Raw genomic sequence first — 175,282 nt, forward strand, 5'->3', positions numbered from 1 at the left:
ATTTTTTCTTGTAACGTGTAACATAATGAAAAAGAAAGGTGGATACATATGGACGAAAAACAAAAGAAACAATCATTTGATGAAGAATTCGCCCCTGAAATTTCACCTGGATATCGGCAAGATGTACATAAGCCACCTAAATATAAAAACACTTCTTTTTTAATGGGCATTACCATTTTTGCTGCTGTGTTACTCGTACTCATCATTTTCGTTTATTTTTAATGGAAGGCGGTCTATTATATGAAGAAACAAGATTCTAATCGTTCAAAAAGAACTGTTAAAACAGAAAAAGGATATGCAGGGGATTCTGTTCATACACTTAAACAAGTTGAGCAAGGAAACTTATACATTGCTCAAAAAGAACTTGGGCAACAGAATGAAAATCTTTAAAGTCCCTCTTCTACTAGAGGGTTTTTTATTGTACATACTGCTTGTGCTCCAACACCATAAATATATTATTAACCTTTACAATTTTCATATCATAATTTCATTTCACTTCTCTTACCATTTTCAGTATCAGCAACGTACGCTACAGCATGATAGCGAAAACTCTCATCCGTCATTTCACGTATCTCCTCGTTTGTAAATTTACACTCTAAATTCCGAAAACGATTTGGATAATAATTTTTCATTAATTGTTCATGCCCTCTATTTATAAATAGCTCTTCGCTTTTTATCTTCACATCTTCTTTATTATCAAACTCAAACACTGATAGTTGCGCTGTCACAAAGTGTTCTCCTATCATTTTCACTTCTTTATCAGTTAAAATTTCTATACCCTTGTTCTTTATTTCCTGATTTAACTCGTACTGATCTATCGGTTTAAAGGTAGCAAAAACTGTCTCTTTATATGACCAAAACAAACCAAAAGCGATACATATAGAAATGATTAACATTCTTTTCTTCGTAATACACACCAACCTTCCTTCAAATTACAATTATAGATCACCACAAAGAAAGAAGATTCTGATATTATAAAGTGGAATAATTTAACTTTCAATTAGAAATGAGGAGTGACTATGAATTATTACAAGCAATATATAAAACAAGCCCTGCCTGACCTTTCTATACATTCATATAAGCAAAATGAAGAAGGCTGGGATAATATAGCGGTTATTATAAATGACGATCTACTCTTTCGTTTCCCGCGAAGACTTGAATATGCAAACCGAATTCCGTTAGAAAAAGAACTATGCACCATTATTTCTCATTCATTACAAAGAATCGAAATTCCTAAGTATCACCTATTGTATAAGAATGATTGTGATACTGTTCCATTTTGTAGCTATTATCCTCTCATTCATGGTAAACCGTTAAAAACTGAAATAGTTGCCAAGTTAGAGAAAAAAGAACTTGAAGTAATTATTACACAGTTAGCCACTTTCCTTGCGACTTTACATAGTATTCCTTTAAAACGTGTTGAAACGCTGGGATTCCCTATCGAAAAAACACTTACCTACTGGAAAGAGCTACAAACAAAATTAAATCAATATCTTACTAACAGTTTTACTTCATTACAGAAATCAGCGTTAAATTGTTTATTCGAAAACTTCTTTGCCGATATAGCTAAATCTACCTTTCAAAATACAATCATTCACGCTGACTTTACACATCATCACATCTTATTTGACAGCCGAAACAAAACCATTTCAGGAGTTATCGATTTCGGTGATGCTCAAATTGGCGATCCTGCTTTTGATTTTGCTGGACTATATTATGATTTCGGACGTGAATTTACTACATCTGTATACGAACAATACAGTACACTTAGTTCTCATCCTGATCCATTACTCATTCACCGCGTCACTAGTTTTTATCAATACAGCCCTTTACTACATAACCTTATTTATAACATTGAGACAAATAACGAAATAGAATTAAATGCGAGTGTAAAACAACTGAAAGCGATATTACAGGGCCGAGATTAAATTCTCTCCCTATATTCTTTCTCCTCATACATCATTAACTTTTTATCCATTTCAACAATGACTTTATACAATTGAAACGCTTGTAAAATTTGCAGTTGAATCCCAAAAGGAGCATTCTGTTCTTTTAACCATTGAAATACTTTCGTTTCATCTTTCATTGATTATTCCTCCCTTTATTAATCTGCTACAAATATACGGTAAATGATGAAAAGCTTTTCATGTCAATAACAAACAAGGATGCAAATTTGCATCCTTTAATGTACGATATTTTTCTTCTGCTTCGCTTCTTTCTTTACTTCTTCCCTTTGGCATTCACTACGAAACGCACAACTCATACACTCAGAACGAAAATGACGCTCTGTATAGTGCTCAGGTTGCTGCAACATTTCTTTCATTCTAGATAAATCAGCCATTCCAGTTATAATATCTTCCTGTTTTGGAATGTACTCATACTTAGTTCCTTCTATTAAATTAATAACTTCAATTTTTCCTGGAAGAATGCCGAAAGCTTTATAGCTGAATACTGTCATTAACTTTTGACAAAGAGCAAGCATTTCCTCATCCGCATCGACAACATACTTTTTAATTACAAACGACTCAGTACTCCACTCACCAACTTCTAATGTCAATGACATGTGGACACCTAACTCTTCCATATATGTTTGAAATTTTTCATATAAAAATAACGGCGGTGTCTGACTATCATCTCTTTCAACAAACTGTAATAAGTGATCCGTTAACTTCGCTAACACAATATAATACTCCGTCTTTGAAGCAAACATATTAATCCTTACCTTTTTCCAATACTTTTCTATTAATATTAAAAGTACGATTTTCGTTTGTTGGCCCGCAGGTAGTGTGTAATATTCATTAATAATTCGATTCACAATCATTTGTGCGATTTGTTGCCATTCAAATGAAGAAGGTTCTCTTCTTTTTATATGACGGAAATAAAATTTATGCGGACAACGCATAAAATCATACAAATGATAATCTGTCATCGTTTTGATTGCGATTTTCTCATGCACTTGCTCTTCATCTCCCTTCTGCCATTAAGAAAGGTGTTTTACAAATTCAGCTCCAAACTGTAAACATTTTTCTACATCTTCATCTTCTGGCGTTAATTCTACTTTTAGTCCTTCTAACACAACTGCAGCTCCGCGCTCTTGTAGCTTTTCTATTAAAATGTCAACCGCCACGCCGTATTTCGGATAAGCCGAATCACATGACCCGAATACTGCGGCTTTTTTCCCATTTAAATCAATAGAATCCATTGCGTCATAAAAATCTAAGAAATCATCAGGAAGGTCACCATCTCCCCAAGTATAAGCACCTAAAATAATTCCATCATACTGTTCTAGTATAGAAGCTTCTGGTGAATCCATAATATCGATAACTTCAATTTCATTTTCTGTTTCACGAATTGCACCCGCAATATGATCAGCCATTTCCTCTGTATTTCCACTCATACTTGCAAAAATCATTACTAACTTACTCAACTGAATCTCTCCTTTTACCTTGTATCTCTTTTTCTGTTGGAAGCGGACTCTTCTCATCTACATATTCAGAACGAATTACATTTCGTTGCCATTCCATATGCTGATCAACATCTTTATTTTTATCTTTTAATCCCCTCCGCAGAAGGTGAAATTTTTTTCTCATTAACATGTCTCATCCATCCTATTGATAATAATTATCAATTTCAACTACCCTTAGATTAATTGACAGTGATTATCAATGTCAATAACTATTTTAAAAAAAATGATGAAAATGTACAAGCTTGTCCGTTAGCTATTCATATACTATAAATGAGCATAGTTCTTTCTCAGCCCTCTCTGACGGAAAGAAATAAAAGCAACTGCGATAGAGCGCAGTTGCCTTTTTTTATACTTTTCTATGATTTTAGTAGTCTTATCGCTGTCTCTAAAAATAATTCCACTCCATAAATTAAAGCTGATTCATCTACATCAAATTTCGGATGATGATGCGGATAACAAGTATCTACCTTTTCATTCCCCGTCCCCAATTTAATGAAGCAACCCGGTGCCTTTCTTAAATATGCTGAAAAATCTTCTCCTCCCATAGAAGGTTCAAGCTTCACAACACGCTCATTCCCAAACAAATATAGTGCACTTTCTTCTACTACTTTCGTAATATATTCATCATTAATAACCGGATCATATCCGTATCGATACGTATATGTATACTTTCCTCCATGTGCCTTTGTAATTCCTTTCACGATTTGCTCAATTTTCTCTTCTGCTTCTATTCTTAACGCTTGATTAAAAGAACGCACAGTTCCCATTAAAGTTGCTGCATTAGGAATAATATTATCAGCCATTCCCCCATGAAACTGCGTAACTGAAACAACTCTTTGCATGAAAGCACTTGTATTTCTTGATACGATATGTTGTAAATTTGTAATAATCTGCGCTCCGATAGCAATAGGATCTATCGTTTCTTCTGGCCTCGCCGCATGCCCTCCTTTCCCTTGAATTTCAACTGTAAATACGTCTGGTGCCGCCATCATCGGCCCATACGCAATTCCGATTTTCCCGCTCTCGAGTCCTGACATAACATGTAAACCTATTACATAATCAACACCATCCATCACACCTGCCTCAACCATTTCTTGTCCCCCGCCGGGATACACCTCTTCTGCATGCTGAAAGAAGAGACGAATCTCACCTACAAAACCTTCCTTTATATTTGATAGCACCTCTGCTGTACTTAACAAAATAGCTGCATGAGCATCATGTCCACATGCATGCATCATTCCTTTATTCACAGACGTATAAGATTTTCTTGTCTCCTCTTGAATTGGTAAAGCATCTATATCAGCTCGAATCGCAACTACCTTCCCTTGTCCCGTCCCTCTTTTAATTGCTAGTACACTATATTCCGTCGGTCTCGTTACTTCTAAAGAAGAAAATGAGCATAATGTTTCATATATAAATTGTGAAGTTTCTTTTTCATGAAATGATAATTCCGGATATTTATGAAAATGCTGTCTCCATTTAATAATGTTTTCTTCTGAAATAAGATCCTTCCACATCCTCTTCATCAGAAATTCCTCCTCTTATGAAACTTTAACAATTCATGCATTAACTATGAAGAAACTCAAACAAATATTACATTTCTATACATTCTCCCAGACCACTTTTATACATTCACACAATCCACTTCCTATTTACATGTCAAACTCGTTACAAATTCATGCTGAATGTAATATAATTGCTAAGTTAGGGATTTTCTTTTTTAGTATTTAGTGCTAATATCAGAAAAGAGCCTTTTGTCTTATTTTTACCTAAAATGTGGAATTTTGTTTTTTTCACAATAATGTAGGACATGATACCTACAAAGAGCTATTATTTCATTAAGAGAGGGAAAGACATGGAAAGATTAAAAGAGATATGGTCTCGACCACTCACACAATGGGTTGCAAAGACGGTTTATTACCTTGCAATTTTATTTGCATTACTTTGGTTGTATGGATTCCATGATACAAACACAAGTACATTTATTTACAATGAATTCTAGGGTGGGAACGTTATGAAGTTATTAGAACAAATTGAAAAGTGGGCTGCAGAAACGCCTGATCAAACCGCTTTTGTTTGGCGAGATGCGAAAATTACGTACAAACAATTAAAGGAAGATTCTGATGCGTTAGCACATTGGATTTCTTCTGAGTATCCAGATGATCGTTCACCAATCATGGTGTATGGACATATGCAACCTGAAATGATTATTAACTTTTTAGGATGTGTAAAAGCTGGACATGCTTACATTCCTGTAGATTTATCTATCCCAGCTGATCGTGTACAACGTATCGCTGAAAATTCTGGTGCGAAATTACTTTTATCAGGAACAGCAGTAACTGTAACTGATTTACCAGTTCGCATCGTAAGTGAAGACAACTTAAAAGATATTTTCTTTACTCATAAAGGGAACATTCCAAATCCTGAACATGCGGTAAAAGGTGATGAGAACTTCTACATTATTTACACATCAGGAAGTACAGGTAATCCGAAAGGGGTTCAGATTACTTATAACTGCCTTGTTAGCTTTACAAAATGGGCTGTAGAAGATTTCAACTTACAAACAGGGCAAGTATTCTTAAACCAAGCACCTTTCTCATTCGATTTATCTGTAATGGATATTTACCCATCATTAGTAACAGGTGGTACACTTTGGGCAATCGATAAAGATATGATTGCACGTCCAAAAGACTTGTTTGCTTCTTTAGAGCAATCGGATATACAAGTATGGACTTCGACACCATCTTTCGCAGAAATGTGTTTAATGGAAGCATCTTTCTCTGAGAGTATGCTACCAAACATGAAAACATTCTTATTCTGCGGTGAAGTATTACCGAATGAAGTGGCTAGAAAATTAATTGAGCGTTTCCCGAAAGCTACAATTATGAATACGTATGGTCCAACAGAAGCTACTGTCGCTGTAACAGGTATTCACGTTACAGAAGAAGTGCTTGATCAATACAAATCACTTCCAGTTGGCTACTGTAAATCAGACTGTCGCCTTCTTATTATGAAAGAAGGTGGCACGATTGCACCTGATGGTGAAAAAGGTGAAATCGTAATTGTCGGTCCAAGCGTAAGCGTTGGATATTTAGGAAGCCCTGAATTAACAGAAAAAGCATTTACTATTATTGACGGTGAGCGCGCCTATAAAACAGGCGATGCTGGCTATGTTGAAAATGGTCTTCTATTCTATAATGGTCGTCTTGATTTCCAAATTAAGCTTCATGGTTATCGAATGGAATTAGAAGAAATTGAGCATCATCTTCGTGCGTGTTCTTACGTAGAAGGAGCAGTTATTGTTCCAATTAAAAAAGGTGAAAAATACGATTATTTATTAGCGGTTGTTGTTCCTGGTGAGCATTCATTTGAAAAAGAATTCAAATTAACATCTGCAATCAAAAAAGAACTCAATGAGCGTTTACCAAACTACATGATTCCACGTAAATTCATGTATCAATCTTCTATTCCAATGACACCAAATGGAAAGGTAGATCGCAAAAAATTATTGAGTGAGGTTACAGCATGACCGCGTATGGATCATTTTATTTTTTCGCTATAGTGGGCATTTTATTAATACCTACTATCATAGCTGGATTAAAAGGTAAAATGTTGCGTAAATATAATGCCTTTTTAACATTATTAATGCTTGTTATTATCTTCTCTGATAAACCAAAGCAAGCAATAATGTTAGCCGCATTTATTATTTGGCAATATGCCCTTATTAAAGGCTATTTATTATTAAGAAAACAAAATAATAGTACATCTAGGTTTTATATAGCTGTTATTTTATCGATTTTACCGCTTATTTTGGCAAAAGTCGCACCGTTTGTACCTGAGCTAAAGTTTGTCGTATTTTTAGGAATGTCCTATGTAACATTTAGAGCAGTACAAATGGTATTTGAAGTTCGTGATAATTTAATTAAAGAGCTTTCCTTCTTTAATTTTTGGGAATTCGTTTTATTCTTCCCGGCTATCTCAACAGGACCTATCGATCGTTACCGCAGATTCCAAAAAGATATTCAAAAGCCACCTAGTGCAGAAGAATATCAAAACTTACTATATACAGGGCTAAACCGTATTTTCCAAGGTTTCTTGTATAAATTTATTATTGCTTACTTAATAAAGCAATATTTTATGGATCCGGCATTCGCTCAACAAGATACAATCCTATCAAATATGATTTACATGTATAGCTATAGCTTATATTTATTCTTTGACTTTGCTGGTTATAGCTCATTTGTAATTGGTGTAAGTTATATGATGGGAATTAAAACTCCAGAAAACTTTAATAAACCATTTATTAGTCGTAATATTAAAGACTTCTGGAACCGTTGGCACATGAGTTTATCATTCTGGTTCCGTGACTTTATTTACATGCGTTTCGTCTTTTTTGCAACGAAGAAAAAGCTAATTAAAAACCGTTACACAATTTCGTATATCGGTGCATTTTTAAACTTTTTCATCATGGGAATATGGCATATTACTGGTGAGCATGTGTATCAATACATTATTTATGGTCTTTATCACGCTGCCTTGTTTATCTTGTTCGATATTTTCGAACGAAAAAACAAGAAGCATAAGTTTTGGCCAAATAATAAATTTACGCATGTCCTTGCAATTGTAATTACGTTCCACGTTGTATGTTTCGGTTTCCTAATCTTCTCTGGACACCTTAACAGATACTTTTAATGCACCCTTCTTATTCCATTAAGAAGTTGCACATATAATATATTCGGATATAAAGGAGATTTTAAAAATGGCAGAATTCAAAGAGCAAGTATTAGATATTTTAGAAGAAGTATGTGAAAACGATATTGTGAAAGAAAACTTAGATGTTCAATTATTCGAAGAAGGTATTCTTGATTCTTTCGCTGTAGTATCTTTATTAGTTGAATTCCAAGAGCGTTTAGATATTGAAGTGTCTATTTCTGATTTTGACCGTGATGAGTGGGCTACACCAAATATGGTTATTAAGAAGTTGGAAGAAATCCGATGAACAAAGCAAAATTTGGTCCGATGCTTTTAGCATTGGCCCTTTTTGCTGTATTCTTACTTATTCCGACGCGCTTCCTACTTCCACTTTTAAGTGATGAGAAAGTAGAACAAGCTGCGACTTCTTTAAAAGAAGAAAAGATTCAAAGTATGATTTTACAGCAAAAGATGTTAGCAGATCCGAAATATATTCCGATGTACGGTTCATCGGAATTCGCACGTATGGATGCTTTCCATCCATCAAATTATTTCAAAGTAAAGCCTGAAGGGTTCACACCATTCCTTCTTGGACGCGGCGGAACACAAGACCTTGTACACGTATTAAACTTTGCATCTACAATGGATCAATTGAAAGACAAGAAAATGGTATTCGTTCTTTCTCCGCAATGGTTTGTGCCACAAGGTATTGATGAAACACACTTTGCACCTAACTTTTCAAAACAACAAGGCTATCACTTGCTTTTCAATGATGACTTAAAGCCTGAGATGAAAAAACAAATTGCAAAACGTTTACTAAACTTTGAGATCGTTAAGAAAGAAACTTTACTTAAAGTTTCGCTTGAAGGTATCGTTTATGATGATACAAAGCATAAAGTAAAAGCACTTGCTGCTAAACCTTTCGCTTATATTTATCGTAACATTTTAGATCGTAAAGATTTATTTACAGCAATGTTTGATATTAAACCGCATAAAGAAAAACTTGACCCTTCATTAAAACAAATGAACTGGGAAGAGGCTCGTAAACATGCAGATCAAACGGGCGCAGTAGAATCTGGATCGAACGAATATGGTATCGAAGATGATTACTTCAATAGCAAAATTAAGAAGAAATTAAAGCAACGTGAAGGTTACTTAAAAAATGATGCTTATGACCAATCACCAGAGTATGAAGATTTACAAATTGTACTTGATTTATTAAAACAATCTGGTGCAAAACCACTCTTCATTTCTGTTCCTGTAAAAGGTCCTTGGTATGATTACGCTGGCTTCCCGAAAGAAAAACGCGAATTATACTACAATAAAGTTCATGAACAAATTAAGAAAGCTGGCTACCCAATTGCTGACTTCTCAAATCATGAATATGATAAGTACTTCTTAAAAGATCATATGCACTTAGGTTGGAAGGGCTGGGTTTACATCGACGAGGCCATCCAACAATTTTATAAAGCAAACTAATGAAAAGACCGCTTGAATTATTCAAGTGGTCTTTTTCTATATACATTTTGTAATTGTTCAATTACGTTCTCCGCTTCATTCATGACACGTTTCACTACGTGCTGAGCTGGCTCTATTCGTGCTAATGATGATGCTTGTCCCGCCCAAAGCGACATGTACTCTTCCTTATTTTGCTTCGCTGCTTCTTGGCGTATTTTAGAAGTTAATACATTTTGTACTGGATACATTGGGAGCTCTTCTTCTTTTTCTTCATGTCTCTCTATAAATTCATTACGAATACCCCGTGCATATTTCCCGGAAAACGCACGGGTTACAGTTGTACTCGTATCTGTACTTTGTAATACGGCCTCTTTATATGCATCATGTGTAATACTTTCTTCACTCGTTAAAAAGGCTGATCCCATTTGAACAGCTTCTGCCCCTAACGCAAATGCCGCAACAAGCCCTTGCCCATTCATTACACCACCTGCTGCAACAATCGGGATATGAGGTACCGCTGCTACTAATTGCGGAATTAGCGCAAACGTACCAATCATAGATTCACGCTCTTTCCCAATAAACGTCCCTCTATGCCCTCCTGCCTCGCTACCTTGCCCGACGATAATATCAACCCCTAACGCGGCAAGTACTTTCGCTTCTGCTACATGGGTAGCTGTTCCGATAACTTTTATCCCTCTTTTTTTTAATTCATCTATTTCTTCTTTTTCTAATGTTTGAAATGCAAAACTAACGACCGGTACTTTTTCCTCTAATAATACTTGTAATTGCGCTTTATAGCTTTTCGGCAGCTTTAGTACCTGCTCTCCCTCTATACCTAGTTCTCTATTCACCGCTTCCAGTAATACGTTCGCCTCTTTTACCTTTTCTTCTTCTATCTTTACCTCTTTTGTTACAAGTAAATTAACACCAAATGGTTTATCTGTTAACTCCCTTATCTTATAAATAGCTTCACGAATTTGTTCTGGGCTCATATAGCCAGCTCCAAGCGTACCTAACCCTCCGCCATTACTTACAGCGGCAACGAGATCTGGCGTTGTAATGGCACCTGCCATCCCCGCTTGTATGATAGGATTTTTCACTTGTAATATTTCTGTAACTCGGCTTGTAAACATCATTTTCCCTCCTACTTTCCTTATACCTTCTTTATATGACATACTTTCCCCTTCTTTTACAAGGATTGAACCATCGCTACGCGAATATATTGAAAGAGAAGGAGGGAATACAATGATTTATCCAAATGCATTAAAACAAGGTGACACTGTAATGGTTATCGCTCCATCAGGCCCACCAACACCCGAAAATGTTTTAAAGGGCGTGAACGTATTAAAAGAGATGGGATTATCCGTAATAATTGGAAAGAGTGTTTATGGAAAATATGGATATTTAGCTGGAAGTGATCAAGTTCGTCTTGATGATATACATGAAGCATTTACAAATACTGAGGTCAAAGCCGTCTTTTGTGCACGGGGTGGTTACGGAAGCGCTCGCCTTCTCCCTTACATTCAATATGAAATTATTCAACAGAATCCAAAGATTTTTTGGGGATATAGCGATATTACGGCTTTGCATACCGCCTTTTCACGTTATGCGGAGCTGGTTACTTTTCATGGTCCAATGATTGAAGAATTAGGCAAAGGTATAGATTCTCTCTCTTTATCTTCTTTCAATCAACTTTTCCATCCGTATTCATCTATCTTATATGCATCAGAATGTATCGTACCTAACTCTCCATGTACAGTTACAGGCACATTAGTTGGAGGGAATTTAACTGTATTAACAAGTATAATTGGCTCGCCCTATGAGATAAATACGGCAAATAAACTTTTATTGCTTGAAGATATTGGTGAAGAACCATACCGCATTGACCGGATGTTAAATCAACTACTTTTATCTGGACAGTTTAATGAATGCAGTGGCGTTATTTTTACAAGTTGTCACGACTGCACCCCTTCTAAACCATCCCAATCATTGCAAACAATATTATATGAGTATTTCACACCATATAATATACCTGTGCTATTCGGTTTACCAATTGGACATATAAACCCAAATATCGGTATTCCCCTCGGAGCTACAGCAACAATAAATACAAATAACAAAACTGTTTCTATTTCTACTGGTATAGCCACTCCATGTTCAAATTAAAAAGGAAAAGCTACTAAGCTTTTCCTTTTACTTATAATAATTAAAGATTCGTCCAGATGAGATATCTGCGATTTCTTCTGGAATAAATGTTTTACTCATATCTGTTCCAACATTTAATACAGCTGTCGCATCCTTCTCGATGCTACCAAATAATTCTTTTCCACGTATCGTAATAAGGGGTGTCCCTTCTGGCAACACATCTTTTACAAATTCCAATTGCGTAAAGAATGGAACGATCCATCTATCCTCTCCTTGGAAATGACGTAAACGAAGTGTCCCTTCTGTTGCTCCGTCCTCTGCTTCTAATGAACCAGCAACATAAAAATCAGTTGTTAAGAGCAATTCATAAAATTCCTTTTGCTTTTGTTTATCATCCCCTGCTAAAACGAGTACCTCTTCTATTTTTTTCACTGGAATTTTCTTCATATGATGACACCCCTATTTTCAAAATGATTATACTTAGATTATACGAAATATTCTTATTTTTTTCTACATAATTCCACAATTATTTTCTTAAAATAATTTCAAAGCCTCTTCAGTCGTAACGATTTTAGCAAATTCATCATGTAAGTTTACAAGTGCCATATTGTGAATGTCCTCTGCACTATACTCTATCCCGTCCAGACCTTTACGATTGAATGTAGCCGTCGTATCGCTCACTACATACGTTGTAAATCCTAAATTACCTGCCATCCGTGTTGTAGTCTCCACACAATGATTTGTTGTTAATCCTACAATCACTACAGTATTACATTTTTGCTCTCTTAATTGTTCTTCTAAATTTGTCCCAATGAACGCGCTATTAACGGATTTCCGGATTATTATTTCATCTGGCATTGGTTGCACTTCTTCTTTAAAGTTTACCGTTTCCACATATTGATAAAACATCGACTGGACATTTTCTTTATTTACATGTTGAATATGAAAAACTGGCAGTTTCCTTTTTCTCCATTCCTCTAACAAACTTTTCATATTTTCTTCCGCAAAAAAATTATTCCCCGTGCCCCAGTACGGCGAGTTGAATGCTTCTTGTACATCAATGATTATAAGTGCTACTTGATTAAGCATACTATCCTCCTATTTAATTGGGCTGTAATTGAAACAGAAAACCAAGTTGCTGCGACGCAGTAATAAAACAAATATACGCGCAAAGCTCTACAATTTCTTTTTCCGTCCAATATTGTTTTAAGACATGAAACATATTATCATCTATCGCCTTTCGATCATGAACAAATGTATGCGCAAAAGTAACTGCTACACTCATTTCTTCTACCTTTTGCATATCATCAGGTCTTCCCTTTGCCATACAGTACGGACATTCATTCCCATACGCTAATGTTCGTCTCACTTGCTCCTTCAACTCTGCTGAAAGAGTTCCTTTATTGTACATTGTATCCTCTAACTCACTCCACGAATGTAATATATCCGGATTATGACCTAATAACTTTTGAAACTTTGTATCTCCTACATTTGATAATGAAATCCTCTCCATCATTTCCCCTCCTATTTCCTTCTGTTTTATTGTAAAATAAATAAAGTTCACTTTACATTTCATATGAATCTTAATTTATATTTTTCCTTTACAAAAAATATCATTTTACTGGAGGTTTATTTACAAATGCAACTAGACCGTGTTGATCGAAAAATTTTAAATGAATTATATAATGATAGTCGTCTTTCCATGCGCGAATTAGCAAAGCGAGTAAACTTATCCGCTCCGTCTACCACAGAACGTGTTCGTAAACTCGAAAGTGAAGGCGTTATTCAAAAATATACAATCGATATCGATTATAAGAAAGCAGGACTTGTTTTAGACTGTATTTTAGAAATCACTTTAAAAAATGGTGATACAACACGTATGCAACAGTTTATTCAGTCTTATCCATCTGCAAGTTTTTGTTACCGAGTAACAGGAAGCTTATGCTATATTGTAAAAATTTCTGTTCCTTCACTCGTAGAACTTGAAGAATTTATTAATGATGTTTCTTCATATGCAACGACAGTTTCTCATATCGTATTATCAGAAGTAGCTCTTACTCCGGACATTGAACATATCTTCCCAGAAGATTAATTTATTTTTATTCATAAAATATTGAAAAACCCCTTACAATAAGAATAAAAATAATATATTATGTATTAAAATACATAAAGTTCGAGAAAGGGGCTTTACATTGAAAATCTGGTTTTATGAAAAAACGGCACAATTAGATGACTTGCTTGGTATTTGGGACAATGTTCCGACCATCCCTCGAATTGGTGAAAAAGTTGAACTTCTAAAAACAGTTCGGATCGTTACAGATATTAAATATGTAAAGAACGGTAATAATTTTCGTGTAGAGATTATTACAAATTAAAAAGTAGCTCTTTAGGAGCTACTTTTTAATTATCTATTATACGCTTTCTTTATAACAATTTTATCTTCTTCTACAGAAACTGTTACATAATCATTTTCTTCTAACCGAAGCTTATTTACAGCTTCATCAGGCAGTTCTACAGCCATCAATCTATCTGTTACTATCACTTGGCTATATATTTCATTTTCTTCTGATGTATTCTCTACTTTTTCTTCATTTATGAAACGAAGCGGTGGCACACCTACTTCTTTTACCGTACGCCATTGTTTCCAAATGTAAGGGATTAACCAAAGTAATCCAACAATCACAAGTCCAATGCCAATCCATAAATTACTTTGTGCCTGCAATTCCGCAATTGAGATTGTGTCACTTCCATCTCCACTTGCCAATTGCATACTCGTTGCAATCAAATTATTTAAAGCATGCACAGCAATATTCGTCCATATACTTCTTGTCTTTATGTATAGAAGGCACATAATAACACCGAACATGAAAGCACCGATAACATCAAAATGTCCTAGTCCAAAAATAAGAGAGGATATAATAACCGCTCGTTTAATCCCCCATTTGTATGCCATTCGTTGTAAGAAAAACCCTCTAAAAATAACCTCTTCCATTATTGGGGCTAATACACATGCTGAAATGAAAGTAAATATAGTCATATATATGTTACTCGTATTAATTACATTTCCATCTTCTAACATAGTAACTAAGAAATTAGGTACAGTATGTGCTAAAATATAAAATTGAATTTGGGATATACCGACTGAAAAAATCATTCCCATTATCGTTGCTAATACAATTAACCCCCAATGTAAACGTCCCGGTTTATCAAAAAAACTTTTAAAAACAACATTATTTTTACTTGTTTTTAAATATAGCCACAATAGTGGAAATACGAAAAATATTGATATTTGTGACATGAACTCTATCGTATTGTCAGAAACACCAGATAAACTTAATGGAATCATTGTTAGGAACATCCCTATAATCATCCATCCAAAAAAACTACGTAACCTTATACGTGAAAATGCATATTGCATATTAAACACCTCCAACGATAGTAAAAATAAAGTGAAACTTTAATCAGTAGGGGTGTTCTTCATCTCCCACTGATTATCAGCCCTCACCAATCGGGCTTTTACGAGCAGTTGATCCCCCACCTAACTTCTTTTCTTTCGCTGAATTTTGAGGTGAGGATCTTACTGCCCACAAATAGCGGGATAAATGGTCGGATAACTAAATTATAATATGAATATAGTTGAAAATCTTCCTATTTTTCTCAAATGTTTTCAAACAACATATCTCTTAAAATATATAGTACATTTTATTTAAAATACCGTATTACTGTTCTTCCAGTTGAAATCTAGGAGAACGTTATGTAATAAAAATCCCCGTTTTTACAAGCGGGGATTTCTTTTATTATAATACGTCACGTTTTTGGAATAATACACTTGATGCTACAAGTAATACAGCAAAGTATGCAACTACAAGTAATAATGAGGTTGTAAACGTAAATTCTGTAAATGGTGGTTCTGCTCCGCCACTTACTAATTTATTGCTATCGTAAACACTTAAATTCAAATGGAAAAACACTACAAATTTTGCTACACCTTTTGCAAACATCATCAGTACCATATTAATTGGTCCTTGTAAAAAGAAGAGGAACATCGTAATAATCAATGGTAATACAGACTTTCTAAATACGTTTGCTAAGAAAAATGCAAGCGTCGCAAAGAAGAACGGTGAAAGTACTTGATATAAAGTAGATTTCATTACGATTCCTAACGTTAATTCTGTTTTACTACCATCCTTTACAATTCCGCCAATAATCATTGCAATTAACGTGCTAGCAAATATGATAAATACTATAGTAAGTAACACTGTAATATATTTAGAGAATAAAACGGTAATTCTTTTTCTTGGACGGATTAATAACTGCTTAATTGTACCTTTTTGGAACTCATCAGTAATCATACGTGAAGCAATCGTAATTCCAAAAATTGTTGCAAATAAAGTAATTAAACCAATCTCTGAACTTGCAAAATCTAAATATGATCCTTTAAATTCACTTCCGTCTCCCCACTTCAGCATCGCTAAAACTCCCAAAATCTCCAATACTGCAATGGCACCAATTAAAATATACATACCTTTTTTCGCATGCAACTTTAAAAATTCATTTTGAATTAATTTAAACATTACGCTTTCACTCCCCCTGTAATTGCTAAGAACTCATCCTCTAATGTTTTATTTTGAACGGTAACTCCGTATACAAGCACATCGTCATTCACAAGTTTCTTTACAAGTTGTGGAATTTCTTCTTTCGTTACAGATACTGCAATTACATTTCCTTTTGCCTTACCTTTAATGATTTCATTTGCTTTCTGTACTTGATCTACTTCAAACGCTACAACTACTTTCTCATCATGTTTCGCTTGTTCATGTAAGTTGTACTCTTGTACAAACTCACCCTGCTTAATAATAACGACGCGATCACACATTAATTCAATTTCACTTAATAAGTGACTTGATACGATTACGGCAATATTCTCTTCTTTCGCTAAACGTTGTAAATAATCACGAATTTGACGAATACCAGCTGGATCTAATCCATTTGTCGGCTCATCTAAAATTAAGATTTTCGGCTGATGAAGTAATGCCTGTGCAATTCCTAAACGTTGTTTCATACCAAGTGAATATGTTTTCACCTTTTTATGAATCGCATGCTCTAAGTCAACAAGCTTTACAATTTCAGCAATGCGCTCTTTACTAATTGGTGTAATTGCCATGTTTGCAAAATGCTTTAAGTTTTGCATTCCAGTCATATAATCATATAGCTCGGGATTTTCTACAATTGCTCCAATTTGCTCTAACGCCTTTTCACGCTCCGTACGAATGCTATGACCACAAATTGTAATATCGCCTTCTGTCATAGAAATAAGACCTGTCATCATACGAATTGTCGTCGTCTTACCACTACCGTTCGGTCCAAGGAACCCGTATACTTCTCCTTCTCGAACCTCAAACGATAGGCCGCGAATGATTTCTGCCTTACCAATCTTTTTTCGAACATTTTCTAATTTCACTACTACGTTTCCCAATGCTGATTCCTCCTTTAGACTTCTAACTTTTTGTCGATTATGCGACCTGTTATATAAACAAGTAAAACAAATATACCGATTGAAAAAGCAATACTATATAAATTCATAAGTTTTTCTTGATAGAGCAACACATTTGCTTCTGATGATTCATCTATATATACTAACTTTGTTATTAAAGGCGCAGTAGGTGCAAGACCACCCAACATTCCATATATAGTACCTAATAATTTTGTTACTAGTAAAAATAAGAAAAATACAATTGGATATTTTAACTTCTTCTTTTTCAAAGAAAACACTTTAACGCTAGCTACTACAAAAAGCAATACAAGTAATATACTAGATAAATTAAATACATATACAATAGTACTAAATAAGTGCCCTAATGGATTTAATCCACTTTGGGTAAATAACACTTCATAGAGCTCTGTACCCTTTATTATTTTCATAGAAATACTATATAAAAAAATAGAACCTATTACTTCAAAAATAAGTAAACTAATTGTAGTATATAACAATATTGCTAAAACAATCTTTTTACCTGATGTCGGCGTTAATCGAAATAATGTACTTTCAGTCATTTTTCCAAATGCAGACATCGCCTGAATAAATATCAATGCTATAAAAATTATATATACTAAGATAACTAAGGAAACTATAATTATTTGCCTTATTTCTCCTGATTCTTGCTTAATATAATTTCCCAAACTTACGAAAGCTACAGCTACAACGAATATAAATGATAACAATGAAATAATAATTTGCTTTTTATTTACATTGTACATATATATTAAGCTCGACTTCATCTACTAAACACCTCCTTAAACACCTCCGTGACAGCTTTCCCTCTCTGAAAACGTAACTCTTCTACATTTTCATACAATACAATTTCCCCATCTTTTAAAAAGATTACTTCATCAAAAATATTTTCAACTTCATTTATTAAGTGAGTCGAGATTAGTATCGTACAATCTTCTCTATAAAATTGTAGAATGAGATCTAATACGTGTTCTCTAGAAACAAGATCAATCCCGCCAAGTGGTTCATCTAGTACATATAACTTCGCTTTTCGAGAAAACGTTAAAATAATTTGAAGCTTTTCTACCATCCCTTTTGATAATGCTATAATTTTTTCTTCTAACGGTATTTTAAATTCCGCAATTGTATCGACTGCTTTTTGAATATCGAAGTCTTTATAAAAATCTCGATAGAAAAATAGGGCATCTTTTACAGTCATCCAATCATCAAAGCCTGGCTTATCAGACATAAATGAAACGATTTCTTTCGTCTCTAACCCTACTTTTTTACCGTTAATTACTATGCTGCCTTCAGAAGGGTGCTGCAATCCTGCAATCATTTTTAATAACGTCGTTTTCCCGCTTCCGTTATCTCCAACAAGCCCAACGATTTTTCCTTCTGTAATCTCTATGTTTAACTCACGGATCACTGCTTTTAATCCGTACCGCTTCCATACGTTTTCTATTTTTAATAACTCTGTCATTCGCTCTCCTCCCTTTTCTCATGTAATGAAGAACGAAGGATTGTAAGAATTTCTTCTTCTGAAAAACCTAAATTGTCCATTCCATCTATAAAAGAATGAAGTAATTCTCTCGCCATATCTTTTCGCAGCTCCATAATTTTCTCCTCTTCATTCGTTACATATCGTCCCATTCCTCTACGTGTTACAACAACTCCATCCCGCTCTAACTCTTGAAATGTACGTTGAATCGTATTTGGATTTACTTGTAATTCACTCGCTAATTCACGTACAGAGGGAATTTTATCGCCAGGCAATAAATGACCCGTTACAATTTCTTTCTTTATGTATTCCATTACTTGAATGTAAATTGGTGTATTTGGAGAAAACTCGATTTTCATTTCTCCCCTCCTGTCTTAGTGTGTTAGTTAAATAGTACACTAAGACAAATTACATGTAAATACTTAAAACAAAAAATGTAATAAAAAGGCAGTGTAACTTTTCGTTACACTGCCTTCCTGTAATACAATATAAGTAAATCTATTCTAATTATAGTTTCAATCGTTTGAATTCACATATAATCTTATGCGAAATTTATTTTACTTTTACTTGAGTTAGCACAGATTTAAACGTATTAATAACTGTATCTACTTCTTCATAGCTAATTGTAAGGGATGGTTCAATACGAATTGTTTTTGAGTTAATTAATGTTCCCGCAACAAGAATACCTTGATCAAACATCGCCTTTGACACTTCATAACCAATCTCGTCTTTATGGAATTCAATCCCAATCATTAAACCTTGACCACGAATTTCAAAGATTTTATCTTCGTGCCCTTCTGCTGCTTGTTTCAATCCATTTAAGAAATACTCCCCAACTTCCATCGCTCGTTCCGGTAATTTCTCTTCCAATAATACATGGATTGTTGCAATTGCAGCAGCACATGCAAGAGGATTCCCGCCAAACGTTGTTGTATGCATAAATGGATTTTCAAACCAACTTTGGAATACTTTTTCTTTCGCAACAATAGCCCCCGCTGGCATTACACCTCCACCAAACGCTTTCGCAAGACAAATAATATCCGGCACAACATCATATAAATCTGCTGCAAACATTTTTCCTGTACGGCCCATTCCAGTTTGCACTTCATCAAAAATAAGGAGCGAATCAAACTCATCACAAAGCTCTCGCACTTGTTTCAAATAATTTTCTGGAGGTAAAATAATGCCGCCCTCCCCTTGAATTGGCTCTAAAATAACTGCTGCAACATCTTCTCCCACTAATGCACATGTCTCAAATGTTTTTCTCATCATATCAATATCGCCAAATGGAACATGACGGAAACCCGGAATTAATGGTAAGAATGGCTTACGGAACATTCCTTTTGCCGTCCCAGATAAAGCACCAAGGCTCTTCCCATGGAAAGCACGAGTTGTAGAAATAAAAGTTGTTCGTTCACTATACATTTTTGCTAGTTTTAATGCTGCCTCTACGCTTTCTGTTCCACTATTTGTGAAGAAGGCATATTTCAAATCACCAGGTGTAATATCCGCTAAAATCTTTGCAAGAATTGCTCGAAGTGGATCTAGTAAATCCTGACTGTGCAATGCTTGACGCTTTAATTGATCTGTTACAGCTTTGACTACTTTCGGATTACGGTGACCAACATTATAAATTCCGAATCCACCTAAACAGTCAATGTATTTTTTACCATTAATATCCATGAAACAAGATCCTTCATCAGACCATTCTACTGCTGCAAATTGTCCATCTTTTGTTACTGTTTTTCTATAAGCAAGAAAACCAGGGTTCACATGCTCTCTAAATCCGTCTACTGTTTCTTTTTGAATCCAATTTGCCTCTTCTTCAGATACTTTTTCTTTTTCAATTAACTGTAGTACTTTCGTAATATACTCATTTACATTTGATTCTTTCTCATTCAATTTATTTTTCACGTTCGTTTCCATCTAATTCACCTCTACATTTTTTTTATTTGCAAACCAACCAATAGGTTCTACTTCTAGATTTATATTAATCTGCTTAATTTCTTGAAATTCTTCTAAACCAAATGTTCCTAGACTACGACCTATACCACTTTGCTTATATCCACCCCAAGGCGCCTCATTGTATGTTGGATGATAGCTATTAATCCAAGTAATGCCTGCACGAAGCTTGCGAATTACGCGCATTGCTTTTGCACCATCAACCGTAAATACCCCTCCAGCTAAGCCATAATCCGTACCGTTTGCTAACTCAATTGCTTCCTGTTCAGTTTTAAACTTTTGAATTACTACAACAGGACCGAAGATTTCTTCCTGGACAATGCGCATATCAGGTTTTACATTGACAAAGACTGTTGGTTCAATAAAGAAACCATCACCTTTTCCATCCTCCATTATTCGTCTACCTCCGCAAGCAACGTTTGCACCTTCGTCTTTTCCAATTTCAATATAACGTAATACTTTTTCCATATGTTCTTGACTTACAAGTGGCCCCATTTCTGATTCCGGTTTATCACCAGGTCCAACGTTAATTTGCTGCGCTCTCTCTACAAAACTATTAACAAATCTATCATAAACGCTTTCCTCTACAAGAATTCTCGATCCTGCTGAACACACTTGTCCGCTACCTGCATAAATACCGAATAGAGCATAATCAATAGCAGTCTCAAAATCTGCATCTGCAAAAATAATATTTGGAGATTTCCCTCCAAGTTCTAACGAAATCTTTTTCATATTATCTGCCGCTGTTCTCATAATGTGCTTACCTGTTTTTGTTCCACCTGTAAAGGAAATCATATCCACTTTATGACTCGCTGCAATTTCATTCCCTACTATTGGACCGGCCCCCATTACCATATTGGCAACACCTTTTGGTAGCCCTACTTTTTCAAGAATTTCGAATAGCTTTGTTGCAGTTATTGGTGTCACTTCAGAAGGTTTAAACACAATTGTATTGCCAGCTGCTAAAGCAGGTGCAATTTTCCATACACTCATCAATAGCGGATAATTCCATGGAACAATTAATCCACAAACACCAACTGGCTCTCTTACTACCATGGCTTGCATCGGATCGGCTACATGATATGTTTGGCCATCTGGCTTTGTAATCAATCCGGCATAATAGCGAAAACAAGCCGCTGCATCTCCAATATCTCCTTCTGCCTCACGGTATGTTTTTCCATTATCCATTGTTTCAAGGTATACTAATTCTTCCATATTTTTATCAATTTCATCTGCTATTTTAAATAAATATGATGCTCTTTCAGCAGTGGATGTTTCTGACCAAATTCCGCTATCGAAAGCCGCTCTTGCCACTTCTATTGCGTATTTTGCGTCCTCAATCGTTCCTTCAGGTGCATATGCTATACCCTTGCCATTCGCAGGGTTAATAATCGTTCTTTTTTCTTGATTACTAGAGTCTCTCCATTCACCGTTTACATACATTTTTAAATCTAGCACTATATTGAATCCTCCTTTATCGATCGTTTATATATTTATAAGCAATTTCCATGCCAATATTTAAAATTCAAAAGAATCATACATAAAGTGAAACTTTAATCAGCCCTCACCAATCGGGCGTTTACAGGCAGCGGGGCTTCCAGCCTAACTTCTTTGCTCCACCTGAATTTTGAGGTGGGAGTTTTACTGCCCACAAATAGCGGGATAAACTGACTATTTTCTTAAAAACAACAAACATTTTATGCAGTTCCGCATACACTATTCCATTTTGCATAAAGTGAAACTTTAATCATTTCCGCTACCGCCTTCACCACTCGGGACTTGAATCCCAGAGCATATGTACATGCTGAGCGCACACAAAAAGGAGAAGTCTATGTGACCTTCTCCTTTTTTAGGAATATGAGATGATATCAGCCGCTATCTCTTTTTCACTAACAATCTTTTGATATTTACGACTCACTGAAGATTGGCTGATTCCAAGAGCTTTTGCAGCCTTAGTCGTTGTTTTATACTGCTTCATTGCAAGCAAAATCAATTGTTCTTCTACAGAATGTAGCGCTTCTTGTAATGGTAATACTCTTGTAATAACTGGTTTTGATTTATTAAAGTCATAACCGGGTGTTAAAAACTTACTAACAAACTCCGCTTCAATTACTAGATCATCTGCTGATACAACTAAACGTTCAATCATATTCTGTAATTCACGGACATTTCCTGGCCATGAATAGAACTCTAGTAAATTAAGTGCATCTGGAGTTAAATGATAATTTTTATTATATTTTTCATTTAACTGTTGTAAGAAATGAAAGGCAAGTACTGGAACATCTTCCATTCGCTCTCGTAAAGAAGGAACTCGCAGCGGAATTACATTGAGGCGATAAAATAAATCTTCACGGAATGTTCCAGATTCGACCATCTTTTCAAGGCTCTTATTTGTAGCAGCAATAATTTGTACATTTATTTTCATAGGTGTTGTACTTCCAATAGGAATTACTTCTTGTTCCTGCAGGACTCTAAGCAATTTTACTTGCAAATGTAAAGGCATTTCTCCAATTTCATCTAAAAATAAAATACCTTGATCAGCTCGCTTAAAATATCCTTCTTTTCCATTTTTATCGGCTCCTGTAAAAGCGCCTTTCGTATAACCAAATAATTCACTTTCTAACAAAGTTTCTGGAATTGCACCACAATTTAATTTTAAAAATGGCTTTGAAGATCTGTTTCCAAGTTGATGAATTGCCTGGGCAATTACTTCTTTTCCGACACCAGATTCTCCAGAAATAAGAACATTGGAAGAAAAATTTGCTATTTTTTTAGCTTGGTTAATTATTTGTTCCATTTTTGGACTACAGTAAATAAGCTTCTTAAGAAAACGATCTTTATTTTTAAAGTCATCTAACTCTTTCTTATATTGCTCTGATATCTTCTTTATTTCATGTAATTCCGTCTTCAATCTCGTTGCTTCAGTAATATCCCTTGAGGCAATAATAATACGATGAAGCTCTCCATTTTCATTAAATACAGGATTTCCAACTGCTAATATTTTTCTTCCGCTTTTTGTTTCTTGTACAACTGATACCTTTTTTTGTTTTTCCAACACTAATCGCGTAACCGATGGACTAAATAATCCTTTCTTTTCTAGGTCTAAAAGATTTTTTCCTAACAAGTCCTTCAAATTACTCCCCCAAAAATCATTGATAACAGTTTCACTATAACGAATTAATTCCCCTTTATGATTAACAACTAATATTTCATCATAAATGCTAGACAAAATTGCATGTAAATCTTTATTTAAATCCTTTATATATTCAATTTCCATCGCCATGTCCTCGACCATCGGCAAATCTTGCACAATAATAACCATTCCTTCAATACTTTGATCAAAGTTTGGAATCGGACTATAGTCAACTAATACACCCATCTCATTTGTGATTTGTAATTGATTCAAGATCGTTTTTCCCTTTGTAAATACGTTATTAATGTGTTCTCCATTAAAAATCAGTTCTGCTGGTACATTCATAACTTTTTCAGGAGTCGATTTAATCATCTTCAAACCAGATTCATTACAATTTACAATTTTCTTTTCTCGATCTACTACAAAAATCCCCATTGGAATAGACGTTAAAATAATTTTCAATATATCAACACTCTGATTTTCTTGTTTAAATAGTTCTGCAAAAACATCCTCTCTTCTTATATATCCTGTTAGCTCATCCATTTCATTTTTCACTATGGCAATCGGCGCCCCAATAATTTGAAAAAGAGCTGTTAAAGAAATATCTTTACTAAGATGACATATTGTATCTAGTGGAACAGCATTTGAAAGTAATAGCTTCGAAGTTAATCCTTTACTATTTGATAGCAGATCCTTCACATGAACGTATGCAAATAATTTCTCTCCTCTTTTTAAAAATAGAAAAGATTCTTTTATATTTTTAACATCTATATTCCATTCCTTTTCAGATTGATCGATAGGTAGAGAAACTATGGGTCTAATTTTTGTATGAGCGATGGAAAACATTCTGCTATTCCTCCTTTGAACTATTTAATTTGTATTGTATCATTAAATACAGATTTTTTTAATTAATCTGAAAATAAAACATTTCTTTCTTTATTAAAAAAAAAAAGGAAGATGGGTGCCTTCATCTTCCTCATAGTTCTATCATTAATCACTACCACTAACGAAAAGATCTTCTTGAATATAAGCTAATACCATACCTGGAATTACTTTATCTCCCGCTTCTACTTCTAAAGATTGAACTTCTCCACTACATCCCATCTTAATTACTTCCAGTTTACCATTCATATCTTTAATAGAGAATAATGGCTCCCATTCATAAATTCGAGAATCCTTATCGATAGACACTTTTTCAATTATTCCATAACACGGACTCGTAATAATATCATAATACATAATCAATCATCCCTTTCTTTTCTTCTATTAATATTGTTCTTCTAACCTTTGTGACTGAAGAATCATATAGAAAAAGCTTTGAAACTCTTCTATGTCCTCTACCTCAATCCCTAGCCTTGTTGCCCAATATTGTTCCTCTCCAATATCTTCTTGGCTTAATAAAACCATTCTCCCATTTTGAATTGAGGTAACCATTGCTTTTCCAAGAAACTGTTGCGAATACGTAACAGCTATATCGTAACGATGACTATTCGACACAATGCAGTAATAACCGATTTGTTGTCTCTCCACTTCTTCTAATAAAATATCCAGTTTCATTTTAGCCCTCCCTTTAGGTTAAAAATGCAACCAACCTCTTAGGCGTGATGCTTCTACAATCTTGCGAACCCCTTCCATATAAGCAGCAATTTTCATATTTACTCCAAAGCGTTTAGAAGTATCAAGTACGTTAGAAAAACTAGATGCAATTTTCTCCTTTAAACATTGATCAACATATTGCTCCGTCCAGTAATATCCTTGGTTATTTTGACACCATTCAAAATATGAAACAATCACGCCACCAGAGTTTGCTAAAATATCTGGAACAACCAAAATCCCCTTTTCTTCTAACATGGTTATCGCCTCTTTTGTTGTTGGTCCATTTGCAGCCTCAATGATAATCTTACATCCAAGCTTTCCTGCATTATGTTTTGTAATGACTCCTCCAATTGCCGCCGGAATGAGTACATCACATTCTTTTTCTAACAACTCCTGATTAGAAATTGTTTTATTAAAGAGATTCGATACTACACCGAAAGAATCTCTGTTTTCTAGTAAATAAGGAACATCTAGACCGTCTGGATTATAAATTCCTCCTATAGCATCTGATACCCCGACTACTTTCACACCAATATCATATAAATATTTCGCCAAATAACCTCCAACATTCCCGAACCCTTGAATAATAACTCGCATATTTTGTAGCGGAATTTGTTTTAACTCACTTACTAACTGAAGTGTATACAATACACCTTTAGAAGTTGCTGTTTCTCGCCCTTGTGATCCTCCTAGCATTAATGGCTTCCCGGTTATAAATCCTGGAGAGTCAAACTCCCTGATATGGTCATATTCATCTAGCATCCAAGCCATAATTTGCGCATTTGTATACATATCAGGTGCTGGAATATCTTTCGTCGGTCCCACAATTTGACTTACTGCTCTTACATACCCACGACTCAGTAACTCTAGTTCTCTAAAACTCAACTCCTGTGGATTACAAATAATCCCGCCCTTTGCGCCTCCATATGGCAGTCCTGTCACTCCACATTTCAAGCTCATCCAGCCAGCAAGTGCTTTTACTTCTTCTGCCGTAACATCTGGATGAAATCTAATACCACCTTTTGTTGGCCCTGCTGCGTCGTTATGCTGAGCGCGATACCCTTGAAATACCTTTGTTGTTCCATCATCCATGCGAACAGGAATGCTTACTTCTAAAAAACGCATCGGTTTTTTCAAAAATTCGAATACTTCGTCTGGATAACTTAAAAAATGAAGCGCCTCTTTTAATATAGCTTGAAATTCCTCTAAAGGATTTTCAACTTCAACTGTATTTGTATGTTTTTCTGATTGAATCGGCACGATAACACCCCTCTTTATATTTTTACTAATTGTACAAAGCAATAATCGTGCCAAGTGAAAATACTATGTTAATCCTATCTTGTTATCCTCCTACTTATGAATCTTTGAATGACTTATGCAATGCTGCATGATTATCAAATATAAAAAAAGACATCGGAACTTATCCGATGCCTTTTTCTTTTTATATTTCCTGTGCTTCTTCAAAATGCATTTGCGGAGGAGCTGAACGGAACATATTTGTAACATATAGAAGGTACCCAATTCCAATAGCAGCCCAGCAAATCCCTAGAATAAGTGAATGAATATTGAGGTTAAACCATAGTACTGCTACAGTACCAGCACCTAAAATAGGCATCACTAAGAAATTTAAACAGTCTTTTATCGTCTTATATCTTTTTTTCTTAATTACATAGTAGGAAATTACAGATAAATTAACAAATGTAAATGCAATAAGCGCTCCAAAATTAATAAGAGATGCTGCCGTTTCTAAATCAATGAATATAGCGGAGAGTGAAATAATCCCTACAATAATAATGTTATATACTGGAGTTCGCCATCGAGGATGAATGTATCCGAATATTTTCTTCGGAATTACATTATCTCGCCCCATTACGTATAATAATCGAGATACACTTGTATGGGAAGCTAAACCGGACGCAAGTGTCCCCATAAGGGTTCCTACTAAAAAGAAAGCTTGAAATAATTTCCCACCAACATATAGTGCAATTTCTGGAGATGCTGATTCTTGATTTTTAAATACAGCTGTATCTGGAAACATAGATTGTGTAAAATACGTAGTTGTAATGAATAAAACTCCACCAATTAAAGCAGTAAGAAAAATAGCTCGAGGAATTGTCTTCTTCGCGTTTGGTGTCTCTTCAGAAAATGTAGTTACTGCATCAAAACCTAAAAATGAAAAACAAAGAATTGTCGCACCTGCAACTAACGGTGATATTTGTATATCCGATTGAAAAAACGGCTGAATGGAAAAAACTTCTCCTGTTCCCTCTCCCGCTAATAAACCTTTTATAACTAGAAAAACAAACACGGCCATTACTAGCACTTGAAATATTACTAAAAAAGTATTGAAGTTAGCAGTAACATTCACGCTAATAATATTTATAAGTGTAATCAGTAGAATAAAACCGATGACCCATATCCAACTAGGAACACTTGGAAAAAATGCTGACAAATAAATTCTCGTTAATAGTGCGTTCACCATCGGTAGAAACAAATAATCCAATAACGCGGACCATCCAACAAGAAATCCAAGCCTTGCACTAATTGTCTTCTGTGTATACGTATAAGCTGATCCTGCGGTAGGAAAAACCTTTACCATTTTGCCGTAGCTTGCAGCGGTAAACAACATCCCTGCTAATGCAATCAAATAAGCTCCTGGAACATGCCCACCCGTTTTTTCCGAAACAATTCCAAACGTATCAAATCCAACCATCGGTGTCATGTACCCGACCCCTAGCATAACAATTGACCACAGCCCTAATGAACGTTTTAAACCAACTACTTTTCCCACCTATCATTCCCCCTACTTTTTCTATCTAATTTCTATTTAAAAATCGACAGCAGAAAGGAAACGCTTTCAAACGACTGTATATACCACACAATCTATTACAATTTCCTTTTGTTTTTAAATATCCATGCAATTTTCGAGCCAATATTTCTGTAGTCAAAAAAAGCACTCCGAAAAAGAACATATAGGTGGAATTAGGCCTCACTTCTTATCATTTTTTATTCATTTTGACATAAGTTATTCAATCTCTCATACTGCTAAATAAATAAAAACAGAACTTTAATCCGTTTTTTATTTTCACTTCCGCATAAATTATACTTTTACGAGATAAAAATATTTTCATGAAATAATAACATTATGTAAACCATTCATATAAAAAAAAGCTGTCTTTTCTATAAAGACAGCTTTTTTTTAACACTATATTAAAAATTGAATACGAAGTCATCGTCAGCTAACTTTTCAACGTTCGTTGCTTTTACGTAACCATTTCCTTTTACAGAGAAGAAATCATGGTTTTTCGTATCTGTACGTAAACCGTTTAAAACGATTGGGTTAATTTCTTCTTCTTCAAACTTCGGCTCAAGCCCTAAGTTCATAAGTCCTTTATTCGCATTGTAACGAACGAAACGATTTACATCTTCTACAAGACCGATAGAAGTATAAATTTCTTCTGTGTATGCCATTTCAATTTCATATAGTTCCATTAATAATTCTTGCGTTTCTTTTTGCACTTCTTGTTGATCTTCTGCAGAAAGTTCTGCGAAGAGTTGTTGTGCTAAAATACCGACGAATACGCCGTGAATTGACTCATCACGAATGATTAGGTTAATAATCTCACCACTTGCTGTCAGTTTACCTTGACCAGCTAAGTAAAGTGGATAGAAGAATCCACTATAGAATAAGTAACTTTCTAAGAATACGCTTGCTACCATTGCCATGTATAACTCTTTTTTCGTTACTTCAGGCTTTAATAGACGACGGTAGTAACGAGTAATAATACCAGCCTTTTTCTCAAGTAATGGATGGTTATCTACCCATTCAAAAATATCATCAATTTCTTCTTCAGTAGCTAGCGTTGTGAAAATATGACTGTAACTCTTCGCATGCACTTCTTCCATAGCACCCATGAAAGCTAATACACTTTTCGCTTGTAAATTTTCAAGATGAACAAGTACAAGTGGCATCCCTTCGCCGCCTTGTTTCGTATCTAAAAGTGTTAAACCACCTAATACACGCTTATAAGCAACCTGCTCTTCTCTTGATAATTGTGCCCAAGTATTTTTGTCAGAAGATACCGCGATTTCTTCTTCTGTCCAAAACTGAGCGATGTTTTGCTTCCAAAACATTAAACTAAAATCGTCTTCCTTTTTGTTCCAGTTTACCGCACGCATTCAATCGCCCCTTCTCTAAATAAACATGAAAAATTGATAACTAAGCATGAGCAGGGTTCAGAAAACCCTGCTCATCATGTCACACTTTTTATATTAAACAGTACAAGCCACGCACTCTTCCACGCTTAATTTACGTGTTCTCGTATAATAAAGACTCTTCAAGCCTTTTTTATGTGCATAAATGTAGTAACGTGCTAACTCACGTGTTGAAATATCACTATTAACGTAAAGAATCGTACTAATTCCCTGGTCAATATGCTCTTGAATTTCTGCGATTAAATCAATTAATTTAAACTGATTCATGTCGTAAGAAGATTTATAGTACCAGAACGTATCTTTTGATAAATATGGCATTGGATAATATGTTGTCGCATTCGCATACGTTCTTGATTCAATTTGACTTACGATCGGCATTACGCTTGAAGTTGCATTTTGAACGTAACTGATAGATTGTGTAGGTGCGATAGCAAGACGATATGAATTATATAATCCATTCTTCTTCACTTGCTCTTTTAAACTTGTCCAATCTTCTTTTGTTGGAATATGAATTCCTTCAAATAGTTGCTGAACTTTCTCAGTTACCGGGCTGTAATCTGTCGTTTCATACTTTTCAAAGTATGTGCCGTTCGCATAATCAGACTTATCGAAGTCTTTAAATGTTTCGCCTTTTTCTTTAGCGATTTCCATACTTTTCTCAATCGAGTAGTAATTTAACATCATAAAGAATGTACGAGCGAACTCTTTCGCTTCTGCACTTTCATATGCGATTTTATTTTTTGATAAATATCCGTGTAAATTCATTGCTCCAAGTCCAACTGAATGAAGCTCATCATTTGCTTTTTTCACAGTTGGCGCATTCGGAATGATCGTCATATCAGAAACTGCTGTTAAAGCTTCCATTCCCGCATGAACTGCTTCACGAATTTCTTTATTTTCCATTACATTTACGATATTTAACGATCCTAAGTTACAGTTAATATCACGACGGATAATGTCATCTGTACCGTAATCATTTATTTCAGAAGTTTCTTGAAGCTGGAAGATTTCTGTCTCGAATGTTCAACCGAGTTCGCTACTCCTCAGTCCGTTGCTCATGCAACTGCTGTATGTCACCATACAGGACAGACTATATCATCACCTACAGCATTACCTGGTTAGGTGCTCCGCTTTTCGAACGCCAATCGCTTGCGCTCTACTCCCAAATGGGATAGTCGTTAGGCTTTTACTTATCTTAATCTTTCAGAAAGTCTCTTATTACTTTATGTTGTCCGATAACTCTGCTATACAAAATAATAAGATACATTCTGAACTTTTATATTTTCATTCTAAGATAAGATTTAGCACGGTAGGTTACCTCAAACTTGAGGCTTTCCCCGTTTAACGGAGTGTTCGACTAGCATTTCTACTAGAAGGTGCTACATATTTAACACAAGTTCGACATCTTCACAGTTCCAATATCCTTCAATGGATGCTGGTTATTTGCATTTGATTTAAACATTAAGTATGGGTAACCAGACTCAAGCTGGATCATAGCGATTTTAATCAGCATATCACGTGCACTAATATCTAGTGGCTTCTTCTTCACTTTCGGATTACTCATTAATTCATCGTACATTTCATCAATATCTATATCATCTAAATGTTTTCCGTACTCTTTAAATACTGTATAAGGCGCGAAAACATGGAAAGGTTCGTTTTTCTCAGCAAGTTCAAAGAACTTACTTGGAACGATAATTCCGATTGATAGAGACTGAATACGGCTCTTCTCATCGGCATTTATTTTTTTTGTATCAAGGAATTCAATAATATCCCAATGGAAAATGTTTAAGTATACAGCGCCGGCACCTTTTCGTTGGCCAAGTTGATTCGCATATGAAAACGAATCTTCAAGCAATTTCATAACAGGTACTACACCACTTGCGGCGTTATCAATGCCTTTAATTTGCTCACCACGTGCGCGTAGCTTAGATAAGTTTAAAGCTACTCCACCACCGATTTTCGATAATTGCATTGCAGTATTAATGTTAAAGCCAATTGAATTTAAGCTATCGTCCATCTCTAACAAGAAACAAGACACCATTTCTCCTCTTCTGCTTCTTCCCGCATTTAAAAAGGTTGGTGTCGCTGGTTGGTAGTTTTGTTTTACAATCATGCTTGCGAAGTGGTTTGCCTTCGCAACATCACCGCGTCCTAAGTATAATGACACAATTGCTACACGATCTTCATAGCTTTCTAAGTATTGTTTTTGATCATTCGTTTTTAACGCATAATCTTTATAGAACTTAGATGCTGCCATATAAGATTGGAACTCGAAGTTTTCACCATAAGCGATGTTATATACTCCCTCTACTTCCTCCAAGCTATACTCGTCCAGAACGTTGTAATAGTAATCGTGTTCTTTCATATACTCCATTCGCTCTGCCACGCTATTAAAAGGAACGGTATTCTCTCTAGCTTCTTCCATAAAGACTTCTAACGCCTCTTTATCTTTATGAAGCTGATAAAAACCGTCCTGCATTTGCGTGATTTCATTATTCAGTTCAATGTGTCGCAATCTCCCGCACCCTTTCTTTAAAATATTCTACATCATTATTTGTTCCAGATAACTCAAATTTTGATACAATAGGCACTTCATATTTAGTAGAAATTTTGTCAGCACTTGCACCGAACATGTCTCCCCAATTACGATTGCCGCTTGCAGATACGCCTTTTAATTTTTCATTATTGCGTTCTAAAAAGTCTAAAACACGTTCCGGTACATTGCCAAAACCTGTTGTATACGTAATAAGAATAAAGTCTTCATCTAATACTAGAGCTTCATCAATTTGAACGGCCGGCATATTTAATTTGTGGATGAAACGCTTCACGTTTCCTGTCATAGAATCATATGCAACTAACATTTCCGACCCTCCCTCTCCAATATATATTCTCTGTATGTCGTTTCTTGTTTTCTCTATATATTGTATTACGTTTCAAAATAAGACACAAGATATATGTATAAAATCTTTATTTTTTTAACTTTTACTTTTCGACATGATCATCGTTTTTTTTCAATACAAAGACTATGAAACAACATTCTAAAACTCATGTCAATAAAGTGCTTTTCAAAAAAGTTGTCAACGCATTTAACCTCATTTTAAAAAAGTTAACAATATTTTTTGTCATAAAACAGTAAATGCTGGAGGATTATATTTCTCCAGCATCACGCAAAAAAGAACAGACATTAAACGATAATCTGTTCTAAAAAACGATTACATTTATCAATTTTACTTTATTAAATATTATACATACTCTTTCGTTCCTCGTTACATACTAAAAGATAACTATTATAGAAAAAGATTATTATTATGGAACTTCAATTTTATTTATGAAAAAAATTATTACAGGTGCTCAATACGCAAAATATCTTTTATAAATATATGATGTGGATTCTCATCTTTATCGAGCATTGTACATACAGGAGCTTCTTCATCAAAGTATACGATCATTCCTTCTACGTACTGATATGTATGTTGGACTTGTACAGTTACTTTAATTTCTACAGCTTCTTCATATGCTCTTTTTATTTTCTGAAGCATTTTTGCTGAACATTTTCGTTTCTCTGGATACATAACCATTCCCATAAACCTATTCCCAGCTCTATCTTTCCACATATAATCCCAATGTGGTAATATGCCTTGTTTAAAATCTCCCATAATTCTCCTCTCCTTTATCTTCTATTTATCCCGCTATTTGCGGGCAGTAGGACCCCCACCCCAAAATTCAGTGAATTCAAAGAAGTTAGGTGGGAGATAACTGCCCGTAAATGCCCGATTGGTTCAACTAATAATCAGTGGGGATGCCCCCACTGTTAAAGTTTCACTTTATGAACGTGGTGTTTCTGAATATGTATAAATTACCTGTCCACCGCGCTGTGCGTTCCCGATAATATGTTTAAAATCTTCTCGACTTACAACAACTTCCCTGAACGTATAAAATACATCTTTTGTCGCAACATACTCCTTTATTTCACCATTTTTCAGCTGATCCAAAATTGCATTTGCTAATTGTTTATCCATGTATTTCACCTCTCTGCAATAGTTTATTTTATCGCATCTTCTATAGGTCGACAACGGTAAAATTATCCCGTTACTATTATTTAATTCACTTTCATTATTTTTATAGCTATATCACTTTATTATATTCGTACTAAATATCATATACTAACATAGCTACTTCTCTATATCAAACTTTTTGACGCTCTGTATAACAAAGTTCCAATCCACTGTTTGTTATTTTATTTTATGCTACAATATATGCATAGAACTAGGAGGGATACTATGATTCGGAAAGCAAAAAAGACAGATGCGATAGGAGTAGCACCTTTACTGTATAACGCTCTGCACGAAATTGCTGAAAAAATCACAGGTAGCACAGTTGAAGCAAAAGTGATACTAGGACTTGAAACATGGTTCGCAAAAGAAAATAATCGATTGAGCTATGAAAACTGTTTAGTGGCTGAACAAGATGGAAAGGTAGTTGGGGTTATTGTCGGTTATCACGGTAGTGACGCTGAACAACTTGATGCACCAATCGTACACCACTTAAGAGAACTACATGACGACGAATCCATTACGTTAGAAAAAGAAGCTGAACTTGATGAGTACTATATTGACACGTTGTCAGTTTCAAATATGTACAGTGGCCGTGGCATTGGCTCTAAATTAATCGATGCAGCTGAACTTCATGCAACTGAAAAAGGTCATGAAAAAATCGCCTTACTTGTTAATTTAGAAAACAAACGCGCTTTTTTACTATATGAAAAACTTGGTTACAAAAAAGATAACATCGTTATGCTCGTTGGTGAACCGTATGCCCATCTAATAAAACCATTACGGTCATTAGTTTCTATATCTTAAAAGGACAATTCTTTTTGCTTGTTATGTAAAGAGAGAGGCTGCCCAAGGGACAGCCTCTTTTATGTTAAATTCGTATTTAATACATTTCCATTCATCGCCTCACGAAATGTATACGTTGTACATCCCCATGGCTTCCTATGGAAAATAGGCGAACCTGACCACCCCATTGCCCTCAGTTCAGTCCCAATCATCACATTAAAATAACTATGACCTACAAGAGCAATATGTCCGTGTACGAGCGCATAGCGGTGTAACATATTAGCAGCTTTCCTTGCTCTTTCTCGTACTTCCTTATAAGACTCAACATCCTTACTATAAGCAGCTATCCATAGTGTACGTCCAATAAACATCCATACATTAGGTTTACATTTCAACCATTTTGGAGCATAAAAACCTGTCGGAATTTCAGCTTCTCTAAAAAGAGGATTTTGCACAAAAGATAAAGAATCCGTTAATTCGGTTGCTGATTGCACAGCGCGCCTCTGATTACTCGTTACGACCAATTTCGCTGTTGTAATCGCCTCAATTGTTTCAATCGGTATATGAACTTCTTTTACCATAGTTCCTAAATCATATTGCTTCATCCATTCACGAAATGAAATAATTGTCATTGGCTCTATAGTACTGTCCAAACGACCATGACGAATAAAAGAAATTCGCATTCTTTCCACTCCCCATTCATCACTTACGAACTATATTATGTACTATTTCTTATTGCCATCATACCATGCATAAAAAGAAAGTTATATATCATTACATATCCCCACTACTATCATGCGTTATCGATGCATGCACACCATCCAGTCCATCAAAATATGTAGTTGTTTCATGTTGACGCATTTTCTTCAACTGTATATAAGAAAATAAAAATAATAAAATCGCTATAAAGCTCCCCACAATTTCAAACATCATTTTACCGCCCCTAATTTCTCCCACCTTAGTAGGTCATTGTATCCTTTTTATTATACCCCTATATAAAGATGTATGCATTTTCATCATTCCTCTCCTAACAATATTTTTTCACATATTTTCTTACAAAAAGTGAATATTTTTTGAATTTTTACTTTGGAAACATTTACAAATTGGTAAATATAGTTCAAAATAAGAGGAAATAAAAAAAGCCCAAATTATTCTTTTTTGGGGAAAACTGTAACAAGGAGAGTTGCTTATGCAGATCGCAGAAACTGGAGATATCATTGAATTTAAAGGTGGAATGCAAGGCCGTGTTCAAAAAGTAAATCAAAATTCTGTTATTGTTGATTTAACAATTATGGAGAATTTTAGAGAACTAGATATGGAACCTCTTACAGTTGTAAGCCATAAAAACTATACTGTCATTAATCAACATGCATAATATAATAGAAAGAAAGGATCTGTATATCATACAGATCCTTTCTTTCTATATATATTAACGATTATCAACTGTTTCTGGATATAGATCATGGTTCATCATACGGTAATCTGCCATTTTCTCATACTTAGTTCCTGGGCGACCGTAGTTACAGTAAGGATCGATTGAAATCCCACCACGTGGTGTAAATTTCCCCCATACCTCAATATAACGTGGATCCATTAATTTAATTAAATCATTCATAATAACGTTCATGCAATCTTCGTGGAAGTCACCATGATTTCGGAAGCTAAATAAATATAGCTTTAAAGATTTACTCTCTACCATTCTTTGTTCTGGAATGTAGCTAATATAAATTGTTGCAAAATCAGGTTGTCCTGTTTTCGGACATAAACTTGTAAATTCAGGACAGTTAAATTTTACAAAGTAATCACGGTTTGGATGGTTATTATCAAATACCTCTAAAATTTCTGGGCTATATTCAAATAAATATTTTGTATTTTGATTTCCTAATAATGTTACATCTTTTAAATCTTCATCTAATCTTCCTGCCATTTTAAACATCCCTTCTCGTTATACGCCTCGTTTATTTCCCCATACTAACGCATGAAGCTGTGGCAATACTTTCGCATCATTCATTTCTTTACAGTTCACAGCTTTTTCAATAAGCCACTCATACTTATCTAATAATTTTTTAATAAGCATTGCATCATCCACTGTTTTCGTATCATCATTTCCTACTTGTAAGAAAAATGGTACATCTGGATAACGTCCATGCATTTTAACTGCATATTCAAAATCTTGATCATCGAATACTACTACTTTTAAACTAATATCTTTTCCTGCTAGTTTCTGAATAACATCATCTAACTTCTGAAAATCTGTATGCATCGCCGAACTCGGTGGTTTTGGCGAAATCGTTACCTCATCAATTTGAAGTAACCAATCTTGCCATTTACTCCCTTGTGTTTCGATCGCCGTTCGCATCCCATTCTCTTTTAATATAGAAAGAAGCGATTCAATATTTTTCAATAAAACAGGATTTCCACCCGAAATCGTAACATGAGAGAAATTTTCTCCTCCAATTTCAACAAGCTCATTCCAAATGTCTTCTGCTGACATTTGTCTAATTTGATCTTTTGCCGATCCATCCCACGTAAAGGCAGAATCACACCAAGCACAGCTATAGTCACAGCCAGCAGTTCGAATAAACATAGTTTTTTGCCCGACAACCATCCCTTCTCCTTGAATGGTCGGACCAAATATTTCTAAGACGGGGATTTTACTCATCGAGCATCCACTCCCGTCTCACTTCCGCATAACTAGTCGGTGTCTCAAACAAACGAACAAATTCAACACGCGCTCCTTTGTATTCATTCGCACGATTATCTTTTGTTAATGCTTCTGCCATCTTTTCATAAATCCAAACAACCATGTTTTCAGCAGTCGTATTCATCGCTGGTAACGTTTCGTTTAAATAACGATGGTCTAAATAAATTTCTATTTCATTTTTCCAAATTTCTTTTATATCTCCAAAGTCAATTGCAAGACCTATTTCATTTACATATCCACTAATCCCAAATACAACTTTATATGTGTGACCATGTAAGTTTTTACATTTCCCTTCATAACAGTGTAAATGGTGTGCTGCATCAAATGTAAATTCCTTGCTGACCATTACTCTTTTATTATGATATTTGAGCTGTTTACGCTGAATATCCTTGTCCATTTTTTGCAAATTTTCTACGATGCGAAATCCAAAGAAATTATCCATTAGTTGTTCGCTCCTTCGCGTTCTTGTAGGTACGTATCTAATCCTGCTTTACGAAGCTGGCATGCTGGACATTCACCGCAACCATCACCAATGATTCCGTTATAACATGTTAATGTTTTTTCTCGAACAAACTCGAATGCTCCAAGTTCATCTGATAATTTCCATGTTTCCGCTTTATCAATCCACATAAGTGGTGTATGAATTACGAACGGATAATCCATGGATAAATTTAAAGTAACGTTTAACGATTTCACAAACACGTCACGGCAATCTGGATAACCGCTAAAATCAGTTTCACATACACCCGTTACAATATGACGTGCTCCAACTTGTTTTGCTAATACAGCAGCAAATGATAAGAATAGTAAATTTCGTCCATCTACAAACGTCGATGGCAATTCACCTTTTTCATGTGTAATCTCCATATCCGTTCTCGTTAACGCATTTGGAGCAAGTTGATTTAATAGACTCATATCTAGTACCGTATGTTTAATCCCTAGCTCTTTCGCGATTTCCGCTGCACAATCAATTTCTAGTTTATGACGTTGATTGTAATTAAATGTTACAGCTTCCACTTCTGCAAACTGCTCTATTGCCCAAAATAAACATGTTGTACTATCTTGTCCACCACTAAAAACAACAACTGCTTTTTCTTTTTTCATTTCACTCATTCTCCTTCTCTACTACGAATAAGAAGAAAGAACGTTCTTGAACTGTCACAATAAAAAAACAAAACAATACCTAAGGATATTGTTGTTTCCATAGTTTTTTATAGAGGGAGTTCGCGAACCTCTCCCATGCGGTGCATGGAATTTCTTCTTTCATTGACAAAACATATTGTAACATATTGTATACTACCAGAAAAAATTTCTGATTTTTCCGCTATTTCACATTTCATTTCTCTCATTTTATAGTATGATTAATTTAATGTGAGAAGAGAGGAGGCATCCCACTGAAACTCTTTATTATTTATCTCTTTTTAAATATATTATGCATTCTTGTTACAATGCTTATATATCATTTATTTTGGAATCAAAAAGGGAAAAGCTCTCCTAAATTAAATTCAACTATATTTATTGTATTATGTTGCCTCGCCACCATACTATGCATCACTTTCGCAGCAAAAACAAATTATGGATTTCAATTTGATATGCGTCATATCGTATTAATTGTCGGTACATTAACAGGGGGACCTATTGCCGGTGCTTCCATCTTAGCTGTATTAAACATATATCGTGTATTATTAGGAGGAATAGGTGTTTTCCCATCTCTTATCGCTTCGGTTCTCCTATTTATTGTTCTACTATTAACATACAAACTGTTTAACCGAAGTTCTAATCGTGTAAAAATAGCACTCGCTATCTTTTACAGTCTCATATTCGGATTTAGCTGGATACCATTTTTCCTTTCAGCGGTTACAAATAAGGCTGATTATATATCGTATATTATTGTGTACGAACTCTGTACGATACTTGGTACAATCCTTATTTTATATTTATTACACATATTACAAACGCAAGTTCGTCTCCAAAATGAACTTATGAATGCTGAAAAATTTCATTTAATCGGTGAAATGGCAGCTTCTATCTCTCATGAAATTCGTAATCCTTTAACTTCAACGAAAGGATTTTTGCAACTTTTACAGTCAGATACATGTTCTGAGAAGGAACGAAAATTATATATCGACATAGCCATTAATGGGATCGAACAAGCAAATCATGTTCTTACAGACTACTTAACTTTTGCAAAACCGAGTATTGAAAAAGAACAAAAATTACAGGTAGAGGAAGAGTTACTTCATGCGTTATCTTTAATTACACCTCTCGCCAATTTAACAAATGTTCGCATACATTATATAAAACAAAGTACATCTTTCTTTATAGCTGGTGAAAGGCAAAAGCTGAACCAATGCTTATTAAATATTTTTAAAAACTGTATCGAGGCTATGCCTAACGGTGGTGACCTTATTCTTACATTAGTTCCAGACCATAAACATATACAATTATATATAAAAGATACAGGCGTTGGTATGGATCCAGAACAAGTAAAACGCCTCGGATCACCCTTCTACTCGACGAAAGAAAAAGGGACCGGACTCGGGATGATGGTCGTCTTCAGTGTCATTCAAGCAATGAATGGAAAGATTGATATTATTAGTGAAAAAGGAACGGGTACAACATTTTTATTAACTTTCCCAATCATACAAAAAACGTGATGAAATTCATCACGTTTTTTCTGTTCCTTCAACTAATTCTGCAAAAGCTTTCACTTTTCCATGTGGTTTTTGATTCTCTTTCCGAGCTTTCCAAGCGCGCTCTTCTTCTCTCTTTTTCTTTGACATACTTTTCAACTCCTTTTCTCTTCTCCATGTAGTATTCCAAAATGAGAAAGAAAACTATGCATGTGTAAAAAAGGAAAAGAAGCGGTTCACCGCTTCTTTTCCTTTATCCCACTATTTGAGGGCAGCCCGATTGGTAAATAATAATAATAATCAGTGCGGGATGCCACCCAATGATTAAAGCTTCACTTTATCGCTGTAAAATTGCATGTTTTGCTTCTTTTAGCTGTGTAAGATGCCTTTGTTCGTGCAAATCCAGAAATTGAACCCATTGGTATAAATTCAAATCATTAAAAATAGGATGTTTCAATCCATTTTCAAACAATTCTTTTTCATCTATCACACTATGAAGTGCATGTAATAATTCTTGTCGTGAATGTTCTAGTAATTGAATTCCTTGCAGTTTTTTCATTAAAGTTTCTGTTGGTTTCATTTGTTGAGGAGCTTCCCGTTTATATGTGCGATCAAGCGTAAGTTGGAGGTCTTTAAATGGAGCAAGGTTTCTTTCTTTTTTTTGTAAAGCATATACAAGGGCAGATGTGACAGACTGTTCAACTAAATGTAAATGATGCAAAATTTGAATAATACTCCATTTGTCACGACGTGGCTTTACATTCACCTCAGTATCATTTAACATTTCAATTTCTGATAACAGCGTGCTTCGTGTAGACTGTAATGAGTGGACTAAAGTTTCTAAACTAACATCCATATTAGATTGAAGCATAATGCTTTCCCCCTTTTGTTGGTGAAAAGAGGTGCTCCTTATTAGAAACACCTCTTAGATAATTCTGAATTTTCTTTTATTATCTCATCATTTTTCCATTATGTCGATGTTAAACATGTGAAAAAAAGCGCATGTTTTTTACAATTTTGTGTCGTCAACAGCACGTAACCACGCTTCAATTTCTGTAATTACACTTTTTACACAACCTTCAGCAAATGGCGATGTTAAATTTGCAACTTCTACTAATTCTAAGAATGATTTACTTCCACCTTGCTGACAAAGATTCACATAATCTTCCCAAGCCTCTTGTCTATTATCTCTTGCACGTTTCCAAAATTGCAGCGCACAAATTTGAGCTAACGTGTAGTCAATATAATAGAACGGTGAGCTATAAATGTGGCCTTGACGTTGCCAGAAACCACCGCGCTCTAAATAATCATTATCTTCATAATCACGATGTGGTAAATATTTCTTCTCTATGTTACGCCACGCTGACTTACGTTCTGCTGGCGATGCTTCTGGATTCTCATATACATAATGTTGATATTCGTCTACAGATACACCGTACGGTAAAAATAGAAGTGCTGAACTTAAGTGTGAGAAATAATATTTTTCCGCATCTTCTTCAAAGAATAACTTCATCCATGGCCATGTAAAGAATTCCATACTCATTGAATGGATTTCACACGCTTCATATGTTGGCCAATTGTATTCTGGAATTTCATACTTACGACTTTCATATACTTGGAAAGCATGACCAGCTTCATGTGTTAGTACATCAATGTCACCAGACGTTCCATTAAAGTTTGAGAAAATGAATGGCGCTTTATAATTCTCAATATATGTACAATATCCACCACCAGCTTTTCCTTTTTTCGCAACTAAATCTAATAAATCATTATCTAGCATGAAATTAAAAAATTCATCTGTTTCAGCTGATAATTCTTTATACATCGTTTTCCCGTGATTAATAATCCAATCCGCATCACCTTTTGGAGTTGGGTTACCTGTAGCAAACTCAAAGTTTTCATCATAATAAGCGAGCTTTTCTACACCAATGCGTGCTTTTTGTCTATTTCTTAATTCTGTTGCAACCGGAACGATATAATCTAATACTTGCTGGCGATAGTTCGCAACCATTTCAGCATTATAATCTGTACGATACATTCTCGCATATCCTAATTCCACAAAGTTTTTAAAACCAAGTGTTTTTGCAATTGTAGTTCTCACTTTAACAAGCTCATCATAAATACGGTCTAACTCTTCCTCATTCCCAGCTAAAAATCCGTAGTATGCTTCACTTGCTGCTTTACGTTTGCTTCTTTCTTTTCCTTGCATAAACGGAATAAGTTGCGATAACGTTCTTTCTTCTCCTGCAAAGTCAATTTTTGCAGATGCTAACAACTGTGTATATTGTGAAGACAATTTATTCTCTAATTGCAAATCTTTCACTACTTCATCTGAATATGTTTTTAAATCACATTCAGCTAGAGCAAATAATTGCTTTCCATAATAGGCTTCTAACTCTTCACGGAATGGAGAATTCATTAACGCCTTATAATATTTTGTTCCGTAGCCTTGTACAACCGGAGAGTATTCATCAAAGAAATCTTGCTCTTCTTTATAAAAAGCATCTGTCGTATCAACAGAATGACGAATGTAACAAAGATTCCCCATTGTACCAAAATCATTGCGAATTTCATTGATTGAATTAATCACTTGTTTTTGTTCTTCAACCGTTTTTGCATTATCGAACTTGTCTAAAGCAACAGTAAACTTCTCTTTTAATTCTTCAATATTTGGCCGATTATATTCATAGTCTTTAAATGACATGAACGAGCCCCCTCTCCATTATATGCATCATTACTATAATTCAATGCTTACTTACAAATATCCTCTTATTCTTCAGCAAAATACAGCAGCTACTGTCATGATAACATGTAAAAAAAGCCTTGGATTTCTTTATCCAAAGCTCCTTTGGAACATATTATTATTTTTCATACTTTCCAATTTTTTTTAATAGATCAAGTAATTCATCCTTTTCATCTTTCGTTAACATTTCAAAAGACTGATGTATAACTTGCTCATGCCCAGGAAAAATAGAAGCAATAAAGCTCTCTCCAGACTCCGTTAATTGTGCATAAATAACACGTCTATCATTCGGGCACGGGATTCTCTTTACTAGTCCTTTTTTCTCTAGCTTATCTACAACGTATGTAATGCTGCCACTAGCTATTAAAATACGCTCACCGATTTGCTGAAGTGGTTGGCCTCCTTTATGATATAGTAGTTCTAATACTGCAAACTCAGTTGGATTTAATCCGTTACTTTGTATGGATTTATTTGTAGTATCCATAACAGAACGATGTACACGGGATAATGCAATAAATACTTTTAAAGATTGAGAAATATCTTCTCGCTCATTATTTGATGTCATACCATTTCAACCCTTCACTTAAATTCTACGCAACAAAAAGAAAAGCAATGTAGTACTTCATTACAAATTCCAAATGAATATTCTCTCATCCCTTTTCCTTTCCCTAATGTAATGCAAATGATTCTTGAATAAAAACATGACAATTTTAACATAGTTTATATATAATGATAATAAAAAAGAAGGAGTACCAAATTTGAAAGTCAAATTACAAAGCATATTTTTTTACATACTGCTTGTTATACTGCCAACGATAGGGATCGGTGCCACATTTTTTTCGTATCACACATATCAAATGAAACAGGAAAACAAACTATCTGCTCACACTGTTCTCTTTTTATATAGAGACTATTTAGACCATCACCTTGGTGAATCTATATCTGCCTTAGAAATGCTCGCAAAAGTCGTAGGGACCGAAACCGGAAACCTCAATGGGATTAAACAGATTGTACATGATACGGATGGAAATGATGAACGTTTTTCCGGCCTATATTACGCTACGACAGATGGGATGATTACAATCGCATCCCAAGGCGATTCGCCGCCTATTGACGTTTCTGACCGCCAATACATTCAAGATGCATTGCAATCTAAGAAAACAACTGTATCATCAGTTATTACAGATCGCGTTCTTGGACATCAAGCTATTATGATTGCCTCTCCAATATTTAATAGACAAAAGGAACTCTCAGGCTTATTATTGGCGAGTTTACGTTTTGACTACATTTCAGCCTCTTTAAATGCTATTAAACCACAATATCATTTCGAAGTGACTGATAAACATGATGTAGTTTTTCTAACTGATGATAATAATGAAACAAGCGATGGGCATTCTAACATGCTCACTACCCCACTCCAAAGATTAAATTGGAAGGTCTCTGTTTCTCCATTGCCTATCCATCAAAAAACCTTATACCAGTGGGTTTCAATAGAGTGTATAGCTACTTTATTTTTACTGTCTATTTTATTTTTACTTGCTCAATATATGTTGTTAAAACGGCAAACAAAACTGGAAAGACAACAAAATGAACTACAAAAAATTGAATTGGTTGGAACTTTTGCAGCTAGTACAGCCCACGAAATCCGTAATCCTCTTACTGGAATTAAAGGGCTCGTCGCTCTATTAAAAGAGAAATATAAAGATGAACAAGATCAGTTCTATTTTTCCATCATCGAACAAGAAATAGAACGGATTAATGAAATTGTAAGCGAATTTCTTATTCTTGGAAAGCCAACTGCTATCATTGAACAAACATATGATGTGAGAACCATTCTAAATGAGGTAGCATTAATTATTCAATCTGAGGCGAATCTACATAACATTGTATTTCATTTACATTTGCCAGACCAACCTGTTCATATACTTTGCTCAAAAGACCATATGAAACAAGTGGTTTTAAACATTACAAAAAATGCAATTGAAGCTATGGCTTCTGGTGATACATTAACCATTGTAGTAACAAACAATGAAAAATACGCACAACTGCAAATTATTGATACTGGAAAAGGAATTCCAAAATATATTCAAAAACACCTCTTTCATCCGTTCTTTACTAATAAAGATACTGGAACAGGTCTTGGGCTTGTCATATGTAAACGAATTGTAGAGATGTACAACGGGCATATATTTATTGATAGTAAAGAAAACAAAGGAACGACAGTTCATATAGAGATTCCATTACACACAGTATAATTATCCTTATCCCAAAAGGATAATTATACTTATTTCATAAAACCAGCCACAAGCATTCTCCAAAAATTGCTCGATTTTCCTGCATACCCAATTTGAAAAATAGGGACCCTTATAATTGAAAACCATTTCGGTGTTTGTTTTTCTTTGTAACTCTGGTACTGTACGATAAGCTTGTCCAATTCTTGACTAACTTGAATTGTCTCCATACTATTTAACCCACTTGTTAAACCTAATTGAATCATTTCTTCACGTTTCATATGAATATCATGCGAAAGCTTTTCTAATGTGTACTTCCTTTTTACAGTAAACATCCATATCCCCCTTATTATTCTTCCATGCTCTCAACGTCTCTTCTACTTTAGTCCTTTAAACATTTAATCCTATTTGAAGAATCAGAAAATTTAACATTTTCCCCCTGTAATTTACAAATCTTTACCCTCACTTTGAGAATTATTACAAATTATTCTATCTTTGTAAATACATTCGCAATAATAGACATTTTTTTCATCTTCTTTTTTGTAAATACTCAGTAAACAGTGGATTCTCTATTTTCAATGTACTTTTCTTCGACATTTTTTGTTTAATTTATGTAAAAACGCAAAACATAATGATGATTGATAAAGTGCAACTTTAATCAGTGGAGATTTTGCTCCCTCCAACTGATTATTAGCCCTCACCAATCGGGCGTTTACGGGCAGTGGATCTCCCACCTAACTTCTTTGCTCTAGCCGAATTTTGAGGTGGGAATCTTACTGCCCGCAAATAGCAGGATAAAATAGAAAGGAAATATTTAAATGCGCAAATATACTATTACATTTCTCGTCTTCACCCTGTTCATACCCTTCTTCCTATTTCCTATTCAAGCAAACGCTCATACGAATAAAGTTGCTATTGTCATCGATGATTTCGGCAATAATATGAAAGGAACTGATAGAATGTTATCACTTCCTATTCCACTCACTATTGCTGTTATGCCATTTCTTCCTTCTACTAAACAAGATGCAATAGCTGCCCATAAAAAAGGACATGAAGTTATTATACATATGCCCATGGAGCCAATTAGAGGAAAAAAAGAGTGGCTTGGACCGAAAGCGATTACAACAGATTTAAGCGATGAAGAAATAAACAACCGACTCGAACAAGCAATTCAAGAAATACCTCATGCAATAGGAATGAACAATCATATGGGATCAAAAGTAACCGCCGATGAAAGGATTGTACGTCTTATACTTTCTGCCTGTAAAAAACACGGTTTATTTTATTTAGATAGTAAAACCAATCCTAATAGTGTTGTCCCAAAAATCGGTAAAGAATTAGGGGTACCAGTCATTGAAAATCAATTATTTTTTGATGATGTATATACGGCAAGTCATATTTCAAGACAAGCCCAATTACTCATCAAAAAAATTCAAGAAAAGCCAATAATGGTAGCTATCGGGCACGTTGGTCCTCCAGGTGAAATTACATCACGTGTTATTGAAACTTCTATTCCTAAAGTTCGCGAACATGCAGACTTCATTTTTTTATCTGATTTAGTATTATCTCCACCTCCTGTTTCAAAATAAGATTCATTTCTCATACTAAAAAAGGTACCTATCTACATATTGCAGATAGGTACCTTTCCTTTTTAACTTAAATATGATCTACATGACTCACCCTAAATCCCTTTTTCTCTATCTTTTCAATTAATTTCTTTAATTTTTTTTCATTTAACTCATCTGATATATTTACGATAATACGGCGAATATATTGATCACCATTATCAAGCGTAAACAGTCCACCTATATTGTATGCCTTTAACAATGTCCCCAGCTCTTTAATTGTTCCCTTACAATCTTGTGTTGCAATTGTTAATATATAACCACCCGTCCGCATACCGAACGAATCTTCAATAACATCAAATACATTAGAATGTGTTAGAATACCGACAAATTCATTATATTCATTTAAAACCGCTAAAAATGGGAGACGACGAATCACGTAAAAAGCTCTAAAAAAAGAATCCTTTTCAAAAATAAACGAAGTTGGATCTTCCAACACATCTCCTGTACTTACATGCTCTAATCCGCTATTACACTTCTTCTCTAAAAGATCTACTTTATAAATAATCCCCGTGAATTCCTTCTCATCTTCTGCTAATACGGGGATCGCCCTAAATCCCGTTTCATTCATAATTTGCAAAGCCTTTTCACCAGAATCATTCGTTTTGCAAAATGTCACCTGCTGTTTTGGCAGAAAATGATATTTAACTCGCAAAATATGTTCCTCCTTACATGTCAACATGTAATCTATATATAATAAGGAGACCTATATTTTATGAGTGAAATTTACTTTTAAAACGCTTTCATTTTTATAGAATGGTAACCTCTATGAATACACCTTTATATAACAGAACTTTTTGCCCCTTTTATCATTAAAAGCTTTACGTGATAGTTCATTAAATATTCTATACCTTCCAACCATTTTTTCGCTTCTTCTGGTGATTTTCCCCATACGATCATTCCGTAATTATGAACAAGGACTACTCCTCCACCTTCAGTAAAATTCGGAACATTACTTTCCAATAAATCAGCGAACTTTTTTTCATCTTCTACAATTGGAATGGTCATTTCTGTAATGCCTTCTTTGCCAAAAACACGTTCCACGCTGCGTTTTTCGAATGTTACTTCTCCTTCTTTCCCATATAGCTCTGACATTAAATGACTATCTACAGTCTGTACTTGTAAAATACATTCTGCACTGCTTTTTTTATAAATATCCGCATGCATAAACGACTCTGAAGCTGGTTTTTCTTCGTTTTCAAATACTGGCTCACACATGCAATTTACTACAATAAAGTCTTCTTCAGAAAATACTCCTTTATCTCTTCCCTCTACATTTATCAAAAATGTTAATGGCTCTTTTGACGTACACATCGATAAACTAATTTTTGTACCATAAAACCAATCGCGAAGTGCCAGTTCTGCCTTCACATCTTTTAATTCGTTCCATTTCTTCAGAAAAAATAACATTTCGTCACCCCCGGCGTAATATTAATATAATTTTCAAATCCTTTCTATGTAAAAGGAATGTTTTTTGATTATTCTAAAAATTTAATTAAATTATCACACGAGAATGCCTTTTTGTCAATATGGTTTCAGCACCTATCGGAAAAATAGACATATCACCTATAAGCACTCCTGTCTATTTCTTACTTGATTTTGTACATATAAAAAATACGCTATTCTTCTTATTAAAGAATAACGTATTTTTCTCATCTATTATTTTTTTATTGCGTTATACAAAAATTGTGCATATTGTTCACGTGTTACGAAATTATCCCCTAAAAAGTTCCCATTCCCGTCACCTTTTGATATGTTATTATCCTCTAAAGCTTTCACATATCCTTCTGCCCAATGACCAGTTGGTACGTCTTTAAAGTTCTCCAAATTACTTTCATTTGCCTTTAACTGAAATACTTTTTGTAATACTACTGACATCTCGTACCTAGTTAATACTCCTTCTGGACGAAACTTCCCTGTACCATCCCCTTGCATAATTCCAGCTTTTGCAACTGTAGCAATATCTTGCTCAAACATATGCCCTTTCGTATCTGTAAACATCTCTTTCTGCTCTACTTTATTTTCTAATTTCAAGTACCTTTGTACTAAAGATGCAACTTGTCCACGGGTAATATTATCACCAAATCCAAATTGTCCATTTCCATATCCTTTAAAAATATTCTCTTTCGCTAAATAATTAATTGCTTCTTCTGACCAATGTCCTTTTGGTACATCTTTAAATTCTACTACTTCTACTTTTTCATCTTCTTTAGAAGTGTTATCCCCTTTGCTTTCTACTACATTTTGAATAACAGAACCAGTGAAGAAAATGCCTGTATCCGCAAATGGATCTTTCACTCCAAATTCATATACCTTCTCACCTGGTGTATTCCATTTCACTACACCATTACTATACGTACCATCATCACTCTTCAGACGGATTTTTGTAGATACCTCGCCGTCTTTTTCGTATATAGGTACTTTTACTTCTTTATTTACTTCTGTATCCTCTAAAAAGACTTTTTGGTTTTGAACATTAATATAAGCTTTCTTACTTAGTTCTATTACTGGTCTAACATCGCGGATTTCATTTGCAACAAAACTTAAATATACTAACTTATTCAAATTACTAACTGGCGATAAGTCTGAAATATAATTTGCTTCTAAATCAAGCTTTTGTAAGTTTACTAGATTTGATAATGGAGTAATATCCTTTAACTCATTATTAGGTAAATCTAATTCTGTAAGCTGAGTCATTTTAGCAAGTGGTGTCACATCTTCAATTTGATTTTTCCCGATAAATAATTTATTTAATTGATTCATTTGATCAATACCCGATAAATCTTTAACCTTATTACGCGTTAATACTAAGTCCTTTAAAGGTAATGAATATAACGGTTTAATATCTTCAATTTGATTACCTGCTAAAGTTAAGTATGTTACATTTTTCAACGCGCTTAATGGAGCAACATTCGTAATTTTATTATTTGCTAAATTCAAGTAATCTAGTTGTTCCATTTTCGCTAATGCTGTTACATCTTCTATTTGGTTGCCTGATAGATATAAACTTTTTACATTTTTCATTCCAATTAGTGGTGCAACGTTTGTAATTTTATTATTACTCAAATCAAGAGATTCTAAATTATCCATCTTAACAAGTGGTGTTACATCTGAAAATTCATTACCACGCAAAGCTAAATGATTTAATTGCTTTAAATTCGCAAAGAACGACGGATCTGTTAACTTCGCATTCGCAACTGTTAAAGATTTTAAATTCGGCATATATTTTAATGCACTATAATCAAGAATCTCATTCGTGTTTAAAAACAAGTCCTTTACTTGTAATAACTCTTCTTTCGTAATTGGTGTATTTAAATCTTTTCTATTAAATACTTTTTTATTAACAAGTTCTCTTAATTTGTTATCTGTTATCATATTTTGATTATCAACTGGATTATCTGTTTCCGTATTGCCTGAATTAGAGTTATCGTCTGGTTTCTCTGTTTCTTTGTCGCTTACAGTTGGATCTTTAATTTCAAATTGAACTTGATATTTGTGATCGTATCCAATAGCTGGAATAAGTATATGCATTTGCATATTATGCTTCTTCTCAAATTCACCAATTTCAAATTGAACTACTTTCGTTCCATTTTTTCTTTTGTCTTCTGACAGAACTTTCACATCATGAAATACACCAGGTTGATTTCTATCTTCTATTCTAAGATATTGAAAATAATCGCTATCTTGCATTGTTACAGTAACAATTTTTTTCCCGTCTTCAATTGCTACTTTAGGATTTTTTATGTACTGAGAAACCATAGATGGCTCATCTTTTTGATCCTTATATATTTTAATCTCAGTATCATACGTGCGATCACTGGCTGCTGCTAACGACTGATTTGCTTCAATTTTTATTGCTGCTAATGCTGGAGTAGAGTATGCAGCAAATGGAATAGCTAATGTTGTTGCTACTACTAGAGCTTTAATATAACTTTTTTTCAAAATAATATCCCCTTGTCTTATATATATTTTAATTGATAATCCCTATCAATTACTAACATAATAAATGATAATGAATCTCATTATCATTGTCAATGGGAATATTACATTAAGTTTATAATTTCCCTAGATACAAAATAAAAAAGCCTTTATTCAAAGGGCTTTTTTACCTATCGTATGAAGAATTTCACTTTTTTCCTTTTCATTAATAACACCAATTTTTTGCAAAATGTTTGCATACAATACAAGTTTATTATATATCCGTTCTGACATAATTCCCCTTCTTTCCTTCAACCAACTTTTTTTGTATTGGTAAATTATATGAACGAGATGAGAAAATGTGTCCACTTTTTGCATAAATACAAATCTTTTATTTTGTTACTTACTGATAGTAAAACTCCTACCTAAAAATTAGGCGGGAGTCTAGATGTATTCATTTCATTTAGCAAATTGTCCATTGAATATTATGTTTTTTGACTTCTTCTTCAAAACTATAAGGCATTTTCTTATCACAAATGACATGTTGAATATGAGAAAATGCTGCTATTCTATAATTCCCTTTTACGCCTACCTTTGTATGATCACATAAAATATATGTTCTCTCAGCTAGCTTAATCATCGCTTCTGAAAGTTTCGCCTTTTCTAATTCAAAGCTAGAAACCCCAAAGCCTGGCAACAACCCATCAATCGAAACGAATGCCTTATGAAAATGAAATTGATGGATTACTTGCTGTGAAATAGACCCTGACACCCGTGAATGTTTTGGGGATACTTTTCCACCAATAAATAAAACCTCACCATGAAACATCTTTTTATTAATAGAAGATATTAATTGTGTCGCTACTGGAAAAGAACTCGTAACAATTGTTAAATTTTTACGATGAACAAGATATGGTACCATTTGAAGTGGTGTACTTCCATCATCAATCGCAATAACATCTCCATCTTCTACAAACGTTGCTGCTTTATACCCAATTCTTTTCTTCTCTTCTATATGCAGCATTTCTCGTTCTAACATTGGTGCCTCTATTCCAGCTCCCGGAAGTTGAACGGCTCCACCATACACTTTCTTCAACTTCTTTTCACGATCTAATTCTTCTAAATAACGGCGAATCGTCTCTGTTGATACTGCAAACTCTCTCGCTAATTCTGAAACTTTTACTTTCCCTTTAAACTCTACCTTCTCAAGAATTGTTCGCTTTCTTTCTTCGCCCACTACAGACATAGCCTCACCCCATTTATATCTACCTTATAAACTGCCTTACTTATACAAAGTTATAATTTTCTTTTTCAGTGAAAATCTCTTCATGAATATAAATACCACGCTTTTCTAATTCGTCAAAAATGATTTGTGGATTTTCAAAAGCTTCTTCAGGAGTAACAACACCGACTTTATTAACTACTCCTTTTGCAATTAACTCTGTAGCGACTCCGAATGGGATTCCAACATTTCTTGTATAAGCTCTTAATTTCTCCCAACCTACTACAGAACCATCAGATAACGGATGTGTATGATATAACACATGCCTTTGTTTTTCATTATTTTTCATACCTACTACCTCTACATGAAGTGCATAACCATAAAGCTCTGTTTCTTTTCCTTCTTTCGATTTTAGTAGATACTTCGAAATACAATCCATAATACCTATTTCTTTACCTTTTATTTCAATTTGATCATTACGCAATATACCATAATCATATAAAGCACGAATGAGCTGCATATTTTGCTCAGGCCAAGTACCTCTCGTTTCAATCAGCACAACACCTTTGTCCTCCAATGCCTTCGCCAACGTAATCGTTTCTGAATGCGGGATTATATACTGCGTTGTTTTTCCATAAGGCGCTGGTAATTCGATTTCTCTTGGGCGCGCAAACGGAGGTACTTGCTTAAATTCCCCGTCTTCATACACTGTACGCGATGGTAAATGTGGATCATATTCATATGTCGTTGTTTCTGTAATTGATGCAGAAAAAGCAATTGGGCGATATGAGCCATGGCTTACTCGAACTGACTCTACAGTATCTAGCTGATTTGCTGCATACATAGCCATCATTTGCGTTACACCTGGCGTCATACCGAACCCAGGTAAACATGTTTTTCCGTTTTGAACAAATATAGAATGGGATTCATTTTCTTCACCAAATCCATTCAAGTTCACACCGTGACAGCCAGCATCTGCGATACAACGAGTGGACAATCCATTTAACTTTATCGTCGTGCCGTCCATTACAATGTCATAGCCTTTCATTTTTGCAATAGTATCCTCATGATTTGTCACATCGACTTTTACAAAATCAACGCGAGGATCGTTTAACCACTCTACTACTTTTCGGCCTTCTTCTTCATTGAAATCAGCAACAGTAATTGTTCCAAATGATGAAAATTGGACTAAATCTAAAATTGCTTCACGACAAATTTTCCCTGCCCCACCTAAGCAAAATACTTTCACCCTATAACAACTCCTTTAGCAATACTATCAACTAAACGATTAATGTCTTCTTTATGTACATCACCGATATTTCCAATACGGAACGTATCTACTTTCGAAATTTTCCCTGGGTAAATAACAAATCCGTACTGCTTTAATTCGTTATATAATTGCTGAAATTCAAATCCAGCTTCTGGATAAATGAAAGATGTAATAATAGGAGATTGATATTTTTCATCTACTAGTGGCTTAAATCCGATTTCTCCCATTCTGTTCACTAATAGTTTTTGATTGTTATAATATCGATTGTAACGAGCTCTTACTCCGCCCTCTTTTTCTAGTTCCAGGAGCGCTTGATAAAAAGCGTGTACAACATGCGTAGGTGACGTAAAACGCCATTTTCCATTTTGATTTTCCATCGTTTCCCACTGATCGTATAAATCTAATGATAATGAACGTGCCTGCCCTTGACACTTCAATAATTCATCACGCTTTGCGATAACAAAGCCGAATCCGGGCACACCTTGAATGCACTTATTCGCACTACTAATTAAAAAATCAATTTGTAAATCAGCAATGTCTATTTCAATACCGCCGAAACTACTCATTGCATCAACAATTGTAACCTTTCCATACTGCTTCCCTAATTTACATACATCTACAATTGGATTAATAATACCTGTCGTTGTTTCACAATGAACAACGGCAATATGCGTAATCTCTTTATCTTGTTGTAATAACTTTTCTACTTCTACAATATTAGTAGGCTCCCACTCTTCTGTTTGACTGACCACCACATCTATATGTAACATCTCCGCCATTTGCACAATCCGTTTACCATAGGCACCATTTGTACAAATGAGCAGCTTTCCGTTTGTAGGAATAACAGAACCGATTACTGCTTCAACTGAAAATGTACCGCTTCCCTGCATTAAAACTGTTGTGTACTTTTCTTCTTCCTTTGTTGCTAACGATACAAGCCTATTTCTTACATCTTGCACCATCGTATTATATTCAACATCCCACGTACACCAATCATATAACATAACTTCTTTTACAGTTTTTGTTGTCGTTAATGGTCCTGGCGTTAATAATAAGTAGTGATTTTCATTCATGATCCTATGCCCCTTTTATGAAATAATAAGTTCTTGTTTCTCGATATGTTCCATTACGCTTTCGAGTTCCTGCATCGTTTCTATCGTAAAGTGCGCCCCATTTTCAACGAAACGATTGCGAACTACTTCTATTTTTTCACGAAGTTCTGCTGGATCCATATTCTCAACTTCCTCTTCCGTTAAACCGAGCTCACTACTACCAAGAATTACACCAACTGTCCACATTCCAGCATTTCTACCCTCTTTCATATCTGACACGGTGTCTCCAACTTTTATCATATGATTCATTGGATATATACCTAATTCCATCGCATTTTTATAGCACATCCACGGATACGGACGCCCTGCTGGGACATCATTTGGCGTAACAAGAAAATCGGGTTTATACCCTTGTAGTGCCGCTTCTTTTGCTACAATATCCATCATTTCTCTCGTATATCCAGTTGTTGAACCAATTTTAATGTCCTTTTCACGTAATGAAGTAATCACTTCTTTTACTCCATTAATCGGCGACGCATAGCGCGGTAAAATAGCGAAGAGAATTTCTTCAAATTCTTCATACATCTCCTGAATATCTTCTTCTGTTGGTAATTGTCCGAAGACACACTTCCACTCATTCGAAATACGGGACATTTCCGTTAATGCCCTAACATGATCAATTTTCAATAACCCCATTGGTTTGCGAGCTTCTTCTGCTGTAATTTCAACACCGCGTTTATGGAAGATCTCCATAAATACTTCCAGTGGTGCAAAACATCCGTAATCAACTGTCGTACCTGCCCAATCAAAAATAACTGCTTCAATTTTCATTCTATCCATCCCCTTCTTACTTATCTTTTTTGCCATTGTGACGTTCGGTTACGAAGTGCTTTCGTTCCCCACTCATATACAACTCTCACTACAATATTTGTAACAACAATAAGTACACTCATTGCAGCTGCTGGTGCTACATTTCCTGCATCATCCATATTTACAATTGATACAGCAGCTAGTTTAAAATCAGCCGCATACAAGAACACTACTGCCGATACAGTTACCATTGAATTTACGAAGTAGTACATAACCATTTCTAAAATGGCTGGTAAACACATCGGTACGGTCACTCGAAAGAAAGTTTTATAAAACGGTATGCTCATCGACTGCGAAACAAGCTCAAACTCTCGGTCTAGTTTCTTTAACGCCGTCGTTGCCGTAACGAATGTTACAGAGTAGAAATGAATGATATTTACTAATACTAAAACGGCAATTGTGCCATATAAAGAATGAAACGGGTTTGTTATTGAAAGTCCTAGAATTTGAATTGTTGGTTGACTGAAGAAAAAGACATATCCTAATCCAAGTACTAATCCAGGAATCGCTAACGGTACAATTGAGAAGAAATAACCTACTTTTCTTAAAAATTGTAGCTGTTCTATTTTTTCAATCGCATAAGCGAACACAAATGTTAAAATCGCCCCGATAACTGCCGTAACGGCTGAGACAATTACACTATTTTTGAATGCTTCAAGTCCGTCTCCTGTCAAACTTGAAAAATTAAAATGCTCAAATGTAAAACTCATATTATATGGCCATACTTTCACACTTGCAGCAATACCAACTGCCACAAATAAAAGAATGATCATAAGCGTTACTACGCTACAATATACGAATGAAATAACATCTCTTTTCTTATTATTTATTATTCTGTAAGGTACTGCTTTTGAAGATAAGAGGTTCGCCTGTTTCCTTTGCGTAATACGATCAACTGCAAATGCGAAAATAGCTGGGATTAATAAAATCATTCCGACAGTTGCGCCCATGGACATATTTTGCTGTCCAATTACTTGCTTATATACGTCAGTAGCAAGCACATTATATTGTCCACCAACAATTTTTGGTGCCCCAAAATCAGTGAAACTAAGTGTAAATACAACGAACATCGCACTAATTAATCCGTATTTCACACTAGGTAAAGTAACCGTAAGAAACTGCTTCGCTTTACTTGCACCTAACATATTAGAAGCTTCATATAAACGATAATCAGAACCTTGGAAAGCAATTAATAAAATAAGGAATGCTTGTGGAAATGTATACATAACTTCAGCCATTACAATTCCTACTGGTCCGTATAACGGTATTTGTATTCCTTCAAATAAACCAAACATCCCTTTTGTTATTAACCCTTGATTACCAAATAAATATGTCAGTGCGATACCGTGCATCATCGTCGGTGCGAATAATGGTAATAATGCTACGTATTGAAATACGCGCTTTCCAAAAACATTGGTACGAGCAATCGCATATGCATAAGCGAACGCGAGTGTAACTGAAATAATTGTTGTAGCGCCCGAAATCCATATCGTATTTTGTAATGATTGTACTAGCGTTGGTGTTGTGAAATATTTACTGAAATTCGCAACACCAATGAAAGCTCCGTCTTTATCGTAAAAGGCTTGTGTAAATAGTTGTAATAGAGGCAATACAAGGATGATCAAAAAAGCAAGAAGCATACCAATAATTAATAGTCTTTGTATCCACTCTTCTTTACCAATACGTCTCTTAATCTTTTTTTTCGTACTTTCTACCTTGAAATTTTCTAACATCTCCATCTATACAATGACCTTCTTTCCATATGACAACATATGATTTTCTGAGAAAGAGATTTGAATCGGCTTTCCTTTTTTAATAGCAGTTGCCTCTACTTCTGATGCCAATATATCCACTACAATTTTCTCGTTATACAGATGTGTTTTTTCTTCTACGACTCGCACTTCTGTTCGATATACAGATCCGCGAAATTCCATACTTTCCACAACCGTTTTAATACCATCGTTTTGTACAATTGTTACATGTTCAGGACGAATTGCATGTTCTTCATTATTTTTCGAAAAGAAATTAATAGAACCTATAAAATCTGCCACAAACGGATTGGCTGGTCTTTGATAAATCTCCTCTGGTGTTCCAATCTGCATAATTTCCGCATGATTCATTACAACAATTTTATCAGCCATCGTTAATGCCTCTTCTTGATCATGCGTTACCATAATAGTTGTTACTCCCACTTTTTCTTGCAAATCGCGCATTTCTCTACGCAACTTTTCACGTACTTTTGCATCTAAAGCCGATAACGGCTCATCGAGTAACAAAATATCCGGAGACAGAGCGAGCGCACGTGCAAGTGCCACTCGCTGCTGTTGTCCACCAGACATTTGAGCAGGATATTTATCTTTTACATTCAGCAAATCAACAAGTTCTAACGCCGATAGCGCCTTCTCTTTTACTTCTGCTTTTCCATATTTTTTTGTCTTTAAGCCATATTCAATGTTTTCAAGTGCTGTTAAATTCGGAAATAATGCATACGATTGAAACACCATTCCGAAGTTCCTCTTTCCAGGAGGTAATGCTGTAATATCTTTTCCATCCACAGCTATACTACCTGTTGTTGCCTCTTCTAGCCCTGCTAAAATTCGAAGCAATGTTGTTTTCCCACAACCACTTGGGCCTAATAAACATACAAACTCGTTTTTTTTCACAGTAAAAGAAATATCTTTTAACGCTGTAAATGCATCAAACTGTTTTTGAATGTGTTGAATTGATAAATATTCGCTCATTTTTTCTCTCTCCCACTCACTTACTTTTTCGGTTCTGCTTTTTGGCCAAACTCTTTTTCCCATTTTTCTAAAATTTTGTCGCGATTTTCTGCTGCCCACTTAAAGTCATTCTTTTTATATAACTTTTCTGTCACATCTTTAGGGAATCCATCTGGAAGTTTATAATCATTTTTAATTGTCGCAAATCCATTTTTCTCGAAGTATAACTTCATTACATCATCAGTAATTGCCCAATCTAAAAATGCTTGTGCTAATTTATCATTTTTTGCATTATCTTTTTTAATAAGTGCGTTCGCTTCTACTTCCCAACCTAGTCCTTCTTTCGGCAATACAACTTCAACTGGTGCACCTTTTTGTTTCTCTTTCAAAGCACTATAAACCATTGATACGCCAACTGGATATTCACCCGCACCTGCTAATTTCGCTGGTTTTGAACCTGAATGAGTATAAGTTGCCATATTATCATGAAGTTTCTTCATGTAATCCCAGCCTTTATCTTCACCCATAATTTGTAACCATGCAGAAACTGTTAAAAATCCTGTTCCAGAAGAAGCTGGATGTGGCATAACAAGCGTTCCTTTATATTCTGGTTTCGTTAAGTCTTCGTATGATTCTGGCATCGGTAAATTTTTCTTCTTTAATTCTTCTTTATTTACAGCAATCCCCGTCATAAATGCAGTATTTCCTACCCATTTTTCTGGTTGCTTATCGTCTTTAAATTGTGGAAGAACACGATCTGCTCCTTTTGGAGAGTATCCTTTTAACATATCTTTTTTATCTAAAGCTAATAGACTAGACGCTGCAGTTCCCCATACAACATCTGCTTGTGTATTTTTTCCTTCAGCTAGCAATTTCGCTGTAATAACTCCAGTTGAATCACGAACAATGTTCAACTTCACGTCTGGATACTTCTTTTTAAAAGAATCAAGATAAATTGGTACAAGTTCTTCTTCGATCGCTGTGTAAACAGTTAATGATCCAGATAATTTATCATCTTTCACTTTTGCCCCAGCACTTTCTTCTTTTTTTGCACCACACCCCATTAATAACGAAAATACCATTCCAGTTGCTACAGCTTTAAAGATTGTTTTTTTCACTGTCTCTCTCTCCTTTTACAAATCTTATGTACAATTCAAATATAAACAACTAGTGTAAAAGCAGTATTAAACCAACATTAATCTTTTGTTTGTTGTTTGTTTTTGTGTAATACGTTGCTACTTCTATGTTTTTTCGCATTTTTCTGCTAATATCAAACGTGAAATTTACAAATAATTAAAAAAACCTTTATAATCCCACAAAAAAATGAGGCGTTTGTAAAAAACGCCTCATTTTTGTTTACCTTTTTTTGAATTACGATTTGCGTACTTCGCACTATTTTCTCCTTCATACTCTACTGCAAATTCTGCATCGGGTAAGCTTTCTTTCGGAGTTTTATTATTATTAATTGCTGCATTTTGTTTTACTTTTCTTTTTACCAATATACTCACCTGCTCTCACTAAATAACTTTCTATTCTAGTTTGAAACAACTTAAAGTAATTATTACTGGGAAGTGTTAACAAGTACATAAGAGCTTATATATGGAAATACTACATACGAACAAACCATTACAAAAAGGAGCGATGACTTTGAAGGAGAAAGAAACGATCCAATCGCCAATTTTAGACGAGACGCTCCCTCATCAAATGAACTTTCCATCATTTAAAGGTACAGGAAAAAAGATGCAACAACCTTTTATAAATCAATATGATGTTGTAATTGGAGACAGTAAATACGATTCCACTAATAGTCCCCTTAATAATTGGAGTGATGAGGTAGATCCTGCCATTATGGCTGGGGAAGAATGGATACATCCTACAAATGATATCGGGTGGATTTCAGAAGAAAATCAAGAACTACTTAAAAATGAAGTTGATAAGAAAAATGCTGCTTTTATGCATCCTCAATTTGGAATTAACGACTAAAAAACCATTCTACCTAACATAGGTAGAATGGTTTCATACTATCCAATAATAATTCTCTCTTTCGGATATTTATAGCGAGGTGGTTGCTCTCTTCCGCCACTAGCTAATATAAATGTTAAAATACCGACGCGTCCGATAAACATAAGCACAATGAGTACAAGTTTACCAACAGTTGTTAAATCGGGAGTAATACCTGTTGATAGTCCCGTCGTCCCAAAAGCAGAACAAACTTCAACTATTAAGCTCATAAGTGGTACATTTTCTGTAATGGATAAAATAAATAGCGCTGAAGCACATAATAAAATCCCCATCGTCATAACGACAGATGCTTTCAACACATCTTCTTCATGTAGCTGACGTTTGAAAACTCGGACTGTTCTCCCGCCCCTTGCAAATGTATATAACGATAATATACTAACAGCAAATGTTGTTGTACGTATTCCGCCCCCAACTGAGCTTGGAGATGCTCCAATGAACATTAAAATGCTCATAAATAAAAGCGTTGGTTGTGATAATTCACGTATGTCCATTGTAGCAAGTCCACCACTTCGCGTCGTCACAGATTGGAATAACGTATAAAATACAGTTTCATGCCATGACTTTCCTACTAAAAAATGATTTCGTTCTAATAAAAAAATCATAATTGTTCCAACAATAACGAGTACAAAAAATGTCGTTGTCGTCAATTTTGTAAATAATGAAAAGCGAAATAGTTGCTGTCTCCTTTTACTAAGGAATTGCTTTACTTCCATTAACACCGGGAAACCAATAGCTCCTAAAATAATAAGCAACATATGAATCATTTGAACAATATAATCTTTTTTGTACGGAATAAGTGATTGTCCTGTTAAATCAAATCCTCCGTTCGTTGTTGCACTCACAGCGGCAAAGAAACCGTGAAAATAAGCTTCTTGCCAAGTCGGGAAATATAGTAAAAATCTTGTACCTAACAGTATTGCTCCAATGAGTTCTATCGAAATAATTACAATTAAAATAGAACGCATCAATTCTACAAGGCCCGATAAATTTCCTTGGTTATGGTCTGCCATAATTAACCTTCTTCTTTGCAAACCAATCTTTTTACCCGTTATAATCCAAACGAATGTACCAAGTGCCATAATTCCTAATCCGCCTAATTGTAAAATCAAGGCTAAAACAATAATTCCTGCTGTTGTAAACGTATCTGAAATAGTAACAACAGAAAGTCCCGTAACACTTACAGCACTAACAGATGTAAACAGCGCATCTATAAATGTCCATTTCACACCAGGCTTCGTAACAAATGGTAAACTAAGTAAAATTACCGATACTACTACCGCTAGTAAATAAAATACAACGATAAGTTGCACGGGACGTAATTTTTGTAAAAACTTTTTTATATCTCTCATTCCATCACTTCGCTACCTTTTTCTATCGATTAAATAAAGAAAAATCATCACTTTCTTCATTTGTAAATAACTGCTGAAATAGTTTCGCAAATACCATTCCGTATACAGTTCCATTTCCCCCATACGGCAGTGCGTAATATAAATTATGTATTTCTTTATCTTCTTTTAAAATAGGGAGACCATCATGACTGCCACCAAATGCTGCTGCCCAATAGTACTCTGCCTGTATATTTTTATTTTGCGGGAACATTTCTTTTACAATGTTAATAAGGATATCACGTTTATGCAATAATTTCGTATCGCCGATTGTTTGAATTTGCATCGCTTCATCTAATCCACCTACAATAATGCGGTTTTGATACGTTCGAAAGTATAAGTAAGGCCGCGCTGTTTCCCAAATTAATGATTGCTCATGCCAGCCTTCAAAATGATTTAGCTTATTTGTTACAACAGCATAAGACGTTTCTACTGTTGTGTTTTTTTCTTTCTTTCCAAAGATTGCTTCATAACCTGTCGCCATAATAATATTCTTTGCTACGATTTTATTTCCTGTATTCGTGTAACAAATTAAATCATTTTGGATTTGTTTAATATGTAATGCCTCTGTATGTTCATATATAGTAGCGCCCATTTGTTTCGCTTTATGCAAAAGACTGTGGGCTAATAAATACGGATTCACTTCTGCATCACCACTTGTATATAACGCTGCTTGTTTTACAAATGAATAACGCTTATTGATATCAGACTCTGTAAAATATTCAACCGGAAATCCATAATGGCGTAACGTATTATATTCTTCTTGTAAAAATGAAATATCCTCATCTCTACTTGCATAATACAAACTATTTCGCGGAATAAAATGGGGATCAATATCGAGAGTTGGCACGACCTTCTCCATTGTTTGCAGCGCTTCATAACAAAGTCTATATGCTCGTACCCCTTTCTCTTCACCAAATGTATGGATAAGAGAAGTTAACGATTTATCATGAACAAATTGTAATAATCCTGTATTTGCAGCTGTGCTACCACATGCAATTGCTCTTTTTTCAATGAGCATAACACGCATTCCAATTTTAGCTAACGAATACGCTATATGAGCACCTGCTTCTCCACTTCCAATTACTAGTACATCACATATCATATCATTTTCTAATGTTGGATAACAAGGTACAGAAACTCCAGCACTCCAAAACAACTTACCAGTCATAAGCTTCATAATTATACTCCTACAATGTATTTTTCTCCTTCCTATGTTTCGTCATTTTCCATAAAAAAATCCAACTAACATACGCTAGTTGGATTTCTTCTCTTTAATTAGAACGATCTTCAAGCCAATTTCCAACCGTCGGATATGTTTGCTTTACAGCCGTTCCACCATACACAATAGACATATGTCCTGTCGGTAAACACACATACTGTTTATCCGTGCTAGAAATATGATCAAGTAAAGCCTCTACTTGACATGGCAGAGCAATATGATCACGTTTTGCGGAAATATTTAAGACATTCGCCTTAATATTTGCAAGGTCTACCTTTTGTCCGCGAATAACGAGTTCACCCTTCACTAATTTATTATTTTGATAAAAATCACGAATCCATTGTCTATAAGATTCACCTGGGAACGGAATACCATCGCCTACCCACTTTTGAACTAATTTCCAACTTTCGACGAAGCGCTCATTTTCTGAACGATCGACTAAAGCAACATATGGACCGACAAAGTTTGTAATTGGTTTTAACATCTTATTTCCGAAATCAATCATTTCTGGCGGAATATTTCCGAATGTATCAACCGCTTTATCTAAATTGAAATATTTCTCATCTAATAAAGGACCGTATAATCCTGTTTCAGAGAAATCAAAAGGACTTGTCATAAAAATCAAGTTACGAATTGGCATGTCCGGATGAAGCGCTGCATAAATAGATGTTAACGTTCCACCCATGCAATAACCAAGTAAAGAAATCTCGTCCGATTTTGCAGTTCTCATTACTTTTTTCACTGCTTTTGCAATATAATCGAACACGAAATCATCAAATTTCAAATGACTATCTTCTAAACCAAATGTGCCCCAATCAAGCATATATACATCAAAACCACGATCTACTAAATATTCCACTAAACTATTTCCTGGAGTTAAATCCATAATATATGGTTTATTAATAAGAGCATATATTAATAAGATTGGAACTCGCTGCGTTTTTTCTTGTTTTGGAATGTAACGATACAGCTTCGTTTTATTCTTCGTCCAAATAACCTCTTTCGGTGTTAAACCAACTTGTGGTTCTGGTTCGCGTAATAAAATTTCGCTCGCTCTTTTCACACGACGATATGCTTTGCGATATTCTTCTGGGTACAACTCTAATTGCTTTTCCCATTCTGTTACGAATGTAGTCATTTTTTTATCCCCTTTTCGGTCGATTTCTTTCTAAAAAAAGAAGTGCATTCCTGCTATGGATATGCACTTTTTTCTTACTTCATTACATGTATAATCCGCCGTTAATGTTTAATTGCTGACCAGTGATATACGCACCGTCACGGCATAGGTATACTACACCTTTTGCAATTTCATCAGCTTGACCAAAACGTTTTTTCGGGATTTTCGCAACGATTTTTTGACGCACTTCTTCTGGTACTTCTGCTACCATTTCAGTATCAATAAATCCTGGGCAAATTGCGTTTACAGTTACATTTGTTCTTGCAAGTTCTAACGCTAATGATTTTGTAAATCCTAACATACCTGCTTTTGCTGCTGAGTAGTTTGTTTGTCCAAATCCACCAGCTTGGCCAATAATAGAAGAAATACTAATGATTCTTCCTTCTTCTGCTTCCGATATGTATGGAAGTACCGCGCTTGTTGTATTAAATACACTGCTTAAGTTCACGTCAATTACGCGCTCCCAATCTTCACGATTTAACTTTTTGAATGTACGATCTCTTGTAATACCAGCATTATTAACAAGAATGTCAACTTTACCAAAATGATTCACAGCTTCTTCTACAAGTCTGTTTGCATCTTCTACTTTAGAAACATCCGCTTGAACTGCATAAACATCATGTCCTTCTTTTCCTAATTCATTTACTAAGTTTTCAGCTGCTTCTTTACTGCTGTTATAGTTAATAACTACTTTTGCTCCCTCTTCTGCTAATGCTACTGTAATTGCTTTTCCAATTCCTTTTGCCCCACCTGTTACGATTGCTACTTTGCCATTTAATTGAACCATTTCTTTTCCCCCTTAAATGAATTTGTGAACGATTGTTATGAATCATTTTGGTACTCATACTAATTGAGTCCATATATTAATTATGTTTCGTTGTTTATACATGAAAAGAGATTCTCCCTCTCTCTTTTACACGTTATAAACAAACGCTTTTATCATTTTTTATTTTCTGGTTTATTTACAGGCTTTACTTCTTCTTTTACAGGTACTTGTAGTTTAGCTAGTACTGCATTTTGCTTTTCTAGCAATTCTAAAATTTGATCAACTTTCGTTTCTAACGTGCGCATATCTTGTTTTACTTTCGTAACATCACGCTTTAATGTAGGAGCTTGTCCTAATGAATCCACTTTCTCTTCTAAAATTTCCTCGATGTTATCAACTTTATTTTCTAAGTTAATAACAAGCGTAGCTACTCTAGCGATATCCTCTCTCGTCGGCACATTCACCTGTTCTAAATAATTTTTTGTCGTATCATTTAATGCTTTTTGATAAAACAAATTCAAATCTAGAACGCTGCCCATCCAAGCAGAATATTCTTCTGTTTTAATTGTTTCATTGAGCGCTTTTCCCCAAAATGTTTCGGTTTGTTCATAAGCATTTTTCCATGCTTGCAATGGATCGAATTTTTGATCAATCACTTCGACTACACTCCCTTTTTCGTTTTTGAAACAATTCAACCTATTCACTATTTTCTAATATTCCGAATAAAACTTCAAGTATATATTTTATTTTTCTTTATTTTCTAACAAATGTATTGACATTAAAAACAGATAGGTGTAAATTGCACTTATAAGCAAAAAATTCCATCTAACTGATTCATGAGGTGATGCACAATCATGCTACATAATGAACCAGAACACCCAGAAAGTTTGGAAAAAAACCAAGCGAAACAACCAAACTCCATGCCAAAAAACTTCTTAGTTCCTTTCTTACTTCTCTGTCTAAAAGACTGGAGTCTTCATGGTTACAAACTTATTCAAATGCTAATGGACATCGGCTTTTCTTCTGTTGACCAAGGTAATGTGTATAGGACACTACGCAAATTAGAAAAAGAAAATCTTATTTCTTCTACTTGGGATACAAGCGAAGGCGGGCCAGCGAAACGAATTTATTCTTTAACAGAATATGGAGAGCAATATTTAACAACATGTGCGACTTCTTTTGAACATTATCAAAATATGTTGCGGACGTTTTTCACGTTATACACCAATGCATTCTTTCCATTTTCTACTTCTCCAGAAAAGGATGAAAAGGATTCTTCATCTTCACCTGGTGGTACAGCAGAGTAATCTGCGTTCACAATATGCAAAAAAACATTTGGAGGTCAAACAATGGAAACTAAGCCATACGAATTAGTCGATGCATTTTGGAAAAACTGGTCTCAATCTCTTTCCCTCTTCTCTTCAGCTGGGAAACAATTAGAGCAACTTACTTTAGAAACGTTAAAACAACAACAAGACGCTTTGCATAAATTAACATCAGGAGTAGATGAACTAGAAAAAGAACTACATCAATTCACTGCTCAGTTCAATAACCAATATACGGATTACGTGAAGCAATTAACTGGAAACTCCTTAAATGATCAAATTAACGAGTGGCAAGAAAAATGGAATGAGCTTTCTACTCAAATGCACCAACTTACTGTTTCTCCTACGAAAACATCTTTGTCTATTCTTACTCAAACTAGCGGTCAATTTGAAGAAACAACAAAACACTTTATCGAACAACAACAATCGCAACGTGAAGAGGTTCAAAAACAGTTAGAAGTTTTTTTGGGAGAGTTCAAGTCCAAACAACTAGAACTCGCAAAGCAGTTCGAGGAAAACTCAAAAAATTTATTTACTTCCATCAAGTAAGAAAAATGTGGCAACTAACTGCAGCACAAACAAAACTCTTTCTTCCTCCTACTACATCAAGATGGCTTACATTTTTCGATATGGAAAAGAAGGAGGACAAAATGAATCCATTTCAAGAAGCACAAACTGTTCCGGAGCTTCGTTACGATGAGATTCAAGTCGGTGATCAAGCATCACTAACAAAAAAAATTACGGATGAGGACGTTATCAATTTCGCAAAATTGACTGGAGATGTAAATCCTATTCATATTCTAGACTCTTTTGCAAAAACGACAATGTTCAAAGAACGTATTGCTCATGGCATGCTCGTTTCAAGTTTTATTTCTACCATTCTTGGAACGAAACTCCCGGGCAAAAATACGATTTATTTATCTCAAAACGTTTCATTCCGTGCTCCTGTCAAAATCGGTGATACACTTCGCGTTGTGGCAGAAGTTATAAAAAAACGTGACGATAAAAAAATCATTACGCTGCAAACAAACATATATAATCAATCCGATGATATTGTCGTGGAAGGTACAGCGACAATACTGAAAAAAGAGTAGCAAATTTGCTACTCTTTTTTTCTATCCAAGAACTTCTAAACACACCGATTACTTCCGTGTATGAGCACGTCGTTTCCACATAAAATAACGGTACCAGTTCAGATAGTACTTAGCTGAACTGGACTACTCATAAGGATGTGTATCAACATGGTAAAAACAAACAAATTACTAGTTCCAGGTGCAGAACAAGCGCTTGAACAATTTAAATATGAAATTGCGCAAGAATTTGGTGTAAGCTTAGGGTCTAACACAGCATCTCGTTCTAACGGCTCAGTTGGCGGTGAAGTAACAAAACGTCTTGTTGCTTTAGCTCAACAACAATTACGCGGATAATTATATAACATATGGCTTAGAGGCAGATATTCTCTGCCTCTTTCTTTTTTAACATACATAATAGTTCTTCTTCACATACTAGTAAGAGCAAATTGAAAGGAACGATATGTGACATGAAACGGATTAACATTAGCATGAGCCCTCCCCGTGTTCTTACTTTATCTTTTATTACGCTATCAATTATTGGTACATGCTTATTAAAATTGCCAATTGCTACAACAACATCTATTTCATGGCTCGATGCCTTATTTACAACGGTTTCTGCTTGTACGGTTACAGGACTTGGTGTTGTGGACACTGGAAAAGTATTTACCTTATTTGGTCAATGTGTAATTTTAACACTTATACAAGTTGGCGGCCTTGGCATTATGAGCTTTGCTGTTTTAATTGCAATTATGCTCGGCAGAAAAATTGGTCTTCAAAACAGAATTTTATTACAACAAGCATTAAACCAAACAAATGTCGGTGGAATCATTCGTCTTGCAAAAGCATTATTTTTATTTTCTTTTGCTGTAGAATGTATCGCTACTTTACTTCTCTCTTTTGAATGGGTACCAAAATACGGAATTGCCAAAGGTATATATTATAGCTTTTTTCATTCGATCTCTGCCTTTAACAATGCTGGCTTTTCTATATGGAGCGATAATTTAATGTCCCACTCTCATAGCGTTCTCGTCAATCTTGTTATTTCTTCTCTCATTATTTTAGGGGGAATTGGTTTTACAGTGATCGTAGATATAAAAAGAAAGAAAAACTTTAAAAACCTTACTTTGCACTCAAAACTTATGCTCTCTTCTACTCTAATCGTCAATATTATTGCTACAGCTTTTATTTTTATATTCGAGTTTCATAATTCAATTTCCATGAGAGGTTTTACCCCCTTTGAAGAAGGTATGGCTGCTTATTTTCAAGCGATTTCGACGCGTACTGCCGGGTTTAATACTGTTGATATCTCTGCATTATCAAAACCTTCCCTTTTATTAATGATGCTTCTTATGTTTATTGGTGCTGGCAGTGCTTCAACTGGTGGTGGGATTAAGTTAACAACTTTTTTAATTATGTTTTTAGGCGTATTTAAATTTTTGCATGAACAAGATGATATTGTCGTGTTTAAAAAATCCATTAAAGATACGCTCATTGTCAAATCTTTAACGATCACCATTATTTCAATTTCGTTTATTTTTCTTTCTATTTTAATTTTAAGCATCACTGAACGAGTTCCTTTATTAATGAGTGCTTTTGAAGTATTTTCAGCATTTGGAACTGTCGGCCTTAGCATGAATTTGACGCCACACTTAACAATCATCGGCAAAACAATTATTATCTTTATGATGTTTTTTGGAAAGATGGGGCCTTTAACATTAGCCTTTTCATTTGCCCGCAAAAAACAAAGAAGAATAAAATATCCAAACGAAGATATTTTAACAGGTTGACAACCGTATAAATTATCCATATAATGAGAATACAATAGCATATCTCCAAAGGGGAGTAGCGTCCAAGAATTATTTCTTGGAAACAAAGTCGTCATTACGTAGAACTTAGTTCTTCCGGCTTTGTTGGCATTTTCATTACATATGTCTAGCAAGACCTTTGCCTATCAACGGCAGAGGTCTTTTTTGTTTTTACCAATTCCTTCCACCGTTGATGCGCAGGAGTATGGGGAAACTAAACAATGTGGAACTTCTTCACTTGTTTAGTATTTATAGAAATGAGAGGAGAATGTACATGGATGTATCATTATTATTGGAGTATGGTTGGGTATTACTCATCCTAATTGCACTAGAGGGGATTTTAGCTGCTGATAACGCTCTCGTTCTCGCAATTATGGTAAAACATTTACCAGAAGAAAAACGTAAAAAAGCACTATTTTATGGATTAGCGGGGGCATTTGTTTTCCGATTCGGATCATTATTTATGATTTCGTTCCTAGTCGATGTATGGCAAGTGCAAGCAATCGGTGCCATTTACCTTATGTTTATCGCTGGTAATCACTTATTTAAAACGTATGTTAAAAAGAATACGGATGAAGACACAGCAGAAAAAGAAGCAAAGAAAAAACAAGAGAACTTTTGGTGGACTGTATTTAAAGTCGAGGTTGCTGATATTGCCTTCGCAGTTGATTCAATTTTAGCTGCTGTTGCATTAGCAATGACTTTACCAAAAACAGGATTAGGTACAATTGGTAGTCTTGATACTGGGCAATTCGTTGTTATCTTTGTAGGTGGACTTATCGGATTAATCATTATGCGATTTGCAGCAACTGCTTTCGTACAAATATTAAAACGTAAGCCAGGACTTGAAACTGCAGCATTCTTAATTGTAGGTTGGGTTGGTGTGAAGTTAGCAATCTATACATTAGCACACCCTGCATTAAATGTAATTCCACATTCATTCCCAGAATCTACTCCGTGGAAACTTACATTCTGGATTGTATTAGTTGGAATCGCAGTTGGCGGTTGGTTCTTCTCGAAAGAAGTAGAAGTAAAAGTAGAAAAGAATTTAGACGAAAAAGCGCTGTAATTACAGCGCTTTTTCTTTTTTGCTTCAATTCCCTCTCTATTTTTAGAAAAAATTCCATTATACTACCTTTTGTAACCGCTTTCTTAATGTATGTATGTCCTTTTTGTGAAACATTGCACAAACTTATTGAAACTATGAACAATTCCATGTACTTTATTCATATAAGGAGTATTTATAGATGATGTACTAAAGGAGCGTATTACTCATGCTAGAACAAGGATTAGATTATGTTGTCAAACTGGCTAAGAGCAAAAAGCAAATGCTAGATACAAGTCCAATGCAATATTTCATTCGTGCGGCACTTGCGGGTATTTATATCGGTTTTATTATTGTACTATGTTTTAAATTAGGTAACTTTTTTCACATTGCAGATTCACCAGCAACTTATTTAGCTGCTTCTATGTTTTTCGGAATTGCTCTCGTACTTATTATATATGGCGGCGCTGAATTATTTACTGGCAATACAATGTACTTCACAGTAGCAACTTTAAGAAAAGAAACAACTATTTCTGATACACTTCGCAACTGGGTTGCTTGTTATGCAGGTAACTTAGCTGGTGCTTTATTCTTTGCCTTACTATTTTACGCAACTGGAATTTTCGAAGCAATTGATCACAGTCATTTAATGAATAAAGTCGTTGAAGGAAAGATGAATACACCTACAATGCAATTATTCTTTAAAGCAATTTTATGTAACTGGCTTGTCTGCCTTGCCTGCTTCTTACCTTCTCAAGTTAAAGGTGATACAGCAAAAATAATGGTTATGATGCTACTTGTTTTCACATTCTTCTTATCTGGTTACGAGCATAGCATTGCAAACTTATCACTCTTTGCACTATCTTTAGTTTCACCACATCCTGAAACAATTTCTTTTTCAGGTGCTATTCATAACTTAATTCCAGTTACAATCGGTAACATTATTGGTGGGTCCGTATTTGTCGGTATGGTATACCACTACGTAACAAAGAAAGCACCTGTTGTTGAACAAGAAGAAACTGAATTAGTCGCAGCTCAAACAGAGGAAATCATACCTTTACAGGCACATATGAAACATTAAAAACTCCAAAGTTTTACTTTGGAGTTTTTAGCTCCCCACATATTTCAAGGCAATACAAGGATTAATTTCCCCTTCTTCCTTCCCTCTCTCTATTCTCTGTTTCATCTGATGCATACCGATGACATCATTTGTATGAAGGTGAATTTCATTAACATATAGACCTTCTGTACAAAAGGCTTCTACAAATTCTGCCCCATTCTTTTGCCTCCATCCCATGTTAAAGTCAAGAGAGAGGATGTTTACCTTATTACTCCGAACAAATTGTAACGCAGATTCTACTGTAGTTGCCAAAACATATCCGTACGGGCAACTTCTTTGATCATCCATATATACATTCATTTTCTATCTCCCCTCTATTTTGCATATATAACCAACACGTAACATATTGCTCCAAGGCTAATAAAAGGTCCAAACGGAATTGGAGTTCTTATCTTTATACGTTTTAATGCTATACCTATTCCGAAAAAACAAAGGCTAAAGCAAGATGCTAAAAATAAAGTTATAAAAATACCTTTCACTCCTATTATAAATCCGAGTAACGAAAGTAGTTTTACATCACCTCCGCCAAGACCTGCTGGATGAATCTTTTGCATGCAATATAACAAAATAAATATAGTTCCACTGCCAGCTATACTATCTATCCAAGTAACTAACGGTACAAAAATACATTCTAAAATAAGCAAAAAAGCAAACCAAATTAAAATACGATTAGGTATTAACATATATACTAAATCTGTAACTGAAATAATAAGCAGTAAAGAAATGAGCGATAAAATGATGATGAGCTCCTGCTCTATTCCAATTACATATACAGTAAGAAAAAATAAACTCCCTGTAACGAATTCAAATACTATGTACAAACTTGAGATTTTTCTTTTACAACTCGTACAACGCCCTTTCTGCATACAGAATGAAATAATTGGAATCAGTTCTTTCGGCTGTAACGTATACTTGCAGTAATGACAGTACGAACGCGGTGTAATAATAGATTCCCCTACCGGAACTCTCATCGCAATCACCATAAAAAAAGAACCAAACACCATACCCATTAACAATGCATATAAATAAGTGAACATCCCTTCCTCTCCTTTCCAAAAGAACATAACAAAAAAAGGAGAGAACTTCTACTTCATATTATCTTTATTCTATTAAAAAAGCAGGCCGTTTTACGGCCTGCTTTCCCCTATTTTATACGATGAAATATACTGCTTTTAATGGTCCGTGTACTCCGACAACAAGATTCATTTCAATATCCGCAGAGTTACTTGGTCCTGTAATAAAGTTAATACAAGATGCAACTGCCTCACCTTTTTCTACACGAGAATTCATATGTTGAACTGCTTGTGTAATACGAGGTACAAGTGTTTCACGTGGAATAATAGCAAAGTATACAGTCGGTAAAAAGTGTAAAGAACGCCCTTGACCTTTATGACTCTGTACAACAATCGTACCAGATTCAGCTAAAGTATAATCACTAAATGCGATTCCAATATTCGCCTTTTCCGCTATACGCATATTCTCTTCTTTTTTCTCAGGATCCCATACATTTACTTCAACATCTTGCTTTGGAAGCTCTTCCTTAAATAAAGAAGTCAATCCATAGGAATCAAAACGTTCATCTGCTGATAACATAATAGGTCCCCCGCCGTTTTCAACGATTACCTTTTGAATATCTTCACGTAAACGGTCGTTTGTCGTTTCCACAACAGTTGTATGAATGTTTGTACATTGATTTTTAAATACTTCTAACAATTCTTCTTGTGAATAGTCTTTTAACGTTTCTACATTCACATTACTTTTCCATGCTGGACGTACTACGCCTTCTGTTTTACGCGCGCGTCCAAGTTCTTTTGCGATATTATCTAGAAAGGACTCACGGTTTTGAATTAATCCTGTCATTATTTGTCCCCGCCTTTCTTATGATCTTTATACCAATCACGGAATCTTTCTTTACTTGGAGCCGGGAATTCACGAATATCTGTCCAGTTTTTAAGTGGCCCAACACCTTTTGATACACGGTTGCCCGATGTAAATGGACTCATTGCTGCTGGTGCCATTTTTGATCCCATTTTATATAAAGCTGCTGAAGAAGCACCCATACTAAACATTTTCATTGCTAATTTTTCTGCAAGTGGCGCGCGGCCTTCTTGCTCAACGATAACTTGACGATGTTTTAATAATAAATCATGCAATGGAATTTTTACTGGACAAGCTTCTGTACATGCTCCGCATAAACTAGATGCATAAGGAAGCTCTTTGTAATCATCATATCCACCTAGAAGTGGTGTTAACACTGCACCAATTGGTCCTGAATATATAGAACCGTATGAATGTCCACCAACGTGACGATATACAGGACATACGTTAACACAAGCAGCACAACGAATACATTGCAATACTGAACGGAATTCCGATCCAAGAATTTGAGAGCGGCCATTATCAACAACGACTAAATGAAACTCTTCTGGTCCATCTACCTCTTCTTCTTGAATTGGTCCTGCTACTGTTACATAACTTGTTAATTTTTGACCTACTGCACTACGACATAGTAAACCAACTAAAACATCTAATTCTTCCATTGTCGGAACCATACGTTCCATACCCATTACTGCAATTTGAGTTTTCGGAATCGACATAACAAGATCGGCATTACCTTCGTTCGTTACTAAACAAAGAGAGCCAGTATTTGCAACAGCGAAGTTACAACCTGTTACACCAATTTCCGCATCCATAAATTTTTCACGAAGTTGTTTGCGAACAAACTTTGTCATTTCGTATGGATCATCAGAATTTTCATAGCCAAGTTTTTCTTTAAACACATCGCGAATTTGCGTTCTATTTTTATGAAGTGCAGGCGCAATAATATGTGAAGGTGGATCGTTATCTACTTGCAAGATATACTCACCTAAGTCACTTTCTAACACTTCACAACCAATTTCTTCAAGCGCATGGTTCATACTAATTTCTTCAGTTACCATTGATTTTGATTTTACAACTTTTTTCGCTTGTTTCTTTTTCGCAACGTCTTGAATGTACTTTGCCGCATCCTCTTTCGTTTTTGCAAAGTAAACGTGACCGCCTCTTTTTGATACATTTTCACTTAACTGCATTAAATAATAATCAAGATTCTCTAACGTATGTTGACGAATTTGTTCACCTAGTTCACGCCACTCTTCCCAGTTTCCTAATTCGTCCGCTGCTTTTAATCGATTTGTATATAATCTCGTTTGTGCAGAAGATACCGCTCCGCGCATAAACGAATCTTTAATTCCATCGCCTACGCGATCATTAAATTTTTTCTCACTGATTTTCATAGACATAGCTTATGTTCCCCCTTCATGAGCGACTATTCAGTACCTCAGCAATATGCATTACTTTTACTTCTTTACCTAAACGCTCAATACGTCCGCCAATGTTTAACAAACACCCACAATCTGCACCAATTAAATAATCAGCACCTGTTTCCATTACACTATCTACTTTTTCATCCACCATTTGCTCAGAAATAGGTGTCATCTTAACTGAAAACGTTCCCCCAAACCCACAACAATTTTGCTCGTTTGGCAGTTTTCTTACAGTTAATCCTTTTACGTTTGATAATAAAATCCCTGGTGCCTCTTTTACTCCGAGTAGGCGTGTCATATGACAAGATTTATGAATAGTAGCAATCCCTGGTAAACTTGCACCAACGTCTGTAACTTTTAAAACATCTACAATAAATTGTGTAAATTCATATGTTTTATCAGCAACCTTTTGTGCACGTTTAGCCCATTTTGGATCATCTTTAAAAACATGCGGATACTCATGAAACATTGTCGCACAAGAGCCAGATGGCGTGACGATATATTCTGCATCTTCGAAAGTTTCAATCATATGTTTCATCGCTTCTTTTGCTGCTTCTACATGGCCGCTATTATAAGCAGGCTGACCACAACAAACTTGTGCTTCTGGAAATTCAATTTCACAACCTAAACGCTCCAATACTTCAACTGTTGCTTTACCGACGTTTGTTTCAAACATATCGACTAAACAAGTAACAAATAAAGTAACTTTCATAACTATAATTCCCCCTCATTACAACTTCGCCAACAATCATATGGTCATCAGATGACTAAGACTAGAAGAAGTAGGCTCAACCATGGCCTATCCTCTCCCTCTTCCAAAGAAAACGCTTACTTAATCTCTCTCTATTTTATCAGAAAATTAGATTTTTAAAAGATTAAATTACGAATTTATATCGCTTTTACCTGTGACAATATGTTCTACATTTGTTAAATGATCTAGCATCGCTTGCTGCGCTAATTCCACATCTTGCTTTAACACCGCATCATATATAGATTGATGCTCCTCTAAAAGTCGTTCTGATGTTGTTTGTTCACCATATAAAATAATGCGTCTTGATTCACCAATTGTTTCAGCAATCATCTCTGAAACATGATTCATGAGCTCAAGTAAGATGCTATTATGCGAAGATTGTGCGATTCCCATATGGAACTGAAAGTCCGCTTTTTCACCAGCTTTTTCATCTCCAATGCTTTTTGCCATTTCATCTAACCAATGTTTCATATTTTGCAAATTATCATCCGTACGTTTTGCCGCAGCTGCTCGAACTGCCCCCACTTCAAGCACCTTCCGTACTTCTAATAAATTCAAAATATCCTCTTTCTTCATTAATAACTTATTATTTAATGATTTTGTTAATGAAGAAGAATCGAAATTCTTTACATATGTACCTTCTCCTTGTTTCATTTCAATTAAGCCCATTGCTCTGAGCGCACTTAGCGCTTCACGAACTGCAGATCTGCCAACTTGAAACTGCTCTGCTAATTGATGAACAGGAAGTAGCTTGTCACCAGGTTTTAACGTACCATTTTTAATCATTGTTAAAATAGCTTCAGATACTTCTTCGTAAATTTTTTTTGGTTTAATAGATTTGTACTCCAGTTAAATCACCTCAGTATCTTCCAAACAACAATTGTAACGTTTTATAAGAAATTAACATCCATAACTATTTTAGAACGAATTAGTAAGAAGTACAAATGTTTTGTTCATAAAATAGTCAAATTTTTGATATTTGTTAGATATTAATCAATATATTTCCGTGTAACTATAAAGAGCATGTCTCCGAAATTAGAACATGCTCTCCTCATCTTGTACTTTTAATTTAATAATAACTGTCGTTCCCTTACCTTTTTCACTTTCTATTCTCCACTCACCATCATGTATATGAACAATTTGCCTTACAATTGCAAGGCCTAAACCTGTTCCACCATGTTGACGACTTCTCGCTTTATCTACTCGGTAAAAGCGTTCTCCGAGATTTTCTAAATGCTCTGTATCAATACCTATTCCTGTATCTTTTATGTGCAATTCACAGTAATCATCAATTTGCTTTAATGTTATTATGATATCCCCGTTTTGATTTGTATAACGTATCGCATTATCTAACACATTATGAAGTACTTGTTGCATACGATCATCATCAATCATTACGATAATTTCAGGATTTAAATTCGTTGAAATACGAAGTTTTTTTTCTATAAACTGTAACTCGTAAGTATCAAGTACGTCTTCAATAAGCTGTGAAAAAACGATAGGTTGTTTCTTTAGAGGAAAGTGTTCACCTTCTAGCTGCGCTAAATCTAATAAATCATGAACGAGGCGCTGCATGCGATCTGCTTCTTTATGGATGAGTTGCGTTACTTTTTCCTGCTGCGGCCCCTTTGCCACACCGTCTAAAATAGCTTCACTATATCCTTTAATATAACTAAGTGGTGTTCTAAGCTCATGCGAAACATTAGCTAAAAACTCCTTACGCTTTACATCTTCTGTTTCTAAAGAATTTGCCATTTTATTAAACGCTTTTCCCAATCGTCCAATTTCATCTTCTGAAGAAATTGTGATCCGCTCTGAGAAATCTCCAGTAGCCAAATGATTTGCAACCCGTTCCATTTGCGAAAGCGGTCTTGTAATAGCAATAATAATTTTTCTACCAATCCATACTGTTATTAGAATCATAGCAAGTGCTAACGGTGCTAAAATAAGGCCCATATCAAATATTAAATCTTTTATACTTTTTAAAGGAATATAGGAGTATACAATACCAACTAATTTTTTATTATCTAAAACAGGAATGACAACACCCATAATATTGCGATTAAAATGTTCTTCATACCCTATCTTAGTCACAGTTTTCCCATCTAATAGTGACTGTCTATCCCCTTCACTTATAAGAGAATGGTGGTGCACATCGAAAGGCAAACATGCACTTAAATCACGCGGATTATACACGAAAAGAACATCTGAACTAGATATTTGATCGTATGCTCTTACTTTCTCTTCAAAAGTGGATACTCCTTCATGTTTATCATATTGCGTAGCAAGACGCTTCCCTTCCATTACTAATGAATCTTTTAAATTGTCCACGTATAGCTTTTCATATGAGTATAAAGATACAAAATAAAGAAAAGAAACTGTTACACATACTGCACATACTACTGTAAGCCAAAGCTTTTGTACCATCGTAAACATACGTTACACCTCAAATTTATAACCTACACCCCAAACGGTTTGAATGTAGTTTCCACTTTCTCCGAGCTTTAGACGCATCGTTTTCACATGCGTATCTACTGTTCTTGTACTTCCTGCATAATCATATCCCCATACCTTTTCAAGTAATTGCTCCCGACTAAATACTTGTCCATTATGTTGACAAAGAAAATATAGTAAATCAAACTCTTTAACTGTAAGTGAAACTGCTTGTCCATCCGTCTCAATTCGTCTACTTTTTTCATTAATAAGGATCGGACCAAATTGAATCTCCTCTTGCTGCTCTTGCTTTGTATACCGTCTTAGTACAGCTTCCATGCGAGCAATTAATTCCCCGGGACTAAATGGCTTTACAATATAATCATCGGCTCCCATACGTAAGCCATTTACTCTATTCCACTCTTCACCTTTTGCTGTTAAAAATATAATCGGTACATCCGATGTTTTTCGAATCTCTTTACAAACTGAAAGTCCATCCATCTCTGGCATCATTATATCTAGTACGACGAAATCATAATGATCATTCTCTAATTTTCGAAGTGCTTCTTTTCCATTTTCAGCTTCTCCCCACTCGTATCCGAAGTTATCTAAGTACATTCCGACAAGTTGTCTCATATCACTTTCGTCATCTACAACTAGCACTTTATATTTACTCATTGCCCTTCCCCTTCTCTCTCTATGAGTTGAAACGGTCCTTTTCCAACTTTAATTGTTTGTTTTATTTTCATATTCTTCATATCCATAACGCATACTTCATCGCCATCATAACTAGCTACATACCCTTCTGCTCCGCTTTTCAAAAATGAAAATGGGTTCGATCCTACTTCTACAGAAGCTACCTCTTGATACGTGCTAACATCAAACTTTCTTAGCGTATTTGAACCGTGACTTAGCGCATATACATACTTATCATCCTTTGTTATATTCACAGGCATAAACGGAGCATGTAAAGAACGCACCATCTCTCCGCTCTGTAAAGAATACACTAATACTTTCTCATTCACTTGACTTCCATCACCATGTCCACCAATCCATATTTCTTTCCCATCAGCACTAACCGTTGCTCCCGTTGATGCTGGGGGAATCATAAAGGATTGTATAACCTCTTTTTTCTTTGTATCAATTGTCGTTAGTTTCGTATCATAAAAGTTTAGCACAGTTAATCGCTTATCATACTCTACCATCGTTATTGGTCCTTTTCCTGTTGAAACACTCCCTGTCTCTTTCCCTTTTATCGTAAAGAACCTTACCTTTTGAGCATTTTGATCGGCAGCAAATAATTGTTTTTTGTCTTCTGATACGACTACATTCACAATTCCTTTTCCAGTCTTATATTTGTCCACCTGTCTTCCTTCTGTTAGTGAGTATACATACATATATTCTAACTGCTTGCCATATACAAGTATTTCCTCATCATTTGGAAGTAGTGCAATTCCTGCCATCGGTTCATTTAATTCCCATGTCGTGATTAACTTTTTAGATTTTTTATCAATAAAACTAATACTACCTTCTTTTATATTCGTTGTTATAATAACATTTTTATCTTTAGCAATTGGTGTATATGAACTTCCTTGACACCCTACTAATAGAAATAAAAAACAGAGAAGAAAAATAAACTTTCTCAAAAGATTCCCTCCATCTTCGGATGATTTCGTTATAATTGTAAAATAACAAATAAATGTGTGGAAAATGTGAAATCTACCTTTATTAATAAACTTACATATATAATGTACAACAAATAGAATTTGAGGTGTGCAAATTATGCTTTTTCCTGATTTAGCGAATAAAATTGTACGGGAAGTACGCAGACTAATTACAGAAAATATTATTATCATTAATATACAAGGCGTTATTATCGCAAGTACAGATGCAGAAAGAATCGGTCAATTTCATGAAGGCGCACTCCGCTGTGCGAAACAAAAAAAGACTGTCATTATTACAAAAGAAGATGAAAGGCGACTGCAAGGCGTAAAGGCGGGGATGAATCTTCCTTTGCTATTCCATGATGAAGTAATCGGTGTTATTGGAATCACAGGAGAACCTGAAAACATTTCCCAATATGGAGAGATATTACGTAAAATGACCGAACTATTAATTCATGAAAATTACTTTTTAGAACAGCTAGAACTTGAGCACCGTTCTTATGAAGCTTTTGTTTTTGATTGGCTTCAAAATACAGACTGGTCTCCAAGTTTTTTCGATCGTGCAAAAACACTTGGTATTGATTTATATAAGAAGAAACAACTTATTTTGTTCTCTATCGATCAAAATGACACGATGCTTCAGCGTAAAATTTGGCAACACGTACGCAATATATTAACAAAGGAGCATCTCTTTGTTCGCTGGGGAAATGATCGATTCATCTTATTTACGACGATAAGCTCCAAAGAGCAAACTTATCAATTTTTAAAACGATTAAAACAAGACTGTGAAACTTTATTTTCTATTACTTTATATATCGGAATTGGGCAAACAGTTACACCAAGCAATATGAACTTATCGTACGAACAAGCATTACAAGCTCTTTCAGTATCACTTGAAACGAAAAAAATTGTATTTAATGAAGATTTACGTTTAGAAATGTGCTTACAAGATATTTCAACTGAAACGCGGGAACAGTTTCTAGAGCGTACCATCGAAAACTTAGTATCATCTCCTGAACTTATGCACACTTTACGTTTATTTATTGATTATAACCAATCCTATAAGCAAACAGCTCAGCAATTACATATACACATTAACACATTGCATTACAGGTTAAAAAAGATTGAGGAACATACAGAACTTGACCCAAAACAATTCAAAGATTTAAATGTTTTATACTTTGCACTTCTATTATTAGATAATCATACAAAAAAGAACGATAAAACAGATTAATCTTTAGATGATTACACATAGAAAGAATCCCCTGACTTTTTTATCATTATAATGAAAGCACTGTTACAACGTTTTTTATTATTACTAAATACGTTAACAGTTTGAGGGGGATTTCCAATGTTAGAAAAGCAAATTATTGATTCATTCGTATCCATTGTTGGCGAAGATAATGTAGATACATCCAATATGGGGCGTTTAACTTATAGTTATGATGCCACTCCAAACTTCCAAGCGATGCCTGATGCAGTCATTGCTCCTCGTAATACAAATGAAGTAGCAGACGTGTTAAAAGTGTGTAACACTCATAAAATTCCTGTATATGTTCGCGGGTCTGGAACAAATCTTTGTGCTGGAACGTGTCCACTTGAAGGCGGCATTGTTCTTATTTTCCGCCATATGAACAATATTTTAGAAATTGACGAAGAGAATTTAACAATTACTGTACAAGCTGGTGTTATTACACTTGATATTATTAATGCAGTAGAAGAAAAAGGTTTATTTTATCCACCAGATCCAAGCTCTATGAAAATTTCTACAATCGGCGGTAACATTAATGAAAACTCAGGTGGATTGCGCGGATTAAAATATGGCGTAACACGTGATTATGTAATGGGGCTTGAGCTTGTCTTACCAAACGGCGACATCATTCATACTGGCGGTAAATTAGCAAAAGATGTAGCTGGTTACGATTTAACTCGTCTATTTATCGGTTCTGAAGGAACACTTGGTGTGGTTACGGAAGCGATATTAAAACTTGTTCCTATGCCTGAAACGAAGAAAACAATGCTCGCACTATATGAAGATATTAACGAAGCTGCACGTGCTGTTTCTGCTATTATTGCAAATAAAATCATTCCTGCGACACTTGAGTTTTTAGATCAACCGACAATTGAAGTTGTAGAAGAGTTTGCACAAATCGGTTTACCAACTGACGTCAAGGCAATTTTATTAATTGAACAAGATGGACCGCCCGAAGTTGTCAATCGAGATATTGAAAAAATGGCTAACGTTTGTCGTTCTATGAATGCAGTCGATGTTCGCGTTGCAAAAGATGAAGCGGAAGCAGATGCGCTTCGTACAGCACGTCGTAGTGCACTATCAGCACTTGCAAGATTAAAGCCTACTACAATATTAGAAGATGCGACGGTACCACGTTCACAAATTGCTCCAATGGTTGAAGCAATTAATGCAATTGCAAAGAAATATAATATTCCTATTTGTACTTTTGGTCATGCTGGTGACGGCAACTTACACCCAACTTGTATGACAGATGCCCGTAATGAAGAAGAAATGCACCGAGCTGAACAAGCTTTTGCTGAAATATTTGCGAAAGCAATTGAACTTGGTGGCACAATTACTGGTGAACATGGTGTTGGCGCGATGAAAGCTCCTTATTTAGAAATGAAATTAGGTAAAGAAGGTATTGCAGCTATGCAAGGAATTAAACAAGCCTTCGATCCAAATAACATTATGAATCCAGGTAAAATGTTCGCGAAAGACTCTCGTAAAAGAGTGGTGGTTGAGCGATGACGACATTAAATACAGAAAACATTCAAAAGGAATTTAAAGAACGATTAAGTGAAGATGAACTACTAAACTGTATGCGATGCGGCTTTTGTTTACCGACTTGCCCTACTTATATTCAATCTGGGTATAAAGAATCGCATTCACCACGCGGACGTATCGCCTTAATGAAAGCCGTCGTCGATGGTTTAATTGAGCCGGATGAGGATGTTGAAAATACATTAAATGTTTGCCTTGGCTGCCGTGCTTGTGAACCTGTTTGTCCATCTGGTGTGAATTATGGACATTTATTAGAAGAAGCTCGTGATATTATTAATCAAAATAAAAAATTCTCAGTGCCCGTGAGAGCCGTTCGTAAAGTCGTTTTTGAAGGACTATTCCCTCATCAAAACCGAATGAGAACATTAACAGGACTAATCGGATTTTATCAGCGTTCTGGTTTACAAACGCTAACACATAAAACAGGGATTATGAAGTTATTCCCTGAAACACTTGCAACGATGGATCTCGTTTTACCAAAAGTCCCTAAAATGAAAGCAATGAAAGATCGTCCTGAATTTTTACCTGCTGAGGTGACAAAGAAGAAACAAGTTGCATTCTTCACAGGTTGTTTAATGGATACGATGTTTTTAGAAACAAATAACGCAACGATGAAACTTCTTCAGTTAGCTGGTTGCGATATCGTTATTCCGAAAACACAAAGTTGCTGCGGTGCATTACATGGGCATGCTGGTGAGAAAAGTGGAGCAAAAGAATTAGCGAAACGAAATATAAAAGCATTTGAAGATTTAAACATCGACTATATTATTACGAATGCAGGTGGCTGCGGAGCTTACCTCGTAGACTATGATTATCTTTTAAAAGATGATCCAAAGTGGGCTGAACGTGCAAAGCAGTTTGTTTCTAAAATTAAAGATATTACCGCTATACTAGTAGAATTAGATTTCCATAAACGTAATGACTTACGACTCACGCCGCAAATCATTACGTATCAAGACTCTTGTCATTTACGTAACGTTATGCGAACATCCTCAGAACCTCGTATGTTACTAGAAGCCATTCAAGGTGCAACATACCGTGAAATGAAAGATGCGGACCGCTGCTGTGGTTCTGCTGGTATTTACAACATTGTTCATTCAGAGTTATCAATGGAATTCCTAGATTACAAAATGGAATGTGTGCATGAAACAGATGCAACGACAATTGTTACTGCAAATCCAGGTTGTCTATTACAAATGAAACTAGGTATCGAACGTGAAGACCTTTCTCATAAAATGAGAGGAATTCACATTGTAGATCTATTATTAGAAGCAATTGAAACCAACTCGTAATAACTCGTAACATACGTAATAATAGGAAAACGGCTATCTCCTTCGTCTATGTAAAGAGATAGCCGCTTTTTTGTCTGCTACAACATTAAAAATATGTTACTTTATTATAAAAAAGAACAACAGAAACATTACAGTTTCGTAAAAATCAATCCATTATATTCCTCGAAAAATCGCTCAAACCATTGATACAATAGGATTCTTCATTTTCTATTTAGGTAACTTTATCCAAAAATCCCCTCTTAAAATGAAGTATAAAAATGATGAAAATTCCTTTTATACTCTATGTTTCTCTTATTTCCGCCCTTTTCTTCCCTTAGGATAAATTAGGTAATTTTGAAGTCTATGAATTTTTTTCCATCTTTTTTCTTGTAAATTGTATGCTACGATGAATTTGTCAGTCAGACAGGCTGTCAAAAACAAATCGTGTGAAAACAAATTAAAACTTTATATAGGGGGACACACATCATGAAAAAGCGTGTTTTATTATCTGTAGCTGCTGCAACAGCTCTTACTTTAGGAGTATCTTCTTTAGATGCACAAGCTGCAACAGTACAACCATCTAACATAAAGGTTCAAAATATTCAGCATTCAAAAATGATGATGAAGCAAATGAGCCAACAAGAATTACAAGCATTCTTACAATCTATGGGAGTTGAATCATTAGCACAATGGAATCAAGGACAATTCCAACAAGATTGCTTCATTCCTGGTCAACAGCCTACTGAAAATGTTGTGACTGAACAACCAACAGCTAAGCCAGAAACTCAAAAGCCTGCTGAGCAAAAACCAGTTGAGCAAAAGCCTGCTGAAGAAGTTCAAAAACCAGAAGCTCAAAAACCTGCTGAAAACAACAATACTCAAAAACCTGCTGAACAAAAACCAGCTGAGCAAAAGCCTGCTGAAGAAGCAAAATCTTTAAGCGAATTCGAACAACGTGTTGTTGAATTAACAAACGCAGAGCGTACAAAACAAGGCTTACCAGCATTACAAATTGATACTGAATTAAGCAAAGTAGCACGCATTAAGTCTGAAGATATGCAAAAAAACAACTACTTTGATCATAACAGCCCTACATACGGGTCTCCGTTTGACATGATGAAGAAATTTGGTATTTCTTATAAATCTGCAGGTGAAAACATCGCCCAAGGTCAACGTACTCCAGAAGAAGTTGTACAAGCTTGGATGAACAGTGCTGGACACCGTGCAAACATCTTAAATAGCGGCTTCACTCATATCGGTGTTGGCTATGTAGAAAGCGGCAACTACTGGACACAACAATTTATTACGAAATAAATAGATTAAAAGAGTCTTCTCATTAGGAGAAGACTCTTTTTTAAATTTCATAACTTTCTATTATGTACGAATATAAAATGTAGAACATAAATAAAATAGACCCGAAGCTTATCACACTAATTAATACATAAAATCCCCATTCCAGGCTCAAAAGCAATGAAAATAATATGCTACATGCCATCACTTGAAAGATTCGCCTACTAACTAAACGGATTTTTTGTAATTTGATCGGTTCTTTCTCTGTATCCTTCACCTTTTTAAACACCTTACTAAGCATAAAAAGAAACATACTAATTCCAATCGTTAGTCCTGTCTGAAAGAATATAATACTTCTCAAATTAATAAAAAGAATAAGCATATGGATAAACAACATAAATAAAGTAATACTCTTTATAAATTCGCTTACAATAAAATGCTCTCCTTCGTTAAACTTATATATATTATGTGAAATAATATACACGAATCCATGTAAAAAAATAATAAGGACAGGCAGAGATAACACGACAACTTGTTTACTTATAAACTCATTCGCTACACCATTCTCGTTCCAATGCACTGCCATACGAGTTGGTAAGTATGGATAGATGCATAGAGTAAGTAAAAGACAAGCGAAAAATATTCCTAGCACATATTTATATTTGACCAAGTGATTCTCACCTCTCTTTTCTCTTAACGGCTTCGCCTCTTTTAGAGAAACTCCTGCAAAAATCTACCTTTTTCAATTTTCAACTTACACTTTACCCGTTTTCTCTTTCAAATTTTTTCATTGTATTGTTTAATTTTGCAGGGAAAGGTACGTCAACCATGATCTCTTCTTTCGTAATTGGATGCAAAAAATTAATCTTCATCGCATGTAGCGCTTGATGAGACATGTATTTTGTTTGTCCGCCATATAATACATCCCCAACTAACGGATTTCCATTATAGCTCATATGAACACGAATTTGATGCGTTCTACCGGTTTCTAACTGTAACGTTACGAGCGTAGCATTTTGTTTGTTAAAATATTTCTCTACTTTATAATATGTTATAGCTTGGTCTCCCTTTGGAGAAACACGGCGCCTTGTAGCGTGATGTCTATCTCTTCCGATAGCTGCATCAATTGTCCCTTGCTTCTTCTTTACTTTTCCTTCAACAAGTGCCGCATACGTTCTTTTAATTTTCCGTTCCATTAATAAACGATCCATAATTGCACCCGCAATTCTATGTTTTGCGAATACAACACCACCTGTCGTATCTTTGTCTAACCTATGAATATGGCGAACCTTCGTCTCTAAACCTTGCATTTGAAAATGAAAAGCAACAAGATTAGCAAGTGTTCCCGTCCCATTTTTTTCAGATGGATGTGTATCCATTTGCTCGGGCTTATTTACAATGAGTACGTGATCGTCTTCATACACTACATCTAATTCACCATATTGTGGATCTACGCCGTACTCCTCCTCCATAAACATATGAACTTGTAACTTATCTCCTTCTTTTAAAAGTTCATCCCATCTCCTCTGTTCTCCGTTAACCGTAATACCTTTTTCCATACGAAGCTGATGTAATAACTTTTTTGGCACTTCCCATTCTACTTTTAACAGCGATTCAATGCTTATACTATTCCATATCGCTGGAACCGTAATTTCACACCATTCGCCCTTTTTCTTTGTTTCCATACTGTATCACCTTATTTCTATTGATTCTCTCATTGTAACGGAAAACACACTTTGATGCACCGTCAAAAAGAGAAGACAGTCTTATAATAGACTGTCCCCTCATGCTCTAATCCTTTTCATTTCTTGCAATACTGCTTCAGCTTTTTGTTCATACGATAAATCTTTAAAGAAATCTGCCAATCGTTTATAGTCGTTGTACGTATCTAATAAGTCGTCTATCTTCTCGCCTTTTATAACTTGCTGCTTTTGCTTCATTTTTACTGGATAACGATACCCCGATACTTCTTGTATTTTGTAATACTCATCCTCTACTTGAATGACCTTTACAAGTTCCTCTTCTTCCGCATCCATCGTATACCCATCAAACTCTCTAAGCAGTTCATAAATAATATGAGTCCATTCATCTTTTGGATAAAATCCTTTTTCTAACCGATAACCGACAATGCGATACATATGTCCATCTTTTTCAGCAAACTGTACTGTATCATTTAGCTTAAACTTAAAATAACGAAACATTGCCTTCACCTACTTGTATGTAATGTTCTTATCACATACTATTTGCAAAATATAGGCCTTGCTATTCATAAAAAAATACTCACCTTATAGATGAGTATTTTTTAGGACGATTTTTCTTTTTTCTTTCGGAATGGTAACCACCAGTTCCAATCTCCAAACAATTTCATTAAACTTGGTACGAGCATAAGGCGAATAATTGTTGCATCAAGAAATATGGCTAGTGCAACCCCAATCCCCATCTGCTTTACTGGTAAAATATCTGTAAATGCAAACGCACCGGTAACAACAATCATAATTAAAGCAGCGGATGTAATGATACGGCTTGTTGATACAAGCCCTTCTAACGTTGCTTGGTCGTTATCTCCTGTTTCCTCATACAACTCATGAATACGTGAAATAAGAAATACTTCATAATCCATACTAAGTCCAAATACGAGGCCGAAAATGAAAATGGGTAATACAAATAAAACCGAGCTCTCTTCTAATCCGAAATGTCCACCTTCAAACAACCAAATAACAATTCCAATTGTTGCACTTAAACTAAGTACGTTCATAATAATTGCTTTAATTGGAATGAGTATAGAACGGAATGCGAATAATAAAATGACAAAGGTTGACCCAAATATAACAGACATACCAATTGCAACTTTATCTTTAATTTCATCTTCTAACTCTTGTTGGAACGTTGTCATCCCGCCTAAATAATAAGTAACATCGTTTTCTTTATAATTTTTTTTGAAATCACGAACCCATTGTTTAGCAGTTTCTGTACGAGGTTTCGTATCCAAAAAGACTTCAATTGTTGTCTTATTCTCTTTCGTATACGCTTCAAATATAGGAGCTATTTTCGCAGCTTCTGGTGATTGTAACATCCCAGCAACTTGATCTGCTTTCATTCCATTTAGCCCGTCATATACACTTTTCACCTTATATACTTGCTTATCATCTTTTAACTTTTGAATAACATCTTCTACCTTTTGTAAGCTTTCTTTTGCTGTCATATCTTTCTTCGTCTCTACTACTAATGTAACATCAGCATGTGTTTTGACAGTTTTATTAAATGCTTCTTCATATTTCTCATAAGCAACCCTTGTGTCACTCTTTTCAGGTAACGCTTCAACACCAGGGAACTGCAAGTTAGCTGTACGTAGCGGTAATAAACAAATAACAATAAATGCTGTAACGGCAATAATCATGACGATTGGATGTTTCATTACAAACTGTGCAAATTTACGCCATACATTTGATGGCGTAGGCGCCACCTGATTCTTTTTTAATATCCTTTTACCAATTAAAGATAATAGCGCCGGAAGAAGTGTGAGCGAAAATAGAATGCTCATAATAACGACAATCATCCCGCTAATAGCAACAGACTGAATATAATCAATCTTAAAGAAAAATAAACCTGATAAACCGACGAATACACATAACCCTGAAAATACGATAGCACGCCCTGCCGTTTGATACGTAGTCGCTATCGCTTCTTTCACTGTTCTCTTCGCCACTTCCTCTCGAAAGCGATTTACAAATAACAGTGCAAAATCAATTGATAATGCAAGCCCAATCATCGGTGCAACATTCAATACAAAAATAGATAACTCTTTATCGCTACCTATAAAATATAAAATCCCCATCGTACTAATTACACTAAGTACACCATTTAAAATCGGCAAAATAGACGCAAGCAGACTACCAAATGAGAATAATAGTACGAGAAAAGCAATAGGTAAACCAATCATCTCTGCTACTTTTAAATCATTTTGCGTCCTTTCATTAATCTCTTGATTAATTTTCGGATATCCTGTCGGTGTTACTTTTAATACTGCATTACTTTCCTTCTCAATTTTTTCAGCGAATTGTAATGTCTTTTCCATTCGTTCTTTATTTGTTTTCCCGGAAAATAATATCGTCGCATAACCGATATCATCTTTTAGCATCTCTTTATTTTGCATCGGATGATGGAAAGATTCGTATGTTTCCTTCTCTTGAATGTGATTTATAATTCCATCTATACGCTTTTGAAACTCCTCTTGAGAAGCATTCTTTTCTTTCTCAAAAACGAGTAAAAGCGTATCTTGAGACTGCTTAAAATCTTTATCTAAAATTTCTTTCGTCTTTTGATAATCCCCTTCTGTTTGGAAACCATCACCACCTAATACTCCCGGAAGCTTTGGAGCAAAAATACCGAGTGCTATTGCGAGTAGTAGTAATACGACGATTACTGTATAACGAAATTGATACAAAAAAGCGCCTAACTTCCCCCACTTATCAATTTTATGTACATTGGTCTTCACACATTTTCACCTACTTTATATAATTCACTTGTCATTTATACTGTATCACATCTCCCTATAAACAAAAAACGTCTAGGAAAACTATAATACTAGTTTTTCTAGACGTTTTTTTTATCTCTCGTTATTAAGTCCCAATCTCTCGGTAAGCAAACGATGACAATAAATTGCAATGATTAACAAAATGCCACCTGCGCAGTAACCAGCTAAAATATCAGTCGGGTAATGAACATTTAAAATAACTCTACTTAATCCAATCGATAAAATTAATATTCCCATCAAAATCGTTATAACATATTTCCAAGTTACACTCTTCAAATTTGCCGCAATGATATAAGTAAGAAACCCGAATGTCATAATAGATAACATTGCATGTCCACTTGGGAAGCTATACCCAAGTGCGTCAAGTGCCTCATTTAATGATGGGCGGTCTCTTTTCACAATTTCTTTTATTCCCTTATTAACAAGATGTGTCGTTAATATGGCCATCGGATACACAATCATAGCAGCATAATAACGTTTCTTCCAAAAAACAAGCAAACTTATAACAAGTGTAGTTATGATCCCAATCTCAGATCCCATCTTTGTAAAGTATGAGAAAAATGTAAGAGCGCTTTCCGTTTGTAACCCTTTTACTAATCCGCGGACATATGTATCCATCATTGTAACACCACCTACATGTACCCTCCAAGCGATGATACTAAATAGAACAAATAATAAAACGATACACATTCCCTCATACTGATGCAACTTCTTCTTCAAGCGATTTCCTCCTACTATGAAAAAATGCGATTTCTACTTTAGAAACCGCATTTTCTCACTTATTTACCTTTTGTTTTTAACTCTGTCCAGTAGCGATCATAGTCTTTTAACTTATCATCTACATCAACAAGCCATTCTGTACGATCTAATTCTTCTTTCGTTAAGAAAATCATGTGGTTATCACGATATTCTTTACTGTGAAGAGGATGAGCTTTTTCATTTGGATTACTGTAACCAATTGACTCGTAGTTTTTCACACTTACTTTTTCATCTAATAAGTAGTTCATAAACTTCTCTGCAAGCTCTTTATTTTTCGCACCTTTTGGAATTGCTAACGTGTCAGCCCAAATTGTGCCGCCTTCTTTTGGTACAACGTACTCTACATCTTTATTATCTTTTGCGATAAATGCTGCGTCTCCAGACCAAACTGTCCCGATCCAAGCATCTTCTGTAATGAATTTCTGTTTAATATTATCTGTATCGAATGCTAATAAGTTTGGAAGTAGCTTCTGCAAATCAGCTGACGCCGTCTTTAACTGTGCATCCTCTTTCGTGCTATTAGAGAAACCATTTTTCTTAAGTCCCATTCCTAATACTTCACGAGAATCGTTTAATAAAGTAACATGTCCTTTATATTTCTCGTTCCATAAATCATTCCAGCTTGTAGGTGCTTCTTTCACATACTTTTTATTGTATGCGATTCCTGTTACACCCCAAGTATATACTAAAGAATACTTATTCTCTGGATCAAACGCAGGTGTTTTAAAGTTAGAAACAAGATTCTCGATGTTCGGGATGTTCTTCTTATCTAAAGGTGCTAATAAGTCCATCTTCGCCATCGTTTTCACCATGTAATCAGATGGCTGAATTAGGTCATAATTCGCACCACCAGCTTGTAATTTCGCAAGCATTTCTTCGTTACTTGCGTACTTATCATAGTTAATTTTCACGTTATATTTCTTTTCAAAATCTCTTAAAACTTGCTCATCAAAATTGTCAGCCCAGCTATAAATGTTTAATTCTTCTTTTTTCTCACCACAACCAGCAAGTACACCTGCAGCAAGACTGAAGCTAATTGCTACACCAGCTAATCTCTTCACTAATTTCATCAGTTTATTACCTCCTTGTACTTTCTATATCATTCGTATTATAAAGGAAGGTGTCCTCCAGAGTTTTCTTCACCATCTGCACCTTTGTTACGGAAGATTTCAGATAGAACCATTAATCCTACGATAACAACAATTAAAATTGTAGAAAGAGCATTAATTTCAGGTGATACTCCGCGCTTAACCATACTGTAAATATATAATGGCAATGTTGTTGATCCTGGTCCTGATACGAAGAAACTAATTACAAAATCATCAATTGATAATGTGAATGTTAATAATGCTGCTGAAACAACTCCCGGCGCAATTGCTGGAAACGTTACATAGCGAAACGTTTGCCACGGTGTTGCTCCTAAATCATTTGCAGCCTCTTCTAAATCACGTCCCATACTTGAAAGACGTGCCGCTAGAATAACAACAACAAATGAAATACTAAATGTAATATGCGCAATAATAATCGTTACTTGTCCAAGTTCCATACCTAATTGACTAAATAAGATTAGTAAAGATAATCCCATTAAAATATCAGGAATTAGAATCGGTAAGTATACAAGACCATTAATAGCCCCTTCAAAACGATATTTATAACGATGTAATGCAATCGCAAAAATCACACCAAGAATTGTCGTTACAACCGTCGTTATAACTGCAATCGTCATACTATTTATAAACGCATCAATAACATCTTGTTTTTGAAATAAATCTGTATACCAATGGAATGTAAAGCCTTCCCATTCCGCATTAATGCGCGAATCGTTGAAGGAATATACCATTAAAACCATCATTGGAAAATACAAAAACAATAAAATTAACCAAGAATAAGAAACTAGAAACTTCTTCATCTTTGCCTATTCCCCTCCGTTCCCATCATATTTATATACTTTCGTTGCACGATAATATAAGTAAATTAACAGAATAGAGAATAGAACAACAATCATAGATAACGCAGAACCAAACGGCCAATCACGCGAACCTAAGAATTGATTTTGAATTACGTTTCCGATTAACGCTACCTTCGATCCACCCATAACGTCTGATACAACAAACATTCCGATAGAAGAAACGAATACTAAAATAGAACCAGTAACAATCCCTGACATCGTCATCGGTACCGTTACATTCCAAAATGCCTTTACTGGTGTTGCTCCTAAATCATAAGCTGCCTCTAGCTTACGCTTATCAAGCTGCTCAATCGCTGCATACACTGGTAAAATCATAAATGGTAATAAAGAATATACCATTCCGAGTATTACAGAGGGTGTATTATATAGCAGATTTAAAGGTTCACTAATAATACCTAGTTTCAATAGCAATGTGTTTACAAGACCTTGTGAACGTAAAATAACAATCCATGCGTATGAACGAACAAGGAAGTTAATCCAGAACGGAATCGTTGCCAATAATAAAAGGATAGAACGATATTTACGATCAACAATTGTAATTGTATAGGCAAATGGATAACCAATTAATAAACATAGTACTGTCGTAATAACCGCAATTTTTACTGTTTCCCATAACGTCCCCATATATAATGGATCAAACACACGCGCTATGTTATCTAATGTAAATTTCATTTCCACTGTCCCGTATGCTCCGCGCTGCATGAAGGCAAATGCTAATACGAACAAAAGTGGAATTAGGAAGAAGATTAACAGCCATACGACTGTAGGTAATGCGAGTAATTTCCCTTTTTTCAATTTAAGGTCACCTCGTCCTCTTGCTCCCAGCCTACATATACATTATCTCCAATGTTCCACTGCGCTGCTTCTTCAGCAGTTTGATAAGCCATCAGCAATTCTGCTGTTTTCTCATCACGTACATACAGCTTTTCCATATTTCCAACAAACTCAATATCTTCAATATGTCCAAGATGGTATTCTTTTAAAATTGATTGCTCAACCGAACGAACCTTTACGTTTTCAGGGCGAACTGCTACGTAGTTTTCCCCATTCTTCACGATATTATTTTCACCGATGAACGTCGCAACGAACAATGTTTTCGGCTTATTATAAATTTCTTTAGGCGTGCCGACTTGTTCGATATGCCCTTTATTCATAACGACAATACGATCACTCATACTCATCGCTTCTTCTTGATCATGCGTTACGTATATGAACGTAATTCCTAAATTACGCTGTAAGTTCTTCAATTCACGTTGCAAATCTTTTCGTAACTTAAAGTCAAGCGCTCCAAGTGGCTCATCTAATAGTAATACACGCGGATTATTTACAATTGCTCTTGCAATTGCTACACGCTGCTGCTGTCCACCAGAAAGCTTTGAAGGTTTACGATTACGGAATTCAAGTAACTGCGTTAAACGCATTGCCTCTTCCGCACGTTCTTTCTGTTCTGCAGCTGGTACTTTTTGCATTTTCATACCGAAACAAATATTTTTTTCTACATTCATATGTGGGAATAGTGCGTAATGCTGGAACACTAAGTTCATATGACGCTTGTATGGTGGCAAATCGTTAATCTTTTCATCATCTAATAAAAGATTCCCTTTAGTTGGAGTTTCAAATCCTGCGATCATACGAAGTAAAGTCGTTTTCCCGCAACCACTCGGTCCTAAAATTGTTAAAAATTCTCCTTCTTTAATATCTAAAGAAAGAGGTGGGATAATCACTTGATTTCCAAAATGTTTTTCTACTGCTTCAACTTTAATAATCTTTTTCATTTTCCCGTCCTATCTACCTTAAATTTTAATTTTTATATTCATGAATAAATATTTATGTTCTAATAGACTCTTTTTTGTTTCGATCCAAACAAAAATGGTTATTTAGCAAGCGTTCACTTCTATTCTATATGTAGTATGTTTGATTCATTTTCGCATGATACATATGTCGAACAGAAAAACCCCTTCCATTGCGAAGGGGCTATTATCATACGGCTACGCCTACTGATAAACACCATCATCATTTTAACAACTTTCGTATGAATTTTAAAGCACTTTTTGTAGAAGAGTAACGAATTTTCATGTCGAATGCTGTAGATTGGGACAAAATGCTTTTATAATGGGAAAAAGTCCGAAAACTTTGTTCACCATGATAGCCGCCTAATCCACTGCTCCCCACTCCCCCAAAAGGTAAATATGGCGTTGCAAGATGATACACAACATCATTAATACATCCTCCGCCATATGGGATATTATTCGTCACTTGCTCTTGTACTTTTCTATCTTCAGAAAAAACATATAAAGCTAACGGCTTCGGATGTTGCTGAATCGTTTCAATTACATCTTCTAGTTTGTCATACTCAATGATTGGTAAGATTGGTCCGAAAATTTCATCCTCCATAACAGCACTTTGCCATGTAACATTTGTTAAGACTGTCGGCTCAATGTGCAATGTTTCTTTCTTATAACTCCCGCCAATCACCTGCTTACCGTCTTGTAAAAAGGTACATAATCGTTCAAAATGACGATCGCTCACAATTCTTACGTAATTGTCATTTTGTAAAGGCTCTTTTCCATATTGCTCCGTTATTTCATGTCGTAATGCCTCGATTAGCTGTTCTTTCACTGAAGAATGAACGTACATATAATCAGGTGCCACACACGTCTGTCCCGCATTTAAAAATTTGCCCCAAACGATACGTCTTGCAGTTACATCTAGCTTCGCATCTTTATGCACAATACATGGACTTTTCCCGCCAAGTTCTAACGTAAGAGGCGTTAAATTTTTCGCCGCTGCTTCCATCACAACTTTTCCGACTCCAACACTACCTGTAAAGAAAATATAATCAAACGGCTCCTTTAAAAGTGCAGTGCTTTCCTCCACACCGCCTTCTACTACCGATACAAGCTCTTCTGGGAATAACTCTTCTATCATTCTCGTAAGCATTTTTGAAACGTTAGGTGTTAACTCTGACGGCTTTAAAACAACTGTATTTCCAGCTGCCAGCGCTCCTACTAGAGGTGCAATCGCTAACTGAAACGGATAGTTCCACGGTGCGATAATAAGTGTCACACCGTACGGTTCTGGCACTACTTTCCCCTTTGATCCAAAATGAGTTAGTGCTGTTCGAACTCGCTTCGGTTTACTCCACGATGACATATGTTTCAATTGAAAAGAAATTTCTTTTAATACATATCCCACTTCCGTTGTAAACGACTCATGAGCTGACTTATTTAAATCTAATTTCAATGCTTGAAAGATCTCTTCTTCAAAACGCTGAATTCCATCATAAAGCTTTTTTAAATTATTTTTTCTTGTTTCTATACTTCTCGTATATCCATTATAAAAATATTGCTTTTGTTTATTTACAATAGAAGAAATACTCATTCACTCACCTTCTCCCACTATTTTTATCCAATTCTTTCATTATTTATATAGACTTTATATGTAACAAATTTCTATTCGTAAAGTTACATTATATATGACTTTTCCAGCTATATAAAATTCATTGCTCACAAAAAAACTACCGAAAGAAATTCTCTCGGTAGTTTTACTGTATTAACGATATAAACGAACAGCACCTGCAGAATTATCATCAGCTTGTCCTACTACTTCAAACTTCAGACCAAGCTTCGGTAAAATACGTCCTGCATCTGGAATTTGCTCATTAATATACGTTTTAGAGTCATCAAACTTCGGTACTCCTGGTAATCCATCGTATACGAATGTTCCACGCGTTGGAGATACAACTTTCCAAGCTGGCGTTTTGTCGAATGAGAACGCCGAATCAGCAATTTGGAATCGCGTACTGCTTTTAAATGTTGGTTTGCCATTTAGAGTTCCTGCAATTGCTTCTGGATGAGAGTCAACTACACCAAGGAAACCATGTCCTGGATGTATGCCAACCCAGTTATCTGTGTAAGCTGAATCCGCATACCATACAACCATACCAGTGTTATATACTGGACCGCGAGCAAATTTCAATGCGTTATCTGAACCCGCATAGTTTCTCCACTCTACATAGTAGTTATGTTTTTTCTTATCCATTCCGTTAGATGCAACGAAACCATCCAATTTGAATTGTGGTGTACCTTCTGCATCATCAGAGAATACAACATTTCCATCTACAGTTAGTGACGCGTTATCAAGTGTGAATCCATTTAACGCTAATCCACCATCTGTAATATATTCAAATACTAGTTTCACTTTCTTACCTTTGAATTGACTTAAATCATATGATTTATCAACCCATTTTCCATTTGTCGTAGCTGCATTTCCACTATTTGCTTTCTCACCAAGTCTTTCAATCAACGTTTTTTGACCGTCTTCTGTTACAGCGTGTACTTCAAGGAAATCGTACTCCGCTTCGATTTCATACAATGACTTATAATCGAATTTTGCAGTCGTTGCTTTCGTTAAATCGAATAGTGGCGTTTCCATCGTTGTATGAAGGTCATCACCCTTTGTGCTGTAGTAATACTGTTTACCAAATGCAGGCTGAATTCCTTTTACCTCTTTATCTGGTAAGTTAACACGAATCAGACCTGGACGATCTGACTTCGTAACACTTTGGTCTAAGTATGTTGCTAGACCGATACCTTTATTTAATTTCTCGTAATCTACCTCTACGATATTTGCCCAGTTACCACCTATTGTTTTTTGGAAAAACTCTTTATTTTGTGGTGATAAACTCGTTGGTGTTGTTCCAGCAATTTTACCAGCCCAGCTACCACCACTCATAATAGACCAAGCTTCAACCGGCTCACCATCACCGCTATATTGTGTATCATACTCATCTGGAAGACCTAAATCATGGCCATATTCATGTGCGAATACACCAACCGCGCCATCTTCTGGTTCAATTGTGTAGTCGAATGCTGCCATATTTCCGCCCCAATATGGAACTTTCGCTTGTGTACCTTCAATTGCGAATGGTTTTGGTCCAACTGTCCAGCGATGTGACCAAATTGCATCATCACCTAATTTACCGCCACCTGCTTCTTGTCCAACACCCGCATGAATAATCATTAAGTGATCGATTAAACCGTCCGGTTGATTTTGATTTCCATCACCATTTACATCGTATTGATCGAACTGATCAAACTGTGATAAATCAAGTCCACTATCTACAGCTGCTTTTAATGCATCTTTTACTAGATCACGTGGTCCTTTTGGTCCTTTATTATCATGACCTGTACCAGCATCAGCACCATAATCAGCTGCTTTACCAGGAACCGTTAACCATTTTGTAACTGTTCCATCCACTGTGTAGCTACCACCAGATTGCTCTTCATAATATTGTTTAAACGTTTCAATTTTACTTCCATCATCTAGTGTAAACGGCTCGTTACCGAATAACATTTTTTCATAATGCTCTTTATTAAAATCGTTGGAGTACATGTAACCAGGCTCTTTATCGATATTGTTATGTTTGAAATCAGCGTACTCTACAAGCAAAACAAGTACTTTATCTTTACGAACTTCACCGTTATATTCTTTTTGCTTAGCAGGTGAAGTTGGCACTTTCCCATTTAAGCCGCCTCTAACTGGACCTGCTCCCGCTGCAGTCCCGTTTGCTGGTTGCTCTAATTTTTCTTTCGTGTCTGCTTTCGCATCTTTCACTTTCTTTAAAAAGTCAGATGCATCTTTCGTAAGTTGGTCCCCATTTGCCGCTTCTTTCCCAGGATTTTCACCCTTTTTGTTCTCTACATACTTTTCGACAGCTTTCTTTGTTTCTTTCTCTGAAGCTGACGAATCAATTACCCCACGTTTTTTCAGTGCATCTGCTAAACGCTCTTCTGGAATTAAATGGTCATCAACTGGACTCGTAGCTGTTTTATTCCCAGGTGTTTCAGCGTACGCAGACTGAGTGCCCGCGCTGAATGAAAGACCTAATGCAGCTGTCAAAGCAATTGATGATAATACTTTAAATGGTTTCTTTTTCATCCCTTATTTCCTCCCCTAATAAATAATATGTATTACAATTTAAATTTTATTAAAAATTCAATATTTTTTCAATATTTAGTTATATTATGTAATTTTTTTAATATATTTGTAAAAATTACATAGTTAATATACGAATATATCACAATTCAACAATATTTTCAGAAAATATTGAAAATATTTGTCAGAAACTTTATAATCGCCATAGAGGGAATTTAATGGGGATTTTATCTTTGTTTCATCTACAAAACATTCGATAATTTGACACATAAAATATAAAAATCGGTTAATTATCGTCTACTATGTAGCAGCAATTATGACCAATAATTAGGGAGGAATTACATTTGTACAAAGATAAGACTGACTCACTAGATCAAGAATGGATTGATTTAATACTTGAAGCTCTAGATGCTGGCATTGCCCTGCAAGATATTGAACACTTTTTTCAACGTATGAAGCATACGAGCCAGGCTCAATAGCCTCGTTCTTTTTAGCGAATTTTATGTTATAATAATCACATCATAAGACGACTACATATTGATAGAAAGGTGCGCAAATATGATAGGAGAACGTATAAAACGCCTTCGTTTACAAAAAGGCATTTCACTAACAGAACTCGCCGAAAAGGCTGGCGTTGCTAAATCTTACATTAGTTCTATAGAACGAAATTTACAAAAAAACCCTTCCATACAGTTTCTTGAAAAAATCGCAGCTGTTCTACAAATTCCAGTTGATACTTTACTTCACGACGAGACAACAACGGAAAGTCACCTAGACTCCGAATGGACACAGCTCGTTAAAGATGCGATGAGCTCTGGTGTCTCAAAAGAACAGTTTCGTGAATTTCTCGAGTTTACACAATGGAAGAAAAATCAAAAATAATACATAGTAAGGAGTGCTTAAAACTGCACTTCTTTTTCTTTATAAAAAAAAGCGGGGGATACCCGCTTTTGATTTATTATTTTTCTTCGCCATCTGTTTGGCTTGCGTTGAATGTCCATTCTAAGTTCAATGAATCGCCTTGGAATTTGTTTTGATCTGTACCATCATCTTCGAATACAAATTGTACCCATAGATAGTCTTCTGTTCCAGCTTCTAAGCCACCTTTTTCACCCCACTCCGGAGCAAAAATGTCTTTAGCTAAAACATCTGGATCCACATTTTGTAAATCTGCTAAAGTTGTTTCATATACAGGCTCACTTTGTTTATCCCAGTTCCAAAGGAATTTCACTTTAATATGCTTACCGAAGTCTTCACCAGCATTATCACCTTTTGCATCTGCAATACTGTACTTTGTCGCTAATTTAACATCTTTAATTGCTAACGTTCCGTTGTTCTGTAATAAGAACTCTTTCTTAACTGAATCCCCTGGCTTTAGGTCTTTAATATCAACAATTGTTTTAGGGTTTAAAGCAAGATCTAATGTCCCAGCTGCAAATGTATTGTTCGACACTTCTTTATCGCTAAAGAATGCGAATGTTCCTCCACCAATTAAAGATAACCCCAGTGCTGCTGATGCAACTCCCATACCTAATTTTTTCTTTAGACTCACAATAAATTCCCCCTAGCTTTTTTTTGTATTTTTACATGCTTATTTCTTATTTCAAATAAGAGGTGTAACTAAAACTATATTAGCTTAGCTAATATTTGTTCTTTTTTGAAAACCTCAAGTTCATTATAACGAACGAAACTATATAAATACAACATATTTTTTGATTATTTTTATTTCTCAACATTTTTTACTTTTCCCAGAAAATTATTGAGAAATAAAATAAAACTTTAATCAGTGTTTTTTGTCCATCCCACTGATTATTAACCTTCACCAAATAACGTGCGGCCAACTAACTTCCTCGCATTTGTTGAATTTTTTGGCCCTTATACCTTTGAAAAAACAAAGCAAACAGATGAGTAGTAGGGCTCTCTCATCTATTTGTCTTATGATTGTATTTATACCTTCCGAAATGCTGCTGTATTTTACTTGCTATTCCTATTTCTTCTGTTCTTCTTGTTTCTTGCTCTCTTCTAACTTTTTCGCTTCTTCTTGCTTCTTACTTTCCTCTAGCTTTTTCGCTTCTTCTTGCTTCTTATTTTCCTCTAGCTTTTCCGCTTCTTCTTGCTTCTTACTCTCTTCTAGCTTTTTCGCTTCTTCCTGCTTCTTACTCTCTTCTAGCTTTTTCGCTTCTTCCTGCTTCTTACTCTCTTCTAGCTTTTTCGCTTCTTCCTGCTTCTTACTCTCTTCTAGGTTCTTTTGCTTTTCTATTTCATCTACTAATAATTTCTCAAAAGCTTGAATTTGTTTATCAATTACCTGTAAATTAACCTCTTTATCAACATACTCACAGTTTTCTTTCACTATATGAAAACCAGCATTCACATAAGAGAATACTTGCTTAGTAGGTTCACTTTTATTTTTCTTTAACTCTTCTTTCACTTCGTTATACGGATTTTCTATTGATACATATACTTTTTGTAACAGTTCTCTCTCCGCAACAATTTTCTCACGTCCTTGTTTCCACGTAGCAAGTGTCTGTTCTAGCTCTTGAGTGGAAGTGAAAGTTAATTTTGATTTCATCTCTCCATACTCATGCAAAATAACTTCCTTATGCTGAATAGCTTGCTTTGTTAGCTGATCAACTGTTTTTGGAAAAATACTTGCTGTAGAAATAGTAGCCTGCACTTTCGTCTCATGAATGAAAGCTGCTTCGGTATAAGTCATCATTTGAGAACCTAAATAAAAAGTAATAGAGCACAAACATGGCAATATAAGCATCTTTTTGAATTTGCGAGGTGCCTTAAGCATTTTAATCTCTCCTATCGAACAACTTGTTCTTTATCAAGAACTATATCTTTATTATAATAAAGTGAATTACAAAATGAAATACAAATTATGTTTCTTCTTACATTTCCCGTTTAGCACAAAAAGAGACTACTTTTGATAGTCTCTTTTCAGTATGATTATTTCTTCTCCACACCATCGCCTTGTTGTGCCTCAAATGTCCATTTTAATTGAAGTTTATCACCTTGGAATTCATTTTGATTTTCATTTTTATTTTTGAAGTGGAATTTCACTTTAAATGAATCACTAGTTCCTGCTTCAATACCTTTCTCAGGCGACAGCCAACTTACTATATCGTTTTCTGCAGCAGTCAGTGTTGTACTCTTCAACTCTTTTAATGTCATTCTCTTAATTACGTCCTCTTGTTTATCAATATTTTTTAAGAAAACTACTTCAATGTCTTCACCAAAGTCTCTCTTATTATCCTTCTTCACATCTTCTACATCATACTCCGTATTTAATAATACTTTTTTAATATCTAATGTACCTTTATTCTCTAACGTAAACTCTTTTTCAATTGTATCACCTGGTTTTAAATTATCCACTTTCACAATTGTTGATGGGTTCAGCGCTAAATCCAATGTCCCAGACGCAAATGTATTATTTGACACTTCTTTATCGCTAAAGAATGCAAATGTTCCTCCACCAACTAATGCTGCACCTAATACTGCTGATGTGATACCCATCCCTAATTTTTTCTTTAAAGTCATGTCCAAATCCCCCATAATATATATATTTGTTAATTTCCTAATAGGAAATTATAACTAAGATAACTAGACGGATTGTTCTACTTTTTTATCTTTCTTTTCTCCGTCGATGCTACGAATAGCGCCAAAAATAGAAATCGCGGAATAGCCAAGTAAAAAGACTCCTGGAATAATAAGCAGTAATGCTGATCCCGCTTTTGAACTCGCATAATTCAGTCCATAACCAAGGTATGGAACTGTAATATCTGCATATTTTCCGACTACATTCTCTGCAAGTACTGGTGCTAAATCTGGTCCATTGTTGTTATCCCCTTTTGTTTCATACATTACTTTTCCGTTTATATCTTTCACACCGATAATACGGTGAGTGACAATTTTGTTATCTTTCTCTTTAAACGTAATAACATCACCTTTTTGATATTTAGAACCATCTTTCGTTGGCTCTATCGCAATGATTGACCCTGTCAAAAATGTTGGTTCCATCGACCCTGAAAGAACGCTCTTAAATTGATATCCCATCACTGTTGGATCACCACCACTCGCTTTTGAAGAAATAACTACAAAAGCTAAACAAACCATTACCGCAAATAAAACAAATGAGATAACGTTGCTAATCACTTTCCAAATTAATTTCATCATCTCTCTCCCTCTCCGGTGTTTTATATTATTTGAAGTATGCAATATCCACCTTCGTTCTCTAGCAAGAACACAACTAAATAATATAACGAACGGTAGAGGAATGCAATAAGAAAATTTACAATTATTAGTTATCTTCAAGAGGTATATTAACGCAAAAAAGACCGTGACAAAATCTCATCACAGTCTCCATATTAGCTATTTACTTCTCTTCTGATTTCATGCCTTGGTTATTTCGGCGCAGCACTACATATAAAATCGCTCCAAATAATACAATCGCACCTATCCCAACACTTATCACTTTCACATTTGATTCCTTTACTTCAGGTTCAACTGTATCTTTTTTAGGCATTGCAAAAGTAACATCTTCTTTTGAAAGAACATTTATAGTCGCAATCGTTTGATTATTTTTTATAATATCTACCGCACCAACTACTTCACCGCGATGAATTCCTTTTTGGTACAAAGATTCTTTATCCACTGAATTAACCCGAAAAGCCGTTTTTACATTTTTCCCTTCATCTTTCTTTAACATAAGCTCAGCACTTTTTTCGAGCTCAGAATCAACATCTTTATTTAAATACGTTGTCTTTTGATGCCAACTATGTTTATCTAGTACAGTTTGCTTCGTAAATTGCCCAAAAGAATATTCCGCCATCTGCTTCAAATCTTCATAAATTTCAGGTCTTTGAGAAGCCATTACTACATTTATAATACGATTACCATCCTTCTCATTTAATAAAACGAGCGTATTGCGCGCTTCATTCGTAAATCCTGTCTTACCACCCATGCTATATGGATTTTCAAAATAAGTAGACTTATTAAAAATAGACACTGTTTGTGTAGATGTCGTAACCGTCGTTCTTTTCGTATTCATCGCTTGTAAAATTTCGGGATACTTTTGTACACCTCTCGTAATCATTGCCATATCATACGGCGTCGTATAATGATTTGGATCATGCAATCCATTCGGCGTTACAAAATGGCTATCTTTAGCCCCTAATTGCTTCGCCTTTTCATTCATCATATTGGCGAAATTTTCAACACTTCCTCCAATACGCTCCGCAATCGCATACGACACATCATTTGCACTCAGCACCATTAAAATCATAAGTGCGGTATTTCTATTAATAGTCTCACCAGGTTGAAACTCAATTTGATAATTACTCTTCTCTTGATCTAATGCTAATTGTGAAAACGTAAATTGATCCTCTGGCTTCGTATGCTCCATCAGTAAAATCGCCGTTAACACTTTTGTCATACTAGCAGGAAACGCACGATGATGTGCATTTTTGTCGTACAACACATCTCCTGTTTTTGCATCAATCGTAGTCGCAAACTGACTAAAAACATTCGGCCCTTCCGCAGGCGGCGGTGCCACTTGCTCCGGATTTACCCCAATATTCGTCTCAGCATATAACGTCATAGGCGTCAAAAAAAATAAACAAATAACCGTAACAAAAACCGAAATTTTCTTAAAATTTACCATATGACTCTCCCTTTTCCCTTTACTTTCACATTCTATAAAATAACTCTACCAATCTTCTCTTTGTAAAATTTGTATTAAATTGGAAGAATATTCACTATTTTTTACTATATCATACCTTTACGATGAAGAACATAAATATACAATAAAAAATAAGAAGGAATTACTCTTTCTTATCCTTCTCATCAATCAACGAATCTATTAACTTTTGCCCAGCCTCCTCGGCTGTAATCTCATCCGTCATCCCCATAAACGACCAACCTTTAGAATCGACCCACTCAACAAACTCTTGCAAAAACTCATCATGCGTCACATCCACATCAAGAATCGATCCATTAATCGAAATCGTTCTATTTCTAGACACACGCATCTTGAACGTTTTTCTTACCATTACAATAATTCTCCCTCTACTCCTGAATATTTATAAATATCTTGTACTTCATTTATACATGATTTCTTGAAAATTGTAAAAAGGATATATTGGCCAATTTGTATATTTAAAATGAAAATCTCTTATTATATAACCCTCACACTACATTCATTTGATCATAAATTGCATAATACATCCATATAAAAAACAAAACAACTTACATTTTATCACTTCAAATACAAATGACTTTAGTACAATAAAATAGAATATACTAGAAAAAACTGAAAATGAGGAGGAACTCCATGGCGCGTTGCACGTATTGTAAAACGAAGTGGAAAGTAAAAGATGTATGGTCACTCCTCATAGCATTTGAAAAAGATTGTCCGTATTGTTTCGGAAGACAATATATGTCTAATGATACCTTTCATCATGCTAACGCCGCTTTACCTTTGCTATTCTTATGTCCTTTACTTGTTGATCTAAGTGACGAAAATCCTTTAGATAAATATCGAAAATAGTATAACCGCTACATTCAAAACCTACCTTCTATTCAGTTCTCTCCTTATTAATTCTCCCTTTATCCACTACTAGTATACTTGCACATGCTCCCTCTTTAAAAACTTACTATAAAAATATTGTAAAATTTCAGTTAATTATATATAATTGCTTTAGCATAATGATTAAAGATGCTACTACATAAGCATTTTTAAAGATCCCGTAGCTCAGCAGGGAGAGCGCCACCTTGACAGGGTGGAGGTCGTGAGTTCGAACCTCTCCGGGGTCATACAGTCAGAAACCGTATCAAATTAACGTTTGATGCGGTTTTTATTTATTTAAAACCGTATCTAAACGAGTCAGTGGTCACAGAATTGGTCACATTCCCTACAAAATCTCTTCTATTTTGTTAACCGCATCCTCTTGCATCGTTGGCAGCACATGAGAATAAGTGTCTAATGTGATTTTAATGTTACTATGTCCTAATCTCTCAGAAATCACCTTCACATTCACACCTTTAGCCAATAACAAAGTAGCATGTGTATGACGTAAATCATGAAAGCGAATCTTTGGTACAGCTGCTTTCTTAATCAAAACGTTTATACTCCTTCTAACATTAGCAGGATTAATTGGTGTTCCAGAAGGAGTACACATCACCAAGCCATTGTCTTGGTATTCTTCACCTTGACTCAGTTTCTCTTTTAATACGACTGCTCTATGCTTCTTTAGCTTTGCTATTGTTGATGCAGGTAGTAGTATTTTCCTTAAACTTGATTTTGTCTTTCCTCCAAGCAAAAATGTTTTCCCATCATGACTTAACGTTTGGCTAATAGTTAAATGCCCCTTTTCTAAATCAACATCTTTCCATCGCAAACCTAGTAATTCACCCTGTCTCATCCCAGTTACAAGAGCCATATGAAAAACAATAGAATACCTGCTCTCCTTCGCAGCTTTTAAGAACAGCTGTACTTCCTGTTCGTTCCACACCGTTAATTCTTCTTTATCAACTTTAGGCAACTTGGTTTTCACTGCGACATTTTTGCTAATTAACTCCAAATCTATTGCATGTTCAAGAGAGTTCCGAATGACTTTGATTATCTTCTCGATTGTTCCTCGCTTTAAACCTTCGTCTCGCAGCGAATTGACGTAGTTTTGCATATGCAACGATGTTAACTTAGCTAATTTGATATTACCTAAAGAAGGGATGATACGACTGTTTAAGTAACCTTTCAGTACCTTCGCTGTTTGAATACCGACACTGTGCTTCTTTGTATTAAACCAACTCTCAAGATACTCACCATAAAGTAACTTACTAGGTTCTACATATACCCCAGTATGAACTTCTGAAAGTATCATTGTTAAAGCATTTTCTGCTTCTTTTTTAGTAATGAATCCCCTCTTCTTCTTTTGCTTTCTTTTACCTGTTAGTGGGTCAATACCGATATCTATAATATAAAAATACTTTCCTGTTTTCTTATCTTTTTTGACGCTTCCTTTCATTGTTAAGAGCCTCCTTGGAGTCCTTAACTGTACTGTATATGGTAATTTTATTATAGCGGATAATCTTGGTATTTATAGGCTATAATTTTGCTCCATATTAGTATAAAGAAAACTGAACTTTATTTGCACATGTTCTCCAAAGAGTTAAAATGGAAGGTTTCCGATTACAATGTTTATGTAGATATCACCGACAAGCATACCTAACTACATCATTTCGCCATACAGGTGCTTTGTTTTATATTACGAATGAGGGAGACCCCTTCTCACTTCAGAAGATATTAGGGCATACTGATATGTCTATGGTAAGGAAGTATATTCAGATGACAGATGCTGATGTAAAGAAACACCATAATTTTTCCTCATCCTTAAATCGATTTTTCAATTAGAAGTTGTAAAGTACACACTTGACTAATTAGAACATACTTTAATAGTCAAAACGAGACCATGAGTTTCAATTCTACTTATGGTCTCATCTTATCCATTTCAGTCTATTTCTCATATCTGTTGCTTTAAATTCATCTTGAACAGCGTTTTCTTTATTAAAAATCTATAGTACTTTTTATTATCGGCGCTTTTCTTTTCATTATCATAGTAACTTCATATAAGCATTGGCATGTACAAAGAATAAACACCCTCCATAACCTCTCAAGGAGGTTATGCTGATTTTACAATTATTGTTTAACTGTTTTCCAATCATTTCAGCTAGACTTTCACATTCAGTTACCTTTAAAACATTAAGTTTTATTCTAACCCAAATTAACTAACCAAAGAAAAAATGCTCACAATACTTACATTGAATAAGTATCGAGAGCATTTTTAATGATGTCTAATGGATTTTAAATCTTGCTCGTATTTATAAAAAATTTCTTGCGCCCAGAATTCTGAACCCATATGTTGTGCCCACTCAATGTCACTGTCAATTTTCTCTTGAACCTCTGGCAAGTAAACCACGTGTATCGCTTCCGAACTTGAGACCCCATATTCTTCTTCAAGAACCCTAGCTATACGTCTCTTAAACCGAGGAAATCCCTGTTTTTCTTGCTCTTTAATATCACTGATTAATCGTTTTTTGTTTAGAGTACTCATTACTTCTCTCACGAGCTTTCACCACCTTTTGGAGCTTTACAATATTGTATTCAAAGATTTTACTGTTGTGAACTGATAACTGGTCATAAGTTGGATATTTCGCAATTTGTTCGTGAAATTCCTTCATATCCTCTCGTGATATTGAGGCATCATCCATTTGCTCAATTAAATCCTCTAGATATCCGTCAGCAACCCCACCAAATACATAGTCATAACTATGGGATTTAAATCTTTTGTGTGAGCGATTATAGTAGATAAATTCTGCCCATTTTATGTCCATCTTATGAAAAATTTTCCCTTCAAAACTACTCCTTAGAGCACCAATGTCTACTTCATATACAAAAACTATTGGTTCTCCCCTGAATTTTGAACGTTTTTCTGCGTGTTCACTTGCTTGTTCAAATTTAGTAGTCAAGTAAAATCCCTTGCCAAAATCAGTTTTTTGCTTACATTTACTTAATTGTACATCTTCAATAAGTGAATCATAATACTCAGAATTAGTACCATGATACATTATCTTACTCATTTGATTGAAACTTCTAGACAATACAGCTGGATTGAGCATCTACTTCATTCTTTCTGTTTTTATATAATTCTATTACTTATCCAAAACACAGTCAATATTTGTAATCGAACAAATTACTATATTGTTTCGTTAAGAATCGACAATATTACATTTGAACTCTAGAGCATCCTATTCATTTTTAAATACTCTATCGGTATTCATTTAAAAATCGCCTCACTTAGCACTAGCTGTAAGCACTGGGGACAAAAAGGGAAAAGACCTTTAGCCTATTGTCTCTTCTTTTTTCAAAATCCTTAAATATCTATAACAAATTCTAAACATGATATCTTATCAACATGTCTTTTCTTAAACACTAAGTGGGATAGTACCCAATACTATTTGGTTGCAAGGAATATTCCCTTGTAAGAAGAAAGGTTTCTCGGGCTATTTATATGTCTTTTATCATCGAATAATTCCACATTTTTATCATCTGAGCTTAGCTCACTTAAAGAAATACCTGCTGGATAAAAGTTTTTCCGCCTTCATTAATTCCAAATATAACCATAAAAAAGCATTCTCAATCAATCATTCCATTTATATTTTCCGACAATTTATATCTTTTAACATGGTTTCTTCCGAAACTGCCAGATGCTACAGTCTTTATTTCTTCTGTTTCTCCTCCTCACTTTAATAACTCGTGAGCAGACGCTTCATCACGACAAACTTTTGAGGATGTAAAGATTATTATCTATAGCAGAACCTAAAAACAGTATCGAAATACACTTTTATTATTCGTAGACACCTAAACCTTATGGAAATTGCAATTTTTTCCCCTCTTTTCAAGCAACTAAAATACTTATACGTGGTTGTATAAATTTTCAAACTAAACTCCTTACTTCTTGTTCATTCTTCCTACGAATAAGCGTTCTTTTGTTTATACCCGTCATAGCTTCAACCTCTTTGTATGTATGCTCTTCCAGTAATTTCAAAGCATGTTCCACTTGTTGCCTAGAATGCTTTCTTGGTCGTCCTTCTCTGAAATCCTTACGCTGCTTTGCAAGTGCCTTACCTTCCTGTGTACGCTCTACGATTAGGTTTCTTTCCATCTCAGCCACTGCAAGGAGAGTTTGCAGGAAGAATCGTCCCATTGTCGTGTTCTCCAACAGTCCCACATTCAGAACATGAACCTTCACACCCTTCTCAAAGAGACTCTCGATGATTTCAATACCTTCCTTCGTGTTACGAGCAAGACGGTCTAGTTTTGTTACCACCAAAGTGTCGCCCTCTTGCAATTCTTGGAGCAGTTTTGTGAATTTTGGGCGGTCTGTCTTTATCCCAGTGAACTTCTCCTCGTAAATGACTTCGCAACCTTCTTTCTTCAATACCTCCGTTTGTACTGCTAGGTCTTGTGCTACTGTCGATACCCTTGCATAACCATATTTCATGTCATTTTCTCCTTCGATTTATGTCACTATATTTCGTCACCAATCTACACCTTTATTTTACTGCATTAGATAATAAGTGACAATACTATTAAGTTTTGTCACTCTTATAATATAGACTTTATATAATAGGTGCACTTTCTCTATCGAAAAAGTACGACTATAAAAAGAAAATATTATAAAATAGAATCATGATAATGATAACAGGAGTGAAAAAGTGGAGATGCAAGAAGAGTGCAGAGGAATAAAAGAGTATGAGGACTTATATGGAATTACAAATACAGGTAAAATTATCACTCTAAGACAGCAAAGACCATTGACTAGATGTGGTGACGAATATGGATTCCATATCGTTAAATTAAACAAAAATGGCATATCTACAAACCATAATGTTTTTGATTTATGGAAACAAACATTTCCAGAGTTGAAACACAGTGAATTTAAAGGAGCATTAAAAATTAAGTATGGTACTGGCTGCAAACTGATTAAAGGAAGCGGTATTCATTTTTAATTATAAGGAGGGATTAATTTGGCAAAGCAACAATTTGTTAGAGAAAAAGTCTATAAGCCTGATAAAGAGGATTCTAGGACGATATCTTTCGTAGTAAATATCTATCAAGATAAAAATGATAAAGAAAAGATTTGGGTTGTATCGAAAGAAATTTTGAATCCTACAGAAATAAACAACCATGAGAATTCAGTTAATTACCATCCTATGATGTTTAGAAGATTAAAGGGGGTATTAATTAAAGAAGGTCGTTGGACTGAATAATGTAAGCTTAAATTCAATAACAATTATACGGTAACAAAATAAACATGTCGAAATCCTTGTCATTGCTGCATTGGTAGAAAAATTGCAAATGTTACCGTATAGTTACACTCTAACGATAGCAATTATACAAATCAATTCCGCTCCTTTATAAACAAAAAAAAACAGCCATTGATAAGGCTGTTTTTAGAAAGAGTCCCGTTAACTAGTTCGCATTTTCTATATGATAAAGTGTGTACTTTTTTCACCCATAATATTATATTCAATCTAAGCTGGTAAGATTATGCTTTCTTAATAATTTTAAGTTTTTTCTGGATAATATTTAATCTTTATTACATTTTTATTCTTTCGTCTTATGAATTTATTGTTTCTTGTTCATTATCCTGAACGCCATTATTACAAATTGATTCATTTTTCTCTGTTACAGGATAATTTTGTTTGAGAAATTGTAGTATGGTAAAAGCATTTTCCCAATTTAATTTTTCAAAGAAAACATCCCTCGAGAATCTTGAATTTAATCGTTCTAGGAAAGAGTCAATCCATCTGAAATACTCTAATCTATGTTTAAGAAAGAAGTTCTTGACCTTGAAACGAATATTTATTACTAATTTAATTTCAAAAACATTAAAAAAACAGTCCAACGATTCTTTTTGTAAATAATGCTCTATAAATCCCTCAGGCAACCTTGCTCGTCCACCAACAACAGTTTGAATATTCAAATTAAACCTGTCAGTTTCTATACTTATGCTATGCTTATCCAATCTCTTTACCTTGGTATTTAGCGGAAGAACAAGGTCAAATTTTTGATACATTGCCCCATTTGAGCCAGAGCTCATTATTGTTTCTCCCATAGTAAAAGTTACCTTTTTTCCATCAATAATAAATTCTTTCTTATCATTAACCTGCGTTTTTTCATTATTTTCCCTTTGAATGTTTCTTTCAAAAGCAGCTCTTTCCTCCATTGGTTTTGAAAACAACTGCAAAAATCTATTTTCATATAAAATTTCTGGAATATCATTTCGTCCGATTTCTCGGATATTATCTTTTTCAAACGTTTCATTATTAAAATACGAAGAAAGGTGTGTTGATAATTCCTCGATAACAAAATATTCCACTGCTTCGTGTACAAGTTGCCTTGACCGATTGTTACTCCACTTCACACGGTCTTCCATTGAACGATTTTTTAACGGTTCTCTCTCCCAAATAGCTTTTATATCTGAACTCTCTGCAAAAGCTGCGTTTAGATATCCTGCTATTTTATTAGAAAATGGATATCTAGCAATTCTTAAGATTGAATTGTCTTTTTCATCCCTCACAATAAACCCTGTTATTACTTTAGTAGTTGATAAATTTCTATAAATCTTTAAAATAAAATAAAGCAAAACAATGGCAAAGAGAATAAATCCAACATATATTCCCACTGAAGCTTTAAACCCCTGCACTAAGGTAATACTACTCGCTAAAATACTAATGGCAAAAGCGGTCACAAATGTCACTGCAACAAACTCAATTGCATTAGAACGCTTTAGTAATAAAGAAGACAACACTCCTAGGCTTCTTTTATTCATTAAAACACCTCTTCACCCTACAATTTTTAAGCGAAACCCCTTACCACTTTCATCTAAATAATATCAAAATATGTATTTTCCCGAAAGTGATTTTGGAGTTTTGATATAATTAAGCTAATAAAATCAAAATTTTATTAGTTTCTTTTATAAGAACAATTAAAAAGGTAATATATTTCTATCACTGTAAAAAGCCTTTAATGAATCAAACTGTAAGGGTGTTAAGTGTTTCATCTGTTGAGTGGTTTTAAAGCAATTTTCCCAAGTCAACCAACATATATGTTTCATTAGTTTTACTAAAATTTCATGACATTCATTATCTCCAAACCGTTCTGTAAGAGTGGGTAAATCCATAGCAAGAGCCTTTGGGTCATTTTGATATTGCTTCATTTTAAAATAGTAGAGCCTATTTCCTGGGAACTTCCTGTAGCGTTCGGGAGTAACTAATATAAAATAAAAATTTTCCACATTATAATTCACTGCTTCTAATCCTACTTCAATGCATCTAGCTATTTGATTTCTTTCTGTTACATACGTTGTTTGATAGGATATATCAGAAGTATATTTGCACTCGAAGAAAATCTTCTTATCCGTGTTGACCTCTAACAAAGCATCAAAGTTAGTTTTTCCTTCTACCCTTTTCTCAGAATTACATTGTTCCCTTAGGTATTTGACTGGATTAGAAAGAGCCTGACCTCTTAATCTATCCTGCATATTCTTCGAAGGTGAAATGGCTTGCTCTAACCTTAGATTTGTATTATGTATGTTCCATGACTCGCTTGGAAAGCATTTTGTTAGAATATCGTTCCATCCATCATTTTTACTCTTGTGAATGGCTGCAAATGTATACAGTGTGATAATTGTTTCATCTTTATCAGCTTGGAGGATACGCTTCTGACTTTTTACATTACCTCCTTGCCCATTAACAGAATATTCATATACCCTTCGAAGAGATTCTTCTACTCTACGAATCCTCTTTTCTTTGTCGCCAACAAACAGAGACTTCAGATATTCTCTATCGAATATTAAAGTCATCCACTCTCCTCCCCCTTTTGATTACATGATTTATTAAACTTTTTATTTTAAAATGTCCACTAGCTCTTTACATCTTGAATATTTTTTCTCTATGCCATTTCATGTACTCCCTCCCTATTCCTTTATACAGTAAATAGTTATATTTGTAGTTCTACCAATAAAATAGAATGGTCTGACAAACCATTTAAACGCTCTTGATGTGAAAAATATGATTCAAATATGTTTTCTTTTAAAGCTGGCGCAACAAAGACATGGTCAATTCGGAAACCATTTCCCTTCGTGCTGTACCATGAGTAACCAGAAAAAGAGCCATGTGTATATCTCCAAGTATCAATCCAACCTAAATCAACTAATTTTTGCATATACTGTGGTCCGACAAAAGGAGCGCCTTGTGTATCTTCTTCTAGTCCTGTATTATAGTCCCCCATTATAACAGTCCTAGAATTACCCTGTTCTTTTGCAAAGGCATTTACTTCCTGCCAAAATTCCAGCTTCTCTTGTACATCATTGTTGTTGGCTGGAATATGTACTCCAACAATGTGCAAATCATATTGGGCGATTCTAATTTCTAACCAACGCTCGCTGTTTCTATCTTTCCTGAAGAAGGATGGAACTACTTCAAAGGGATACTGTGAAGCGAACAGTAGACTATTTTGCTTAATAGCGCCATTACTAGAAATCATATATTCATACCCATTTTCTCTTAGTAACCGCTTAATCTCTTCCCCCTTTTTTCCTTCCCAGTATTCTGTTAACAAGAGTACATCTGGTGAATGTTTACTTAGTTGCTCTACAATCCTTGGGATGCGCTTCACTGAACCACCTTGTCTTATATTCCAAGTTAATAATTTCAAACCAACACTCCTTTCACCAATTACGTTAATTGTTAATAAATTCAAGATGAATGGGCATTCTAACACATATCAAAATATACTATTCATGCCATCCTATCCATGTTTTTTCATTCTGTAATTACCCTTCGGGGTTAATCAAACTTTTCCTACATTTGTTATAAAACTAAAGTATCCACTATCTTGATAGATTTCTAAGTTTTTTATTTAGTCTAATTACAACGCAATGATTTTACTTTTGAGTGTTTCTGCGTTTTAAATGTTTGCAGTAAAATGCCTCTTCCTTTTCTATCCATTCTTCAAACTTATCAGATGGACCGTCAAAAGGCTTTGGATGACTATAATGAAGTAAGTGAAAATATATATTAGACGCCTCTTTATACAGAGGAGAATCAAAATCTTGGCGCTGTCGTGACCTCTTGAATTCTAATGTAGCCTTGTAAAATGAAGGATAAATTCTATCTATTGGACTTAAATTACTAAAATCAGATGGTGTTTTGTATACAGAAAAGAGAAGCAACAATAACTTACCTGAGTAGTAACTATTTCGACGTTCACCGTCCCCTATACCCACGTACCATTTCTGTTCTTCTGCTTCAAAAATTATATTTGTATGCCGACCATCTTCTTCAACAATTATTTTCATTTTATCATTAATTATCGTTTCACTAGGCTTAGAGAAATTAATAGCATAATATTTTACATTTTTTAGATGTTTAAGAATTTCTAAACTATCTAATTCTTCTAACAAAAATAGGTCAACTTTTACGAAACCATGCGAGTTTATCGTAGCAAGAAAATAGTTACCTTCATTACGTCCATAAGAAAACGTATATTCATCATAAAAATGTATTATATGGTACTGTTCATTTTCTTTAAAGTATAACTCTGACAAATCTACAACTCCTTTATAATTCGAATCTAACAACATAGACTTTTTCTATCCACTTAAATAATTCCCCACTAATGATGTTTATGCCTTCTTAAACTAACCTGTCTCTTTATTTTAAACATCTACAGGGCTTATTTAAAACAGATAAATCAACACTTTATAAAATGCTACACAGATACATCTGTTACAATATTTTGTACCATGTAAAAGACGGGTTTTATTAGTTTTGTGTAACCGATTTGGTGAATTTCAACACTATGTTCAATTGTACACTCAATATACACAAAAATAAGAGTCTCAATTGCGAGACCCTTCTGTAGTTCTTACTAATTCCTTATCCATTTCAGCAATCATATGAATAGCTTGAGAATGTGCTAAAGGATTGGTTCTCTTTGTTTCTTTAGCAACTTCAAACTTAACTCCATCGCCTTCAATTGTAATTAATGCTGTTTGTTCAACTACAGTTGGATTTGATTTCATACTGCTCATGCATCTGAAATACTTCAATAATAGTTCCCACATTGGAGCATATTGTTTCATAATCTTCAAGCACTTAACTCTAGCTGTATCAGACTTGTTAGTGGTGTTCATCTCCCTTCCCTTAGCAAGTTCCAATGAATGCTTACTGTGCATATCCTTGAACATCTCGGTCACAATAATCGCATATTCTTCAGTTAAACGATGTGTAAATTCCAATTCGCCTTTCTCTTGCAATCTATCAAGGTAGTCCCGAATTCCTAGGTCACTATCTTGTAACACACAGAAATGAGCGTCATAATCGAACTTCAATCCCAGCCGCTCAGTCAGTTGCTCATCGAATTCCTTTTTAAAATCTTTGACCTCTTTTTTGTTGGTTTTGAACAAATCATTCCCTTTAATTCCATGTGCAGTGAGCAGAATACGTCTAATACTAGCTATCTCTTTAATCTCATTCCGTGTAAGCTTCCTGTGATTGTTTTTAATAGTACATCCCCATCTCTCTTTTTGGTAAATGATGATTTTAGCTTTAACTAATTTGTTGAACACTGATATTAGACTCGATTTCATATTCTTCAATGATATTTGAAGGAACTCGTCCAACATCTCGATATCTGAATCAGCCTTGTTATAATTCTTAACCCTCTTGCTGAACTGCTCTTGAAGTTTTTCGAGATGTATACCTCTAGCACCATATAATGCACCAAAAAACTTGCCATCAATGATACCTAGTTCAGCAACCCATTTAGTCGCACTCATGGGTCTTACTTTATTATCATTCTGAATTAGATAGTTCACCACTAGCGAGTTCAATTCAAATTCACCAACCAATTGTCCTTTACCATTATTAGAACGCTTATCAATCCGCTTAGCCTTTTTAGAACGTTTCCCACTGCAGGTGATAATACGCTTAGAGCCTCTGCCCTCAACTGTGTAGGATTCCCATTCCTGTTCAACTGATTTAATGAGGAGGGTAAACTCCTTTCCAGTAAGATTACCTTTGTTTCTCTTTAACGATGCTTTCTGAGCCTTTGTTCCATACTTCTTAACCAATTCTGCCAATGTAAATTCTTGGTTCAATATAATTCCCTTTTCTCATGACTAAGATTTGCTTTTATTAGCAGTCATGTACTTCAACTCCTTTTAGTTTTTCGCTTCAAAAATGAACACTTAAATGCTCAAGTAATCCTTATTTTTATTGATAATTCACAATATAAATTTCTGTACCGAATCGACCTCCTAATAAATAATAGTATTTATACCTCGATTCGGTACAGTTTTTATACTCTTGATTCGATAGGTTTTTATTGATAATTAGAGGCACTCGATGCTACAAAAATGAGCATCAAAACTCAATACTCACTTTTTAGAGTTGATGTGTCAAAAGGTCAAGAGCATTGGGCTTGAGCGCCCCGTCACTCGCTACGCTCATTCCTCCTAGCCCAGTTGCACCCTCGGAACACCACCGAGGGCGACAACTTATATAATCATTCCTTTTGCTTACGCTGTTTTCTTTTGCTTAGGATTAAGAGTTTGCTTCTTTTGGCTCGTTTTACAATAGCTCGATAGATGATAGCGCTTATTTGCAAGAGCCTCATCAATCCGCTCATAGGATACTTTCCCCCGCCATTTCTGGAACAGATACTCTCTCATCTCATTAAATGTTACTTCTCGGTTGGCATCTGATACAATTTGTCCAATTACTTTTTGAATCGAATGGATTTGATATCTCGGATTCTCATCGATATTGAACAGTGGTATCCAATCTTGAATAAAACTTGCTTCCTTTTCCTTCAGATTCCTTTTAAATTCCTTCTTATCCATGCCATGATTATCAATTGGTTGAAATGCTAACATGATACTATCCGATTCAAACTCGATTAACTCTAATATCCTTGGATTATTATATCCCTCTCGCTTATCTTTTTGATACTGCCCCATCCGCCTGTATAGGTCTGTTGCTTCCCCTACATATAACAGTTCCTTCGGATTATACGTTAAATACCGATAATACAAACCGCTTACTTTTTTTAATTGCGATTGATATTCTTCAATTTCATTCCATTTACATTTGAATACTATATTCTTTTTAACTTGGGTCAATCTATTTTCCTCTTTTCATTATGGATTTGTTTGCCATAATGATTGCCTCCTTACGCATCAATTCGGTTTAGATTGCCTCTATTAATTTCATTCCCTGTTCTAACTAGATAAATTTCTAGCTTCAACTTCATTGTAGATGATAGGTTTCTATCTCTTTTCAATTCTTTACGTAGATAATTAGACTAATTTTTCTTCCACAAAGCCTGTATAAAAATACCCTTTAACTGTATCAAGAATAATTCTCATCTAATCTCTCCCGTATCAGCAATATTTTGCTTTTTTAATATCTTGCTTAAATCCTTAACCACCTCATCTTTTAGTTCATTTTTGATTAATGAAAGAAATTCCATGGTAATACTTATCTCCTTGACATCATTCTGTTCAAAGATATCATTCAGTATAGTCAAAGCGCCTAAATATCTCTCTCCAATAGGAGAGTGTAAACCCTCTAGATAATCCTTATTAAATACTAGTGATTTTGCCCTCTCTATCTCCTGTACCATATCCTTTAATTCAATTAGCATTTGTCTATCTTCTGCGTAAGGGTCAATGGGAACAGGGACTCCAAAGAATTCATCCTCTACTTCTATAGAATCTCTGTCCGACATGTACTTACTACGGGCTATCTCAATTTCTACATCATCCACATCATCTATCACCTTTTGAAATAATTCTTTATTCAAATACCTGAATTCTGGAATTTCAGCTAGTTGGTCAATCCGTTCTTGTGGAATCTTTCTTCTTCCCTTTAACCAATCATAAACAGTGTACCTACTTATACTAAGTTCCTTAGCTATTTGGTTAGCATTAAAATTAAATACTTTAATTATTCTTTCTAAACCTATAATAATAATCACCTCTAAATATATTTTTGACACACATTTGTATGTCTAAATAAAGAATACAACGACACACATTTGTATGTCAATGTCTTTTTCATTTTTCCATACCAAGTAAACAAGAAAATTAACATCATTCTGTAACATAAATTACTCTTTAATAAATTTATTATCGGACAAACACTAGTGTTTACAAAGGAAAAGTTCTTAAGCGGACATAGAGAGAACATTTAAGTCTAGGTGTTATATAGGAAATAACTAAGGAAACTAAATGTAAATTATTGCAGAAGTAGCTTAACCTATCCGTATCGTATCGGAGATTTTTCACATCGTATTGGTGTGTATGTAGGTGCTACCCTCCCTTTCCCTAACAAGACTACTATTAAATGTGGAAAACAGCCCCCCTCCTCTGTCCAACTCTTTTATGACACACCTATCTTCTCATAAATATTTATAACGCCCTCAATTGCGCTGATGCATACACAACAACGTCTAGCAAAAATTACAATTGCAATTACAGTTGCCACAATGTACTCCTATCCGTAAAATAATGATATACACGGGAAGGAGTTATAGCATGCCGACTTTTCAATATGGAACTACAGCTATTGAGTATGACATCGAGTATGCCGACGATAAGAAAGGCGTATCTATTATTGTTGAATGGATGGAAGATATTCGGCTCATAGCCCCTACAGGTATTACCGACGAACAGATTGAGGAAATTATACGAAAGAAAGCACCTACTATCTTCCAGAAGCTAAAAGAAGTGAATGAGATAACTGAGCCTCCTTTTCCAAAGGAATTTGTTAGCGGTGAAAAATTTGCTTATTTAGGACGAAACTATCGATTAAAAGTATATAGAGAAGAAGGTCTACAAAAAGTTCAGTTAAATTTTGTAAGAGGAAAATTCATCGCAACCGTTCCAGTTGGAATAGACGAAAAGGAGAAGAAACTGCAATTGCTAGACTTGTTCAAAGTTTGGTATCTTGAACACGGTAAAACGAAGGTACAGTCACGTTTAAAGCTCTATTGTGCTAAGATGGGTGTTACACCTAATGATGTGCAACTAAAGGAGCAAAGAATACGTTGGGGTACTTGTACACTTGAGGGTAATATTTATTTGAATTGGCGAATTATCATGTCACCAATGTCCATTGTAGACTACGTACTCGTGCATGAATTAGCACATTTAAGATATATGAATCACAGTAATGATTACTGGAACTTTGTACATTCTATTCTACCCGACTATGAACAACGTAAAGAGTGGTTACGTATAAACGGACCAACTTTAACATTGGAATAGAGAAAAAGCCATCTCAAGCAAGATGGCTTTTTTCATTATCATTTTTATTTCTTATAATGTACTGTTGCTAAGTCAATCAGTTGCTGTGTTAAACTCTCCAACTTTTCTTTTGGACAAGGACTTACACGGAGTTGCTTCTTAATTTTCTTTCGCATTTCACGTTTTACATCTTCTTTATTCGTCCATTCCACTATATCTGCTTCCTGCTGAATAATGTCCGTTATAAGATGCGTTAAGGCTTTCAAATCCTCTACATCATCATATGAAGGCATTTCTTTCTCCAGCATTTGATAAAATGGATATTGCTCACGAGTAAAGCCGTGTTCTTCACCTTTTTGTGCTGTATTCCGCATATCATTCACCATATTGCGATATTCTTCCAACAACTCATCGATATCCATCTGACGGTCTCTGCGTCGTTGAAGGAGTTCTTCAAGCCGTTCTTTTAAGGATGTATAGTACACTGGATTCTCTTCTAGCTTAACTCGTATTTCATGACGAATGGCATGCTCCATTTCAGCTGCTTTACCTTCTGGTGTCTTCGCTTCCTCTATCTGTTTTTCAAATCGATTCGAAAGAATATCAATTGGCTCATGAACAACATTAATACCTACTGCCGTAAGATGCTCCTCTATAAGCTGCTTTACCTTTTCTCCACAGTCACTAATATCCATCCCATCGACACGATAACGAGACTTTGCTGCTTGCCGTATTTTACCTAGAAGTTTTAAATCTGCTATGTAATCATGTGCTTTGGAACTAGGCATTACCATATCCATGCTTTCTGAAAACCGTTTAAATGCTGTATCAAATTCATTTCGTACGTCTTCTGGCTCTAACACCTGTAAGCATGCTTCTAGATTTTTTTTCGAAATCTTGTCGAAAAAGCGCATAGCAGAACGATGACGAGACTGTAATTTTGGTATCTCAGTATCAATATTTTTTAATGCACCTTGTACATCTTCTTTATTGAAAATAGCAAGTGCTTGTTCTAGGAATCTAGAAACGCCATAGTAATCGACAATCAAACCATAAGTCTTTTTATCATATGTACGATTTGTACGAGCTATGGCTTGTAGAAGATTATGTTCTTTAATCGGCTTGTCTAAATACATAACCTGTTCGATTGGAGCATCAAAGCCAGTCAACAGCTTGTCACACACGATTAAGAAACACAACTTATCCTCCGACATCGGATTCTTAAAACGAGCAATCACATCTTTTTCTTCTTCTTTTGACAAATGATGTTTTTGGAGATGTTCCCCATCATTATGACCCGCTGACATGATAACTTTAGATTCATAATTACTTAGTTCATCTAACATCTCTTTATACATAACTGCTGCTTCACGGCTAATCGCTACAATTTGTGCCTTGAAGCCATTTGGCTGGATATGTCTTTCATAATGTCTAATCATATCTAGCACAATACGTTTAATTCGTTTTTGAGACGAAATAATCGCTTGTTCTGTCGCATACTTCTTCTTAATACGCTCTCGGTCTTCTTCACTATACTCACGAAATTGTCGCTCAAACAGTTCGTCTAATGAATCTCCTTGCACATGTAAATCAGCCATTCTTGCTTCATAAAAAATAGGTAATGTTGCCCCATCTTTCACTGCTTGTTCAATGGTGTATTTATCAATGTATGGTCCGAATGTACGATTTGTACTCTTATCTTCTTTATCAATTGGTGTACCTGTAAATGCCAAATAACAAGCATTTGGCATGGCACTTTTCATTGTAGTAGCTAATCCACCGTATTGAGAACGGTGAGATTCATCAATCATGACAAAAATATTCTCAGCAGTAGATAGGTTCTTGAATTCCTTTGTCTCTGCATCCTCTTGAAACTTCTGTACCAATGTCATAATAGTAGAGCCTACACCTTGTTGAATCAGCTGCCGTAATTGTGCAACTGACTCTGCCTGTTGTGGATTTGGGAAGCCACATCGACGGAACGTGTTTGTGATTTGGTCATCCAAGTCTTTACGGTCTGTCACAACAATGATAGTAGGATTTTTAAGTTCTTTAATCCGTCGCAGCTTTACCGCAAGATACACCATTGTTAAGGATTTTCCACTTCCTTGTGTATGCCATACAACACCGCCACGTTGCGTCTTATCCTCAGCACCTAAAATTCGTTCAATTGCCTTGTTTACTGCACGGAACTGCTGATAGCGAGCAAGTTTCTTAATTGTACGTCCTTCTACTGGCTCATATACAATGAAATTACGAATTAAATCTAGTAGACTCTCTTTTGTTAACATTCCCGCTGTTAAAATATCTTGTGGTGTTGGAGAAACTCTTAGTTCTACGACTGTTTTTGGATATGGGTCTTTCCATTCACTATAGTGCTGCACTTTCGCTCCAATTGTTCCTACTTTGGCACGGTCATTGCTCGTTACAATCATAAATTGGTTGTAATAAAATAGCTGCTCATGTGTGTTCTGATATCGATGTAACTGTCGTACTCCCTCACCAATTTGTTCATCTGGAGATAGCATAGGACTTTTGCATTCAACAATAACAAGAGGCAATCCATTTATGAAAATGATAAGGTCAGGACGTATGTTACCTTGTGCATTGCTAATGGTAAACTGGTCTACCACAAGAAATTCATTATTTTCGGGTCTTTCGAAATCAATAAGTTTTACTGTTTGATTCTTTTTCCCCTTGCCAAGGTCTTGCTGAACAGAAATCATATTTACTATCATTTCATGAAACTTTTGATTCGCTTCCATTAAAGTGGTCGATTCAATATGGGTAATGGAGCGTACGACCTTTGCTAGATTGGTATCAGAAAGCCAAGGATTTAGTCGTAAGATAGCTTTACTTAAACGTTCTTTTAATATGATTTCCCCTCTTGATTCTCGTTCTGAATCAAGAGAAGGACCATGAAGATGTTCATAGTCCAGTTCCTTTAATTGTTCAATCATACGGTTTTCAACAAGCTGTTTCTCATTCCATTTAGCGGAGGAGGTCATACTTGTGTCACCTCAGCTTCGTCGACTGTTACATGGACCTTACCTGTGAGAAGGGATTGCATAAGAGCTTTTTTTATAGTTTGAAGTTCTTTAAGGCTCTTTTGTTCATTAACAACTTTCCGTTCGATTCCCAATAGGATACTTACTATCTTTCTCTGTTCATCTAGACTAGGAACTGGAATTTGAAAAATTTCTAAATCCGCCCTATTTACCTTTGGTATTCCAGTTCGTCCAGAAGCTGAAACAGAGTATTCATAGAATCTTTTACTCAACAAAACATATTTGATAAATTCTGGAATCATACAAGCATTCTTTGACTTAATTGGATAAATGTCAGCGCTACAGATTCCTTCAAATTTAGGAAAAGCTACCTTTGCCAATTCCGGTCTTATCTTACTAAACAGTATATGTTCCTCTGTAAAAAGGTACTTCCCACTTGTAATCCCTTCTTCTTCTGCAGTATTATAGTCCAATATACGCCCTGTAAATTTTGCTATATTATTAGGACCTAAATGTGGCATAGCACAAAATGGTTCTACCTTGGGGTCAACCTGTCCACTTACAATTTCACATACATCTTTAAATACGTACAGTCCCCAATCTTCTGGTATGCTTCCAATGCTTGTATCCTTGTATTTCTCGTGTCCAATTCCTTTTGTAAGAAGTTTCTGCATTAATCCTCTTTTTACTTTTTCTATTTTCTCAATAATAGCTTCTGTTTTTTCAATCGCTTCATCAACAGAAGAAAGAATGGCTGCGATTTTTTTTTGTTCTTTGGCTTCTGGAATCGGAATAAAGGTTCTTTTTAAATGAAAAGGTCCAAAGTTTGGTTGGGCAGAACCTGTTATAAGCATACTTATCTGCGATAGGAAAGTTTCTGAATTTAGAAAATGGAGCAGAAATTCTCTATTAAGTACATGAGGGTCTTTAGTCTTAAAGCGAATTACACTTGTGTTCATGAGTAAAGGTAAATGCACCTTCTTGACTACTGATACCTTTCCCCATGAATTACCTGAACTAGCAATTACAATATCTCCCTCATCAATTAAGAAGTGCGGATACCTTTCCTCTACCTCATCTGCTGAAATGTACCTATTTGTCCTAGATAAATCCAATGTACCATTTACAAGATTGGTTACATTTATTACTTTGATACCCTCGTCTGTAAACTGCCAATTTCTCAATCCTGGTCCTTCCTGAAAGAAGGCAACATCTTCAAGAGGTTTAAATAGAAATGTACTGTTCTCTATTATCTTACTGACATAGCTAGGTAGCTTCTTATTCACCATATCCCAACTCCTTTAAATACCCATACATAACCGTTTCAATTTCCTCACGCTCTTTCTCCAACTTACGGAGTTCAACCAATGTAGCAGCCACATCAATTTGCTCTTCTTCCTCTGTTGTGTCAATATATCGAGCAATGTTTAAGTTATATTCATTTTCACGGATTTCTTCAATACTTACAGGACGACAATACTTCTCTACTTCTTCATATTTGTTGTATGCTCCTACAATCTTTTCAATATCTTGGTCACGTAATGTGTTTTGATTTTTTCCCTCGTGGTAATCACGTGAGCCGTCTAAGAAGAAAATTTTATTTTTACGTTCAGCTGGCTTGTTACGATTCAAAATGAGGATACTCGCTGGAATACCTGTACCGTAAAAAAGATTCGTAGGTACGCCAATAACTGCTTCCAATAAATCCTCTTCAATTATTCCCTTTCGAATCACTCCCTCTGCCCCTCCACGGAATAGAACACCGTGAGGCATAACAATCCCAGCTTTTCCTTCATGATTTAATGTTGCAATCATATGTTGGATAAACGCATAATCTCCTGCCGTTTTTGGTGGTAATCCAAAGCGGAAACGTCCATATTCGTCACTTTCCGCTTCTTCACGTCCCCAATTCTTTAAGCTGAATGGTGGATTGGCAATAACACGGTCATATAGTATAAGTTCACCTTCTTCCAATAGCTTTGGCTCCCGTATCGTATCACCCTTTTCGATACGTTGGTCACTTAGTCCATGTAGTAAGAGGTTCATCTTACAAATTGCCCATGTATTGAGGTTTCTCTCCTGTCCATGTAGAACTAGATTTCGTGGGTTTCCACCTTGTTCTTTGATGTAATCAACGGATTGGATAAGCATCCCACCAGAACCTGCAGTAGGGTCACATACACGCATACCTTCTTCTGGTTTAATCAATTTCACAATTAGTTCTACTACTTTGCTTGGTGTATAGAACTCCCCACCTTTTTTCCCTGCATCGTCTGCGAATTGCTTAATAAGGTACTCATATGCACGACCAAGCATGTCAGGCTCGGATAGGCTTGCATTACTTAAATCGATTTTGGAAAAATGCTGCAATAACTGTAGTAAAAGGTTGTCAGGTAGCTTCTCCTTATCATTAAAATCGATAGTTGCAAGTACACCTTGTAGCGATACGTTTTCCTCCTCTAACTTTTCGAAAGCCTTATTAATCGCATCTCCAATGTCTTGTGTTTTGGAACGAATATCTTCCCATCTTGCGCCTTCTGGAACGAAGAATTGATGTTCATCACGGTCAGTCCAACCGTAATCATCTCCTTCTTCCTCTTCAATACGTTTTGCTGTTTCTACAAATACATCATTTAAGCGTTTTAGGAACAGTAAACCAAATATGTAGTTCTTATAGTCGGAAGAATCAATGCTTCCCCGTAGTATGTTCGCAGATTCCCATAAATGGGATTCCAGTTGTTGTAACGTTAACTTCTCCATGTTCTTTCCTCCATCCAATTTCTATCTATATTCATGTATATTGATGAATAAGCTTGTCTACCTTCTACTATAACAAAATGGTGTGTGTACAACTAGAGTTATCCTAAATCTAAAATGTCCATAGAATGGAAATTTTAAATAACAGTAATTAATAAAAACAGCATTTTATATTGAATTTTATGCTAAGAACCCTCATCACATATTCAGGACGTAAACAAAGTAAGTAGAACATTTACCTCCCTCTCTTTTCTAACAAAAAAGAGAACAGCCATGTGACTATTCCCTTCCACTCAATTTTTAGTGATTATGCGTTTCATACTAAAGCTCTAAAACTTTATAATATGAATATTTTCAACTCCCCTTGTCCGCATTCAACTTATAATATTTATCCTTCAAATGTATTGATTGATTTTGTTGATATATTAGAGGAAACAAAGTAATTACCTTACCATTATACAGACAGTTAAAGACATAATTTTGTGGTCACAAATGGTCACATAACTTACAATAACCATTGCTGTTTTGGTAGAATTCCGTTTATATAAACCCATGAAAATGCCTTTAAATCAACGTTTTTCCCGTAGCTCAGCAGGGAGAGCGCCACCTTGACAGGGTGGAGGTCGTGAGTTCGAGCCTCTCCGGGGTCATACAGTCAAAAACCGTATTAAATTAACGTTTGATGCGGTTTTTTATTTATTTAAACTTATCCTCAAAAACATCAGTGGTCACGTTCCCTACAAAATCTCTTCTATTTTGTTTACCGCATCTTCTTGCATCATTGGCAACACATGTGAGTAAATATCCAATGTGATTTTGATTTTACTATATCCTAATCGTTCAGAAATCACCTTCACATTTACGCCTTTCGCCAATGGCAAAGTTGCATGTGTGTGACGTAAATCATGAAACCGAATCTTTGGCACAACCGCTTTCTTAATCAAAGCGTTTAGACTTCGTCTCACATTAGCAGGATTAATTGGCGTTCCAGAAGGAGTACACATCACCAAGTCATTGTCTTGGTATTTCTCATCAATGAACACTACTTTATACTTTTCTACTTCCAACTGACTTTTTGCTTCACCAAGCGTTTCCACCATGTTTTTCAACTCATTAATCACATAAGACTCTTCCACTATATTCACTTGTTCTTGGATTTCTAATTGGAGTTGTTCTATGCTTTTTATCAATCCACGTTTATTCTCTAAATTAAACACCTTCACTTCTAACGTATCTACGGTTAGCTAACTACTTTACTTAAAATGATATACAAGTTCAATAATCTTATGAACCTCAAGGTGTGATATTTAACTTATATAATTAAACTCAGATATACTATTTTAGTTCCTCTAATTAACACAAAATAAGACCCCGCATCCCAGCAAGGCCTTCCAAACAAAATATAACACTACTCATATCACTTGGTTTTCAAAATGGCATTTCAAACTTTTACTGTATTCCGGAACATCTAACGTAATACTTAAATCAGCTGTACTCAAGTATTTTAAAGCTAAATACATTGCATATAGTTTTGCATCTGATTTTGTTTCAGTAACGATAATATGTAAATCAAAAGTCCTATATGTCTTCTTCAATTCTACAACTTCATCTATAACATCTGCAGGGTCAGCACCGATCTCAGATACAAAAAGATATTCATCTTCATGTGTTATGACAAATAAACCTGGTAGATGAGAATTTTCATCTATAAAAGAAAAGATATCCCCATTTATAACAAATAACTCGAATTTTGAAGAAGATTGGACATGTTTGTGTAAAACTAATAAACTCGGTCTTAAATCAGCAGGATCAATTCGTACATATTCATCAACTAGGTCGCTTGCATATTCTAAGAAAGCTTCAACATCAAAGTTTTCCTCCTTAGAATTAGCTTCTCTAAGCTTCCAAGTAAATGTTTCTGAGGGAAACCTAATTCCACTGTGAAAAAGAACATCATCATACTTCGAAGTGGCGACATGAATAAGATTAGCAAAATACAAAACTTTAACTATGTAAAAATCACTAAGACCTAAAGAACGACATAACTTACGACAATATCCCGAGTACAAATCAGGATTACCCTTGAAATTATCATACCAATATTGACTCATTACTCTCCCTCCTTTACTTATTATATTTTAATATAAAGATTTTATGTTGTAAATGTATAATTACTATAGAGTTTAAGTTCAATCAAACCATTTTTCTCCTTTCATGATAAGTACTAAATGTTTTATATTTTCTCCAACAAGCCCTCTACTTGATTGGCTCCTTTTATTAAAGTACTTGTTTTAACATCGGCCTTGCTACTCTATATTCTTCACTATTAGGTTCTATTACGAGTATGGGACGCCTTTCATCCTCTTCTTCTAAAATCATTTCAAATACTTCTGTTTTTTCTTGTAATATGTTGGATTCACTATCTTTAGTAGGCTCTTTGCTTGTTTCAATTTTCTTTGTCACTTCGCCAAGCTTTTGCCCGACTTCTTCTGCTTTGACAGGTTCATTCGTAACGTAGTATTCCTGGCCCTCCCATACTAACATAGGTGGCACTTGTTCTCGTTTGTTACATATTATGTAAGTAATACTAGCTATAAGTAGTAGACATACTGCTATAAAGAAGATAGCTTTTTTATTCATACACTATTCTCCTTATCTATCATCTTATTGGTTTATATCATATATAGAATAGATAGTGAATGGATTTTATGGTAATTTTTAGTTTTACCCCCAAAAAGAAAAACCTTACAAAAGTAAGGTTCCATTTTTAAATTCTATAGTGACTGATTTATTAAAACGATCATTACGATAATCGCTATAAACATAACAACTAGACAGCCGATCATTTTATAAAATCCTCTTTTCGTTAACGTCCCGCCTTGAACGTCTTTACGAATAAATAAGAACACGGCTAAAAATAATACCAGCCCAATGCCAAAAGCATACATCATTTGCATATGTTAATCTTCCTTTCTCTCTTCCATCTTAATATCTTTTCGATAAAACAACAAATGAGATAAAAACAGTACTCATCGTGAGTGCCATAAGTATATTCAATAATTCAACCGCAGATAGTGTAATTACTTTTAAGTTCAAACCAATAGAGAAAAGAAGATAATATGCTGTTAGAGCAAAAAAGCTGAAGAACATCCCTTTATAACGAATGAGTTTCATTCGCTCATCTTTTTCTTTAAATTGCGGGTGCAAGTAGCTTAGGCAGAAACACATAATCATCATTGCAAGCACGGTATAAGTTGGAATTGGCGGTGCTGAATGGGTCATTATACCTGCTAGTATCATAAATCCACTCATAATTAAAAAGATAATTCCCATAATAACAAAGTACTTTTGTGAATAATTCATCCTTTCTGCCCCTCTTCTTTTGCTTCATAAATAAATACATTTTCTATCGTTGTCTGGAATGTTTTCGCTATTTCAAATGCTAATGGAAGTGATGGATCATATTTCCCTTTTTCAATTGAAATGATGGTTTGTCTGGAAACCCCAAGTTTCTCAGCCAATTTTTCTTGAGATAGTCCAAATTTTTTTCGGTATTCGACCATTTTATTTTCCAAGGAAATTTCTCCCTCCTCCCTTATATCGAGTATATATGTAAAGGAAGCTTTACGTCAAGGTCCCTTTACATTCACTTAGATTATTTTGCATTCTATTTATATAGAAGAAACTTTTTCAATTGAATCATGTCTATTTTGAAATGAAACATGGAACAATGTATATATCCGTTACTATATCTCCTCCCCATTTTTGTGAAAATTTAATATCTCCATATTTGTTTTATCCTTTTAAACTATTTCATTCTTCTCCTTATTAGATGAAATGCGCTATTGTTTTTACGTTGTTTTTCGCCATATTTATAGAAACTAACGGTTTATGAAGCATTTTTTATGTTTAGCCACTTTTTTTGTAGAAATCCTTCATTTTCCTTTCGATATTTAACACTATCGAAATAAAGTTTACGCTAAATTCATAATTTTTTATTTTTTATACTATATTCCGTTATATTGTTGTATAATATCAATGAAAGCGCTTATTATTTCAATATACATAATTCAAACTAATCTTTATCGAAACATTCTAACAATTTTACTTATATTTAAATGCAACAATTATAGTCATTAATGTAGGTATACCAAATATATCCACCCCATTTTTCTGTAAAATTACTTTATAACATGAAAGATTAACTTGGGTGATAAGTTATTGTGAATGTTTTTTTACAAAACAGATAAGTAATAGTGTTTGGTATTATGTAAATTATTGTAATAACATAAGAGTAAAGATAACATTTACATTAATTATTAGTTCATCAATTATTGAAAAAGAGCAAAATGCACCTTTTGTATAGGAAAAGGATTATATGCATTGGGAGGTTTAAACAAATGACGAGGAAGAATACAACGACAAACCCTTGGGCCAAGTTCCATGGTCCGAACCTTGGTTATGTTATTGAACAGTATGATCTTTACGTAACTGGAGCAGGTTCTGTTGATCCGGAATTACAAGAGCTTTTTGAAATTTTTGGAGCTCCTTCGTTTCAAGATGATGTCGTAACAGGGGACAACACAGCAACACATTTTTCTCCTCAAAACACAGGGAACATTGAAAAAATTCTTAAAGTCGTTCAACTTGTTGAACAGATTCGTTCTTTCGGGCATACGTTAGCTCACATCAATCCGATGGAAGATGCTGCAAATGGACAATCTCTTCTTGAAAAAGCATTGAACGAACTGAGCGATGCTGATTTGAAAGCGATTCCAGCTAAAACAGTATGGCAAGATGCACCAGAGGGTATTCACACTGCATTTGATGTAATTCATAGATTAAAAGACGTTTATACAAAATCTTTAGCTTATGAATTCTCACATATACAAGATAGTGAAGAACGCGCGTGGTTGCATCAAATGGTGGAATCAAATTCATTGCGTCAACCATTATCAAATAAAAAACGAACTGCTCTTTTAAAACGTTTAACAGCTGTTGAAGGTTTCGAGCAATTCTTGCATAAAACATTCGTTGGTCAAAAACGTTTCTCTATCGAGGGCGTTGATATGCTTGTACCTGTACTAGATGAGATTGTTTCAGAAGGTGCTAAAGGCGGCGTTGAAGATGTCATGATTGGTATGGCTCACCGTGGTCGTCTAAGCGTACTCGCTCACGTACTAGAAAAACCATATGCTCACATGTTTGCTGAGTTCAAACATGCAAAAATAGAAGGCGCAGTTGCAAATGCTGGCTGGACTGGCGACGTGAAATACCATTTAGGTAGAGAGCAAGTCGTTGGTAATGAAGAAGTTAGCACTCGCGTTACATTAGCAAATAACCCGAGTCATCTTGAGTTCGTTAACCCTGTTGTTGAAGGTTTCGCACGTGCAGCTCAAGAGAATCGTAAAAAATCTGGTCTTCCAGAACAAGATACTTCAAAATCATTCGTAATTTTAGTTCATGGTGATGCTGCATTCCCTGGTCAAGGTGTTGTGTCTGAAACACTCAACTTAAGCAGATTAAATGCATACCAAACTGGCGGAACGATTCATGTTATCGCTAATAATGCAGTCGGCTTTACGACTGATAGCTATGATTCTCGTTCTACTAAATATTCAAGCGACCTTGCAAAAGGTTTCGATATTCCGATTGTTCACGTAAACGCTGATGATCCGGAAGCTTGTCTTGCTGCTGCTAACCTTGCGATCCAATATCGTACGTTGTTCAAAAAAGACTTCTTAATCGATTTAATCGGTTACCGCCGATATGGTCATAACGAAATGGATGATCCAGCAGTTACGCAACCACAAGTGTACAAAAAAATTAAAAATCACCCAACTGTAAGAGCAATTTATGCAGATCAATTACAATCTGCTGGCGTTCTGAATGCAGATGAGGTTGAAACAATTACTCAGTTTATACAAGAGGAATTAAAGGCTGAATACGCACAAGTGCCACCAGCTGATACGAGCGCTGCAACAATTCACGTTAAAGTTCCAGAGGTTGTTGCAAAAGGAATTCAACCGATTGACACTGGTATTTCAATTGACTCACTTCGTGCAATTAATGAAGGACTATTATCTTGGCCTGAAGGCTTTAACGTATATCCAAAAGTGAAGAAAATTCTTGAGCGCCGTAAAGATGCTCTTGAAGAGAACGGTAAAATTGAATGGGCACTTGCTGAATCGTTAGCATTCGCTTCTATTTTGCAAGAAGGTACGCCAATTCGTTTAACTGGTCAAGATTCACAGCGTGGTACATTCGCGCACCGTCATATCGTATTACACGATACTGATACAAACGAAACATATTCACCATTACACCGTTTACCGAACATTAACGCATCATTCTCTGTTCATAACAGTCCATTATCAGAGGCTGCTGTTGTTGGTTATGAATATGGTTATAACGTATTTGCTCCAGAAACTCTTGTTATGTGGGAAGCTCAATATGGTGACTTCTCAAATACTGCGCAGGCATTATTTGATCAATATGTTTCAGCAGGAAGAGCAAAATGGGGTCAAAAATCTGGTTTAGTTCTTCTATTACCACACGGTTATGAAGGTCAAGGGCCAGAACACTCTAGTGCACGTCCAGAGCGTTTCTTACAATTAGCTGCTGAGAACAACTGGACAGTTGCAAACTTAACGAGCGCGGCACAATACTTCCATATTTTACGTCGTCAAGCATCTATCTTAGGAACAGAAGCTGTTCGACCGTTAGTGCTTATGACGCCAAAGAGTTTATTACGTCATCCACTTACGCTTTCAACTGCTAGTCAGTTAAGCGAAGGACGTTTCCAACCTGCTTTAGAACAAGAAAACCTTGGTACAAAACCAAATAAAGTAAAACGTCTTGTTTTAAGTACAGGTAAAATGGCGATTGACTTAGCTGCAGAAATTGAGTCTGGAAAACATGAGTACAACTTAGATGAAGTTCATGTTGTTCGTATTGAACAGTTGTATCCATTCCCTGCTGAAAAAGTTCAATCTATTATTAAACGCTTTAAAAACTTAGAAGAAATTATTTGGGTTCAAGAAGAACCTCGTAATATGGGCGCATGGCATTACATGGCTCCAATTCTGTTCGAACTAGCTGGAGATAAAGTGAAAACAGGTTACATTGGACGCCCGGATCGTTCTAGCCCATCTGGTGGCGATCCATTCGCTCACAAAGCTGAGCAAGAACTAATTGTTGCACACGCTTTAGATGTGAAGTACAACTTCCGTCAAGATAAACAAGAAATTGAAGTTTTCAGCAACTGAAAATAACAATGAGTTTTTCCGGCTCGACTTGGGCAGAGTATCTGCCCAAGTCGAGCTAACAAATGGAGATTACCGAAGATTAAAGAAGACAAAACACACCGTTAGGCAAATAAGGGGAGGACATTTAAAATGATCGAAATTAAAGTACCTGAGCTTGCAGAATCTATTACCGAAGGAACTATCTCACAATGGCTTATCAACGTAGGCGACAAAGTTGAGAAAGGTGGCAGCGTTGTTGAGCTTGAGACTGACAAAGTCAATGTAGAAATCATTGCAGAAGATTCAGGTATTGTATCGAAGTTACTAGGCGAACCTGGGGATACAGTTGAAGTTGGCGCAACTATCGCAATTTTAGATGCAAACGGAGCACCAGTTGCAGTAAGTACACCTGCACCATTGGCTGAGCAACCAAAACAAGAAACTACTGAAGCACCGAAAGCAGAAGCTCCAAGTGCTGAACAAAATAAAGCGTTGCAAGGTTTACCAAATACAAATCGTCCTATCGCATCACCAGCTGCTCGCAAAATGGCTCGTGAATTAGGAATCGACTTAAACGATGTACGCAGCACAGATCCACTTGGACGTGTGAGACCACATGATGTACAAGCTCATGCTGCAGCACCAACAGAAGCACCAGCTGCTCCAAAAAGTCCAGCTCCTGCTCCAGTTGCAAAAACTGAATTCGAAAAACCAGTTGAGCGTGTGAAAATGTCCCGCCGCCGTCAAACAATTGCAAAACGTCTTGTAGAAGTTCAACAAACATCTGCAATGTTAACAACATTTAACGAAGTTGATATGAGTGCGATCATGGAATTACGTAAAGAACGCAAAGATGCTTTCGAGAAAAAACATGATGTGCGTCTTGGCTTCATGTCATTCTTCACAAAAGCAGTTGTTGCAGCATTAAAACAATTCCCATTATTAAATGCTGAAATTCAAGGCGATGAGCTTATCATTAAAAAATTCTATGATATCGGTATTGCAGTAGCAGCTCCAGATGGATTAGTTGTTCCAGTTGTACGTGATGCTAACCAATTGAACTTCGCTGAAATTGAAAGCGAGATTCGTAATTTAGGTCTAAAAGCACGTGATAACAAACTTTCATTAAAAGAGCTACAAGGTGGTACATTTACAATTACAAACGGTGGTGTATTCGGTTCTCTAATGTCTACACCAATCCTAAATAGCCCACAAGTAGGTATTCTAGGAATGCATAAAATCCAAGTACGCCCAGTTGCGATTGATAACGAGCGTATGGAAAACCGTCCGATGATGTACCTTGCACTATCTTACGATCACCGTATTGTTGATGGTAAAGAAGCAGTTAGCTTCCTTGTTGCTGTTAAAGATATGCTTGAAGATCCAAAATCATTATTATTAGAAGGTTGATAGATTATTAATCTATTAAAGGCTGTAGAATGAATCATTCTACAGCCTTTTTTTATTGTGTTCATACGGGACAAATTACATGACATAAGCTAATAATGTATGCCTAAAGCGTAAGGGGGATAAACATGAATAACCTTCCAGTTCATGCAAAACTTAAAGCAAATAAGGATACTTTCTTCCTCCCCGATTCAAACGGGGGTGTTTACTTTCGAAATAACTCCAGTTCATTCCGTATGGATGGTGATGGAATTTATGACTGGATTGAGAAATTAATGCCTATGTTTAACGGTAATCATTCTTTGACAGAAATAACCGATGGTCTCCCTCTCCCCTATCAAAATCGTGTATTTGAAATTGGAGAGATTTTATATGAAAATGGTTTCGTCCGTGATGTAAGTCAAGATGCTCCTCATGAATTAAACAGTGCGTTACTCGACAGGTACGCTTCTCAAATTGAATTTTTAGAAGCCGATTCTCATTCAGGTGCTTTAAAATTCGAGACGTACCGTGCGGCAAATGTCCTTATAATTGGTTCTGGGGATATGCTTACTTCCTTAGTTTCTTCTTTACTAGAATCCGGATTACCTAAATTTCATTATCTTGTCACAGATTATGCGGAAACAAATTACGCTCGAATTCATGAGCTAGTAGAACGTGCACATGAACTTGATGACAATGTATTTATTCAAGAAATAGATACGACAACGGATCGTCCTTTACATGAAGTATTCGAGCCTTTCGACTGGATTTTATACGTTTCTCAAAATGGAGATATTGAAAGTTTAAGAGCAATACATGCTATTTGTAGAGATGAGGGAAAAAATTTCATACCAGCTGTTTGCTTATCAAGAGTCGGTTTAGCTGGTCCTGTCGTAATAGCAGATCGTGAAGAATGCTGGGAATCCGCATGGCATCGTCTACACGAAACTACTTTACAAAATGAAAATCCGCCAGAGCCTTTCTCACCAATCCCATCTGCAATGTTAGCAAATGTTATCGTTTTTGAATTGTTTAAACATGTCGCTGACGATTTACACCGGCAGCATAATCCTCAATTCTTTTTATTAAACTTTGAAACACTTGAAGGAAAGTGGCACCCTTTTATAAAGCATCTTCTCGCAACCGATGAAACCTTTACAATTGATACAGTGCAAAATCTTCAAGAAAACCTTGCCCATCGTTCTGGACAATATACTTCAACTGAACTTTTTCGTTTTTTTGATACATTAACTTCTAAAGAAGCTGGCATATTCCACATGTGGGATGAACAAGATTTGCACCAATTACCTTTATCACAATGCTATATTCAAGTTGCAAATCCATTATCAGACGGACCTACCTCTCCCCTTCCTACTATAACTTGTGGTGGTTTAACTCATAATGAAGCACGCCGCGAAGCTGGTTTAACAGGAGTTGAAACGTATGTAGCTGAAATGATTCATCGTCTTATCCCCGAACATACTGATATCGGTATTGGTGCTGGGGAAACGATGACAGAAGGTGTATACCGTGCACTGCAAAAACATTTAAATAATAAGTTGTGTGAACGCCAATCACATATGCTAGAAGAAGTTACAGAGCTTGATTTAACCGAAATTCATGATAAACATTGTAGGTTTTACTATGATGCTCTCTCTACAATTCATGAGATACCTAAAGTGGGAATGAGTGAGGAGTTACTCGGTTTTCCTGTCATTTGGATCGGCATAAATGATAGATGGTACGGTGCGGCAAATATTAATATAACATTGGCGTTAAGAAACGCTCTGCAACAAGCACTCCTTCATATTCAAAATGAAGAGATTCCTTATAAAGCTAATATTTTGCCGGAATCATCCGTTGTTTTATATAGTACGGATTCTGTTAGAGTAGCAATACAAGAAGAGGAAGAGATTCCAGGCGTACAGTCTTTACAAGTTGCCTTACAAAATTTAGCAGAAAATAATTTTTATCCATTCGTTTTTGATTTAGCTATTGAATCATTTTTAAGAGACAACTTAGACGGTGTATACGGGGTATTAATTGCAAAGGAGGACGGTCTATGATTCAAAATATATTACTTACAGGAGATGGCCTACTTGCAGACTATGTACATGATCAATTATGCAAACAATATTCCATCATTCGCCAACATACAATTACAGACGAAATGCCTGAAAATATTCACCTCGCTCTCATATTACATGACGGCTCTCCTTCTACTATTCATCATGATGCTGAGCTGACATTTCGTTCGAACCATATTCCGTGGCTTCGTGCATTTACTTCATTTGGTGAAGGCGTTATCGGTCCTTACATTGACCCTCTTGCAACGGGATGTACCCATTGTGCCGATGGACGACGCTTTATCGCTGGATTTGATCAAAAAGAAATGTGGGAACTACAGCGGAAATATGCGTTAAAAGCGGATAACGAGACGAGGCGTGATGTACGCGCTACTCAAAATGGTATGTTACAAATGTGCCAGCTCATTCATGCTGAAACGGAGAAAATATTAGCTCACGGACATTCTTCTTTAGAAAATGAACTCATTTTACTAAACTTACAAACTCTGCAATGTATGCGGCATTCGTTCCTTCCAGATCCTCTCTGTCCGGTATGTAGTAATTTACCTGATGATACTGCGGATGCGGCAGAGATTTCTTTACAACCGAGCTTAAAAACAAGTAATGAAGCGTATCGCTGTCGTTCTATTCATGAGCTAAACACATTTTTAACGAGAGACTATTTAGATTACCGGACTGGTATTTTGAATGGAAAAATGCAGCATTCTTTATTACCATTTGCTGACGTCATTATAAACATGCCGTTACTGTTCGGAAATGAAGGTGTTGCAGGCCGAACTCATTCATTTGCACTGAGTGAGGCAACTGCTATTTTAGAAGGTTTAGAACGATATTGCGGTATGTCACCTCGCGGGAAAAAGACAAATGTGCATGGTAGTTTTCATGATTTAGAGGATCATGCACTGAATCCCCTCACACTCGGTGTACATACAAATGAACATTACAACCGTGATAGTTTTCCGTTTAAACCATTTGATCCTGATTATGAGCAAAACTGGGTATGGGGATATTCTTTATCACAAAACAGGCCCCTTTTAGTTCCAGAATCAATCGCTTATTATAGCCTCGGTCATCGAGATGCTTTCGTATATGAAACATCAAATGGATGTGCAATTGGTGGTAGTTTAGAAGAAGCAATTTTTCACGGCATTTTAGAAATTGTAGAGCGTGACGCCTTTTTACTCACTTGGTATACAGAATTACCTCTTCCCCGTCTTGATCTTAATTCAGCAAATGATACAGAATTACAATTAATGATCCAGCGGTTACACACGATTACGGGGTATGAATTATACGCTTTTAACGCGACGATGGAACATGGCATCCCGAGCTTATGGGTCATTGCAAAAAATACGCGTGACACTGGAATGAACGTTGTTTGTGCGGGAGGCGCTCATTTAGACCCCATCCGAGCTCTAAAAAGTGCGATCCACGAAATTGCTGGCATGTTACTTATAACAGATGAAGAGCTTGAACAAAAAAGAGAGAAATATGAAAACTGTTTACAAGATCCATATCTTGTTTCGCAAATGGAAGATCATAGTATGCTGTACGGATTGAAAGAAGCAGAAGAACGTCTTCACTTCCTTTTACGTGAAGATTCTCCGGTGCAAACGTTTCAAGAAATGAGGGCATTACAATCATTTGATATGGATTTAACATCTGATCTTCATCAACTTTTAAACAGGTTACATCAATCCGGACTTGAAGTAATCGTTGTAGATCAAACCGTTCCCCTTATAGAAAAGAACGGCTTACATTGTGTAAAAGTAATAATTCCAGGCATGTTACCGATGACGTTCGGTCACCATCTCACTCGGGTTACAGGATTAGATAGAGTGTATACCGTACCGATGACACTTGGATATTGTGCTGAGCCTTTAACGAATGAAAGTTTAAATCCACATCCGCATCCTTTTCCATAATTCATAGCGAGGGGGAAATTTGATGCAACCTGATACTTTTTTACATCATCTCCATTTTTCTATTAATGAAATTATGTCGTCCGATAAAGAGATTGACTGGGAAGACGCACCACTTCCTTATAAATTATATCGAAATTTACCAGTAATCCCTCTCTCTTTAGAAATCCCATTAACTTTGCGGAATTCTTCTACTAAACCTAACTTAGAGGAAATCGGTCATTATCTTTGGTACTCATTTGGTTTAACACAATTATGTCAGCCTACTACTAACCTAGAAAATAATAAAACAACGACTCTATTTCGAAGATTCATCCCTTCTGGGGGTGCTTTATATCCAAATGAATTATATATATATTTAAAAATTGATCATTATCCAGACGGCATTTATCATTATGACGCCGCGCATCACCGTCTTATCTTACTTCGTGAAGGAAATTTTGATTCTTATCTTACAGAAGCACTCGGCAATCGTTGTAACATACATTCTTGTTTTGGAGCAGTATTCGTATCCACTATGTTTTGGAAAAACTTCTTTAAATACAATAACTTTTCATACCGGCTTCAAGGGTTAGATAGTGGTGTTCTAATCGGGCAATTACTTGAATGCGCAAAACAATTCGGTTATACCAATGGTGTATATTTTCAATTTCTAGACCGGGCAATGAATCATTTACTTGGACTGTCAGAAGGTGAAGAAAGTGTGTATGCTGTTATTCCTTTAAGTACAGAACCGAATACAGATTGGTTTCACGATAATCATCACGAAAATAAAACTATTACTTCTCATGACTTGTTGCAGCAAATCCCGCCTTTAACACATGAGCATTTCGTTCGCTCAAAGCATGTAGATGAATATCCGATGATAACAAAAGTTAACGCAGCTTCTATGATTGAATCGACAGAACACTTCCAAACATTAACTCAAGAAAATCGACAGCAATACAGTGCACACGCTGTACAGCTACCTAAAGTGGAACGTTTATCCTATGATTTCTTACATCTTTGTAAAAAACGATATTCACCTGATTCTGACTTCATTTTAACGAAATGGGATGCAGCCGAGCTCGCTACTTTACTACAAGAAGCGAGCCTCTCCTTCCCTTATTACAACGACCTTGATGGCAAGTATGTAAATGAAAACGCACGAGTCTCACTATACGGATGTTTTTATAACGTAAAAGACATAGAAAACGGCGCTTACGCTTATAACAGCAGGTCACATTCCATACAGCCAATTCGGTACGGAGACCTTCGTCATCCGCTTCAATCTAGTATGACGATGGATAACGTAAATCTTTTTCAAGTACCACTTTGTCTACATGTAATCGGAAATAAAGATTACTATACACATACATTAGGTTATAGAGGATATCGCATTCATCAAATGGAAGCTGGTATACTCGTTCATAAACTCGTTTTTGCAGCGACTGCGATGGGAATGGGTGGGCATCCTTTACTGAGTTTTGATACAAATTCATGTGATCAGTTGTACGGGATAGATGCTGGAAATGAAACGTCTCTCATTCAAATTCCTGTTGGGGCATATCGAGCGCGGAATTGGCTAAAAGGGTATTTGTATAATTAGAAGCACGCCGGTTGATGGCGTGCTTTTTTTAGAGGAGTTACATTATTAAAAGCGAAATGAGTATATATTCTTACATAAAAAGGAGCGTTTAAATTGGGCATTTTACAACGTTTAATCAAACAAGCGAAAAATCCTCGTGGAACAATCGGTTCCTCAATGCTTTGTATTATGAACTCTGCACATACGAGACTAACAAATTGGGCTTTACAAAAAATACATATACGTGAAGATGCAGTTATTTTAGATATTGGTTGTGGGGGTGGTAAAACAATACATACGCTTTCGAAACTAACTCCGTTTGGGAAAATATATGGAATTGATTACTCCGATCAAGCTGTGAAAGATTCTATACATACGAATATGAAAGATGTACAAACACAAAAAGTAACTGTTCAAAAAGCAAGCGTCTCTTCTATTCCACATCATGCGAACTTCTTCGATCTCATTACCGCTTTTCAAACACACTACTTTTGGCCTGATGTGGAACAAGATATAAAAGAAGTATTTCGCGTCCTACAACCGAACGGATCCTTTTTATTAGTGGCTGAAACTTTCAAAATTCAATATCATATGGAGAAATGTAATACGACTGAAGAATTAATAAACCTATTTTATAATACAGGATTTACAAGCGTGAAATGTTATGAAGAAAGAGGTTGCCTTTGCATAATAGGAAATAAATAAAAAGCAGACCTCTCAAGGCCTGCTTTTTCACTAGATTAATTTAAAGATACTCTTAATTTGTCTTGCAAATAACCAGTTTTTCGTACCGTAGTTATCATTTAGACTGTCTAAATCGATAGATTTCCCATTAGCAAACTTTAGTTCTAACGTTGTATTTTTGTCATTTGTTTTTAGATTGCTATTTGTAATGTCATCATACTTTAGTTTCTCAATTTCAACATACTCTTCTTTTTCTTGTCCGATAACAACATGATCTTGGAAGAAGAACAATACTTCTACTTTCTTACCGAAACAAAATACGTTTTTCGTATAAATTAATGTCGCGTTATCAAGTCCGACACATACTTCTTTCATCTCTTCAACAACGTTTCCTAAGTCTTCTTCGTTTCTTGCATTTGACTCAGCAATCCATTCTTCGATTATATTCATGTTAATTGCCATACTGTGCCCCCTGGTTCGTTCATTGCTTTATTAAAAAATAAATACTATATGACAATATAAGCGATACGTACTATGTTTTCAAGGGCGAACGGTATATTCAAAATAAAGTTAAATTTCAAAGTAATATATCAGGGGCACCTATTTCATTATATTTTAAACGTCTGAACGAGGCATTCTTCATCATCGATTAGCTGTGTTCGCTCGTCAAATTCAATTTTCAGCTCTCTATATACTTTCTTCCAAAAAGAAACAGCTGGTATATTTTTTGTAAGTTCAATAACGAAATATTGTCCTCGTTTCGCTTCTAGCAAATTTTCAATAACCTTCTTTCCGATTCCTTTTCCCTTATATTGATTCAATATGAAAATATCATTAATACTAAAGTCGTTTTCTTGCTCCAAAAATGGACGTTCCAATAGTAATAAAAATCCTACAATACTATGATCAACTTTTATAAAATACGGAGTGATTCCATCATTTCCCCAAAACATATGCAAATCTTCGTATTCAAAAAAACCATCCGCTCCAATCGTTATATTAGTAGTGAACTTAGAGAGGTCATGTAGATATAGTGAATATAAATTACGTAAAATCATTTTTTCTGATTCTTGAACTTTTTGAAGTGCCACAACCATTTTTAAAGATCCCCTTCCCTATATGTAACTATTTCCCAAACCTCTTTATTCGACAAAATTGATTACTCCCCTTTAACGAAAAAAATAGCACTTAAAAAGTGCTATTCCGCTCTCCTTGCCGCTTGTTGAATTGGATCCCAAACGCTGTTATATGGTGGTGCGTAACTTAAGTCGACATCTTCTAAATCGTGAATACTCATTTTATTGAAGAGTGCCATTGCGATAACATCAATACGTTTATCTACGCCCTCTTCTCCAATTACTTGACCGCCTAACAATTGTTTCGTATCGGCGTGATATAGTAATTTCAAGTAAAGTGGTTTGGCACTTGGGTAATAACCTGCCATATTGGTTGAATCTACTTTGACCGTTTTATATGGGATGTTTAGTCCTTTCGCCTCTTTTTCATTTAAGCCTGTTCTTGCGAGCGTCAAATCCATAAATTTAATAATGCCTGTACCTAACGTACCTTTAAATGCTCTTCGTTTATCAACCATATTGAGTCCGGCAAGTCGCCCTTGTTTATTGGCAGTCGTTCCGAGCGGGATATGATCATGAATTTCCTTTATAACATGATAATGTGTGGCGCAATCACCAGCTGCATATACGTCCTGCACATTCGTTTGCATATATGCATTTACCTCAATTGCCCCTTTATGATTTTTACGTATATTTGTCCCCTCAAGAAAATCAGTATTTGGCTGTACACCGACAGATACTAAAACAAGATCTGCTTTATAGGTCCCTTTATCCGTCTCCAGTTGTTCTACTCTTGCTTTTCCTTTAAACGCTTTTACATTCTCATTTGTTAAAATTTCAATATTATGTTTGTCTGCCTCTTTATGTATATATTCCGCCATATCGGCATCATAAATTGTGCCAATATGATCGTTTCGCTCAATCATTCTTACTTTCTTACCAAGTTCTACAAATGTTTCTGCCATCTCTAGACCAATTGCACCGCCGCCAATAATTGTCACATCTTCAACTTTATTCGTTTCAAGTGTACTTAATATGCGCTCAGCGTCCGGAATTGTTTTTAAAAGGTGAACACCTTGTAAATCTATACCTTCCCAATCCGGCATAACAGGGCGTACACCAGTTGCAATTAATAAACGGTCATATGAAAATTCAAATACATCTTTCGTCTTCGTATGTACTGCATACACAATTTTCTTTTCCGTATCTACTTTCGTTACTTCATGACGCACTTTCGCATCAATTCCATATTTATCACGAAACGTCTTTACATCGCGTGCAATTAACTTTCCAGTAGAGGCGATAACACCACTAATCACATACGGTAATCCGCACTGAGCGTATGAATAGATTTCACCTTTTTCTAACGTTACAACATTTGCAGTTGCATCATTTCTAACAATTTGCATTGCTGCACTCATACCAGCTGCATCCCCACCAATAATGACATAGTTCACTTTACCACTCCTTCTTTTTACATACTCTTTACGATTTCCATATTTTACAGAAATAACACCTACTTAAATTGTAAAGAAAAAGAATTTAATCTACAAGTTTGGTGCATAAAACTATGCCTTAATAGGTATCCGTCGTGTCTTATAAACAAGATGTTTAATATGCTATAACAGTAACTATCGAAAGTAGGTGAAACATACATGTGCGCCGGCCTTCTCGCTCAAACTCCAGAGGAACCGCAAGAACCGAAACCCGCCGTGTCGCTTGACCAAGAATTTTCCATTAACGCAACATTATACAGCGCTCGTGCTTGGTTATCTAACGACGAGACTTTCGCACAAACTATTTGGAAAGGCTCTCGCTTCGCTTCAGCATCACACGCTGGCAAGTCCATCTTACCAATCGGTACTGTTAAAATTTTGAACTTATCTGATGATACAATAACAGTTACTGCATCATCAGAATCAGATGATGTCCTCAAAATAGTCGTACCGCCTCGTTCTGAAGGTGTTTTAACATCTAGTGCATTATCTGATGTGCAAGCTAGTACATCAGGAGGAGCAAGTAAAGTCACATTCCTCTTTCACATCTTTTTCTCAAGGGATCCTGGTCCAGCTAAACAACCATAGAAAAGGTACAGTAATATACACTGTACCTTTTTCATGCACTCTATTCTCTTGATTTAATCAGTTCAACATTATAAGCTTCCACACTCGTTAACGTTCCCGTAAAATACGGATTTTCTCTGTACCAAGACTGTTTTGAAAAATACGCCTGCATATCTTTCGTTTGAAACATATGTCCATGCCTTGCGTATATTTCATTTCTAGCAATTTTCAACTGTTCTTTCGATAAATATGTTAAGTCCTCACTCGTTAATTTTCGAACATCACTATCAGGGAAGATGAAACCATTATATACATAATGAGTAGTAGGCGGCGGAGTAACATTGTAAACAACTGTTTTTTCTACACTTTTCTTTTGGAATGGAAGATTATAAGCCGACAGTGCCGTTACAGTTTCTACCTTCGTCGTTTCCCTTCCGTTTTCTCCATTTCGTTCTAAATAAATCGCCGCACTTCCATCAGTCGCTACCGGTCCCCACGTAATTTCTTCTCCGGTCAACGCAGTAACTGGCTTTTGATTCACGTACAATGTCGCACCAGGCACATTCGTTTGAACTGTAATATATTGCCCTTGCAACGTTAAATCTACCGTTACATTATTTTGACTTTGTTTTATAAGTACAACCTTTTCCTCTCTTGATAGTTTTACATGGTCATTTTTATATTCCGCTTGAAACACTTGAGCCCCTGGAAGAAACGGTCCATATTGCTTCTCAAACTTTTTATCATTTGTCTTATCAATTTCTTTTCCGTTCATTTTTAATAATGTACCTTTTTCATTTGTAAGCAAAGTCGTATAATACGTCTTCGCTTTCAATTTATAACGATCGAATATAAAGAAATACTTCCCTTCTTTCGTTAAAGAAAAATCTGCTCTTTCTATTCCATCCCCTTGTTTTTCACCTTGCCTCAAATATTCTTTCAATTCATTCACATAAGATGGGTTTTCTTTTATATATGAAAATAGAGGCGTTACACACTCTCTCGTGACAATAACGGCTGGATCATCTGCCATGATGATCTCAGCTAATTTCTCCCCGTCCCTCTCTTGTAAAATAGTAATCATTCGGTCTACTTGTGCTGTCTGCTTATAATACGATGATCCATACAAATACAATCCAACAATTACTATAACAAGTAATGTTAAGAGTGTAATGCCAACTTTTGTACCGCCGCTCATTTTCTTCTTTACTACAAGACTTTCCCTCTTCAGCCCGCAGTTTTGGCAAAATTGCACTCCATCTTCATACTGAACTCCGCACTTAGTACATACATTCATCCATTCAACCACCTTTTCATTAGAAGCCTGTGAATCCCCCAGTAAAGGTTTGAATTATCGTGTTAATGTAAGACCAAAATACAATCCATGTTGCGATTCCGATGAAAACATTTGCGATAAGAAGAGCGTAAACAAGATCTAATCCACCGTTATCTAATTTCACTATAGATACAATTACACTAATTCCCATATAAGTTACCGCCACCGATAGTAATATCGGTAAGAAAAAGATTAATAAAAAACTAAAAAGAAAAGAAAGCACTAATATAGCAATAGCCGGAGTCGCTATCGTCCCCCATATACCGAATGCTTCAAGAAAAGAAAAAGATGATTGCATCATCTTACCACTTACAAAAATAAGAAATCCGACAAATAAAGTTAAAATTAATAAAAAGAAAAAGACCTTTACAGATTCTCCGAAGAAAGTAGGAGTAGGTATATCGGGCACTAATGTCCTCGTAACAGTCGCCGCTGCGCTCATCATTCTATAAAAAATACATGCTCCTAAAAAACAAATAAGTACAAGGCTTGCAATTCCATTTCGCACTTCAATATTTCCACTTTTCATAACGGCCGATGGTGATTTAAAAGCATTTTTAAAGAACTGAAAATAGCCACTTGCAAATTGTTTCGCTTGCTCTACTGTTTCATTTGGGCGAGTTTCCTTTTCTTGTGCTACACGTGCTAATTCTGGCCCTTCTTCTTGGCCACTACTTGCCACTACTTCTTCCGTTAACGAATGTCCACAATTCCCGCAAAACTTTGCTTCCACTGCATTTTCTGTATGACACGCCGGACAGTTCATTCTCTCATCCCTCCTTAAGCATATACCTTATAGGGTGTTACAAATTCAATATATGACTTTGGACATAAAACATGACTACAAGAAAAAGATTATGAAATCCTTCTTTTAAACGAAACTATGTGTGCTAGTAATATAGAAAAATAATGTTATTATGAAACAGAGCAAATAACATTTTTAAAAGATTGGATGAAGACAGTGGATTTTGTAAACTCGATTTTTCAAACACTCCTTACAAGCGTGATCCAATTATTTTCTTTAATTGGTGTCATCATTGTAATTGGATTTATATTAGGTTATTTAGAATCTCTCACACGAATGTATTGGTCGAGAGCTTTTGGTAGGAAAGGCTTCCTTTTAACTGCGTGGATTGGTGTCCCTATTCATGAACTTGGACATGCAATTATGTGTGTACTATTTCGTCATAAAATTGTAGCAACACAGTTTTTCCCAACAGATACAAGTCAAGGTGCTTTAGGCTACGTACAACATCAATACAATCAAAAAAGTGTATATCAACGCATTGGGAATTTCTTCATTGGAATTGGCCCTATTATTTCTGGTATTACTGCCTTAATACTTTTAATGCGCTATTTCGTACCAGAGTCATATTCTTTATTTAATACGACTCTCGAAACAACTGTTGCATCGACTTCTATTAACTTAGACATGATCCAAAACATGTTTTTATCAACATTCTTTTTATTAAAAAGCTTGTTTACAATGAGCAATTTATTGACCCCTTCTTTTTGGTTATTTTTATTTATCGCTATTTGTATTTCTGCACATATTGCTTTAAGTAAACCAGACATTAAAGGATCAATAGACGGTGTCATCGTCATGTTTATCATATTATTTTTATTCAATATAATAGCGGGACTGCTTCAGTACGACAGTAATCAGCTAATTGGACAGGTTATGAAATATAATATGTATCTCATTGCATTTTCTAGTGTAGCGCTTCTTTTCTCTTGTATTTCTACACTTGTTAGTTTTGGGTTTTATAAAATAAGAGGAGGGCGTTCTTTTTGAACGCCCTCTTCTCATTAATTATTTTTCTTATGATCACAATGCTCCACCGGAACACGAGCATGCCCCTCTTCATCGGTACACCATGATTGCGATTGAAAAGCAAGAAAGATACCTATCCACTCTTCCCTCTTCTCAAAATGAATGAGCAAACCACCGTCTTGCCATATCCCATCATCACCTTGCCATTTCTCTACATTCCCTTGATTCATATGAATATCGTGTATGCCGTTTCCTGGTTCGAAATGAAAGTAAGAATCGGGTGTATTTTCTTCTGGCCCCCATCTTTCACCAAACGCGTAAATAATTGCTTTTTCTTCTATCGCTTGCTTTATATAACGCTCTATTTTTTCATTTAAATCATTATCAACTCCTGCTTTTTCAGCAGGTAAAGGAATCATTTGATTCGAATCAAATAAATTACCTCTTACATAATCTAAAGCCACTTTCGACTCATTGTTTTTCACTTCCGTAAAACCGAACGGTAATGTCGGTAAAATATAAATCGCCTCTGACCGAATATTGTTGCTCGCAAAATATAAAACTTCTGACGGATAACTTTGCGACTTCACGTTAATTGCAATACGATAATCTACTTCTGCTTCGCCTTGTAAATGAACTTGATAATGAGGTATTTTCCCTTTTCCAATCTTTGATTGTATAACTGTACCTTTTAATACACCGTAGTTTTTTAAGGGCATCTCTTTCATCTCCTATTCATTTAGTAGAAGCTTTTCATATTTAAAACATTATCCAGTCATAAAGAAAATCCTCCTATGTTAGGAGGATTTTTAATTTCTCAATATATACCAAAAAACAACTTCCACTACTACAAGCAACACCGCACCAAAAATCATTAGTGTCGTCTTCTTTAATAGTTCATTTTCACGATACGGGATATTACATAAATAAGCACCAAGCGTAATCCGTGATGGGCAAGCGATTGTCGCTACTGATGATGCGGTATTTTGAAGTGTTGTGACGTATTGCCACGGAAGTGCTACGTTTTGCGCTGTTTGCATTTGCAGTTTTATAAACATTGCATTTGACCCTGCGTTACTACCAGTTAAAAAGCCGCCGATTCCGCCAATGAACGGAGCAACGAAAATGAAAAACGTACCAAATGTTTCACCAGCTGTTTCTGCGAGTAATGAATGCATACCAGATGCCCCCATTAGTTCTGAAATTGCAATGAACATTGTCGTTGTAATAGCGAAAGGAATCCATTGTTTTATCGTTTGCGAGAGTGATTGTTTCATAATATTAGATGGAATGCGGAAGAAAATAATTGTAAACAAACAAGTCATGGCGAGCCAAAATCCTGGCGAATATAGTAGTTCTAGTCTGTAAGAGTATGATTTTAAATCGAGAACCGCATATGACCTGAGCAAATCATGTAATGCTGGAACGAGGCGAGATAATAAAATACAAACTGTTAAAAATATATAAGGGCTAATAATTTTTATAATGGATACTTCCCTCTCCGTAGCCGCCGCATGTTCTGTTAAAAGGTTTTGTTCATTTTTCCCTTTTAATTTTATGATAAGAAAACCAAATGTAATGGTAACGATAGAACTTAATATCCCTGCTAGTTCAACACTTACGTATGCGTTAGAAAGATAGATTCCGAGAGAGAATAATAGAAAGAAACCGAATCCTTCCTTCCACTTTTCTATAACTGCCTGAAAGCCACCGACAACGTATAAAGAAAGGAAGATAAAGTATGCAAAAATCGGGATGCTTAATAATGCTGTATTTGTGCCAAGAGTTGTGAGCGGCATGTTAATAAGCTGCGAACCGATAATCGTACCTGTTGCCATCGCGCCCCATGAACTTGCAAGTAGACCGATAAACGAAAGTAGTACAGCTTGAAACGGTTTATAGCCTAACGAAAGAAAGATTGGCGCTGCAACCATAAAACCAATTCCGAACCCACTCACTGATTCAATAAGTGGACAAATACCAAAACACATTAGAAGCATTTGTAATAAGCGATCGTGTGTGACTTGTTCTAGAAATCGTGCTACTTGATCGATGTATCCCATTTTGTTCATGAGGTGAAATAAAAAAATACCGAAAAACAAAACGTATCCGACAATAAAACAAATCAACCAACCTTTAATCGTAGCGTGTACAGTTTCACTTATCCCTAATTGAAACGTTGGCGAGAGTAAAACGATTCCGACAGAAACGGCATAAGAGATTAATGAGGCTCTTAATGACGTTTGTTTAAACAAAAACAAACAAATGAAAATCATCATAATCGGGATAAGTGCCAACAATATGGCCATACTATCATCTCTTTTCATTAAAAATACAATTTTTAACTATTATATAACAGCTGTCATATTTTTCAATTGTTTTTACAACAGATTCAAAAAAGGAGCCGTTTGGCTCCTTTTTTGAATCACTCCCATTTTCTTTTATCCTGAAAAACCGTCTGTTGTCCGATTATTTTTTCTAGCACAACAAACACAATATAAGCACATATTACTTGCAATACAATATTTCCAAATTTCATTAATTCAAATGAATAAATCCCCCGAAATAACTCGTTTAATAACACAATCGAAACGATACTAAATAATTCTATACTAATCGAAAATATACATACTTCTAAAATAGATTGCTCTTGTATTCGATTTAATTGGGAAAAGATGAATACATATCCTAAAAACAGAGCCACCAACTCTATTTTCGTCATGCTAATGAGCCAAGCGTATAATGGTACAGTTAAAAGAAGATATAATAGTTTACGTCTTAGCATGCCTTCTCACCCTCTAAGTTATAAGTATTTTCTGTATATTTTAACATTTATTACGCAAAACAAAAAGAAGAGACTTATGCCTCTTCTTTTTGTTTTACTGCCTGTATTAACTCACGTATTTCCTCTAGCTTTTCATTTTCTAAAAGCTCAATAACTTTACTTCCAACGACAACACCGTCGCATATTGTAATCATTTCTTCTACATGTTCCTTCGTTGAAATACCGAACCCTGCCACTACCGGTAAATGCGTATGTGATTTTACTTTTTCTAAATAACTATGAATCTCATCTTTAAAGTTTTGACGTACTCCCGTTACACCTGCTACTGTAACAGCGTAGACAAATCCCTCTGATTCACTCGTAATTTTTTCAATTCGCTCAATTGGGCTCGTAACGGTAACGAGTGGAATTAAAGCTATATTCGCCTCACGAAGAAGTGGTATAATAATTTCTTGTTCTTCATACGGTAAGTCTGGAACGATTATGCCATCCACACCCGCTTCAAGGCAGTTCTCGATGAATCGTTCTTTCCCAAATGCAAGTACTGGATTTAAATATGTCATGAGTACAAATGGAATTTGAACTTCTTGCCTCACCTCTATTAATGCTTGAAAAATACCTTTTAATGTTACACCGCTATCTAATGCTCGTTTCCCTGCCCTTTGAATAGTTGGCCCGTCTGCGACTGGATCTGAAAATGGGATACCGATTTCAATGATGCTTGCTCCTGCTTCATCAAGAAAACGGATTCTTTCTTTTAACTTTTCAAGTCCACCATCTCCGCCCATTACGTACGGAATAAATGCTTTCTTACCATTTTTAAACGCTGCTTTAATTTTTTCTACTCCCATTTTTTACACCTCTTCCATATAACGTTTTATACTCTCTACATCTTTATCACCGCGGCCGGATAAACAAATGACAAGCCCCTCGTCTTGCTTCATTTGCGGCGCTAGTTTTAAAGCGTATGCAACAGCATGTGAACTTTCTAATGCCGGGATAATCCCTTCTTTTTTCGTTAATAATTGAAATGCTTCTAACGCTTCTTCGTCCGTAATTGAGTGGTAAGAAACACGGCCGATGTCTTTTAGCAAGCTATGTTCTGGCCCCACACCCGGGTAATCGAGTCCTGCTGAAATAGAATGAGCTTCTTGAATTTGTCCTTCTTCATTTTGCAGAAGGTACATCATCGATCCGTGTAAAACACCGACGCTTCCTTTCGTTAAAGTTGCTGCGTGCTTTTCTGTATGAACACCTTTCCCAGCTGCTTCTACGCCGTAAAGGGCAACTTCTTCATCGTGTACGAACGGATAAAACATTCCCATTGCATTACTACCACCACCAATACAAGCAACGACCGCTTCTGGTAATTTCCCTTCTAATGCTTCATATTGTTTTTTCGTTTCTTTCCCAATTACACTTTGGAAATCACGGACAATTTGCGGGAACGGATGCGGTCCAAGAACTGATCCCATAATGTAGTGCGTATCATGCACGTGTGAAACCCAGTAACGAAGCGCCTCGTTTACCGCATCTTTTAACGTGCCGCTACCTGCCGCTACGCTTTCTACCTTTGCTCCAAGTAATTCCATTCGGAACACGTTTAATTTTTGACGTCTCACATCTTCTTCTCCCATGAAGATCACGCATTCTAATCCGAGTAGGGCACATACAGTAGCTGTTGCAACTCCGTGTTGTCCTGCTCCTGTTTCAGCGACAACTTTTTTCTTACCCATTCGTACGGCAAGAAGTGCCTGACCGATTGTATTGTTAATTTTATGTGCGCCTGTATGATTCAAATCTTCACGTTTCAAATAAATTTTTGCACCGCCGCAATACTTCGTCATATTTTCAGCGAAATAAAGCGGTGTTTCTCTGCCAACATACGTTTGTAAATAATGATTTAATTCCTTTTGAAACTCTTCATCTTGCATCGCTTCTTTATATGCTTCTTCTAACTCTAATACGGATTGCATTAACGTTTCTGGAACGTATCGCCCCCCGTATATACCGTAGTGACCTTTTTCATCTGGATATGCGTAGTTCATTTGGAACACTCCTTCGCTTTTTTAATAAATTGTTTTATTTTCTTTAGATCTTTCTTTCCTTCTGTCTCTACTCCGCTACTCACATCGACCATATATGGCTGAACGGTTTGAATGGCTTCTTCTATATTAATGGTGTTTAATCCGCCAGCTAGTATCGTTTTCTCTCGCGACTCTTTTGGCATATGTGCAAGTAACTTCCATGAAAATTTCTTTCCATTTCCTCCATGAAACTTTTCTTTCGGACTATCAAACAATATATAATCCACTTCGTATGTTTGAGCGTTTTTCATATCGTCCTCCGAAGTCACTCCGAGCGCCTTTATAGACGGAATATTCAATCTTCTAATTTGATGATTGTCTTCATCCCCATGTAGTTGCACATGTGTTAACCCACACTCATCTGCAATTTTCTGGATCACTTCTACTGATTCATTTACGAAAACACCGACCTTTAACACGTTTGCTGGAAGCTCCTGAATGATTTCTTTCGCTAGCCCTGGGGTGATTTTCCGCTTACTTTCTGCAAAAACAAATCCAATTGCATCTGCTCCGTATTCGCAAGCATGTTTTGCTGTTTCAACATCAGTGATGCCGCAAATTTTCACTTTCATATGTTCACCTTACAGTCTTCGAAAAAGTTACTTATAGAAGATGATGTCATAAGTGCTTCTCCAACTAATACACCTTTTGCTCCAGCTCGTTTGACGCGAATAATATCTTCCTTTGAATGAATCCCGCTCTCACTAATCCAAAGTAATTTCTCCTCATTTAATCGTTTCCCAAGCTTTTCTGTTTGGCTTAAATCCACTTCAAACGTTTTTAAATTACGGTTGTTAATTCCGATAACGTGCGGATTTAATCGGATTGCAATTTCTAATTCCTGTTCATCATGAACTTCAACAATCGCTTCTAATCCTTTTTCTAGTACGTAGTTATAAAGCTCGTTTAATTTCTCTTTTGACAATGCTGCAACGATTAATAAAATAAGATCGGCTCCTGCTTCATACGCTCTATCAATTTGGATTTTATCGATTATAAAATCTTTACATAAAAGCGGAATGTTACTTTCTGCTCTTGCCGTTTGTAAGTCGTGAAACGATCCTTTAAAAAATTGACCGTCTGTTAAAACCGAAACTGCTCCAGCACCGCATTCTTCATATGTTTTCACTTGTTTTGGCACATCAACGTGTAAATTAATATAGCCTTTTGATGGAGACGCTCGCTTTACCTCTGCGATTACAGTAAACTGCTCTAAAGCTTTTACAAGTGAGTGTGTTTTTCTTTTTTCTTTCACTGGTGAATATGTTTCATATAACTCCGCAACTTCTACTTTCTTTTGCGCTACAATTTTGTCTAAAATCGTCCCCATTTTAATTCACCCTTTCTAATTTTTCATGGCTTGCTGCAATTAATAAGTTTAGTTTGGCTAATGCTTTTCCAGAGTCAATGCTATGTGCCGCTAGTGTAATTCCTTCTTCAATCGTTTCTGCTCTTCCATTTGCAAAAAGGGCTAGACCTGCATTTAATAAAACAGTATCGCGATAGACACTCTTTTCTCCGCTTAATACTCCGAGCGTAATCTTTGCATTTTCTTTCGAATTCCCACCTCTGATTTCTTCATTTTTCACTCTTGAAAAACCATATTTTTCAGGCTCAATACTCATTTCGATTATTTCATTGTCTTTTAAAATAGCGACGCAGTTTTCTCCTTGTAATGATGCTTCATCTAAAAAGCCACTTCCGTTTACGACAAGCGCTTGTTTTCTTCCTAGTTTCTGTAATACTTGCGCAACTGGTAGTAACATATCTCGTTTATAAATGCCGACAAATTGTGTTTCTAAGTTAACAGGATTCGTTAAAGGGCCAATTAAGTTAAAGATCGTCGGAACGTTTAATTCTTTTCTTATTTTCATAATGCGTCTTAATGCTGGATGCATCGCTGGTGCGAATAAGAAGGCAATCCCTACATTTTCTAATAAGTAGTCAATTTCACCTGGCGTACAACTAATGTTTACACCGAGTTCTTCTAATAAATCAGCACTTCCTGTTTTACTAGAAACAGCGCGGTTTCCATGTTTCGCAACCTTTACACCAGCTCCGGCAAGTACAAATGCCGATGTTGTACTAATATTGAATGTTTGCGCACCGTCACCACCCGTTCCGCAATTGTCCATCGCGCCTTTTATATGATTTGAAAACGGTAATGCCTTTTCGCGAAGAGCACGAACGAGACCGTATATTTCTTCTGCTGTTTCGCCTTTCGCTTTCAGCAATACTAAGAAAGCTGCAACTTCACTTTCCAATATGTTGTCACTTAATAAAAGAAGTCCTGCTTCATACATTTCTTCTTCTGTTAAATGTTGTCCCTCTACTAATTTTCGAAGATAACTGTTCATACTCTCTCCTCCTCTTTCACTTCTGCTAAAAAGGCACGTATTAATTTTCCGCCTTCTTCTGTTGCAATTGATTCTGGGTGAAACTGTAATCCGAAGAGCGGATAATAGTTGTGACGAACTGCCATGATTTCTCCGTCATCCATCGCTGTCGCAAGTATGTCAAAACAATGCGGCAAACCATTTTGCGCTGCGACAAGTGAATGGTAACGCATTGCCGTTAGCGGCTGCGTAACGTACGAAAATATTGACGTTCCGTTATGTTTCACACGTGATGTTTTTCCGTGTTTAATGCGCTCTGCTCTAACAATTTCTCCTCCAAATGCGGATATGATTGCTTGATGGCCAAGGCAAATTCCTAAGATAGGAACGTTCTTATAAAAGTGACGAATAACATCGATACAAATTCCAGCATCTTCTGGTTTCCCTGGTCCTGGTGAGAGCACAATTCCTTTCGGCTTCATCTCCTCTAATTGTTCAATTGTTATTTGATCATTTCTTACGACGACGATGTTTTCTTCGTACTCGCCTAATAGTTGATACAAGTTATATGTGAAGGAATCATAGTTATCAATCAGTACAATCATTTCATAACCTCCAAAAGCGCTCTCGCTTTATTTAACGTTTCTTCATATTCAGCAACCGGGTCTGAATCGTAGACGATACCCGCTCCTGCCTGAACGTACGCTTTCTCGTCTTTTACAACCATCGTTCGAATTGCTAGCGCCATATCAAGATTTCCTGAGAATGAAATATATCCAACAGCTCCGGCATATACATTTCTTTTCTCATGCTCTAACGTATTAATAATTTCCATCGCCCTTATTTTCGGAGCACCTGATACTGTACCAGCTGGTAAACAATACGCTAATGCATCAAATCCACTCATTTGTTTTCGCAATGTTCCGTAAACTTCAGATACAATGTGCATAACGTGAGAGTATTTTTCTACTTTCATATATTTGTCTATCGTCACAGAGCCAATTTCACTTACTCTGCCAATATCGTTTCGTCCAAGGTCCACAAGCATCATATGTTCTGCTCGCTCTTTCTCATTTCCTAACAGTTCTTTTTCGATTTCCTCATCTTCCTGCTTCGTTTTCCCTCTCGGCCTCGTACCCGCAATTGGGTTTGTCATCACCTTATCGTCTCTTACTGATAGTAAACTTTCTGGCGAAGAACCGAGAACGACGTAACCTTGAAAATCGATATAGAACATATATGGTGATGGATTTGCAATTCGAAGTTTCCGGTATAATGCAAATGGATCTCCAATACATTCACTTTGCAAACGCTGGGATAATACAACTTGGAAAATATCTCCGGCCCGAATGTATTCTTTCGCTGTTTCTACCATTTCGCAAAACTCTTTTTCCGTTATGGAAGAAGTAAATGATAACGATGATATTACTTCACTCACCTTCTCTTCTTCACCGTTTAACACATCCTCTTTGTACCTTTGCAATCTTTCGTATACTTCTTCATAAGAAGCTGACTCTTCTTGCCCGCATACATATACAAACGACAACTTTTGGCGTAAATGATCGTAAACGATAAACTCACGATACAGTAGTACGTGTACTTCTGGAATATTTAATGGGTCATGTAAGTCTACTCCTATATTTTCATACTGCCGAATTACGTCATAGCCGATATATCCAATCGCTCCTCCGCAAAACGGAAATGGACTCTCTACTTGTTCTGGTGCGATTACCTCTTCTAATACTTGCAATACGTTACCTTGCAATTTTTCTGTTTGCCCATACATCGTTCGTTCTACTTCTATACCGACGCTTTTCACTTCTCCATAAGGATTACACCCTAAGTAAGAATAGCGCCCTTTATCTTGATGAAGCTGTGAACTTTCTAGTAAAAACTTTTTCTTACCCTTCATACGTCTATATAAAGAAATTGGCGTAATGCTATCTCCTTCTTCTTCAGCGATTACTAAAAATGTTTTTCCTTGTTCTTTTTGCTTCATAAATTCCTCTTTTGTCATCATGCCTTTCACCTCACTCTGAAAAATAAAAAAAGTCCCCTACATATCGAAATATGTAGAGGACGATAAATTTACCGTGGTACCACCTCATGTTGGACGCAAAAGCATCCCGCTTTATTCAGGTACAAAATATATACCTTATCCTTGTAACGGCGGAACCCGGGTTGCCTACTGAAAACAATTGTTCAGCATACCTCTCGTAAGCCCATTCCGTATATGGCACCGTACCGGGCTCCCACCTGCTCCCGGCTCTCTGTAACGTCTCCAATATACGTACTCTTCTTACTTAAACGATTTCATTTATTTAATTTTTTATACACAAAAAGGGAGTACTCATCCTATAGAAAGGACGGGTACTCCCGTGGTGCCACCTTAATTCGTTACGAATGTAACGCACTTTGCCGTATCAAAAAATAATACGTGTCTCTTATATCGATGAGATCATGTCGCCAAAGCCTACTTCTTTCGTTTCGGTTTGGAAGCTCCGAAGCCCATTCCACATCAATTCCATACTGATTCGCACCAACCATCAGCTCTCTGACATGTTCATCATGTGTACTCTTCTTCATCAACGCTTGCATTTTTTTAAGTTGCACTCATTATATTCCTCTCTTTTCTAATAAGTCAATACTTTTTCCGAAAAAAATATTTTTTCTTCATTCAATATTATATTGACAAAACAACCTGTTTTTATGTAAATATAATAAATACTCTATTAAAATTACGGTTTTTTGTCAGAAAATCATATATTACAAAAGCGAAACATCGTCAAAAAACGCTTACATTTCAGAAAATTCGTATTTCTGAATGGATTTTTCTGAATAATCATGATAGATTATAAATATGCATAACGCATCAAAAGACAAGACAAAAGGAAGGGGAACTACATGAGTACGCAGATGTTAACTTTAACTTCTATCTCTATTTACATGCTCGGGATGTTAGTAATCGGCTATTTCGCCTACAAACGAACGTCCAACTTAACAGATTATATGCTTGGCGGGCGTACACTAGGCCCCGCAGTAACAGCATTAAGTGCTGGAGCATCAGATATGAGCGGTTGGCTTTTAATGGGCTTACCCGGTGCAATGTTTAGCGTTGGATTAAGTAGTAGTTGGATTGCATTCGGCCTAACATTAGGCGCATACGCAAACTGGCTATATGTCGCTCCTCGCTTACGTACCTACTCTGAAATTGCAAACAACTCTATTACTATTCCAGAATTTTTGGAACACCGTTTCCATGACAAATCTCACATGCTACGCTTAGTATCCGGACTTGTTATTATGATTTTCTTTACTTTTTATGTAGCTTCAGGATTAGTTTCAGGCGCTGTATTATTTGAAAATTCATTTGGTATGAACTATCATTTTGGATTATTCATTGTAGCAGGCGTTGTTGTAGCTTACACATTATTTGGTGGTTTCTTAGCAGTAAGTTGGACAGACTTCGTGCAGGGAATCATTATGGTTGTTGCTCTTATTCTTGTTCCTATCGTAACAATTATGAATTCACACGGACTTGGACCTGCATTTGATACAATTCGATCGGTAGATCCAACACGTTTAGATATTTTTAAAGGTGCCTCTACTTTAGGAATGATTTCTTTATTCGCATGGGGCCTTGGTTATGTTGGACAACCTCATATTATCGTACGCTTTATGGCAATTTCGTCTGTAAAAGAAATTAAAAGCGCACGAAGAATTGGTATGAGCTGGATGATTTTCTCTGTTGTCGGAGCTATGTTTACTGGTCTTATTGGTATTGCTTACTATTCACAACAAGAGTTGACATTATCTAACCCAGAAACAATTTTCCTTGAACTAGGAAAAATTTTATTCCACCCACTTATTACTGGATTTTTATTAGCAGCTATTTTAGCAGCGATTATGAGTACAATCTCATCTCAGCTTCTTGTTACCTCTAGTGCTATAACAGAAGATTTATATCGTACATTCTTTAAACGCTCTGCTTCTGATAAAGAGCTTGTATTTGTCGGTCGTATGGCTGTACTTGTTATCGCCTTAGTTGGGTGTGCATTAGCGTTTAAACAAAATGATACGATTTTAGCTCTTGTTGGATACGCTTGGGCTGGATTTGGTTCTTCATTCGGACCTGCTATTTTATTAAGCTTATATTGGAAACGCATGACAAAATGGGGCGCGCTTGCTGGTATGATTTCAGGTGCTGCTACAGTAATTATTTGGACTCAATTCAAATTCTTAAAAGATTTCTTATATGAAATGATTCCTGGTTTCGCTATTAGTTTAATAGTAATCATAATTGTTAGTTTACTAACTAAACCTTCAAAAGACGTTGAAGAGCAATTTGAGAATTTCGAAAAACAACATAGTCATAATCTATAAAAAGAAAGCTCTGCTGTTATCATAACAGCAGAGCTTTCCTTTTATTAAAGTTCGACAATCTTCTTCTCAAATTTAACAAATTCTTTATGTTTCGTTAAATTTAACATAACACTACTCATTTATAGTATTAGTATCAGCACTTATACAGAAAGGGGACTCCAACATGTTAGCAGCTTTCCAGCGACAACATATAAGAAAATTTTCACCTATCACAAATACTTCTACTTCTTGTTTAAACATACAACCTAATCCACCCAAAATTTCTATTGCTCCTTCTGTTATTTCAGTCATCGGTGTTCATATGGAAAAAAATAAGTTGAAAGTGAGAACTGGACAAAGCACTGAGTTATCAGCTTCCGTTTTGCCAGTGCAAGCAACGAATAAAGAACTTATTTGGACAAATATGAATGCTGATGTCATCACAATGTATCCAAAAGGTGATACGGTAACGATTACTGGAAAAAGTGCAGGAAGAGCAGTCGTAATTGTTACAACTGCTGAGGGAAAATTTCGTGACCTATGCGTCATTCATGTACAACCTTATATGACAAATCCAAAGTAAAAGAGTGGCTTCATAGCCGCTCTTTTACTTTATTTCAATATGCTTATTTTTACTTTTTGCGAGTTGGATAAATTGTTCCTTATCTTTTGGAGAAATAATTTCTGTTTTATATAAATCATAAACGATTTCAATTCGATCAAATGATAATGCATGAGCTGCTATTGGGTTTTTCGTATTTGAAATTTGTTTTATATCTCGTATAAATATGCGCTTTTTAACGAGACCTGATCTAATAGTAATCTCTTCTTCCCCTACAATATATTTTGTTGAAAACCAACTCCAACTAAACAGTATCGCTAATGGAATTGTAAAAAATAAAAGAAAGTAGTCTCTCCCTGCAAATATTGGAGCAAAACAGGCGCCTAAAACAATGAAAAAGATTGGATATAACCATGCATCTTTTTTTGATGGAAATTCCATTGCGCTCTCTCCTCTCTTGATTTAAGTCAATGAATCATCCTCCTTCTCTTATTAAAATGAAAGTAATATTGAAATAGGAGGACGACATATGAATGAACGAAAGTTTGCCTTATTTGCAGGCACTTCTCTTCTTATCATGGCATTCACTGCATTTTTTTCTTACGGTTTTGTTCACGGAAATCTCGTTGTACCAAGTAATGCGAGCACAACACTCCATAATATTCAAACTTCAAGTTCACTTTTCAAAGCAGAAATTTTCGGATGGATTATCATTTTTATTACGGATATTATCGCCTCATGGGCTCTTTATTTCTTTCTAAAGCCTATCCATGCTAGCCTCTCATTACTAGCTACCTGTCTTCGTCTTATGTATACAGCTATACTTGGGATTTCTATATTCAATTTAACATTTGTATTACTTCTTTCAAAAAGTACAGTTGCTAATTCAGAAACATATACAATGTTATTTCTAGAAGCTTTTGAATACATTTGGTCTGTAGGGTTAATCATTTTCGGCTTACATCTTTTCGTTTTAGGATATGTAACTTTTCTATCTAAACAAATACCGAAATTTATTAGTGTATTACTATTCATCGCTGCTATCGGTTATATCGTAATTCACGTCATGAATACAATGTTTTCACAATATGATGCGATGATTTCCATTCTTAACGTTGTCTTTCAATTACCGATGATCGCAGGTGAACTAGGATTTAGTATATGGCTATTGATTAGAGGTGGAAGAAACTCTACTATTTGAGTCGTTTCTTAATTCTACTTAATGATTCTGGCGTAATACCTAGATAACTTGCCAATTGATATTGAGGAACACGATTGATTAAATGAGGTCGTTTTTGTAATAATGATTTGTAGCGCTCTTCTGGTGTCGATGCAATAAATAATGTAAGTTCTTCTTGTACCTCACCAAAATTGTATTCTATCATTTGACGCGTCATTTCTTCTAACTGTGAATATTTCTTATACATGTCCTTTTCACAATACAGGTCGCCAACTACAACTAGGCAGTCTTCTAGACACGTTAATGTATGTGGGGATGATTTATCTTGTTTATGATGGTTGAAATTCGCGATTGCTTGTTCTTCTGTATAAAAATTTGATGTAACCTCTTTCCCTGTTTCATCTATACAATGTTGCCTCACGCATCCTTTTAATACAAAGTAACATTTAGACGGAACATCTCCTTGTCTTAGGAGTACTGTTCCTTTTTTATATTCTGCAATTTGTAATTCTTCCACGATTATACGCTGCTGCTCTTCACTTAATGTTGTATGCTTTGTCATGTATTTCATTAAAATATCTTTCATTTGGTCTCCCCTTCTATATTTGTATGAGAAGCGTATGATGTAACTCCGCTATATATTATCTTTTTCATGCTATATGGCGGGAATTCCCCCTATTAATCTGTTTTCTTTTCTGCATGGAACAAAAAAAGAGAAGTTACCAATAACTTCTCTTTTCGTATATTAGAATAGGCTCGTTATAATTCCTGTGTATAAGCCGGTTCGTTCACTACATTTTTTGCTGTTCGTTTTTGTTGCTGTAGTAAGAAAACAGATACACCAAACAATACGAGCATGCTGCCGATAATTTGCATTGCATTTAATTTTTCCCCAAGTAAGAAGAACGCTAGTATAGATGCCCCAACTGGTTCTCCTAAAATACTCATTGAAATTGTTGTTGCATTTACGTAGTTTAATAGCCAGTTATTAATGACATGTGACACTGTCGGCACAATCGCAAGTAAAAGAAAAATAGTCCAGTCCCACTTCGTATAACCTGTAAAAGGTACTTGCAGCACGATATTATAAATCCCCATAAAAATACCTGCGAATGTAAAAACTGTAAAGCTATAAATCCAGTGTGATACTTTCTTTACTGTCGTTTGTCCGATAAATAAATAACCGACAACCGCTATTACACTTAAAAAGGATAATATATCTCCATAAATTGCTTGTTTACTTAAACCTAAATCTCCCCAACCAATACACATTACACCTAATATAGCGATACCCATCGTCGCAATGGCTGAATAGGTTGTTCTTTCTTTAAATAAGAAAAAACCTCCAATTAAAGATACGATCGGTTGAAGTGCTAAAATAATCGTCGAACTAGCAACTGTTGTATGCTTTAAAGATTCAAACCATAAAAGAAAATGAAGCGCTAAAAAGAATCCAGATCCAATTAAAAATCCCCAATCTTTTATTTGAATCTTATGGAACTCTTCCCGCTTTTTCCAAACGATTGGCAACATAATAAGTACGATAATCCATAATCGGTACATACTTAAAATAGAAGATGGTGCTGAGGACATCTTTACAAAAACTGCTGCGAATGAAATTGCTATAATAGAAATTGCTAATGGTAGCGCGATTGATTTTTCTTGTTTCAAACCCTGTCTCCCCTCTCACCTGTAAAAAATCCCACTTCATTATATCCGTTTTCTTTCATAACTTAAATACTAATTTTTTAGATTCTTCGTACCATTATGGTAAAATAGAAATTGAGGCACCTATTAGTGAATATTTCTTTCCTTTTCACTACAAGCGTCGCTCTTACAATCACAGTAAATTTTTATTTAGGGGGATATACATGAATCAAACAATAGGGAGAATTGAAGAAATTTCATTTTTTAGTACATCACTTCAAGAGGAACTTACACTTCTTGTTTATTTACCAGTAAATTACACACCTCTCCATAAGCATACGGTTGTTATTGCACAAGATGGTAGAGATTATTTTCAGCTTGGTAAAGCGCACCGTGTAATTGAGCGTCTTCGTGAAACTGAAGAAATCGACCGCACAATTATTGTCGGTATTCCATATAAAAATGTACACGATCGTAAAGAAAAATATTTCCCGAATGATATAAAGAATGCTGCTTACATTCGTTTCCTTGCTCACGAGCTTGCTCCATATATTGATGAAAATTATCCAACGTATCAAATGGGTAAAGGACGCGTTTTAATTGGAGATTCTCTTGGCGGTACAGTTTCTTTCATGACTGCACTTATGTATCCGCATACATTCGGTAAAGTCGTTATGCAATCACCATTTGTTGATGAAACAGTTATGAACTTAGCAAAAGACTTCAAAGATCCACAGGCGTTAGAACTTTATCACGTCATTGGGACAGAAGAAACAGCTGTAAAGCGCACAGACGGACAAGTATCTGATTTCGTAGGACCAAATCGCGAGTTAAATAAACTTCTTACAAATAGAAATTTCATCACGCATTATGAAGAGTTTGAAGGGAATCACACTTGGAAGTATTGGCAAGCTGATTTACCGAAAGCTTTCTCTCATATTCTATCAATGAAATAATAGAGAGCAGTATTCAGAATAATTTGATATAATAGATAAAGAGATTTATTTTTCTCAAAATCTAACTAGACTTACAAAGGGAGGAATTGGAACATGAAATTAGGCATTGTAATTTTTCCATCAAAAATGATTCAAGATAAAGCGAACGGATTGCGTAAACGTTATGATCCGCACTACGCATTAGTTCCGCCACATATTACATTGAAAACACCCTTTGAGACGCAAGATGATCAACTAGAATCGATTGTAAACGAGTTACATACAATCGCAAGTAAAACGAACCCTTTCACCCTTCATGTTGGAAAAGTCGGTTCATTCGCACCTGTTAATAATGTCCTTTATTTTAAAGTAGAAAAAACACCTGAACTAACTTTCTTAAATGAAGAAATGCATAATGGTTTCTTTACACAAGAGCGTGAATACTCTTTCGTACCTCATTTAACAATCGGTCAAGACTTATCAGATGCAGAGCATGCTGATGTATTAGGTCGATTACGTATGAAAGATTTCTATTATGAACAACCAATCGATCGTTTCCACCTTCTATACCAATTAGAAAATGGAACGTGGACTGTACATGAAACATTCCACCTTGGAAAGGAGAACAACTAATTTGCACGCACAAATCGTACAAACGGACGAACAACTAAGAGATGCATTCTCTGTACGTAAGCAAGTATTTGTGAATGAGCAACGTGTTTCTGCAGAAGAAGAGTATGATGAGTTTGAAGAAATTTCAACACACGTTGTTATATATGATAATGATGTTCCAGTTGGTGCTGGTCGCTTCCGCATCGTTGATGGAGTTGGAAAGATGGAACGCATTTGCGTACTAGCTTCCCATCGCAAAAAAGGCATTGGCAAAATCATTATGGATGCACTTGAAGCATATGCGAAGGAAGAATCGCTACCAAAATTGAAACTTCATGCTCAAACGCATGCTGAAGATTTCTATAAAAAACTTGGGTATGTTACAAGTTCTGATGTATTTATGGAAGCCGATATCCCGCACGTCGTAATGATAAAAGAATTATAAATTTGTAGCAGGAGGTAGCCCCCTCCTGTTTTTTACATTGCTATTTTCTTTTTCTTCCGCTAAAGTTAAATGTTGATGCTATAGTTTTGAAGGTGAATATATGACACAAGAAAAATTTTCACAAAAATCGTTAACACACGCTGATATTCCGCGTGCGACATATCATATTCCGAAAACATCTACCCATTTAATTATGGAAGAAGATGCAGATGCGGCGTATTTCCGCGCTCTCGAACAGCAAAATGTTTTTCTAAACGAAAAACAATTAGAAGCTGTGCGAACGACAGAAGGTCCTGTTCTTACATTGGCTGGTGCCGGAAGCGGAAAAACATCTGTTTTAACAACCCGCGTTGGTTATTTAGTAAATGTAAAACAAGTTCATCCACGGAATATTTTATTGCTTACATTTACACAAAAAGCAGCTGAAGAAATTCGAAGCCGTGTAGCGAATTTACCTGGTATGAATCATGCCGCAAGTAGCTATGTCGTTGCTGGTACATTCCACTCTGTCTTTTTAAAATTGCTTCGTAGTCAAGGATATAATCAGCAAATTTTAGCAAATGAAAAACATAAACAAATTATGATAAAGAAAATTTTGAAAGAATTACGCTTAAAAGACGCTTATGATGCCGAAACGATACTCGCTATGATTTCACTTGAGAAAAACAAATTGAATCGTCCGAAAGATGTAAAAGCGAAAACACCGGTTGAACAAGAGTTCAAAGAAGTATACGAACGTTTCGAAGAGGTAAAACAAAGATACAATTATATCGATTTTGACGACATCTTATTAGAAATGTATTATCTGTTAGAAAATAACGCTCCCTTGCTTACTCAATTACAAGAGCGTTTTCATTACATTGAAGTAGATGAGTTTCAAGATACGTCATATGCACAATATGAAATTGTAAAATTGTTAGCCACGCCAAGAAATAATTTATTTATCGCAGGTGATGATGATCAAGCTATCTATGGCTGGCGAGGAGCAAGTCACCAAATTATTTTATCTTTCCCAAAGGAATTTGATAATACAACGATTATCGCGCTTAATACGAATTATCGATCCAATCCATTTATCGTTGGACTTGGAAATGAAGTTATCAAACTAAATCAAGAGCGTTTTGATAAAGAGCTATATTCTGTTCGTGAAGAGGGTGTACAACCATTTTACGCACGACCAGCTACAACTCTTGATGAAGCAAATCAAATTTTACAGCTCATTCAAGAAAAAGTAGATAGTGGTGAACGAAACTATAAAGATTTTTGTTTACTGTATCGCACACATTCTGTAAGCCGTTCGTTACTTGATCAGCTTACAATTCATAAAATCCCGTTTATTAAACACGGTGCGAGTCAATCATTTTACGAGCACTCTTTAATTAGACCTGTATTAGATCATTTACGACTCGTGATTGAACCGTTTCGTCTAGAATCTCTTTCTAACATATTGCCAACTATGTATATCGGCCGAGATGAGTGCATTTCCTTTATCGAACGTGAACAATGGAAATATGGTGAGGGCCGTTTCCCTTCTCTTCTTCATTTCTTATTATTAAATCCGAGCTTGAAACCTTTTCAAGTAAAAAAGGTAAATGAGCGCATTGATTTTATTAAATTTATAAAAGAATTAGAACCGAAAAAAGCATTAAAAGAAATTATTCATGGTAAAGGAAAATATTTAGAGTACTTACAAAGTAACGATCGTTCTTCCTTTACGATGCATAAAGACATACAAGAAGAAATGTTAGAAGAATTAATGGAGTCTGCAACTCGTTTCACCGATATTCCAGCTTATTTACAATTTATTAATGAAGCAATTCAAGGTCAAAAAGAAATGGAAGCATTAAAAACAATGCCGCAAAAAGATGCCGTATCACTTATGTCAATTCATAACGCGAAAGGCCTTGAGTTTCCATGCGTCTTTTTACTCGGAGCAAGCGATGGTATACTGCCACATACTTCTTCTTTAAAAGATGCCAATGACCGTGTGACGGAGACTTCTGAAGCATTAGAAGAAGAACGACGATTACTCTATGTCGCAATTACGCGTGCCAAAGAAGAACTTTACATTTCCTCCCCGCAATTTTTCAGAGGAAAGAAACTAGATATATCTCGTTTTTTATATACTGCGCGAAAAGATTTACCTGAAAAGACACCTATTAAATAAGGGTGTCTTTTTGCATATCACGTTATGTACATCCCCTCTATATAAATTCCCTGTTTCTATCCTGAGAATTAACGTAATATCAATCATATCCCGTTCATATTGTAATAGTGTATGTCAGAACTCACGATAAGGAGTGAACATAATGAGCTGCAATTGTAATGAAGATCATCATCACCATGATTGTGATTTCAACTGTGTATCTAATGTCGTTCGTTTTATACATGAACTACAAGAATGTGCAACTACAACATGCGGATCTGGTTGCGAAGTCCCATTTTTAGGAGCACATAACACTGCATCAGTAGCGAATACACGTCCTTTTATTTTATACACAAAAGCCGGAACACCTTTTGAAGCATTTGCACCATCTGCAAGCCTCACTAGCTGCCAATCTCCAATTTTCCGTGTAGAGAGTATAGATGATGATGACTGTGCTGTATTGCGGGTATTGACTGTAGTATTAGGTGATGGTTCTTCTGTACCACCTGGTGACGATCCAGTGTGTACATTTTTAGCTGTACCAAATGCAAGATTAGTATCAACCTCCTCTTGTATTACTGTTGATTTAAGTTGCTTCTGCGCTATTCAATGCTTACGCGATGTTTCTATATAAAACTGAATACTAATTTAAGCATGGATTGGGTGGCAGATGATTCTGCCACCCAATCCATGCTTAAAAGGTATTATTATGTATTTTTTATAAAATTGGGAACTTGTCTAGAACATAGAACCTGTCCTTTTCATTAACTGAAAGTAGAAACAGACAAAGGAGTGAAAAACATGTTCTCTTCTGATTGCGAATTTACTAAAATTGATTGTGAAGCGAAACCAGCTAGTACACTACCTGCCTTCGGTTTTGCTTTCAACGCTTCTGCACCTCAGTTTGCTTCACTATTCACACCATTACTATTACCTAGCGTAAGTCCAAACCCCAATATTACTGTTCCTGTAATAAATAATACAGTAAGTGTCGGAGATGGTATTCGAATTCAAGTAGCTGGTATTTATCAAGTCAGTTATACATTAACAATTAGTCTTGATAACGTTCCTACCGCACCAGAAGCTGGTCGTTTCTTCTTATCATTAAATACACCAGCTAACATTATTCCTGGATCAGGTACAGCGGTTCGTTCTAACGTTATTGGTACTGGTGAAGTAGACGTATCCAGTGGTGTTATTCTTATTAACTTAAACCCTGGTGACTTAATTCAAATTGTACCAGTTGAACTGCTTGGAACTGTAGACATCCGTGCTGCAGCATTAACAGTTGCACAAATTAGCTAGTAAAAAGCGGTATTTCTCCTTTGAAATACCGCTTTTTATATGTATAATAAAAAACACTCACAGTAACATGAGTGTTTCATTCTTCATATTGTTTTATTATGTTCTTCTTTTTCCCGCAATTACATCCCTTTTTCTTCACAAACCCCTGTTGTTGCAATTGTTCTTGATATGCCTGTTGTTGCAATTGGTGTTGTTGCTGTATATGATACCACTGCTGTAGGTCATATGAATTTTGCCTTGGATTATTGCTCACAGCAAACATCTCCTCTACTGTCAATTCTGTCTATTTACTATATGAACAACTCTTTATTTCCGTTCCCTCATTCTTTTAAACTCCGCTTTTTCTCGTATTATGAAAATATATTATTCTCCCATAAAATATCCTGTAATGGTTTCAATGATCGCCGCTGCACCTGCAATGGCTAATAATGCTAGTACAGGCTCTGCAACAATAGGAATCCATTTATATAAAACTAATAAAAAAGCACTAACCCACACACCTGTACACCAATAGCAGCTTAATAATTCTCCAATCCACTTTCTTAATCCTTTCCCTTTCACCTTTGTAAAAGTCGATACACTTCCATCAGGCTCTGTAATCTCTAACTCATCAATAAACGGTCTTCGCAAAAAAGCTGTAATTTTATCATAAACAATAAGACGAGTTAACCTAAATGCAGCTAGCGCAAAAATAAAAAATAAAAGCCAGCTTGTAAATAACATAATTCCACCTTCCTTATCCTCTTTAGCCTATTTAAAAAAAAAGGTCTTAAGATTGTGACCAAATCTCCCCCACTCCAATATCTTATTAATGTAAATACAAACAAGAAGATAAGGAGTGACATTAATGAGTTGTAACGAAAATAAACACCATAGCTCTTCTCACTGCGTAGTTGACGTTGTAAAATTCATCAATGAACTACAAGATTGCTCTAGTTCAACATGTGGTTCTGGTTGTGAAATTCCATTTTTAGGGGCACACAATAGTGCAGCAGTAGCAAATACACGCCCTTTTATTTTATACACAAAAGCTGGAACGCCATTTGAAGCATTTGCACCATCTTCAAGCCTTACTAACTGCCAATCTCCAATTTTTCGTGTAGAAAGCGTAGATGACGATAGCTGTGCTGTCCTACGTGTGTTAACTGTAGTATTAGGTGATGGGTCTCCTGTACCACCTGGCGACGATCCAATTTGTACGTTTTTAGCTGTACCAAATGCAAGATTAATCTCGACATCTACTTGCATTACTGTTGATTTAAGCTGCTTCTGTGCTATTCAGTGCTTACGCGACGTTTCTATAGTTAAGTAAACTAAAAAACTATTGGGGTGGTAGAAGCTTTCTACCACCTTTACATATTTAAAAGCCGGCCATATCAATCGATTTGATGTCTTCTATAGATAATCGAATATCTCTCATACTATTTGGTGGCATAATGGATACAATGCCATTACGGTAAGATATAATCGATCCTATATATGAGACGGTCGTCGTTCTTATTCTACATCTTACTTTTGGAATGTAATGAGGACGATTTAATAAAAAATGAATTTTTTCTTCATTATTCATATCCTTAAAGGATTTATTGTAAGGGACCGTTCTCACTTGCTCTTCCTCTACTTTTTCTTCCACCTCCACTTGAGGCTCCTCTCGTGGTTCTTGTTTCTCTTGTTCTACCACTTCTTCCACAGCACTACTTACAATATTTTCATTTCTATTACTTTTCTCATTTTGACCCTCATTTTCAAAGTTTGTTAAGATAATTCTTTTTATTTTCGGTGTAGCAAGTTCTAAATTTACTTGCGCAATATATAACAACGGTTTTCCAACTGTTGAACTTTTATTTTTATTCTTCACACTCGTCCCTCCCACTTCCATACGTAGCTGAATAAATCGTGTACTATTATAGTTATATTCATAACGTGGCAAGAACTTTCGTTAAAAATCGTTCTTTCTGAGAACAATAAAAAGGACAGTCTCAACGTTTAGAGACTGTCCTTTAAAAATTATAATTACTATTCTATTTACCCTAGGATATGATATCCTGAATCAACGTGAATGTTTTCTCCTGTTACGCCGCGTGCTAAATCACTGAATAAGAACACTGCTGTATCGCCAACTTCTTCTGGAGTTGTTGTACGACGAAGTGGTGCGCGCTCCTCAATTTCTCTTAAGATTGAATTAAAGTCGCCTACACCTTTCGCGGATAACGTACGAATTGGTCCTGCAGAAATAGCGTTAACGCGAATGCCATGTTGGCCTAAATCGTTCGCTAAATATTTCACGCTCGCTTCTAATGAAGCTTTCGCAACACCCATAACGTTATAGTTTTTCACAACGCGCTCTCCGCCAAGGTATGTTAAAGTTAAAATATTTCCGCCCTCTGTCATTACTTTCTTCGCTTCTCTTGCTACAGCTGTTAAAGAGAATGCACTAATATTTTGTGCAAGTAAAAATCCATCGCGAGAAGTATCTACAAATTCGCCTTTTAAATCGTCACGATTTGCAAAAGCAATACAGTGTGCAACACCGTGAATTGTGCCAACTTCTTGCTTAATCGTTTCAAAGCAAGCTGTTAGTTCTTCATCATTCGTTACATCACAAGGTAATACAAGCGATTCTTGTCCTTCTAATGTGTCCGCTAATTCACGAACGTTTCTTTCTAAACGTTCTCCTGCATATGTGAAGATTAATTTTGCACCTGCATTATGCAAAGAGCGAGCAATTCCCCATGCAATACTTCTTTGGTTCGCAACGCCCATAACAACAAATGTTTTCCCTTGTAATAGTTCCATGATATATCCTCCCAGAAATACTTATACTTGTTATTAGTACCTGATACTATAATTATAGTACCATAAAACCGCTTAAAGGCAAACAAAAAAGTCATTAACATAAATTTGTTAATGACTTTTTGTTTCTATAAAAAAACGCTCTAATCCTTCTTCCCAAGAAGACATTTGTGCAAAACCATTTAGCCTGAGCATACTATGTTGAAAGATAGAATATTTTGGCCTTGCAGCCGCCGATCCAAATTCTTCGGTTGAAACAGGTAATACATTCACTTTCATATTTGCATACAAAAATATTTTTTGAGCAAATTCAAACCAAGAACATGAGCCTCTATTTGATACATGATACGTACCGTATAAAGAAGTATGAATGAGCTTATTAATAATCATATTTAAATCTGCCACATACGTAGGAGAACCGATTTGATCCGCTACAACAGATAGTTCTTCTCTTTCCTTACCTAATCGCATCATCGTTTTCACAAAATTATTTCCATACTTACCATATAGCCACGATGTACGAACGATAAAATATTTATTATGTAACTCTTTGACGAACTGCTCCCCCGCATACTTAGAAGCACCGTATATATTTATCGGCGCTGGACTATAAAATTCATCGTATCCATCCGGTCTGTCGCCCTGAAATACATAATCAGTACTAATATAAACTAACTTTGCTCCTACTAATTGTGAAGCAACCGCTATATTTCGAGCTCCTATTGCATTGATTAAATAAGCAAGATCCTGTTCTTTCTCAGCATAATCAACTTTCGTATACGCTGCACAATGAATAATTATATGTGGATTTATTTCTTTTACCACTTGCTGAACTCGGGATATATTTGTTACATCTAGTAACTTTTTATCAAATGGATATATGTCATATTCTTCGGGATTTAACTCTTCTTGCAGTTGCTTTCCTAATTGACCATTTGCTCCTGTTATGATAACCCGCTCTTTCATTTACATGCCCCTTACTGTTACTGTTCTTTTAGTGGTTTCCACCATTCCTTATTCTTTTCATACCAATGCACCGTCTCTTGTAATCCTTGTTCGAACGTATACTTCGGTTCCCAATCAAATTCATTCTTCATTTTCTCTGCATCAATCGCATAACGGCGATCGTGCCCTAAACGGTCCGTAACATATTCAATGTCTTTTTTTGTTTTTCCTAAGAGGGTAATAATTTGTTGCACAACTTCTACATTTGTTTTTTCGTTATTTCCACCTATGTTATATACCTCTCCTACACGTCCCTTATGCAAAACAATATCAATCGCACGACAATGATCTGTTACATGTAACCAGTCTCTTATATTTAAGCCATCACCATATAACGGTAGTTTTTTTCCTTCCAGTGCATTCGTAACCATTAATGGAATTAACTTTTCAGGATATTGGTACGGTCCATAATTATTGGAACAACGCGTTACTATAACTGGTAATTGATATGTTTTATAATAAGATAAGGCTATCATGTCGGCGCTCGCCTTACTTGAAGAATACGGACTATTTGGAGCTAACGGGGTTTCCTCGGTAAACTTTCCTGTTTTCCCTAAAGAACCGTATACTTCATCTGTTGATACTTGCACGAACTTAATATGCGGATACTTTTTCACTAATTCTAATAAAGTGACTGTCCCGATTACATTCGTATCGTAAAAGGGAATCGGATTTTCAATACTACGGTCCACATGTGATTCAGCTGCAAAATTAACAATTACTTGCACATCACGCTCTTTAATAACATGCTCCAGCAGCTCTCCATTTTGAATTTTTCCTTTTACAAAAGAGTAATTAGAATGCTCTTGAATAGACTTTACATTATTCAAATTTCCGCTATATGTTAATGCATCGAAATTAATGATTTTATATGTTTCATAGCTTTGCAGCATGTAATGAACAAAATTACTTCCAATAAATCCAGCTCCACCTGTTACTAATATATTCATAAACAACTCTCCTACTTAAAAACTATCTTCATATTCCTGAAGTGATGGTAATATTCGATCCTTATCAGATAAGATAGGATTTGTTACCGGCCATGGAATTGCTAATTCTTTATCCTCCCAAAGTAATCCCGAGTCATGCTGTGCACTATAATACTCATCTACTTTATACATAACAATAGTATGTGGAACAAGCGTACAAAACCCGTGCGCAAATCCTTTTGGCACCAATAATTGCCGGTGGTTATCCGCACTTAAAATATACCCTTTCCACTGTTTAAATGTTGGTGATTCTTTTCGTAAGTCTACGATAACATCATAAATTGCCCCTTGCATAACTTGAATGAGTTTCGTTTGTGCTTTCGGATTTTTTTGAAAGTGTAATCCTCGAATCGTTCCTGCCTGTGCTGAATAAGATACGTTATCTTGTACAAATGAATACGTAATCCCTAATGTTTCTAGCACCTTCTTATTATAACTCTCTGTAAAAAAGCCACGCTCATCTCCAAATAGCCTCGGTTCTAACAATTTTGCATCGGTAAAGTTTGTTTCTACAACTTTCATATTTTCACCTATTCTCCGTTAAACTGTTTCCCAAAGTTTATATCTCGGGCTAACGCATTCGCCCTTTGAAGAGAAGCATGAGTTCCCGCATCCGTCCACCAGCCGCTCATTTCGTTATAAGTAAGTACCCCTCGTTTTAAATACCAATTATTTATATCTGTAATTTCAAGTTCTCCCCTTGCGGAAGGTTTTAATTCTTTTATATAAGTAAAAACTTTCGAATCATATAAATAAATTCCCGTAACAGCATAGGAACTTTTCGGTTCCGTCGGCTTTTCTTCAATTTCAATTATTTTTTTGTTTTGAATATGTGCTACACCAAATCGTTCAGGATCTTCTACAGATTGAAGCAGTACTTTTGCACCTTCTTTTTGCTTTGTAAACACTTCAACATACGGACGAATATCATCTGAAAAAATATTATCTCCTAATATAACTACCATGCGATCGTCCCCAATAAAATCTTCACAAAGCCCTAACGCTTGTGCAATTCCGCCCGCCTTATCTTGCACACGATACGTAAAGGACACACCAAATTCGTGACCACTTCCTAAAAAGCTAACAACATCTCCCATATGCTCTTTACCTGTAATTATCATAATATCTGTAATCTCGCATTGTTTTAGCTTATATACCGCATGATAAATCATCGGATACCGTCCAACAGGAAGCAAATGTTTATTCGTTACTTTCGTTATTGGATATAGTCTCGATCCAGTGCCACCTGCTAAAATAATTCCTTTCACCATGCATCTCTCCCTTACGATGGAGATAATATATCTTTATAATGTTCTACAAACACTTTCCGGTACTTCTCGTATATATCCGCATCAAATTCATCTCCGTTGTAATGAATACACCATAGATTTGCTTGATTAGGAATCCCTACTAAATAACCAGCCTTTTGAAACTCTAAAGACTGTGACACATCATAAAAGTGGAATCCTTGAAACAAATCTTCGCGCCACGGAATATCAAACTGCGTTGCCATTAGTAAACCATCAATTGCCTGAACTGACATAAATGACTTATTTCCATAATACCCCTGGTCTAAATTTAATAATTGATAATTCTGTCTTCTGTACTCAATCACTTTCCCTACTAAATTTTTCCCTTCCCACCATATCCCATTACCCGGTAAAAATTGAGCACCAGCTACTCCAATTAAACCAAGCTTTTCATTATCTTTAAAAAGGGCAATGAGTGTATAAAACATCTCCCGATTAATAAGATAAGTATCTTGATGTATATATACTTTATACTTCGCCGGATATGAAAGTACTCGGTTGTACGCACTTGCCATACTTTTTGCATCTCGTATCGGAAAAATTTGCACAACATAACCAGGGGGAACAAAAAGGTTTCGTATTTGTCTCTCGCATTGCTTGAAAAGCTCTTCATTATTTATACAAACAACGACTAATATTGTATGATCTTTCATTTTGTAGCCCCTCTATTCTTCCTTATTCACATCTGACATATAGTTCTCTACAAATACTTTCCTATGCTTTTCATAATTCGTCATATTCACATCGAAATGATAATGAATACACCACGCATCGCGTTGTACAGGTACACCGACTGTATATCCTGCTTTTTTAAATTCAAATGATTGAGATACATCGTAAAAGTCAAATCCGTCAAATATGTCTTCTCGCCACGGGATATCATATTGTGTCGCCATTAACAAACCGTCAATACATTCAACAGGAATAAACGTCTTTGATTCATGAAATGGTTGCTCTAAACTTGCCATATAAAACAAATCGTTCATATAACCAATGACTTTCCCGACAATCCCACGCCCTTCGTTCCATATACCAGTTGGAGGAACATATTGCGATCCAACCATCCCAATCATTCCAAGATGTTCATGTTCCTCAAATAATTGAATTAATCCGTATAGAAAGGCTGCATTTATAATAAATACATCTTGGTGTAAATACACTTTATACTTCGCTGGATGTGAAATGGCTTGATTGTATCCGCTCGTCATACTTTTTGCATTTCGAATCGGCATAAATTGTATAGCATACCCAGGAGGTACTGCCAATTTCAATATATGTCGCGCACATTGTGCATACAATTTCCGATCATTTATACACGTAACAAATAATATTGTTTTTTCGGCAGTACTCATACTTGTGATTTTTCTGCTTCAATAATATATTGAAACACAACTGTCTCAGCCATGAAGCCACTTCCAAGACGATATTTTTTACAAACTTCATATAACTCTTCAATAAGTGGCTCATACATTTTATGGTCAATATATACACGATCTACTTTACTAATAGAATATCCTGCTTTTAAAAACATTCTTAGCATTTCATTAAAGGTAAAGAAACGTACGTGCGTTTTATCTAGTAAGCCATATTCTGTATACGTCCAATTTCCAGAAAGTAAGGGAGCTAATACTGAAATGTGAGCAACATTTGGTATACTAGCTAAAATTACACCGTTTTGTTTTATATATGGTTTTACTTTTTCTATTACAGCCCACGGATCAAATAAATGCTCTAATACATCCCCAAATATGACGCAATCAAATTGCTCCTCCTCATACGGCATATCCATTGTCTCTATATCACCTAAAACAACATGATCCAGCTTTTCTTTTGCTTTTTCCGCTGCTTCTGGAAATGCCTCAATACCTGATACACGTGTGCCATTTTCTTTTATAACCGCTCCTAATGCACCACTAGAACAGCCAATATCAAGAACTTCTTTCCATTCCTTTTTTATATGCTTTAATACATTCGGATTCGCTGCATTATAATAATAATCGGATTTTTCTTCATATAAAGAACTTTTTTCGCGATTCATTTCACACACTCCTTATGCAAATTGAATTTGAAATATACATCTCATATGAACAGAATACATCTTACAAAGGATGTCACCTCTACTGTTTTCATTACTAATACTCTAATATATAGCCAATCTATCATCATTAGAATAATAACAAGGTATTTCCTAAAAACAGCCTACATTACACTTTATATTGTTTATCAAAAACACCTCGAAAATATTTACGGTTATATTCGACTGCAGCATTATTCGGAACGTAAGAAGCTGCTAATTCATTGTAATAATAAGCTTTGTCTTGCTCTCCTAACTTGCTATAGCAAATACACATTTGCAAATATGGAAGCCATGTGTAGCTAGCTGGACTGTGAAACGGACTATCCGCTGCTAGTGGTACTTCCGTTGCTAGTTTAAACCAAAAGATCGCCTCATTATATTTTTGTTGTTCCATATATATATATCCTATTCTTGTACAATTCTCTCCTCTAGGGATATCGTACCGAAACGACTTTACACAAGATTCAATTGCCTTCTCCCACATTCCGAGCTTTGCATAACAATCCCCTAACTTACCGCATGCGTAAATTTTCTCTTCATGCCATCCTTCGTCTTGATTTAGAAATGTTTCATAGAGAAGAACCGCATCGTTGAATTTTTCGTTATCCATAGACTCATTCGCGTAATAAAACAAATCTCTTGGACTCAATTCCTCTCCCGCCATTACAGTATTTTGAAAAATCTTCAAATTACGATCCGTCACTTCTTTTTCCTTTTTATGTGTAATAGCAACGTTACTATTATAGATTTCACCGGAAACAGCTAAATACTCATGTACCTTACCAAACCATTGAAACTGTTTTTCACGTTTTACAAGTCGATATCTTCTTGTGCAATATAAAGGCTTCCCATTAGAATCCATTACAAGGTGATACGGCATCGAAACAGCATCCACATTAAAATCTAATTCTCCTTTTAATTGTTTCAATGCTTCTTGAGCATCTTCTAATAATACGTCATCTGCATCTAGCCATAATATATATTCTTGCGTCGCTTTTGAAAAAGAAAAATTTCTCGCAGCCGCAAAATCATCAATCCACTGAAAATCATATATGTTAGAAGTATATCGCTCTACAATTTCTTTCGTTCGATCAACGGAACCTGTATCAACTATTACGATTTCATCAACGATTTCTTCTACCGCTTCCAAACATCGGGCTATTGTCTTTTCCTCATCTCGAACTATCATACATAAACTAATTGTAATGCTTTGCTTGTTCAATATAATCACCTTCTTCCAACTCAATCATATGTTATACAAATACAAAACTTTCCACTTTTTTATATTGTTCAAGTTATTTTAGATTTCTTTTCAATAATTCAAATGTCCGTGTCATTTTCTTACGAGTTTGCATCTACTATATAATGAAAGCTTTATGGAGGTGAATTTATGTCAAATAATAATTATTCAGATGGCTTAAATCCCGATGAATCATTATCCGCTAGTGCATTTGATCCTAATCTTGTAGGTCCAACTTTACCACCAATACCACCGTTTACACTTCCAACCGGACCTACTGGACCTACTGGGCCTACTGGACCTACTGGGCCTACTGGACCTACTGGGCCGACCATACCTACTACTGGGCCAACCGGGCCGACTGGGCCGACTGGGCCGACTGGACCTACTGGACCTACTGGACTGACTGGACTTATTGGACCTACTGGGCCTACTGGACCTACTGGGCTTACTGGACCTACTGGACCTACTGGAGACACTGGTGCAACTGGTGCAACTGGTGCAACTGGTGCAACTGGTGCAACTGGTGCAACTGG

Annotated in this window: 183 protein-coding genes, 1 tRNA gene, 2 pseudogenes, 2 riboswitches and 2 other annotated features; of the genes and pseudogenes, 54 read left to right on the forward strand and 132 right to left on the reverse strand. The window is 35.6% G+C overall.

Annotated features, from left to right (window positions below):
- Nucleotides 1–48 precede the first annotated feature (48 nt).
- Both BAU23_RS19460 and BAU23_RS30270 read left to right on the forward strand, forming a co-directional pair.
- On the forward strand, nucleotides 49–222 hold the full coding sequence (locus BAU23_RS19460; protein WP_000343684.1) for a hypothetical protein: 174 nt from the start codon (nucleotides 49–51) through the stop codon (nucleotides 220–222).
- 18 nt (nucleotides 223–240) lie between these two features.
- The gene (locus tag BAU23_RS30270; RefSeq protein ID WP_000743737.1) at nucleotides 241–390 is read left to right on the forward strand and encodes a hypothetical protein; all 150 of its coding nucleotides are present in this window, start codon (nucleotides 241–243) and stop codon (nucleotides 388–390) included.
- A gap of 25 nt (nucleotides 391–415) precedes the next feature.
- Here the strand turns inward: BAU23_RS30270 and BAU23_RS19470 are convergent.
- A pseudogene (locus BAU23_RS19470) lies at nucleotides 416–896 on the reverse strand (biotin transporter BioY).
- Nucleotides 897–1,019: 123 nt separating this feature from the next.
- Here BAU23_RS19470 and BAU23_RS19475 point away from each other — a divergent pair.
- Nucleotides 1,020–1,928 (forward strand): aminoglycoside phosphotransferase family protein, encoded by a 909-nt coding sequence (locus tag BAU23_RS19475; RefSeq protein WP_001110362.1) that lies wholly within the window; start codon nucleotides 1,020–1,022, stop codon nucleotides 1,926–1,928.
- On the opposite strand, the gene BAU23_RS30275 is transcribed toward BAU23_RS19475, so the two are convergent.
- The 5 genes from BAU23_RS30275 to BAU23_RS19500 all read right to left on the reverse strand — a co-directional run bounded on the left by BAU23_RS30275 (nucleotide 1,925) and on the right by BAU23_RS19500 (nucleotide 4,992).
- Nucleotides 1,925–2,086, reverse strand: a complete 162-nt coding sequence (locus BAU23_RS30275; RefSeq protein ID WP_000651091.1) for a hypothetical protein — start codon at nucleotides 2,084–2,086, stop codon at nucleotides 1,925–1,927. The two genes, BAU23_RS19475 and BAU23_RS30275, sit on opposite strands and share 4 nt — an antisense overlap.
- 96 nt (nucleotides 2,087–2,182) lie before the next feature.
- Nucleotides 2,183–2,956: a hypothetical protein gene (locus BAU23_RS19485; RefSeq protein WP_000544552.1), complete on the reverse strand. Its 774-nt coding sequence runs from the start codon at nucleotides 2,954–2,956 to the stop codon at nucleotides 2,183–2,185.
- A gap of 24 nt (nucleotides 2,957–2,980) precedes the next feature.
- On the reverse strand, nucleotides 2,981–3,427 hold the full coding sequence (locus BAU23_RS19490; protein WP_000041145.1) for a flavodoxin: 447 nt from the start codon (nucleotides 3,425–3,427) through the stop codon (nucleotides 2,981–2,983).
- Nucleotides 3,420–3,596: a hypothetical protein gene (locus BAU23_RS30280; protein WP_000929010.1), complete on the reverse strand. Its 177-nt coding sequence runs from the start codon at nucleotides 3,594–3,596 to the stop codon at nucleotides 3,420–3,422. Before BAU23_RS30280 ends, BAU23_RS19490 begins: the two co-directional genes overlap by 8 nt.
- A gap of 226 nt (nucleotides 3,597–3,822) precedes the next feature.
- Nucleotides 3,823–4,992: an amidohydrolase gene (locus BAU23_RS19500; protein WP_000827670.1), complete on the reverse strand. Its 1,170-nt coding sequence runs from the start codon at nucleotides 4,990–4,992 to the stop codon at nucleotides 3,823–3,825.
- Nucleotides 4,993–5,321: 329 nt separating this feature from the next.
- Between BAU23_RS19500 and BAU23_RS19505 the strand changes: the two genes are divergently transcribed.
- From BAU23_RS19505 to dltD, 5 genes are all read left to right on the forward strand, one after another.
- Nucleotides 5,322–5,468 carry a teichoic acid D-Ala incorporation-associated protein DltX gene (locus tag BAU23_RS19505; RefSeq protein ID WP_000440293.1) on the forward strand — a complete coding sequence of 49 codons (147 nt, stop codon included), beginning with the start codon at nucleotides 5,322–5,324 and terminating at the stop codon, nucleotides 5,466–5,468.
- Nucleotides 5,469–5,480: 12 nt separating this feature from the next.
- The gene (gene dltA / locus BAU23_RS19510) at nucleotides 5,481–6,995 is read left to right on the forward strand and encodes a D-alanine--poly(phosphoribitol) ligase subunit DltA (RefSeq protein ID WP_071735038.1); all 1,515 of its coding nucleotides are present in this window, start codon (nucleotides 5,481–5,483) and stop codon (nucleotides 6,993–6,995) included.
- Nucleotides 6,992–8,158, forward strand: coding sequence for a D-alanyl-lipoteichoic acid biosynthesis protein DltB (gene dltB / locus BAU23_RS19515; protein WP_000127920.1), 1,167 nt, complete (start codon nucleotides 6,992–6,994; stop codon nucleotides 8,156–8,158). Before dltA ends, dltB begins: the two co-directional genes overlap by 4 nt.
- Before the next feature lie 67 nt (nucleotides 8,159–8,225).
- Nucleotides 8,226–8,465, forward strand: coding sequence for a D-alanine--poly(phosphoribitol) ligase subunit DltC (gene dltC, locus BAU23_RS19520; RefSeq protein ID WP_000807310.1), 240 nt, complete (start codon nucleotides 8,226–8,228; stop codon nucleotides 8,463–8,465).
- Nucleotides 8,462–9,637 (forward strand): D-alanyl-lipoteichoic acid biosynthesis protein DltD, encoded by a 1,176-nt coding sequence (gene dltD, locus BAU23_RS19525; protein ID WP_071735039.1) that lies wholly within the window; start codon nucleotides 8,462–8,464, stop codon nucleotides 9,635–9,637. The genes dltC and dltD overlap by 4 nt, the downstream gene beginning before the upstream one ends.
- Before the next feature lie 17 nt (nucleotides 9,638–9,654).
- Here the strand turns inward: dltD and BAU23_RS19530 are convergent, their stop codons facing one another.
- Nucleotides 9,655–10,791, reverse strand: coding sequence for an NAD(P)H-dependent flavin oxidoreductase (locus BAU23_RS19530; protein ID WP_016128999.1), 1,137 nt, complete (start codon nucleotides 10,789–10,791; stop codon nucleotides 9,655–9,657).
- A 70-nt stretch (nucleotides 10,792–10,861) separates the two neighbouring features.
- On the opposite strand from BAU23_RS19530, the gene BAU23_RS19535 reads away from it, so the two are divergent.
- Nucleotides 10,862–11,782 (forward strand): S66 peptidase family protein, encoded by a 921-nt coding sequence (locus BAU23_RS19535; protein ID WP_000640082.1) that lies wholly within the window; start codon nucleotides 10,862–10,864, stop codon nucleotides 11,780–11,782.
- Nucleotides 11,783–11,809: 27 nt separating this feature from the next.
- On the opposite strand, the gene BAU23_RS19540 is transcribed toward BAU23_RS19535, so the two are convergent.
- The 3 genes from BAU23_RS19540 to BAU23_RS19550 form a co-directional block, all read right to left on the reverse strand.
- Nucleotides 11,810–12,208, reverse strand: coding sequence for an SseB family protein (locus BAU23_RS19540; protein WP_000723762.1), 399 nt, complete (start codon nucleotides 12,206–12,208; stop codon nucleotides 11,810–11,812).
- 87 nt (nucleotides 12,209–12,295) lie between these two features.
- Complete coding sequence (locus BAU23_RS19545) at nucleotides 12,296–12,850, reverse strand: cysteine hydrolase family protein (protein ID WP_000934364.1); 555 nt, start codon at nucleotides 12,848–12,850, stop codon at nucleotides 12,296–12,298.
- Nucleotides 12,851–12,863: 13 nt separating this feature from the next.
- Nucleotides 12,864–13,337 (reverse strand): carboxymuconolactone decarboxylase family protein, encoded by a 474-nt coding sequence (locus BAU23_RS19550; protein WP_002075096.1) that lies wholly within the window; start codon nucleotides 13,335–13,337, stop codon nucleotides 12,864–12,866.
- Nucleotides 13,338–13,400: 63 nt separating this feature from the next.
- On the opposite strand from BAU23_RS19550, the gene BAU23_RS19555 reads away from it, so the two are divergent.
- Together BAU23_RS19555 and BAU23_RS19560 are read left to right on the forward strand one after the other, a co-directional pair.
- Nucleotides 13,401–13,853 carry an Lrp/AsnC family transcriptional regulator gene (locus tag BAU23_RS19555; protein WP_001175507.1) on the forward strand — a complete coding sequence of 151 codons (453 nt, stop codon included), beginning with the start codon at nucleotides 13,401–13,403 and terminating at the stop codon, nucleotides 13,851–13,853.
- Between the two features lie 100 nt (nucleotides 13,854–13,953).
- Nucleotides 13,954–14,136, forward strand: coding sequence for a DUF3913 family protein (locus tag BAU23_RS19560; RefSeq protein WP_000707108.1), 183 nt, complete (start codon nucleotides 13,954–13,956; stop codon nucleotides 14,134–14,136).
- Between the two features lie 29 nt (nucleotides 14,137–14,165).
- On the opposite strand, the gene BAU23_RS19565 is transcribed toward BAU23_RS19560, so the two are convergent.
- From BAU23_RS19565 to BAU23_RS19660, 19 genes and pseudogenes are all read right to left on the reverse strand, one after another.
- Entirely contained in the window at nucleotides 14,166–15,179 is a 1,014-nt protein-coding gene (locus tag BAU23_RS19565) for a CPBP family intramembrane glutamic endopeptidase (protein WP_001198828.1), read from the reverse strand.
- Nucleotides 15,180–15,558: 379 nt separating this feature from the next.
- Nucleotides 15,559–16,335, reverse strand: a complete 777-nt coding sequence (locus BAU23_RS19570) for an ABC transporter permease (RefSeq protein ID WP_000475418.1) — start codon at nucleotides 16,333–16,335, stop codon at nucleotides 15,559–15,561.
- Entirely contained in the window at nucleotides 16,335–17,237 is a 903-nt protein-coding gene (locus BAU23_RS19575; RefSeq protein WP_000528805.1) for an ABC transporter ATP-binding protein, read from the reverse strand. Before BAU23_RS19575 ends, BAU23_RS19570 begins: the two co-directional genes overlap by 1 nt.
- A gap of 14 nt (nucleotides 17,238–17,251) precedes the next feature.
- The gene (locus tag BAU23_RS19580; RefSeq protein WP_000842632.1) at nucleotides 17,252–18,040 is read right to left on the reverse strand and encodes a hypothetical protein; all 789 of its coding nucleotides are present in this window, start codon (nucleotides 18,038–18,040) and stop codon (nucleotides 17,252–17,254) included.
- Nucleotides 18,037–18,735, reverse strand: coding sequence for an ABC transporter ATP-binding protein (locus BAU23_RS19585; protein ID WP_000137762.1), 699 nt, complete (start codon nucleotides 18,733–18,735; stop codon nucleotides 18,037–18,039). The genes BAU23_RS19580 and BAU23_RS19585 overlap by 4 nt, the downstream gene beginning before the upstream one ends.
- The gene (locus BAU23_RS19590; protein ID WP_000687509.1) at nucleotides 18,732–19,112 is read right to left on the reverse strand and encodes a GntR family transcriptional regulator; all 381 of its coding nucleotides are present in this window, start codon (nucleotides 19,110–19,112) and stop codon (nucleotides 18,732–18,734) included. The genes BAU23_RS19585 and BAU23_RS19590 overlap by 4 nt, the downstream gene beginning before the upstream one ends.
- Before the next feature lie 193 nt (nucleotides 19,113–19,305).
- Nucleotides 19,306–20,679 (reverse strand): putrescine aminotransferase, encoded by a 1,374-nt coding sequence (locus BAU23_RS19595; protein WP_000449698.1) that lies wholly within the window; start codon nucleotides 20,677–20,679, stop codon nucleotides 19,306–19,308.
- On the reverse strand, nucleotides 20,680–22,173 hold the full coding sequence (locus BAU23_RS19600) for an aldehyde dehydrogenase family protein (RefSeq protein WP_044741044.1): 1,494 nt from the start codon (nucleotides 22,171–22,173) through the stop codon (nucleotides 20,680–20,682).
- 391 nt (nucleotides 22,174–22,564) lie between these two features.
- Nucleotides 22,565–24,694, reverse strand: coding sequence for a sigma 54-interacting transcriptional regulator (locus BAU23_RS19605; RefSeq protein WP_000491354.1), 2,130 nt, complete (start codon nucleotides 24,692–24,694; stop codon nucleotides 22,565–22,567).
- Between the two features lie 144 nt (nucleotides 24,695–24,838).
- Nucleotides 24,839–25,087 carry a biotin/lipoyl attachment domain-containing protein gene (locus tag BAU23_RS19610; RefSeq protein WP_000291043.1) on the reverse strand — a complete coding sequence of 83 codons (249 nt, stop codon included), beginning with the start codon at nucleotides 25,085–25,087 and terminating at the stop codon, nucleotides 24,839–24,841.
- 27 nt (nucleotides 25,088–25,114) lie between these two features.
- Nucleotides 25,115–25,405, reverse strand: a complete 291-nt coding sequence (locus BAU23_RS19615; protein WP_000762559.1) for an SAV0927 family protein — start codon at nucleotides 25,403–25,405, stop codon at nucleotides 25,115–25,117.
- An 18-nt stretch (nucleotides 25,406–25,423) separates the two neighbouring features.
- The gene (locus BAU23_RS19620; protein WP_083583389.1) at nucleotides 25,424–26,704 is read right to left on the reverse strand and encodes a Glu/Leu/Phe/Val family dehydrogenase; all 1,281 of its coding nucleotides are present in this window, start codon (nucleotides 26,702–26,704) and stop codon (nucleotides 25,424–25,426) included.
- Between the two features lie 181 nt (nucleotides 26,705–26,885).
- Nucleotides 26,886–28,235, reverse strand: a complete 1,350-nt coding sequence (locus BAU23_RS19625; RefSeq protein ID WP_000521246.1) for an APC family permease — start codon at nucleotides 28,233–28,235, stop codon at nucleotides 26,886–26,888.
- Between the two features lie 419 nt (nucleotides 28,236–28,654).
- Nucleotides 28,655–29,623: a class 1b ribonucleoside-diphosphate reductase subunit beta gene (gene nrdF, locus BAU23_RS19630; protein ID WP_001203023.1), complete on the reverse strand. Its 969-nt coding sequence runs from the start codon at nucleotides 29,621–29,623 to the stop codon at nucleotides 28,655–28,657.
- Nucleotides 29,624–29,716: 93 nt separating this feature from the next.
- The gene (locus tag BAU23_RS19635) at nucleotides 29,717–30,667 is read right to left on the reverse strand and encodes a ribonucleotide reductase large subunit (protein ID WP_306295567.1); all 951 of its coding nucleotides are present in this window, start codon (nucleotides 30,665–30,667) and stop codon (nucleotides 29,717–29,719) included.
- Nucleotides 30,668–31,049: 382 nt separating this feature from the next.
- A pseudogene (locus tag BAU23_RS19640) lies at nucleotides 31,050–32,177 on the reverse strand (ribonucleotide reductase N-terminal alpha domain-containing protein); the annotation flags it as partial.
- The gene (nrdI, locus tag BAU23_RS19645) at nucleotides 32,164–32,523 is read right to left on the reverse strand and encodes a class Ib ribonucleoside-diphosphate reductase assembly flavoprotein NrdI (RefSeq protein ID WP_000959445.1); all 360 of its coding nucleotides are present in this window, start codon (nucleotides 32,521–32,523) and stop codon (nucleotides 32,164–32,166) included. The pseudogene BAU23_RS19640 and the gene nrdI, both read right to left, overlap by 14 nt.
- 480 nt (nucleotides 32,524–33,003) lie before the next feature.
- Entirely contained in the window at nucleotides 33,004–33,318 is a 315-nt protein-coding gene (locus tag BAU23_RS19655; protein ID WP_000502203.1) for a hypothetical protein, read from the reverse strand.
- A gap of 168 nt (nucleotides 33,319–33,486) precedes the next feature.
- Entirely contained in the window at nucleotides 33,487–33,681 is a 195-nt protein-coding gene (locus tag BAU23_RS19660; RefSeq protein WP_000360788.1) for a hypothetical protein, read from the reverse strand.
- 261 nt (nucleotides 33,682–33,942) lie between these two features.
- Here BAU23_RS19660 and BAU23_RS19665 point away from each other — a divergent pair, with 261 nt between their 5' ends.
- The gene (locus BAU23_RS19665) at nucleotides 33,943–34,521 is read left to right on the forward strand and encodes a GNAT family N-acetyltransferase (protein WP_000619519.1); all 579 of its coding nucleotides are present in this window, start codon (nucleotides 33,943–33,945) and stop codon (nucleotides 34,519–34,521) included.
- Between the two features lie 59 nt (nucleotides 34,522–34,580).
- Here BAU23_RS19665 and BAU23_RS19670 read toward each other — a convergent pair whose 3' ends face one another.
- Together BAU23_RS19670 and BAU23_RS30285 are read right to left on the reverse strand one after the other, a co-directional pair.
- Nucleotides 34,581–35,183, reverse strand: coding sequence for a histidine phosphatase family protein (locus BAU23_RS19670; protein WP_001222806.1), 603 nt, complete (start codon nucleotides 35,181–35,183; stop codon nucleotides 34,581–34,583).
- Between the two features lie 91 nt (nucleotides 35,184–35,274).
- Nucleotides 35,275–35,433, reverse strand: a complete 159-nt coding sequence (locus tag BAU23_RS30285) for a hypothetical protein (protein WP_000971078.1) — start codon at nucleotides 35,431–35,433, stop codon at nucleotides 35,275–35,277.
- 256 nt (nucleotides 35,434–35,689) lie between these two features.
- Between BAU23_RS30285 and BAU23_RS19680 the strand changes: the two genes are divergently transcribed.
- Nucleotides 35,690–35,875: a YkvS family protein gene (locus BAU23_RS19680; protein ID WP_001165083.1), complete on the forward strand. Its 186-nt coding sequence runs from the start codon at nucleotides 35,690–35,692 to the stop codon at nucleotides 35,873–35,875.
- A gap of 54 nt (nucleotides 35,876–35,929) precedes the next feature.
- Here BAU23_RS19680 and queF read toward each other — a convergent pair whose 3' ends face one another.
- The 4 genes from queF to queC are packed head-to-tail and all read right to left on the reverse strand — an operon-like array spanning nucleotide 35,930 to nucleotide 38,308.
- Complete coding sequence (queF, locus tag BAU23_RS19685; RefSeq protein WP_000918893.1) at nucleotides 35,930–36,427, reverse strand: preQ(1) synthase; 498 nt, start codon at nucleotides 36,425–36,427, stop codon at nucleotides 35,930–35,932.
- A gap of 18 nt (nucleotides 36,428–36,445) precedes the next feature.
- Entirely contained in the window at nucleotides 36,446–37,162 is a 717-nt protein-coding gene (gene queE, locus BAU23_RS19690; RefSeq protein ID WP_000036273.1) for a 7-carboxy-7-deazaguanine synthase QueE, read from the reverse strand.
- A complete protein-coding gene (queD, locus tag BAU23_RS19695) occupies nucleotides 37,155–37,646 on the reverse strand; it encodes a 6-carboxytetrahydropterin synthase QueD (RefSeq protein WP_000368412.1) in 492 nt (163 codons plus the stop codon). Before queD ends, queE begins: the two co-directional genes overlap by 8 nt.
- A complete protein-coding gene (queC, locus tag BAU23_RS19700; RefSeq protein WP_071735082.1) occupies nucleotides 37,646–38,308 on the reverse strand; it encodes a 7-cyano-7-deazaguanine synthase QueC in 663 nt (220 codons plus the stop codon). Before queC ends, queD begins: the two co-directional genes overlap by 1 nt.
- Before the next feature lie 93 nt (nucleotides 38,309–38,401).
- A riboswitch (PreQ1 riboswitch) is annotated at nucleotides 38,402–38,445 on the reverse strand.
- Between the two features lie 207 nt (nucleotides 38,446–38,652).
- On the opposite strand from queC, the gene BAU23_RS19705 reads away from it, so the two are divergent.
- The gene (locus tag BAU23_RS19705; RefSeq protein WP_002075044.1) at nucleotides 38,653–39,861 is read left to right on the forward strand and encodes an ATP-binding protein; all 1,209 of its coding nucleotides are present in this window, start codon (nucleotides 38,653–38,655) and stop codon (nucleotides 39,859–39,861) included.
- 9 nt (nucleotides 39,862–39,870) lie between these two features.
- Here the strand turns inward: BAU23_RS19705 and BAU23_RS30735 are convergent, their stop codons facing one another.
- The 4 genes from BAU23_RS30735 to BAU23_RS19725 form a co-directional block, all read right to left on the reverse strand.
- Nucleotides 39,871–39,987 carry a DUF6254 family protein gene (locus tag BAU23_RS30735; RefSeq protein WP_000038354.1) on the reverse strand — a complete coding sequence of 39 codons (117 nt, stop codon included), beginning with the start codon at nucleotides 39,985–39,987 and terminating at the stop codon, nucleotides 39,871–39,873.
- A gap of 187 nt (nucleotides 39,988–40,174) precedes the next feature.
- The gene (locus BAU23_RS19715) at nucleotides 40,175–40,708 is read right to left on the reverse strand and encodes a DinB family protein (protein ID WP_000941981.1); all 534 of its coding nucleotides are present in this window, start codon (nucleotides 40,706–40,708) and stop codon (nucleotides 40,175–40,177) included.
- Between the two features lie 138 nt (nucleotides 40,709–40,846).
- Nucleotides 40,847–42,541 (reverse strand): M3 family oligoendopeptidase, encoded by a 1,695-nt coding sequence (locus BAU23_RS19720; RefSeq protein WP_071735040.1) that lies wholly within the window; start codon nucleotides 42,539–42,541, stop codon nucleotides 40,847–40,849.
- A gap of 157 nt (nucleotides 42,542–42,698) precedes the next feature.
- Nucleotides 42,699–43,145 (reverse strand): MarR family winged helix-turn-helix transcriptional regulator, encoded by a 447-nt coding sequence (locus tag BAU23_RS19725; RefSeq protein ID WP_000203343.1) that lies wholly within the window; start codon nucleotides 43,143–43,145, stop codon nucleotides 42,699–42,701.
- A gap of 193 nt (nucleotides 43,146–43,338) precedes the next feature.
- On the opposite strand from BAU23_RS19725, the gene BAU23_RS19730 reads away from it, so the two are divergent.
- On the forward strand, nucleotides 43,339–44,835 hold the full coding sequence (locus BAU23_RS19730; protein WP_000865274.1) for a DUF3149 domain-containing protein: 1,497 nt from the start codon (nucleotides 43,339–43,341) through the stop codon (nucleotides 44,833–44,835).
- A 29-nt stretch (nucleotides 44,836–44,864) separates the two neighbouring features.
- On the opposite strand, the gene BAU23_RS19735 is transcribed toward BAU23_RS19730, so the two are convergent.
- Nucleotides 44,865–45,146 (reverse strand): aspartyl-phosphate phosphatase Spo0E family protein, encoded by a 282-nt coding sequence (locus tag BAU23_RS19735; RefSeq protein ID WP_000495523.1) that lies wholly within the window; start codon nucleotides 45,144–45,146, stop codon nucleotides 44,865–44,867.
- Between the two features lie 483 nt (nucleotides 45,147–45,629).
- On the opposite strand from BAU23_RS19735, the gene BAU23_RS19740 reads away from it, so the two are divergent.
- Entirely contained in the window at nucleotides 45,630–46,400 is a 771-nt protein-coding gene (locus BAU23_RS19740) for a divergent polysaccharide deacetylase family protein (protein ID WP_001234133.1), read from the forward strand.
- A gap of 67 nt (nucleotides 46,401–46,467) precedes the next feature.
- Here the strand turns inward: BAU23_RS19740 and cbpA are convergent, their stop codons facing one another.
- From cbpA to BAU23_RS30290, 11 genes are all read right to left on the reverse strand, one after another.
- On the reverse strand, nucleotides 46,468–47,091 hold the full coding sequence (gene cbpA / locus BAU23_RS19745; RefSeq protein ID WP_001264224.1) for a cyclic di-AMP binding protein CbpA: 624 nt from the start codon (nucleotides 47,089–47,091) through the stop codon (nucleotides 46,468–46,470).
- Nucleotides 47,092–47,216: 125 nt separating this feature from the next.
- Complete coding sequence (locus BAU23_RS19750) at nucleotides 47,217–47,846, reverse strand: class II aldolase/adducin family protein (protein ID WP_000895985.1); 630 nt, start codon at nucleotides 47,844–47,846, stop codon at nucleotides 47,217–47,219.
- Nucleotides 47,847–48,095: 249 nt separating this feature from the next.
- Entirely contained in the window at nucleotides 48,096–50,378 is a 2,283-nt protein-coding gene (locus BAU23_RS19755) for an NEAT domain-containing leucine-rich repeat protein (RefSeq protein WP_071735041.1), read from the reverse strand.
- Nucleotides 50,379–50,817: 439 nt separating this feature from the next.
- Nucleotides 50,818–51,600, reverse strand: coding sequence for a DeoR/GlpR family DNA-binding transcription regulator (locus BAU23_RS19765; protein ID WP_000117655.1), 783 nt, complete (start codon nucleotides 51,598–51,600; stop codon nucleotides 50,818–50,820).
- Between the two features lie 40 nt (nucleotides 51,601–51,640).
- The gene (locus tag BAU23_RS19770) at nucleotides 51,641–52,825 is read right to left on the reverse strand and encodes a saccharopine dehydrogenase family protein (protein WP_071735042.1); all 1,185 of its coding nucleotides are present in this window, start codon (nucleotides 52,823–52,825) and stop codon (nucleotides 51,641–51,643) included.
- Complete coding sequence (gene phnW, locus BAU23_RS19775) at nucleotides 52,822–53,919, reverse strand: 2-aminoethylphosphonate--pyruvate transaminase (RefSeq protein ID WP_071735043.1); 1,098 nt, start codon at nucleotides 53,917–53,919, stop codon at nucleotides 52,822–52,824. The genes BAU23_RS19770 and phnW overlap by 4 nt, the downstream gene beginning before the upstream one ends.
- A 15-nt stretch (nucleotides 53,920–53,934) precedes the next feature.
- Nucleotides 53,935–54,729 (reverse strand): phosphonoacetaldehyde hydrolase, encoded by a 795-nt coding sequence (gene phnX / locus BAU23_RS19780; RefSeq protein WP_016128989.1) that lies wholly within the window; start codon nucleotides 54,727–54,729, stop codon nucleotides 53,935–53,937.
- Nucleotides 54,730–54,749: 20 nt separating this feature from the next.
- The gene (locus BAU23_RS19785) at nucleotides 54,750–56,507 is read right to left on the reverse strand and encodes a putative 2-aminoethylphosphonate ABC transporter permease subunit (protein WP_000425504.1); all 1,758 of its coding nucleotides are present in this window, start codon (nucleotides 56,505–56,507) and stop codon (nucleotides 54,750–54,752) included.
- Nucleotides 56,508–57,509, reverse strand: coding sequence for a putative 2-aminoethylphosphonate ABC transporter ATP-binding protein (locus tag BAU23_RS19790; RefSeq protein WP_000006171.1), 1,002 nt, complete (start codon nucleotides 57,507–57,509; stop codon nucleotides 56,508–56,510).
- A 20-nt stretch (nucleotides 57,510–57,529) separates the two neighbouring features.
- A complete protein-coding gene (locus tag BAU23_RS19795) occupies nucleotides 57,530–58,606 on the reverse strand; it encodes a putative 2-aminoethylphosphonate ABC transporter substrate-binding protein (RefSeq protein WP_000750898.1) in 1,077 nt (358 codons plus the stop codon).
- A 228-nt stretch (nucleotides 58,607–58,834) separates the two neighbouring features.
- On the reverse strand, nucleotides 58,835–58,987 hold the full coding sequence (locus tag BAU23_RS30290) for a hypothetical protein (protein WP_000240801.1): 153 nt from the start codon (nucleotides 58,985–58,987) through the stop codon (nucleotides 58,835–58,837).
- A gap of 100 nt (nucleotides 58,988–59,087) precedes the next feature.
- Here BAU23_RS30290 and BAU23_RS19810 point away from each other — a divergent pair, with 100 nt between their 5' ends.
- Nucleotides 59,088–59,471: a DUF3905 domain-containing protein gene (locus BAU23_RS19810; RefSeq protein ID WP_000404295.1), complete on the forward strand. Its 384-nt coding sequence runs from the start codon at nucleotides 59,088–59,090 to the stop codon at nucleotides 59,469–59,471.
- 38 nt (nucleotides 59,472–59,509) lie between these two features.
- Here the strand turns inward: BAU23_RS19810 and BAU23_RS19815 are convergent, their stop codons facing one another.
- The 5 genes from BAU23_RS19815 to phaR form a co-directional block, all read right to left on the reverse strand.
- Nucleotides 59,510–60,859 carry a TrkH family potassium uptake protein gene (locus tag BAU23_RS19815; RefSeq protein ID WP_001204721.1) on the reverse strand — a complete coding sequence of 450 codons (1,350 nt, stop codon included), beginning with the start codon at nucleotides 60,857–60,859 and terminating at the stop codon, nucleotides 59,510–59,512.
- 22 nt (nucleotides 60,860–60,881) lie between these two features.
- The gene (locus BAU23_RS19820) at nucleotides 60,882–62,075 is read right to left on the reverse strand and encodes an NAD(P)/FAD-dependent oxidoreductase (RefSeq protein WP_044741030.1); all 1,194 of its coding nucleotides are present in this window, start codon (nucleotides 62,073–62,075) and stop codon (nucleotides 60,882–60,884) included.
- Nucleotides 62,076–62,169: 94 nt separating this feature from the next.
- Nucleotides 62,170–63,255 carry a class III poly(R)-hydroxyalkanoic acid synthase subunit PhaC gene (gene phaC / locus BAU23_RS19825; RefSeq protein ID WP_000206836.1) on the reverse strand — a complete coding sequence of 362 codons (1,086 nt, stop codon included), beginning with the start codon at nucleotides 63,253–63,255 and terminating at the stop codon, nucleotides 62,170–62,172.
- A gap of 82 nt (nucleotides 63,256–63,337) precedes the next feature.
- Nucleotides 63,338–64,081, reverse strand: coding sequence for an acetoacetyl-CoA reductase (locus BAU23_RS19830; protein WP_000250406.1), 744 nt, complete (start codon nucleotides 64,079–64,081; stop codon nucleotides 63,338–63,340).
- Between the two features lie 152 nt (nucleotides 64,082–64,233).
- Nucleotides 64,234–64,716 carry a polyhydroxyalkanoic acid synthase subunit PhaR gene (gene phaR / locus BAU23_RS19835; protein WP_000566956.1) on the reverse strand — a complete coding sequence of 161 codons (483 nt, stop codon included), beginning with the start codon at nucleotides 64,714–64,716 and terminating at the stop codon, nucleotides 64,234–64,236.
- Nucleotides 64,717–64,914: 198 nt separating this feature from the next.
- Here phaR and phaQ point away from each other — a divergent pair, with 198 nt between their 5' ends.
- From phaQ to BAU23_RS19870, 7 genes are all read left to right on the forward strand, one after another.
- On the forward strand, nucleotides 64,915–65,367 hold the full coding sequence (gene phaQ / locus BAU23_RS19840) for a poly-beta-hydroxybutyrate-responsive repressor (protein WP_000903018.1): 453 nt from the start codon (nucleotides 64,915–64,917) through the stop codon (nucleotides 65,365–65,367).
- A 42-nt stretch (nucleotides 65,368–65,409) separates the two neighbouring features.
- Nucleotides 65,410–65,934, forward strand: coding sequence for a polyhydroxyalkanoic acid inclusion protein PhaP (gene phaP / locus BAU23_RS19845; protein WP_000448577.1), 525 nt, complete (start codon nucleotides 65,410–65,412; stop codon nucleotides 65,932–65,934).
- A 101-nt stretch (nucleotides 65,935–66,035) separates the two neighbouring features.
- Nucleotides 66,036–66,479, forward strand: coding sequence for a MaoC family dehydratase (locus BAU23_RS19850; protein ID WP_001067911.1), 444 nt, complete (start codon nucleotides 66,036–66,038; stop codon nucleotides 66,477–66,479).
- 147 nt (nucleotides 66,480–66,626) lie between these two features.
- Nucleotides 66,627–66,812, forward strand: coding sequence for an alpha/beta-type small acid-soluble spore protein (locus BAU23_RS19855; RefSeq protein ID WP_000241212.1), 186 nt, complete (start codon nucleotides 66,627–66,629; stop codon nucleotides 66,810–66,812).
- A 113-nt stretch (nucleotides 66,813–66,925) separates the two neighbouring features.
- Nucleotides 66,926–68,245 (forward strand): TrkH family potassium uptake protein, encoded by a 1,320-nt coding sequence (locus tag BAU23_RS19860; RefSeq protein ID WP_000822347.1) that lies wholly within the window; start codon nucleotides 66,926–66,928, stop codon nucleotides 68,243–68,245.
- Between the two features lie 38 nt (nucleotides 68,246–68,283).
- Nucleotides 68,284–68,458, forward strand: a riboswitch (yybP-ykoY riboswitch).
- Nucleotides 68,459–68,537: 79 nt separating this feature from the next.
- Nucleotides 68,538–69,332, forward strand: coding sequence for a TerC family protein (locus BAU23_RS19865; protein WP_000383307.1), 795 nt, complete (start codon nucleotides 68,538–68,540; stop codon nucleotides 69,330–69,332).
- Between the two features lie 205 nt (nucleotides 69,333–69,537).
- Nucleotides 69,538–70,389 carry a formate/nitrite transporter family protein gene (locus BAU23_RS19870; protein ID WP_000893054.1) on the forward strand — a complete coding sequence of 284 codons (852 nt, stop codon included), beginning with the start codon at nucleotides 69,538–69,540 and terminating at the stop codon, nucleotides 70,387–70,389.
- 27 nt (nucleotides 70,390–70,416) lie between these two features.
- On the opposite strand, the gene BAU23_RS19875 is transcribed toward BAU23_RS19870, so the two are convergent.
- The 9 genes from BAU23_RS19875 to BAU23_RS19915 all read right to left on the reverse strand — a co-directional run bounded on the left by BAU23_RS19875 (nucleotide 70,417) and on the right by BAU23_RS19915 (nucleotide 78,563).
- Nucleotides 70,417–70,728: a cyclic-phosphate processing receiver domain-containing protein gene (locus BAU23_RS19875; protein ID WP_001103782.1), complete on the reverse strand. Its 312-nt coding sequence runs from the start codon at nucleotides 70,726–70,728 to the stop codon at nucleotides 70,417–70,419.
- A 14-nt stretch (nucleotides 70,729–70,742) separates the two neighbouring features.
- Nucleotides 70,743–71,465: a prepilin peptidase gene (locus BAU23_RS19880; RefSeq protein ID WP_000495728.1), complete on the reverse strand. Its 723-nt coding sequence runs from the start codon at nucleotides 71,463–71,465 to the stop codon at nucleotides 70,743–70,745.
- 112 nt (nucleotides 71,466–71,577) lie between these two features.
- On the reverse strand, nucleotides 71,578–72,288 hold the full coding sequence (locus tag BAU23_RS19885) for a LutC/YkgG family protein (protein WP_000147202.1): 711 nt from the start codon (nucleotides 72,286–72,288) through the stop codon (nucleotides 71,578–71,580).
- Nucleotides 72,288–73,709, reverse strand: a complete 1,422-nt coding sequence (locus BAU23_RS19890) for a LutB/LldF family L-lactate oxidation iron-sulfur protein (protein WP_071735044.1) — start codon at nucleotides 73,707–73,709, stop codon at nucleotides 72,288–72,290. The genes BAU23_RS19885 and BAU23_RS19890 overlap by 1 nt, the downstream gene beginning before the upstream one ends.
- 16 nt (nucleotides 73,710–73,725) lie before the next feature.
- Nucleotides 73,726–74,445 (reverse strand): (Fe-S)-binding protein, encoded by a 720-nt coding sequence (locus BAU23_RS19895; RefSeq protein WP_000869146.1) that lies wholly within the window; start codon nucleotides 74,443–74,445, stop codon nucleotides 73,726–73,728.
- Nucleotides 74,446–74,613: 168 nt separating this feature from the next.
- The gene (locus BAU23_RS19900) at nucleotides 74,614–75,303 is read right to left on the reverse strand and encodes a FadR/GntR family transcriptional regulator (protein ID WP_255257118.1); all 690 of its coding nucleotides are present in this window, start codon (nucleotides 75,301–75,303) and stop codon (nucleotides 74,614–74,616) included.
- Nucleotides 75,304–75,519: 216 nt separating this feature from the next.
- On the reverse strand, nucleotides 75,520–76,920 hold the full coding sequence (locus tag BAU23_RS19905) for a sensor histidine kinase (protein ID WP_000494804.1): 1,401 nt from the start codon (nucleotides 76,918–76,920) through the stop codon (nucleotides 75,520–75,522).
- A gap of 3 nt (nucleotides 76,921–76,923) precedes the next feature.
- Complete coding sequence (locus BAU23_RS19910; RefSeq protein ID WP_000049755.1) at nucleotides 76,924–77,595, reverse strand: response regulator transcription factor; 672 nt, start codon at nucleotides 77,593–77,595, stop codon at nucleotides 76,924–76,926.
- Nucleotides 77,592–78,563: a YncE family protein gene (locus tag BAU23_RS19915; RefSeq protein WP_001224546.1), complete on the reverse strand. Its 972-nt coding sequence runs from the start codon at nucleotides 78,561–78,563 to the stop codon at nucleotides 77,592–77,594. The genes BAU23_RS19910 and BAU23_RS19915 overlap by 4 nt, the downstream gene beginning before the upstream one ends.
- 136 nt (nucleotides 78,564–78,699) lie before the next feature.
- Between BAU23_RS19915 and BAU23_RS19920 the strand changes: the two genes are divergently transcribed.
- The 4 genes from BAU23_RS19920 (at nucleotide 78,700) to BAU23_RS19935 (ending at nucleotide 83,963) form a co-directional block, all read left to right on the forward strand.
- Complete coding sequence (locus tag BAU23_RS19920; protein WP_000898649.1) at nucleotides 78,700–79,815, forward strand: CdaR family transcriptional regulator; 1,116 nt, start codon at nucleotides 78,700–78,702, stop codon at nucleotides 79,813–79,815.
- A 117-nt stretch (nucleotides 79,816–79,932) separates the two neighbouring features.
- The gene (gene glcD, locus BAU23_RS19925) at nucleotides 79,933–81,345 is read left to right on the forward strand and encodes a glycolate oxidase subunit GlcD (RefSeq protein WP_000890733.1); all 1,413 of its coding nucleotides are present in this window, start codon (nucleotides 79,933–79,935) and stop codon (nucleotides 81,343–81,345) included.
- Entirely contained in the window at nucleotides 81,342–82,670 is a 1,329-nt protein-coding gene (locus tag BAU23_RS19930) for a (Fe-S)-binding protein (protein ID WP_071735046.1), read from the forward strand. Before glcD ends, BAU23_RS19930 begins: the two co-directional genes overlap by 4 nt.
- A 465-nt stretch (nucleotides 82,671–83,135) precedes the next feature.
- A complete protein-coding gene (locus BAU23_RS19935; protein ID WP_000747564.1) occupies nucleotides 83,136–83,963 on the forward strand; it encodes a CAP domain-containing protein in 828 nt (275 codons plus the stop codon).
- A 40-nt stretch (nucleotides 83,964–84,003) separates the two neighbouring features.
- On the opposite strand, the gene BAU23_RS19940 is transcribed toward BAU23_RS19935, so the two are convergent.
- From BAU23_RS19940 to inhA1, 11 genes are all read right to left on the reverse strand, one after another.
- Complete coding sequence (locus BAU23_RS19940) at nucleotides 84,004–84,609, reverse strand: DUF1648 domain-containing protein (protein WP_000241837.1); 606 nt, start codon at nucleotides 84,607–84,609, stop codon at nucleotides 84,004–84,006.
- 91 nt (nucleotides 84,610–84,700) lie between these two features.
- The gene (locus BAU23_RS19945; protein ID WP_000448331.1) at nucleotides 84,701–85,624 is read right to left on the reverse strand and encodes an RluA family pseudouridine synthase; all 924 of its coding nucleotides are present in this window, start codon (nucleotides 85,622–85,624) and stop codon (nucleotides 84,701–84,703) included.
- A gap of 99 nt (nucleotides 85,625–85,723) precedes the next feature.
- The gene (locus BAU23_RS19950) at nucleotides 85,724–86,140 is read right to left on the reverse strand and encodes a hypothetical protein (protein ID WP_000490286.1); all 417 of its coding nucleotides are present in this window, start codon (nucleotides 86,138–86,140) and stop codon (nucleotides 85,724–85,726) included.
- 101 nt (nucleotides 86,141–86,241) lie between these two features.
- A complete protein-coding gene (locus BAU23_RS19955; protein WP_000856395.1) occupies nucleotides 86,242–88,434 on the reverse strand; it encodes an MMPL family transporter in 2,193 nt (730 codons plus the stop codon).
- A gap of 111 nt (nucleotides 88,435–88,545) precedes the next feature.
- The gene (locus tag BAU23_RS19960) at nucleotides 88,546–89,193 is read right to left on the reverse strand and encodes a phosphatase PAP2 family protein (RefSeq protein ID WP_071735047.1); all 648 of its coding nucleotides are present in this window, start codon (nucleotides 89,191–89,193) and stop codon (nucleotides 88,546–88,548) included.
- Nucleotides 89,194–89,252: 59 nt separating this feature from the next.
- Nucleotides 89,253–90,302, reverse strand: a complete 1,050-nt coding sequence (gene potD, locus BAU23_RS19965) for a spermidine/putrescine ABC transporter substrate-binding protein PotD (protein WP_000780027.1) — start codon at nucleotides 90,300–90,302, stop codon at nucleotides 89,253–89,255.
- A gap of 38 nt (nucleotides 90,303–90,340) precedes the next feature.
- A complete protein-coding gene (gene potC, locus BAU23_RS19970) occupies nucleotides 90,341–91,141 on the reverse strand; it encodes a spermidine/putrescine ABC transporter permease PotC (RefSeq protein ID WP_000714188.1) in 801 nt (266 codons plus the stop codon).
- A gap of 6 nt (nucleotides 91,142–91,147) precedes the next feature.
- Complete coding sequence (potB, locus tag BAU23_RS19975) at nucleotides 91,148–91,996, reverse strand: spermidine/putrescine ABC transporter permease PotB (protein WP_000715507.1); 849 nt, start codon at nucleotides 91,994–91,996, stop codon at nucleotides 91,148–91,150.
- Complete coding sequence (potA, locus tag BAU23_RS19980; RefSeq protein WP_000720327.1) at nucleotides 91,993–92,976, reverse strand: spermidine/putrescine ABC transporter ATP-binding protein PotA; 984 nt, start codon at nucleotides 92,974–92,976, stop codon at nucleotides 91,993–91,995. Before potA ends, potB begins: the two co-directional genes overlap by 4 nt.
- A 238-nt stretch (nucleotides 92,977–93,214) precedes the next feature.
- Nucleotides 93,215–94,582, reverse strand: a complete 1,368-nt coding sequence (locus tag BAU23_RS19985) for an aldehyde dehydrogenase (RefSeq protein WP_071735048.1) — start codon at nucleotides 94,580–94,582, stop codon at nucleotides 93,215–93,217.
- 171 nt (nucleotides 94,583–94,753) lie between these two features.
- Nucleotides 94,754–97,141, reverse strand: a complete 2,388-nt coding sequence (inhA1, locus tag BAU23_RS19990) for a M6 family metalloprotease immune inhibitor InhA1 (protein ID WP_000728978.1) — start codon at nucleotides 97,139–97,141, stop codon at nucleotides 94,754–94,756.
- 341 nt (nucleotides 97,142–97,482) lie between these two features.
- Between inhA1 and BAU23_RS19995 the strand changes: the two genes are divergently transcribed.
- On the forward strand, nucleotides 97,483–97,617 hold the full coding sequence (locus BAU23_RS19995; protein ID WP_000276220.1) for an anti-repressor SinI family protein: 135 nt from the start codon (nucleotides 97,483–97,485) through the stop codon (nucleotides 97,615–97,617).
- Nucleotides 97,618–97,696: 79 nt separating this feature from the next.
- The gene (locus BAU23_RS20000; protein WP_000578889.1) at nucleotides 97,697–98,020 is read left to right on the forward strand and encodes a helix-turn-helix domain-containing protein; all 324 of its coding nucleotides are present in this window, start codon (nucleotides 97,697–97,699) and stop codon (nucleotides 98,018–98,020) included.
- A 76-nt stretch (nucleotides 98,021–98,096) separates the two neighbouring features.
- On the opposite strand, the gene calY is transcribed toward BAU23_RS20000, so the two are convergent.
- From calY to BAU23_RS20030, 6 genes are all read right to left on the reverse strand, one after another.
- Nucleotides 98,097–98,690, reverse strand: coding sequence for a biofilm matrix protein CalY (gene calY / locus BAU23_RS20005; protein ID WP_000053716.1), 594 nt, complete (start codon nucleotides 98,688–98,690; stop codon nucleotides 98,097–98,099).
- 435 nt (nucleotides 98,691–99,125) lie between these two features.
- Complete coding sequence (locus BAU23_RS20010) at nucleotides 99,126–99,938, reverse strand: DUF4047 domain-containing protein (protein WP_071735049.1); 813 nt, start codon at nucleotides 99,936–99,938, stop codon at nucleotides 99,126–99,128.
- 155 nt (nucleotides 99,939–100,093) lie between these two features.
- Nucleotides 100,094–100,684: a TasA family protein gene (locus BAU23_RS20015; RefSeq protein ID WP_000172857.1), complete on the reverse strand. Its 591-nt coding sequence runs from the start codon at nucleotides 100,682–100,684 to the stop codon at nucleotides 100,094–100,096.
- Nucleotides 100,685–100,747: 63 nt separating this feature from the next.
- Complete coding sequence (sipW, locus tag BAU23_RS20020) at nucleotides 100,748–101,317, reverse strand: signal peptidase I SipW (protein WP_000767816.1); 570 nt, start codon at nucleotides 101,315–101,317, stop codon at nucleotides 100,748–100,750.
- Between the two features lie 202 nt (nucleotides 101,318–101,519).
- Complete coding sequence (locus tag BAU23_RS20025) at nucleotides 101,520–102,806, reverse strand: D-alanyl-D-alanine carboxypeptidase family protein (RefSeq protein WP_000247044.1); 1,287 nt, start codon at nucleotides 102,804–102,806, stop codon at nucleotides 101,520–101,522.
- A gap of 160 nt (nucleotides 102,807–102,966) precedes the next feature.
- Nucleotides 102,967–103,194, reverse strand: a complete 228-nt coding sequence (locus BAU23_RS20030) for a hypothetical protein (protein ID WP_000251863.1) — start codon at nucleotides 103,192–103,194, stop codon at nucleotides 102,967–102,969.
- 281 nt (nucleotides 103,195–103,475) lie between these two features.
- Here BAU23_RS20030 and BAU23_RS20035 point away from each other — a divergent pair, with 281 nt between their 5' ends.
- On the forward strand, nucleotides 103,476–103,691 hold the full coding sequence (locus BAU23_RS20035; RefSeq protein ID WP_000090224.1) for a hypothetical protein: 216 nt from the start codon (nucleotides 103,476–103,478) through the stop codon (nucleotides 103,689–103,691).
- Nucleotides 103,692–103,884: 193 nt separating this feature from the next.
- Nucleotides 103,885–103,957, forward strand: a tRNA-Val gene (locus tag BAU23_RS20040).
- A 98-nt stretch (nucleotides 103,958–104,055) separates the two neighbouring features.
- Here the strand turns inward: BAU23_RS20040 and BAU23_RS20045 are convergent.
- The 4 genes from BAU23_RS20045 to BAU23_RS20065 all read right to left on the reverse strand — a co-directional run bounded on the left by BAU23_RS20045 (nucleotide 104,056) and on the right by BAU23_RS20065 (nucleotide 108,204).
- The gene (locus BAU23_RS20045; RefSeq protein WP_071735050.1) at nucleotides 104,056–105,168 is read right to left on the reverse strand and encodes a tyrosine-type recombinase/integrase; all 1,113 of its coding nucleotides are present in this window, start codon (nucleotides 105,166–105,168) and stop codon (nucleotides 104,056–104,058) included.
- An 816-nt stretch (nucleotides 105,169–105,984) separates the two neighbouring features.
- Nucleotides 105,985–106,266 carry a hypothetical protein gene (locus BAU23_RS20055; RefSeq protein WP_131802514.1) on the reverse strand — a complete coding sequence of 94 codons (282 nt, stop codon included), beginning with the start codon at nucleotides 106,264–106,266 and terminating at the stop codon, nucleotides 105,985–105,987.
- The gene (locus BAU23_RS20060) at nucleotides 106,220–106,780 is read right to left on the reverse strand and encodes a DUF3990 domain-containing protein (protein WP_071735052.1); all 561 of its coding nucleotides are present in this window, start codon (nucleotides 106,778–106,780) and stop codon (nucleotides 106,220–106,222) included. The genes BAU23_RS20055 and BAU23_RS20060 overlap by 47 nt, the downstream gene beginning before the upstream one ends.
- Nucleotides 106,781–107,637: 857 nt before the next feature.
- Complete coding sequence (locus tag BAU23_RS20065; RefSeq protein ID WP_071735053.1) at nucleotides 107,638–108,204, reverse strand: recombinase family protein; 567 nt, start codon at nucleotides 108,202–108,204, stop codon at nucleotides 107,638–107,640.
- A gap of 220 nt (nucleotides 108,205–108,424) precedes the next feature.
- Between BAU23_RS20065 and BAU23_RS20070 the strand changes: the two genes are divergently transcribed.
- Nucleotides 108,425–108,712, forward strand: coding sequence for a hypothetical protein (locus tag BAU23_RS20070; RefSeq protein ID WP_244159728.1), 288 nt, complete (start codon nucleotides 108,425–108,427; stop codon nucleotides 108,710–108,712).
- Nucleotides 108,713–108,730: 18 nt separating this feature from the next.
- Nucleotides 108,731–108,973, forward strand: a complete 243-nt coding sequence (locus BAU23_RS20075) for a hypothetical protein (protein WP_071735055.1) — start codon at nucleotides 108,731–108,733, stop codon at nucleotides 108,971–108,973.
- Between the two features lie 350 nt (nucleotides 108,974–109,323).
- Here the strand turns inward: BAU23_RS20075 and BAU23_RS20080 are convergent, their stop codons facing one another.
- From BAU23_RS20080 to BAU23_RS20110, 7 genes are all read right to left on the reverse strand, one after another.
- The gene (locus BAU23_RS20080; protein WP_071735056.1) at nucleotides 109,324–110,538 is read right to left on the reverse strand and encodes a hypothetical protein; all 1,215 of its coding nucleotides are present in this window, start codon (nucleotides 110,536–110,538) and stop codon (nucleotides 109,324–109,326) included.
- A gap of 156 nt (nucleotides 110,539–110,694) precedes the next feature.
- Nucleotides 110,695–111,570 (reverse strand): hypothetical protein, encoded by an 876-nt coding sequence (locus tag BAU23_RS20085; RefSeq protein WP_071735057.1) that lies wholly within the window; start codon nucleotides 111,568–111,570, stop codon nucleotides 110,695–110,697.
- A gap of 137 nt (nucleotides 111,571–111,707) precedes the next feature.
- Entirely contained in the window at nucleotides 111,708–112,424 is a 717-nt protein-coding gene (locus BAU23_RS20090; protein WP_071735058.1) for an endonuclease/exonuclease/phosphatase family protein, read from the reverse strand.
- A 229-nt stretch (nucleotides 112,425–112,653) separates the two neighbouring features.
- Nucleotides 112,654–113,316, reverse strand: a complete 663-nt coding sequence (locus BAU23_RS20095; protein ID WP_071735059.1) for a hypothetical protein — start codon at nucleotides 113,314–113,316, stop codon at nucleotides 112,654–112,656.
- 294 nt (nucleotides 113,317–113,610) lie between these two features.
- On the reverse strand, nucleotides 113,611–114,870 hold the full coding sequence (locus BAU23_RS20100) for a hypothetical protein (RefSeq protein ID WP_208611246.1): 1,260 nt from the start codon (nucleotides 114,868–114,870) through the stop codon (nucleotides 113,611–113,613).
- A gap of 420 nt (nucleotides 114,871–115,290) precedes the next feature.
- Nucleotides 115,291–115,893 (reverse strand): GIY-YIG nuclease family protein, encoded by a 603-nt coding sequence (locus BAU23_RS20105; protein WP_071735060.1) that lies wholly within the window; start codon nucleotides 115,891–115,893, stop codon nucleotides 115,291–115,293.
- A gap of 242 nt (nucleotides 115,894–116,135) precedes the next feature.
- Nucleotides 116,136–116,771: a hypothetical protein gene (locus BAU23_RS20110; protein WP_071735061.1), complete on the reverse strand. Its 636-nt coding sequence runs from the start codon at nucleotides 116,769–116,771 to the stop codon at nucleotides 116,136–116,138.
- Between the two features lie 538 nt (nucleotides 116,772–117,309).
- Between BAU23_RS20110 and BAU23_RS20115 the strand changes: the two genes are divergently transcribed.
- Entirely contained in the window at nucleotides 117,310–118,041 is a 732-nt protein-coding gene (locus BAU23_RS20115; protein ID WP_071735062.1) for a M48 family metallopeptidase, read from the forward strand.
- Nucleotides 118,042–118,085: 44 nt separating this feature from the next.
- Here BAU23_RS20115 and BAU23_RS20120 read toward each other — a convergent pair whose 3' ends face one another.
- The 9 genes from BAU23_RS20120 to BAU23_RS20165 form a co-directional block, all read right to left on the reverse strand.
- A complete protein-coding gene (locus BAU23_RS20120; protein ID WP_071735063.1) occupies nucleotides 118,086–121,028 on the reverse strand; it encodes a type I restriction endonuclease subunit R in 2,943 nt (980 codons plus the stop codon).
- Nucleotides 121,025–122,314 (reverse strand): restriction endonuclease subunit S, encoded by a 1,290-nt coding sequence (locus BAU23_RS20125; RefSeq protein WP_165615101.1) that lies wholly within the window; start codon nucleotides 122,312–122,314, stop codon nucleotides 121,025–121,027. The genes BAU23_RS20120 and BAU23_RS20125 overlap by 4 nt, the downstream gene beginning before the upstream one ends.
- A complete protein-coding gene (locus tag BAU23_RS20130; protein ID WP_071735065.1) occupies nucleotides 122,307–123,788 on the reverse strand; it encodes a type I restriction-modification system subunit M in 1,482 nt (493 codons plus the stop codon). Before BAU23_RS20130 ends, BAU23_RS20125 begins: the two co-directional genes overlap by 8 nt.
- 734 nt (nucleotides 123,789–124,522) lie before the next feature.
- On the reverse strand, nucleotides 124,523–125,008 hold the full coding sequence (locus tag BAU23_RS20140; protein ID WP_071735066.1) for a tyrosine-type recombinase/integrase: 486 nt from the start codon (nucleotides 125,006–125,008) through the stop codon (nucleotides 124,523–124,525).
- 189 nt (nucleotides 125,009–125,197) lie between these two features.
- Nucleotides 125,198–125,896: a hypothetical protein gene (locus tag BAU23_RS20145; RefSeq protein WP_071735067.1), complete on the reverse strand. Its 699-nt coding sequence runs from the start codon at nucleotides 125,894–125,896 to the stop codon at nucleotides 125,198–125,200.
- Between the two features lie 166 nt (nucleotides 125,897–126,062).
- On the reverse strand, nucleotides 126,063–126,425 hold the full coding sequence (locus BAU23_RS20150; RefSeq protein WP_016128962.1) for a hypothetical protein: 363 nt from the start codon (nucleotides 126,423–126,425) through the stop codon (nucleotides 126,063–126,065).
- A gap of 134 nt (nucleotides 126,426–126,559) precedes the next feature.
- Entirely contained in the window at nucleotides 126,560–126,742 is a 183-nt protein-coding gene (locus tag BAU23_RS20155; RefSeq protein ID WP_001178300.1) for a DUF3976 domain-containing protein, read from the reverse strand.
- Between the two features lie 28 nt (nucleotides 126,743–126,770).
- Nucleotides 126,771–127,148 carry a hypothetical protein gene (locus BAU23_RS20160; protein WP_001109920.1) on the reverse strand — a complete coding sequence of 126 codons (378 nt, stop codon included), beginning with the start codon at nucleotides 127,146–127,148 and terminating at the stop codon, nucleotides 126,771–126,773.
- Nucleotides 127,145–127,360, reverse strand: coding sequence for a helix-turn-helix transcriptional regulator (locus tag BAU23_RS20165; protein ID WP_071735068.1), 216 nt, complete (start codon nucleotides 127,358–127,360; stop codon nucleotides 127,145–127,147). Before BAU23_RS20165 ends, BAU23_RS20160 begins: the two co-directional genes overlap by 4 nt.
- A gap of 825 nt (nucleotides 127,361–128,185) precedes the next feature.
- Here BAU23_RS20165 and odhA point away from each other — a divergent pair.
- From odhA to BAU23_RS20195, 6 genes are all read left to right on the forward strand, one after another.
- Nucleotides 128,186–131,053, forward strand: coding sequence for a 2-oxoglutarate dehydrogenase E1 component (odhA, locus tag BAU23_RS20170; protein ID WP_000197121.1), 2,868 nt, complete (start codon nucleotides 128,186–128,188; stop codon nucleotides 131,051–131,053).
- Between the two features lie 129 nt (nucleotides 131,054–131,182).
- Nucleotides 131,183–132,442, forward strand: coding sequence for a 2-oxoglutarate dehydrogenase complex dihydrolipoyllysine-residue succinyltransferase (odhB, locus tag BAU23_RS20175; protein WP_000569917.1), 1,260 nt, complete (start codon nucleotides 131,183–131,185; stop codon nucleotides 132,440–132,442).
- A gap of 125 nt (nucleotides 132,443–132,567) precedes the next feature.
- Nucleotides 132,568–134,487 carry a putative thiazole-containing bacteriocin maturation protein gene (locus BAU23_RS20180; protein WP_071735069.1) on the forward strand — a complete coding sequence of 640 codons (1,920 nt, stop codon included), beginning with the start codon at nucleotides 132,568–132,570 and terminating at the stop codon, nucleotides 134,485–134,487.
- Entirely contained in the window at nucleotides 134,484–136,433 is a 1,950-nt protein-coding gene (locus BAU23_RS20185; protein ID WP_016128959.1) for a TOMM precursor leader peptide-binding protein, read from the forward strand. Before BAU23_RS20180 ends, BAU23_RS20185 begins: the two co-directional genes overlap by 4 nt.
- Before the next feature lie 22 nt (nucleotides 136,434–136,455).
- Nucleotides 136,456–138,018, forward strand: a complete 1,563-nt coding sequence (locus tag BAU23_RS20190; RefSeq protein ID WP_001182184.1) for a SagB family peptide dehydrogenase — start codon at nucleotides 136,456–136,458, stop codon at nucleotides 138,016–138,018.
- A gap of 93 nt (nucleotides 138,019–138,111) precedes the next feature.
- A complete protein-coding gene (locus tag BAU23_RS20195) occupies nucleotides 138,112–138,702 on the forward strand; it encodes a class I SAM-dependent methyltransferase (protein ID WP_000512102.1) in 591 nt (196 codons plus the stop codon).
- Nucleotides 138,703–138,732: 30 nt separating this feature from the next.
- On the opposite strand, the gene BAU23_RS20200 is transcribed toward BAU23_RS20195, so the two are convergent.
- The 3 genes from BAU23_RS20200 to BAU23_RS20210 form a co-directional block, all read right to left on the reverse strand.
- Nucleotides 138,733–139,143 (reverse strand): DUF3908 family protein, encoded by a 411-nt coding sequence (locus BAU23_RS20200; protein WP_000996809.1) that lies wholly within the window; start codon nucleotides 139,141–139,143, stop codon nucleotides 138,733–138,735.
- A 146-nt stretch (nucleotides 139,144–139,289) separates the two neighbouring features.
- The gene (locus BAU23_RS20205; protein WP_016128958.1) at nucleotides 139,290–139,778 is read right to left on the reverse strand and encodes a GNAT family N-acetyltransferase; all 489 of its coding nucleotides are present in this window, start codon (nucleotides 139,776–139,778) and stop codon (nucleotides 139,290–139,292) included.
- Between the two features lie 101 nt (nucleotides 139,779–139,879).
- A complete protein-coding gene (locus tag BAU23_RS20210; RefSeq protein ID WP_071735070.1) occupies nucleotides 139,880–141,214 on the reverse strand; it encodes an FAD-dependent oxidoreductase in 1,335 nt (444 codons plus the stop codon).
- A gap of 198 nt (nucleotides 141,215–141,412) precedes the next feature.
- Between BAU23_RS20210 and BAU23_RS20215 the strand changes: the two genes are divergently transcribed.
- Nucleotides 141,413–141,841, forward strand: a complete 429-nt coding sequence (locus BAU23_RS20215; protein ID WP_000332419.1) for a hypothetical protein — start codon at nucleotides 141,413–141,415, stop codon at nucleotides 141,839–141,841.
- Nucleotides 141,842–141,881: 40 nt separating this feature from the next.
- On the opposite strand, the gene BAU23_RS20220 is transcribed toward BAU23_RS20215, so the two are convergent.
- Together BAU23_RS20220 and BAU23_RS20225 are read right to left on the reverse strand one after the other, a co-directional pair.
- Nucleotides 141,882–143,117: a TcaA 3rd/4th domain-containing protein gene (locus tag BAU23_RS20220; protein ID WP_071735071.1), complete on the reverse strand. Its 1,236-nt coding sequence runs from the start codon at nucleotides 143,115–143,117 to the stop codon at nucleotides 141,882–141,884.
- Between the two features lie 19 nt (nucleotides 143,118–143,136).
- Nucleotides 143,137–143,922 carry a zinc ribbon domain-containing protein gene (locus BAU23_RS20225; RefSeq protein ID WP_016128955.1) on the reverse strand — a complete coding sequence of 262 codons (786 nt, stop codon included), beginning with the start codon at nucleotides 143,920–143,922 and terminating at the stop codon, nucleotides 143,137–143,139.
- Between the two features lie 195 nt (nucleotides 143,923–144,117).
- Here BAU23_RS20225 and BAU23_RS20230 point away from each other — a divergent pair, with 195 nt between their 5' ends.
- Nucleotides 144,118–144,951 carry a hypothetical protein gene (locus BAU23_RS20230; RefSeq protein ID WP_071735072.1) on the forward strand — a complete coding sequence of 278 codons (834 nt, stop codon included), beginning with the start codon at nucleotides 144,118–144,120 and terminating at the stop codon, nucleotides 144,949–144,951.
- A gap of 14 nt (nucleotides 144,952–144,965) precedes the next feature.
- Here BAU23_RS20230 and BAU23_RS20235 read toward each other — a convergent pair whose 3' ends face one another.
- From BAU23_RS20235 to trpE, 10 genes are all read right to left on the reverse strand, one after another.
- Nucleotides 144,966–145,649: a DUF2278 family protein gene (locus BAU23_RS20235; RefSeq protein ID WP_071735073.1), complete on the reverse strand. Its 684-nt coding sequence runs from the start codon at nucleotides 145,647–145,649 to the stop codon at nucleotides 144,966–144,968.
- 90 nt (nucleotides 145,650–145,739) lie between these two features.
- Nucleotides 145,740–147,239, reverse strand: coding sequence for an L-lactate permease (locus tag BAU23_RS20240; RefSeq protein ID WP_016128953.1), 1,500 nt, complete (start codon nucleotides 147,237–147,239; stop codon nucleotides 145,740–145,742).
- A 116-nt stretch (nucleotides 147,240–147,355) separates the two neighbouring features.
- Nucleotides 147,356–147,715 carry a DUF4029 domain-containing protein gene (locus BAU23_RS20245; RefSeq protein ID WP_000946162.1) on the reverse strand — a complete coding sequence of 120 codons (360 nt, stop codon included), beginning with the start codon at nucleotides 147,713–147,715 and terminating at the stop codon, nucleotides 147,356–147,358.
- A 74-nt stretch (nucleotides 147,716–147,789) separates the two neighbouring features.
- Nucleotides 147,790–148,566, reverse strand: coding sequence for a tryptophan synthase subunit alpha (trpA, locus tag BAU23_RS20250; RefSeq protein ID WP_000537843.1), 777 nt, complete (start codon nucleotides 148,564–148,566; stop codon nucleotides 147,790–147,792).
- A 3-nt stretch (nucleotides 148,567–148,569) separates the two neighbouring features.
- Complete coding sequence (gene trpB, locus BAU23_RS20255) at nucleotides 148,570–149,763, reverse strand: tryptophan synthase subunit beta (protein WP_001105046.1); 1,194 nt, start codon at nucleotides 149,761–149,763, stop codon at nucleotides 148,570–148,572.
- Nucleotides 149,760–150,374, reverse strand: coding sequence for a phosphoribosylanthranilate isomerase (locus BAU23_RS20260; protein ID WP_000865130.1), 615 nt, complete (start codon nucleotides 150,372–150,374; stop codon nucleotides 149,760–149,762). Before BAU23_RS20260 ends, trpB begins: the two co-directional genes overlap by 4 nt.
- Nucleotides 150,371–151,132 (reverse strand): indole-3-glycerol phosphate synthase TrpC, encoded by a 762-nt coding sequence (gene trpC, locus BAU23_RS20265; RefSeq protein ID WP_016128952.1) that lies wholly within the window; start codon nucleotides 151,130–151,132, stop codon nucleotides 150,371–150,373. Before trpC ends, BAU23_RS20260 begins: the two co-directional genes overlap by 4 nt.
- A 1-nt stretch (nucleotide 151,133) precedes the next feature.
- Entirely contained in the window at nucleotides 151,134–152,159 is a 1,026-nt protein-coding gene (gene trpD / locus BAU23_RS20270; RefSeq protein ID WP_001089855.1) for an anthranilate phosphoribosyltransferase, read from the reverse strand.
- The gene (locus BAU23_RS20275) at nucleotides 152,156–152,743 is read right to left on the reverse strand and encodes an anthranilate synthase component II (protein ID WP_000636357.1); all 588 of its coding nucleotides are present in this window, start codon (nucleotides 152,741–152,743) and stop codon (nucleotides 152,156–152,158) included. Before BAU23_RS20275 ends, trpD begins: the two co-directional genes overlap by 4 nt.
- Nucleotides 152,740–154,158 carry an anthranilate synthase component I gene (gene trpE / locus BAU23_RS20280; protein ID WP_071735074.1) on the reverse strand — a complete coding sequence of 473 codons (1,419 nt, stop codon included), beginning with the start codon at nucleotides 154,156–154,158 and terminating at the stop codon, nucleotides 152,740–152,742. The genes BAU23_RS20275 and trpE overlap by 4 nt, the downstream gene beginning before the upstream one ends.
- Nucleotides 154,159–154,210: 52 nt before the next feature.
- Nucleotides 154,211–154,455 (reverse strand) — a binding site (T-box leader).
- A gap of 42 nt (nucleotides 154,456–154,497) precedes the next feature.
- Nucleotides 154,498–154,736 (reverse strand) — a binding site (T-box leader).
- 306 nt (nucleotides 154,737–155,042) lie between these two features.
- Between trpE and putP the strand changes: the two genes are divergently transcribed.
- Both putP and BAU23_RS20295 read left to right on the forward strand, forming a co-directional pair.
- Nucleotides 155,043–156,521 carry a sodium/proline symporter PutP gene (gene putP, locus BAU23_RS20290; RefSeq protein ID WP_000107196.1) on the forward strand — a complete coding sequence of 493 codons (1,479 nt, stop codon included), beginning with the start codon at nucleotides 155,043–155,045 and terminating at the stop codon, nucleotides 156,519–156,521.
- 163 nt (nucleotides 156,522–156,684) lie between these two features.
- A complete protein-coding gene (locus BAU23_RS20295) occupies nucleotides 156,685–157,083 on the forward strand; it encodes an Ig-like domain-containing protein (protein ID WP_000878741.1) in 399 nt (132 codons plus the stop codon).
- A gap of 24 nt (nucleotides 157,084–157,107) precedes the next feature.
- Here BAU23_RS20295 and BAU23_RS20300 read toward each other — a convergent pair whose 3' ends face one another.
- Nucleotides 157,108–157,503: a PH domain-containing protein gene (locus tag BAU23_RS20300; protein ID WP_000395630.1), complete on the reverse strand. Its 396-nt coding sequence runs from the start codon at nucleotides 157,501–157,503 to the stop codon at nucleotides 157,108–157,110.
- Nucleotides 157,504–157,591: 88 nt separating this feature from the next.
- Between BAU23_RS20300 and BAU23_RS20305 the strand changes: the two genes are divergently transcribed.
- The gene (locus BAU23_RS20305; protein WP_071735075.1) at nucleotides 157,592–158,263 is read left to right on the forward strand and encodes a DUF4386 domain-containing protein; all 672 of its coding nucleotides are present in this window, start codon (nucleotides 157,592–157,594) and stop codon (nucleotides 158,261–158,263) included.
- On the opposite strand, the gene BAU23_RS20310 is transcribed toward BAU23_RS20305, so the two are convergent.
- Together BAU23_RS20310 and BAU23_RS20315 are read right to left on the reverse strand one after the other, a co-directional pair.
- A complete protein-coding gene (locus tag BAU23_RS20310; protein ID WP_000651762.1) occupies nucleotides 158,256–158,828 on the reverse strand; it encodes a Crp/Fnr family transcriptional regulator in 573 nt (190 codons plus the stop codon). The genes BAU23_RS20305 and BAU23_RS20310 overlap by 8 nt on opposite strands.
- A gap of 173 nt (nucleotides 158,829–159,001) precedes the next feature.
- Nucleotides 159,002–159,913: a DMT family transporter gene (locus tag BAU23_RS20315; RefSeq protein ID WP_071735076.1), complete on the reverse strand. Its 912-nt coding sequence runs from the start codon at nucleotides 159,911–159,913 to the stop codon at nucleotides 159,002–159,004.
- A gap of 200 nt (nucleotides 159,914–160,113) precedes the next feature.
- Here BAU23_RS20315 and BAU23_RS20320 point away from each other — a divergent pair, with 200 nt between their 5' ends.
- The 6 genes from BAU23_RS20320 (at nucleotide 160,114) to exsF (ending at nucleotide 165,332) form a co-directional block, all read left to right on the forward strand.
- Nucleotides 160,114–160,845, forward strand: a complete 732-nt coding sequence (locus BAU23_RS20320) for an alpha/beta hydrolase (RefSeq protein WP_071735077.1) — start codon at nucleotides 160,114–160,116, stop codon at nucleotides 160,843–160,845.
- Nucleotides 160,846–160,938: 93 nt separating this feature from the next.
- Entirely contained in the window at nucleotides 160,939–161,457 is a 519-nt protein-coding gene (locus BAU23_RS20325) for a YjcG family protein (protein ID WP_000765866.1), read from the forward strand.
- Between the two features lies 1 nt (nucleotide 161,458).
- On the forward strand, nucleotides 161,459–161,881 hold the full coding sequence (locus tag BAU23_RS20330) for a GNAT family N-acetyltransferase (RefSeq protein ID WP_000543289.1): 423 nt from the start codon (nucleotides 161,459–161,461) through the stop codon (nucleotides 161,879–161,881).
- Between the two features lie 100 nt (nucleotides 161,882–161,981).
- Nucleotides 161,982–164,048 carry an ATP-dependent helicase gene (locus BAU23_RS20335; RefSeq protein ID WP_000191184.1) on the forward strand — a complete coding sequence of 689 codons (2,067 nt, stop codon included), beginning with the start codon at nucleotides 161,982–161,984 and terminating at the stop codon, nucleotides 164,046–164,048.
- A gap of 142 nt (nucleotides 164,049–164,190) precedes the next feature.
- Nucleotides 164,191–164,661, forward strand: a complete 471-nt coding sequence (gene cotY / locus BAU23_RS20340) for a spore coat protein CotY (protein WP_001277705.1) — start codon at nucleotides 164,191–164,193, stop codon at nucleotides 164,659–164,661.
- A gap of 167 nt (nucleotides 164,662–164,828) precedes the next feature.
- A complete protein-coding gene (exsF, locus tag BAU23_RS20345) occupies nucleotides 164,829–165,332 on the forward strand; it encodes an exosporium protein ExsF (RefSeq protein ID WP_000492945.1) in 504 nt (167 codons plus the stop codon).
- A 76-nt stretch (nucleotides 165,333–165,408) separates the two neighbouring features.
- Here exsF and BAU23_RS20350 read toward each other — a convergent pair whose 3' ends face one another.
- Both BAU23_RS20350 and BAU23_RS20355 read right to left on the reverse strand, forming a co-directional pair.
- A complete protein-coding gene (locus BAU23_RS20350) occupies nucleotides 165,409–165,594 on the reverse strand; it encodes a hypothetical protein (protein ID WP_033656535.1) in 186 nt (61 codons plus the stop codon).
- A 101-nt stretch (nucleotides 165,595–165,695) separates the two neighbouring features.
- The gene (locus tag BAU23_RS20355) at nucleotides 165,696–166,055 is read right to left on the reverse strand and encodes a DUF1360 domain-containing protein (RefSeq protein WP_000899658.1); all 360 of its coding nucleotides are present in this window, start codon (nucleotides 166,053–166,055) and stop codon (nucleotides 165,696–165,698) included.
- Nucleotides 166,056–166,179: 124 nt separating this feature from the next.
- Here BAU23_RS20355 and exsY point away from each other — a divergent pair, with 124 nt between their 5' ends.
- The gene (gene exsY, locus BAU23_RS20360) at nucleotides 166,180–166,644 is read left to right on the forward strand and encodes an exosporium assembly protein ExsY (RefSeq protein ID WP_002094687.1); all 465 of its coding nucleotides are present in this window, start codon (nucleotides 166,180–166,182) and stop codon (nucleotides 166,642–166,644) included.
- 48 nt (nucleotides 166,645–166,692) lie between these two features.
- On the opposite strand, the gene BAU23_RS20365 is transcribed toward exsY, so the two are convergent.
- The 10 genes from BAU23_RS20365 to BAU23_RS20410 all read right to left on the reverse strand — a co-directional run bounded on the left by BAU23_RS20365 (nucleotide 166,693) and on the right by BAU23_RS20410 (nucleotide 174,731).
- Nucleotides 166,693–167,211: a spore coat CotO family protein gene (locus BAU23_RS20365; RefSeq protein WP_002074917.1), complete on the reverse strand. Its 519-nt coding sequence runs from the start codon at nucleotides 167,209–167,211 to the stop codon at nucleotides 166,693–166,695.
- A gap of 146 nt (nucleotides 167,212–167,357) precedes the next feature.
- Complete coding sequence (gene fabI, locus BAU23_RS20370; protein WP_000421885.1) at nucleotides 167,358–168,128, reverse strand: enoyl-ACP reductase FabI; 771 nt, start codon at nucleotides 168,126–168,128, stop codon at nucleotides 167,358–167,360.
- Between the two features lie 108 nt (nucleotides 168,129–168,236).
- Nucleotides 168,237–169,091 carry a dTDP-4-dehydrorhamnose reductase gene (gene rfbD, locus BAU23_RS20375; RefSeq protein WP_071735078.1) on the reverse strand — a complete coding sequence of 285 codons (855 nt, stop codon included), beginning with the start codon at nucleotides 169,089–169,091 and terminating at the stop codon, nucleotides 168,237–168,239.
- A 17-nt stretch (nucleotides 169,092–169,108) separates the two neighbouring features.
- The gene (gene rfbB, locus BAU23_RS20380; RefSeq protein WP_071735079.1) at nucleotides 169,109–170,080 is read right to left on the reverse strand and encodes a dTDP-glucose 4,6-dehydratase; all 972 of its coding nucleotides are present in this window, start codon (nucleotides 170,078–170,080) and stop codon (nucleotides 169,109–169,111) included.
- 15 nt (nucleotides 170,081–170,095) lie between these two features.
- Nucleotides 170,096–170,641 carry a dTDP-4-dehydrorhamnose 3,5-epimerase gene (gene rfbC, locus BAU23_RS20385; RefSeq protein ID WP_000869428.1) on the reverse strand — a complete coding sequence of 182 codons (546 nt, stop codon included), beginning with the start codon at nucleotides 170,639–170,641 and terminating at the stop codon, nucleotides 170,096–170,098.
- Nucleotides 170,642–170,649: 8 nt separating this feature from the next.
- Nucleotides 170,650–171,387, reverse strand: coding sequence for a sugar phosphate nucleotidyltransferase (locus tag BAU23_RS20390; RefSeq protein WP_000676170.1), 738 nt, complete (start codon nucleotides 171,385–171,387; stop codon nucleotides 170,650–170,652).
- A 14-nt stretch (nucleotides 171,388–171,401) separates the two neighbouring features.
- On the reverse strand, nucleotides 171,402–172,082 hold the full coding sequence (locus tag BAU23_RS20395; protein ID WP_071735080.1) for a glycosyltransferase family protein: 681 nt from the start codon (nucleotides 172,080–172,082) through the stop codon (nucleotides 171,402–171,404).
- Nucleotides 172,083–172,094: 12 nt separating this feature from the next.
- Nucleotides 172,095–172,781, reverse strand: coding sequence for a glycosyltransferase family protein (locus BAU23_RS20400; RefSeq protein ID WP_000100686.1), 687 nt, complete (start codon nucleotides 172,779–172,781; stop codon nucleotides 172,095–172,097).
- Nucleotides 172,778–173,467 (reverse strand): class I SAM-dependent methyltransferase, encoded by a 690-nt coding sequence (locus tag BAU23_RS20405; RefSeq protein WP_001078424.1) that lies wholly within the window; start codon nucleotides 173,465–173,467, stop codon nucleotides 172,778–172,780. Before BAU23_RS20405 ends, BAU23_RS20400 begins: the two co-directional genes overlap by 4 nt.
- Before the next feature lie 166 nt (nucleotides 173,468–173,633).
- Complete coding sequence (locus tag BAU23_RS20410) at nucleotides 173,634–174,731, reverse strand: glycosyltransferase (RefSeq protein ID WP_071735083.1); 1,098 nt, start codon at nucleotides 174,729–174,731, stop codon at nucleotides 173,634–173,636.
- A gap of 165 nt (nucleotides 174,732–174,896) precedes the next feature.
- Here BAU23_RS20410 and BAU23_RS20415 point away from each other — a divergent pair.
- On the forward strand, nucleotides 174,897–175,282 hold a 386-nt coding region (locus tag BAU23_RS20415), incomplete at its 3' end, for an exosporium leader peptide-containing protein (protein ID WP_116733309.1).

It is taken from the genome of Bacillus nitratireducens (assembly GCF_001884135.1).
Lineage (GTDB): Bacteria > Bacillota > Bacilli > Bacillales > Bacillaceae_G > Bacillus_A > Bacillus_A nitratireducens.

Bases quoted from the DNA above. Each gene is read 5' to 3' on its own strand.
- BAU23_RS20405 (WP_001078424.1), bottom strand. From the start codon at position 173,467: ATGAATCGCGAAAAAAGTTCTTTATATGAAGAAAAATCCGATTATTAT.
- phnW (WP_071735043.1), bottom strand. From the start codon at position 53,919: ATGAATGAAAATCACTACTTATTATTAACGCCAGGACCATTAACGACA.
- BAU23_RS19655 (WP_000502203.1), bottom strand. From the start codon at position 33,318: ATGGGAGATTTTAAACAAGGCATATTACCACATTGGGATTATATGTGG.
- BAU23_RS19660 (WP_000360788.1), bottom strand. From the start codon at position 33,681: ATGGATAAACAATTAGCAAATGCAATTTTGGATCAGCTGAAAAATGGT.
- potC (WP_000714188.1), bottom strand. From the start codon at position 91,141: ATGAAGAAGTTTCTAGTTTCTTATTCTTGGTTAATTTTATTGTTTTTG.
- BAU23_RS20070 (WP_244159728.1), top strand. From the start codon at position 108,425: ATGCAAGAAGAGTGCAGAGGAATAAAAGAGTATGAGGACTTATATGGA.
- fabI (WP_000421885.1), bottom strand. From the start codon at position 168,128: ATGGAACTATTACAAGGGAAAACATTTGTTGTTATGGGCGTTGCGAAC.
- BAU23_RS20120 (WP_071735063.1), bottom strand. From the start codon at position 121,028: ATGACCTCCTCCGCTAAATGGAATGAGAAACAGCTTGTTGAAAACCGT.
- BAU23_RS19945 (WP_000448331.1), bottom strand. From the start codon at position 85,624: ATGGAAACAAAGAAAAAGGGCGAATGGTGTGAAATTACGGTTCCAGCG.
- BAU23_RS19500 (WP_000827670.1), bottom strand. From the start codon at position 4,992: ATGAAGAGGATGTGGAAGGATCTTATTTCAGAAGAAAACATTATTAAA.
- queD (WP_000368412.1), bottom strand. From the start codon at position 37,646: ATGGATAATTTCTTTGGATTTCGCATCGTAGAAAATTTGCAAAAAATG.
- BAU23_RS19950 (WP_000490286.1), bottom strand. From the start codon at position 86,140: ATGTTTCGTTATTTTAAGTTTAAGCTAAATGATACAGTACAGTTTGCT.
- odhB (WP_000569917.1), top strand. From the start codon at position 131,183: ATGATCGAAATTAAAGTACCTGAGCTTGCAGAATCTATTACCGAAGGA.
- BAU23_RS20025 (WP_000247044.1), bottom strand. From the start codon at position 102,806: ATGGTAAATTTTAAGAAAATTTCGGTTTTTGTTACGGTTATTTGTTTA.
- BAU23_RS20320 (WP_071735077.1), top strand. From the start codon at position 160,114: ATGAATCAAACAATAGGGAGAATTGAAGAAATTTCATTTTTTAGTACA.
- BAU23_RS30280 (WP_000929010.1), bottom strand. From the start codon at position 3,596: ATGTTAATGAGAAAAAAATTTCACCTTCTGCGGAGGGGATTAAAAGAT.
- queC (WP_071735082.1), bottom strand. From the start codon at position 38,308: ATGAAAAAAGAAAAAGCAGTTGTTGTTTTTAGTGGTGGACAAGATAGT.
- BAU23_RS20205 (WP_016128958.1), bottom strand. From the start codon at position 139,778: ATGGTTGTGGCACTTCAAAAAGTTCAAGAATCAGAAAAAATGATTTTA.
- BAU23_RS19565 (WP_001198828.1), bottom strand. From the start codon at position 15,179: ATGCAATATGCATTTTCACGTATAAGGTTACGTAGTTTTTTTGGATGG.
- BAU23_RS20145 (WP_071735067.1), bottom strand. From the start codon at position 125,896: ATGAGTCAATATTGGTATGATAATTTCAAGGGTAATCCTGATTTGTAC.
- BAU23_RS19585 (WP_000137762.1), bottom strand. From the start codon at position 18,735: ATGACAGAGTTATTAAAAATAGAAAACGTATGGAAGCGGTACGGATTA.
- BAU23_RS19680 (WP_001165083.1), top strand. From the start codon at position 35,690: ATGCAGATCGCAGAAACTGGAGATATCATTGAATTTAAAGGTGGAATG.
- dltD (WP_071735039.1), top strand. From the start codon at position 8,462: ATGAACAAAGCAAAATTTGGTCCGATGCTTTTAGCATTGGCCCTTTTT.
- BAU23_RS19740 (WP_001234133.1), top strand. From the start codon at position 45,630: ATGCGCAAATATACTATTACATTTCTCGTCTTCACCCTGTTCATACCC.
- BAU23_RS19545 (WP_000934364.1), bottom strand. From the start codon at position 12,850: ATGCTTAATCAAGTAGCACTTATAATCATTGATGTACAAGAAGCATTC.
- BAU23_RS19920 (WP_000898649.1), top strand. From the start codon at position 78,700: ATGCTTTTTCCTGATTTAGCGAATAAAATTGTACGGGAAGTACGCAGA.
- BAU23_RS19880 (WP_000495728.1), bottom strand. From the start codon at position 71,465: ATGTTCACTTATTTATATGCATTGTTAATGGGTATGGTGTTTGGTTCT.
- rfbD (WP_071735078.1), bottom strand. From the start codon at position 169,091: ATGAAAGAGCGGGTTATCATAACAGGAGCAAATGGTCAATTAGGAAAG.
- BAU23_RS30270 (WP_000743737.1), top strand. From the start codon at position 241: ATGAAGAAACAAGATTCTAATCGTTCAAAAAGAACTGTTAAAACAGAA.
- BAU23_RS19850 (WP_001067911.1), top strand. From the start codon at position 66,036: ATGAATCCATTTCAAGAAGCACAAACTGTTCCGGAGCTTCGTTACGAT.
- BAU23_RS20395 (WP_071735080.1), bottom strand. From the start codon at position 172,082: ATGAAAGATCATACAATATTAGTCGTTGTTTGTATAAATAATGAAGAG.
- BAU23_RS19820 (WP_044741030.1), bottom strand. From the start codon at position 62,075: ATGAAGCTTATGACTGGTAAGTTGTTTTGGAGTGCTGGAGTTTCTGTA.
- phaQ (WP_000903018.1), top strand. From the start codon at position 64,915: ATGCTACATAATGAACCAGAACACCCAGAAAGTTTGGAAAAAAACCAA.
- BAU23_RS19550 (WP_002075096.1), bottom strand. From the start codon at position 13,337: ATGAAATGTAAAGTGAACTTTATTTATTTTACAATAAAACAGAAGGAA.
- BAU23_RS20185 (WP_016128959.1), top strand. From the start codon at position 134,484: ATGATTCAAAATATATTACTTACAGGAGATGGCCTACTTGCAGACTAT.
- BAU23_RS19905 (WP_000494804.1), bottom strand. From the start codon at position 76,920: ATGTTTACGATGGTACAAAAGCTTTGGCTTACAGTAGTATGTGCAGTA.
- BAU23_RS19790 (WP_000006171.1), bottom strand. From the start codon at position 57,509: ATGAGCGAATATTTATCAATTCAACACATTCAAAAACAGTTTGATGCA.
- trpA (WP_000537843.1), bottom strand. From the start codon at position 148,566: ATGGGAGTAGAAAAAATTAAAGCAGCGTTTAAAAATGGTAAGAAAGCA.
- BAU23_RS19895 (WP_000869146.1), bottom strand. From the start codon at position 74,445: ATGAAAGTTACTTTATTTGTTACTTGTTTAGTCGATATGTTTGAAACA.
- BAU23_RS19460 (WP_000343684.1), top strand. From the start codon at position 49: ATGGACGAAAAACAAAAGAAACAATCATTTGATGAAGAATTCGCCCCT.
- BAU23_RS19860 (WP_000822347.1), top strand. From the start codon at position 66,926: ATGAAACGGATTAACATTAGCATGAGCCCTCCCCGTGTTCTTACTTTA.
- dltC (WP_000807310.1), top strand. From the start codon at position 8,226: ATGGCAGAATTCAAAGAGCAAGTATTAGATATTTTAGAAGAAGTATGT.
- BAU23_RS19670 (WP_001222806.1), bottom strand. From the start codon at position 35,183: ATGCGAATTTCTTTTATTCGTCATGGTCGTTTGGACAGTACTATAGAG.
- rfbB (WP_071735079.1), bottom strand. From the start codon at position 170,080: ATGAATATATTAGTAACAGGTGGAGCTGGATTTATTGGAAGTAATTTT.
- BAU23_RS20220 (WP_071735071.1), bottom strand. From the start codon at position 143,117: ATGAATGTATGTACTAAGTGCGGAGTTCAGTATGAAGATGGAGTGCAA.
- rfbC (WP_000869428.1), bottom strand. From the start codon at position 170,641: ATGAAAGTTGTAGAAACAAACTTTACCGATGCAAAATTGTTAGAACCG.
- BAU23_RS19540 (WP_000723762.1), bottom strand. From the start codon at position 12,208: ATGAAGAAAATTCCAGTGAAAAAAATAGAAGAGGTACTCGTTTTAGCA.
- BAU23_RS19890 (WP_071735044.1), bottom strand. From the start codon at position 73,709: ATGTCTATGAAAATCAGTGAGAAAAAATTTAATGATCGCGTAGGCGAT.
- phaC (WP_000206836.1), bottom strand. From the start codon at position 63,255: ATGACTACATTCGTAACAGAATGGGAAAAGCAATTAGAGTTGTACCCA.
- BAU23_RS19570 (WP_000475418.1), bottom strand. From the start codon at position 16,335: ATGTTTAAATTAATTCAAAATGAATTTTTAAAGTTGCATGCGAAAAAA.
- BAU23_RS19910 (WP_000049755.1), bottom strand. From the start codon at position 77,595: ATGAGTAAATATAAAGTGCTAGTTGTAGATGACGAAAGTGATATGAGA.
- BAU23_RS19810 (WP_000404295.1), top strand. From the start codon at position 59,088: ATGGAAATACTACATACGAACAAACCATTACAAAAAGGAGCGATGACT.
- BAU23_RS20225 (WP_016128955.1), bottom strand. From the start codon at position 143,922: ATGAACTGTCCGGCGTGTCATACAGAAAATGCAGTGGAAGCAAAGTTT.
- BAU23_RS20335 (WP_000191184.1), top strand. From the start codon at position 161,982: ATGACACAAGAAAAATTTTCACAAAAATCGTTAACACACGCTGATATT.
- BAU23_RS20240 (WP_016128953.1), bottom strand. From the start codon at position 147,239: ATGGCCATATTGTTGGCACTTATCCCGATTATGATGATTTTCATTTGT.
- BAU23_RS19765 (WP_000117655.1), bottom strand. From the start codon at position 51,600: ATGTCTGTAGTGGGCGAAGAAAGAAAGCGAACAATTCTTGAGAAGGTA.
- nrdI (WP_000959445.1), bottom strand. From the start codon at position 32,523: ATGTTAGTTGCATATGATTCTATGACAGGAAACGTGAAGCGTTTCATC.
- BAU23_RS20015 (WP_000172857.1), bottom strand. From the start codon at position 100,684: ATGACTTTAAAGAAAAAATTAGGGATGGGTATCACATCAGCAGTATTA.
- dltA (WP_071735038.1), top strand. From the start codon at position 5,481: ATGAAGTTATTAGAACAAATTGAAAAGTGGGCTGCAGAAACGCCTGAT.
- BAU23_RS19750 (WP_000895985.1), bottom strand. From the start codon at position 47,846: ATGTTATTTTTTCTGAAGAAATGGAACGAATTAAAAGATGTGAAGGCA.
- sipW (WP_000767816.1), bottom strand. From the start codon at position 101,317: ATGAAATTAATTTGGAAAGTGATTAGCAACGTTATCTCATTTGTTTTA.
- BAU23_RS20035 (WP_000090224.1), top strand. From the start codon at position 103,476: ATGGCGCGTTGCACGTATTGTAAAACGAAGTGGAAAGTAAAAGATGTA.
- BAU23_RS20160 (WP_001109920.1), bottom strand. From the start codon at position 127,148: ATGAATTATTCACAAAAGTACTTTGTTATTATGGGAATTATCTTTTTA.
- glcD (WP_000890733.1), top strand. From the start codon at position 79,933: ATGTTAGAAAAGCAAATTATTGATTCATTCGTATCCATTGTTGGCGAA.
- phnX (WP_016128989.1), bottom strand. From the start codon at position 54,729: ATGAAAATTGAAGCAGTTATTTTTGATTGGGCAGGTACGACAGTTGAT.
- phaP (WP_000448577.1), top strand. From the start codon at position 65,410: ATGGAAACTAAGCCATACGAATTAGTCGATGCATTTTGGAAAAACTGG.
- BAU23_RS20060 (WP_071735052.1), bottom strand. From the start codon at position 106,780: ATGAGTAAGATAATGTATCATGGTACTAATTCTGAGTATTATGATTCA.
- cotY (WP_001277705.1), top strand. From the start codon at position 164,191: ATGAGCTGCAATTGTAATGAAGATCATCATCACCATGATTGTGATTTC.
- trpD (WP_001089855.1), bottom strand. From the start codon at position 152,159: ATGAACAGTTATCTTCGAAAATTAGTAGAGGGACAACATTTAACAGAA.
- putP (WP_000107196.1), top strand. From the start codon at position 155,043: ATGAGTACGCAGATGTTAACTTTAACTTCTATCTCTATTTACATGCTC.
- BAU23_RS19505 (WP_000440293.1), top strand. From the start codon at position 5,322: ATGGAAAGATTAAAAGAGATATGGTCTCGACCACTCACACAATGGGTT.
- dltB (WP_000127920.1), top strand. From the start codon at position 6,992: ATGACCGCGTATGGATCATTTTATTTTTTCGCTATAGTGGGCATTTTA.
- BAU23_RS20275 (WP_000636357.1), bottom strand. From the start codon at position 152,743: ATGATTGTACTGATTGATAACTATGATTCCTTCACATATAACTTGTAT.
- BAU23_RS20130 (WP_071735065.1), bottom strand. From the start codon at position 123,788: ATGGAGAAGTTAACGTTACAACAACTGGAATCCCATTTATGGGAATCT.
- BAU23_RS30275 (WP_000651091.1), bottom strand. From the start codon at position 2,086: ATGAAAGATGAAACGAAAGTATTTCAATGGTTAAAAGAACAGAATGCT.
- BAU23_RS19665 (WP_000619519.1), top strand. From the start codon at position 33,943: ATGATTCGGAAAGCAAAAAAGACAGATGCGATAGGAGTAGCACCTTTA.
- potA (WP_000720327.1), bottom strand. From the start codon at position 92,976: ATGAAAAAGATTATTAAAGTTGAAGCAGTAGAAAAACATTTTGGAAAT.
- BAU23_RS20010 (WP_071735049.1), bottom strand. From the start codon at position 99,938: ATGCTTAAGGCACCTCGCAAATTCAAAAAGATGCTTATATTGCCATGT.
- BAU23_RS19580 (WP_000842632.1), bottom strand. From the start codon at position 18,040: ATGAAGTCGAGCTTAATATATATGTACAATGTAAATAAAAAGCAAATT.
- BAU23_RS19875 (WP_001103782.1), bottom strand. From the start codon at position 70,728: ATGAATGTATATATGGATGATCAAAGAAGTTGCCCGTACGGATATGTT.
- BAU23_RS20030 (WP_000251863.1), bottom strand. From the start codon at position 103,194: ATGGTAAGAAAAACGTTCAAGATGCGTGTGTCTAGAAATAGAACGATT.
- BAU23_RS20355 (WP_000899658.1), bottom strand. From the start codon at position 166,055: ATGTTATTTACAAGCTGGCTTTTATTTTTTATTTTTGCGCTAGCTGCA.
- BAU23_RS19595 (WP_000449698.1), bottom strand. From the start codon at position 20,679: ATGGAAACGAACGTGAAAAATAAATTGAATGAGAAAGAATCAAATGTA.
- BAU23_RS19885 (WP_000147202.1), bottom strand. From the start codon at position 72,288: ATGACAGGATTAATTCAAAACCGTGAGTCCTTTCTAGATAATATCGCA.
- BAU23_RS19725 (WP_000203343.1), bottom strand. From the start codon at position 43,145: ATGACATCAAATAATGAGCGAGAAGATATTTCTCAATCTTTAAAAGTA.
- BAU23_RS20155 (WP_001178300.1), bottom strand. From the start codon at position 126,742: ATGCAAATGATGTATGCTTTTGGCATTGGGCTGGTATTATTTTTAGCC.
- exsY (WP_002094687.1), top strand. From the start codon at position 166,180: ATGAGTTGTAACGAAAATAAACACCATAGCTCTTCTCACTGCGTAGTT.
- BAU23_RS19610 (WP_000291043.1), bottom strand. From the start codon at position 25,087: ATGTATTATGATATTATTACGAGTCCGTGTTATGGAATAATTGAAAAA.
- BAU23_RS20365 (WP_002074917.1), bottom strand. From the start codon at position 167,211: ATGGAAGTGGGAGGGACGAGTGTGAAGAATAAAAATAAAAGTTCAACA.
- BAU23_RS20260 (WP_000865130.1), bottom strand. From the start codon at position 150,374: ATGAAAGTGAAAATTTGCGGCATCACTGATGTTGAAACAGCAAAACAT.
- BAU23_RS20215 (WP_000332419.1), top strand. From the start codon at position 141,413: ATGTGCGCCGGCCTTCTCGCTCAAACTCCAGAGGAACCGCAAGAACCG.
- exsF (WP_000492945.1), top strand. From the start codon at position 164,829: ATGTTCTCTTCTGATTGCGAATTTACTAAAATTGATTGTGAAGCGAAA.
- BAU23_RS19930 (WP_071735046.1), top strand. From the start codon at position 81,342: ATGACGACATTAAATACAGAAAACATTCAAAAGGAATTTAAAGAACGA.
- BAU23_RS20045 (WP_071735050.1), bottom strand. From the start codon at position 105,168: ATGAAAGGAAGCGTCAAAAAAGATAAGAAAACAGGAAAGTATTTTTAT.
- BAU23_RS20350 (WP_033656535.1), bottom strand. From the start codon at position 165,594: ATGTTTGCTGTGAGCAATAATCCAAGGCAAAATTCATATGACCTACAG.
- BAU23_RS20200 (WP_000996809.1), bottom strand. From the start codon at position 139,143: ATGGCAATTAACATGAATATAATCGAAGAATGGATTGCTGAGTCAAAT.
- BAU23_RS19865 (WP_000383307.1), top strand. From the start codon at position 68,538: ATGGATGTATCATTATTATTGGAGTATGGTTGGGTATTACTCATCCTA.
- BAU23_RS19720 (WP_071735040.1), bottom strand. From the start codon at position 42,541: ATGTCATTTAAAGACTATGAATATAATCGGCCAAATATTGAAGAATTA.
- BAU23_RS19555 (WP_001175507.1), top strand. From the start codon at position 13,401: ATGCAACTAGACCGTGTTGATCGAAAAATTTTAAATGAATTATATAAT.
- BAU23_RS20085 (WP_071735057.1), bottom strand. From the start codon at position 111,570: ATGACTTTAATATTCGATAGAGAATATCTGAAGTCTCTGTTTGTTGGC.
- BAU23_RS20180 (WP_071735069.1), top strand. From the start codon at position 132,568: ATGAATAACCTTCCAGTTCATGCAAAACTTAAAGCAAATAAGGATACT.
- potD (WP_000780027.1), bottom strand. From the start codon at position 90,302: ATGAAATTAGTGAAGAGATTAGCTGGTGTAGCAATTAGCTTCAGTCTT.
- BAU23_RS30735 (WP_000038354.1), bottom strand. From the start codon at position 39,987: ATGTCAAAGAAAAAGAGAGAAGAAGAGCGCGCTTGGAAAGCTCGGAAA.
- BAU23_RS20150 (WP_016128962.1), bottom strand. From the start codon at position 126,425: ATGAATAAAAAAGCTATCTTCTTTATAGCAGTATGTCTACTACTTATA.
- BAU23_RS19530 (WP_016128999.1), bottom strand. From the start codon at position 10,791: ATGTCATATAAAGAAGGTATAAGGAAAGTAGGAGGGAAAATGATGTTT.
- nrdF (WP_001203023.1), bottom strand. From the start codon at position 29,623: ATGCGTGCGGTAAACTGGAACAAAAAGGAAGACGATTTTAGTTTAATG.
- trpE (WP_071735074.1), bottom strand. From the start codon at position 154,158: ATGATGACAAAAGAGGAATTTATGAAGCAAAAAGAACAAGGAAAAACA.
- trpB (WP_001105046.1), bottom strand. From the start codon at position 149,763: ATGAACTACGCATATCCAGATGAAAAAGGTCACTACGGTATATACGGG.
- queF (WP_000918893.1), bottom strand. From the start codon at position 36,427: ATGGCAGGAAGATTAGATGAAGATTTAAAAGATGTAACATTATTAGGA.
- BAU23_RS20310 (WP_000651762.1), bottom strand. From the start codon at position 158,828: ATGAAAGATATTTTAATGAAATACATGACAAAGCATACAACATTAAGT.
- BAU23_RS19855 (WP_000241212.1), top strand. From the start codon at position 66,627: ATGGTAAAAACAAACAAATTACTAGTTCCAGGTGCAGAACAAGCGCTT.
- BAU23_RS20000 (WP_000578889.1), top strand. From the start codon at position 97,697: ATGATAGGAGAACGTATAAAACGCCTTCGTTTACAAAAAGGCATTTCA.
- odhA (WP_000197121.1), top strand. From the start codon at position 128,186: ATGACGAGGAAGAATACAACGACAAACCCTTGGGCCAAGTTCCATGGT.
- BAU23_RS20065 (WP_071735053.1), bottom strand. From the start codon at position 108,204: ATGAAATATGGTTATGCAAGGGTATCGACAGTAGCACAAGACCTAGCA.
- BAU23_RS20115 (WP_071735062.1), top strand. From the start codon at position 117,310: ATGCCGACTTTTCAATATGGAACTACAGCTATTGAGTATGACATCGAG.
- BAU23_RS20235 (WP_071735073.1), bottom strand. From the start codon at position 145,649: ATGCCCTTAAAAAACTACGGTGTATTAAAAGGTACAGTTATACAATCA.
- BAU23_RS19815 (WP_001204721.1), bottom strand. From the start codon at position 60,859: ATGAGAGATATAAAAAAGTTTTTACAAAAATTACGTCCCGTGCAACTT.
- BAU23_RS20295 (WP_000878741.1), top strand. From the start codon at position 156,685: ATGTTAGCAGCTTTCCAGCGACAACATATAAGAAAATTTTCACCTATC.
- BAU23_RS20325 (WP_000765866.1), top strand. From the start codon at position 160,939: ATGAAATTAGGCATTGTAATTTTTCCATCAAAAATGATTCAAGATAAA.
- BAU23_RS19590 (WP_000687509.1), bottom strand. From the start codon at position 19,112: ATGAAAATCGAGTTTTCTCCAAATACACCAATTTACATTCAAGTAATG.
- BAU23_RS20400 (WP_000100686.1), bottom strand. From the start codon at position 172,781: ATGAGTACTGCCGAAAAAACAATATTATTTGTTACGTGTATAAATGAT.
- queE (WP_000036273.1), bottom strand. From the start codon at position 37,162: ATGAGTAAAATCCCCGTCTTAGAAATATTTGGTCCGACCATTCAAGGA.
- BAU23_RS19475 (WP_001110362.1), top strand. From the start codon at position 1,020: ATGAATTATTACAAGCAATATATAAAACAAGCCCTGCCTGACCTTTCT.
- BAU23_RS30285 (WP_000971078.1), bottom strand. From the start codon at position 35,433: ATGATGTTTGAAATTGTGGGGAGCTTTATAGCGATTTTATTATTTTTA.
- BAU23_RS19830 (WP_000250406.1), bottom strand. From the start codon at position 64,081: ATGGTTCAATTAAATGGCAAAGTAGCAATCGTAACAGGTGGGGCAAAA.
- BAU23_RS19605 (WP_000491354.1), bottom strand. From the start codon at position 24,694: ATGTTTTCCATCGCTCATACAAAAATTAGACCCATAGTTTCTCTACCT.
- BAU23_RS20190 (WP_001182184.1), top strand. From the start codon at position 136,456: ATGCAACCTGATACTTTTTTACATCATCTCCATTTTTCTATTAATGAA.
- BAU23_RS20305 (WP_071735075.1), top strand. From the start codon at position 157,592: ATGAATGAACGAAAGTTTGCCTTATTTGCAGGCACTTCTCTTCTTATC.
- BAU23_RS19735 (WP_000495523.1), bottom strand. From the start codon at position 45,146: ATGTTTACTGTAAAAAGGAAGTACACATTAGAAAAGCTTTCGCATGAT.
- BAU23_RS19535 (WP_000640082.1), top strand. From the start codon at position 10,862: ATGATTTATCCAAATGCATTAAAACAAGGTGACACTGTAATGGTTATC.
- BAU23_RS19785 (WP_000425504.1), bottom strand. From the start codon at position 56,507: ATGGAGATGTTAGAAAATTTCAAGGTAGAAAGTACGAAAAAAAAGATT.
- trpC (WP_016128952.1), bottom strand. From the start codon at position 151,132: ATGGGGACGATTTTAGACAAAATTGTAGCGCAAAAGAAAGTAGAAGTT.
- BAU23_RS20080 (WP_071735056.1), bottom strand. From the start codon at position 110,538: ATGAATAAAAGAAGCCTAGGAGTGTTGTCTTCTTTATTACTAAAGCGT.
- BAU23_RS20245 (WP_000946162.1), bottom strand. From the start codon at position 147,715: ATGCTAAGACGTAAACTATTATATCTTCTTTTAACTGTACCATTATAC.
- BAU23_RS19985 (WP_071735048.1), bottom strand. From the start codon at position 94,582: ATGAGTATTTCTTCTATTGTAAATAAACAAAAGCAATATTTTTATAAT.
- BAU23_RS19705 (WP_002075044.1), top strand. From the start codon at position 38,653: ATGCTTATATATCATTTATTTTGGAATCAAAAAGGGAAAAGCTCTCCT.
- BAU23_RS20300 (WP_000395630.1), bottom strand. From the start codon at position 157,503: ATGGAATTTCCATCAAAAAAAGATGCATGGTTATATCCAATCTTTTTC.
- BAU23_RS19870 (WP_000893054.1), top strand. From the start codon at position 69,538: ATGCTAGAACAAGGATTAGATTATGTTGTCAAACTGGCTAAGAGCAAA.
- BAU23_RS19715 (WP_000941981.1), bottom strand. From the start codon at position 40,708: ATGCTTCAATCTAATATGGATGTTAGTTTAGAAACTTTAGTCCACTCA.
- BAU23_RS19615 (WP_000762559.1), bottom strand. From the start codon at position 25,405: ATGAAACTGGATATTTTATTAGAAGAAGTGGAGAGACAACAAATCGGT.
- inhA1 (WP_000728978.1), bottom strand. From the start codon at position 97,141: ATGAAAAAGAAACCATTTAAAGTATTATCATCAATTGCTTTGACAGCT.
- BAU23_RS19935 (WP_000747564.1), top strand. From the start codon at position 83,136: ATGAAAAAGCGTGTTTTATTATCTGTAGCTGCTGCAACAGCTCTTACT.